The following is a 222,645-nucleotide window of genomic DNA, read 5'->3' as shown; positions in this document are numbered from 1 at the left end:
TAGCTGTACACGCTGTAGGACAGGCCGCGCTTTTCGCGGACTTCATGCGTCAGGCGCGACACGAAGCCGCCGCCGCCAAGCGTGTAGTTTCCGACCAACAGGGGAAAGTAGTCCGGCTCGCCGCGCACGATGGCGGGAAGGCCCAGCATGATGTGCGCTTGCGTCGCCGGATGCGGGATGCGTTCCTCGCTCGCCGCCATCGTGTCGACCTTGGGCAGCGCCGGCAGGGGCGCCCCTTGCGGCAAGCGGGAGGTAAGCTGCTGCGCGATGGCATCGGCTTCAGCACGCGTGATGTCGCCGATCATCGCGATGACCGCCCGGTTGGCAACGTAATGTGTCGTGTGGAAGGCCACCAGGTCGTCGCGCGTAATCGACTCCACCGAAGGCACGGTCGGGTACTGCGAATACGGATGTGAACCGTACAGCAGGCGCCAGAACGCCTTGCTGGCGATCGATTCGGGCTTGGTTTCGTCTTCCTTGATCGCGGCGATCGTGCGGGCCTTGTCGCGTGCGAGGAAGTTCTCGGGAAAACTCGGATGCGCGAGGATACGGGCGAGCAGATTCACGGATGCGTCACGCTCGGCAGCACTGGAAAGCGTGCGCAGGCTCGCACCGGCGCGGTCGCCGCCGACACCGCCGCCGCGCTGGGCCGCCGTATCAGCGATGGCGTCGGAAATCTGCGCCTCAGTCATCGCCGGTTCCTGGCTGGGCGTGGCCGACTCGCGCAGGCCGCGTGCCAGCATGGCGTTGGTGAGTTCCGCCGTCCCCGATTTGCCCTGCGGGTCGCGCCGCGAGCCTGCGTCGAACTCAACGCTGACGTCGAGGATGGGAATCGAGTGGTTTTCGACGAACAGGACCTTCGCGCCGTTGGCGAGGCTCCAGGACTGGATCTTCAGCGCGGCGCTGGCCGGGCCAGCGCTCGCGAAGGCAAGCAGGAATGCAAAGAGAATGCGTTTCATCATGTTCTATTCCACCATTAGTGACGCAAGCCCTTGGGTGCTGCGGGAGCTTTTTTCTCAGTGATCGGCAGCGGCACGAGGGTGGCCACCGTGAGCGCGTCGTCACCGAAGTATTTCTTCGCGACGGCCTGCACCTGCTCGCCGGTCACTTCCTTGAGCTTGTCGATGATCCGGTCGATCTTGGTATGCGAGATGCCCGACATTTCCATGGTGCCGATTTCCATCGCCTGGCCGAAGATGGAGTCGCGCTTGTAGATCTGGCCGGCGATCAGCTGCGCCTTCACGCGCTTGAGTTCCTGTTCCGAAATGCCTTCGTTCGCGATGCGCTCGACTTCGGCGCGCAGCAGCTTTTCGAGTTGCTCGGTCGTCGTGCCGGTCGCGGGCGTGCCATCGAGCAGGAACAGCACGGGGCCCCGCGCGATGTTCGTATAGCCGGCACCGGCCGAATTGGCGACGCGGTCGGTGCGAACCAGTTTGGCGTTCAGGCGGGCGTTGTCGTACCCGTCAAGGATCGCCGCAAGCACGTCGAGCGCATGCGACTCGTCGTCCTTCTCCACGTCGCGCAAGGCGGGAACCTTGAAGGCAAGAACAACATAGGGATTTTCAGCAGGGGCCTTGACCGTCACCCTGCGAATACCGCGTTGCGGTGGCTCTTCCTGAACCTTCGTCACCGGCACCGCCTTGCGCGGAATCTTGCCGAAGTGCTTCTCCGCCAGCACAAGCACCTGCTTCGCGTCGACGTCGCCCGTCACAACCATCACCGCATTGTTGGGCGCGTACCAGCGCTCATACCAGGCCTTGGCATCCTGCACAGTCATGGTCAGCAAGTCACTCATCCAGCCGGCGATCGGGTGGTGGTACGGATGGGCGGTGAAGGCAGTTGCATTGAGCGCCTCGTAGACCTGCGGAATAGGCTGGTCCTCGGTACGCCAGCGGCGCTCCTCCATGACGACGCGGATTTCGCGGGAGAACTCTTCCTTGTCGAGAATGAGATTTGCCATGCGGTCGGCTTCCAGCGCCATGACCTTTTCCAGCTTCGACTTCTCGATCTGCTGGAAATAGCCCGTGTAGTCCTTGCTCGTGAATGCGTTCTCGCGCCCGCCCAATGCCGCTACGCGCTGACTGAATTCGCCCGGCTTCAGCGTCTTCGTCCCCTTGAACATCATGTGTTCCAGCGCGTGCGCGACGCCCGTGGTGCCATTTTGTTCATCCATCGACCCGGCCTTGTACCAGATCATGTGCGCCACTGTCGGCGCGCGATGGTCTTCCTTGACGATGATTTTCATGCCGTTCTTCAACATGAACTCCTGCGCTGCCGCCGCATGCGAGGCCGTCGGCAGGAAGGCCAGCATCCACGCGGACAGCAATAAGGCGATCCGGAATTTCATAATCTCCGCTCTGATAAAATAGAGGACTGGTTTGATGCGGTGGCAATGCAAGATGACGCCACCCGTGAAATGAGGTTCCGATTGTATCTTCTTTCTGCGGCGACGCTTTGCGCGCCCAGGACTGCCCACCTCCCCTGCTCCGATGTTTAGTTTCTTCAAGAAAAAACCGAAAGATACGCCTGCGCCGCCAACGGAGGCGGCACCAGAAACAGCCGCACCGGAAGTCGCTCCCGCGCCGGCCGAGGCACCGGCGCCGCAAAAGTCCTCCTGGCTGAACTTGTTCAAGAAGGAACAGCCGCTGGTACCCGAGGTTGTGCCCGAGCCTGTCGAGGTGCCAGCGCCGGAACCTGTTCCTGTTACCGTTGCCGCGCCGGCCCCACTTCCCGAGCCGGTTCCGGTTCCGACACCGGTTGCGGTGGAAGAGCCCGAGGGCGAAATCGTTCCCGCGGAGCCGCCCCCGCCCGAGCAGAAGCGCTCCTGGCTACAGCGCCTGAAGGCCGGCCTGTCGAAAACGTCCACGAACCTGACCACGCTCTTCGTTGGCGCCAAGATCGACGACGACCTCTACGAAGAACTCGAATCCGCCCTGCTGGTCTCGGACGCCGGCGTGGAAGCAACCCACTTCCTCCTCGACGAACTCAAGAAGAAGGTCAAGGCGGAAAAACTGACCGAGGCCGAACAGGTCAAGGCGGCGCTGCGCACCCTGCTGATCGACATGCTCTCGCCGCTGCAGAAGCCGTTGGTGCTTGGCCGCGAACAGCCGCTGGTCATGATGATCGCCGGCGTCAACGGCGCTGGAAAGACCACCACAATCGGCAAGCTGGCCAAGCATCTGCAGGCGCACCATCAGTCCGTCCTGCTCGCCGCCGGCGACACCTTCCGTGCCGCCGCGCGCGAACAGCTCGCGATCTGGGGCCAGCGCAACAATGTCACGGTGGTTGCCCAGGAATCGGGCGATCCAGCCGCCGTCGCCTTCGACGCGGTCCAATCCGCCAAGGCGCGCAATGTCGATGTGGTGATGGTCGATACCGCAGGCCGCCTGCCGACACAGCTGCACCTGATGGAAGAGCTCAAGAAAATCAAGCGCGTGATCGGCAAGGGTATGCAGAACGCGCCGCATGAAGTCCTGCTCGTCATCGACGGCAATACGGGACAGAACGCGCTGGCGCAAGTGAAGGCTTTCGACGATGCGCTGCAACTGACCGGCCTGGTCATCACCAAGCTGGACGGTACCGCCAAGGGCGGCGTGCTTGCCGCAATTGCAAAGACCCGCCCGGTGCCGGTCTACTTCATCGGCGTCGGCGAAACGATCGAAGACCTGCAGCCCTTCAATGCCGAAGAATTCGTCGATGCGCTGCTGAGCTGACATGATCGAGTTCCGGCACGTTTCCAAGCAATACGGGCGCGGGTCTTCCGCCCTGACCGATATCGACCTGACGATCGACAAGGGCGAACTCGTCTTCTTGTCCGGTCCGTCAGGCGCAGGCAAATCGACCCTGCTCAAGATGATCGCGGTAATGGAGCGCCCCACTTCGGGAACCGTGTCGGTCAACGGCCAGGATGTCGGCCGGCTGAACGCCTCGGGACTGCCCTACCTGCGCCGCAACCTCGGCCTGATCTTCCAGCAGCAGAGCCTGCTGAACGACCGCAGCGTGCTTGCCAACGTCATGTTGCCCCTGCTGGTCATTGGAACCGCCGGGTCTGACGCCGAAAAGCGTGCGCGTGCCGCGCTCGACAAGGTCGGCCTGCTCGACAAGGCAGCGTCGGATCCGATGGCGCTATCCGGGGGCGAGCAGCAGCGGGTGTCAATTGCGCGCGCGATCGTCAATCGCCCCCAGATCATTCTTGCCGACGAACCGACCGCCAACCTGGACCGCGCAAGCGCTAAAAAGGTCATGGATGCGCTGAGGGCCTTCCACGGCGTTGGTGTGACCTGCATCATTGCTACGCATGACGAAAGTATCCTCGCCAGTGCGCCGCGTGTGGTCTATCTCGAACACGGGCACCTTACCGGTGCGCCGGCCGTGGAATCCTTCCAGGGGGCCGCATGATCGTTTGGCTCAGACAGCATGTCCTCGCACTGGCAAGCGCTTTCCGGCACCTGCTGCGCTCTCCCGGAAGCTTTTCCCTGAATGTGGTGGTGGTGGCGATTGCGCTCGCCCTGCCGTTCGCCGGTCTAACCCTGCTCGAAAACGTACGCCCGGTGTCCGAGCAGCTCGCTGTAGAACCGGAAATCAGCATCTTCATGTCCATGGAAACGCCACGGGAACGGGCAACCGCACTCGGTTCGCAGATCCGCCGCACGGTTCAGGAATCGGGCAACGCCGGAAAACTGGAATTCATTCCACGTGAGCAGGCCCTCACCCTGCTGAAGAACAAGACTGGCCTCGACGACGCCATCACGGCGCTCGGCGAAAATCCGTTGCCGGATGGTTACGTGCTGAAACTTTCCGGCGTGCGCGATGCCTCGGATGCCGCGAAAGTCGAAACCCTCGCTGCGCAACTCAAATCCCTGCCCGGTGTCGAATACGTCCAGATCGATTCCGCATGGGTCAAGCGCCTCGCCGCCCTGATGCACGTCTTGCGGCTTGCGTTACTGTTCCTCGCTGCCACGCTGGGCGTCGTCGTCGTTGCCGTGGTCTTCAATACCATCCGTCTTCAGGTGATGACGCAACGCGACGAAATTGAAGTGTGCCGGATGTTCGGCGCGACGGACTCGTATATTTACCGGCCGTTCTACTACACCGGTGCCCTGCTCGGATTATGCGCGGGCGCAGCGGCACTTGGGGCAGTGGCGGTTTCGCTTCACCCATTGAACGACGCCATCACCGATTTCGCACGGCTGTACGCGTCGGAGTTCCGGCTGGCACCGCTAGGCATCAGCGCAACACTTGCCATGTTGGCAATAAGCGCGGGACTGGGTCTGGCCGGAGCGCTGCTATCTGTCAGGCGGCAACTGGCTCGACTTCCCTAGATCCTGCGCAGGTCTTTTCCTGCAACATTTTGATTCTTAACAACTTTTCCCCTGGCTCCTGTTCTATAGTCAGTTAGCTATGTGGAAACAGCCCTCGGAATAGATACTTCCTATCTCGACCGTTGAAAACGCGCATTAGCACTCACCCCTTGAGAGTGCTAATATAGTGACGAAATCAGTCATCCTCCTCGTTTCAATAGAGGAAACACTGGCAAGGCAAGGAGAAACGATGAAAGCAACTTCTGCACAAACCGCATTGGTTCCGATGGGAAGTCATGCCCTGACGCTCGGTTTCCCGGGCAGCCTCGGCAACATCGAAGCGTACATCTCGTCCGTCAATCGCATTCCGATGCTGACGCACGAAGAAGAGACGTCGCTTGCCCGTCGCCTGCGCGAGCAGAACGATCTGGCGGCGGCGCAGAAACTGGTCATGTCGCACCTGCGTCTGGTGGTTTCCATCGCGCGTGGCTACCTTGGCTACGGGCTGCCGCATGCCGACCTGATCCAGGAAGGCAACATCGGCTTGATGAAGGCGGTAAAGCGCTTCGATCCCGACCAGGGCGTGCGCCTGGTGTCGTATGCGATGCATTGGATCAAGGCCGAAATTCACGAATACATCCTGAAGAACTGGCGCCTGGTGAAGATCGCCACGACGAAGGCACAGCGCAAGCTGTTCTTTAACCTGCGCAGCCACAAGGAAAGCCTGGACGCGATGACGCCGGCGCAGGTCGACGATCTCGCCAAGTCGCTCAACGTCAAGCGCGAGGAAGTGATCGAGATGGAAACCCGCATGTCGGGCCACGACATCGCCCTCGACGGACCGAGCGATGACGAAGACGACAAGTTCGCCCCGATCGCTTACCTGTCCTCCGATACCGCAGAGCCGACGAAGGCGATGGAAGCGAAGCAGTTCGACCGGATGCAGTCCGAAGGGCTGGAAGCGGCACTCGAAAAGCTCGACCCGCGTTCGCGCCGCATCGTCGAAGCGCGCTGGCTCTCGAATGACGACGGTTCCGGCGCCACGCTGCACGAACTGGCTGACGAGTTCGGCGTGTCCGCCGAGCGCATCCGCCAGATCGAAAGCGCCGCGTTGAAGAAGATGAAAGGCACGCTTGCTGCCTACGTTTGACTGGAACTTCGGCAATAAAAAAGGCGCCCGTCACTGGGCGCCTTTTTCTTTTGTCGAATGCTTTCAGGAAAGCAGCAGTTTCAAGTCATGCGCAATCGGCTCCGGCCCCTGGCCGTGCCGCACGAACAGACGCAACCGCCCTTGCGGGTCAAAGATGTAGCTGCCCGCCGTGTGGTCCATCGTGTAGCTTCCCGGCTCCTTGCCTGCCGCCTTCTGGTAGAACACCCGGAAATCCTTCGCGATCTTTTCCGTCTGCGCCTTGTCGCCGACGAGACCGAGGAAGCGTGGGTCGAAGGACGGCACGTACTTGGACAGCAATTCAGGTGTGTCACGCTCCGGGTCCACCGTCACGAACAGCACCTGGACCTTCTCCGCCAGGGGGCCGAGCTGCTGCATCACGTTCGCCATCTCTGCCATCGTTGTCGGGCACACATCCGGGCACCGCGTATAGCCGAAGAACACGACCACCGCCTTGCCCTTGAAGTCGGCCAACGTGCGCATCTTGCCGGTGTGGTCCGGCATGGCAAAGTCCTTCGCGTAATCAAGTCCGGTCACATCGGTGTTCTTGAAAGTCGACTTGGCCGGGGACAGCATCATTTGCGTGCCTTCGCCCGGCTTGTCGCATGCGCCGAGCATGAGGCTCGCCGCAGCGAGCGCAAGCGCCGCGGCGCGTCTTGCCGTGATGAATGACATGGTTAGAGCTTGATGTAGTGGTCGACCAGCAGCGCGGCAAACAGCAGTGACAGGTAGACGATGGAATAGGCAAAGGTCTTGCGCGCGATGAGGTCGGTGTAATGCCGGTAAACCTGCCACGCATACCAGAGGAAAATGCCGCCCAGCACGGTGGCGCTGGCGAGGTAAATCAGTCCGCTCATCTGGACGGCAAACGGCAGCATCGTGGTCGCCACGAGGATGATGGTGTAAAGCCAGATATGAAACTGCGTGAATTGCGGGCCGTGCGTCACCGGCAGCATGGGCAGGCCGGACTTCGCATAATCGTCGCGGCGGTACATGGCGAGCGCCCAGAAATGCGGCGGTGTCCAGACGAAGATGATCAGGACAAGAATCCAGGCTTCCATCGATACGTCGTTCGCAATCGCCGCCCATCCGAGCGCCGGCGGCATTGCACCGGACAGGCCACCGATGACGATGTTCTGCGGCGTCGCCGGCTTGAGCAGCATCGTGTAGATCACCGCATATCCGACAAACGTGGCAAATGTCAGCCACATGGTCAGCGGATTGACGAAATTGAAGAGCACCCACATGCCGATGCCGCCGATCACGCCGGAAAACACGAGGGTCTGCGACACCGTCAGTTCGCCGCGTGCCATCGGGCGGCGCGCGGTACGCGCCATGCGCGCATCGATTTCGCGCTCCACCAAGCAATTGACCGCGAACGCAGCGCCGGCAAGCAGCCAGATGCCGATCGTTGCGGCGACGACCACGCGCCAATCGGGTAATTCAGGCGAGGCGAGGAACATGCCGATGACGGCGCAGAATACGGCGAGCTGCGTCACCCTGGGCTTCGTCAATGCCCAGTACTGGGCCAAGCGTTTGGATTGGATGGTCAGTGTAGTCACGTGCACCTCAAGCAGCAGAAAGCCGGGTTGCGGCTCGGTTCGACGCAGCTTGCGACGGAATCCTCGCCTGAAAGTTTAACATGGTGAGCAGAAGCACGAGGACCGCCGCGCCACCGTTATGGGCTACCGCAAGTGCCAGCGGCCATTTCAAGAAAACCGTGGACATGCCGGTCAGGAATTGCGTACACAGCGCAATCAAAAGCCAGGTGGCAACACGTTCAAGACCCGCGATCTTGCGGGCGCGCAGCGCGAGCCAGCCGACATAAGCCACCACCACGAACGCAAACATGCGGTGCACCCAATGAATCGCCGTCAACGCCGGGAAGGGCAGGAATTCTCCATCCGCTGTCCTGCCGAGGTCGCGCCACAAGGTAAAGCCATTCGCGAAATCCATGCGCGGTACCGCCTCGCCATGGCATAGCGGAAAGTCGAGGCAGGCAAGCGCCGCATAGTTTGTGCTAACCCATCCGCCCAGCATGATCTGGACAAAAAGAAGTGCAAGCGCAAGGGTGGCCGACGCACGCACCGATAGCGCGGCCACTGCGACCGGCCGATGATTGTTCTGGCGCGCGCCCAGCCAGGCTAGCAACATCAGCAGGCCCATGCCGAGCAACAGGTGGATGGTGACTATCACCGGCTGCAGCTTCTGCGTCACGGTCCACGCGCCGAACGCGCCCTGTACGCAGACGAACACAAGCAGATAGGAAGGCAGCCAGGGAGCAAACGCATCGTCCTTCCGCTTCGATTTCAGCCAGCGCCGCCAGGCAATCGCCATGATGGCAATGATCAGCACCCCGACGCCCATCGCCAGATAGCGATGGATCATCTCGATCCATGCCTTCATCACCGTGACCGGCCCTTCCGGCATCGCGGCTTCCGCGGCACTGATGTGCGCATGTGCCTGCACGGGATTGGCGTGTCCGTAGCAACCAGGCCAGTCGGGGCAACCGAGACCGGAATCGGTCAGGCGGGTGAAGGCGCCGAACATGATCAGGTCGAAGGTCAGGAATGCCGTTACCCAAACAAGTTTCCGGTACTTGTTCGCGTCGCCCGACACCCAGACGATGGCCAAGGGCAGCAAGGCTGCCAGCACGCCCATGATCGCAAGTTGGATCAGCATCGGTCGATTACCCTATACGAGAAGCCTTCAGCAGCTTCGCAATGTCTTTCTTCATCTTGTTCGGATCGGCATCCTTCGGGAAGCGCATCATCAGGTTCCCCAGCGGGTCGATCATGTAAATGTGGTCGGACGCGGCCGTACCCGTATCTGCGGGCAGCCATGATTTCACGGCATCAGGACGAGCGCGGAGCATGTGCGTTCCGTCATATTCGCGCATGAGCACCGTCTCGAGCGGCTTGTCGTCAGTCACCAGCCATACGCGTTCAATGCGGTCCATGTCCTTGCCCTGCGCGAGACGGAGCTGCCGCATGTCGTGCAGGCGTTTGCGGCACGGCTCCTGGCAGTCCGCCTCGGCAATTTGCAGCATGACCCATTTCCCCTTGTAGTCGTGCAGTCCCGCGGGCTTGCCCTCCAGGGAAGTCGTACCCAAGGCCGCTGGGATCGGATGTGCACGAGGATCGATGAGCGCGCCATAGTTGGTCCGGCCTTCCGGCTTGATCACATAGTAGGTCAGGTAGGAGGCGATCAGCGGAGACGCGCAGATGGCGATCACCGCAAACAATTTCCAGCGCCCCTTGCGCTGCTTGTCATTCTTTTCCACGTCGAAATCCTGTTGCCACAAAAAATAGTAGTGCCGTTACCGCCAGGGCATACCACTGGAACGCATACCCCTGGTGCTTCTCCACGCCGGTCGACGGGCGCGGCCAGTCGCGAACCAGGCCATCCTTCAGGTCGCCGACCTGCTCGAGCACGAAGGAATGCATCTTCATGCCCGCCGCCTTCTCGAAGTCCGCAGCATCGACATTCTGCACAATTGCACGCGGCGTCAGCATTTCCGTATTGCCGAGTTGCAGCACATGCCCTGCGGATCTCCTTGCAATGCCCTCGATCTCCACCATGCCGGTCGGGGTCGAAATTGGCGGCAGTTTAGCCCGGTCCGTGACATCGCGCTTGACCCACCCTCGCGCGACAAGCACGTGCAGGTCCGAATTCGCAATTTTCATCGGCGTCATGACATGAAAGCCCGCCGCGCCCTTGTACGGCCGGTTGTCGAGATACACAGTCCATTCAGGCACGAACTCGCCGCGCACCTTCACGCGGCGGAACTCCACCTCCTCGGGCGTTTGCATGGCGCGGCCGAGGTCGGTTGGCGCTTGCGACTCGCGCGCCTGCTGCCTTGCCTCGATCGCCAGTTTTTCGGAAGCGCGACGCGTCTGCCACTGGCCAAGAGAAAAGCCGATCGCCGCAACGATGACTGCTGCGATGAACGGAATCCATCTGAACCGGAATTTCATTGGCATTACAATGTCACTTTCTTCAACACCGCGCGTCCTTCTGTCGCGCCCTTCCGCACGCAGTGCCTTATGAAAACCCTGGTCGCCGTCGCCTTCGTCCTGATCCTCGCCAGCCTCGGCTCCGCACTGATCTTCCTGATGCGAGACAAGGGTAAGAGCAATCGTACGGTCAAGGCACTGGCTTTCCGTGTCGGCTTCTCGATCGCGCTATTCATCCTGATTCTCGTCGCCTACAGCCAGGGCTGGATACAGCCTACCGGTATTCGCTGACACGATGCTGAAGAGCAAAAAAGCCGCACCTCGGTGCGGCTTTTGTTTTTGGCAAACGTCGATTACAACCAGTACACAACAACGTACAGGCCGAGCCACACGACGTCGACGAAGTGCCAGTACCACGCAGCGCCTTCGAATGCGAAGTGATGATCCGGGGTGAAGTGGCCCTTCATGACACGGAACAGCACAACCGTCAGCATGATGGCGCCCATGGTCACGTGGAAACCGTGGAAGCCGGTCAGCATGAAGAAAGTCGATCCATAAATGCCCGAGGTCAGCTTCAGGTTGAGTTCGCTATAGGCATGCGCATACTCATATGCCTGGAAGCCCATAAACACGGCGCCGAGAACGATCGTGGCGAAGAGCCAGAACGTAGTCTTCCCGCGATGGCCAGCCCGCAGGGCGTGGTGAGCAATGGTCAAGGTCACGCCGGACGTCAGCAGCAACGCCGTGTTGATGGTCGGGATCCAGAACGGCCCCATTTTCGCAAACGGCTCGATGGTACCGCCGGGGGAATTGCCCCATTGCGCGGTGAAGTCCGGCCAGATCACCTTGTGATCAAGATCCGCCAGCCAGGGCATCGTCACGCTGCGTGCATAGAACAGCGCGCCGAAGAAGGCGGCAAAGAACATGACTTCCGAAAAGATGAACCAGCTCATGCTCCAGCGATACGACAGGTCGATGCGCGCGCCATACAGGCCGCCCTCGGACTCGGCAATCGCATCACCGAACCACTTGTACAGCACGACGATCAGCGCGAGGACGCCGACGATATTGGCCACCGGCCCCCAGCTGATGCCGTTGACCCATGCGGATGCGCCAGCCATGGTGACGAGCAGCGATGCACCAGCCAGTACCGGCCACCTGGACGGCCCCGGAACGAAATAGTAGGGTGCGCTACCTGTTTGATGAGAACCCATCTCCATCTCCCAATACAAATTTTAAATAATTACTTTCCGACGACACTCTTCACAATCAGCAACAGCGTCCCGATAAAAATCAAGGCACCGATCACACCGGCGATAATCACATGCACCGGGTTCAGCTGCTGCGCATCCTTTTCGTAGTCGCTTTTTTTCCTGATACCGAAAAACGACCAGAACACCGCTTTCATCGTTGCGCCGAAGGACGCTTTGCGCTGTGCTGAATTTTTCGGGTCATCCATTCGTATTGCCTTGCGTTGCCGCTTGCTTCTTGCCGGGTCCACCGACTTCGAAGAACGTGTACGACAAGGTGATCGTCTTCACATCCTTCGGCAGCGCCGGATCGATGAAGAATACGACCGGCATCTGCTTCGCTTCATTCGGACCGAGCGTCTGCTGCTTGAAACAGAAGCACTCCATCTTCTTGAAATGCGCAGATGCCTGCTGTGGCGCGTAGCTCGGAATCGCCTGCGCGTCGATAGGGCGCGCTTGCGTATTCACCACTTCGTACACCACCTGTGCCATCTCGCCGGGATGCACCTCCATGCTGGATACCGTTGGGCGGAAACGCCACGGCCCCTGTGCGGTTGCATCGAACTCGATCGTGATGGTGCGGCTCTTGTCGACCTGTGTGTTCTTGATGTCGCCAACCATCGAATCCTTTGGCGTCAGCAGATTTACACCTGTGATCTCGCAAATCTTCTTGTAGATCGGAACCAGCGCATAACCGAAACCGAACATCATTACCGCCACAACGAGCAATTTCGAAAGCATCTGCTTGTTGAGCAGGCCCGTCTTTACTGCTTCGCCGTGTTGTTCCTGTTGTTCCATTTCAACTAAACCAGAGTCGTTTCACGAACAGGCCCACGGCAAACATCAATGCCACGGACGCCAGGATCAGTGCAGTCTTCAAGTTGTTCGGCTTTTTCGGATCGGACATACGCAAAAGCGGCGGGCTTTCACCCGCCAGTCATTTACTTCACAGTCGGCGGTACTTCAAAGGTGTGGAACGGCGCCGGGCTCGGCACGGTCCACTCGAGGCCTTCGGCACCATCCCACGGCTTGTCGGCTGCCTTCTGGCCGCCCTTGATCGACGGCAGGACGACGGCGAGCAGGAAGTACACCTGCATCAGGCCGAAACCGAACGCGCCGATCGAGGCGATCATGTTGAAGTCGGTGAACTGCGCCGGGTAGTCGGCATAGCGACGCGGCATGCCGGCCAGACCCAGGAAGTGCATCGGGAAGAACGTGACGTTGAAGGTGATCAGCGAACCCCAGAAGTGGATCTTGCCGCGGGTTTCGTTATACATGAAACCCGTCCACTTCGGACCCCAGTAGTAGAAACCGGCGAACAGCGCGAACAGCGAGCCTGCCACCAGCACGTAGTGGAAGTGCGCCACGACGTAGTAGGTATCCTGCATCTGGATGTCGATCGGCGTCACCGCCAGGATCAGGCCGGTGAAGCCGCCCATCGTGAACACGAAGATGAAGCCGACGGCGAACAGCATCGGGGTTTCGAAGGTCATCGAGCCCTTCCACATGGTCGCGATCCAGTTGAACACCTTCACGCCCGTCGGGACCGAGATCAGCATCGTTGCATACATGAAGAACAGCTGCGCGGTCACCGGCATGCCGGTGGTGAACATGTGGTGCGCCCAGACGATGAACGACAGGATCGCGATCGAGGCAGTTGCGTACACCATCGATGCATAGCCGAACAGCGGCTTGCGGGCGAAGGCCGGGATGATGTGCGACACGATGCCGAACGCCGGCAGGATCATGATGTACACCTCGGGGTGGCCGAAGAACCAGAAGATGTGCTGGTACATCACCGGGTCACCGCCGCCGGCAGCGTTGAAGAACGAAGTGCCGAAGTGACGGTCGGTCAGCGTCATGGTGATCGCGCCAGCCAGAACCGGCATCACGGCGATCAGCAGGTAGGCGGTGATCAGCCAGGTCCAGCAGAACATCGGCATCTTCATCAGCGTCATGCCGGGGGCACGCATGTTGAGGATGGTGACGATGATGTTGATGGAACCCATGATCGACGAGGCACCCATGATGTGCATCGCGAAGATACCCATGTCCATGCCGATACCCATCTGGGTCGACAGCGGGGCATACAGCGTCCAGCCTGCAGCGGTCGCACCGCCCGGCACCAGGAAGGAACCGGCCAGCAGGATCGCCGCCGGCGGCAGCAGCCAGAACGAGAAGTTGTTCATGCGGGCGAACGCCATATCGGATGCGCCGATCTGCAGCGGGATCATCCAGTTGGCGAAGCCGACAAAGGCCGGCATGATGGCGCCGAACACCATGATCAGGCCGTGCATGGTGGTCAGCTGGTTGAAGAACTCGGGTTGCACGAGTTGCAGGCCGGGCTGGAACAGCTCGGCGCGGATCAACAGTGCCAGCACGCCGCCGGACAGCAGCATGATGAACGAGAACCACAGGTACAGGGAACCAATGTCCTTGTGGTTGGTTGCAAATAACCAGCGCTGCCAGCCGTGCGGGTGGTCGTGCGCGTGGTCGTGAGAGTGATCGTGTGCGTGATCAACTACGGTGGTCATCTCAATCTCCTAATTCAATTACTTGCGCGCAGCCAGCACTTCTGCCGGTTGAACAATATTTTCCTGGGCCTTGTTGGACCAGTTATTGCGGGTGTAGGTGATCACGGCGGCAATTTCGGTGTCGGAGAGCTGCTTGAACGAGGGCATGCCCTTGCGGCCGTTGATCAGAACCTTGACCTGCTCTGCGCGGGGACCGTTCACCACTTGTGAACCATCCAGCGCGGGGAATGCGCCGGGAACGCCCTTGCCGGTTGCCTGGTGGCACGCGACGCAGTTGGCAGCGTAAATCTGCGCGCCGCGCTGCTTGAGCTCGTCGACGGTCCAGGTCTTGTTCGGATCGTCGGCCTTGGCAGCCATTTCCTTCTTCTTGCCTTCGACCCACTTCTTGTACTCTTCGTCGGTCACGACATTCACGACGATCGGCATGAAGGCGTGTTCCTTTCCGCACAGCTCTGCACACTGGCCGCGATACACGCCGGTCTTCTCGGCGCGGAACCAGGTGTCGCGAACGAAACCGGGAATCGCATCCTGCTTCACGGCGAATGCGGGAATCATCCACGCGTGGATCACATCATTGGCGGTCAGGACGAGGCGAACTTTCTTGTTGACCGGGACGACCACAGGATTGTCGACTTCGATCAGGTAGTTGTCGTTTTCGATCTTGGCCGGATTGACGACGGACTCGCGCGGCGTGGACAGCGCGGACAGGAAGGAGATGCCCTCGCCTTCGCCCTTCAGGTAGTCGTAGCCCCACTTCCACTGCATGCCGGTGACCTTGATGGTCAGGTCGGCGTTGGAGGTGTCTTTCATGGCGACCACGGTCTTGGTCGCGGGCAGCGCCATGCCGATGACGATCAGGAACGGAACGACCGTCCAGGCGATTTCAACGGCGGTACTTTCGTGGAAGGTTGCGGGCTTGTGGCCGACGGATTTGCGATGCTTGAAGATGGAGTAGAACATCACGCCGAACACGGCGACGAAGATCACCAGGCAGATGATCAGCATCAGGTTGTGCAGCGAATAGACCTCTTCTGCGATCTTGGTGACCGGCTGGTGGAAGGTCATCTGGCGGACTGCCGGACCGCCCGGGCTATCGTTGACCGCCCATGACGGCATGCCTGCCATCAAGAGCGACGCACCGAGCATCAGGGATTGAAGGCGCTTCGCAAGTTTCATAGTTTCCTCAAAAGCCAAAATTGGAATTCTGTTTATATCTTTGCAACGCAAGCGCGCAATTCAACTCCCGCGCAAGCTCGCGTCTTTTCCATTCTGTCAAAAACCGGCCGATCTCGACCTTGGTGCCGTTCGCCTCCAAACGCACCAGCCCGCAGCTGCCCGACTCGGGCGGTTCAACACGCGTATGGCGCGGATCCAGCCTGAATTGTCGGACATGCTCCACCTGGATGACTTCCACCAGCAGGCAGTTCTCTTCGAGTGCGATATGTTCCCTGTCCGTCGCATGACGAGCATACAACAAAAAGGCAATTCCTACCGCGAACTGCTCAACAAGCGCAAAGCCGAGGACGTACCAAGCACCGGAAGCAGCAAAAAATGTCGCGACCAGCATTGATGTTGTGCAAACCGCGAGGTAGGCAAGGCCAAGTTGTCGCGGCGACAGTGAACAGTTGCGCTTCAACATCCATTCACGGGTGTCCATGATCTACCTCAAGGAATTGAAGCGAAAAGCCCTTTGCGCAAAACCACGGAAGTATAAGTCGGATAAAGGACGGTTATCAAGGGGAAAAAGTCCTACAAAGAACAGCAGGTCCCGCATGGATGCACCCCTGCAACAAGCAGGCCGCAAGAGAGAGATTGCCATTTCAACCACATTCCGGTGACATGCCGACAACCGAATGAGCGGAGTTTGTCTGTCAGACGGAATTAAAGGCGCAAGTACCTACTGACGCTTGCGAGGAAGGTCTAACCTGATGATCGATTCGCCGTCGGCGGTCCTTGTCGGCGCAGGACGGAAGGCATGACCGTAGACCACTTCGAACGTGAGCGGAATCTTGCCGTCTTCGCGGCGGAAGCCGTCGAGCGCACGAAGCAGTTTTGTCCTGGCACTGAGGCCGAGCAAGCCGCGCCGGCGGGTCAAGAGAGGATTTCCTCCCCACGCGCGCACGTCGGCAAGCAACTTGTCAGTGGACTCGTAAGTGACGGTAATAGTTTCCATATCCATCACAGGTGTTGAGAATCCGCTATTGACGAGCATGTCCCCGAGGTCGTGCATGTCAACGAAGTTCAACGTGTGCGCGTAGTCGTCCACCTGTGCGAATGCCGCGCGAATTTCCCTGAACGTATCAGGGCCAAAACAGGAGAACATTAGCAGCCCATCGACGCGCAACACGCGCCGCCATTCTGCGAACACCAGGTCCGGCTGCGGGTGCCAGTGCAGTGCGAGATTGGACCAGATCAGGTCCGCAGACGCCGGCTTGAGCGGCAACAGGGAAAAGTCGCCGCACAATTGGCTGAAGGCGTCCTCATGCCTTGCACCGATTTTTCGCGGCAATAGTTTGCCAAGCAGGCGCGTCATCGAATTTGCCGCGGCGGATTGTCCCGTCCGCCCGCCTGCAAGAAGGGCAAATGACGCATCCAGGCCGAGAAGGTGCGCATCCGGGTACAACGCCTGCAAAACCGGGAAATCCGCGCCCTCCCCGCAACCCAGATCGAGCACACGCTGCGGCTGGATCTTCACCAGTGAGAGGCGCTCGTGCATACGGCTGGCGATCTCGCGGCGCAGGAAGTTCGACTCCGCAATCTGAGTGGGATTGTCGAACAGGCGGCGCACGTTACGCACATCGATGGGCGCACTCAGGCGGGAATCGGGTTGGGAGGACACGAGGCAATCCGGCAGGGCAATGAGATAATGCTCGCAGTTTACACGCTTGAGGATTCACCTGCTCCATGATTTCCCGGATGCGTCCGATGATGCAGCAACTGCTGAAGGGCTTGCCGCTGGCGCTGCCCTCTTCCTGCGCGCTATGCGGTGCAGAACATCGCTCAGCGCTGTGCGAGGGATGCCGGTCGCAATTCTTTTCAACGAGAAAAGCGCGCTGTGCTTGTTGCGGTATTCCGTTACCGGGCGAAGCCGGTGGCGTGCGCTGCGGCGACTGCCTGAAACAGCCGCCCGCATTCGATGCGACTATTGTTGCGACGGACTACCTGCCGCCCGTTGATCGCCTCGTGCTCGCGCTGAAGTTCGGCAACCAGCTCGAACTGGCGCCGATGTTCGCACAGATGCTGCACCCTGCCACCAAAGGCATGATGCTTCCGCACTTGCTGACGGCGGTCCCGCTCGGGCCGCAACGACTCGTGCAACGCGGATTCAACCAAGCGCTGGAAATCGCCAAACCACTCTCGCGCAACTTGCGCGTGAAGCTCGAGCCGCATCTCGTCGCCCGGCACAAGGAAACGCATGCACAGGCGAAACTGCATCCGGACGAGCGGCAGAAGAACATCCGCAATGCTTTTGTCGTTCCAGCGCCGGCCATGCAGCGCGTACAGGGGCGACACATCGGCGTGGTCGACGATGTGATGACCACCGGCGAGACGCTCAATGAGCTCGCGGCGACCCTCAAGCGATTCGGCGCGGTACGCGTCACCAACATTGTTTTTGCGCGCACTCCGCAACATTAGAGGAGCAGGACTTGTTTCACGTTGTTCTTGTCGAACCGGAGATTCCGCCCAACACGGGCAATGTCATCCGCCTTTGCGCCAATACGGGCGCGCAACTCCATCTTGTCGAGCCCCTTGGCTTTCCGTTGGACGATGCGAAAATGCGGCGTGCGGGACTCGATTACCATGACTACGCGACGATGAAGGTGCACGCCCACTGGGAGGCGTTCCTCGCTAGCGAACGCCCTGATCCGGCAAGGATGTTTGCGCTGACCACGCATGGGTCGACACCGTTCGCGTCGATGGCGTTTCGTCCTGGTGACTTTTTTGTCTTCGGTTCCGAGACGCGCGGACTGTCGCCGGAACTGCGCGAGTCATTCCCGCCTGCCCAGCGCATCAGACTACCGATGCGCCCGGACAACCGAAGTCTCAACCTGTCGAATACCGTCGCCGTCGTCGTCTATGAAGCCTGGCGCCAGAATGGATTTGAAGGCGGCAACTGATTTTTTTATCCGTACTAAAGGACCACCATGTTTTTGCGACCATTCACTGCCCTGACGATGGCGTTCACTTTCAGCCTGCCCGCCCATGCGCAGGAAACAAAATTGAAGGACCTGCTCATCGACAATCCGTTTGCGCGCGCCACGGTTGCGAACCAGCGTACCGGCGGCGCGTACGTGACGATTGAAAACAAGGGCAAGAATGCCGACAAGCTGGTCGGGGCAAGCAGCCCCGTGGCGAAGAGCGTCGAGATCCATACCATGTCGATGGACGGCAACGTGATGAAGATGCGGGAAGTCGGGCAAATCGACATCCCGGCGTCTGGACGCGTCGAGATGAAGCCGGGCGATGGATTCCACCTGATGCTGATGGGGTTGCAGCAGCCGCTGAAGGCTGGCGACAGTTTCCCTATGACGCTGGTGTTCGAGAAGGCAGGGAAAACCGAGGTGAAGGTGAAAGTGCAGGAGAAGAAGGACGCCGGGCACGGCGGCATGCATCACGGCCACTAAGCCTCCCGCGCGGCACATTGCGTGCCGCGCTTTCCCTGATGGTCAGGCCCCGTAGTGCTTGTACACGCGCGTGCGTCCGTCCGCCTGGACCAGCAACACATCGTACGGATCCTTGCGCGCCCCTTCCATTCCCGGCGAGCCCATCGGCATTCCCGGTACGGTCAGGCCGCGCGCCTTCGGACGTTCCGCCAGCAGGCGCTTGATCTCCGCCACCGGGACATGGCCTTCCAGCGCGTAGCCTGCGACGACGCCGGTATGGCAGGATCCCAGGTCATCAGGAATGCCGTACTTCGCCCGGTAATCGGACGGATTCGGCACATCAACCGCCCTCACCGTGAAGCCATTGGCCCGCAGGTGGTCTACCCACTCGTGGCAGCATCCGCAGCTTGCGCTCTTGTACACGTCGATAACGGGCAAGGCATTCTTGGCCGCCTTCGCCGCAGCGGCGGGGAGCAGCAGTGCCGCCAAGGCTCCTTGCAGAAGTGTTCGTCTTTGCATGTTCGTTTCCTTTGATTGCATTTTGCAGTCGTGTCGATTGCGCACGGTGCTAATGGTGTCCGGTCTTGCCGTGCATCATTCCGTGCTTATGACCGCCTTGGCCGGGATTGGTGCCCTGATAGCCGCGCAGCTTGTCGTAATCGGCAACCTGCTCCGGCGAGAGAACCGCCCGCATCGACAGGTGCGCGCCGAGATGCACGAGGCGATACTCTGCCTGCAGCGCCCCGATTTCTCTCACCAATGCTGCGGTGTTGTCATGGCTTGCCTTCGCACCGGCGAACAAGGTTTCCAGTTCCGCTTCCTTTGCCACGATCAGCTCGCCGAGACGCGCCGCTTCGCGCGCCATATCGTCGTACAGCTGTTGCGTTGTGCCCTTCTGCGAATTCGACAAGCCGAGAGCCTGCGCATGGTCGAGAACATGACGCGGACCGGGATAGTGGTTTAGTTCCGCGGCGAGCGAAGCGCCCATGCCCCGGCCACTGCGATAGTCGGCAATGTCCTGTTCAGACAAGGCCTTGATGGGGCGCCGCTCCTGGCCGGCGTAGGGAGTATCGGCGGCGCGGGCAGGCACCCACGCCAGCGCCAGAACAACGAAGGCAATCTTGTATTGCATGGTCAATTCCTTTTAAACATGGTCAACACGCGTCACAACATGGACGCGCAGCGGTGTTCAAAGGGAATGACGGCGTGGCGGACGGTCGGGACCGTCCGGAATGAAGAAGGGAAGATGAAAACCCGCGTACGAGACGACGGCGGGGACAGGTTCGAACGGCGGCAAATGAAGTTCGCTTGCGGGAATCCAGGGAACGCCGGCGTACTGTGCGGCGCAGGTCTTCTCGCTCACCTGCGGCGTATCCTGCATGTCGTCTTGCTGGACCTGCATCTCACCGCAGGGGTGCGCGTGACCGGATTCCGGCATCGCATATGAAACGACGGCAGCCTGGTTCGCCGCCTTGCAGACGAGCAGTGCATTGGCTGCCATCCCCTGGAGAGGGATAAAGAACATCAGCAGCCAGATGAACAGTGTCTTCATTGCTTTCATGGAGCACTCACCTTATCACAACCATGCGACGCCGGCAGTCGCCCGGATCAAGCCTTTGTGAGCTGGACCGCGGGCCGTACTTCGCCGATGCGGATACCCTTCAGGTTGAACAGTTGCGGGTGCGCCCAGGGTGCGAGCACGCTTCCTTGAGGCAGTAATCCGAGTTGCGATAGAACAGCCACTGTCGCCGGCTGCAGACCGCGCGCGCCGCCGTCGGCCGCCTTCAACGCAATACCGAGTCCTTTGGAACGAATGCCAATTACCTGCACGCCCTCTGCACCGCCCTTGGCCACCCAATCCCCCTGCCCCGCCTTCATCAGCGCAAGGTCGATGCGACCGGTGCCGGAGACAAGGTCGGGATGGGACGTCATTGCAGCATAGAGTTGGCCGGTCAGTTCGCCATAATCAGGATCTGGTCCGATTTGAGCCAGCCGGGCGTAGGCATAGGCAAGCCGCGACAGCGGCAAGGCGTAATTGGGCGCGGAACATCCGTCGGTACCGACCGGCATGCCGGTTTCCGCGACGCCGCAGACATCGGCAAGACAGGACCGGATCTCCTTCTGCAGGGGATGCAGGGGATCAAGGTAGGTCTCGACCGGCTGGCCGTGCTGCCGACAGTACGCGAGGAAGCCGGCGTGCTTGCCGCTGCAGTTGTTGTGCACCTGCGTGAACGACACACCGGGTGCCGGCTGAGTGTTGGCTGTCGCGTAATGTAGCGGAACGTGGCAACCGCACTGCAAATGGTGCTCGTCGCATCCCGCTTTACGCAACATCGATTCCACCACCGCGGTGTGCAAAGTTTCGCCCGAATGACTGGCACACAGGAGAGCGATTTCACGGCTGCCGAAGCCGAAATGCGCCGACCCGCCGGCACGCAGGAAGGGCAATGCCTGGAACGGCTTGATGGTGGAACGCGTGAACGTGAGGAAGTGCGGGTCGCCCGCCTGGTACAGCAACTCGCCGCGCGTATTGACCACCGCGACGGCACCAAAGTGGATTGACTCGACTTGATCACCGCGCGTGACTTCGGCGAGTGGGGCGACGTTCATGATGTCAGCTGTTACGGACCTTGCTCAACAACCGCGTGGTGGACCGGTCGTGTTCGAAATCGATTGCGACGGCCTTGCCGCCGTAGGCCAGCACGGCCTGCCCTTCGGGAATGGCGGTCATGTCGTAATCACCGCCCTTCACGTAGATGTCGGGCCGCGCTTCCTGCACGACTTCCAGCGCCGTGTCCTCGTCGAAGGGCACCACCATGCTCACCGACTCCAGCGCCGCGAGGATGGCCATGCGATCTTCGCAGGCATTGATCGGTCGGTCGTCCCCCTTGCCCAATCGTTTGACCGATGCATCGGTATTGGCTGCGACAACCAGCGAAGCGCCGAGTTCGCGCGCCTGGGCCAGATAGGTAACGTGGCCGCGGTGCAGGATGTCGAAGACGCCGTTGGTCAGCACCACCGGCTTGGGCAACTGCTGGATGCGCGCGGCGAGGTCAGCGCGCGTGCAAATCTTTTTCTCGAAAATCGGCATGGTACAAATAAAAAAGCCGCAAGCGACATTGCTTGCGGCTTGTAGCTTACCTCAGTCCGGAATCAGGCAGCGGGTTTGAGCCCGCCATTGCCGAGGCGGCCGGTAATTTCCTTGCGGTAGCGGTTCAGGTCCTGCACCGATTCAAAGGTGCGCTCGAACAGCAGCGACATGTTGTGCAGGATGCGGTCGACGACCTTCTTTTCCCACTCGCCGTCGAACTTGATCTGGCCGTCGAGCCAGCGCTCGAGCCAGTTCGGGTCCGGCAGGCGGCTCTGCACCGTGTCGTTGGGGAACAGCGCCTGGTTGACGTGCAGGTTGGTCGGGTGCAGCGGCTTCTCGGTGCGGCGGGCGGATGCCATCAGCACGCCGATCTTGGCGAAGGCCGCGCGGGCGTTGTCACCCACTTCGTTCAGCGCCTTCTTCATGTAGCGCAGGTAGGCGCCGCCGTGGCGTGCCTCGTCCTGGCTGATGATCTTGTAGATGTGCTTGATGACCGGCTCGGTGTGCCAGTCGGAGGCGCAGCGGTACCAGTGGTTCAGGCGGATTTCGCCGCAGAAGTGCAGCATCAGGGTCTCTAGCGGAGGCGCCGGGTCGAACTCGAAACGCACGTTGTGCAGTTCTTCTTCCGTCGGCACCAGGTCGGGACGGAAGCGGCGCAGGTATTCCATCAGGACCAGTGAATGCTTCTGCTCTTCGAAGAACCATACCGACATGAACGCGGAGAAGTCGCTGTCGCCGCGGTTGTCGCGCAGGAACATCTCCGTGGCCGGCAGCGCCGACCATTCGGTGATGGCGTTCATCCGGATGGTTTGTGCTTGTTCGTCTGTCAGCTTCGATGCATCAAACTTGTCCCACGGGATGTCTTTTTCCATGTTCCAGCGGACTTGTTCTAGCGATTTGAATAGTTCTGGGTACAGCATCACGCACCTTCAATGTTGAATAAGTCGTTGATTCTACCAAGAAAATCGGAAATTCCCGAATAGTTGGCGTTTGATCGGGCCCCGGCCGCGATACATTTGGTAAATTGGATCCAACGGGCATTAAGCGCCCACTTCGCGCAAAGAACATGAAAAACAACGATGCACGACCAGTTTCGGCCGAGATCCCCCTGACTGTCTGGGTCCTCGGCTTTGTCAGCCTGTTGATGGATATCTCGTCAGAAATGATCCACAGCCTGCTGCCGGTTTTTATGACCGTTGTTCTTGGAACAAGTGCCACGACGGTAGGGATTATCGAAGGCATTGCGGAGGCGACCGCACTCATCACCAAGGTGTTCTCCGGCGTGATCAGCGACTGGGTTGGCAAAAGGAAATGGCTGGCGGTGATCGGTTACGGTCTGGGCGCGCTGACCAAACCGTTTTTCGCGATGGCGACCGGGGCGGGCTGGGTCCTGGGGGCGCGGTTTGCCGACCGCATCGGTAAGGGCATCCGCGGTGCGCCAAGGGACGCCCTGATTGCCGACGTAACCGATCCGTCCGTGCGCGGCGCGGCGTTTGGCCTGCGGCAATCGCTCGACACGGTGGGCGCTTTTGTCGGCCCGCTCGTTGCCATGGGGCTGATGCTGCTGTGGTCCAACGATTTTCGCGCGGTGTTCTGGGTGGCCGTCATCCCCGGCCTGCTCGCGGTTTTCCTGCTGATTGCCGGTGTGTGCGAACCGGAACGGGCAGCCAGGCCAGCGCGCGCCACCTTTCCGATTTCGCGCGCGGCCCTCGGGGAATTGCCTGCCGCGTACTGGTGGATAGTGGCTGCCGGCGCGGTGCTGACGCTCGCCCGTTTTTCCGAAGCCTTCCTCGTGCTGCGCGCCCAACAGGGCGGCCTTCCGTTGGCGCTTGCACCGCTGGTTCTGGTGCTGATGAATGTCGTGTATTCGGCATGCGCCTACCCGCTGGGCAAGTTGGCCGATACGATGAACCATCGCAGCTTGCTCGCGGCCGGTATCGTGCCGCTTGTGATCGCGGACCTGTTGCTCGCCCACAGCGGGCAACTGGCCTGGTCCGCTGCCGGACTGGTGTTCTGGGGAATACACATGGCGGCCACGCAGGGTTTGCTGTCCGCGATGGTGGCCGATACGGCGCCGGCACATTTGCGGGGAACCGCCTTCGGTCTGTTCAATCTGGCGAGCGGACTGGCGATGCTGGCAGCAAGCATGATCGCCGGCGTGCTGTGGGATACCTTGGGCGCGCAGGCGACCTTCGGGGCCGGCGCCGTTTTCGCCGTCCTTGCAATCGGGCTATTGTCGCTACGCCGAGCCTGACGGTTCCAGCCGGCTCCGCCAGTCGCCCAGCGCAGGCCGGATCTCGGATAGTTCCAGCACGCGCAACTCCGGCGGCGGCCGCCGATGAAGTGCCGCACACGCGCCGCCGGCCCAGATCTCGATCGCGTCCGGCAGCCGCGCGCGCAGGTCACGCACGCCTTCCGCCATCTGGTTGCCATTCATGGAGGCCGCAAACGACAGCGCCACGATATCCGCTTTCTGTGATTCCGCCGCCTTCACGATCTCCTCGATCGGCGTCTGCACGCCCAGCGAAATGCATCGCGCGCCTTCCAGCGCAAAGATCGCTTCCGCCATGAGCAGGCCGAGTCCGTGCTGTTCCTGCGGGAAGGTTGTCAGGAGTACGCGCGGGCGCGGTACCGCGTCGGGCGATGGCAAGGGGATGGAAGCGATTGCATTGCGCATGAGGACCTGGATCGATTCGGTATACAGGTGCTCCTCGAAGACGGAAAAGTATCCACTCGCCCAACGCACGCCCACCAGCGTATTCATTGGTGCAATCACATCGACGACAAACCGGTACATCCCCAGGCGCAGCAGGTCCTGCGACAGTGCCCGGCGCATCTCGTCGAAACGGTAGGCCTTGCATAGCGCGATGTAGTGCAGCAGGTCCTGGCGATCCTCGACGCCGTCATCGGCCACGCCCGCGCTGGCCGGCGTCTCTTCGGCGAGACGGCGCAAGGTCTCGATGTCGTGGGCGATGATCTTTCCCGGCCGGTGGCCGCGGTCCAGCAGACGCTTGAGGAGGCGAAGTTTGTCCACCTGCTCGATCGTGTACGCCCGCTCGCCGGTGTCGTCTCGCCCCGGCTGGGGAAAACCGTAGCGGCGCTCCCAGACACGCAAAGTGTCCTTGGTCAGTCCCGTCTCCCGCTCGACGGAGCCAATGCTCAATGTGATTTGCATGGGTAATTTCGGCGCTTGCGCCAATTTATTTCCGGGTAGCCGCAATTGTAAACCCGCAATTTGTCCAAGACAACACATTGACAAAGAGAATAATTAGGACAAAAATAGCCTCGGTGAAATATTTGTCCAAGACAAAACGGGAGTAAAGCCAGGCATTGTGCGATGCCGGACACTCTCGAAGCAGTTACGTCCCGGACAAATCGCCCATCAGACCGGTTCCACGCCCTCGAGCCGACAAGCGCCGTGCCCTGGCGCAACCACAGACCGTCATTCTCGGGAGGCAGCATGAACAGCAAAGATCGAAGCATCAACCGGATCGAGGCATTGACCGTCTCGGCGGGCAAGGAGGAATACGCGGTGGGCATCCACACAGTCCGGGAGATCAGGGGTTATAGCAATGTCACCGCACCCGCCAGGTCAGCCGGTTTCGTCAAGGGCATGATCGAGCTGCAAGGCTCCGCAGTACCCGTCGTCGACATCCGCATCCTGCTTGGATTCGCGCAGCCCGCATCCGGTGACGTTGTCGTCGTCGTTGTCCTGACGATCGCGGGAAATACGGTCGGCGTCGTGGTCGATGGCATATCCGACGTCGTCTCGCTCTCCCCCGAGCAGATCCGCCCGGCACAGGACCTTGGGCGCAACGTCAGGGCAGAACATGTGATGGGCTCCTGCGCCGTCGGACGCCGCACGATCACGCTTGTCGACATGGACCGGATGCTGGCCGACGCGGGCCTGCATTGCGCATGAACCTTCATCGCACGACAAGAAATAACTTCAAATGGGAGCGGAACATGAAAATCAACGACCTGAGTATCGGTGTCCGCCTCGGCGCCGCCTTCGCATTGATCCTGGCCATGCTGACGTTTGTAACTGTGCTCGGTCTTTCCCGCATGGCCCATATACAAGAGGATCTGCACGCCATCGGCAATAACAACGTCCAGGCCGAGCTCGCCGCCGCCATGCAGTTTTCCGTGTCGGACAGGATGATTGCCTTGCGCAACATTGCGCTGTTGACCGAAGAATCCGAAATGCGGCCCGAGGTGGAGCGCATCAAGACCCAGGCCATGCGTTACGCCGACGCCGAGCGAAAACTCGCCAGCCTGATTTCGCAACATGGCGCCCGAGGAGAGGAAATGGCCATCCTTGCAAAGCTTCGCGAGACGGACACTGCTGTGCAGCCGCTCATTGCCAAGGCAACGGAACTCGGCCTGTCGAACAAGACCGATGAGGCGACCCGCGTGCTCATCCGGGAAATCCGTCCGCTCCAGCAGAAGTGGATAGCTGACCTGAATGAACTGATCGAGCAGGAAGACAAGCTGAATCAGGCAGCGACGCGGGACGCTGAAGAAGTCTATGCGGCGGCGCGCATGCAGATGATCGTCTTCGGCGCAGTCGCCGTGCTAACGGGCATCGCCTGCGCCTGGCTGATCACGGTGTCGATCACGCGTCCGCTCGACAATGCGGTGCGCGTCGCGCAGACGGTGGCGGCTGGCGACCTTACCAGCAGGATCGAAGCCGACGGCCGCGACGAAACCGCGACACTGCTCAAGGCGCTCGCGGAAATGAACCACAGCCTCGCGCGCATTGTCGCTGGCGTGCGGACGGGGGCCGATACGATCGCTTCCGCGTCGGCGCAGATTGCGAGCGGCAACCTTGATCTCTCCTCGCGCACCGAACAGCAGGCAAGCTCTCTCGAAGAAACCGCCTCATCCATGGAAGAGATGACGTCCACCGTCAAGCAGAACGCCGGCAACGCCGTGCAGGCAAATCAGCTCGCCATGACTGCGGCCGATATCGCGCTCAAGGGCGGTGCCGTCGTGTCCCAGGTCGTCGACACCATGGGCGAGATCAACGCATCGGCCAGCAAAATTGCCGACATCATCGGCGTCATTGACGGCATTGCATTCCAGACCAACATCCTCGCGCTCAATGCCGCTGTCGAAGCCGCGCGCGCAGGAGAACAGGGCCGGGGTTTCGCCGTCGTTGCGGCCGAGGTCCGCAACCTGGCGCAACGCTCCGCCGGAGCTGCCAGGGAGATCAAGGCATTGATCGGTGATTCGGTGGAAAAAGTGGACGCCGGTGCGCGTCTGGTCGACGAGGCCGGAACGACCATGGATGAAGTAGTCGCCAGCGTCAAGCGCGTCACCGGCATCATGGGCGAAATCAGCTCGGCCAGCCAGGAGCAGACCGCCGGCATTCACCAGATCAACCAGGCCATCGTGCAGATGGATGAAGTCACGCAACAGAACGCCTCGCTCGTCGAGGAGGCGGCGGCCGCAGCGGAAGCGCTGCAGGGACAGGCGGCGGCACTGAAAGACGCGGTAAGCGTTTTCAAGCTCCATCCGGATGAGAGGGCCGCGCCGAACGCTTCGATCGCCGTTGTTTCGGTCCAAGGCGCAGCAGTCCCTGTGCGATCCAGGCTTCCTGGCACAACTACCAGGCCACGCGCCCTGATTGGTTCGCGTCAGATCCAGCTTGAACGCATCTGACCGCAACTTCACGCTCACCCCTTTGCTGCTGCGGCGCTGGCCGGGCCAGATTCCCGGCAAGACAGGACCGGCATTCCCCCTCCCAACCGGTCATGCCTGGCGCCGCAGCCCTTTTCTTTCTCGGCCATCGACGCACTGCGCCAAAAGCAGATCCGCGCGATTAGAACGCCGGCACCACAGCCCCCTTGTACTTCTCCTGGATGAACTTCTTCACTTCCGGCGAATTCAATGCCGCGGAAAGCTTCTTGATGGCGGCGTTGTCCTTGTTGTCCTCACGCGCGACCAGCAGGTTGGCATACGGAGAGTTGCCATCCTCGATGAACAGCGAATCCTTCACCGGATTGAGCTTCGCTTCCAGCGCGTAATTGGTGTTGATCAGCGCCAGGTCGACCTGGTTGAGCACGCGCGGCAGCGTGGCGGCTTCCAGTTCCCGGAACTTCAGGTTCTTCGGGTTGGCCACGATATCCTTCTTGGTCGCCGAAATGCTGTTGGCATCCTTCAGCTTGAGGAGGCCCTGGCGCTGCAGCAGCAGGAGTGCACGGCCGGAATTGGACGGGTCATTGGGAATGGCGACCGTCGCGCCGTCCGGCAGGTCGGCGATCTTCTTGTACTTGGATGAGTATGCGGCGAACGGTTCCACATGCACCTTTGCCACGGGCACTTCGATGTCGTTCTTGTGGCCCTTCTTGAATTCGTCGAGATAAGGCTGGTGCAGGAAGAAATTGCCGTCCAGTCGCTTTTCGTTCACCTGTACCGCCGGCTGGACGTAGTCGGTGAAGACCTTGACCTGGAGATCCACGCCATCCTTGGCGAGTTGCGGCTTGATGAATTCGAGGATCTCTGCGTGCGGAACCGGTGTGGCCGCAATGACGAGCTTGTCGGCGGCATGGGAGGCGACCGGCAGGACAAAGCCGACGGTCGCGGCAAACAGCAATGCAAATTTGAAACGCATAACCACTCCTGAAAAGATGAGCAAAATTACCTGCGGGTGAAACGGCGTACCAGCCAGTCGCCGGCGTATTGCAGCAACTGCACAAGCACGACAAGAATGAACACGGTGACGATCATGACGTCCGTCTGGAAACGCTGGTAGCCGTAACGCAATGCGAGGTCGCCCAGGCCTCCGCCACCGACGACGCCGGACATGGCCGCATACGACACCAGCGCGATGGTGGTGACCGTGGCGGCGGCGAGCAGGCCCGGAAGTGCTTCCGGCAGCAGCGCGCTGATCACGATTTGGTGCGTCTTCGCGCCCATCGCCTTGCAGGCCTCGATGACGCCGCGGTCCACCTCGCGCAGGACGTTCTCGACCAGTCGTGCGAAGAAGGGCGTGGTGCCGACGACCAGCGGCGGGATGGTTCCCTCGACGCCCAGCGACGTCCCCACCAGGACCAGCGTCACCGGGATCATGACGATCAGCAGGATGATGAACGGCAGCGAACGCAAGACGTTCACGATCAGGGAGAGCACGGCGTAGATGCCGCGCTGCTCGAGCAACTGGCCGCGTGCGGTCAGGAACAGCAGGACGCCCAGCGGCAGCCCGAGAAGAACGGTGAAGACCAGGGACACGCCGGTCATGGTCAGCGTGTCGATGGTGGCCTGGCCGATGTCGGCCCAGTCGATATTCGAGAAATCCATCAGTTGATCACCTCGCAATGCACGTCAAGCCGCCGGAACAGGTCCAGCACCGCAGCGGCTTCCTCGTCGGCGCCGCCGATTTCCACCAGCAACTGCCCGTAGGGCTTGTCCTTGATGCGCGACACCGCTCCTTGCAGGATGGTGATTTGCGCCCGCGTCTGTTCGACGACGCGGGTCAGGATCGGCTGGTAAGCCGCCTCGCCGGTGTAAGTCAGTCGCAGGCGACGGCCGCTGGCGGCGCCTCCGCCCGCAAGGTCGAAGTCGTCATGTGTATATTCGGCGACGAGGCGGCGCGTGACGGCGTGACGAGGATGCAGGAACACGTCGGCGACCGGGCCGGTCTCGACGATTTCGCCCGCCTCGATGACGGCCACGTTGTCGCAGATGCTGCGGATGACTTGCATCTCGTGCGTAATCAGCACGATAGTGAGCCCCAGGCGCTGATTGATTTCCGCCAGCAGCGCGAGAATGGACTGGGTGGTCTCCGGATCAAGTGCCGAGGTCGCCTCGTCGCACAGCAGCAATTGCGGCGCATTGGCAATGGCGCGGGCAATGCCGACCCGCTGCTTCTGTCCGCCCGAGAGCTGGGCCGGATACTTGTCCTTGTGTTCGCTCAGGCCGACGAGTTCCAGCAGTTCATCCACGCGCCGGTTGCGTTCTTCTTTGCTGTGACCGCCGGCAAGCTTGAGCGGGAATTCCACATTCGCCCCCACCGTCTTGGCCGACAGCAGGCTGAAGTTCTGGAAGACCATGCCGATCTGCTGGCGCATGCGGTCGAGTTCCGCCTTGCCGAGCGTCGTAATGTCGGCGCCGTTGATGCGCACGGCGCCGCGCGTGGGACGCTCGAGGAGATTGAAGGTGCGCAGGAGCGTGCTTTTGCCCGCGCCCGAGCGGCCGATGATGCCGAAGATTTTCCCTCTGGGGATGTGGAGATTGACGTTGTTGAGCGCACTGACCGTGCGACTGCCTACCCGGTAATCCTTGTGAAGCTGTTCGATGTGAATCACGTTTGTACTTGCTGTTCCGGCTCGCCCTGGCGGCGACCTTGCATGAAAGGTCGGAAGATTAGCGAAATCAACATGAATCAGGAACGAAGCATTTCTCATTTGCTTATTGGCACTTTGGGAAAAAGCCGCCTTTCCGGCAAAAATCCGCGATTCGCCCGAACAAATATCGGTGCGATCGCCTTGCCGCAAAAGATCGTGCATGCGCGAAGCGGCGCTCCGCACGCTTTCCTTCTTGGCGTTAAGATAACGGCCACGCATGCGCCGGCAGCACAGGTGCACAGCACCCCACCCTCCAGTGACCCCGACCTTGCAAACCTCATTGTTGAATCAGCCACGCAGCCCGCGCGAACAGAAAAGCGAAAAGCTGTTCCTTCTCGCCCTGGCCGGTATCCAGTTCACGCACATCCTCGACTTCATGATCATGATGCCGCTCGGTCCGGAGCTGATCCGGGTGTTGCGCATCGACACGCATGAATTCGGCCTGCTGCTTTCGTCCTACACGTTTACGGCCGCCGCCTCGGGCCTGCTGGCCGCGACCTATGTCGACCGTTTCGACCGCCGGAAGCTGATGCTGGCGCTGTACGTACTGTTCATCCTTGCCACCTTGTTCTGCGCGATTGCGCCGAATTACCTCACGCTGCTGCTCGCACGTGCGATGGCTGGCGCATTCGGCGGGGTGCTGGGGGCGATGGTGCAGACCATGATCGCCGACGTCATCCCCTTCGAGCGGCGCGGCCAGGCCATGGGCACGGTCATGGCGGCGTTTTCCGTGTCGACGGTGGCCGGGGTGCCGCTCGGACTCTTTCTCGCGGAGCACATCCAGCAGCTTGGCTGGCGCGCGCCATTCTTTTTCATCGTGCTCGTGTCCTGCCTCATCCTCGCCCTCGGCTACCGCCATCTGCCGACGCTGACCGCGCACCTCTCCCGGGAGCGAACCGGCAACGTATTCCAGCAGATCCACGCCGTCGCGAGGGAGCCGGAACACCTGAAAGCCTTCTTCTTCGTCGGACTGCTGATGATGAACTTCAGCGTGATTCCCTATATCGCGCTGTACTACACGTCCAACGTCGGGATGACGGCCAGCTTCATTACCCTGATCTACCTTGTGGGGGGTACAGCCACGCTGTTGACCTCGCGCATCATCGGCAAACTGGCGGACACGCACGGCAAGCTGCGCGTGTTCCGCTGGATTGCCGTCCTGTCCTTTGCGCCGATCCTGGTGACCACGCACCTCGTGCCGGTGCCCTGGTGGCTGGTGCTGATCAACTCGACCGCGTTCTTCATCCTCGTTTCCGGGCGGATGATTCCCGGCATGGCGATGGTGACGGCGGTGGCGCCGCTGCACGTGCGAGGCACCTTCATGAGCCTCGGGTCCTCGGTGCAGATGCTTGGATCCGGCCTGGCGTCGCTGGTCGCGGGCCTCGTCATCACGCGTACGCCGGCCGGACAGATCGAGCACTACAACGTCGTGGGGTATTTTGCGGTGGGCTGCGGACTGGTGGCCCTGTGGATGGCGGGACACCTCATGGTGTCCCAGTCTGCGGAGGGGAGCAGGCCGCACGGCTGAGGCGGGCCTGCCGTCGGGATTACTTCGTAGTCTTGCGCTTGCGCGTCGTCGTCGACGATGAGGAAGCAGTCGACGAAGCGGCTTTCGGCTTGGCGCTCGCCTTGGCCTTCGGCTTTTCCGTGATGGGGGCAGTCGCCGCGGCTGCAACCGCCTGGGTCTCGGTCATCGCCGTATTGACCGCCTGTTTGAACTGGTCCTGCAGCATGTTCCACCAGGCAGCGGCATTGACGAGCGGGGCGGTCAGGCTGGCGGCGTCCTGCTCATCCTTCTTGGTGGGTTCGGGTGCCGGATCGTGCTCGCGTTCGGCACTGATGCCGCCATCCGCGCCATTGGACGATCTCGCACCATTGGGTGCCGCGCCTGCGGTCGGACTGCTCTCTTGTGCCGAAGCGGGATTCATGGTCGCGCTGAAGCGCTCGCCCATCGTTTGCAGCGTCGAGATCGTCGCGGCCTGCACTTCCAGCGCCTGGATGGTACCGCGCAGCATGCCCATGTTCAGGCTGAGCCAGGACTCGACCGCCTTCAGCTCGGAGATCCGCTTGTTGATCTCGTCCACGGAGAGGGTCGGCATCACCATGCCGGGCACGTTCATGCCCTGCATCCCGGGGACATTCATGCCCGGCAGGCCCATGCTGCCCCACAGGTTCTTGACGAAATCAAGCGTATCCGTCATCGCTCCCATCCCGGGGATGTTCGGCATGTTCGGTATATTCGGCTTAATCATCGTTACCCTCCGTTGGAAAATTATCGGCAGCCTATCATCAGATTAGCTGAGTGAACATAATGTTAAAGGTTCCGATCTTAGCGCGTTTGCGTTCCGGCGGCCCTGCTTCAGATCACGTATCTGCAAACCGCTCGCCGCGGCGGCTTTTCGTCGTGTTACCGCCACGAAACTTTGTATCTCGTCACGGTGCGGGGCGAGAGACGTTGTTACACTAGCGGGATGGTTCGCACTCCCCCGCCAGCACACTCCCCGCCGTCAGTCCCGAAGCAATCCGTCCGCCGGATCCTGCTGCCGGCTGCGCTGCTGGCATCGCTGTTGTGGCACCTTTTCCTGTTCAACTGGGCAAGCGGACGGATTGCGCTCCCCGCCATACACGAGGAAAAGCCGGAGTTGGTCGCTACGGAACTGCTCCCGCCGCCAGTGGCCGCACCCAAAACTCCCCCGCCCGTCGCGGCGAAGCCGAAACGCAAACCGAAGCCGCGCCCTGCCGCCCCGCCTCCTGTTGCCGAAGCGGTCGCCATGGGTCAGGCAACGGCCGAACCCGTGCCACCGCCTCTTGAGGAAGCACCTGTAGAAACTGTCGAGCCACCAGCCCCTGTTGAGCCTCAGCAGGCTGCCGAGACGACGGGCACGTACAAGTTCGCGCTGCCGCCATCCGCCGAACTGAACTACGAGGTGCGCGCATTCCGGGAAGGCCAGCAATGGCACGGTTCCGGCGTGTTTCACTGGAACGCGGATGCCGCCAGTTATGTGATTACCGGCGAGGCCAGCATCACGGTCCTGTTCAAGATCACCGTCCTGAATTTCCGCAGCGAAGGCGCGATCAACGCTTCCGGCATCGCACCGACGCTTTATAGCGAAAAGCCGTGGCGCAAGGCGATGACGAACACGCACTTCCAGCACGAGAACAAGACGATCAGCTTCTCCGCCTCGCAGGCCGTCTATCCCTATAACGGTGGCGAGCAGGACCGGGCCAGCATCATGTGGCAACTTGCCGGCATCGGGCGCGGCGACCCCGGGCAGTTCATCCCCGGCACAGCATTCGACATCATGGTCGCGGGTGCACGCAACGCGGAAACCTGGCGCATCGACGTGGTCGGCCAGGAAGACATCGACACGCCGTTCGGCAAGATCGCTGCCTGGCATGTCGTGCGCGCCCCCAAGCCCGGCTCCTACGATCAGAAGATCGACATCTGGCTGGCGCCGGGGCATGAGTGGTACCCGGCCAGGGTGCTCTTTACCTATGCAAAAGGGGACTACCTCGACATGCTGCTGACGGAACTGAAACCGCCGGCCAGCGTGCATTCTTCGTCAGGAAATGAATGAGCACGTCCTTCAGACTGCCGCTTGCCACCCTCCTCTGCGGCCTGCTGGCCCACGCTTCGGCCGCTGAGACGGCGCAGGTCAAGTACAAAACCAGCTTTCCGCCATCCGCCGAGCTTTCCTATGCGATCAAGGCCAGGCAGAAAGGTATCCCGCTGGAAGGCGAAGCATTGATGCGCTGGTCCGTCGAGTCCAACCGGTTCAGCGCCACCAATGAGGCGAGCGCGGTGATTATCGGAAAAATCCTGGACGCGCGCAGCGAGGGCGAGGTCGATGGCTTCGGACTGGCGCCTGCCAGCTTCACGGAGAAACGATTCCGCAAAGGGACCGCCACGACCACCTTTGACCGTGCGGCAGGAACGATCCGCTTCACGAATTCGGAACAGACCTATCCCATTCGCGGCGGCGAACAGGACCGCAACAGTGTCATCTGGGAGCTGGTGGCGGTGGCCCGCGCGGCGGCCGCGAAGGCCAAGCCGGGTGCGAGCTGGAAGTTCTTCGTTGCCGGCGTGCGGGATGCCGAGCCCTGGACGTTCAATGTGGTCAAACAGGAAAAGATCCGCACGGCGCTGGGAGAAGTCAACGCGCTGCATGTGACGCGTGCTCCGCTGGCCGATTCGAAGGAGCATCACATCGACATCTGGCTGGCGCCTACGCTCGAATGGTATCCGGTGCGTGTCCGCTACAGCGAGGACGACGGCGACTATATCGAGCAGACGCTGCGGGCGATCAGCCGGAAGACGCCTTGACGCACGCCGGCGGCGCTACAATGGCCGGCATCCAATCTCTTCCAATGGAACAAGCATGACACTCCCTCACGGCGCACTGGTCCTCTTCAGCGGAGGCCAGGACTCCACGACCTGCCTCGCCTGGGCGCTCGCGCGCTATGGCAAGGTCGAGACCATCGGCTTCGACTACGGCCAGCGCCATGCGATTGAATTGAGCGTGCGGCCGGCGCTGCTGCAGAAGATGCGCGCACTGTCGCCGGAATGGAACGCCCGCCTCGGCGAAGACCACATGGTCGACCTGTCGCTGCTGGGCAAGATCTCCGACACCGCATTGACCGCCGACGTCGAAATCGCGATGCAAGCGAACGGCCTGCCGAACACGTTCGTCCCCGGCCGCAACCTGCTGTTCATGACGGTGGCAGCGACGGTCGCCTATCGCCGCGGACTGGACGTGCTCGTCGGCGGCATGTGCGAGACCGACTTCTCCGGCTATCCCGACTGCCGTGATGACACGATGAAGGCGCTGCAAGTGGCGCTCAACCTCGGCATGGCGACCCGGCTCAAGCTCGAAACGCCACTGATGTGGATCGACAAGGCCGCGACCTGGCGCCTGGCGCAGGATCTCGGCGGCACGGCACTGGTCGACCTGATCCGCGCAGACACGCACACCTGCTACCTCGGCGAACGGGGAGAGCTGCACGACTGGGGCTATGGCTGCGGCAAGTGTCCGGCTTGCGAACTGCGGGCGCGCGGCTACCGCCAGTTTGTGGCGGATCCGGCATAGACAGTCGCACTGATCGGCTCTACCCTTTCAGCTAGCCAACATCGAAAGCCAACCATGTCCGTCCATTGCGAGCCAGAGACCTACCAGCTCCTGCTCCGGCTTGACCTGTTCCACGAACTGAACCAGCCGGAACTGGAACGCCTGCTCGCAGATGCAGAACTCGTGGAGTGCCGCAGCGGCGACTACCCGATCCGGGAGGGCGAACAGGACAACCACCTGTTCATCGTCCTGTCCGGCAAGATGGCGATCTACAAGCGCTCGGCAGGTGTGCAGAAACTCATCAAGGAACTCGGTCCGGGCGAGTGTTTCGGCGAGATGTCGCTGATCGAATGCCGCAGCCGTTCCGCCTCGGTCAAGGCGGTGACGCACTGCCGCCTGTTGCGACTCGACGGCGACCAGATCGTCCGGTTTCCGGACATCTCCTCCAAGCTGTTCCGCAACATTGCCCGCCTGCTCTCGCAAAGGCTGCGCTACGCCAACGATCTCCTGACGCTGGGATAAGCCCGCTGTAAGTAAACCTAAAGGTAGCAGGAGTAGGATGTCAGTCAGAGACACTCCGCTTGCCAAAATAACATCCCCACCGGAAACGCCCATCCATGTTGATCGCCATCCTCACCGATATCCATGCCAACCGCGAGGCGCTGACCGCCTGCCTCGCCCATGCCAAGGAGCGCAATGCACAGCGCTTTGCCTTCCTGGGCGACCTCGTCGGCTATGGCGCCGACCCGGCCTGGGTCGTGGATACCGTCATGGACTATGTCGGGCGCGGCGCATTCGCCGTCCAGGGCAACCATGACGTCGCCGTCACGCAGGCCGCGTCCAAGCACATGAATCCGCAGGCGCGCGAGGTCGTCGAATGGACGCGCGCGCAGCTCAATGAACAGCAGCTCCAGTTCCTCGACAAGCTTCCCCTGACGCAGGAGCACAACAACCTGCTGTTCGTGCATGCGACCGCCGCCGAACCGAAAAGCTGGGAATACATCACGGGCACGCTCGAAGCAGTGAAAAGCATGCACGCCACGCGCGCCCGCATCACCTTCGTTGGTCACGTACATGAGCCAGCGCTCTATAACCTGTCTCCTACCGGCAAGGTGTCGTCCTTCGTGCCGACCGGCGACAGCAGCATTCCGCTCGGCACACAGCGCCGCTGGCTGGTGCTGCCGGGTTCGGTCGGCCAGCCGCGTGACGGCAATCCGGCCGCCTGCTATGCGCTGTTCGACGATACGACCAATGAACTGGTCTACTTCCGCGTTCCCTACGATTACGAATCGGCCGCCGCCAAGATCCGCGCGGCCGGCCTGCCGCAGAGCATCGGCAACCGCCTCGAGCACGGAAGATGAGCCGCCTCACGCCGGGCATGATCATCGACGGCTTCCGCGTCGAGGAGAAACTGCACAAGGGCGGGATGGCAACGCTGTGGCATGTGACTCGCATCGACGGCAAGCCGGACGATCCCCGGCTGTTGATGAAAATCCCCATCCTCGGCGACAACACCGATCCGGCCGCCATCGTCGGCTTCGAGGTCGAGCAGATGATCATGCCGAAGCTGACCGGCATCCATGTCCCGCACTTCGTTGCCTCGGGCGATTTCACCGGCCAGCCTTACATCGTGATGGAAGAGATTGCCGGCAAGTCGCTGCGCGCGCGCTTCGACGAGGCACCGCTGCCGATCGATGAAGTCGTGTCCATCGGCATCCGCGTCGCCACCGCACTGCACGACCTGCATCGCCAGCATGTGATCCACCTCGACCTGAAGCCGAGCAACATCATGTTCCACCAGACCGGCGAGGCGATCCTCATCGACTACGGCCTGGCGCGGCACGACAAGCTGCCCGACCTGCTGGCGGAGGAATTCCGCCTGCCGATGGGCACCGGCCCGTACATCTCGCCGGAACAGGTGCTGCACATCCGCAACGATCCGCGCAGCGACCTGTTCGCGCTCGGTGTGCTGATGTACCACCTCGCCACGGGCGAACGTCCTTACGGTTTCCCGACGTCCGTATCGGGACTGCGCCGCCGCCTCTATCGCGACCCGGTTCCGCCCCGATCGATCAATCCAAAGATTCCGAAGTGGCTGCAGGAACTGATCCTGCGCTGCCTCGAGGTCAACCCGGCGAAGCGCCACGACACCGCGGCACAGCTTGCGCTGGAATTGCAGAATCCGGACCAGGTAAAGCTGACGGCGCGCGCGGAGAAGCGCGTGCGCGAAGGCATGTTCAAGATGGTCCGTCGCTGGTTCCGCTCCATCGGCATGGAATACGTGCCGCAGCAGTCGGCGGCGACGCAGCTCACCCGCGCGCCCATCATCGTGGTGGCGATCGACCTGAACTACGGCTCGGAAGCGCTGGCGGAATCGCTGCGCGTAGCGGCGCGGCGCGTGCTGCAGACCGAACCCGGCGCCCGCCTGGCCTGCGTGACGGTGCAGAAAACCAATCGCATCGGCCTGGACGAACTGGTCGACAAGGAAGGCCGCAACATCCACGTCAAGCACCTGGTCGGACTGAAACACTGGGCCAGGCCGCTGAATATTCCGCCGGAAAAGATCACCTACCACGTGCTCGAAGCGCCCGATGCGGCGACAGCCATCATCGACTACGCCAAGGTCAACGCAGTGGACCATATCGTGATCGGCTCGCGCGGCAGCTCTGCCTTCCGCCGCTATCTCGGCAGCGTGTCCTCCGAAGTCGTGGCATTGGCCGATTGCACTGTCACTGTGGTGAAGACACCGGGCGGGACGACGCAGCCCAGCCTGCAGGCGGTAAAGCCGCCAACGGAGGTAAGTGAAGGCGCTCAAGCAGGGACAACGCGTTAGGCATTGCCGCCCCGCTCGCCGTGTTGTCAAAGATGCACCAGATATGGCGGCCGGCGTCGGCGCTGCGCTCGATCCGTTCATGCAATTTCCGGATCACTTCCTCCGGGTAGGCGGAATGGTAGATTACCGGCGAGCCGTGCATGCGCAGATAGACGACCTCCGAACCGGCGGCCTCCCCCGGAATGACACCAACAGGCGGATCGGCGTCGACATAGCCCACGCCCATGCCTGACAGCACGTCAGCGGCAGCCGGCGTGAACCAGGTCAGGTGACGGGGCTCGCAGACAACGGGTACATCGCAAAGCGCCTTCACGCCGCGGAAAAACCGGCATGCAACCTGCGTGTCGAACTGCAGGCTGGGCGGCAATTGCACAAGCAGGCATCCAAGCTTGTGTTCCAAACGGCGCACTTCCGCGATGAATTTTTCCAGCGCCTCGTCGACGCCCTGCAGTCTCGCCTCGTGCGTGATCGCCTTGGGCACCTTGGCCGAAAACCGGAACCCTTCCGGCACGGATTCCCGCCATCGCTCATACGTCGCCGGACGATGGGGTCGATAAAAAGAGGTATTGATTTCCACCGCTGGAAGGACCGATGCATAACGCACCAGATGCGATCCGGCAGCGGGGAACTGATCGTGCATCGCACCAGGAACGCTCCAGCCTGCGCATCCCACATGGACCAGGTTTCCTTCGTTATGCACGCGCACTCCGCCTGAAGTCATTGCCCGCTCTCCTTCGATGCGCCGCCTTGCTTGCTCCAACGCAGCTTCACGGCATGGCGCATCGCACCAATTTCCATCGGCGCTTCATGTCGGTTAGACATTGTGCAGTGCGAATTGATCCGCGACGCGAGGCGGCGCAGAATAGAAGCGCAGCGTTCGTCCTGCGAAGGGGAGCGCAGCACTGCTGGAGACGGATGTGCCGCCCATGTGCATCCGGAGGAAAACGGAACTTCGCTGTCGACGCATCACCTGTCTGCTCTGACGAATTGAGACGATGTCCGCCACCTTGACTGCATCCTGCATCAAGACTTCATCGGAGCCTATAAGTCGCCCTTGCACCCGGTTCAAGGAGGAGTCTCGCATGAACGTACTACGTGAGGAAATCCAGCAACGCCTCGGTTTCATTGACCGCACGATCGACCACGCCCTGCGCGCATGCGACACCGACGGCAATGTGCCGGATGAAATCAGGGACTATGTGCAGCAGCTCGGACAGCGTTCGAGCGAGGCACGCCTTGCGCTGGAATCCGACGATGATCTCAGCGTCCGCGAAACGGTCGACGACCTTGCGCGCATCAGCTACCAGGCCCAGCGACGGATCCATCCTTCCGACGGGATGAACTACGAACTCAAGAGCGCGGTCATTCTTACCCACATCGAACTGTCTGCTTTGCGTTATCAGCTTGCCTGAACGTCCACGCTCAGGTCGGGCCATCTCCACAACCAGTTCTTCCTGGCCAGGCGCGCGGAGAATTCCGTCGCGCTGTTGCGCTTGCGGCGATTCGGGGTAATGCGCCTGGAGAACAGGCCGTCGAGGCCAAACGCCGATACAACCTCGATCCACCCGTTGTCATCCAGGCGCACGCCGACGGCGGTTTCCTGCTCCACCCAGTAGCTCATCGCATCCAATGTCGACTGGTATGGCGCGTCGCCGTTGCGTTCATGCATGCGCGCCTGGTTACGCACTGACCAGGGCAGGCTCGGATCGGCTTCTGCAAGTTTCTGCTCGATCCGCCTGTCGTGTTCGCGATGCGCATGCAGCGGGTCGAAGTACACCAGGTCAATGTCGTCCAGCGGTGTAGGAATGTCGAAGCCGTGCAGCTTGTCCCAGACGAGGTTGCGCACAAAGCCGGCGGCGAGGCACCAGTCGGGCAGGTCCAGCTCCCGCGCAAGATGCAGCGCGCGCATCCGCATCGGATCCTGCGCCATCCAGTCGCGTATCAAATCTTCATGCATGATTGCCGGTCAATGAAAAAACCGCCGGCCCGGGAAATCCGGACCGGCGGCAGGGGACGATTGCCGCGTATCAGGCAGCCGCGTGCTGTGAGGAAGGCGACGGCGCCGCGGGAGACTTGAACTCCTTCAGCAATGCCGCTTCCTTTTCCTTCGCCGCCTTCAGGTTGCGTTCCTTCACATGGCCGAAGCCGCGGATGTCTTCCGGAATGCCGGCGATGGCAACCGCCTTCGGCAGGTTCTGCATGGTCAGTTCCGGCAGCAGCGCCTCGATGGTGTCGCGGTACTGGTGGATCAGCGCGCGCTCGGTCTTGCGTTCTTCGGTGTGGCCGAAGATGTCGAGCGTGGACCCGCGCAGGAACTTGAACTTCGCCAGCATGCCGAAGGCCTTCATCATCCAGGGGCCGAACTCCTGCTTGATGAGGTGGCCTTCCGCATCGCGTTTGGCGAACAGCGGCGGCGCAAGGTGGAACTTGACCTTGTAGTCGCCTTCGAACATGCCATCGATCTTGGCCTTGAATGCGGTGTCCGCATGCAGGCGCGCGACCTCGTACTCGTCCTTGTAGGCCATCAGCTTGAACAGGTAGCGCGCGACGGCCTCCGTCAGCTTCAGCGCGCGGCCCTCGCCAACCACCTCGGCCTCGGCAGCGCGCACCTTGTCGATGAAGGCACGATACTGGCCGGCGTAGTTTGCATCCTGGTACTTCGTCAGGAAGTCGACGCGTGTGTCGACGAGGTCGCCCAGCGACGGGCTGCGCTTGAACTCGATGACCTGGGCTTGCACGTCGTTCAGCTTGGCAAGACGCTCGACGGCCGCCCAGTCGTGCGCGGCATTGCGTCCCCACACGAAGGCCTGCTTGTTGAACTCGATCGATACGCCGTTGAGCTCGATCGCCTTGTTCAGCGCCGCTTCGGACAACGGCACCCAGCCCTTCTGCCATGCATAGCCGAGCATGAACATGTTGGTGGCGATGGTATCGCCCATGAGCGCGGAGGCTACCTTGCCGGCGTTGATGAAGTCCACGTTGCCGGTACCGCAGGCATTGCGGATGTCGGTTTCCGCCGTCGAGGACGGGAACTGCCAGTTCGGATTTTTCACGAATGCCGCGGTCGGGGATGCGGTCGCATTGATCGCGGCGTGCGTCCGTCCTTCGCCCATGCGGCTCAGTGCATCGCGGCTGGCCGCCACGATTTCATCGCAGCCGATCACGAGGTCAGCCGCGCCGGTGCCGACGCGCGTCGAATGGATATCCTCCTGACGGTCGGCGAGGCGCACGTGCGACATCACCGCGCCGCCCTTCTGCGCGAGACCGGTCATGTCGAGCACGGACACGCCCTTGCCTTCCAGGTGCGCGGCCATGGCGATGATCTGGCCGATCGTGATGACGCCGGTACCGCCGACGCCGGTCACCAGGATGCCGAAGGGTTGCGCCGTACCAGGCAGCGCCGGATGCGGGAGGTTGCTGCCCTGCAGGATCGGCAGTTTCTTTGCGCCGGCATCGTCGTTGACGGCCGCCTTCTTCGGCTTGCGCAGCTGACCGCCTTCAACCGTGACGAAGCTCGGGCAGAAACCTTTCACGCACGAGAAGTCCTTGTTGCAGGTCGACTGGTTGATCTGGCGCTTGCGGCCGAATTCGGTATCCAGCGGCTCGACCGACAGGCAGTTGGATTGCACGCTGCAATCGCCACAGCCTTCGCACACTGCTTCGTTGATGACAGCGCGCTTGGCCGGGTCCGGGTACAGCGGCTTGCCGTCCGGGCCGGTCTTCTTCCGGCGGCGGCGCTTCTCGGACGCGCATGTCTGGTCGTAGATGATGGCGGAGACGCCCTTCACCTCGCGCAGTTCCTTCTGCACGGCATCGAGTTCGTCGCGATGACGGATGGTAATGCCGGGCGCCCAGTTGATGCCGGCCGGGTACTTCTGCGGATCGTCGGTCACGACGATGATCGGGTTCACACCTTCCGCAGCGATCTGGCGCGAGATCATCGCCGGATCGAGCGGACCGTCCACGTTCTGGCCGCCTGTCATCGCGACTGCGTCGTTGTACAGGATCTTGTAGGTCATGTTGACCTTGGCCGCCACGGCCGCGCGGATCGCCAGCAGGCCGGAGTGGAAGTAGGTGCCGTCGCCGAGGTTCTGGAACACGTGCTGCTCGTTGGTGAACGGCGCATGGCCCACCCAGGTCACGCCTTCCGCACCCATGTGGGTGAAGGTCGAGGTCTGGCGGTCCATCCACAGCACCATGTAGTGGCAGCCGATGCCGGCCAGCGCGCGGCTGCCTTCCGGCACCTTGGTCGAGGTGTTGTGCGGGCAGCCGGAGCAGAAGTGCGGAATGCGGTCCTTGGCCGGGTCGGGCTTGGCGCTGCCGACCTTGAGCACGGCTTCCTTCGCTTCCAGGTAGGCGATGCGTTCCTTCACGCGCTGTTCCACCGGATGGCCGGCGAAGTACTTCGAAATGCGCGTGGCGATGGCGCGTGCGATCTGCGCCGGGTTCAGTTCATACGTCGCGGGCAGCAGCCAGTTGCCGTGGCCTTCGCGATGGTTGCCGCTCCATTCGCCGGTGTCGTCAAACTTGCCGACCACGCGCGGACGCTGGCCGTCGGGCAGGTTGTACAGCTCTTCCTTCAGCTGGTATTCCAGGATCTGGCGCTTTTCCTCGACCACGAGGATTTCGTCCAGGCCGTGCGCGAATTGCTGCACGCCTTCCGCTTCGAGCGGCCAGGTCATGCCGATCTTGTACAGACGGATGCCGATGTCGCGTGCCACATTCTCGTCGATGCCGAGGTCGGCCAGCGCCTGGCGCGTGTCGAGGTAGGACTTGCCGGCGGTAATGATGCCAATGCGCGCATGCGGGCTGTCCCAGATGATCTGGTTGAGCTTGTTGGCGCGGACGTAGGCGAGCGCGGCGTACCACTTGTAGTGGTTCATGCGCGCTTCCTGCTCCAGCACGGCGTCGGGATAGCGGATGTTGAGGCCGCCGGGCGGCAGTTCGAAATCGGTGGGGATGACGATCTGCTCGCGAAAGGGATCGACGTCGACGGTGGCGCCGGATTCCACGAGGTCGGTGACGCACTTCATCGACACCCACAGCCCGGTGTAACGCGACAGCGCCCAGCCGTGGATGCCGTAGTCGAGATATTCCTGGATGGAAGACGGATACAGCACCGGGATGCCGCAAGCCTTGAGGATGTGTTCGCTCTGGTGCGCGGTGGTCGACGATTTTGCTGCGTGGTCGTCGCCGGCGATCACCAGCACGCCGCCGTTCTTGTCCGTGCCGGCCATGTTGGCGTGCTTGAACACGTCGCCGCAGCGATCCACGCCCGGACCCTTGCCGTACCACATGGAGAACACGCCGTCGTACTTGGCGTCCGGGAACAGATTGACCTGCTGCGTGCCCCAGACGGCGGTCGCGGCCAGGTCTTCGTTCATGCCGGGATGGAATTTGACGTGGTGCGCTTCGAGATACTTGCGCGCCTTCATCGCGGTCATATCGACGTTGCCGAGCGGAGAACCGCGGTAGCCGGTGATGTAGCCGGCGGTGTTCAATCCTGCCTTCAGGTCGCGCTGGCGCTGCATCATGGGCAGGCGAATCAGCGCCTGGGTGCCGGTCAGGAAAGCGCGGCCGCTCTCCAGCGTGAATTTGTCGTCAAGGGTAATGTTTTCCAGCAGCTGGCGCTGACCGGGATCGAGGGGTGCGTTCATTGTTTCCTCCAGGCTCGATTCATGTTGTGAATAGGCTTTTGTCGTTGCCCGCCAGGTCGTGACCGGCAACATTTTCACGCTTCGTGTCCATGTGACGGCCACGGCGTTTTTATGCTTCGACAATAACTATAAGAATTCGGCTTCCATGAGTAAAATAGAATTTTGATGAACCAGATATTCGAAAATCGAATGGCTATCCAGGACATCTCCACCCGCCAGCTCCGCTACTTCCTGGCGGCGGCCGAAACCGGCCAGTTCTCTCTTGCCGCGCATGCGGTCCACGTGTCGCAGACCGCGATCACCAATGCCATCGCGTCGCTGGAAAGCCTGCTCGGCGTGAAGCTTTTCGACCGTCATCCGCACGGCGTCACGCTCACCGCGGAAGGCCACCATTTCGTGCAGCATGCGCAGCACGTCCTGAACGCGCTGAACGACGCAGTGCGTGCGCCGGCATTCCGCACCTACGACGTCTCCGGCGAAATCCGCATTGCCGCGTCCTACACGGTGATGGGCTACTTCCTTCCGCAATACCTCGCGCGCTTCCAGCGCACTCACCCGGGAGTCAGGCTCAAGCTCATGGAACTGCACCGGACGGAACTGGAGGAAGCGGTGAAGAACGGCGACGTTGATGTCGCGATCGCGGTCACCTCGAACGTTGGGCCTTCGAAGGGACTGGCCAGCGAAACCCTGGTCCGATCGCGCCGGCAGTTGTGGACCGCGAGCGATCATCCGCTGTGCTCGGAGAGTGAAGTGTCGCTGAAGGAAATCGCGCAATATCCCCTCATCCAGATCATGGTCGACGACGCGGGCGAGTCGGCTAAGCGCTACTGGGAAAAGCGCGGGCTCGAACCCAACCTGCTGCTGGAAACCGAATCCATGGAAGCGGTGCGGACCTTCGTGGGACTCGGGCTTGGCGTGGCCATCCTTTCCGACCTGGTATTCCGGCCGTGGACGCTGGATGGACGAAAGATCGAAGCGCGCCCCATCACTGACGTCGTGCCGCCGATGGAAATCGGTATCGTCCGCAAGACCTCGCGCCCACAAGCGCCGGCGGCCGAAGCGTTCGCACGCTTCCTGAAGCTTGCCTGCGGCGCGGCGACGCCCTGAGCTTGCCACTATTTCAATCTGTAACAGAGCGTAAATGCCATAGAGAAACTCCTTCACGCTACGTACAGTGAAAACGTGACAAAAGCGGTTGGGAGTTCGCCATGCAATACGTCCTGCTATCCATGCTCATCGGTGCCTTGCTCGGCGGCGGCATGGCTGTCGCCCAGTCGTCCAGCGAGCCACCAAAGCAGTCCAATCCCGTATCCAAGTTCAGCGAGCAGTTCAAGGCCGCGGACAAGGATGGCGACGGCGCACTCACGCGCTCCGAAGCGCAATCCGCCAACCTGACACGCGTCGTCGAACACTTCGACCGCCTCGACGTCAACCACGACGGGAAGGTGACGCGCGAAGAAATCCGGACGCTGGTGCGCGCCCGGGTTTCGATCTAAGCGTTCGGCGGAATATTCACCTCGCCCGGCAGCAAGCTGTTCGCCGGCAGGGATTCCTGCAGCTTCAGGCGTTCGTACATCGGCGTGAAGTCCGGCGCGGTGGCGTCGAACAGTTGCTCGTAGTCGCGGATCACGAAGTACGTCTCCTGGTACGAATCGATCTTGTACTGCGTGCGCATGATGCGTTCGGCATCGAGCGCGATGCGGCGTGGCTTCGGACTCGTCAGGCAGTATTCGATCTCGGCGCCCGAGGAAAGAATGCCGGCGCCATAGGCACGCAGCCCCTGCGGACTCTCGATCAATCCGAATTCCACCGTGTACCAGTAGAGGCGCGCAAGATACGTCAGCGCATCCAGCTTCAATGCCTTCAGCCCGCCCTTGCCGAACTGCTGCAGGTGATCCGCAAAGACCGGATTGAACAGCAGCGGCACATGCCCGAAAAAGTCATGGAAGATGTCCGGCTCGACGATGTAGTCGAACTCTTCCGGATCGCGCAGCCACACCGTCACCGGAAAGCGCCGCTCGGCCAGATGCTCGAAGAAGGTCAGGTCGGGGATCAGTCCCGGCACCGCAACCAGTTCCCAGCCCGTGGCCTCGTACAGCGCCTCCGTCGTACGGTCGAGGCGCGGGATCTCGTTCGCTGCGTTCAGCTTGTCGAGGCTCTCGATGAACAGTTCGCAGGCACGGTCAGGCACCAGTTTCGCCTGTCGCTGGTACAGCTTGCGCCAGAGCGCATGCTGCTCCTGCGTGTAGGCCGAACTATCCTGGCGGACGACATAGCGCTCGTCGCAGCAGCTGTAATCGCCGCGCAGTTTGCCGCCGTCCGACTTCTCTTCCAGCGTCTTGAAAAAATCCGCCTGGTCGACAGTGGTGTTCATGATGCCGCTCCTTACACGGAGACTTTCTCGTCTTTGAGCACCCCGCGCCGGATCTGGTCGAGTTCGATCGATTCGAACAGCGCCCGGAAGTTGCCCTCGCCGAATCCCTGGTCGCCCTTGCGCTGAATGATCTCGAAGAAGATCGGTCCGATCACGGTCTGGGTGAAGATCTGCAGCAGCAGTTCCGGCCGCGACGCATTGCTGTTGCCGTCGATCAGGATGCGCAGGCGGCGCAGTTCGTCCAGCTTTTCACCGTGGCCCGGCAGGCGCTTGTCGACCAGATCGTAGTAGGTGTCGATGGTGTCCTGGAAGGCGACTTCCTTCGTCTTCATCGAGGCGACCGTCGAGTAGATGTCGTCGGTGCCGAGCGCGATGTGCTGGATGCCCTCGCCGTGGTAAAGGTCGAGATATTCAGCGATTTGCGACTTGTCGTCGGACGACTCGTTGATCGGGATGCGGATCTTGCCGCAGGGCGACGTCATCGCCTTGGACTTCAGGCCGGTGAGCTTGCCTTCGATATCGAAGTAGCGGATCTCGCGGAAGTTGAAGAAGCGCTCGTAAAACTCCGCCCATTCCTTCATGCGGCCACGGTGCACATTGTGGGTGAGGTGATCGATGTAAGTCAGGCCATGGCCCTTCGGATTCGCCACCGCACCGGGGATGGCGACGAAATCGACATCGTAAATGCTGATATCGCCGATCGCACCCTGCTCGCCTTCCTTGCCGCGCCAGCGGTCGACGAAATAGATCAGCGAGTCGCCGATGCCCTTGATGGCAGGGATGTTCAATTCCATCGGACCGGTCTTGTTGTCGAAGCCCCAGGCGCCTAGTTCCAGGGCGCGCTTGTAGGCATACGCGGCATCCTTCACGCGAAACGCAATCGCGCAGATCGACGGGCCATGCTGGCGTGCGAAACGCTGCGCGAAAGAATCCTGTTCGGCGTTGATGATGAAGTTGACTTCACCCTGGCGATAGAGGGTCACGTCCTTGTGGCGGTGGCGGGCAATTGCGGTGAAGCCCATCTGTTCGAACAACGCACCGAGCGCCTTGGGATCGGGTGCGGCATACTCGATGAACTCGAAGCCGTCGGTACCCATCGGGTTGTCCCAGGGTTGAAAATCCATGCCTGTCTCCTCTAAGAATTTTGATAAAAAGCTAAAAACAGTATAGTCAAGGGGGGGAGACAGAAGATTGCGAAATCGGCCCACACCATCGCCATTTTGGCAATAAAATTGCTAAACATTTTTTGAATTTGGTGATCCATGTCAAAAATCAACCTGGACAAAACCGACCTGAAGATTCTTTCCATCCTGCAGGCGAACGGGCGGCTGACCAACCAGGAAGTGGCGGAGAAAGTGAACCTCTCTCCCTCGCCCTGCCTGCGGCGCATTCGCAACCTGGAAGAATCCGGCGTGATCCGGCAATACGTGGCACTGCTCGACCCGGACAAGATCGGGCTGGGATTGCTGGCCTACGTGAATGTGCGACTGGAAAAACACAGCGACTCTCCGGCGGGAGCCTCTCGCTCGCCGCGCGCCGATTTCGCCGCGTCAGTGGAAAACTGGCCGGAAGTCGTCGCCTGCTATGCGATGACGGGGGAGATGGATTATCTGCTGCGCGTGCATGTGGAGGACATGGAGCACTTTTCGCAGTTCATGATGGAAACCTTGCTGAAGCATCCCGCCGTGCTCGACGTGAAATCGAGTTTTGCGCTGCAACGCATCAAAGATACGACGGCACTGCCGCTGGTGTGACGAGCGCCGCCGCGCCGGCTTACTTCTTCATGCCGGGCAATTTGCGCCACCACTTGATCGCGGCTTTCGTATTGGCCTTCAGCGTGTAATCGAAGGACGCAAACTGCTCCTCCACCGCCTCGGCCAGCATGCTTCCCGGGTTGGCGGGCGTGAGCTTCAGATAGGCATCCGCCTCGCCATAGTCACGCTGGATCTCCATGCCGGCCTTCTTCGCAATATGGATCATGGTCTGGTTCGAGGACAGGCAATGCATGTACAGCGTGTCCACATCCTCGTTGCGGCAATGGATGGCGGCGCGCTCGAAGAGCTTCGATCCTACCCCCCGGCCACGCGCCGACGCCGACACCGATACGCCGAACTCAGCAATCTGCGCCTTGAGCGTCGCATCGCTCAGCACGGGATTGGCCTCGCGCGGTGCGAAGGCGAGGTGCCCGACGCCCACCAGGGCGAGATTGTCGTCGTAGACGCCAAATACCGTGTCGCGTGAAAAGTCGAGCGTCTGGACATAGCGCGTAATCAGATCGTCCGGCAGCACCATCCCGAAGCGCAACAGGCGATCGCTGTCATCCAGCGCCAGGAAATGCATGAGCAGGCGGCGGCGGTCGCGTTCGGACAACTCCTTCACGCGCACGCTCGGCTTCTCGCTGGAGAGCGAATCGGCTTGATCGTTGTTCATGTCAGCAGGAGGCGTCAGGCCGCCCAGTTCATTTGATTTCATTGCGCACTCCTCTCGGGCACGATTTTTTGTGCGACGCACAATGCCATTTTATGCGATTTGCGGCGTGGCCAAGGAAGGCACGCCGCCAAATTCAACACGATTGACGCACATCAATGCAAAGCGCCTGAGTTCGCTGTTGCTTGTTACGTAAAACCCACAATTGCTGTCCTATAGGCAACGCTCAACAATGACCTCTCCCCAAGCCCCCGAAGGACGTCAAGATGCGCGTTTCCCCCTGCAAATTCCTTTCTGCATTATTGCTCACCGGCGCGGCAATTTCAGCATCGGCGGAAGACGGCGTCACGGACAGCACGATCCTCATCGGCCAGACAGTCGGCGTGACGGGTACTGTTGCCGGTCCGGTGAAGGAAATGAATGAAGGGGCGATGGCCTATATCCATCAGGTCAACAAGCAGGGCGGCGTGCACGGCCGCCAGATCGTGATGAAGGTGCTGGACGACAAGTTCGACCCGGCGTTGACCCTGGCCAACGCTGAAACGCTGATCAAGAAGGATCACGTGTTCGCCCTGTTTCAGGGGCGCGGCACGCCGCACACGCAAGCAATCGTTCCCTTGCTGGAGCAGCACAACGTCCCGCTGCTCGCCCCCAGCACCGGTGCCGCCGTCTTCCACAACCCGGTGAACCGGCTGCTGTTCAACATCCGCGCGAAGTACCAGGACGAAGTCGCCAAAGCGATCGAGCACTTCACCACCATCGGTATTCACCGCATCAGCCTGCTGCACGTGGATGATGCGTTCGGCCAGGACGGATTGGAAGGATTCCAGAAGGCGATGGAAGCGCGCAAGCTCAAGCCGGTGTCGATCACGGCGTATGCACGCGTGAATCCCGATTACAAGGCGACCGCTGCAGAAGTAATCAAGGCCGATCCGACCGCGCTCGTCATCGTGAGTTCCGCCAAGAACACCGCCGAGGTCATCAAGGCCATCCGTGCGCAAGGCAGCCAGATTCAGATCATGACGATGTCGAACAATTCCTCGCAGGCGTTCGTCAACGACCTTGGCCCGGCGAGTTCGGGCGTGATTGTGTCGCAGATCACGCCAGCGCCGCACTTGCTGTCGACACCGTTGGGACAGGAATTCGCCCGGGCAGTGAAGGAATCGAAAGCAACGATTTCCTATGCCGCGATGGAAGGATTCGTGAATGCGAAAGTACTGGTGGAAGCATTGCGCCGCGCGGGTCCGAAGCCGACGCGCGCCGGCTTCGTGAAGGCGCTGGAATCGATGCAGCGCGTGGACTTCGGCGGCCTGATGGTGACCTACGGCGCCAACGACCACACCGGAAGCGAGTTCGTCGAACTGACCATGATCGGGAAGAACGGCCGCTTCGTTCGCTAATCCCGTTCCCCTTCGTCAGGCCGCCGGCCGGCCTGACCTCCCCGCCTCATTCCGCCTCATTCGATCCCCGGCAGCGTCTTCATTCTCGATTCCCACCGCTGGTTTGCCTTGGACAGGATGTCCCGCGCAAACTGGTCTGCCGGGATAGGCTGGCTGAGGTAATAGCCCTGCAGCATGTCGCAAGCCTGCTCACCCAGGAAGCGCAGCTGCGATTCCGTCTCCACCCCTTCCGCCACGACTTCGAGGCGCAGGCTGTGCGCCAGCGCGATGATGCCGGTGACGATGGAAGCATCATCGACGTCGTGCGGCACATCGCGCACGAAGGAACGGTCGATCTTGATGATGTCCACCGGGAAGCGCTTCAGGTAGGACAGGGATGAATAGCCGGTGCCGAAGTCGTCGATGGACAGGCGCACCCCGAGACTGCGCAGACGATGCAGCGCCTCCAGCGTGTCCTGCGCGTTTTCCATCAAGGTGCTTTCGGTAATTTCCAGCTCGAGCAGGCTGGGCGCAAGGCCGGTATCGGCCAGGGCCTGTTCGACCGTCGCCGCGAAATCCTTCTTCAGCAACTGCTTTACCGACAGGTTCACGGCAATGCGGATCGTCGGCAGGCCTGCCTCTATCCATCGCTGCAACTGCGCGCATGCGGCGCGCAACACCCATTCGCCGACTGAATTGATGAGTCCGGTTTCCTCCGCCAGCGGAATGAACTCCGCTGGCGAGACCATGCCGCGTGTCGGATGACGCCACCGCACCAGCGCTTCGGCCCCGATGACTTGGCCGTCGTCCACGCGCGCCTGCGGCTGGTAGAACACTTCCAGCTCGTCGCGCTCGATCGCGCGGCGCAAATCGTTCTCCATGCGCACATGTTCCGAGATGGAGTGCTCCATGGATGCTTCGAAGAACTGGAAGCCGCTATTGGTCTTCTTGGCGCGATACATCGCGGTATCGGCATGCTTGAGCAGCGTGCCGACGTCCGTCGCGTCATGCGGGTACATTGAAATGCCCACGCTGGTCGTCACGAAGATGTCGTGGCCGTCGATCTGGAACGGTGTAGCCAGCGCACGGCAGATATTCTGGGCGGCGGTCACCGCGGCATTCGGCCCTGCCACTTCGGCGAGCACAACAGTAAATTCATCGCCACCGAGGCGGGCCACGCAATCGGCGTTGCGGACACTGCGGCGGATGCGCTGTGCAACGGCCACCAGCAAGCGGTCGCCGACGTCATGGCCGAGCGTATCGTTGACGTTCTTGAAGCGGTCGAGGTCCAGGAAGAGCACAGCGACCGATTCGCCGGCCACCCGCGCCTGCTCGATGCGCCGGCCAAGCTGGTCCATGAACAGCGCGCGGTTCGGCAGGCCGGTCAACAGGTCGTTGTAGGCGAGATGCCGGATGCGCTTCTCTGCCTGGTTGGCTTCGATAATGCGGCGTACGCGCTGCGACAGCACGGCGAAGTGGATGGGCTTGGGAATGTAGTCGCTCGCCCCGGCGGCAAATGCGCGTTCGACCGAAGTATTGTCCTCGAGGGCGGTAATCATGAGCACCGGAATCGACCGGCCATTGGGCAGTTCCTGCACGCGGGCACAGGCGGTGAACCCATCCATCACAGGCATCACGGCGTCCATCAGGATCACATCCGGCTGCATGCGCTTGAGCATCTGCAAGGCCTGTGCGCCGTCCGCGGCCTCCTCGACACGGAAACCGTCGCGCTGCAAGGTGTGGCGCAGGGAACTGCGCGTGCTGCGGTCGTCGTCGACGACGAGCACCTGTGCGATCTCTTCGCCCTGGCGGATACTCAGGCGGTCTTCGATGAATACCTCGCTGCCAAGCACCAGCGCCACCGACTCGAAGGCCTGCCGCAGGCGGCCGAGCATCGGCTGAATTTCCGCGACCCGGTGTTCGATCGCCAGTTCCTCGGCTTCCTTCGCCAACTGGGCGAGCGTACCCGCACCGAGATTGCCGCTGCTGCCCTTGATCGAATGGGCCATGGCGCGCGCCGTGTCCGTGTCGCCGTCCTTGACCGCCTGCTCCAGCAGATTCAGGTAACCGGGCGTGTCCTCCAGGAAGGGCGCGACGGTCTGCTGCATTGCCGGGCCAAGGATTTCCCGGAGCTTGTCGAACACTTCATGGTCCAGTGGAGTGCCATCGACTTCGTGCGTGCTGACCGCAGGAAGCAGCGCGCGACCGGCTGGTTCGGCGCGGCCCAGCCAGCGTTCGAGCTTGTGGCGCAATTCGACCAGGGTGATCGGCTTGGCGAGGTAGTCATCCATGCCGGCAGCGAGGCACTTCTCCGCATCGCCCTGCTGGGTGTTCGCCGTCATCGCAACGATGGGTGTACGCCGCCCGAACGGTTCCTCGAAATTGCGGATATGCGCCGTGGCCTCGTAGCCGTCCATCTCGGGCATGCTGCAATCCATCAGGATCAGGTCGAAGCGGCCGTAGCGTGCGGCCTCCACGGCCTCCCGTCCGTTGGCAGCAAATTCGCATTCGCAGCCGTTCATGGCGAGCATGCCGGCAGCCACCATCTGGTTGGTGCGGTTGTCTTCCGCCACCAGGACGCGGTAATCCTTCGTCGTGGACTGGATCGCGGCCGGTTGCGTTGCGGCGAAACTTGCGGCGGCGGGAGCCTGCCCGCCAGGCAAGAGGCGGCGGACTGCTTCCATGAGACGATCAAGGCGCAACGGTTTTCCAAGGTAGAGATCGGCGCCGAGCGCGCTGCTGCCCATCGGGGACGCGTAGCGATCCAGGACCAGGATGCGCGGCGTCGCAGCGCCCATATCGACGCGAATGCGGCGAACGAGATCGGTGCCGCGCTCATCTACCGCGTCGACGTCGATGATGACGAGGTCGTAAGGCGTGCGCATTTCCTCCGCACGTGCAAGCTCCGCGAGGGCGGCAGGCCCGTTATGCACGGTGCGGCACTGCATGCCGGTCCGCGTGAGGTTCTGGTCGATGAAGGAACGGACGATTTCGCTGCCGTCCGCGACCAGCACGCGGACGCCTTGCAGAGCGCGATTGTCGGCGGTCGCCGGCAACTGCTCGGCGCGCTTGCAGCCTACCGAGAACCAGAACGTGCTGCCCTTTCCCTTCTGGCTGCTGACGCCGATGTCGCCATTCATCAGGGCAACGAGCTGCTTGCAGATCGCCAGGCCCAGGCCCGTGCCACCGTACTTGCGTGTGGTGGAACGGTCCGCCTGCGCGAAAGATTCGAAGATATGCTTGACCGCATCCTCGCTCATGCCGATGCCGGTATCGCTGATTTCGAAGCGCAATCCAAAGTCCGCCGACGCGGCGTGCGAGAAAGAGATACGGATTGCCACTTCACCATGCTCCGTGAACTTCACCGCGTTGCCGATCAGGTTCAGCAACACCTGCCGCAACCGCAGCGAGTCGCCGCGCACGCGTTCGGGCACGTCGGAAGCGATCAGGTAGCCGATCTCCAGCCCCTTCTGCTGCGCCTGCTTGGCCAGCAGCTCGATCACTTCCTCGACCAGTCGGCGCAGGTCGAATTCGATTTCTTCCAATTCCAGCTTGCCGGCTTCCATCTTGGAGAAGTCGAGGATGTCGTTGATCAATTCGATCAGCGCGCGCGACGAATTCCAGGCGACGTCGACGCACTCCTGCTGGCGCTTCGTCAAGCGCATTTCCTTGAGCATGTCGAGCATGCCGACCACGCCATTGAGCGGCGTGCGCACTTCGTGGCTGACGGTCGCGGCGAACTGCGTCTTCATCAGCGCCGTGCGCAATGCCTCGTCGCGCGATTGCTTCAGCTCCGCCTCGCGCTCTTCCAGCACGTCCATCATCTTGTTGAACGCGTGGGCCATCTCGACGATGTCACGCGGCCCGCCCGGCACGGCACGCATGCCGGACTCACCCGCTTCGGCGCGTCCCATCAGCTTGGACAGGGCATTGAGCGGACGAATCATATGGCGCGCCAGCAGGCGCATGATACCGAGCAGCACCGCTGCGAAAGACAGCGTGATGGCCAGGTTGCCGATCAGGAGGGAAGCGACCAGCCGGTTAAGCGTCCCCTTGCCGATGACGACATGGACATAACCGAGCAATTGCCGCTGGCTCTCCAGCACATCGAACGGCGAACTCTCGGCCTGCCCGCCGAATACCGGCGCCATGAAATGCCACTCGCTTCCGGTTTCCCGCACGAGCGTGGCACGCGTCACCGGAATGGCGGCCGCAGGCGTGATCGGCATGGCGTCGCTTCCCGGCTTGACCTGCGACAGCAGCACCTGTTGTGCGGCGTTGGTAATCCGAACCTGGGTCACATCGGGAAACGCCAGGGTGGTGTTGACGCCTTCGCGTACATTGTCGGGCGAGTGGTAGAGCAGCGCGAGCACACTCTGCAAGGCAAGGTTTTCGGTAATGCGCTGCCCCTGCTCGACCAGGTAGCCTTCCATCCGGCGACTTGCTTCCCAGGAGTTCATCAGGGAGGAGAAAAGGGCCAGGCCAAGAATGGCGGCGCTGACGACGATCGTCAGCTGGCGGCGAAAGCCGGTGCGACTGAGGAAATTGCGAAAGACCATGGTAAATCAGAATTCGAGAGCCAGCGCGCGAGCGCGTTGCATACGGTGTGAAGCGATCGCGTCCACGGCGGATTGCTTGTTCTTCTTATTTTTCGCTCTAGACATTAAGGCTCCGGAAAAATGAAATCGAAGCTGCGCTGCTGCTGATAGCCGATCGTCAAGCCAATGTGGCTTGCGGTGCGCAGGTTGACGGCAGTCTGGACCTCGCGCAGCGGTAGCACGCCGCGGCGGCGGCCATCGCTGGATACCGCGGCAAGGGCGGAATTCGCAAGCGTGCGCCCGAGTTCGAGGTTGTTCGGATACAGCGCAAACAAGGCGCCCTTTTTCACATGCAGGAAGCTGCTGGAAAACACCGGGACGTTGCGGTTCCAGGATTCCTTCAACACCAGTGGGAGAATGGTGTTCTCTTCGACGGTTGTCGCATCCTGCGGCAGCCATATCGCATCGCGGCGCCCGTCGGCGGACGCGAAGGCAGTTTCATAGGCGCGCGCGGCTGCTGCAAGGTCGCGTGCCTCATGCGTGGCCAGCTCCAGGCCATGTGACCTGGCGGCTTCGCGCGCAATCTTGACCAGCCACTCGTTGTGCTGGGGATTGTAGACGACGATGACGCGCTTCACGGCTGGCATAAGATTTTTCAGGCGCGTGAACAGCAAGGCCGGATCGGGCGTCAGGCTGATACCCGTCAGGCTGCGGTTTTCCGCTTCCGGAATGGCAAGCACGCCACCGACGACAACGGGAATGGCACTGTCGAGGGTGGATGTGGCCTTCAATCCCTGGCGTCCGAGCGCGATGACGACCTTGGTGCCATTCTTCTTCAGCACGCCGTTCAATTCAGCGGGATCCTGATTCGGGCCGATCGGATAGGTGTGCACCGCCAGGCGTGCGCCATCCTCGATCCCTTCGATGATTTTCGCAAAGACGCTGCGGTAGGGTTCGCCGATGTCCGGGTAGACCACCGCGAGGGCGCCGGCGGTCTGCGCGTCGAAGCGCTTTGTTGCGTCGCCAAGCTCGGCAAGGCTGATCGTGCTGAAGGCGTAGCGGACAGCGCTCAAGTCGTCGCGGAATTCAAGTGCGCCATGGCCCTGTCCCTGCACATGAGTCAGGCCGGGATAGGTGAGCGGCACGTCCCCCTGCGCTGTTTGTGCAACAGCACTGCCGACGGCGAACGCAGACCACAAGCCGAGCAGTACGCGCGTGCCGCGCGTACCTGCCCTGCCATGTCTGTCGTTGGGAATTTTTGCCGTCGCCATGAAGTATCGGTGAACAAACCGTTTCGCTGAGAGGTTGCGTGAAATTACATCCGGTAGGCGAGTTGTACCCAGAAGGCGCGCGGTGCCATCGGCAAGTCATTCGGTATGGTTCCCGGTGCAAGGGATGGCTCCAGCACCATGGCGTTGAACAGGTTTCGTACCGACGCGGCGATCGACCATTGTCCACTGCCCGAGTGAGTGCGCGCAGTGAGGTCCACCGTCGTGTAATCGGGGACAGGAGGCCTGGTGTCGCCAGCCGTACGCTCGCGGTCCATGACGCGGTTCATCTGTGAGCTGAAAAGCCACCCGCTCGCGTAGCGCCAATCCGCCCGCAGATAAACACGATGATGCGGGGCATAACCGGCGTCTCGGCCCGTCAGTTCGTCGACGGACTTCTGGTATGAGTAGTTACCGGTCAGCCGGACGCTGCGGCTCACATCCCACATTGCTTCGAGTTCCATTCCCGAGCCATGCTGGCTACCGGTATTGTTGTACGTTGCACCTGTTCCGGGCACGGCATTGGGAACCGTGCGGATGATGTCCTGCATGTCGTAGCGGAAGAAGTTCAGGTTGACCTGCGTATCCTTCCGCGCCTGCCATGAAAACGCGGCTTCGATCGTTTTGTTGGTTTCCGGTTGCAAGTTGCTGTTGCCGCGTGCAACCGGATTATTGATGCTGTACTCCTCGTTGAACGACGGCGCACGGAATGCGCGGCCATACAACAGCTTGGCGGTGAGCTCGAGCGAGGCATCCCACACCAGGGCCAGGCGAGGGTTGGTCGTACTGCCGAAATCGGAATACCTGTCGTGACGGACGCCCGCGGTCAATGCCCAGTCGTCGGCGAGTCGCCATTCATCCTGGGCATACAGATACTTCACGGTGCGGCGGTGCGGCGTCAGGAATGGCGCAATCGCGGTGTAATCCCTGACGGCCCCGTCCGGTACCGGAACGCCGGCCGGACTGAAAATGAAATTCTTGATTTCCCGTGTTGCATACAGGTCCAGGTCCTCATAGCCGAGGCCGAATCGCAGGCTGTGGTACTTGAATCCGTGATACGTGGCGGATGCCGACAACCGGTATTGACGCTCGGACGTCTCGGGAGCGCCGATCATCCCGTTGACGAAGGTCCCCGTGGGAAAGGTCACGCCCGGCGGGAACAGAACGGCAGGCACAGGAAAGCGCTGCTTGTATCCCATGTAACTCAGGGTCACATTTGTCGCCCATGATGATGACGCGACCTGGGGATCCGTCCACGAAAGATCGGACATGATGCGCTCGCTCTTGCCGCGGCCGACAGGATCGAGTGCCGAACCGACACCGATGCCTGTGCCCATATCGTCCCGCAACTTGTAACTGCTGCGCCAGCGCCACTTCTGGTAAGAGAGGTCAAGGCTTCCGTCGAGCGCGTCCTGCTGGTTGTTCGTGAATCCCGGCGCAAGGCTGGCGTTGGTTCCGAAGGCACGGTCGTTGCGGGATGCGGCGTCTGCGGCAATCAGTCTCTTGAAGCCATCCGTGCTTCCGGCCCTGAGGTAGGCAGCGATCTCGACCGGCCCCGCGCTCCCGCCATGCAGCAGCCAGGCATCCCGAGTATTGAATGACCCCGCCCGCACCCCCATGCTGGTTCCCTGGGTATCCGCGGCGGTTTTGGTAATGATATTGACGACCCCGGAGAACGCGTCCGAGCCATAGAGCGCCGACCCGGGACCGCGGATCACCTCGATCCTGGCCACGTTTTCCAGCGGCAGGCCGCCCCACAGGTTGCCCTTGTTGCCGATGAAAAGCGTCGTCACGGGAATGCCGTTCTGAAGCATCAGCACCTGCGGCGTAAACTGGCTCATCACACCGCGCATGGTATAGAGGGGGGAGTTGAAATTGGCGCTGCGGTTGACGTGCAGGCCGGGCACGGTTTCCAGGACTTCGTCAAGGTCGACTGCGCCGATGGCGACGATGTCTTCCGCCGTAATGACCGTCGCGACCGCCGGCGCTCGCCGGATGTGCTGCTGCGAGCCCGTTGCGATCGAGACGGTGAACTTGTCGCCGTAGATCGACGCCAGGTCTTCCTCGTCATTGAACTCGGCATGCGCCGTACAGGCCCATGCCATGGCAATGGACAGACAGATTGTCTTCGGTATCATCGTTCGCATTCTTGCGCTCCCCTGTCGATCTTTTGAGGGAGCCATGCACCAGGGAAGGGGTCGCGTTCCCTGGTGCATGACACCCTTTATTATTCGGCTTTCGACATCCCTACGAACAACCAGACAGCTTATTCAGATCGCCATTGACGTACGGGCGGTCCCTCATACTTGACTCCGTCGCATGGTACCGGAAAAACAGTGCCTTCAGGCTTTTCTGTCGCTTCCAGATAACACGGAGGCATGCCCGCAACAAACAGGGGCACACGGAATACCTGAAAGTCGGCTTTCGTGAACCCCATATCGGCACAGAGGGAAGACGTCATGGCCGCGTAATTCATGCGCAGGCGCGCGTGCCGCGCCGTCAGCATCCGCTCCACCTCCTTGGCGATCCTGAAGTGGGGCCCTTGGTCAAGCCCCAACTCGTGCGCGAGCCGCTCAAGCCACGGCAAGCGTTCATCCGTCGTCTCGGGAGTGGGCCGGCCGTAGCCGAAAATCTTCCCTTCCTGCTTGACGAAATCCGCCAGGTTGCCGCCCGAGCTGACATGCTGTTGCGCGCGCAGGAAGAAATCGATGGCGCGCACGCCGGGATATCCGCCGTAGATCGACGCTTCCGACACGGCCATCCCGGCCGAAATCGCCAGGCCCGGCGTACTCCTTGCCGTGCCTGCCATGGCAGCGACGCGATTGTTCCAAAGTCGGGCATCCGGATAGCTGGTGTAGACCAGGATGCCGTGCAGGAGCTTCATTTGTTCCGGTGTGAAGCGCTTTCCGGTGACACCGAAAAGATAAAGCTCCACCCAATCCATGTGCCGGAGATCGGCATGCAGGTCATATCCCCGGAATACCGCCCGGCTACCGGCCCAGAACGCGCCCATTTTCGTCCGCAGGGTACCGACGTTTTGCTTCAGGATTTCCGGGCCGCTCATGCTTTCTCCTTTGCCGGATCGTTTTCAACGTCAATGGAAAAGAACGGAAACTTCCTGAAACCGTATCCCTGCTGCTCAAGCGCATGCGCCGCAGCCCCGGGAAGGCGAAGCAGCAAGTGCAACATTTCGCTCGCCTCCGGCGAGAATCCAAGGTCATGATAGGCAGCGGCAGCGATACCAGTCAGACTGAGCGGCCGGCCCGCCGCGCGCTCCAGCGCATCCGCATTCGAAGCCAGCCAGGACAAATGCAGGCCGGGACTGAGACGGGCGAAGCATGCCATGGCCCTGTCAACCACTTCACTCCTGCGGATACCATGCGGCTCGAACCCTGGCTGATGTTCCAGGTCGGGCCAGATATCCAGCGTGCGTGCGGGTTCACTTTTCAGAACCGACTCCCAGGCCTGAAGGTCCGTACCGTATTCCTGCCAGGCGCGAAGCGCGAGCAGCACTTCGCGCCCGCCAGAGAGTCCTCCGGCGCCGGCCGCAAGTGCTGCCACCAGCGTTGAGGCAGCGGTGGAACCGCATACGCCCGCACACATCGCCGCGTGCACCGAGGGATCCCGCGGCCCGGGATTGGCCATTGCCACGGCAACGGCCTCGAGCAGATCGGCTTGCTGCGTCGAGGGCGCCTCGCCGCGAAACAGCAGGTAGAGCATCTCCACCCAACGGGCATTGCCAAGCATTTGTCCGAACACGTCGTACCCGAAACAATAGGCTGCCTTCGCTGCGAAGGGATTGTCCGCTTCCGGCTCTTCCTTCCAGATTCGCGTATGGATGACATCAACCGGCACAAAATCGCCGCTCATTCGCTTCCCTTTCTCAAGTGAGACTCATGCCGCCGTCAACAACAATTTCTTCTCCCGTCATATAAGACGAATCGTCGGAGGCGAGGACCAATGCGATCCTGGCAATCTCGTCCGGACTGCCGAACCGTTTCATTGGTGATTTGACTTCGATTTCCTGCTTTTTCGCCTTCAGCATGTCCTCGGGAAGTCCGAACCTGTCGAAGATGGGTGTGGCGACAGGCCCCGGACAGATCGCATTGATACGTATCCCGCTTTCGGCGAGCACGAGACTCAGCGACTTCACCAGAGAAGAAAGCGCCGCCTTGGTCGCCCCGTAGAGGGAGAAATGGGGCGTTGCAATGCGGCCGCTGATCGAGGTGGTGACGATAATGGATGCCGGACGGGACAGGATCGGCAAGGCCTTCTGGATCGTGAAGAACGCGCCCTTGAGATTGATCTCCGCAAGCTCGTCGTAATGCGACTCGGTCACTGTGGCCAACGGCGATGCCTTTGCAACGCCTGCATTCACAAAAAGGACGTCGAGCCGGTCGAAGCGCTCTTGCACCTGGAGGATCGCGGCGTCGATCGCATCGAGGTCCCTGACGTCGCTGCGAATCACCAGGGCATCGGGGCCCAGCGCCTGTTGTGCCGCGGCCAATCCTTCGGGGTCACGTCCGGTGATCGCCACACGCGCCCCTTCATTCAGGAACAGCTTTGCCGATGCCAGTCCAATTCCGCTGGTGCCGCCGGTAATCAGTACTGTCTTGCCCTTTAGTTTGTCCACAGGATCAGTCTTCAAAGATTGTTCGCCAGCACCCGCATGCGGACATTCATCGGCGGCACCTCCTCGGGATCAACATGCACATCGAGGACTGTCGGTCCCTTGCGCGCACAGATCGCGTCGATATCCAGTGTTGCCATGTCTTCGGGTGACCGGATTGTAAACGCCTGCGCGCCAAGTGCACGACCCAGCGCCGCAAAATCGGTGGGCGGCAGAGTGCATCCGATCTGCTCCGCCTTGGCCAGACGCTGGCCGTGCTTGACCATCCCGAGCGCCCGGTCGTTCAGCACGACGAAGACGATCGTCTGCTGCTCGGCGACCGCGACGGAAATCTCCTGCCCGTTCATCAGCAGGCTGCCATCACCCGTGATGCAGACGACCGGCATGTCCGGATTGGCGGCAGCGGTTCCCACTGCGCCACCGATCGCCCAGCCCATGGGAGCGAAATTCATGGTCACGCGCAGCCAGCCGCCCGAGGTACGGCGCCGCCCCGCGGTGCGCTTGCGCTCGCCGCCCAGCAGCCGGCGCTCACCGACGCGGCGGTCGCGCGGATGCAGGTAGTGCGTGGCCCATGACACGCTGTTGCCGGTATCGGCGAGGAAGCGCGTTGTCGGCGGGAACAACAGGCCAAGTTCGCGCATCAACCTTTGCGGCTTGATCGGCGTGGCGTCGCTGAGGTATTTGTCCATATCCGACAGCATGGTGTCGGGATCGGACACCTTGCCCTTGACTTCGCGCGATACGCGGCGGCGCTCGATCTCGTAGGAGGCGTGCTTTTCTTCGTCGTGCAGCCGTTCGACGAGGCGCTTGAACACCGACAGGATGCGGCCGCGGACATGCAGTCGCGCCATCGGCGTACGCGCCAGATTGTCTTCCGACTCGTCGATATGCACCAGGCGTTCGTTCAGGATGCTGTCGCTCCAGCCGCCGCTATTCCATTCGCCCATGCTCGCGCCGATGGCAAGGATCAGGTCGACCGATTCGTCGCGCAGCGCGGCATCGGCCGAAAGATGTCCGCCGAAACCAAAGACGCCTCGGAACAGGGGATGATGCGGACTCACCAGCCCCTTGCCGTCGGGCGTGGTCACGAAGGTCGCCCCTTTCAATGCCGCGAACTGCAGGATCGAACCGGCCGCCTCGCCGCACCAGCCGCCGATCAGCAGGACCACTTTCTTCGCGTCCGCAATCATGCGGTAAAGCGTATCGACGGCATCGTCATCAATCATCGATGAGGGTGCCAGCAATTGCCGCAAGTCATAGGATGGCGCCGCCGGCATGCCGGGACTGCGGAACACGTCGACGGGCACGGTGAGATGTACCGGACCGCATGGCGTGCGCGTTGCCCGCTGCAGCGCTGCAATCAGCTTCGGCTCGAGTTGCTTGGGATGCGAAATCAGGGAGTTGTAACGCGTGCAGTGGCGGAACATGCCGAGCACATTGACGCCGGTGCAGGCCGACTCCTGCAAGGGATGCTTGCCGAACGCCGGCAAGGCGGGCTGGCCCGTAATGACCAACATGGGAATGTTGTTGTCGTAGGCGCCGGCCACGCCCGTGATCAGGTTGGTTGCACCGGGTCCTGACGTGGAACAGCAGACGCCAATGTTGCCCGTCTCGCGCGCATAGCCGTCCGCCATGAAAGCGGCGCCGGCCTCGTGGCGGGCCAGGATGTGGCGGATGCCTCCACGCCGCTGGCTCCTGGCAAGTGCGTTGTAAAGGGGTTCGATGGCGCCGCCTGGAACGCCGAACACATATTCGACACCGATCTGCTCAAGGTAGGCAACCAGCAGATCGGCCACTTCAACTGCATGGCCAGGGGCGGTAGTGCGCCCTCCCTGGTCGATGTCGACAGCATGCTGCACGGGCAAGATGTTGGTACGCATGTCGTTTTCCTTCGGCGGCACCTGCGCCTTTGAAAATTTCTTTTGGGGTATGACTGCAGGGGAAATTCCTACAGACAATGTCTCTATTGCCAATTAGCAATAGTACTCCAAAATAACATGGCCAACTAGTTGATTTCTAAAGGGAAAATTTCAAAAATCACAAGCGCGCACCGGTTTCATCCGATACTGTCTGTCTCTGCCGGCCACACGCATTCATCGCTGAAGCAATAGCAGCCTTTGCCCTGCTGCTTGGCGCGGTACATGGCCTGGTCCGCCTGGCCGAGCAGGGTTTGCGCAGAAGGGAGCGTTGTTGCGGCACCACTTGCGGAGGCGATACCGATACTCGCGGACAGGCGTATCGCCTGGCCATCGATATCGCTGATGGCATGAAGCTCTTCCAGCACTGCCTCGGCGAGCCGCGCAGCGCCGGCAGGAACGCCAACCTCGTTCATCAGGATCACGAACTCGTCGCCGCCCAGGCGCGCGATGACATCCTCCTTGCGCACCCGCTGCCGCAGCCGCAACGCAACCTCCTGCAATGCGCGGTCCCCCGTGGCATGGCCGTAGGTGTCGTTGATCGCCTTGAATCCGTCGAGGTCGATGAACATCAGCGCCACGATCCAGCCTCGCCGCTCGGCGCGCACCATGGCCTGCTCGATCTGCGACAGCAGGTGGCGTCGGTTGATGAGGCCTGTGAGCGTATCGTGTGTTGCCAGCTCTTCCAGCAGTGCGGACTTGCGGTCCAGTTCCGCCGTGCGCTCCGCCACGCGCAATTCCAGTGTCTCGTTGGCCGCCTGCAGGCTGCGGTTGACGCGCGCGATCACCTTGTAGCTGTGCATCAGGCGCCAGGCTGCATACGTCAGCAGAGCCAGCAGGAAGCCGGAATAGACAAAGAGGTAGAGACGGTAAAGCTGCTTCTCGTGCAGCATCTCCTGGAAGGCGTCATCGAGCGCAATGTTCAGTGTATCGATGCGGCCTGCCGTTGGCGTGCCGGTGATACGCGCGATGAGTGCGTCTTCGACCGCGCGCTGCCGCAGGATGATATGGGCATGCCGGCGCAGCAGGGCGTGCTGCTCCTGCAGCGCCTCGGGCACACTGGCGTGGCCGCCATCGAGACGGGCGATGGCGGCGGAAATGCGCTCGCCCGGATCCTTTTCCGGCATCAGGTTGTAGAGCAGGATGTCGGTCAGCAGGCGATCGATATCTGCCTGCAATCTACCGGACCCGCGATGCTGCCGCACGAGCGCCTTGAATTCCTCGACCGCGGTCGGGAAGTACCGCAACGAGTTTTGCAGGAGGGCGTTCTGCGACTTGAACTGTTCGACCAGGTCTTCCTTGTCCGCGAAGGCCTGCTCCATTGCATGCACTGCTTCCTTGAGACTGCTGCCCTGCCCCATCCTGATGCCGCGGACCAGGCGTTCGCGCAGTTGCCGGACGGCGGGAAGCGGCGTCGTGAGCGGGTCGTAATTGCTGTGCAGGCCGACGCGCGATTGCAGGATGTTGGTATTCCACTCGGCGTCGAGCTGCTTCAGTTCACGCAGTGCCGGCACGACCTCGTTCTGCATCTCGGTGTCGATGGCCTGCGTCTGGTAGTAGAGATAACCGGAGATGGCCAGCAACGCGGCAAAGCCGAGCCAGAGCGGCGCGCTGCGCGGCGATTTCATTGCGCCGGTCCCGGCTGCGCATGCGCCGGCAGCGTGCCGGTCAGCGTATGGAGAAACTTGACGATCAACGCCTTGTCTTCCTGTGGCGCGGTGCGGCCCAGCTGGTACTTGATCATCACGTCGACCGCATCCTCCAGCGTGCGCGCCGAGCCGTTGTGAAAATAGGGGGCGGTCAGGGCCACGTTGCGCAGGCTCGGTACCTTGAAGACGAACTTGTCGGATTCGCGCCCGGTGACGTGAAAGCGCCCGAGATCGTATTCCTGCAGCGCGCCGTCCTGGCCCAGGTAAGGCCGTACGGCGCCAAACACCTGGAACATGTTGCCGCCGACATTGACGCCTTGATGGCACGCCACGCAGCCGTAGCTCTTGAACCTGGCATACCCCAGCTTTTCCTCAGGCGAGATGGCATCGGCCTTACCGCGCAGGTAGGCATCGAAGCGCGAAGGGGTGACCAGGGAACGCTCGAACGTCACCAGCGCATCGACCACGTTCCGCCTGTTCAAGCCCTCGCGATAAGCATTCTTGAAGTCCGTGACCAGCGACGCATCCTTGCCCAGCTTTCCAAGCACATGGTCCCAACTGGAGTCGAACACATTAGGATTGGCGATCGCCATGTCGACCTGGTCCTCGAGCGAATGTGCCTTGCCGTTCCAAAGCTGCCGGAAATTGAAGCGCGCATTCAACACCGTCGGCGAGTTGGCCGGACCGGTGCGGCCATCGACGCCGGGTGACCGAACCCGGCCATCCGCGCCGCCCTTGGCGAAGTCGTGGCAACTCGCGCAGCTGACCTTGTTGTCGCGGGAAAACCGGGTATCGAAAAAGAGCCGCTTGCCGAGCGCCACGCGCGCCGGATCGGTATCCGCTTTTTCGGGCAGGGGGCGAATCGGTTCGTCCATGCGCGGAGTCGCGGCTGCGCTTGCGGCAACACAAGCCCCCGCTAGCGCAACGACGAATCGATGCGCCCTTGCCGCAGAAGCATGTCGCGGCGGCCGGACGGGAGGAGCTGTCGGAGTCACTCTTACAGAATAGCAAGAATCCCGACAAGCAAGTCTCAAATCGTGAAGGGGCGGAGAAATCCGCAACAAGGATCGCTACGGATGCAGCCTTGCCTGATTGACAAGCTCCGCCACTGCCGCGACGCGCGCTGTGTGGACGGCCTCCGGGATGCGCTTCGGCTGATCGACATGTACGCGTGCGATCTCGCCTGCGTTGACGGAAGCCGCTGCGGCCAATGCCTGTTCCAGGTAGGGCCGCTGCGGATAGTCCCGATTTTCGAAGCCTGTCCGCCCGCGATGGTCGCACTCGGAGGCGTGCAGCATGTCGATAAAGCGCGCCGGCTTGCGAAAGGCATCGCAGCGTTCGAGCAGCTTGACGATGGTGTCGGCGCGCAGCTCGAAAGCGCGCGCAATGTTGCCGTGCTCGCGCGCTGTCATGACGGCAAGGTCGCGGCAGTCGTTGGGAATCTTCAGACGTATGCAAACCTGCTCCACGAGGTGCACGCCCTGCCCTTCGTGTCCATGGTGTTTCGGCCATGCCTCCGGTGGCGTCACGCCTTTGCCCAGGTCATGCATCAATGCGGCGCAGCGAACGGGCAGGTCGAGGCCCTGGCGCGCGGCATAGTCCGCCACCATCATGACATGCACGCCGGTATCGATCTCGGGATGATGTTGTTCCGGCTGCGGCACGCCCCACAGCACGTCCAGTTCGGGCAGGATGCGCGCAAGCGCCCCGCATGCACGCAGGACGTCGAACATCCGCGAGGGCTGGACTTCCATCAGGCCGCGCGAGAGCTCCTGCCAGACGCGTTCCGGCACGAGCGCGTCCACTTCCCCCGCTTCCACCATGGAACGCATGAGGGCGTTCGTTTCCGGGGCCACGCTGAATCCGGTGAAACGCGCGGCGAAACGCGCCACGCGGAGAATGCGCACCGGATCTTCCGCGAAGGCATCCGACACGTGCCGGAACACGCGCGCCTGCAGGTCGCCCTGCCCGCCGAACGGATCGACGATGCTGCCGTCTTCGGCCTGCGCCATCGCGTTGATCGTCAGGTCGCGCCGGACCAGGTCCTGCTCCAACGTCACGTCGGGCGAGGTGTGGAATACAAAGCCCTTGTACCCGGGCGCGGTTTTCCGCTCGGTGCGCGCGAGCGCATATTCCTCGTTCGTCTTGGGATGCAGGAATACCGGGAAGTCCTTGCCCACTGGCCGGAAACCCAGCGCCACCATGTCGTCCGGCGTCGCGCCGACGACCACATGATCGTGGTCCTGCACGGGCAGGCCCAACAGGGCATCGCGCACGGCGCCGCCGACGACATAGGTCTTCATTGGGTTCAGTCCGGATAGCTGTCGTACTTCTCCATCCGTTCGGTTTCCTTGAGCGCGCCATCGATCCACTGCGCCACGGCAGGATGGGCAACGACGCGGTCGACGTAGGCCTGGACCGCCGGCGGCAGCCACACCCCATAGGTGCGGAAACGCATGACGACCGGTGCGAAATACGCGTCGGCGATCGAGAAATCGCCGAACAGGAAATGATGCGGCCCCGAGCGCGTAAGGCAGTCTTCCCAGATCTCGCAGACACGCGCGATGTCGGCCTGCGCCTCAGGCGTGCGCCCCTTGCCGGGGAAGCTGGCGCGGATGTTCATCCACATCGCCGTGCGCATGCCGGTAAAGCCGGAATGCATCTCCGCGCAAATGGAACGCGCCACGGCGCGCGCCTCGACATCACGCGGCCACAAGCCCTTGTCGGGGAACTGCTCGGCCAGGTATTCGCAGATCGCCAGCGAATCCCACACGCTCGTCGTCCCTGCGACCAGCACCGGGACACGGCCCGCGGAGGAATACTGCGCGATCATGGAGGAAGTTTCCGGCTTGCCCAATCCAACGCGGACTTCTTCGAACGGAATGCCGAAAGCCTTCATCACCACCCACGGACGCATGGACCAGGAAGAGTAGTTCTTGTTGCCGATGACCAGTTTCAGGCCCGCCTTTTCGGCGGCGTTGAGGGTTTGCGACAAGGTCGGGTCGAGTTCTGTGCTTTGCATGCTTCCAGTCCGTTGTTCGATTGTTTTTCCGCGGCTTGGCCTGCCGTTTTCCCTTGAGGCAGGACGCAACGGGCGGCTATTGCCGCAGGGCGGTATTCGAGGATAAAGCTTTTGCGCGACTTTGCCAAACCTACATCGCTGCCGCTCCGTAGTGCGACCTTCCTCGCAGGTAGTGCGGCGCGATCGCCTCGATGGAAGACCATTTGATGTCCAGTTCCTCCGCAAGAGGACTGTGCCGGACGTTATCGACCTTCATGGAATCGAGGTTGTCCCTGCTCATCAGCGGTCCGCCGGGCATGTGCTCCAGGAAAAAGGCTTGCGTGCGTGCAAAAGCGTCCGGCACGCCGATCACCGGACGCCGGTGTCCGGAATATTCGCCGGCCAGCCGGACAAGCTGGCGCAGGGTGTAGACCTTCGGCCCGGCCAGCTCGTACACCTTTCCGATGCTGCGGTTATCCTGCAACGCCTTGACGAAGGCATGTGCCACGTCTTCGACGTACACCGGCTGGAATTTCGCATCGGCGCCCGCGAGCATCATGACAGGAAGCATTCTTTGCAGCGATGCGAACATGTTCAGGAAGCGATCCTTGTCGCCGAAAACGACGGATGGGCGGAAAATTGTCGTCGCCACTTCTGGCGCGGACATCGCGGCTGCCTCGCCGTCGGCCTTGGAGCGCAGATACATTGACGGCGCGTCAGGCGACGCCCCGAGCGCACTCATGTGCAACAAGCGCCGTACGCCATTGCGAACACACGCCTTGACGATCCGCGCAGGCAATTCAACATGCGCCTTGGCAAACTCCCGGCCGTAGCGCGAACCGGACGGGCCCGGCTTTCCATGCAGGATGCCCACAAGGTTGATGACTGCATCCTGGCCATGCATCAGCCGGTCGAGCGTTGCGTCGTCGTGGACATTGGCTTCCGCGACCTGCTCGACGTCGGGCAGGAGCAGCAAATGTGAGGCGCGCCCTTCGCGCCGCGTCGGCACGGTCACGCGGCAGTCCGCGTCCACGAGTTTCGCGATGATATGGCTGCCGATGAAACCGGTGCCGCCGATGACCAGGACGTTACGGTATGCCATGTTGCCCTCCATGATGATGTGAGCAAGGCCGCATTCCCTCCGCCGCCTCCATCGTTCTTTTTACTCCAGCACGAGGCCGTCTTCAACGCATGCTTTGCTCTTTGGACCGGATTATCCGGAAACCATGACGGCGGTCAACGGCGCGCCAGAAGCAAAAAAGCCGCATCCTGGTGGATGCGGCTTTGTCTGGCCCCGGGTTCCGCGTCAGGGAAGATCGCTTGCCACATAGCCCTTCGGCGCCACCGTTCCCAGGCGCGCCTTCAGGGATTGCGGCTTGTCCTCGAACAACGCAGCGTAATAGGTTGCGTTGGAAAGCACCTTCTTCACATAGTCGCGCGTCTCCGTGAATGGAATCGACTCGGCAAAGATTGCGCCCTCGACGGCGCGCGGCAGCGTTGAGCGCCACGCGCGAGGCCGGCCGGGCCCGGCGTTGTAGGCCGCTGTAGCCAGCGCCTGCGAGCCTTCAAGGTCATTCAGCACCATGTTCAGGTAGTTGGTACCCAGCGTGATGTTCGTACCAAGGTCATTGACCTGGTGCTGCGCGAAGTTGCCCATGCCGATCTTGCGTGCGACGAACTGCGCTGTGGCCGGCATGATCTGCATGAGGCCGGATGCGCCGACGTGTGAGCGCGCATTCATGATGAAGCGCGATTCCTGGCGAATCAATCCATACACCCAGGCCATGTCGAGGCTCAACCTTTCGGTCGCGGCATGCATGACATCGCGGAACGGCGTCGGGAAACGCTGGGTGAAATCGAATTCGGACTTGGTGCGGTCGGACGTGTTGACCATGCGGTCCAGCACATTCTTCTGACGCGCGAATTCCGCGGCGGCGAGATGCTGACGCTCGTTCATCTTGCGCAGCTCCCAGTTCCATTCGCGGTAGCCTTCAAAACGCATGTTCAGGTCGAAGAGCTTGAGCGCGCGGCGGAAGCCGGCGTTCTCAGCCATCGGCGCGATTTCTTCGGTTGTCACCGGCTTGGCGCGCGGCGGGATGGTCACTTTCCTGCCCAGCTCCTCGAGGGCGAGCTGGCCATAGAAATTGGTCTGGTCGGCGATCGAGCCGAAAAGCTTTTTCGCCTCTTCCTGGTTACCTTCCGCGAGCTGGGCACGGCCCATCCAGTAGATCCATGCCGCGTCGTTGCGCAGCGACGGCGGCATCGCCTCGATCGTGGATTTCACCAGCTTCCATTCACCTGCGCGCAATGCTGCGCGCGCCTTCCACTGGTAACCGTCCGGCGACAGCACAGTACCATTCGTGCGGTGCCAGTAGACGATCGCATCGGGCGCCAGCTTCATGGAGGATTGCAGCGCGATCTGGGCCCAGGCGTGTTCGCGCTCGCGTTCGTTGAGCTGCTCGGCGAACTTGACCAGGGCGTTCACGGCACGCGAAGGATCGTTCTTTGCGCTGCGTCCCAATGCGAGGATGAACACTTCTCGGGAGGCGCGGTTGCCGCCCGGTCCGCGCGCGAGGATCGTGTCCGGCTTCTCGAAGGCCTGCACGAGGGCGTTCTCGTTGGCCTCGGTCACCGGCGCCATTCGGCGCAGGGTATTGGCAAAACCGGATTCGCCGACCATGCGCGCATAGGTCCACACATCATCAAGCGTGAACTGGTTCGCCTGAACGAGTGTCGAGATCAGCGCCGGGCAGGCTTCGCCGTAATTCTGGGTATTGACGAGCACGGCGCGTGCATCGTCCTTCACATCCTGGCCCTTGAGCGCCTTCGACATCAAGGCATAGCACTTGACCTGGTTGTCGTCATTCAGGACGAACTGCGGATACTGCTCGTCGAACAGCGTCCAGTTGCGCGCACGCCCAAGTTCCAGGAGCCAGTCGTTGCGCAACCGGTCGGCGATCGCGGAGCCGTCGTAGCGGGAAAGGTAGTCGCGGATTTCCTGCTCCCCGGCGGCGTTGATGCGGGGCCGCAGGCGGAAATAATCGACATAGGAGGGAATGGCATAATTGCCAAGGCGCGATGCCAGTTCCGTCGCGCGTGGCGCATCGCCATTGCGCGATGCTTCGCGTAGCGCCACGAAGACCTCGTCGTCATTGGCAAAGGCAGCAGGCTTTTTCGCCAGCGCAGCCGGTGCAAACAGCACCGATGTGGCGGCGGCGAATGCAATACCTGCAATCCATTTCATTTGAAACATCTATCGAACCTTCAATACTCTACGTTTTGTAGGATAGCATGTGACCATGCCGGACAACACCGCACAAAAATCCGCCCTGCGGCGCGAGCTGCTTGCGAACAGACAAGCGATTACATCCGAAGTTCGAAATGCGATGGATGCCGCCATCGCACGGCAGGTCATCGCTTGGCACGATGCTCATCCTGCCGGCATTCTCGGCGTGTACTGGCCCATCAGGGGCGAGCCGGATTTGCGCGAATGCTATGCCGTCCTGGCCGAGCAGGGTACGCGGCTCGCGCTCCCTATCGTAGTGGACCGAAACGCGCCGCTGCGCTTCCTCGCATGGGAACCGGGCGATGCGATGATCAAGGACAGCTTCGGCGTCGCCATCCCCGCCTCCGGCGAGGAAGTGCGACCGGGCGCGCTACTGATTCCCTGCGTCGGATTCAACGAACAGCGGTTTCGCCTGGGGTATGGCGGCGGCTTCTATGACCGCACGCTTGCACAGGCCGGGCGCCCCGTCACCGTCGGCATCGCCTACGCGCAATCACGCGCACGCTTTGACGCCGACGCCCACGACGTTCCGCTGGACTACGTCATTACTGAAATAGAAAGAGGAACGCCGTAGTTCCTGTCAGCCCGCGGAGAGATTCAGCCGCTTCCAGAGCGCCGTCGTCGCCGCTGCCTGGTTCAGCGAGTAGAAGTGCATGCCGGGCACGCCGCCCGCCAGCAAACGCTCGCACAACCCGGTGACGACGTCGAGGCCGAATGCCTTGATGGATTCCGTGTCGTCCCCGTAACTTGCCAGTTTCAGGCGAACCCAGCGCGGGATCTCCGCGCCGCACATCTCCGAAAAGCGCATCAGCTGCGAGTAGTTCGTGATCGGCATGATGCCTGCCACGACCGGAACGTTCACACCCGCCTTGCGCGCCTCGTCGACAAAGCGGAAGTAGGCATCCGCGTTGTAGAAATACTGGGTGATGGCGGCATTGGCGCCCGCATTCACCTTGCGCACGAAATTCTGCAGGTCGTCCTGAGGTGACTTCGCCTGCGGGTGCATTTCCGGATAGGCCGCCACTTCAATGTGGAACCAGTCGCCGGTTTCGGCACGAATGAATTCCACCAGCTCGTTCGCATAGCGGAATTCGCCCGCCCCGCCGTAACCGCTAGGCAGGTCGCCGCGCAGGGCGACGACCCGGCGAATGCCGTTGGACTTGTACTCGTTGAGGATGGCGCGGATGCTCTCGCGCGTGCCGCCGACGCAGGACAGGTGCGGCGCCGCATCGTGGCCCTCGCGCTTGATCTCGAGGACGGTTTCCAACGTGCCCTTCTGCGTCGAACCGCCGGCGCCAAAGGTCACCGAAAAGTACTTCGGATTGAGCTCGGCCAGTTTCGCGCGCGTCGCGCGCAGTTTTTCCACGCCTTCCGGCGTCTTCGGCGGGAAAAACTCGATACTGAAATTTTTCTGTGTCATGGTTACTTGAGTATCAAGGCAGACAAGGCCCACGAAATCAGGCTGTACAGGAGCGCCGCCATCATCGCCGACCAGAACCCCGCCACCTGGAAGCCGCCGACGAAATTGGCGACCGCCCAGAACAGGAGTCCGTTGATGACGAAGATGAACAGGCCGAGCGTCAGCACGGTCACCGGCAAGGTCAGCAACACCAGGATCGGTCGGATCAGCACGTTGACCAGTCCGAGCACGAGCGCCGCGACGAGTGCGGTCGTGAAGCTTTCCACGCGCACGGATTGCATCAGGTAAGGCAATGCAAACAGGGCCGCGGCATTGATGAGCCAGGTGACAAGCAGGCGCATGGTTTTCCTCCCTAGGGTCAACCTTCCATTTCGCCGGATCGCACGCGGTCCGGCGAGCTTGCTTCGTGGGGACGCATCCTCCGCAGGCGCGGAGGATGTGCCGTCTTAGTAACGGTAGTGGTCAGCCTTGTACGGGCCTTCCTTCTTCACGCCGATGTAGGCGGCCTGTTCGTCCGTCAGCTCGGTGAGCTGCGCGTTGAGCTTCTTCAGCTGCAGGCGCGCGACCTTCTCGTCCAGGTGCTTCGGCAGCGTGTACACGCCGACCGGATACGCAGCGGTGTTGGTGAACAGTTCGATCTGCGCGATGGTCTGGTTGGCGAAGGAAGAGCTCATCACATAGGACGGATGGCCGGTGCCGCAACCGAGGTTCACCAGGCGGCCTTCGGCCAGCAGGATGATGCGCTTGCCGTCCGGGAAAATGATGTGGTCGACCTGCGGCTTGATGTTCTCCCAGGTGTACTGGCGCAGCGCGGCGACTTCGATTTCGTTGTCGAAGTGCCCGATGTTGCAGACGATCGCCTGGTCCTTCATCTTTTTCATGTGCTCGTGGGTGATCACATGGTAGTTGCCGGTGCAGGTGACGAAGATGTCGCCATGCTCGGCGGCGTAGTCCATGGTGACGACGCGATAGCCTTCCATCGCTGCCTGCAGCGCGCAGATCGGATCGACTTCGGTGACCCATACTTGCGCCGACAAGGCGCGCATCGCCTGGGCCGAACCCTTGCCCACATCGCCGTAGCCGGCAATGATCGCGATTTTCCCGGCGATCATGACGTCGGTGGCGCGCTTGATGCCGTCAACCAGCGATTCGCGGCAGCCGTACAGGTTGTCGAACTTGGACTTGGTGACAGAGTCGTTGACGTTGATGGCCGGGAAAGCCAGCTTGCCTTCCTTGTGCATCTGGTACAGGCGGTGCACGCCCGTGGTGGTTTCTTCGGTCACGCCCTTGACCTGTGCCAGGCGGGTCGAGTACCAGTTCGGCGATTCGGCCAGTTTCTTCTTGATGGAATTGAACAGGCAGACGGCTTCGTCGGAATCGGGATTGGCCAAGACGCCCAGGTCCTTCTCGGCGCGGGTGCCGAGGTGCAGCAGCAGGGTCGCGTCGCCGCCGTCGTCGAGGATCATGTTGGAATAGCCGCCGTCCGGCCATTCGAAGATGCGGTGGGTGAAGTCCCAGTACTCATCCAGGTTCTCGCCCTTGAACGCGAACACCGGTGTGCCGTTGTCGGCGATGGCCGCGGCGGCGTGATCCTGGGTGGAGTAGATGTTGCAGGATGCCCAACGCACCTGTGCGCCCAGCGCTTCCAGCGTCTGGATCAGCACGGCGGTCTGGATGGTCATGTGCAGGGAGCCAGTGATGCGCGCGCCCTTGAGGGGTTGGGAAGCGGCAAATTCCTCACGGATGGCCATCAGGCCGGGCATTTCCGTTTCGGCAATCTTGATCTCCTTGCGGCCCCAATCGGCCAGGCTGAGATCGGCGACAAAGAAATCCTGCTGGGAAGTATTCGAGATAACGGCGCTCATCACGCCCTCCTTTCCTGGAAAATTAGAAAAAAGTAACGTGAGCGCCGTTGCGAAAAAGATATCCAAGCCTGACACGGATCGCGGGGAACCGTGCTGCAACGCTCCTTGGAGCCTGAATTATAACTCAGGGAAATCAGGCAAAACTCAACAAACTTCAGTGATCGACCAACGCCTTATTCGAGGTGCGCTGGATCGGAGAAGTCTTTCCTGCCGGCACGCTGCGTTCGATCCACGACAGCATGTCCCGCCAGATGCGCTGCACTTCGTCCTTCGGCGGCATGGCCAGCGCGTTGGGCAGCTCGATGGTGATGACCGGGACATTCTTGTGCATGCCGCCGTAATTACCGAGCGAGCCGGGGTAAACACCGACCCGGCTGTAATAGAGCCGCCCGAACTGACGGGGCGGTTTGGCTGGTCCGTCGAAATCCAGCACGCCGAAGGGCGCATGCACGGAAATGATCACGTGCGGCTTGAAGCGCTCCATTTCCGCATTCAGCCAACGGCTTTCCGGCTCGGAGAGCGGCGACTGGCCTGGGAAGCGGCGCGGGTCGCTGCCGGTCGTCTTCATCCAGTAGCGCTTGGCATCCTGCTCCCAGCCCGGCGTCGGGAAATTGCGATTCAGGTCCACGCCGTTGGCGTTCACGCGCTGCGGCTTCGCTGCCATCAGGCCGTCCGGATTGACCACAGGGGCAACATGCCAGTGGAAGGTTTGTGCCGCCGGGGTCTGCAGCGACTGCATCCATTCGAACACAATGGCTGCTGCGGTCAATTCGTCGCCGTGAATCCCGCCGAGCAGAAGGACGCGCACAGGCTCGCCGTTCTTTCCGGGCTTCGCCGGCGGAATGGAACGCATCAGGATGGGAAAACCATTACGTGACGTCGCGCCGGAGGGCTGGAGCCCGCTTCGCTGACAGGTTGCGACATTCACGCCGGGAAGCCGGGGTGTGAGACGCTTGCACCATTCAGCCTGCTGAGCAGCGTTGGCCGGAGCGGCAAACACGGGAACGCAAGCTGCCGCGGCAAACAACGCAGTGGCGAGGCGGATCAATCGCACGATATAACTTCATCCAAAATGAATTCGGGCCTGCCCGAGAACTTACTCGAAACAGGCCCGCTTTGCCACACCTGCCGATGCAGGCGTCGCCGTGTTACTACAGTCCGGCAGCGGCGCGCAGCGCCTGTGCCTTGTCCGTACGCTCCCACGAGAATTCCGGCTCTTCGCGGCCGAAGTGGCCGTACGCAGCGGTCTTCGAGTAGATCGGACGCAGCAGGTCCAGCATCTGGACGATGCCCTTCGGACGCAGGTCGAACAGCTCGTGCACGAGGACGGCCAGTTGTTCATCGCTGACCACGCCGGTACCGAAGGTGGTGACCATGATCGACGTCGGCTTGGCGATGCCAATCGCATAAGAAACCTGGATCTGGCAGCGCTTGGCCAGGCCGGCGGCGACGATGTTCTTTGCGACGTAGCGGCCAGCATAGGCTGCGGAACGGTCCACCTTGGACGGGTCCTTGCCGGAGAAAGCGCCGCCACCGTGCGGAGCTGCGCCGCCGTAGGTGTCGACGATGATCTTGCGGCCGGTCAGGCCGCAGTCGCCCTGCGGACCGCCGATGACGAAACGGCCGGTCGGGTTGATCAGGTAACGGGTATTCTTCAGCCACTCGGCCGGCACTACCGGCTTGATGATTTCCTCGATGGCTGCTTCCTCGATCGCCTTGTGCTCCATCTCCGGGCTGTGCTGGGTGGACAGCACGACGGTGTCGATGGCGACCGGCACGCCGTCGACGTACTTCAGCGTAACCTGGGATTTCGCGTCCGGACGCAGCCACGGCAGACGGCCGTCCTTGCGCAGTTGCGACTGGCGCTCGACGATGCGGTGCGAGTAATAGATCGCGGCAGGCATCAGTTCCGGCGTTTCATCGCAGGCGTAGCCGAACATCAGGCCCTGGTCGCCCGCGCCCTGGTCGAGGTCGAGGCCCTTGCCTTCGTCCACGCCCTGCGCGATGTCCGGGGATTGCTTGTCATACGCGACCAGCACGGCGCAGCTCTTGTAGTCGATGCCGTAGTCGGCATTGTCGTAACCGATGCGCTTGATGGTGTCGCGGGCGACGTGGATATAGTCGACGTTGGCGGTGGTGGTAATCTCACCAGCGAGCACGACGAGACCGGTATTGCAGAGCGTTTCTGCCGCTACGCGTGCCTTGGGGTCTTGCGCCAGGATGGCGTCGAGGATCGAATCGGAAATCTGGTCCGCGACTTTGTCGGGATGACCCTCGGAAACAGATTCGGAGGTGAAAAGAAATTCATTTGCCACGTGCAGGCTCCTTATTGATGAAATGCTGACCATATGTCGCGGCCAACACGTTGAGCCTGCGACGCTTTAGCGAGATTTGTATTCCGCCTCGCAAGTTGTCTGTTAACTCGGCGGGTACAGCAATATGATATTTTACGCCTCTTCAAAAGTTTCTCAACATTTCCCTTCGCATAATTGATGCTCGTCAGTCTTTTTCGCCTGCTGTCCGGTCTGCCGCTGCCGGTTCTCCACGGCCTTGGCTCGGCGCTCGGCTGGCTGGTCTATCTGGCATCGCCGTCCTATCGGCGTAGGATGAAAGACAACATCGGCCGCGCCGGTTATGCCGGGTCGCTGTCCGCCGCCATCTCGGAAGCAGGCAAGAACATCCTAGAACTGCCCTTCGTCTGGTGCGCGCGGCCGGAGCGTGTGCTGGCGACTGCGTGCATCGAAGACTGGGACGTCGTGCAATCGGCGCTCGATGCGAAGCGCGGCATTATCTTCCTCACGCCCCACCTCGGATGCTTCGAGATCCTGGCGCAAAAGGTGGCGAGCATCGTACCGGTCACGGTCATGTACCGCCCGCCGAAGAAGTCGGCACTGAAGCCGCTGGTCGAGGACGCCCGCGCGCGCAACAATCTCGGCCTTGCTCCGGCGACACTGTCCGGCGTGCGCACGCTGCTCAAGACGCTCAAGCAGGGCAAGCTTATCGGCATCCTGCCGGACCAGGTTCCGCAGGAAGGCGAAGGCGTATGGGCCGACTTCTTCGGCAAGCCCGCCTACACCATGACGCTCCCCGCCAAGCTGCAGCAGATGACCGGCGCACCGATCATTCTTTCCTACGCACAGCGACTCCCGGGAGGGAAAGGCTTCGTGCTTCGCTTCGTGCGTTTCGATGATGAACTCACGGGCACGCCCGAGCAACAGGCTCGCGCGATCAACGCCGGCATGGAGGCGCTGATCGCACGCTGCCCGTCGCAGTATTTCTGGAGTTACAACCGCTACAAGGCGCCGGATGGCGTCGCCGGCCCCGGAGGCGAGCAATGAGGCTGCTCCTTGGCATCATGTGGCTGCTGCACTGGCTGCCGCTTTCTCTACTGGCACGCATCGGCGAAGGCGTCGGTTCGCTGCTGTTCGGCGTGATGAAATCGCGCCGTCACATCACGCTCACCAACCTGCGGCTTTGCCTGCCGCAGCTTTCCGAGGAGGAACGCCACGCCATCGCAAAACAGCACTTCCAGGCATATGCGCGCAGCGTGCTGGAGCGCGGCCTGCTGTGGTGGGCGCCGGAATCCCGTCTGCGGCGGCTGATCCGCGTCGAGCCGCGCGTGCCGCTCGACACCATCCAGTCCGGACCGACCATCCTCCTCTGCCCGCATTTCGTCTCGCTGGACGTGGCGGGCGTCGCCACCGTCCTGGAAACGAACCTCTGCTCGATCTACACGAAGCAACAGAACAAGGTGTTCGACGAAGCCTTGCGCAAGGGCCGCTCCCGCTTCCGTGCCGTCCGGCTGTTTTCGCGCGGCGAAGGCGTCAAGCCGATCATCCGCGCGATGCGCGAAGGACTGCCCTTCTTCATGCTGCCCGACATGGATTTCGGCGAAAAGGATGCGGAGTTCGTGCCGTTCTTCGGCATTCCCGCTGCAACACTCACAGCCCCTGCGCGCATTGCAGGAGCAACGGGCGCCAAGGTCGTGCCGGTCATTGCGACCTATCTGCCGGATTACCAGGGGTGGAAGGTCACCTTCCATCCGCCCTGGGAGAACTATCCCGGGGATGATATCGTGGCCGCGACGCGCCGCATGAATGCCTTCATCGAAGACCGTGTCATGGAGGCACCGTCCGAATACTTCTGGGCCCACAAGCGCTTCAAGACGCGTCCGCAAGGTGTCCCCAGCGTCTACGGCAAGCCGTCTCCCTGAAATGCGTCCACACGCCGGGCTATAATCCGGTGATGAAGCTCAAATTCACCAAAATGCATGGCGCCGGCAATGATTTTGTCGTCATCGACGCGATCAGCCAGGACGTCCAGTTCACCCCGGAGCAGTGGAAAAAGCTGGCCGACCGCCGTTTCGGCGTCGGCGCGGACCAGATGCTCGTGGTCGAAAAAACCAGCTCGCCTGGCGTCGATTTCCGTTACCGTATCTACAACGCTGACGGTGGCGAAGTCGAGCAATGCGGCAACGGCGCACGCGCCTTCGTCAAATTCGTCACCGACAAGGGCCTGACCGGCAAGCGCGCGATCAAGGTCGAAACCATGGCCGGTGTCATCGAACCCCAGCTGGAAGCTGATGGCCGCATCACGGTAGACATGGGCGCCCCCATTCTCGAACCGGAGCGCGTCCCGTTTGACGCAGCAGGCCTCGATGGAAAGCGCGAAGGCGAGGACACGTTGTGGCCGCTGGAGACCAACGGCCGGACGACATGGATTTCCGTCGTATCGATGGGCAATCCACATGCGGTGCAAGTCGTCGACGCGGCGCAGACTGCTGCGGTACACCTCGACGGTCCGGTCATCGAACACCACCCGCGCTTTCCCAAGCGCGTGAATGCGGGCTTCATGGAGGTCATTGATCGCCATTCGATCAAGCTGCGTGTCTTCGAACGCGGCGCCGGCGAAACCCTGGCCTGCGGCACGGGCGCCTGTGCGGCGGTTGTTGCCGGCATCCGGCGCGGCCTGCTCGACTCACCCGTCAAGGTGTCGACGCTCGGCGGCGAGCTTTCGATTGCGTGGGCGGGAGTCGGGTCCCCGGTCATGATGACAGGCCCCGCTGTCAGCGTATTCGAAGGCGAAATCGACATCTGACGCGTTACGCCAGCGTCTTCAACCGGTAAAGGCGCTGGCGGAAATTTCCCTCTTCTCCCGCCGGCGCACGCTCGAACTTCGAGATCACGCGATCCAGCGTTGCCCGCTCTTCCGCCGTCTGCACCAGGATCAACCGCCGTTTGCTGTGCGGATGTTCCGCGCGCACATCCACGACCAGGCAATGTCCGCGATCGGCGGTCTTCGGGTCGACCAGCAAGGCTTCGGAACGCGACAGTCCGAAGCACGCCGCAAGCTCAAGGCGTGCCACGAGCAGTGACGCACGCTCCGCCACCGAACGCGACGTGCGCTGCAGGATGGCTTGTGCCCATGAAGCCGGCGTTGCGCGCGCGGCAATCCTTTCCAGCATGGGCACGGCCTCCGATACGCCCCGGGCCTGCGCCTTCAGCAACCAGTCGACCGCGAGCACGTCGTTCGCCGCCCCTTCATTTCTCGCGCGCCATGCCGCTACGCCGAGTTCATATTGCGCCATGCCATGGCCGGCAGCGGCAGCCTGCTCAAGGCAGTGCCGCGCTTCATCGGGATTGCGCTGGGCGCATTCCGGTTTCTGGTAGATCTTCGACAGCGCATACCATGCTTCCGGGCGTCCCTGCCCGGCGGCGAGGGACAGCCAGCGGATGGCGCGCTTGTAGTTTGCGGCCCCGGGCACCGCGCGCATCCGCTTACCCTCCGCGTCCATGCGCGCCAGCCAGAGCCCAAGCACGTATTGCGCCTGCGTGTCGCCGGTTTGTGCCGCCCATTCCAGCACGCGGGTGACGGCCGCAGGCTCACTCGCGCCATTGACGGCCATTGCATGGGCGGTACGCAGTACGAGCGCCACTTCCCGCTCCACGACAGCATCCGGAGTCGGCACAGTGGCGACCACATCATCGACGATCGGCCCCGCCCACTGAAGGAAACCGGCGAGGTCCCCCTGCGCCCAGGCGTGGTCCGCCATCGCATATCTCGCGTCGGCCACACCGCTGCGCGCGGCGCGCGCGGCCCATTCGAGCATCGCTTCGTTGTCGGCGCCATCCTGGCCGGCCGCCGGCCAGGTACTGGCGGAATCGGCCGGTCCCTGCCGCGCCGACTTTGCCAGCATCCACTGTGCCTCGGCGATGCCCGCATGCGCCGCTGCCTGCAAGGCGCGCAGGGCCTTGTTGCGCAACGCTTCGCTGACCGCTCCGCGTGGCTGGCCGAGCACCAGCTTCGCCAGCACGAGCCCCGCCTGCGCAATGCCGGCGTCAAAGGCGCGCTCGTACCACATGAGAAGCGTGCCCGGCCGCGTCGCGCTTTGCGCGATTTCGAAGGGAACGTGCTGCCCGATCAACATCCAGGCATCGGCTTCTTCCTGCTGCGCGGCGCGGTCGAGCCAGTAGAGCGCAGTCGGCAGACTTTTCGGCAGCCCGGCGCCACCGAACAGATAGCGCTTCCCGAGTTTCAACTGTGCCGCCGCCTCGCCGGCCCGCGCGGCGCGGATGATGAGGAGGTCTTCGCGGTTTGCCATGCTGTTTTCCGCCAATACCCGTAGAGGTGCAATAAAGTGGCCAAAAAGCCACATTCCTGCGCGCAGCGTTCGTCCCCGGCCTATCCCTTGACCAATTTCTCGCACGCTCCTGTCCGATCGCCTATGCTGAAAATCCGGGGATCATTCAGCGTTTCAACCTGTCTGGGAGCCAACATGCAACGGCCATTACTTGCCATAACAACATGTAGTGCGCTTTTCCTTGTGACCGGCAACGTTCTTGCGCAGACATCCCTGACCCTCTATGGCATCGTCGACGCCGGCGTCGTCTACGAGCGAGGCGGCGCGACCGGCAGTCTTACCAAATTGACCAGCGGCGTCCAATCCGGTTCGCGACTCGGGTTCAAAGGAATGGAAGATCTCGGTGGCGGGCTGTCGGCGAAGTTCACACTGGAAGCGGGCTTCAACACCGACACCGGCACGCTCGGCCAGGGCGGCCTGCTATTCGGCCGGCAGGCGTGGGTTGGCCTGGGCAGTCGCTGGGGCGATGTCAGCGTCGGACGGCAATATACGCCGCACTACCTGCTCCTCGACCAGATCGATCCTTTCGGTACCGGACTCGCCGGCAACTCGACCAACCTGATGTCGACCGCGACGCGGATGAACAATACCGTCAAGCTCGCTACGCCGACCTGGGGCGGTTTCACCGGTGAACTCGCGTACGGCTTCGGCGAAGTGGCAGGCGACAACACCGCGAACCGGCAAATCGGTGCATCCCTCGGCTACGCTAGCGGCCCGCTGGTCCTGAAGGTCGCGCACCAGCGCGTCGAAGACGGCACGGGCACCGACAATGCCCGAAATACGCTCCTTGGCGGCAGGTTTGATTTCGGTGTGGCGGCAGCCAGCCTGGGTGTCGGACTCAATCGCGGACAGGGCACAACGGACAACCGGGACTACATGCTCGGCGTCACGGTTCCGGTAGGACCGGGCGCCCTGCTCGCCTCCTTCACCCGCAAGGACGACCGCAGCGGACTCAACGCCGACGCCGACCAGTGGGCGCTCGGCTATACCCATCCTTTGTCGCGGCGGACCAACCTCTACACGTCCTTTGCGCGCATCAACAACGATCCGGGAGCAGGTTTCACGGTCGGCAATGCCACGGAGCCCGGCTCCGGGGACAAGGCGTTCAATATCGGCATCCGCCACAAGTTCTGACGCGCGGCGAGCCTGGCCGCAGCCTTTCGATTGCCGCATCCCTGCGGCAACGCGGCTCCTTTGTCGGTTAAAATCACGGCTTGGCCCGCGGGCCGCGACCAACCCTGATCTGCGCATATGACCTACCAACTGGACTCCAACGCCGTTGCCGATTTCCTTTCTGACAATCCGCATTTTTTTGAAGAGCACAGCGAGTTGCTTTCGCGCGTCAAGCTGACCAGCCCGGTCGCCGGACGCGCCGTCTCGCTGCAGGAACGCCAGATGGAAGTCCTGCGCGACAAGATCAAGGTGCATGAAATGCGCCTTGCGGAGTTGCTGCGCATCGCACAGGAAAACGATGCGATCACGCAGAAGTTCCACCTGTGGACGCGCTCGCTGCTGCTCGCGCGCAATGACGTCGACATGCCGCATACGCTGGTAAGCGGCTTGCAATCGATCTTTTCGGTGCCGCACGCGACGCTGCGCATCTGGGGCGTGGCCGAAGAATTCGCGCACACATGGTTCGCCGCCGATGTCTCGGACGATGCCAAGATTTTCTGCAACGGCCTGACTACGCCGTATTGCGGTCCCAACCAGGACTTCGAAGCGGCAACCTGGATCGACGAGGCGGAATCCGTCCAGTCGATCGCCATGCTGCCGCTGCGCCTCGCCGACGTACCGGAAGCCTTCGGCCTGCTGGTGCTGGGATCACCGGACCCGCAGCGCTTCAGCGCCGACATGGCCACCGATTTCCTGTCGAAGATCAGCGAGACCGCCAGCGCGGCCCTGACCTGCCTGCTGGACTAAGTGAGCAGCGAGAACAACCGGGCGCACGTCGCCCGCTATCTCGAACACCTGGAAAAGCAGCGCAAACTGTCGCTGCATACCGTGCGCAACTACGGCCGCGACTTGGGCGACCTGCTGGCGTTTGCGGAAGCGATTCCGAGCAAGCCGGCCCTCAATGCGATCACGCAATTCCACATCCGCAAGCTCGCCGCGCAGATGCATGCGCAGGGGCTGAATGGGCGCTCCATCGCGCGCAAGCTGTCGGCATGCCGCGGCTTCTTCGACTGGCTGGCGGAATCCGAAACGATCGCGGCCAATCCGGTTGACGGCGTCAAGGCCCCGAAGCGCGATAAACCGCTGCCCAAGGCGCTCTCTCCCGACGACGCGGTACGCGTGGTATCGGAATCGCGGCCCGGTCGCGATGCGCAATCGGCGAGCGAGCTGTGCAACCGCGCCATGTTCGAACTGCTCTACTCCAGCGGTTTGCGCGTATCGGAACTGGCCGGCCTCGACGTGCATTATGCGAAGGAAGATCGCTACGAATCCGCGGGATGGCTGCATGTCGAGGACCACGAAGTCGAGGTCACCGGCAAGGGCAGCAAGCGGCGCCGCGTTCCGGTTGGCCAGCCGGCAATGCAAGCGATTGCGGCCTGGCTCGCCGTACGCGACACGCTGGTGAAACTGGATCCGCATCCTCTCTTCCTCACCGAACGCGGCACGCGCATGTCACCGCGCGTCATCCAGTTGCGGCTGAAGGCACATGCGCAGGCGCTGGGCATTCCGGCCAACGTCCATCCGCACGTGTTGCGTCATTCGTTCGCGTCGCATGTGCTGCAGTCGTCCGGCGATCTGCGCGCAGTTCAGGAAATGCTGGGACATGCATCGATCGCGGCGACGCAGGTCTACACCTCGCTCGACTTCCAGCGCCTCGCGCAGGTATATGATGCCGCCCATCCGCGCGCCAAGAAGTCAACGACTGAAAAATAAGCACTACCTCTAATTCGGAATACCCCATGCTGACCATTACCCTCAAACCGGGCAAGGAAAAAAGCCTCCTGCGCCGCCATCCCTGGATCTTCCCGACAGCCATCGAACGCATCGAAGGCAAGCCGGAAGAGAAGAACAAAGCCGGCGCCACCGCACTCGTGCGCTCGGCCACCGGACAATTCCTGGCCCGTGCCGCGTACAGTCCGAAGTCGCAGATTCGTGCGCGTGTGTGGAGCTTTGACGAAAACGAAGCGATCGACCACGCCCTGATCAAGCGGCGCGTGAAAAAGGCGGTCGCGTACCGCATGCAGGCCGTGCGCGACACCGATGCCATCCGCCTGATCTTCGGCGAGGCCGACGGCTTTCCAGGCCTGGTCGTCGACTGGTACGCCGGCAAGCAGGGACATTTGGTCTGCCAGTTCCAGTCGGCAGGCGTCGAGGCATGGAAAGCGCCGATCGTGCAGGCGCTGATAGCGGAAACGGGATGCCCCAACGTCTACGAGCGCTCGGACGCGAGTGTACGCGAGCGCGAAGGCCTGCCGCTGGTCACCGGAACGCTGGCCGGCGATGAACCAGGCGACGAAACGCCGGTCACCGAAAACGGCGTGCGCTATGCAGTGGACATCAAGACCGGCCACAAGACCGGCTTTTACATCGACCAGCGCGACAACCGCCGGATGGTCATGGAACAAGCCGCCGGCCGCGACGTGCTGAACTGCTTCTGCTATACCGGCGGCTTCTCGCTGGCGGCCCTGAAAGGCGGCGCGAAGAGTGTCGTCTCGATCGACTCCTCCGGCGAAGCGCTGGCCATCGGCAAGCGCAACGTCGAGCTGAACGGTTTCGATGCCTCCCGGGCGGAGTGGTGGGACGCGGACGTGTTCAAGACGCTGCGCGCCTTGCGCGAGCAGGGAAAGTCCTTCGACCTGATCGTGCTCGATCCGCCGAAGTTCGCCGCCTCCCCCGACCAGGTCGAGCGCGCCGCGCGTGCCTACAAGGACATTAACCTGATCGGCCTGCAATTGCTGCGCGAGAACGGGCTGCTGTTCACCTACTCCTGCTCGGGTGCAATCAGTGCCGACCTGTTCCAGAAGATCGTCGCGGGCGCAGCCAACGATGCAAAGGTGGACGCACGCATCCTGCGCCGCCTGCATGCCGGCGTGGACCATCCAATGACCACCAGCTTCCCCGAGGGCGAGTACCTGAAGGGCTTGATGCTGCACAAGCCCTGAGGAAAAGAACATTGCCATCGCGTCAATTTTTGCAACTCGATTGCAAATTTGCGTCATAATTTTCCATCACGTTTTTCCACGCAATGTGTTCATGAGCAGCAAAGCCAAGCCTGAAACGCGGACCAACCGGAAGCCATCGGATTCCGCCGTGCGTGCCGAAGCGCAATTGCGCGGCGCGTCCGTGCGCATCACCGACGCGCGGGTCAAGGTGCTGGCTGCGCTGCTGGACGCCGAGCGCGCGTTCTCGCACCAGGATGTGCAGGAAGCCTTTGCCGAGATGGATCGCGTGACGCTCTATCGCGCGCTGGACTGCCTCACCGATGCGGGACTGGCGCACAAGATCGCCGGCGACGATCGCGTGTTCCGCTACAGCGCCGGTGCGGAGCACAGCAGCGAACCGCATCACCAGCACGGACACTTCAAATGCACGCGCTGCTCCAAGGTGTTCTGCCTCGACAGCATCGCGGAAGCGGAAACGCTGCAGAACGCCTTGCAGCAATCGCTGGGCAAGGGCTTCCGCAGCCACGACATCGAATTCACGATCAAAGGATGGTGCGCGGACTGCGCCCACTGAGCTCCCATGAAACTTGTTCCCGCAACGATCCTCACCGGCTTCCTCGGCGCCGGCAAGACCACCCTGCTCAACCGTATCCTGCGCGAGCCGCACGGCCATCGCATCGCGGTGATCGAGAACGAGTTCGGCGAGGAAAACATCGACAACGAGATCCTCGTCCAGGACAGCAACGAGCAGATCGTCGAGATGAGCAACGGCTGCATCTGCTGTACCGTGCGCGGCGACCTGATCGTCGCGCTGGGCGCGCTGGCGCAGAAGCGCAATGACGGCGAACTCGACTTCGACCACGTGGTGATCGAAACCACCGGACTGGCCAACCCGGGACCGGTGGCGCAAACCTTCTTCATGGACGACGAGGTCGCCACCAGTTACATGCTGGATGCCGTCATCACCGTCGTCGACGCCAAGCACGCGATGATGCAACTGGATGAGCATGAGGAAGCACAGCGACAGGTCGGCTTCGCGGACCGCCTGCTGCTATCGAAGACCGACCAGGTCGGCAGTGACGAGGTGGAGACGTTGAGCGTCCGCCTCAGGCGCGTGAACCCGCGCGCGCCGATCTCGAAGGTCGATTTCGGCAAGATCGCGATCAGCGAAGTGCTGGACCTGCGCGGCTTCAACCTGAACGACAAAATCGAAATCGATCCCGACTTCCTGGCCGAGGAAGAACACGAGCATCACGAATGCGGCGAGCACTGTGGCCACGATCATCACCACCATGGACACAAGCACTCGAACCATACGGACGACATCGCCGCCTTTGTCTTCCGCAGCGACCGCCCTTTCGATACGGCGCGTCTGGACGAATTCCTGGGCAGCATTGTGCAGGTCTTCGGTCCGCGCATGCTGCGCTACAAGGGTGTCTTATGGATGGATGGTGCCGACCGCAAGGTGGTGTTCCAGGGCGTCCATCAGTCCATGGGAACGGATATCGGTGCGAAGTGGGCAGACGGCGAAGCACGCGGCAGCAAAATGGTGTTTATTGGAAAGAATCTCCCGAAAGAAACATTTATTAGCGGTTTGGAACAGTGTTTGGTATAAACTATTGAACAAGTATTGATGTAGATTCAAGCAGTGGAGGTAGTCGTTTGGCAAGATGCGTCGACTAAAGTCGCGCGACGCCCGATGGTATCCAAGCCTGCCTGAAATCGGCGGGAGACGGTTTTCGGGCGCGGATCGACAGTTCGGGCGGTTCATAATAATGAGGGGACCATGAACGCAACCGTGACGAGATCCGCTACCAAGAACGCATCGGCAAAAAGCGTCAGCAAGACGGCGGCAAAGACCGTCGAACCGGCCAAGGGCAAGACAGCCGCCAAGCCGGCAACCAAGTCGATACTGAAAGCGGTTGCGGGAAAAGTGGCAAAGACCGTCGCAAACGCCCTGAAACCCGCCGCCAAAACCGCCTCCTCATCAATAAAAGCCATTGCCAAACAAGGTAAAACCACGGTAAAAAGCAGTGTAAAACCAGCGGTAAAGCCGGACACCGAGAGTGCTGGCACCGCGAAGATAGTACCGGCCGCAACAAGGGCTGCCGCCGCCAAGGGGGCAGCACCGAAGACGGCCAAGGGAGCAACAGCATCGAAGAAGACTTCGAGCCAGCGTTCCAAGGAGACATCCGGCGTGACCATGAGCAGCAGCAATGCAGGCGCCGGGTTAACAGATAAAATGGAAAAACCCGTAGTTTCGAAAGTAAGCGAAGTGGCTACCAAAACAACTAAACCGACCGCCGCCCCAGCTGAGGGCCGACTGCTCACCGAAGAGGAAATCCTCAAGATGAGCGACAAGGACTACATGAACGAGGCGCAGCTTGCCTTCTTCAAGGCGCGACTGCAGCAGCTCGAACGTGACCTGCTCAAGAACGCCGGCGAAACCACGGAACACCTGCGCGAAACCGTGCTCGTTCCCGATCCGGCCGACCGCGCCACGATCGAGGAAGAACATGCACTGGAACTGCGCACGCGCGACCGTGAGCGCAAGCTGCTGAAAAAAGTGCAGCAGGCCATCGTCAGCATCGATGCCGGCGAATACGGCTGGTGCGAAGAGACTGGCGAGCCGATCGGCATCCCCCGCCTGCTGGCCCGCCCCACGGCCACGCTGTCGCTCGAAGCGCAGCAACGCCGGGAGCTGAAGCAAAAGCTGTACGGCGACTGACCCGGCAGCGGTTTCTTCACCGATCCAGACAAGCGCACGATTCGTCGTGCGCTTGTTTGCTTTTGGGCTCAGTCTCGCCCCGCGCTGTTCCCTTGTTGATCACGATATAATGCAACTATGTTGCAAATATCCGGACTGACCTATCGCTATCCCAACGCCACGGACATCCAGTTGTCCGTGCCCGCCTTCTCCCTCGACAAAGGGGAGCACGCCATCATCATCGGCCCTTCCGGTTGCGGCAAATCGACCTTGCTGCACCTGCTGGCGGCGATCCTGTCGCCGCAGCAAGGCAAAGTACACGTCGCCGGGGTTGACCTGCGCACGCTGTCCCCGCGCGTTGCCGATGCCTGGCGCGGCAGCACCGTCGGCTTCCTGCCGCAGAAGCTGGCCCTCGTGCCCAGCCTGACTGTCGGTGAGAACCTGTTGGTGGCTGCCTATGCGAACGGACGGACAGCCGATGCCGGCAGAGCGGGCGATGTCCTGCGCGCGCTTGGCCTTGGCGAGAAGATCAATGCGAAGCCTCACCAGCTCAGCCAGGGCCAGCAACAGCGCGTCGCCATTGCCCGCGCCCTGTTCAACCGCCCCGCGCTCCTGCTCGCCGACGAGCCCACCGCTAATCTCGACGACGATGCCTGTGCCGCAGTCATTGATTTACTGAAGGCCCAGGCCCGCGACAATGGCGCGTCGCTGGTCATCGCGACCCATGACGCGCGCGTGCTTACCGCACTGCCCGCCGCCAAGGTGCTGCGGCTGGAGCGCCTCGCAAGGGAGACGGCATGAAGCACCTCAACGCCTTCACGCTGTCCCTGAAGTCGCTGCGCCACAAACCCCTCTCGACCGCGGTCAACCTGATCCTCATGGCAGTCGGCGTGGCGATGATGACGTTTGTGCTGTCCGCCTCGCAGCAACTGGAGGAAAAGGCCCTGCGCGACGCCCGCGGCATCGACCTGGTCGTCGGCGCGAAAGGCTCGCCACTGCAGCTGATCCTGTCGTCTATCTACCATATCGACATCCCGACCGGGAACATTCCCCTCGCCGCGCAGGCAACGCTGCAGCAGAACCGGCTGGTGAAGAAAGTGATCCCGCTGGCGCTGGGTGACAGCTTCCAGGGCTTCCGCATCGTCGGCACGACGCCGGATTACATTGCGCATTACGACGGCACCCTGGCACAGGGAAAGATGTTCGACGCCCCCATGCAGGTGGTCCTCGGGGCACAGGCGGCGGCCCGAACCGGATTGGCGACAGGCTCGCGATTCGTGGGTTCGCATGGGCTGTCGGGAAGCGGCGACGGCCACGGCGACGCACCGTTCACCGTGGCAGGCGTCCTCAAGCCGACGGGCACGGTGCTCGACCGGCTGGCGCTGACCTCCGTCGAGTCGGTGTGGCACGTGCATGAAGTCGCGCATGGCATCGATCCCGAAGACAAGGAAGAAAAAGCGGCCATGGACGAAGAGCGTGAGCTGACCTCCCTGCTGGTCCAGTATGCGTCGCCGCTGGCAGCCGCAATGCTGCCCCGCGCGGTCAACAGCCAGCCTGAGCTGCAGGCGGCGCAGCCTGCCTTCGAATCGGCCAAGCTGTTCCGCATGCTTGGCGTCGGCGTCGACGTATTGCGCGGCATTGCAGCCATCATGCTGCTGTCCGCCGCGCTGTCGATGTTTGTCGCACTGTACAGTGCGCTGGAAGAACGCAAGACCGACCTTGCCGTCCTGCGCACGCTCGGCGCGCCGCCGCGCAAGCTGCTGTCGCTGCTGCTGGTCGAAGGATTGCTGCTTGCCTTCTCCGGCGCCGTGCTTGGCTGGATTGCAGGGCACGCCGCCCTGGATATCCTTGGCCGGATCGTTTCAGACGATCAGAACCTGTCCCTCTCCGGCTGGTACGTGGCTTCGGCGGAGGCGTGGCTGCTGCCTGTCGCGCTGGCCATCGGCCTGGCTGCCGCAGTACTGCCCGCTGTACGCGCCTACCGTACCGATATCGCAACGACCTTGTCCCATTGAATGTTTTTCCAGGAGAACGATTTGAAGCGCTTGCTGTCCCTGTTACTGGCCATCGCATCCCTTGCCGCGCAAGCCAAGGAAGACCCCGCGCACAGGAAAGCCATGATCGAGCAGCACAAGGCGATCGCGGCCGCGCATCAAGCGGCGGCACAATGCCTGTCCTCAGGCAAGGACGAGGAAGCCTGCCATGCCGAACTGGCAAATGCCTGCAAGGGCCTCGCCATCGGTAAACTGTGCGGGGCCAAGCACAAGCATTAACCCGGCCGGGCCCGTGACCGGCTTATTTTTATGGAGGTGTCATGAAGACATCCTTGCGTCGACTACTCATTGCAATTCTTGCTGCGCCCACCCTGGCGCTTGCGCAAGGTGTCCCTGGCGGGGGCCACGTGCCTCCCCCCAACGCACCGCCGCCGCCGATGCAGCCGCTGCCGGAAATCAAGGGCGTGGTGTCCTGGAACACACTGGCCAAGGTCAAGCAGATCAAGACCAAGGACCGCATCCTTCCCGAATTCTCGAAGGAAATCACCGCCCTCGACAACACCGAAATCAAGGTGCAGGGCTTCATGATGCCGCTCGAACCGGGCGAGAAGCAGAAGCACTTCCTGATTTCGCTCACGCCGCAGTCCTGCAACTTCTGCCTGCCCGCCGGTCCCGAAGGCGTGGTGGAAGTGAAGACGAAGACGCCGGTCAAATACACCTTCGATCCGGTCATCGTTTCCGGCAAGATGACGGTGTTGAAGGACGATCCGATGGGCCTGTATTACCGCCTGACCGACGCCTCGCCGGTATCGCTGAAATAATTCGCATGCACGCCGCGCGCCCAGTCCTGCACCTGCGCACCGCCGCCACCGTCCTGCTGATGGCGGTGCTGCTGTTGGCGCAATGGGCGGGTCTTGCGCACCGCGTGAACCACAGCCCTCTTGGCGCCCTGCACCTGGAGGCGTCAAATAACAGCACCTCGGAAGAAGGCAGCCACTCCTGCGTCGCCTTCGACGCCGCGGCCGTCGCCGATGCCATCTCCCTTTTGCCTTTCGCCGCGCCCCCCATGGCAAGCGCAGAGGTCTTTGCGCTCTGGACGGCTTTCGCCTCGTGGGATGCGCCGCTCGCCCTGCCGTTTTCTTCCCGCGCCCCGCCCGTTTCCTGATGCGTCGCTTCGACGCGTGATCGACATCTTTTTCGACGCTCGCCGGCGTTTCATGCGCCGGCGAACGCTGTCCTTCATCCTTTTCAGGAATCACCATGACCATGCAAGCTGCATTGGTGGCGAGCGCCGTTCTGCCTGCGCTCGCCGCCTTCCCCCTTTCCGCCCTCGCTCAGGATAAATGCCTACCCGAGGTCGTCGTCACTGCGACGCCATTCGGCAACAGCGAGAGCAGTCAATTGCTGACACCCGCGCGCGTCCTGTCCGGAACCGAACTGCGCAACAAGCTTGGCGCTTCCCTCGGTGACGTCCTTTCGAGCGAACCCGGCGTCACTGCGTCGGGCTTTGGCGCGGGCGCATCGCGCCCGATCATTCGCGGACTCGAAGGCCCGCGCGTGAAGATCCTGCAGAACGGCATGACCGTCTCGGACCTGTCCGCGCTGTCGAACGACCATGCTGTCGCCTCGGAGACGGCGACCGCACGCCAGATCGAAGTGCTTCGCGGGCCCGCGGCACTACTCTATGGCTCCGGCGCCATTGGCGGGGTAATCAACGTCGTCAACGACCGCATCCCGACCGAATTGCTGCCTTCGCCGAGCGGAATGGCTGAGACGCGCGCGGGATATGGCAACCGCGAGCGCAGTGCTTCATTCTCCGCGGATGGAGCCAGTGGCAGCATTGCCCTGCACCTGGATGGCAGCGCGCGCAACACCGGCGACTACCGCATCCCGGGCTTCGCTGCGCGCGACGACGCAAGCTCGGCCTCGGGCAGGCTGCCCTCCTCCTTCACGCGCGCGCGCGACGTCGGCTTCGGCGCATCGCACGTCGCGAACTGGGGATACATCGGCGCATCCGTCGCCAACCGCGAAGACCGATACGGCATACCGACCGAGGAAAAGAGCTTCATCGACTTGCAACAGACGCGCCTCGATGGCGATGCGATGATCCTGCGTCCGTTCGACCTGGCCGAGTCGGTCCGGGTGCGTGCGGGAGCCACCGATTACAAGCACACCGAGAAAGAGCAGGACGGCACACCCGCCGCCAACTTCAGCAACAAAGCCGTCGAAACGCGTTGGGAGCTGGCACACCGCGCACTCGGCGGTTGGCGGGGCACCTTGGGGCTGCATAGCGAGCACAGCAGGTTTGCCGCGCTGTCGGCGGAAACCGGGCGCCCCGATACCGTCCCCGTCACACGATCGTCGTCGCTGGCGGCGTATCTGGTCGAGGAACGCGACTTCGGCCCGGTGCGCGGCAGTGCTGGCGTGCGGCTGGAGTCGGTCAAGCGCAATCCGGACGCTGCTTCGGCTCCGGATCGCCGTTTCGACCTCCTGTCGTATTCGGTGGGCGGTGCCTGGACGTTCATTCCAGGCTACAGCCTTGGGGGCATTGTCTCGATTGCGCAACGCGCACCCAATGCGGAAGAGCTCTATTCAAATGGCCCGCATGAGGCAACCGGCACCGTTGACATCGGCGATGCTGCACTGCAAAAAGAACGCTCCCGCAACCTCGAACTGGCGCTGCAAAAGACACAAGGGTCCGTGCGCTGGAAGCTCAACCTGTTCGAAAACAAGGCCAGGGATTTCATCTACGGCCGGCTGGACGGCGCTACGGTGGATGCGGACGGACTGGATAATCCGGATGGCCAGTTCACGCGCCGCTTCTGGGCCCAGGAACGGGCCACGATCCGCGGTGCGGAAGCCGAGTGGAGCATCAACTTGCGCGGCGAAGGTCCCTCGCTGCGCATGTTTGCCGACACGTCGCGTGGAAAACTGGACACTGCCGGCCACCTCCCGCTGCAGCCCGCCACGCGTGCCGGCATCGACGCCGGGTACCGGCGAGGGCCGTTGCAGGCCGGCGCATCGGTAATGCGGGTACGCGCGCAGGAGAGGCTGGCCGTTTTTGAGGCGCTGGCCACGCCCGGGTACACGCAACTCGATGCGCATCTTTCCTACTCCGTGCGTGATGGCGCTATGAACTGGACATGGTTCATCCTTGCGAAAAACCTGCTCGACAAGGACATCCGCCTGTCAACCTCGCTGCTGCGGAATGTTGCACCGCAACCTGGACGCAACGTCGTCGTTGGCATTCGCACACAATTCTGAACGACCGTGCCGGCTTGCCTCGGGTTTGACAAACGTCCCCCGTCCCGTTGTAATGGCAAGTCGGCATGCTAATTGTGTTACCTTAGAAATCACCGCTCCGCGCCTTCGGCGACGAGCGCAGAACAGTCATCTCAGGGAAAACGTGGGGATTTTTTCGCTTTTCGGGAAGAAGGACAGTCGCCAGGCCAAGCCTGCCGACAAGGATTCCTCTCGGTCGAAGAAGCCGGCAGGCACCTCCGCATCCACCACCGCGCGGACGACCAGCTCCGCATCCTCGCGCGTACCGACCGTCAAGCGCGACGCCAAGACCGCACTGGCGACCGCGCTGAAAATTGACGCCATCGAATCCGAGATGTCCTCCGAATTCGTGAGCATTACGACCCAGCCGCCGACCACACAACAGAAAAAACCGCCGCCCGCTCCCCCCGTCAAACCGAAAGCCGCGCCATTGCAGGACAAACCCCGCGCCGATTCGAAAAAAACCGAGCCGGCGGTGGAAGAAGCGAGCCTGCAAACGCTGACGACGGGAATGGGCACCACCACCGATTTCCTTCTCGCCGGGCAGACCGCCGTCGTCGACATGGCCGCGCCCGCCTCCGATGCTGCGGCCGTCATTGAAGAAGCGGCCATCATGTACGCCAACGGGCAGTCCGACGTCGTCGAGCAAATGCTGAAGACGGCCATCGAGGAAGACCTGCTGGGCGATCTCACCCGCAACGCGTGGTGGATGCTGTTCGATCTGTACCAGATCACCGGCAAGAAGCAGGAATTCGAAAACCTTTCGATCGACTTTGCCAGCAAGTTTGAAACCTCGCCGCCCGGCTGGATCGAATCGAGCCGGGATGAAGCGCATACCGCACCTCAAGCATCCGGCGCGACACCCATGGTTCCCTTCTCCGGCAAGCTCGATGCGTCGTGCATCAAGCAGGTCGAGCGCGCGCAGAAACTTGGCGAGAACTACCGCGCCCTGCGGCTCGAATTCGCGAAGGTGACGCAAGCCACGACGGAAGGCTGCACCCTGCTGCTCGGCCTGTTCAGGAAGCTGCAGAAAACCGAGCACGACCTGATCCTCGTCGGCGCACCGGAACTGGCCACGAAGATCCGCGCGATCATCGAAACCGGACGGCGCGAAGACACCGAGGATTCCTGGCTGCTGCTGCTCGAGATTCTGCGCCTGCTGAACCGGGAAAAGGAATTCGAGGAAACCAGCATCGATTACTGCGTGACCTTCGAAGTCTCGCCGCCGGCCTTTGTCGCCCCCAAGAGCAAAATCACGACCGCGAGCGCGGAAACGGCACCCCATACGAAGGCAAGCGAAGGCTACGCCATGCCCGCCATCGTCGAGGGCAAGATCGACAACCTGATCCTCGCTATCGCCGCCTACTCCGACGAACACAGTCCCGCCATCATCGACTGTTCCAATCTCCAGCGGGTGGACTTCAACGCCGCCGGACGCCTCCTGACAGGCCTGGGCCCGTTCTGTGGCATGGGCAAGACCATCGAATTCCACAACGTCAATCACCTTGTTGCCGAACTGTTCAGTGTCATCGGGCTCAAGGACATCGCCCGTATCGTTCCCCGCAAGAATTGACCGGGGCGGCCACGCCGCTTTTTGTCTCCCGCCCGCCTTGTAATCCGGCACCGCGCCCACATCTGCGGTGGAATACCCGTTGCGGTTGCGCATTCATGCCACCCGCATTTCACCAGAGGAAAGCATGGAACAATTTCATGGCACTACCATCCTGTCCGTCCGCCGCGGCAACGTCGTCGCACTGGGAGGCGATGGACAAGTAACGCTCGGCAATATCGTGATGAAGGGCAGCGCCCGCAAGGTCCGCAAGCTGTACCAGGGCAAGGTGCTTGCCGGTTTCGCAGGTGGCACGGCAGATGCATTCACCTTGATCGAGCGCTTCGAAGCCAAACTCGAAAAGCACCAGGGCAATCTCATGCGTGCTTCGGTCGAACTGGCCAAGGATTGGCGCACCGACCGCATGCTGCGCCGTCTGGAGGCAATGCTGCTGGTGGCGGATCGTGAATCGACGCTGATCATCACCGGCAACGGCGACGTGCTGGAACCGGAGAGCGGGATTGGCGCCATCGGCTCCGGCGGTGCTTACGCGCAGTCCGCCGCGAAGGCCCTGCAGGAGAACACCGACCTGCCCCCTGTCGAGATCGTGAAGAAAGCGCTCACCGTCGCCGGCGAACTTTGCATCTATACCAACCTGTCGCACACCATCGAAACCCTCGAGTAACGCGCACGAACCAGGCCAGACATCATGAACATGACACCGCAAGAAATCGTTTCCGAACTCGACAAGCATGTGGTCGGACAGGGCCGCGCCAAGCGCGCCGTCGCCATCGCACTGCGCAACCGCTGGCGCCGCCAGCAGGTCGCCGAACCGCTGCGCCACGAAATCACACCGAAGAACATCCTCATGATCGGCCCGACCGGCGTCGGCAAGACCGAGATCGCGCGCCGCCTCGCCAAACTGGCGGATGCGCCCTTCATCAAGATCGAAGCAACCAAGTTCACCGAGGTCGGCTACGTCGGCCGCGACGTCGACACCATCATCCGCGACCTGATCGATATCGGCATCAAGCAGACGCGTGAATCGGAAATGCGCAAGGTGCGCACTCGCGCAGAGGATGCCGCGGAAGACCGCGTGCTCGACATCCTGCTGCCGCCGCCGCGCGACTTCGGCTTCAGCGCCACGCCGAGCGCGACCGAGAGCGATGCCCAGCCGGGCAACAGCACCCGCCAGGCATTCCGCAAGCGCCTGCGTGAAGGCGCGCTGGACGACAAGGAAGTCGAAATCGAAGTAGCGGAGGCCAGCCCGCACATGGAAATCATGGCGCCTCCCGGCATGGAAGAAATGACCGAGCAGATCAAGTCGATGTTCTCGGGCCTTGGTGGCGGGCGCAAGAAAAAGCGCAAGCTGAAGATCAAGGAGGCGATGAAGCTGCTGGTCGACGAGGAGGCCGCCAAGCTGGTCAATGACGAAGAGCTCAAACAGAAGGCTATCGCCAACGTTGAGCAGAACGGCATCGTCTTCCTCGATGAAATCGACAAGATCGCCAGCCGTTCGGAAGTCGGCGGCGCGGATGTTTCGCGCGCCGGCGTGCAGCGCGACCTCCTGCCGCTGGTGGAAGGCACGACGGTGAATACGAAGTACGGCATGATCAAGACCGATCACATCCTGTTCATTGCGTCCGGCGCCTTCCATCTCGCCAAGCCGTCCGACCTGATCCCGGAGCTGCAGGGCCGCTTCCCGATCCGCGTCGAGCTGGAGTCGCTGTCGATCGCTGATTTCGAACGCATCCTCACCAGCACCGACGCCTGCCTGACCCGCCAGTATGAAGCGCTGCTGGGTACGGAGGGCATCAAGATCGAGTTCACCGAAGACGGCATCCGCCGTCTCGCGGAGATCGCGTTCTCGGTCAACGAAAAAACGGAAAACATCGGCGCGCGCCGCCTGTACACCGTAATGGAAAAGCTGCTGGAAGAAGTGTCGTTCTCCGCCAGCGATGCGTCCGGCAACACGGTGGCGATCAACGCCGCCTATGTGGACGACAAGCTTGGCGCGCTGGCGGTCAACGAGGACCTGTCCCGCTACGTGTTGTAAGACATCATGGCAAACAAGGCACTGGCCAAGCGGCAGAAGATGACGATCCGGGTCGAGCCCTCGCAGAGGGCGCTCAAGCCCCGGAATCCGATCGCGCTTGCCGCCAAGCAGCGCGTTGCCGGCTCGCACCGCAAGGGGGTCAGCACGGAGCGGCAATTGCACGAGCGCCTGCTGAAGAAAGTCCTCGGCGGCGGCTCGGAAGACTAGCTGCTGATCAGCGCATCGGACCCGGCGGCACGCCGGGCAGCGATTGCTGCGAAGGCGCGGTCGGCTGTGGAATTTGCTGCTGCACGGGGGCAGCTTGTGGCGCAGGAGCCGGACTAACGACCGTCGTCGGTGGCGCGGTAGTGATCGTGGACGGCACCTGCGGCGGTACGGCCGGCGGTTGGACAGGAGTCTGCACCGGCTGCTGCGGCGAAGGTGCCGTCTGCGGTGTAACAGCCTGCGGCGCTTGGGGTACCTGTGGGACGGTTGGCACGGTGGGCGCAGGTTGTGCCGCCTGGGCAGCTTGCGCCGCCTGTGCACGCGAAGGCACGGGTTGGTTACTCACCGGAGGAGTCGCCGGCCGCGCAGGCGTTGCCGCCGGAGTCGCCGCAATGCCTTCCAGGCCCTTCGCATTCTCTGGCAAGTCGACCCGCTTGTTCGCCCCGCCTTCCAGCAGCAGGACATGGTCGCGGTGCACTTCCTTGATCGTCACGCCGGGTACGATTTCCTCATCCACGCCGATCGCCTGTGCAGGCTTGCCGTCGGCGCTGATGATCGCCACGCTGTTGCGCGGACTTCCTGAAAAAATCACCCCGCGCAACTGGTAATTGCTGGCCATCTCGGCATTGCGCGTGCTCTTGCCAAACAGTCCTGCGGCAGCATCGGGCCGGATCTCCGCCTGCGCTGCGCGCGGCGGCGCGGCAACCGGTCGCACCGGCGGCTTGAACAGCTGCATGGCCCAGTACGCAACCGAGGCGCACAGCGCAATGAACAGCAGGAAACTCACGATCTGCGGCAGGCGCCTCATTCCAGTCCTTTTCTCTTTGTTGTTATCGCACCAGCTGGTTGATCTCGATGATCGGCATCAGCACCGCCAGCACGATCAGCAGGACCACCACGCCCATCACCAGGATCAGTGCCGGCTCAAGCAAACCGGCAATCGTCATCGCGCGCCGTTCGAGGTCGGTCTCCTGCGCATTGGAGGCGCGCTCGAGCATGGCGGGCAGTTCGCCGGTCACCTCGCCGGCGCGGATCATGTGGATCAGCATTGGCGGGAAGTGCTTGTGCGCCGACAGGGCGCGGGCCAGCCCGACGCCTTCGCGCACGCTGGTCGTCGCCTCCTCCACCTGCTGGCGCATGGCGACATTGGACAGCGTATCGCGGCTCGTCTGCAAGGCGCGCAGGATGGGCACGCCGGAGCCGGTGGTGATCGCCAGCGTGCTGGCGAAGCGTGCGGTATTCAGGCTGCGCTCGAACTTGCCGTAGAGCGGCGCGTTCAGCAGCCACTTGTGCCAGCGAAACTTGATGTCGGGGTTCTTGAGGGCCGTACGCCAAGCCAGGAATGCGGCGACAAGGATCAGGGCCACCAGCCAGCCGTAGGCGCGGACGAAGTCTGAAATCGCCAGCATGACAACGGTCAGCATGGGCAGCTTCTGCTTGGTATTGGCGAACACCGAGACGATCTGCGGCACGACATAAGCCAGCAGGAAGATCACGATCGAGAACGCGACGACGGTGACGATGGCGGGGTAGGTGAAGGCCAGCCTCACCTTTTGCACGAGTGAATTGCGGCGCTCGATGTAGTCCGCAAGGCGCGACAGCACGCGCGACAACTGGCCGATCTGTTCGCCGGAGGCAACGAGCGCGCGGTAGATGTCGGCGAAATCACGCGGGTGGCGCGACAGCGCATCCGACAACGACGAACCGCCCATGACTTCTGAGCGCACCGAGGCAACGAGGTCGCGCACATACGGACGCTCGGCCTGTTCCAGCAAGGCCGTGAAGGCCTGTTCCAAAGGCAGGCTCGCTTCCAGCAGGCTGGCAAGCTGGCGCGTGAACAGCGCGAGTTCGGTTGTCGACAGCCGGTCGCCGAACATGCTCCGGCGTGCCTGGCCGAATTCGTCGACCTGGGCGGCGATGGCATCGACCACAATCGGCACCAGCCCCTGCGCGCGCAAGTCGGACCGCGCGGCACGCGCACTGTCAGCGTTCAGCACACCCTTTCGTGTGGCGCCGGCTTCGTCGACAGCTTCATAGCGGAATGCAGGCATCGTTCGCCCTCTACTCCTTCGTCACGCGCAGCAACTCGGCCTGCGTGGTGGTGCCGTCCGCCAGCCAGCGGTCGCCATCCTCGCGCATCGTGCGCATGCCGTCGCGTTGCGCGGTTACGCGGATTTCGGCCTCGGAAGCTCGGTCGTGGATTTGCGAGCGGATTTCGTCAGTCGTGACCAGCAATTCGTACACGCCCACGCGGCCCTGATAGCCGGTATTGCCGCATTTGTCGCAGCCCACGGCATGCCATTGGTGTCCGTCGTGGCGGCGGCAGACCGGGCAGAGCTTGCGTACGAGGCGCTGCGCGACCACGCCCAGCAGCGAAGACGATAGCAGGAAGGGCTCGATGCCCATGTCCAGCAGGCGCGTGACGGCTGACGCGGAATCGTTGGTGTGCAGGGTCGCCAGCACAAGGTGGCCGGTGAGCGAGGCCTGGACCGCGATCTGCGCGGTTTCAAGGTCTCGGATTTCGCCGATCATGATGATGTCCGGGTCCTGGCGCAGGATGGCGCGCAGTGCCTTGGCAAAGGTCATGTCGATGCGAGAGTTGACCTGGGTCTGGCCGACGCCCGGCAATTCGTATTCGATCGGGTCCTCGACGGTGAGGATGTTGGTCGCCGGCGCATTCAGCTTGGACAGCGCGGCGTACAGCGTGGTCGTCTTTCCCGAGCCGGTCGGGCCGGTAACGAGCACAATGCCGTGCGGCTGGCTGATGAGGTCGTCGAACTGCTTCTGCACGTCGGCGCTCATGCCGAGGTGGCTCAGGTCCATGCGGCCGCCTTCCTTGTCGAGCAGACGGAGCACCGCACGTTCGCCATGGCCTGTCGGCAGCGTGGAGACGCGCACGTCGACCGGCTTGCCGCCGACGCGCAAGGTGATGCGGCCGTCCTGCGGCAGGCGTTTCTCGGCGATGTCGAGCTGCGCCATGATCTTGATGCGCGAAATCAGCGAAGCATGGATCGCCTTCTTCGGTCGCACGACATCGCGCAGCGCGCCGTCGACGCGGAAGCGCACGACGGACACCTGCTCGAAAGGCTCGATGTGGATATCCGATGCTTCCTCGCGCAAGGCCTGCGTCAGCAGCGCGTTGATCATGCGGATGACCGGCGCATCGTCTGCGGATTCAAGCAGGTCCTCGATGGCGGGCATGTCCAGCATCAGCTTGGTGAGGTCGAGGTCGGATTCGACTTCGTCCACCACCTGAGCGGCATCGTCGCCGGAGTTGGCGTAGGTGCGCGCAATCGCCGCTTCCAGCTCTTCACGCGGGATCGACTTGAGCTTGACGCGTCCGAAGCGGCGGCTGACTTCCGCGATGGCGGAAGGGGCGGTGGCTTCGGATACCCACACCTCGACGGCGTGATGGGCCGCCTCACTGCGCCGCGCAAGCACGGCATGGTCGCGCGCGAAGGCGTAAGGCAGAAGACGGGCGTCGCTCAATACGGTACTCATTGCTATTTACTCGGGTTCTGGTTTTCCGGCGGCGGGCTGCTCGGCGGAACGCCCATGGCTTCCGGCCTTCCTGCCGGCGGCAGGTTGAGCATCGAGCCGCCCACCGGACGGCCATCCTGCAACGGCGGCAGGATCGGGGTCTGGACTTCCGGCAGGATCACGCTGCTGCCGCGCGATTCGGTCTGCACGTTGCGGATGAACTCGTAGCGGTCGCCGGCAACATTGTTGCTCTGGAAGTTGGTGCGGACAACGGTCGGACGGAGGAACACCATCAGGCTGGTCTTGGTTCCCTTGCGGGTCTGGTACTTGAACAGGTTGCCGACAACAGGGATGTCGCCCAGCGCCGGGACTTTTTCCACGCCATCTTCCACGCGGTCCTCGATCAGGCCGCCGAGCACCAGGATCTGGCCGTCGTCGACCAGTACGTTGGTTTCGATCGAGCGCTTGGTGGTCGTGATATCCGAGGTGCCTGCCGTACGCGGCAGGACCGCCGAGATTTCCTGGTAAATCGCCATCTTGACCGTACCGCCTTCCGATACCTGCGGGCGGACGCGCAGCGCAAGGCCGACATCGCGACGCTCGATCGTCTGGAAGGGATTGACGCCGGCGGCGCCGCCCGATGCCTGGGTAGTGAACTGCCCCGTCACGAAGGGCACGTTCTGGCCGACGATGATCCGCGCCTCCTCGTTGTCGAGCGTGATGAGGTTAGGCATCGACAGGATGTTGGCGTTCCCTTCCGTTTCGAGGGCGCGGGCAATGGCGCCCAGCGTGAGCGAGCCGTTGATCTGGCGGAAGATACCGATATTGAGACCATTCCCCGGCGGCAATGGACCTGACGTTCCCGCATTCGCGATCGCCTGGTTAATCAGGTTGTTTCCGCCTTGTCCAAAACCACTGGCCACGCCCAAGCGGTAACGACTCGTTTCATCACCGGATAAACCCGCCCACTGGACGCCCAGTTCGGCCGCCTTCTCGGCGGATACCTCGACGATCAGGGATTCAACATAGACTTGCGCGCGGCGCGCATCGAGCTGGTCGATGACGGAGCGAAGGTTGCGATAGACGGCTTCACTCGCGGTAATGATCAGCGCATTGGTTGCGGGATCGGCCTGGATGAAGCCGGCCGGGCCGCCAGCGGGCAACGCCGTCGGCGATTGTGCGGCCGACTGCTGGAGCGCGCCTTGGCCCAGTTGCGACTGTTGCCCGGCGGCCGTTGCCTGCGGCTGCTGCGGCTGCTGCGGCTGGTTGCCAACTTGGGGCGTGCTGGTATCCGATGCCACGACCGCGCGCAAGGTCTGCGCAAGCCGCACCGCGTCGGCATTTTTCAGGTAGACGACATGCACGTTGCCCGGCTGCGCGGTCGGCTGGTCCAGCTTGGCGATCAGCGACTTGGCCAGGTTGGCGCGCGCGACCGAAGGCGCACGGATGATCAGGGAGTTGCTGCGCGAATCCGCCAGCACGGAGACGCGGCCTGCGTCCGCGACGCCGGCAACCGGTGCGCCGCCCTGCTCCATCAGGCGGTTGACGATCTGTGCGAGGTCGGTCGCTGCGGCATGGCGGATCGGGATGATGTCGAGGTCGCCGACCGCCGGTGAGTCGAGTGCGGCAATAATGCGCCCGAGGCGCTTGAGATTGTCCGCATAGTCGGTAATGACGATGCTGTTGTTGCCGGGGTTGACGTTGATCGTGTTGTTCGGCGAGATCAACGGACGCAGCACCTGCACGAGGTTATTCGCCGATTCATAGTTGAGGCGGAAGATCTGGGTCGCGATCTGGTCGCCGCGCACGTCGCCCGCTTGCGTCGGTCCTGCCTGCAGCTTCGCATCCGCTTCCGGCACTACCTTCAGGAAGCCGTCCGCGCGGACGACCGCGAAACCCTGCAGCCGCAGGGCGGAGGTCAGCATCTGCATCGCCTGCGCCTTGGTCACCGGCTTTTCGGATACGAGGTTGATCGTGCCCTTGACGCGCGGGTCGATGATGAAGGTGTTGCGCGTGTAATGGCCGACGGCCTTCACGACCGATTCGATATCGGCACCGACGAAATTGAGCGTGGCCTGGTTCGATGCCGGGTCCTGTGTGTACGCGGTCGGCGTGCCTGCGATTGCACACAGCAGCACGGCGGCCGCTCCCATCCGGCGCAGTGCTGCCGGCCCACGCAATGTTTCTGCTGATCGATTTTTTTTCATTTGAACTCTAGCGCGATAACATCCTTGTCGCCTTCTCGTCGGCGTTGTCCCAGCAAATTCAAGAGATTTGCCAGCCTTTCTTCCTGCCCTTCTTCCGCTTGTGCCTTTCCAGAAAACTGCAATCTTCCGTTGGTCAGCGTGCCATTGCCACTCAACAGCATCGGCCCTTTGATCGTCGTCAATGCCAGTTGCGCCTGCCGGCCGCGCCAGTCCATTATCAGTTGGTAAGCGCCCAACGGTTTGACGGGTGACAGACGCGACGCGATGTCGTCCATGCGCAATGTTGTCGTGCCCGCCACTTCCACGGCATTGCCTCGCCGCGCGACTTGCAGCGGCGTCCAGGACAGCCGCATCCGGCCGGACGGCTGGATGGTGTTCAGCGGCGCCCCCAATCCGGCCAGCCGTTCCGCCGGTAAAGTCACCGCTGCAGGGCTGACCTGCCATTGATACCAGTCGCCGGTGATCTTCACCGGCTGCGACAGCGCGTCGGCGTTTTCGAGCTCAACGTCGACCTGTCCCAGCAGCACCATCGGCGAGAGGCGCCAGGCAAAACGCCCGGGCAGCAACGGCGTAACCGGATCGCTGCCGCTCGGCGCGCCGCCGATGAAAGCGGAACCGCGCCACAAGGTACCCTGCGCGTCGCCAAGCGTCAGGCGGCCGCCGGACTGCGATTCGACGACTGCGGCCATCCATGCGGCCGGGCAGAACACCAGCAAGGTCAGCACAATGGCCAGGACACCTGCCAGCAACCATATCACGAGACGGCGCACTGGCTGTCCCTCACTGGTTTTCGCCCCGCTGCTGGCGCAGCGTGAGGTTCGCATTCACCATGTCGGGCTGTTGCTGCGCCTCGACCACTGCCTCGACTACCGACATGCGCGCCGTTTTCTGGATTTCAGCGAGCCAATCCGCCGTCGCGGAAAACGGCACGCCGTTCAGTTGCAGCTTGGCCAGCTCTCCGCTCACCGTGACACCCTGCGCCTTCAATCCCTTCCTCGACAGCGAGGCTTCGATGCTCTCGCGTGTCATTGCGGGCGGCGGTGCGGAGGCAGTCTTTCCGCCCAGCGCCGACGCCTCCTTGGAGAGAGCCTGGACTTCCGCGGCCTGCTGCCGCAATTGGGGCAGCTTCTTTTCAAGATCGGCGCGGCCGCTTACAGCCGGGTCGATGAAGAGGACATACAGCAGCCCGAACACCACGACCACGGCCGCAGCCGCCAACATGTTCTGCTCGCGCTTGTTGCGCTCGCTCCAGAACGCCGACAAGGATTGTTTCATTCCGCCGGTGCGTGCCTTCATTTGCCGCTCCTGATCTGCCAGACGCCCGCGCTGGGCTGGGTGATGGACAGGTTGCGCGAGGCGAGCGCGGTGCTCAACTGTTCCATCGATACCGAGCTGCCCGGCTTGAGTTTCACGGTCAGGCTGCGATCGCGGTATTCCAGCCCGGCCACCGGCGCGGCGCCCTGCCCCGTCGTGGACCATGCTTCGCTGAAGGCCGCCGTCAGGGCGACGAAATCGTCCGGCGCCAATTGCCCGGAGTCGCGCTGCGCGCCGGCCATCTTCTGCCGCAACTGCGCGAGCGGATCGATGACCACCGGATCCTTGGGGAACGCAGAACGATAGGTCTGGATCATGCCGTTGCTCAGTGCCGCAGCCTCACGCTTCGCCCGGAGCCAGTCGACATTGAGACCGATGACATTCACGAGCAGCACGGCGGTGCCGATGATCAATGGCCAGCGCCACGGCTTCCAGTCGAACTTCGGTCCGCCACCGCCGCCGAGACCCGCCATGAGATCGACGCCTGTCTTGCCGGCGCCGGCGACCCAGCGCTGCCAGGTATCGGCATGCAGGGTGATGCGTTGCTCCATGGCCGGCGCAATGTGCAACGATTCCTGATAGTCGCGCACCCGCGACGGCGGCACGTACAGCACCACGGGCGCAGTCGGCACGACGGCGAAAAGGGATTGCATCGCTTCGAAAGCGAGGGCTTCCGGCTGGTCGGCGACGATGGACAGGCCGATGCCGTCCTGCTCGGCCATGCGGATGGCGATGTCGGCTTCCACGCCGTGCTCGGCGACCGCGGCCGTGACCGCGCCCTCCTGATATGGCAGGCAGAGTTGCGATGGGATGGCGGCGATGCTGCGGGCACCGAGCGCCTGCAGGGTGCGCACGAGGAGTTCAAGCCAGTTGCGGCTGACCACAGCCACCGTCCGCATCCCCCCATGCATTTCCCCGGCGACGACCACGCATTCCTCCGGGTCGGACATGAGCCGGTCCTCGACCAGGTTGGGAAGCGCGGCGCGCAGCTTGGCGCCGGACAGGGGCGGCATCTTCACGCGCAAAAGGGTGACATCGCTTGCGGCCAGCAGGAGTACGACGCGTTGCGCACGCTTGACCGGCTCGGCCAGTTCGGGAAGTGCGGCGACGCCTTCGCGCTCGATGGCGCCCGCGTTGGAGGCAATCGCGAAATGGCAGTACAGCGGCATGCCGGGCTGCAGCCCTTCCGCGGCAATATGCGATGGCAGGCGAATGTAGAGGTTGCTCAAGGTCTCACTTTCTTGTTCTTAATATTCGCGTATCCAGAGGACGGTCTGCTTCGTAGCCGAATCGCGCTTGATCAGCGCCTGCATCTCCATGCCGGCGCGGTTCAGGCGGACGTTTCCATTGATCAGGAAATAGGCCGTATTGGTCTCAAGCACCTCTTTGGCCGCCTCTCGAACGCTCGCCGGGATCGGCAGGGTCAGCACGTCATCGAACGGCCTGCTTTGCCTCGCAGCAACCAATGTTGTCGCCTCTGGAAGCGACAGTGTATCAACTTTGGCAGCGATCACTTCGGCGGGCGCCGTATTCACGTTGATCTTTGTCATTACCGGCAGCACGATCACGAAGTCCTTCAGTTTCTCGAGCATCTCCGGCGTAAAGCCCTGCACGGCAAGAAGATCATCCACGTGACGGATGTCCATGGGCTGGGAAGTCGCGCCGGATGTCGCCGCCGCAGAGCCGGCTGTGGGCGGCTTCTGCGCGGACTGCATGAGGACTGCGGTTGCCCGTGCAAGCGCAGGATTGATCTGCAGCAGGGTCAGCAGCTTGGAAAAGCGCGTGACTTCCTTCTCATTGATCGCGCCGTTCTCGGACAGCCCTTTCAAATTGAAACGTGCCTGCGCATCGGTGATGCCGCCGGAAAGCGCGGCGTCCGGCACATCGCCCGCCCGCTCCTTCTCCACGTACTGATCCAGACGGGTCTCTGCAAGCGGCACTGCCCATGGTTCCCCAAGGTGGTCAAGGCCCTTTCCTGCCCCCCTGAGACGATCGTCGATGCGCTTGTCCTCGCCGAGGATCAGACGGGCCCAATCGAGCGCGCCGCGCAGGATCCACTGCTTCTGCAATTGCAAGCGCTGGTTCTCGATCGAGCGCACCTGCACCTGCTGCTGCCAAAACAGGCTGGCGACGATGGTGATCGCCAGCGTGGTCAGCAGCAAGGCCGTGATGACGGCGACACCGCGCTGGTGCGTGTGCATGCGCTTCATCATGCCGCCCCCAGCAGGAAGATCTTGACGAGGTTTTCGGGCCGGTCACGCAGGCGAAGCGACACTTCGAGACCGGTGGGCGGAATCGTCGACCCACCCGGCCCAGTCCCTCCTTCGGCGCCGGCGGCGCGCCACTCGCGGTCGACCCAGCTGCGTATGGCCATTGTTTCCACCCCATCGTGCAGTGCGACTGCCGGCACGCTTGTCGTATCGCCGAGCGCCGCAATCCATGCCGCATCCAGCTCGCGCAGGTCGCGCGTCGCGATCGATTCGCGCCGTGTGAGCACGCCGCCATCGATGCGATAGGCAATGACTTGCGCGCGCGATGGCTGATTCTCGGCGAACACCATGCGCACCATCGTCAACCGTCCCGGTTGCACGGCGAGTACAGCACGCTTTCCGATGTCCTCCACCTTGGCGATATGGCCGGTGTCACTCTGCATCTGGGCAAATGCAAGCTGCAAGCCGCGCGTCTGTTCAAGCTCGTTGTTGAGCGCGACGCGTGAACGGATGATGGTGTCCAGCCCGCGCCAGCCGAGCACGGCGACAATCGACATGATGGTGATGGCGACCAGCAGCTCGATCAGGGTGAAGCCGTGTTGACGTGTCTTCATGGGCGGCTCGACACAATCTGCGCCAACTTGATGATCTGGCGCCCGGGATCCTCTTCGTTGTAGACGGTGACTTCGACGCGCCGGAAGAAGGGGTTTGGCGTGGCGAACACTTCCTCGTCGCAGTTCAGGCGAAGCTCGCCCTGCGGGCAGGCAAAGCTGCGCCGGCCGATGGGAGGATATTCGCGGCGCAGACGAATCTCGGTCAACCGGTTTTCCGCGGACCACGTCGCCATCATGGACGCGCGCAATCCGCTGCTGTTCTGAGTCAGGCTCCCCACCGCGCGCAGGCTGGCCCCGAGCGCGGTGCCGACCACCACCAGGGCGACCAGCACTTCGAGCAGGGTGAAGCCGGCATGAACGTGAGGAAGGCGACGCCGCATGTCACTCCACCGTGAAGTGTCCGACGCCGTCGGCGCGGATCGCCACGCTGGCGTCGCCGAGGATGAAGGTGAGGACAAAGGGCTTGTCTACCGGCTCGCGCCCGAACACGATGCGCATGTTGTCCGTTTCCGCTGCAGTCGGCGGATTGATCGACAGGGAGATCGGTGACCGCCGGAATTCGCGCTCCCGCAGCAAGTCATCCTGGGTCAGCGTCTGCCACTTGTTGCCGTCCCGGATCAGGAAGCGATAACGCTCGGGCTCGGCCTCGAAGGCGATAGGACGGTTGCGCACGATGGCTTCGTCGCGGGCCAGTTGCAAGAGCAGGGCCACGCGCTGGGCCTCACCCTGCAGCACCTGCCGCTCACCCTGCATGGCACTGAGGCCGACCATGCCGAGCAGGATGCCGGCGATCACCAGTACCACCAGCAGTTCGAGCAAGGTAAATCCGCGCGCAGCGATGCCGAGCGTTGCGCGCCTTGAGGAAATGGAAGACTGGATCAGAGGTCCCACGAACCGATGTCTGCATCATTGCCGGTACCGCCCGGCTGGCCGTCGGCGCCGTAGGAGAAGATGTCCACCTCGCCCTTCACGCCCGGCGACAGGTACTGATACTGGCCGCCCCACGGATCCTTCGGCAGTTTCTCGACGTAGCCGCCGTTCTTCCAGCCATTGGCCGCCGGGCCGCTGGTCGGCTTCGAAATCAGCGCCTGCAGGCCCTGTTCGGTCGTCGGATAACGCTGGTTGTCCAGCTTGTACAGCTTGAGCGCCTGCATCAGGGTCGAAATGTCCTGCTTGGCGGCAGTAATGCGCGCATCGTCCGCGCGGCCCATCAGCTTGGGCACCACCAATGCGGCCAGAATACCCATGATGACGACCACCACCATGATTTCGATCAGGGTAAAGCCGCGCTGAGCGGTACGGCCGAGCGAGCGGCGAAGGGAAGAGACGTTGGTTAGCATCGAGAAGTTTTCAAAGGATGACAAACGAACCACTAGTATAAGGCTAACAAGGATGCGACTTACCCGCCAGGGAAGCCGCAGTTTGATTATAGGCAATAAGACCGTGGGGAATGACGGCAAGCGGAAAGTGCCGTGCGGCACCATATCGGGAAGTTGTAATCGCCGCCCTGCTACAGACCGTATCGAGGATGGCCGGTTCCCCTCCGCAAGGTTTCCCCTGCAGGAGAAGGGTGAATTTCGCACCATGCCCCTGCTTCCGCAGCATGCTTCGAGACGCAATTGGAGCAGGGCATACCGTTTCTGTTGATCCCGCGCAAAACAGGAACAAACCTGCTTCTGGCACAGTCTCCATGACAACAAGGAGACGAACATGCCACAGTATCATCCTGCCCCCGGAGAACTGATCGATGTCCGCCCGTTAGGCAACAAGCTGGGCGAGGCGGCGTCCATTGCGCTGGCGAGGACGGACGACTTCGAGGTCATGCGGCTGGTGATGCCAAAGGGAAAAACCATCCCCGAGCACAGCGTTCCCGCAGAGCTGACGCTGCACTGCCTGGAAGGGACTGTGGATGTCCAGACGCTTGACCGAACGCAGCCGTTGCAGGCGGGGCAGATGCTCTACCTTCACGGCAACACGCCTTATGCGTTATCTGCACGCGAGGATTCATCGGTGCTGATGACGGTGCTGCGCAAGGAACACATGAATGGATGAAAAACGCCGGGAAGTCGTCCCGGCGTGGTTCAGGCCGCTTCGTCGCGCGGATCCCGGGAGAGAAGCCGCTCGACCATGGCACGCGGTGAATCACCGTCGAACAGCACGGCCGCCACGGCATTGGTGATCGGCATGTCGACGCCGACGTCCACTGCGAGCGCGCGCACTGCTTGCGCACACCTCACCCCTTCCGCGACATGGCCGAGTTCAGCCACGATGGTGTCGAGCTTCTTGCCTTGCGCAAGACCCAGGCCGACCTGGCGGTTGCGCGAGAGGTCGCCGGTACAGGTGAGGATGAGGTCGCCCACGCCGGCCAGGCCCATGAAGGTTTCGGTGCGGCCGCCGAGTGCGACACCCAGGCGGGTGATCTCGGCGAGACCGCGCGTAATCAGCGCGGCGCGCGCGTTCAATCCCAACCCCAGTCCATCGATGACGCCGGTGGCGATGGCAAGGATGTTTTTCACCGCGCCGCCTACTTCGACGCCGACGAGGTCGTCCGTCGAATAGACGCGCATTGAACGTCCGTGGACCGCGGCGACGACGCATTCGCGCAAAGCCGGGGAGGCCGATGCGATGGTCAAGGCACAGGGCATTCCTGCAGCCACTTCCTGAGCGAACGATGGTCCGGAAAGCGCTCCGTGGGGCAGTTCCGCGCCGAGCACTTCGCGCACGACCTGGTGCGGGAGGAGGCGCGTCTTTTCCTCAAACCCCTTGCACAGCCAGACGAGGTTGGGAATGGATTCTCCCTGCAGGCGTTCTGCCAGCGGGCGCAGGCCGGCGACGGACGAGGCGATGACCAGAAGGCCTTCGCCCTGGCCGGCATGATCGATCGCAGTCCGGAAATCCGACGTGACTTGCACGCTCGGCGGTAATGCGAACCCGGGCAGGTAGGCGGTGTTCTCGCGCTTCGCCGCGGCGTCGCGCATCGCCGCTTCTTCGCGGCCCCACAACACAACCTTGTGCCGGTCCGCGAGCAGGATCGCCAGCGCCGTTCCCCAGGCGCCGGCGCCGAGGATGGAGACATGCATCGTCCGGCAGTTGGAAGCCGACGACATCATTCGCCCCAGACTTCCGTGACGCGCACGAAGCCGGACTGTCCGTCACGGTGACGCACTTTTGCCCATCCGCCAGCAGGGGGATCGACAAGTTCCAGCAGCACGCCCTTCTCGGCAGTGAACATCACGGGTGCGGCGTCCTCCGCCGATGCGCGCACGCGCGCACTGGCTGCATTGACCACGACACTGCGGCGCTGGACGAGCGAACGCGACTGGATCCAGGCGAGATCACCTGACATGTCGCGCACCTTCGCCCAGTCACCATAGGTCAGCACGACTTCGACCGGCATGCCGCGCGGCGCGACGAAGACCTTGCGCCCCTTGGGCGAGGGCGCGTCATAGAGCACGGCCGGCACGGGGCCGACCGCCTTGAACTCGAGCGCATGCGCTGCGCCCGTCACTGCGAACATCGCTGCCGACAACACGAACAGACGCGTGGATTTCATCCATCCTCCCCTGCTGGTTTCGCCAATGCTTAGTGCTTTGCCGGCGAGCCGTCGGGCATGACGAGGCCGGTTGCGGCCTGCGCCTGTTGCTGCTGCTGTTGCTCCTGCAGCTGCTGCAGGCGCTGCTGGTAGAACGCCTCGAAATTGATCTCGGCCAGGTGCACCGGCGGGAAGCCCGCGCGGGTGATCATGTCGGCGATATTGGCGCGGAGGTAGGGATAGATGATGTTCGGGCAGCCGATGCCGAGCAGCGGGTCGAGCTGTTCCGCCGGAATGTTGGCGCATTCGAAGATGCCTGCCTGCTTTCCTTCCACCAGGAACGCGACCTTGTCCTTGACCTTGGCCGTCACGGTGATGGTCACGGTCGATTCGAAAATCGTCTCTGCCAGCGCTTCCGCGCCGACGTCCACGGCCACCTCGATGTTCGGGCCTTCCTGCTCGAGGAAGATGGCCGGCGAGTTCGGTTGCTCGAGGGAGAGATCCTTCAGGTAGACGCGCTGGATCTGGAACACGGGTTGGTTGTTTTGCTCGGCCATGGGTGTCTTTCGTTGTAGTAGGAAGGAAAAAGGACGGCAACATGCCGTCCCTTGTGATGATAGGACGCTAAGTTTAAGCGCCCTGCAGCAGCGCGTCCAGCTTGCCTTCGTGCTCGAGCTTGCTGAGGTCGTCGAAACCGCCGACGTGGGTGTCGCCGATGTAGATCTGCGGCACCGTCCGGCGGCCGGTCTTCTGCATCATCTCGGCGCGCTGTTCCGGCTGCAGGTCGACGCGAATCTTTTCGATGTCCTGGACACCTTTCGCGTTCAGCAGCCGCTCCGCCATGACGCAATAGGGGCAGACGCCAGTGCTGTACATTAAAACGCGTGCGGTCATGATCGATACTCCGTTACTTCGCCAGCGGCAGGCCTTGGGACTGCCATGCGGCAACGCCGCCGTCGAGGCTGAACGCCTCGTTGAAGCCGGCCTTCTTGAGCTGCGCGGCTGCTTTGGCGGAGCGTGCCCCGGTCTGGCAGACGGCGATGACTGCCTTCGACTTGAACTTGTCCAGCTCACCGGTACGGTTCGACAACTCGGCGAGCGGGATGTTCTTGGCGTCACGCAGGTGTCCCGTGGAGAACTCTGCCGGTTCGCGCACGTCCACCACTACGGCCTTGCCCTGGTTCAGGAGCTGGGTTGCCTGCAGGGTAGAAACTTTCGCGCCGCGGCGCTGCAGGTTCGGCAGAATCAACGCGCCGCCGGACAGCAGGGCAATACCGATCAGCCAGATGTTATCAAGAAAGAATTTCACGTTACCTCAAGTCTTTGAATGGTTTAAAGCAATCCCGCCATTATAAAATAGATGCGGAAGCCGTATTTCAAAGTCCCATATCCCCTTATTTTTCATCCTCTCCCGACATGTACAAGATCGTATTCATGCGCCACGGCGAATCGACGTGGAATCTGGAAAACCGTTTCACCGGCTGGACCGACGTCGACCTGACCGAAAAAGGCGTCAATGAGGCCCGCCAGGCCGGCAAGATCCTGAAGGAAGCCGGCTTCGAGTTCGACCTCTGCTACACCTCCGTCCTCAAGCGCGCCATCCGCACCCTGTGGCTGACGCTCGACGAGATGGACCTGATGTGGTTGCCCGTCAAGCACGACTGGCGCCTGAACGAGCGTCATTACGGCGCCCTGCAAGGCCTGAACAAGGCGGAAACCGCCGCCCAGTACGGTGACGAGCAGGTCCTGGTCTGGCGCCGCAGCTACGACGTGCCGCCCAATCCGCTGGACGCAAACGATCCACGCACCTCGTACAACGACCCGCGCTATGCCGGCCTGAAGAAGGACCAGATCCCCCTGACCGAGTGCCTGAAGGACACCGTCGCCCGTGTCATGCCGGCCTGGGACGAAGAGATTGCCCCCGCAATCAAGGCCGGCCGCAAGATCCTGATCTCCGCCCACGGTAACAGCCTGCGCGCGCTGATCAAATCCCTGGACGGCATCAGCGACAAGGACATCGTCGGCCTGAACATCCCCAACGGCCAGCCGCTCGTCTACGAACTGGACGCCAACCTGAAGCCGATCAAGAGCTACTACTTGGGCGACCAGGAAGCCATCGCGGCGGCCATGAAGGCAGTCGCGAGCCAGGGGAAGGCGAAGTAACGCTTCTCCATGCAGTTGTTCAGCCGCCCCGGAAACCGACAGGAATCCCCCTCGATTACCCGGCATCTTCGTCATGCCGGCTGGGTAGCCCTCGCGGTTCTCGGGGTGGTGCTCGTGCTGGGCAGTGCCCCTGCCCACGCCAATAAAGTCACCGAACGCACCCGCCAGAAGCGCGCCGCCGAGGCGGAACGCGCCGAGCTTCAGCAAAAGCTGGAAGCCCTGAAGCGCGACATCAGCAAGACCGAAACTGCTAAGAGCCACGCAGCCGATGCGCTGGCCAATTCCGAAGCAGCCATCTCCGAAGCCAACCGCGCCCTGCACGAACTGGACCGAGAGCAGAAGGATGCTGAAGCGAAACTCGCACGGCTCTCCCAGCAGCAGGACCAGCTCGCAAAAACCATCGCCGCCCAGCAAAAGCGCCTGTCCCGCCTCCTGCGCGACCAGTATGTCGCCGGCAACGAAGACCGGATCAAGCTCCTGCTTTCCGGTGACAACCCGAACCGCATCAACCGCGAACTGCAATACATGGGCTACGTCTCGCAAGCGCAGGCGAAACTGATCGACGCGCTGCGGGCCAACATGAAGGCGGTCGAGGACAACAAGCTCGCGGCCCAGGAAGCCCGCGACGAACTCGAGGAAATCGCGCAGGAACAGCGCGAGCAGAAGGCGCAGCTCGAGAAGGAAAAGGCCCGCCGCTCCACCCTCCTTGCACAACTCTCGAGCAAGCTGTCGGCGCAACGCAAGGAGGCCGGCAACATCGAACGCGACGAGCAGCGCCTCGCCGGACTGGTCGACCGGCTTGCGAAGTTAATTGAAGAACAACGAAAAGCCGAAGCGGCAGCCCGCGAGAAGCGCCGCCAGGAGCAACTTGCGCGAGCGAAAGACAAACCGGAAGCGCCGCCTGACAAAAAAGTGAGTTCCGTCAAGACGCCTGCGCCCAATCCTGATGCAATCGACGATGACGAGCCGCCAAAGAAATTGACGGCCCGAAATGAACTCACGCCCGAAGGCAACGTCCAAGACCGGGGCCTCGATCAGGCATTCGCCTCGCTGAAGGGCCAGCTGCGGCTGCCGGTCAAGGGCGATCTGGTCGCGCGATTCGGCAGCAAGCGCGGTGACGGCCCTGCCTGGAAGGGGTTGTTCATTCGGACCGCCGAAGGGGCGGACGTCAAGGCAGTCGCCGCCGGCCAGGTAATTTTCGCGGAATGGTTGCGCGGATTCGGCAACCTGATCATTATTGACCACGGAAGCCAGTACATGACCATCTACGGCAACAACCAGGCGGTCCTGAAACGCGTGGGTGATGTGGTCAGGACCGGCGACGTCATTGCCAATGCCGGCAACAGCGGCGGCAACGAAAATTCGGGTTTATACTTTGAAATGCGGCATCAGGGCCGCGCAATCGACCCACTCGGGTGGGTAACTATCAGGTGACACATGAGCAGCAAACTGAAGAACTTCGGCCTTATCGGTTTAGGCGTCATTGCAGGCATCGCTGGTTCGATGCAGTTCGAGGCAAGCGCGCAGAAGCATACGGCACCGCTGCCACTGGAAGAATTGCGCCAGCTCGCAGATGTGTTCGGCCTGATCAAATCGGATTACGTCGAAGCGGTCGAAGACAAGAAGCTGCTGACCGAGGCGATCTCGGGCATGGTGGCCTCGCTCGATCCCCACTCCGCCTACCTTGACAAGAAAGCATTCAAGGAACTGCGTGAAGGCACCCAGGGCAAGTTCGTCGGCCTCGGCATCGAGGTCGGCATGGAGGACGGTTATGTGAAAGTCATTTCGCCGATCGAAGATTCCCCCGCGTTCAAGGCCGGCCTGAAGGCGGGCGACCTGATCACCCGTCTGGACAACACGCCGGTCAAGGGCCTGACCCTGGATGAAGCTGTCAAGCGCATGCGCGGCGAGCCCAACACCAAGATCACCTTGACCATCGCGCGCAAGGACGAGGACCGTCCGATCATCGTCACCATCGTGCGCCAGGAGATCCGCGTGCAGAGCGTGAAGTCGAAGGTCATCGAGCCCGGTTACGCATGGCTGCGCGTGTCGCAGTTCCAGGAGCCGACGGTCGAGGACATGGCGAAGAAGATTACCGCGATCTACCAGCAGGAGCCCAACCTGAAAGGCCTCGTGCTCGACCTGCGCAACGACCCGGGTGGGGTGCTGCCGGGCGCCATCGGCGTTTCCGCGGCCTTCCTGCCGAAGGACGTGCCGATCGTGTCGACCAATGGCCAGCTGCCGGATTCCAAGCAGACGTTCTATGCGCGCCGCGAGTTCTACACCTCGTCACGCGTGGCGACCAGCGATCCGCTCGCCCGCCTCCCCGAGGCAGTGAAGAACGTGCCGATCGTGGTGCTGGTCAACACGGGTTCCGCATCCGCGTCCGAAATCGTGGCCGGTGCACTGCAGGACTACAAGCGCGCGACCATCATGGGCACGCAGACCTTCGGCAAGGGATCGGTGCAGACGATTCGCCAATTGTCCGCCGACACCGCGGTCAAGCTGACGACCGCCCGTTACTACACCCCGAACGGCCGCTCGATCCAGGCCAAGGGCATCGTGCCCGACCTGCTGGTGGATGAAACCGCCGACGGCGACGGCCTGAACGGCCTGCGCCTGCGCGAAGCCGACCTGCAGAAGCACCTGTCCAACGACAAGGACAAGGATGAGGCAGCACGCAAGCTCGACGAACTGGAAGAAGAGCAACGCCTCGCGGCCCTCGAGAAGAAGCGCAAGCCGCTCGAATTCGGCAGCAAGGAAGACTTCCAGCTGGCCCAGGCGCTGAACCACCTGAAGGGGATGCCGGTTCAACTCTCCAAGTCCGCCAAGATCGAGAGCAAGAAGGAAAACACCATCAACGAGAAGAAGAATGGTGACAAGAACGGAAACGGCGAGAAGAAGTAATTCTTTCTCCCGATAGCGAAAAGGCCGCAGCGATGCGGCCTTTTTCATTTCCGCCATCCTGCGCGCAGGTACAATCCCGGTATTGCCATCCCGCGCACGACGTGCCATGAACGACAACCAGCTGCTCCGTTATTCCCGCCACATTCTCCTCGACGAAATCGGCATCGAAGGCCAGGAGAAAATCCTCGCCGGCCATGCACTGGTCATCGGCGCGGGCGGATTGGGCTCACCCGTAGCGTTCTACCTGGCGTCCGCCGGCATGGGCAAGATCACGCTGGTCGACAATGACACGGTGGACCTGACCAACCTGCAGCGCCAGATCCTGCACACGACCGAGCGCGTCGGTCAGCCCAAGGCGGAATCGGGCAAGGAAACGCTGTCGCGCATCAATCCGGAAGTGGAAGTAACCGCCCTCAAGGAGCGGCTGGAAGGAGAGCGCCTGTCCGAACTGGTGCGACAGGCAACGGTGGTGCTCGATTGCAGCGACAACTTCAAGACGCGCCACGCCGTCAACCACGCTTGCGTGCAGCACAAAGTCCCCCTCGTGTCCGGCGCGGCCATCCGCATGGACGGCCAGATCTCCGTCTTCGACACGCGCAACGGAACGTCCCCCTGCTACGCCTGCCTGTTCCCCCCCGAGCAGCAGTTCGAGGAAGTGCTGTGTTCGACCATGGGCGTGTTTGCGCCGCTGGTCGGCATCATCGGGACGATGCAAGCCGCAGAGGCGCTCAAGATTGTTGCAGGCATCGGCGAATCGCTGGCAGGCCGGCTGTTGCTGCTGGATGCGCGCACGATGGAGTGGACGAGCATCGGCGTCGCGCGCAATTCCACCTGCAGCGTCTGCGGCGGTTAAGCGACTCCATTAGTCCTGCGGCGGCAGGGTGTGGATGGAACAAGTGGAGAAATCGCGATCCAGTGCCGCGACAGCGCGCAGCCCACTCTCTTCGCTGACCGTGGCCGTCGACTTGCGCGGTGCCGAAGCATCCTCGGACAGCTCCCGGTAGGTGTTGTAAATGGCAAAGTGGCGCCGTTCCACGACGGTCGGCAACTGCGCATCGATATCGTCGGCAGCGGCAACGTGAACCATTTCTGCCGTCGCCGCACCGGCGACGGGCTTATCCGACTTTCCGCAACCGGCAAGCGCCACAGCGGCTGCAAGCATCACGGCCTTGTTCTTTTTGGCTGGCATTTTCATGTCAATCTCCCCTGACATGATTATTAATCTTCCGACAATCAGGCCTTTGGCTTGTATCAAGAGCATTACAAGGCGGGACCTGCTTTTGCGCCGCGCATGATCGAGGCGCAACGCCAGGCGACGCATGCACGGGTATTGTCATGGGCAGCCGCAAAGACGCGGTGCTACAATCGACCGACCGTTCTAATTTCCCTATCGCAACACCATCCCCATGTCCGCCGCCGACCTTGCCAAGCTGGTGTTCCTGTCCGCGATCTGGGGCGGCTCCTTCATCTTCCTTCGCGTCGCCGCGCCAGAGGCCGGCCCGCTGCTGACCGCGACCTTGCGCACGACGCTCGCCGGCCTCGCGCTGGTGGCCTTCGCGATGACCACGCGGGTCAAGATGGACTGGCGGGCAAATCTCAAACCGTTCGCCGTGGTCGGCCTGTTTGCGGTGGTCATCCCGTTTTCGTGCTTTTCGTTTGCAGCGCTTCACCTGCCTGCGTCCCACTCGGCCGTGCTCAATTCCACCGCTCCGCTGTTCGGGGCCGTCTTCTCAATGATCTGGCTGGCAGAACGCCTGACGATGCAAAAGCTGGCCGGCCTGCTGATGGGGATTGCCGGCGTCGCGATCCTTGTCGGCGCCGGCACGGTTGCAATGAACCCCACGACGGTTGCCGCCGTCGCAGCCTGCCTGGTGGCAGCGGCGGGGTATGCGTTGTCCAGCATCATCGTCAAGAAGACCGGACATCCTGACGGCATCCATCCGATTGCGATGGCGGCCGGATCGATGGCGCTCGGCAGCCTCGTCATGCTTCCGACCGTGCCGTTCTCCCTGCCGCCGGCCATGCCGTCCTTCGCCGCGCTTGCCTGCATCCTGGCCATGGCGCTTCTCTCGTCCGGACTCGCGCAGGCGCTGTTCATTCCCCTCATCGTCAAGATCGGGCCGACGCGCGCGATGAGCGTTTCCTTCCTGATCCCGCTGTTCAGCATGCTCTGGGCCTTTCTGTTCCTGCACGAGTCAATCGGCATGTCCACTGTTGCAGGCGGCGCGGTGGTGCTGGTGGCGATGGCGCTCGTACTAACGGCCCCCAAGGCATGAGCGGCATGCAGGCAGGGAACTTCGCCCTTCGCCACCCGCTGCTGACCGCGCTCGCGCTCTCCTTTGGAGCAGCCATTTCGCTCGGCATCTCCCGTTTTTCCTACGCGCTGCTGCTGCCGCCCATGCGCGCCGACCTCGACTGGTCCTACCTGCTGGCGGGGGCGATGAATACAGCCAATGCATTCGGCTACTTTGTCGGCGCGCTCATGACGCCAGCGCTGATGCGCCGCCTCGATGCGCAGGCCGCGCTGATCGGCGGCGCACTGCTAACTGGCGTGTTCATGCTGCTCTCGGGCTTTGTCACCGACGCCGCGATGCTGCTGCTGCAACGCGTGCTGGCAGGCATTGCAAGCGCGTTCATTTTCATTTCCGGGGGCTTGCTCGCCGCGCGTCTCGGGGCCTTGCATGTGAAGCGGGCCGGCTTCCTCATCGGCCTCTACTACGGCGGCACCGGTTTCGGGATTACCTTGTCCGCGCTGCTGGTGCCCGCGACACTGGAGACGGCGCGCGACGTCGCCCATCCCTGGCAATGGGCGTGGCTGGTGCTGGGCGCACTGTGCCTCGTCATGACGCTGCTCATGGCGATACCGGCGCGGCAGATTGATGGCGCAGCCAGTGCGGGCAGCGGACACGGGCACTTCAAGGTGCGCGCCTTTGCCTTCGGCCTGGCGGGCTATCTGATGTTCGGCGTCGGCTATATCGGTTACATGACCTTCATCATCGCGCTGCTGAAAGAGCAAGGCATGGATGCGTCGACGATCACCCTGTTCTATGCGCTGCTCGGCCTCGCCGTCGTCGCGTCCTCGCGCATCTGGGCGCGCATGCTGGACCGGTTCAAGGGCGGACAGTCGCTTGCCATCCTGAACGGCTTGCTGGCGATCGCCACGCTGTTGCCGGTGCTGACCTCGGCGCCTCTTGCGGTATTCGCGTCGGGCATGCTGTTTGGCGCCGTGTTTCTTTCCGTCGTCGCCTCCACGACCGCACTCGTGAGGCACAACCTGCCGTCGCAGGCGTGGTCGTCCGGCATCAGTGGTTTCACCACCGTCTTCGCCTTCGGCCAGATCGTCGGCCCCACCATGGTGGGCTGGATTTCCGACGGCGCCGGAGGATTGCAGCGCGGCTTGGTGTTCTCTGCGATTGCACTCCTTGCGGGCGCCGTGATCGCCTCACGGCAAAGGCCCTTGCCGCACCACGCGTGATCACCTGTCCGAATACGGCGAGCGCGCCTCACCTGCCCGCGCTATTCTCTTGTTTCGCTTACTTCTGGATCGACCATGCGTAGTGCCGACCTTGTCCGCCTCCTCGTCCTTGCCGCCATCTGGGGCGCCTCCTTCCTCTTCATGCGCATCATTGCGCCGGTGCTCGGCGCGTTATGGACGGCTGAATTACGCGTGGCTATTGCAGGCGTCGCAATGCTCGCGTTCATGCTGGCGACCGGACGACACATGCAGTTTCGCACCAACTGGAAGCAATACCTCGTGCTGGGCACGATGAACTCCGCCCTGCCCTTCGCGCTATTCGCGTATGCCGCGCTCACCCTGCCGGCGGGCTACTCCGCCATCCTCAATGCAACGAGTCCCTTGTGGGGCGCACTGATCGGTGCTGCCGTGCTCGGCGAAACGCTCACGGCACGCAAGATTGCGGGCCTCGTTACCGGAGTGGCCGGCGTCGCCTTCCTGGTCCGCCTCGGACCCGCGGAATTTTCACCGCAGGTGCTGGTTGCCGCGCTGGCCTGCGTGACCGCCGCGCTCTGCTATGGCATTGCCGGCGCGTATTCAAAGAAAAAGTCGTCCGGCATCGCACCGCCCATGATGGCGACCGGCTCGCAGCTCGGCGCGGCGCTCGTGCTGCTTCCCTTCGTGTCCCTCTCCCCGGTGCGCGGCGAAGTCACACCGCTCGTCATCGTGCTCACGCTGCTGCTGGCCTTGCTCTGCAGCGCGGTAGCGTACTTCATCTATTTCCGCCTGATCGCGGACCTGGGACCGACGAAGGCATTGACGGTGACTTTCCTGATTCCCCTGTTCGCGATGGTGTGGGGTGCCGTGTTCCTGCATGAGGAAATCAGCTTCAACACACTCATTGGCTGTGCGCTGGTGGTACTGGCGACATGGCTGGTGGTTTTCCAACGCAATACGCAGGCGGGCAGCCTGCCTGCGGAAAAGAAAGGCGCCTCCCGCTCCTGATTCGTTGCCGCTGGCACTCCGCTGTGAACAGCGCACCACCCATTGCGTCAAACGCGCATGCTGATTTGACCGCTGCCGCCCATTGAAAAACCTTGTCAGTTTGCCTATCTGTCTCCAGCGCCTTCACGCGTCACGATCCGACAGGCAGAGACGAGCTTTCAATGCGACTGACACACCACGACATCCACCGCGCGGCCGCAAGGCAGCTGGCCGCGAACCAATACAATGACTTCGTCTCGGGGGCGCTTTATGCGCCCGTTTTCGCGGGGATGTTCGGGGCGTTTCTCCTCGACCGGCCGTTCATCTTCCTGGCGTATGTCTGCATCGTCTTCCACCTTGTCCGGCTGCACATCAAGACGGCGCGGGATTCTGTCCATGGGCGTTTCGTTCTGGGCTGGATACAGTTTGTGACGTTGTTCATTACCGCATTCACTGCCGTCAATGCGTTGCTGGGCGGCAGCCGCGAGTACGCGGTCTTCATCTTGTTTACGGTCCCGCCGCTCCTGATCGAGTACCTCAATCGCCGGAGGAGCTATCGCGCCCTCCACTTTCACGTGGCGCGGTCCTACATTCGCGACGTGCACGTGCTGCGTACGCGCTTGCATCGTCAGCGCAAGCGGAAGGCGTCCTACCGTGCGCCAAAGTAAAAGCATGAAACTGTTTCGCATTCGGTGGAAAGAAGCGGTGGCGCTGTTGCTGATCGGCCTGTGGTGGGGCATTCCCGCTCTCCGGATATGGCAGGCGGACAGGCTGGTGGATGAGCTGTGCGCGAGGAATGGGGGCTTCAATGTCTATGAACCGGTCCTCCTGTCGGCAGACGAGCCCGATCCGTTCTCGCAATTTGAAGCGACCGGCGAGGGTGCCGCTCAGGTTACGGCCAAGTACGGCAGGGTCAGGAAGACAAGAACGCTGCGCGGCAAACCTGATCCGGTTGACGGCGCAGCCCTGGTCATTCTTGAAGACCGCTACCAGATCGTCCGCAGTTCCGACAAGAGGCTGCTTGGCGAGGTTATCGCTTACACGCGCAAGGGCGGCGATCCGGTCGGGCCGTGGGATTGGCCCTCGCATTCCTGCCCGAAGCAGGCGGAAGACGGTCTCGAGAAACGGATATTCCGGAAACCACGCGCCTGAGCTGTCCGCTCAGCGGTCCTGCCAGACGAGGGAGGCCGGCAACACGCCGCGCAGTGCATTGCACACGACCACCTCTTCCGCGGCTCGCAGATCGTCGCGTGTCAGCCGCCTTTCGTGCGCCGCCCACGCCCGGTCCGCAAGCAACACGCTGCGCATCACACCGGGCAACACGCCGGCATCCAATGGCGGCGTGAGCCATTGGCCGCCCAGCCGGACGAAGACGTTGCTGCGACCGCCTTCAGTGAGCTCGTCGCGTTCGTTGAAGAACAGCATGTCGAACCCGCCTTGCTCTTCCGCGCTGCGCCACGCCGCGTCGTACTGCGTCCGTACGCTCGTTTTGTGGCGCAGGAAGACATCGGTGGACAGTGTCGGCGCCGGAGCAAGAAATATCTTTACGGGCAAGGCCAGCGGTGCGATCGGCGCGGCCTGCATCGACACGGTGCCGTCCTGGCGCAGTGACAGGCGCATGCGATACGCTGTCTGCGGCTCCAGGGACGTACACCGTTGCGCGACGTCGTCCGTAATCTTGTCTTGATCGAAGGCGAAGCCGAAGTAGCTCGCGGAAGTGCGGAGGCGATGCAAGTGGCGATCCCAGTTGCGGCACCCCTCCTCGCGCGTTGCGTGCATGGTCTCGAACAGTTCGAAGTCGTTCGGCAGGCCGGTCAGGAAACGGGCCTTCAGGCGGCATTCCGCGGCTTCTTCGGCAGCGATGCTGTCATGCACGATACCCGCGCCGACACCCATCTCGCCCTTGCGGATGCCATCTTCGCCCGGCGGTTGCAATACCAGCGTGCGGATCGGTACCGACAGGCAGAAATCGCCCACCTTGCGGCCCGCGGCTGGCGCCTCGAACCATCCGATTGCACCGGTGTAGATACCGCGCGGATCGGGTTCCAGTTCGCGGATGATCTGCATGGTGCGGCGCTTGGGCGCGCCCGTGATCGAGCCGCATGGATAGAGCGCCGCGAACACGTCCGCAAGTCCGGCATCGTCACGCAGTTCCGCCTCCACCGTCGACGTCATCTGGAGCACGCTGCTGTAGCGGTCGACGCTGAACAGCTTCGGCACCTTCACCGTGCCGAACTTCGCGACACGGCCAAGGTCGTTGCGCAGCAGGTCGACGATCATCAGGTTCTCTGCGCGGTTCTTCGTATCGGCGGCGAGCGCCGCCGCGCGTTGCGCATCAATGGCCGCATCGCCGCTTGCGGCGGCCGTGCCTTTCATCGGTCTGGTCGTGACGATGCCTTCAGCATGCCGTACAAACAGTTCCGGCGACAGGGACAGCACCGTGCGGCCGTCCGGAAGCATGAGCAGCGCGCCGTAGGGAACGGGCTGGCGTTCGCGCAGGCGGCGATAGAGGTCGATCGGCGAGCCGAATGCATCAAAGCGCAACCGATAGGTGTAGTTGATCTGGTAGGTGTCGCCGGCCTCGATGTAGGCGTGAATGCGCGCGATGGCTTGCTCGAATTGCGCGTCGGAGACGTTCGCGCTTATGGCGGCGATTCCTGCTGTTGCGTGCTGCGCATGATTTGCGAGCCATTGTGCAACCTGCGTCGAAGAGAGGTGCTCGCAGCGTTCGAAGAGCAGGACTTGCGCCAGCGTTCGGTTGCCTTCACGCGGCGCGATGCCGTGCATGTGTGCGCCGAGTTCGTAGCTGAAAACACCGATGGCATGCTTGCCTTGCCGGAGCGCCGCTTCCATCTCCGCCAGCACGCCCGGCAACGCCTCGGCGCTGTCGCAGGGCAGCACGCCGGCAAGACCGGTCAGCAGGCGCGAGCGCGGATCGTTCTCGCTCGCATGGACATCGTCGAGAAGCGCGAAACAGGTGTCGGCGGGGATGGATGAAGCAGTCAAGGCAGTGTCACGCGAAGGGAGCGGCAGGCAGCACCGGCGCTCAAACCGCTATTGTATCCCTGCCCCTCAGCTTCCGCGCTTGGAAAGGTAGATCCCCCACAGCAGCAGCGCGCCGCCGGCCATCTGCACCGGGCCGATGGCTTCCTGGAAAATGATCCATGCCGCCACCGCCGCCGTCAGCGGCTGGATCAGCAGGCTGACGGACGTGAGGTTGGCAGGAAGATGGGCCGCGGCGTAGGCAATGACGGTTTGCCCGCCGATTTGCGCCACCAGCGCCAGCGCCAGCAACGGCAGCCAGCCGGTTGCTTCCGCCGGCCAGAACGCGCCCGGTGCGGTCAGTGCGAACGGCAGTAGGGCGAGACCGGTAACGGTCGTGCTCCATGCCATTAGGCGAGCGGTGGAATACTGGTTGCGCGCATCCTTGACGACGAGCTGGTAGGCCGCATAGAAGATGGCGCTGCTCAGGCCGAGGAAATCCCCCATGAGCTTGCTGTCGCCATTACTTTGACCGCCGGCATTCGGCCCGACAAGCATGATGGCGCCGACCAGTGCGATCAGCATGCCGACGATGAAGATGCGGGCGAAGCGTACGCGGTAGGCGATCCACATCCACAATGCGATGAAAATCGGCGCGAAATTCGACAGCAGCGTGGCGTTGGCGACCGTCGTGTAGTGCAGCGACAGGTGCCAGAGCGCCATATCGCCGGCGAAGTAGATGCCAGCGAGGACGAGAGCCTTGGCGAATCCTGTACGCTTGCCTGCCGCCTCATCCTGCGCGCGAACGGCGAATGCCCATGCCCACAGGCAGGGCGCGGCCAATGCCATGCGCCAGAAAGCCGAGGCCAGCGGGTTGACGTCCGACAGCCGCATGAAGATGCCGGCAAAGCCGATGGCCATGCCGCCGATCAGCAGCGACGCAAATGCGAGTACGGGAAAGTTTTTTTCGAGTGTCGTGTCCATGCATCCGCGCGGTGGAGTGGCAAAGACAGAGAGTGTACTGATCTTTGCAAGCCACCGCAGGGCAGGCAATGCGAGATGTCGAATTCAGAATGCGGAATGCGACCTGCACCGAACAATCAGAAAAATTCGACGCGGCCGAACCAATGAAGCGAGGTTGCCGGCGGCCGGAAGTGAATCAAATTCGGGCTTGCGCGGCAAAAAACCTTGAACTTTCTGCAATCAGGCGAGGAGCATGGCGATCTGCGCCTGGGCATTTTCGGAGGGAACGTGCTTGAAGCCGCTCTTGGCGTAGCGATGCCATTTGCCAACGATCAGGCTGGTGATCATGCAGGCGCGGACCGCCACTTCGTTCTCGCGCGCCTCGCCCTGCGTCACCGCGACGCGCAGCGCCTGCTTGATCGCCAGTTCGACGCGTTCGATGAACTGGTTCATGCGCGATTGCAGCCGCTCGTCCTCGTTGACCAGCGCGTCACCGATCAGCACCCGCGTCATGCCGGGGTTGCGCTCGGCGAAGCTGAGCAGCATGGCGACGATGGCCCGCACCTGCGACAGCCCGTTTTCCTGCTGCTCGCTGATCTGGTTGATCAGGCCAAAGACGCTGGTTTCGATGAATTCGATCAGCCCCTCGAACATCTGCGCCTTGCTGGCGAAGTGCCGGTACAACGCGGCCTCCGAGACATCCAGCTTGGCTGCCAGGGCCGCCGTGGTGATCTTTTCCCCCTTGGGATGCTCCAGCATGGTGGCCAGAGTCTGGAGGATTTGAAGCTTGCGTTCGCCCGGTTTTGTGGTTGCCATGATCGTTTTTATGGAGAAGGAATTACTTCAGCCTATGGAGCATCGCCGGTAGTTGCCTTACGGATTGTACTTTGACATCGACAAAAATGGGGCGCTTTGTGAATCTTGGTATCGGACGGCCTCCGGCGAGCTGTTTGAGATTGGGGCTGGAGGCCAGGTATTGGGTCACCCAGGCGGTGCGCATGCCGAGGGCCTTGGCTGCTTTCAGGTTGTCCGCAGTGTCCTCGACAAGGATGCAGCAGCGGGCAGCAACACGTTCGCGCGCCAGCAGTTTGCGCAACAGGTGCTTGGACGGTTTCGGTCGCAATTGGCCGTGCACGCGCATGGATTCGATGGGAATGTGCTTGGCAAAATGGCGATGCAAGCCGAGGTGGCGCATCACGTCGTGCGAATAACGGTGCGGCGCATTCGTCAGCAGGATCTTGCGGCCGGGGAGGCGGCGCAGCAGGCGGCCGAGGCCGCGCTCGGCGCGGATCATGGAAGAGAGATCGTCGAAAAGGTGCGCCTCGCGCAGGAAGTCTTCCATGCGGACGTTGTGGTGCTTGACCATGCCGAGCAGCGTCGCGCCGTAGCGCTTCCAGTAGGCGAGGCGCGCGGCATTGACGGTTTCCGGGTCGGCGGGGTTGTCGCCGTCGCCCAACACCTTTGCCATAAATGCATTCATGTTGGCGTTAATCGCCGGGAAAATCGCGTGCGACGCGTTGTGCAGCGTGTTGTCGAGGTCGAACAACCAAATCGGTGAAGGCATCTGATACAGTGAATTGAGCCGCCATGAAAGCGGCAGTCAGGGAGAAACAATGAAGTCTGGCGTTATTGTTTTGCTAAGCGTCTGCTTGGCTGGTTGGCTCGGCCTTGCGCATGCGGACAATAATGCAGCACCCGCCGCGACCGCACAAGCCGCCGCAGTCAAGCGCGGCACCCTGTATCGCGTCCGCCATCTCGGCAATACCACCTACCTGTTCGGCACCATCCACGTCGGCAAACCCGCCTTCTTCCCGCTGGAAGATGAAGTCACCCGCGCCCTGGCGCGCGCCAAGAAGCTGGTACTGGAGATCGACATCCGCAAGCCCGAGCCGTTCCAGCTCGCGCTGCACAAGCATGGCACCTACCCGGTGGCGGATGCCGTGGACAGGCATCTTTCGCCGGACACGCTGGCGCAATTGCGCACGGCGCTGGACGATGCGGGAATACCGTACGAGGATGTCCGGCATCTCAAGCCTTGGCTGCTGGCCAACATGCTGGTCGGCCTCGGCCTTGAGCGCAGCGGCTACCTGCGCAGCCACGGCATTGAAGTGTTCCTGCTTTCGCTCGCCGACAAGCAGGCGAAGGACGTGCATGAACTGGAGTCGGCTGAGTATCAGATGTCTCTGTTCGACAGCATGCCGGATGCGATGCAGGAGCAGTACCTGCGCGAGAACCTCGCCGAACTGGGCGACGGCAATGCGCTGAAGAAGGCGGAGTCCCTGATCGATGCGTGGGCGAATGCCAATGGCGATGCAGTCGAAGCCTTCATGCGCGATTCGCTGTTGGAGAAGACGACCTCGGGGGATTTCATGCAGCGCGTCCTGCTGGACAAGCGCAATCCGGAAATGGCCAGCAAGATCGAGGATTTACTGCGGGAGGATGAAACGGCTTTCGTGGGCGTCGGGCTGCTGCACATGGTCGGGGAGACCGGGGTGCCGACGCTGCTGCGGCAGCGGGGGTATGAGGTGGAGAAGCTTTACTAAGGCAGGGTGCGGCCTGCGCACCCTGTCCGTCAATCAATGCGAGCGGATCATCGTGCCGAACGCCTGCTCTGTCAGCACTTCCAGCAGCAGCGAATGCTCGATGCGGCCGTCGATGATGTGGACGGTGTTGACGCCCGACTTCGCTGCGTCCAGCGCAGAGGAAATCTTTGGCAGCATGCCGCCGGAGATCGTTCCGTCGGCGAACATCTCGTCGATCTGGCGCGCCGACAGGTCGGTCAGCAGGTTGCCCTTCTTGTCCATCACGCCGGGGATGTTGGTCATCATGATCAGCTTTTCAGCCTTCAGGATTTCCGCGATCTTGCCCGCCACCAGGTCGGCGTTGATGTTGTAAGCCTGGCCATCCTCGCCGAAGCCGATCGGGGAGATGATGGGGATGAAGGCATCGTCCTGCAGCGCCTTCACGACCGCCGGATTGATCGCATCGATCTCGCCGACGAAACCGATGTCGAGGAACTGGCCCGGATTCTCCTTATCCGGCATCTGCATCTTGCGCGCGCGGATCAGGCCGCCGTCCTTGCCGGTCAGGCCGACCGCCTGGCCGCCATAATGGTTGATCAGCATGACGATGTCCTGCTGCACCTCGCCGCCAAGCACCCACTCGACCACTTCCATGGTTTCTTCGTCGGTGATGCGCATGCCTTGCACGAAGGTGCCCTGCTTGCCGATCTTCTTCAGCGCGCTGTCGATCTGCGGGCCGCCGCCGTGGACCACGACCGGGTTCATGCCGACCAGTTTCAGCAGGATGACGTCGCGTGCGAAGCCATGCTTCAGGCGCTCTTCGGTCATCGCATTGCCGCCGTATTTGACGACGATGGTCTTGCCGTGGAACTTGCGGATGTACGGGAGGGCCTGGGCAAGGATTTCGGCCTTGATCTGCGGCGCAACGCCGGACAGGTCGGTGTTAGGGTCTGCGAGGTCGGTCATGGCGGGTCCTGAAAAACGATTTTCGCGATTTTACAGGGAAAGTGCGGCGATTTCCCGGCGGATTTCTTGTAATTGCCCGATCTGTCCGCTACGCTTTGCCCAAATGACAATCCACGCACGAAATCAGTGACATGACGGCCACACTTCACCGTGAACTGGAAGCCCTGCGCCCTTCCCTGGTGCGGTTTGCGGTTTTGCAGCTTCGCAACGAGTCGCTGGCGGAAGACGTGGTGCAGGATGCACTGATCGCGGTGCTGGAGAAGCCCGGCAGCTTTGCCGGCCAGTCTTCCCTGCGCACCTATGTCACCGGGATCCTCAAGCACAAGATCGTGGATGTGATGCGCGCATCGAAGCGCGAGTTCCGCATCGAAGCCGGCGAAGACCAGAGCGACGCCGATGTGATCGACGCCCTGTTCAAGCCGGACGGGCATACGGTGGACATGCCGCGACGCTGGGGCGATCCGGACGCGACGCTGGAGCAGAAGGATTTCTTCCGCGTGCTGGAAGTCTGTCTTGAAAAGCTGCCGGCCAGGACGGCCCGCATTTTCATGATGCGGGAATGGCTGGAGTTCGACACCGAGGAAATCTGTAAGGAAATGGGCATCAGCACGTCTAATGCCTGGGTGATGCTCTATCGTGCCCGGGTGCAGTTGCGCGAGTGCCTCGACTTGAACTGGTTTGGAAAACGCTGATGTCCCTCAAGCCCACTTGCAAGGAAGTCCACCAGCTCACGTCCGAAAGCATGGACCGCGAGCTGACGCTGGTCGAGCGCACGCGGGTGCGCATGCACCTGCTGGTCTGCAATGCCTGCCGCAACTTCACGGAGCAGATGGACCTGCTCCGGAAGGCGATGCGCCGCATGGTGCCGGACAAGGAAAACGGGGACGACTCCCTCTGACGCCGCGCATTGTGCAGGCGCAGCAAATATTCGCCCGCCATTTACCTCTCCCCAATTACACACCATCCGCCAGCCGGAAAATTCGCCAAACGAAACTCTGCGACGGCGAATAACTACAAAATTTAATTCCAGGCTCCCCCTCCTAACATTCCCCTGCACTATTCCAACAACAAGGAGGGGACATGAAGCATTTGCTGCGAATCGGGACCGCGCTCGTTGCACTGCTGTTGCTGGGCGCCTGCGGCCGGCAGGTGACGGTCAGGATTGGTGTCGTGGCACCGATGACGGGACCGCTCGCCCAGTACGGAAAGGACATTGCCAACGGCGCGCAAGTGGCCATCGATGAACTCAACAGTGAACATTTTTCCATTGGCCGCAAGCGCGCGCGCTTCGAACTGGTTGTCGAAGACGACAAGGCATCGCCGGAGGAAGGGAAGGCGGCTGCCAAACGCCTGATCGATGCCGGCGTGTCGGCGGTATTCGGCCACTTCAATTCGGGGGTATCAATTGCCGCGGCGCCGCTCTACGCACAGGCCGGGATTCCGCAGTTGTCGGTATCGACCAATCCAAAGTACACCCGCATGGGACTCAAGACCGCCTTCCGTCTCACGGCTGACGATATCCAGCAAGGCGCGACGCTGGTGCGGCTGATCCGGGAAAAACTGCGCGCCAAGTCTCTCTACGTGGTGGACGACCGGACCACCTTCGGCGTCGGCATCGCGGACGAGGTAGAACGTGGCGTCAAGCTGAAACACGCCCCCGTCCGCCTCAGCGTGGACAGCAAGTCCACCGACTTCGCCGCGTTCGCCGGAAAGATCATCGACGCCAATGTGGATGCGGTATTCTTCGGCGGCGATGAGGCGGCAGGACTCCCCTTGCTGAAGGCGCTGCGCAAGGCGGGTTCTACCGCGAAATTCGTCGTCGCCGATGCCATGTGCGATGTCTCCACGCTCAAGGGCGCGGAAGGCAGCGCCAACAGCAATTACTACTGCACGGTGGCTGGCGTGCCGCCGAGCTGGCTGTCGTCGGGCATCGGGTTCATGGACATGTACAAGGCGAAATTCGGCTCGCCGGGTGCCTATTCGACGCTGTCCTACGACGGCATCCACATCCTTGCCCAGGCAATGCAGGAAGCGGGATCGGTGTCACCGGAAACCTTCCTGCCCGTGCTGGCGAAAGGTTCATTCTCCGGCAAGATCCAGGGCGCGATCGAATTCGACGCGAAGGGGGACATCAAGGATGGCACGGTGGTGATTTACCAGTCCATCGGCGGACAACTGCTGGAGCAGCGGAACCTGCTGTGAAGACGAAAAAAAGCCCGGCACTGCCAGGCTTTTTGATGTCTAGGGGCACTTGCGCATTTCCTGCTTCGGGAATCCCGCCTTGACCTTGTCGAGCGCCGCCTTCCCATCCTCATCGAGGTCGCGGACCTGGAACGCAACCTGGCTGGACGTCACCGTGCGCTGGCCGATGCGCGCACTGCGCACGCCTTTCTGGTTCAGTGCCGCGAGGTGCGTCCGCGCGGCGTCCTCATGCTTGAACACGCCGAGCGAGATGCCCCAGCGCATGGGAGAGTTGTCCTGGATGATGAAGAAGTCCTCGACGCCCAGCTTGCGCAATTCGCCCGCCTTCTTCTCCGCGCCTTCCTTGTCGGCCTGCGGCGGGATGTAGACCATGTGGTTCGCCACCTCTTGCAGCGCACGCTGCTTCACGCGGTCGCCGAGGGACAGGGAAGCGAGTTCGGCACTGAATCGCTTCGCGTCGTCTGGGCCGAAATTGCCGACTTCCGTGCAAGCAAGCACCACCGTCTTTTTCACTTCCGCGGCTGGTTGCGGAGCCGGTTCAGGCAGAGGCTCTGGAGCAGGAGCAGGAGCAGGAGCAGGAGCAGGAGCAGGAGCAGGAGCAGGAGCAGGAGCAGGAGCAGGAGCCGGTGCAGGTGGGGGAACGAGTTTTACCTTGTCGGCATTGAGCTGATCCTTCATGCGTGCGGGTTCGCGCCCGCTGGAAAAGAAGGCATCGAAATAGCCTTGCTGGTAGGCGAACAACCCGGCATTGCCAAGCAACAGGATCCAGAAGAGGAATTTCAGCATGATGTATTCATTGCGGCCTTGTGCAGGCCAATCAGCACCAGATTGTCGACGCGCTCGTGCGGCACGGTGAGGTGCGGTGAAATCAGCGCAGCCGCGCCGCCGGAAAGAACACAACGCACCGTGCCGCCGTGCCGTGCATGCGCCGCGACGGTCCGCTCGATTGCCCCCGCCTGTGCGGCGAGGCACCCGCTGACGATGGCCGCGTCCGTGTGATCGGCGAACGGTTCCGCGATGTCGAGATGCTCGGCCACCTGCGGCAGCTGCGCCGTGTTCTTTGCCAGCGAACTCGCCATCAGGCCGAGCCCGGGCAGGATCATACCACCCAGGAAGACGCCATCCGCCGTGACCGCATCCACGGTGGTCGCGGTGCCGCAGGTTGCGACGACGAGCGGTTGGGACGGGAACAAGGCATGCGCGCCGATCGACGACGCGAAGCGGTCGCAACCGAGCTGCGCTGGGTTCCGGTAATTGTTGCGAATGCCTCCGAGCGACGCCGCCGAGGCAAACCACTCCAGCGGAACCGGCTGCATGCCGAAGGCGCCGAGCAAGACCTGCTCCAGCCCTTCGCGCATTGCCTGACCGGCGACGTTCGATGCGAGGACGCGCACGACGCGATGCTTGCGCCACGCATCGCCCAGGCTGCGCAGCTGCGCATGCTCGACCATGCCGGATTCCGTCCATTGGCCAAGCGCCGCCGGATCGCGGCGGCTGCTGGGCACGACGGCCCATTTCACCCGGGTATTGCCCGCATCAATCAGGAGCAGCATGTCCTATCCCTTCGGGCGCAGCGATACGTCGCCCGCCATGATTGCCGTGCGTCCAGCAGGCGTGTCGAGCACGAAGCGCCCGATCTCGTCGACGCCGACGGCAAGCCCTTCATGCTGCAACTTGCCGTTGTCGAGGATCATCACCGGCTGCCCGGCATAGGCATGCAGGGCATTCCAGCGCGGGGTGAACGCGGCAAGCCCCTCGTGCTCGAATTGCACCATCGCCTCCGCCAGCCCGCTGGCCAGCGTCGCCATCAGCATGTCCTGGTCGAGCTCCCCAAGCCAGGGAATGTTCGCGACCGGCCGGCCGATTTCCGCCGACATGCTGTCACTGAGCGCGATATTGATGCCGATGCCGATCACCGCCCAGCTTGCATCGTGCGGGACGCGGGCCGCCGTGGCGGATTCGATCAGGATGCCTGCAAGCTTCCTGCCCTCGTGCAGCACGTCGTTTGGCCACTTCAACCTGACCTGCACGTTGAACATGGCCAGCGATTCGGCGATCGACACGCCGACGGCGAGCGGCAGGCCGACGAGGGCATGGACCGGCAGGCTGAACTTCCACGCAAGGGAAAAGGTCAGCGATTTGCCGGGCGCGGACAGCCATTCCCTTCCTGCGCGCCCCCGTCCGGCGGTTTGCGACTTTGCAATGAGAAGGGTCGGTGCTGTGAGCGAGGGCAGCGTGGCAAGGAGGTCGGCATTCGTCGATCCGGTCTCGTCCACCACGCGCACGTCGATCTGCTGGGCAGCCGGGCGAAGCAAGGCGTCGATGCGCTCGGAAGTGAGGGGTTGGTTCATGCGCCCATTGTAGCGGGATGATTGCGCAAGGTTAACGTGTTGACGCCGGTCATGGCAGTCGGGATGACCCTTGGGGCAATCTCCCTTACACTATCCCGATGCCAAATGAACAAGCGCCAACACTGACGATCAGCAAGGGACCGCATCCCGCCGTTGCCGCCGCTGGCCGCTGGCAAGTTCACGCACTGGCTGATCCGGCCGTCATCAAGCAGCTCACAGCGGACCTGCGCTCCGTACCGGCGAACGTCGCGGCATGGGATTTGTCGCAAATCTCGGGACTGGACCATATTGGCGCGCAACTGTTCTGGAATGCATGGGGAAAATCGCGCCCGCAGCAACTCGCATTGGCGCCAAGCCATGAGGAAGTCTTCAGCCGCATCGAACAGGCGGGTGCGCTCGAATTGCCTGAACCATCGACGCGCCCCTGGTACTCGCTGCAGGGCATCGCGCTCCCGCTGCATACTTTTTCCGGCCACCTGGCCAGCTTCGTCGGCCTGATCGGGCAACTGACGCTGGATCTTGGTACCTTCCTGAAGCGCCCCTTGCGCGGCCCGTGGAAGGAGATCTCCGCCAACGTCTTCCATATCGGCTACCAGGCGCTGGGCATTACCGCCCTGGTGGGATTCCTGATCGGTGTCGTCCTGTCCTACCTGTCGGCCCAGCAGTTGCATACCTTCGGCGGCGACATCTACCTCGTCAACATCCTCGGCATGAGCATCGTGCGCGAACTCGGGCCGCTGCTCGCGGCCATCCTCGTTGCCGGCCGGTCCGGCTCCGCGATCACCGCCCAGCTCGGCGTCATGCGCGTGACGGAAGAACTGGATGCCATGCTCGTCATGGGAATGCCGCACGGATTCCGCCTGATCATGCCGCGCGTGATCGCGCTGGCGATTTCCATGCCTCTGCTCGTGGTATGGACCGACGCCATCGCGCTGCTTGGCGGGATGGCGGCGGCAAAGATGGAACTCGGCTTGTCAGCCACCTACTTCCTCCAGGAATTGCCCGGCGCCGTTCCCTTGCCGAACTACTGGATCGGCCTCGGCAAGGGTGTCGTGTTCGGCGGCCTGATCGCGCTGGTCGCCTGCCATTTCGGCCTGCGCATCAAGCCCAATACCGAAAGCCTCGGACAAGGCACCACGCTCTCGGTCGTCACCGCCATCACCGTCGTGATCCTGGCCGATGCGGTGTTTGCGATCGTGTTCAAGGGAGTCGGTTTCTGATGGCCGCGCCGATCATCCGCATCCGCGACCTGTGGACGCAGTTCGACCAGTTTGTCATCCATCAGGACCTGAACCTGGACGTCAACCAGGGCGAAATCCTGTCGCTCGTCGGCGGCTCGGGCTCGGGAAAGACCACACTCCTGCGCCAGATGCTTGGGCTGGAAACGCCTACACGCGGACATGTGGAAGTGTTCGGCGAAGACATTCATCGCGTGGGCGGCACGCGCCTGCGGCAGTTGCGCAATCGCTGGGGCATGCTGTTCCAGCATGGCGCGCTGTTTTCCGCGCTGAACGCGCTCGAGAATGTCGCCCAGCCGATGCGCGAATTGCGCGCCCTGCCCGATGACCTGGTGCGCGATGCGGCGCTGCTGAAGCTGGACATGGTCGGCATCACGCCCAAGGATGCGCTCAAGATGCCCGCCGACCTGTCGGGCGGCATGGTGAAGCGGGTGGCGCTGGCGCGCGCCCTTGCGCTCGAACCGGAACTGCTGTTCCTCGACGAGCCGACCGCCGGCCTCGACCCGGACCTGTCGGAAAGCTTCGTCTCCCTGATCAGCAGCCTGCATCAGCAGATGCGGCTGACGGTGGTGATGGTCACCCACGATCTCGACACACTCTTTGCGCTGTCGACCAAGATCGCCGTGCTGGCCGAGAAGCGCGTCATCGCGCTCGGCTCGCCGAAGGAGGTGATTGCCCTGCCGCATTCGTTCATCCAGCGTTTCTTCCTCGGCGAGCGCGGACAGCGCGCGCTGGAGGTGCTGCGCGAGAAGGAAATGGAAAACAACCATGGAAAATAAGGCGCATGCCCTGATCGCCGGCCTGTTCACCATCGTGCTGCTGGCCGCCGCCGTCTTCATCGGCATCTGGCTCAATCGTGACCGCGTGGAATACGTGCCGTACCAGATCGCGACCAAGCTGTCCGTGCCCGGCCTCAATGCGCAGGCCGCCGTGCGTTACCGCGGGCTCGATGTGGGCAAGGTGGACGACATCACTTTCGACCCGCAGGTGGTGGGCCAGATCCTGGTGCACATTAGCGTGAAGCCCGATACACCGATCACGCAATCCACCTTCGCCACGCTCGGTTACCAGGGTGTGACCGGCATCGCCTACGTCCAGCTCGATGACGACGGGAGCAAGCCGGTAAAGCTGCACAGCACGCCGCAGCAAGTCGCACGCATCGAAATGCGCCCCAGCCTGTTCGACCAGTTGCAGACGCGCGGCCTCGCGATCCTGCAGCAGACGGAGGAAGTCGCCAAGCGGATCAACAACATGCTGGAACCCGCCAACCAGAAAGCCATCCTCGACGCCTTCGATAACGTGAGCAAGGCGGCAACCGAGATCGAATCCATTCCGCGCCAACTGCAGCCCACCCTGGCGCGACTCCCCGCCGTCACGACGCAGGCGCAGAAGTCGCTCGCCTCGCTCGATGCCCTGTCGCGCGACGCCAGTGCGCTGGCAAGCAGCCTGAACAGTATCGCCGCGAAGATGAACGAACCCGGGGGCACCATCTCCACCATTACCGATACCGCCGCGCGGCTTGGATCGGTCGCGGAAAGAATCGAGCACGACACCCTGCCGCTGGCAGGCGATGCCCGTTCGTCGATCCGCGCGCTCAACCGCGCACTCGACAATTTCAGCGAACGACCGCAAAGCGTGCTATTCGGTTCGCCCGACATCACACCGGGCCCCGGCGAACCGGGATTCGCCGTGCCGTCGAAATAAGGGAGGACAACAATGAAAAAACGCATCCCCGCCATTGCCATGACTGCCTGCGCACTCGTGCTGTCCGCTTGCGCGGTCGGCGGCAGATCCGATCCGGCGACACTGTTCGATCTCGGTCCGCTGAAAACGCAGCAGGGGGCATCCCCCCTCCCCGCCTTGCCTCCCATCAGCATCGCCGCCGTACAAGTGCCGGTCTGGCTGGACAGCAGCATGATGTTCTATCGCCTCAATTACGCGAACACGCAGCAGCCGCGTCCGTATTCCCAGGCGCGCTGGACGATGACGCCGGCGCAATTGCTTACGCAGAGCCTGAAGGCACGCATTGCCCAGGCAGGAGGCGTCGCACTGGCCGCTGCGGACGGCGCAGTGGACGTGCCCATCCTGCGCATCGAAGCAGACGATTTCTCGCAGCACTTCGCCTCGCCCTCGGAAAGCACGGGACAGGTCGCGCTACGTGCCTCGCTGTATCGCGGACGCACTCTCCTGGCGCAGCGCAGCTTTATCCGCCAAGCTCCATCGGGCAGCGCCGACGCAACGGGTGGTGCGGCCGCGCTCGCGGCGGCAAGCGACGCTGCAATTTCCGACATCATCCTCTGGCTGCACGGATTGCCGTTGAAATAATTTCGCTTGCCGCAACCCGGGCATCTGCCGACAATACGGATATCTCATCAAGAAGGCGCAAGCTTGCTCACCGAGGAAAATCCGCAGACAGCCACCAGCGAACCTGTCCAGGCGGCGAGTGTGTCCACATTCGCCCGGGTCGGCCTGCTGATGTATACCTTCCTGATCATTTACGCCAGCCTGTATCCATTCTCCAACTGGAGCGACATTGGCCTGCCGATGTGGGCGTTCCTGGTCATGCCGATGCCGCATTACTGGACCGGCTTCGACGTCGCGGCAAATATCGTCGGCTACCTACCCTTCGGCATGCTGGTGGTCTTTGCGCTCTACCCGACGCTGCGCGGACTGCCGGCAACAATCGCCGCCATCTTCGCCGGCATGCTGCTGTCGGGCGGGCTTGAAGCGGTGCAGACCCTGCTGCCCAACCGCGTGTCGTCCAATCTCGATTTCCTCACCAACCTGGCGGGAACCTGCATCGGTGCTTTCCTCGGCGCACTGCTGACCCACACCTTCCTGGAACAAAGCCGTCTGCTGCAACTGCGTCGCGAATGGTTCGTGCCGGATGCGGGACGCGGGCTGATCATCGCCGGCCTGTGGCCGCTGGCGCAGATCTACCCGCAGGGTTACCTGTTCGGTCACGGCCAGCTGATGCCGATTCTCTCCAACTGGATCTCGGACTGGCTGGAAACGCCGGTCGACCTCGTTGCCCTCCTTACACGCGACATCCAGCTGACGGTGCAGGAGTACTGGCTCGCAGAAACGCTGATCACTGCATTCGGATTGATCGGTGCGATGCTGACATGGTCCATCCTGCTGCGTAAACAGGCGCCCAAACCAGTGCTGCTGATCCTGTTCATTGCCATTGCCCTTGGCGTGAAGGCAATGGCGAACGCGTTGCTGTTTTCTCCAGCCAATGCATTGGCATGGCTGACGCCGGGCGCGAAAGGCGGTTTGCTCATTGGCATCATGATGGTCGGCGGCCTGTCCTACGCGCCGCCAGTGGCGCAACGCAGGCTGGCCGCGCTGTGCCTGCTGCTGGGTTTCATTGCGATCAACATGGTGCCGGCCAATCCCTACTTTGTCGCCACCTTGCAGGCATGGACGCAAGGGAAGTTCCTGAATTTCAACGGAGCGGCACATTTCCTGTCGATCTTCTGGACGTTTTTCGCCCTGTGGTTCCTGCTGCACCCTGCCCACCGCCTGAAGCGGCAGTAGCCGGGGGTGTATCATGGCGGCTTTACCCCAGAGACTGCCATGTCCGACAAGCCTTATTACCAACACCACGTCTTTTTCTGCCTGAACCAGCGTGAGGAAGGCCGCCCTTGCTGTCATGACAAGGGAGCGCAGGCGGCGCAGGAGCATGCGAAAGCGCGCATCAAGAAACTCGGCCTCAGCGGGCAAGGCAAGGTACGCATCAACAAGTCAGGCTGCCTGGATCGTTGCGAAGAGGGTCCGGTGCTCGTCGTTTATCCGGAAGGCACCTGGTATACCTATGTCGACCAGCAGGACATCGACGAGATCATCGATGAACATCTCGTCAACGGCAAAGTCGTCGAACGCCTGAAGATCTAGCAACCCCAGCAACAAGAACAATGAATTCCCAGACCCAACGCTTTTCCCTTCGCGGCGCCGCAGGCAACATCGAATGCGCGCTGGACCTGCCGAACAACACGCCGCGCGGCATCGCACTTGTCGCACACCCGCATCCGCTGTATGGCGGCACAATGGACAACAAGGTCGCGCAAACTGTGGCGCGCGCCTTTATCGCGCTCGGCTACGCGACGGCCCGCATGAATTTCCGCGGCGTCGGCAAATCCGAAGGCGAACATGACACAGGAAGGGGCGAGACCGACGACATGGCCGTACTGCTGCAGCACATGCAGCAACAGTATCCCGGCCTGCCCGTCGCGCTCGGCGGTTTCTCTTTCGGCACCTTCGTGCAGTCGCAACTGCAACAGCGCCTTGTCGCCGCGGGAACACCGGCCGAACGCCTGGTACTGGTTGGCACTGCCGCCGGCAAATGGGCCATTCCCCCAGTTCCCGCCAATACGATCCTCATCCACGGCGAGCATGACGAGACGATTCCGTTATCGGATGTGTTCGATTGGGCAAGGCCGCAAGACCTGCCAGTCATCGTCATTCCCGGCGCCGATCATTTTTTTCACCGCAAGTTGCAACATATAAAGAGTTTCGTGGTCGAAATGTGGCACCGCTGAAAGTCGGCGTTCTTTCCCGCCGCCAGCTTTCACCGGGGCTATAATTCGGACCTTGTTTACTCTTGTATCCGCCCGGTCTCCGCGCGGGGTTTCAATCTGCACAATCCATGAAAAAGCTCATTGCGGCCCTTGCCGCCACCCTACTCACTGTCTCGATCGCCTTTGCACAGGCGCTGCCGCCTCCCACCATTGCCGCCAAGTCATGGCTCCTGCTTGATGCGACGAGCGGCCAGGTCCTTGCCTCGCAAGACGCCACCACGCGTGTCGAACCGGCATCGCTAGTCAAGATCATGACCGCCTACCTGGCATTTTCCGCCGTCAAGGAAAAGCGCCTCGACCTGAACCAGATGGTCAACGTCTCCGTCCGCGCATGGAAGGTCGATGCGAGCAGCTCGAAGATGTTTATCGATCCGGCTACCCCGGTGAAGGTGAATGACCTGTTGTACGGCCTGATCGTGCAGTCGGGCAACGACGCCGCCGTCACGTTGGCAGAAGCTGTCTCGGGCACGGAAGAAGCCTTCGTGACGCTGATGAACCGCGAAGCCGAGCGCATGGGCCTGAAGAACACGCGCTACGCCAATCCGCACGGCCTGCCGCATCCGGACAACTACACCACCGCGCAAGACCTGTCGATCCTGGCCACGCGCATGATCGCGGACCATCCGGACCTGTACAAGATCTACTCGACCAAGGAATTCACCTACAACAAGATCACGCAGCCGAACCGCAACCGCCTGCTGTGGCTGGATCCGACCGTCGACGGCATGAAGACCGGCCACACTGCCGCTGCCGGCTACTGCCTGATCTCCACTGCCAAGCGCCCGAACGGCGGCAGCGACCGTCGCCTGATCTCCGTTGTGCTCGGTACGGTGTCCGACCAGGTGCGCGCGTCCGAAAGCCAGAAGCTGCTGAACTGGGGCTTCCAGAATTTCGACACCGTCAAGCTGTACGCCAAGGGCCAGCCGGTCGCAACGCCGGAAGTCTGGAAGGGCTCGCAGGGCCAGGTGAAGATCGGCTTTACACATGACGTGTATGTCACCGTGCCGAAGGGCGTGGCCGACAAGATGAAGCCGGTGCTGGAGCGCAACGACCCGCTGGTTGCGCCGGTCGCGCAGAACAGCAAGGTCGGCACGCTGAAGATGATGGTCGACGGCAAGGCACTGACCGAACTGCCGGTCGTCGCGCTGGAACAAGTGAACCAGGCCAGCATCATCGGCCGCGCATGGGATTCCGTGCGCCTGTGGATGAAGTGATGCCGGGTTTGTTCGACATCTTCCGGTAAGTCATTGCGGGGTGCAGAAATGCACCCCGTTTTCTTTTTGCTCAGGAGAATCGTATGCCCGCCTACATCATCGGCCACATCACCATCCGCGATGCCGCCAAGTGGGACGAGTACCGCGGCAAGGTCGGCGCCACCATCGCCGCATGGGGCGGCGAGCTGGTCTTCCGCGGGAAGAAACTCAAGGTCCTCAACGGCATCCATACCCATACCGATACTGTCGTCGCCCGCTTCCCCGACGAGGCGGCCCTGCTCGGCTGGCACGACTCACCCGAATACCAGGCATTGGTCCCGATCCGGGACGCCGGCGCCGATGTCACTCTTGTCTGCTACGAAGCGTGAAGGATTTCCCATGCACGACCCGCTCGTCTACCTGAACGGCGCACTCACGCCTTTGTCCGAAGCGAAGATCCCCGTGCTCGATCGCGGCTTCATCTTCGGCGACGGCGTGTATGAAGTGATCCCGGTGTACAACCGGAAGATGTTCCGCGCGAAGCAGCACATGGCGCGCCTGTTCCGCAGCCTGAAGGCCATTCGCATCCCGAATCCGCATACCGAGGAAGAGTGGATGGCGCTGATCGATAAAGTCACGTCCACCCATCCGGCCGATACGCAACTCGTCTACATGCAGGTGACGCGCGGCGTCGCCAAGCGCGCACATGCCTTTCCCGCCGATGCGACGCCTACCGTACTCATCATGACGAATCCGTTTACGCCGCCGGATACCGAGACGGTCGATAACGGCGTGCGTTGCGTGACGACGGAAGACCTCCGTTGGCAACGCTGCGACATCAAGTCGATCTCCCTGCTGGGCAATGTGCTTGCCGCGCAATATGCGGCAGAGAACGATGCGCTTGAAGCGATCCAGTTCCGCGATGGCGTGCTGACCGAAGGCGGCTCGTCGAATATCTGGATTGTCAGCAACGGCACCGTCTACGGCCCGCCGAAGAGCACGCTGATTCTGGAAGGCATCCGCTACGGCCTGCTCGAAGAACTCTGTGCCGCCTGCGGCATTCCATTCTCCTCACGGCGAATCCCGCGTGACGACGTCTTCGCCGCCGATGAAGTGCTGCTGACTTCCGCAGGCCGGGAAGTGCTCGCCGTGACTTCGATCGATGGAAAGCCCGTAGGCGCCGGCAAGCCGGGCCCCGTGTTTCGCAAGTTGTACGCGGCTTATCAGGAGGCCAAGAGGGCGTAAAATACCGTCATTGAAAATCTGCCGTTCCGTCCCCACATGGAACGAAACAGCGAGCATTGCCATGACCCAGCCCACCGAAAGCCTCATCGAATACCCAAGCGATTTCCCCATCAAGATCATGGGCGTCATGCAGGAAAACTTCGCCCAGACCATGGTGGAAGTCGTGACCCTGCACGACCCGACTTTCCACGCCGGCAAGATGGAAATGCGCCCGTCGTCCAAGGGCACTTACCTCGCGCTCACCGTGACGGTGCGCGCCACCAGCCGCGAGCAGCTCGACAATCTGTATCGGGCGCTGTCTTCGCATCCGATGGTGAAGGTGGTCCTGTAATCAGGCCTTGGGCTGAGCGAGCTTCGCAACCTCGCCCAGCAGCCAGTTCCTGAATGCCTGCACCTGCGGCTTGCGCAGGGACTCGGGCGGGCAGACGAGGTAGTAGGACTGCGGCGTCCTGATCGCAATATCGAACAGCCGCACCAGCTCCCCTGATTCGATGTCCGACACGGCAATCGCATGGCGCGCCAGCGCGATGCCGTGCCCCTCCACTGCCGCGCGCACCAGCATCGATGAATCCTGGAACACGAGGCCGCCGGTCGGCTCGAGGAAATCCAGTCCCGCCTCCCGGAACCATGGCGTCCACGGCTCCATCTCGCAGCGCAGCAGCGGATGATCCGCCAACTTCTCCGGCGTGCGCGGCAGCTTGCCCTTGTTGAACCGAGGGCTAGCGACCGGGTAGTAGTAATCATCCATGATCTTTTCCACGACCAGCCCAGGGTAATTGCCGCGGCCGAAGCGCACGCCGATATCCACCGACTCGCGCACGAAGTCGGTCAGTTGGCTGCTCGACTGCAGCATCACTTCCATGTCGGGATGCAGTTCAATGAACTGCCCGAGTCGCGGCGACAGCCAGCGCGCCGCGAACGACGGGAGCGCCGTCACCGTCAGCCGCTTCTGCTTGCCGTCAGCCTGCAGCGCGGCGGCGGCAGCCGCGATATCGGTCAGCGCCTTGCGCAAGATCGTCGCAAAGCGATCGCCCTCCGGCGTGATGGAAATGCGCTTGCCGTGGCGCGCAAACAGGGACACGCCCAGCTCTTCCTCCAATGCCCTGACCTGATGGCTGATGGCGCCGTGCGTGACGTGGATTTCCTCGGCGGCACGGGAAAAATTGCCGTGCCGCGCGGCGGCCTCGAAGGCGCGCAGCGCCGCCAGGTTGGGGAGTTTCCTGAAGTCGGCCATATGTGAACAAAACTAGCAAGAAAGTCAAAAATATATCGTTTAGACAAGCGCATGACAAGGACTATGATGCTTTCACGGGACAGGAAAAAAGCCATTCTGCAAGCGTGCAGCGGCATCCGGCCCGCCAATCCAGGAGCGACATCATGAGAGGGCTATTCACAAACGGGACACTGACTATTCCTTCCGGGCAGGCTGTTTCCGGCACCGCGCACCGCGCCGAAACGCTGCGCATCCAGCGCGGCCGTGTCTGGATTACCGTCGAAGGCATCAAGCACGATTATTTCCTGCACGCAGGCGACACGTTCACCGCCGTGCCCGGACGTTTGACCGTCCTCGAGGCCGACCAGGACGCGAGCGTCGAATTGCGCCGCCCGCAGGCCGGACGACTCCTGAAAGGCATCGGACAACGGGTCACCGCCCTCCTCCGCGGCATGTCGCAGCATGCGGTCGTGCAGACCTCGTTGAAACGTCATCGCACCTGCGACGCGTGCTGACCGGGGGCCGGAAACATGACACGTCCTTGCCAGCTTGCGCAGGTCAACATCGGCCGGGCACTTGGCGCCATCGACGATCCGGTCATGTCCGGCTTCGTCGCGCGCCTCGATGAAATCAACGCGCTTGCGGAGTCCAGCCCCGGCTTCGTCTGGCGGCTGAAGACCGACGACGGCAATGCCACGTCCCTGCAGCCGTATGACGACGAACGCATCCTGATCAACATGTCGGTCTGGGAATCGCCGGAACACCTGAAGCAGTTCGTGTACCGCAGCGCGCATGCGCAGGTCATGCGTCAGCGGAAGGAATGGTTCGAGCGATTCAAGGATGCTTATATCGCCCTGTGGTGGATCGCGCCGGGACACGTCCCCACGATCGAAGAAGCGAAGGAACGCCTCCACTACCTGCAACTCCACGGCGAGAGCGATTTCGCCTTTACCTTTGCCCGACTGTTCCCGGCGCCGGGAACGATTGTCTCCTGCGCGCCAGTCCCATTAGAGGAGAACACATGAACGTCATTCGCAGCCGCGAATTCACCGCCGAACGCGCATGGGGCGCGCTTGATATCGCCAACATGAGTGGCGTCACCACCCGTCTGCACTGGACTGACGCGCCCTATAAATGGCACGTCAACGACGGTGAGGAAGTGTTTGCGGTGCTCGACGGCGTCGTCGACATGCACTATCGGGAAAACGGCACCGAACAGGTTGCCGTCCTGCATACCGGTGACGTCTTCTTCGCAGGCATCGGCTGCGAACATGTTGCCCATCCGCGTGGCGCGGCACGCATCCTCGTCATTGAAAAAGAAGGCAGCGTATAGCGCTCCTGCCAAATAAAAATCGGTGGCGCCGGTGATATCCTGACCGGCCCCAGATGGATGAATCCGAAAGCAACATGCCGCACCTGACACTCGAATACACCAACAACCTCGCGACGCTCGACGCCGACCGCATCCTGCTCGCGCTCAACCATGCACTGGTTGCAACCGGCCATTTCAACGCGATGGACATCAAGAGCCGTGCGATTGCGCTCGATACCTGGCGCGTCGGGACCACATCGGAGCCGCACGCCTTCGTCCACGTCAAGCTTGCCATCCTCAGCGGCCGCCCGCCCGAGGTCAAGAGCGCCATTTCGCATGCGTTGCTGGGTGTCCTGTCCGAATCGTGCAAGGACCTTGCAAGGCACCCGGTGCAGCTGTGCGTCGAGATGCTGGACATCGAACGCGCAAGTTACGCCAAGGAAGTCCTCAACGCGGATGCGGTGCGCTGAATGAATCCCGGCATCCTGATCCTGCTGCTGGTGACCCTCGTCTGGGGCACGACGTTTCCATTACTGAAGTCGGCGGCTGCCGATCTCGGAGGCGTCGAGATTTCCGCATTCCGCTTCATCGTCGCTGCCGTGTGCATGTCGCCCTTCCTGCTGAGCGCGCCGCGCAGGGCGTGGATCGACGGCGCGCTGCTCGGCGTACTCGCCCTTGCCTCTTACGTCACGCAGGCATATGGCTTGCAGTTCATCTCGTCCAACCGCAGTGCATTCCTCACGAGCCTGAATGTGCTGATGGTGCCATTGCTCGGCCTGGCGTTTGGCGGACGCCTCGCGTGGACAGCGGTCGCCGCCGGAGCAATGGCCTGCGCCGGTATCGGGCTGATGTCCTGGGAAGGCGGAGGAAACCTGGCGGGAGATGCGGCAACGATCGTATGCGCGCTTGCGTATGCGCTGTATGTGATCGTGCTGTCTCAGCGTTCTGCCCGGCACGAGGCAAAGCATCTTGCAGCGACACAGATCGTGGTGATGGCCGTATTGGCAACGGCATGGATGCTGCTGCAGCCGGCAGAATCGCTCGCCACGCTGGTCACGCGGGCCGTGCCGCACGTAACGACATTGCTCTACCTTGGCGCAGTGGCGACCGCCGGCATGCTGTTCCTGCAAGCCGTCGGGCAGCGTCGTGTCGCGGCCGAGAAGGCAGCACTGATTTTCGCCATGGAGCCGGTCTTTGCCGCCCTGTTCGGCTGGATGTGGCTGGGAGAATTGCTGGGTTGGCGCGGTGTCGCCGGTGGCGCCATCGTCATCGGCGCATTGGTCCTCGCCGAACTGCGTCCCGCCGGTCGCAAGACGGAAAACGCCTGAGCGGCGTCACTTTCCCTGCTGGGTAGCGCCGGTTGCGTGGCGCCCGCCATGCAAGGCCAGCATCGCAATGACGCCGGCAACCAGTCCCCAGAACGCGGCCCCGATACCAAACAGCGTGACGCCCGAGGCCGTGACAAGGAAGGTGACCAGCGCCGGCTCGCGCTCCCGCTCGTTGGCCAGCGCGGCAGCAAGCCCGTTGCCTATCGTCCCGAACAGCGCAAGGCCGGCAATCACCAGGACGAGCTCCTTGGGAAACGCGGCGAACACCGCGCCCACGGTTGCGCCGAACAGGCCGATCAGCAGGTAGAAAACGCCCGCTGCCACGGCGGCGACATAGCGGCGCTTCGGGTCGGTATGCGCTTCGCGCCCCATGCAGATTGCAGCCGTGATGGCGGCGAGGTTGAGCGCATAACCGCCGAAAGGCGCCAGGATGAGGTTGGCAACGCCCGTCCATCCGATGACGGGCGAAATCGGCACCGAATATCCGGATGCCCGGATGACGGCGACCCCGGGAACGTTCTGCGATGCCATGGTAACGACAAACAGCGGCAGCGCCACGCCGATGATGGAAGACAGCGAGAACGTTGGCATGACGAACTCGGGCTGGGCAAACTCCAAGCGTACACCATCCATGTGGAGCAGCCCCTGTGCGGCTGCTATCGCAATGCCAACCACCAGCGTCCCGATGACGGCATAGCGCGGGAAGGCCCTTCTGCCCGCCAGATAAACCAGGAACATGGCCAGCGCCAGGACGAGCTGCGTCTTCATCGCGACAAACACATCCAGCCCGAAGCGCAACAGCACGCCTGCCAGCATGCCCGATGCAATTGAGACCGGAATGCGGTTGATCATGCGCTCGAACCAGCCGGAAAAGCCGCACAGCGTGATCAGCGCCGCCGAGACGAGGAAGGCGCCCGTCGCATCGCCGATCGACACGCCGGCGGCGCCGGTGATCAGCATCGCCGCACCCGGCGTGGACCACGCGGTCACGACAGGGACGCGATAGCGCAGCGAAAGCAGGATACAGGTCGCCCCCATGCCGAGACCGAGCGCCCACATCCACGAGGCAACCTGCGCTGGCGTCGCGCCGACGGCGTTCGCCGCCTGGAACACAATGACCGCGGAGCTGGTGAATCCGACAAGTACAGTGACAAAGCCCGCGATGATCGCAGGCAGGGAGAGATCCTTGATGAGTGACATGTGCAGTTGGCGCGTGCCGCGCGGGGCGGCATGTTTGAGAGGCGCCCTAGCGTAACACGATCATGCGCTCAGTTCACCGGCGAGGTCGCGCAGCAATTGCTTGCGGAGGTCTTCCGGCGCCAGGCCACGCGCAAGCAGGTGATGGAGTTTGGCGAAGAGCGCCTCGAAGGTCATGTCGCCGGAACCGATGACACCCGCTGCCGTCATGCCGGCGCCCGCTGCGTAAGTGCCGATGGCAACACGGCCATGCGGCGACTGGCTGCAGGCCGCAATCACCATGCCTTGCGCACTTGCGCGTGCGAGCATGTCCAGCAGCGCGGGATCGCGGTCCGGCGCATTGCCCGCGCCGTAGCACTGCAGGATCAGCGCCTGCGGTTTCAGGTCGATCATTGCCTGCACGGCCGCCGTCGGCATCCCGGGAACGAAGCGCACCGGCAGCACCGATTGGCGTCCATAGTCGGGAAGTTCAAAGCGTTCCGTGTCCGCGCGGGCCAGCAAGGCCGCACGATTGAAACGGACATGAATCCCCACGTCAGCCAGCCACGGATAATTCGGACTGTCGAAGGCATCCATCCGCTCGGTGCTTACCTTCGTCGCACGGTTGCCGCGCAGGAGCCGCTGGTTGAAGTAGATCGCCACTTCATTGATGGCATCCGAGGCGGCCAGCTGCATGGCGGTGACCAGGTTCTGCGCCGCGTCGGAACGCGCAACCCCGAGAGGAACCTGCGAACCGGTCACGATGACCGGCTTGCGCAGCCCCTGCAGCATGAAAGAAAGCGCCGCCGCGGTGTACACCATGGTGTCGGTGCCATGCAGCACGACGAAGCCGTCGTAGTCGTTGTAACGCGCCGCGATGTCGCGGCCGATGTTCTGCCAGTCCTGCGGCGTCGCATTAGTGCTGTCGATGGGAACGGCGTATTCATGCAGCGTATAGCGCGGCAACGTGTCTCCCGCCGCTGCAAACAAACGCGCAAGCGCATCGCCGAAATCCTGCATCGGCGCATAACCCTGCGCCGTCAGCGTCATGCCGATCGTGCCGCCGGCGTAAATCAATCCGATGTGTTTGTCGTTCATCGATCAGGAATTGTTGTTCGTTACGGTTGCAAGCCGTTTGCCAGCCGTGCCAGCCGCCGGGCAACCAGTTCCGTCACGTCGACCGCCTGCTTGTGCCCGGCGTCGAGTGGAATCAGGGGCAATTCGGTGCAGGCCAGCAGGACGGTATGCGATTCCAGGCCGTTGAGGATGTCGCGGAACCGGCGGCGGATGTCCTCGACGTTGCCGCCATGGGTTTTCACGTCGTAGATCAGGCGATGCAATTGTTCCGCAAGCGCGGGCTTTGGCAATTCGATGGTGACATGTTCCGCAAGCGTGCGGTAGTGCGACCACGGGCCGAGGTCGGTAACGGGACGCGCGCCGAGCAGCGCGACGCGTTCGATCCGGTTTTCCTTCACGAATCCCGACACGGCGTCAGCGAACGAGACGAATGTGGCCGGGAGTTGCAGCGCTTCGAGCTGCGGCTGGTAGTAGTTCAGTGTATTGCAGGCAATGGCGTAATAATCCACGCGGTGGGCAATCGCCTCAGCTGCCTGGCGCAGACATTGCCAGACGGCGCGGTCGTTTTCTGCCAGCTCCATCGACAGGCCGAGCGTCGACTCGGACACGATGGTGACATCGGGCGCATCCAGGTCGCCGCGAAAACGGTCGCCATGAATCGTCCGGTTGGCCGCCAGCAATTTGCTCCACAAATCGATGCCCGCTTCCGGCCCCGATCCGGTGATGATGCCGATCTTCTTGCGTGACACTGGATTCGCTTGCATGGGATGGCTCGTGAAAGGCGGATCGATGGATTGTGCCAGCGGATTGCCCGCCCGTCACCGCGAGTGCAGACCGGCGGCGGCGCCTGCAGCCGCCGGAGTCGAAGTAAGGATTACTTCGTCACAGCCAGTTGCTGGCGCTGGCCACCCTTGTAGGTGTACAGGGTCAGCGTGCCGTCCTTGATGTCGCCCTTGGCATCGAAAGCGATGTTGCCGGTCACGCCCTTGTAGTTGATCTTCGCCAGTTCCGGCAGGTACTTCGCCGGCTCGGCGGAGTTCGCCTTCTTCATGGCTTCGACCATCACCATCACCGCGTCATAGACATACGGTGCATAGATCTGCACGTCGGCGTTGAACTTCTTCTTGAAGGCAGCGCGGAAATCTTCCATGCCCTTCTTCTGCGCTTCTTCCACACCACCTGCCTCGGCGCACACGACCTGGCCGTCGCCCATGGCGTCGCCAGCCAGCTTGGCCAGCTGCTCGGAGCAGATGCCGTCGCCGCCCATGAACTTGGCGTTGATGCCCAGTGCCTTCATCTGGCGCAGCATCGGGCCGGCCACAGCGTCCATGCCGCCGAAGAACACAACGTCCGGATTCTTGGCCTTGATGGCGGTCAGAATTGCGTTGAAGTCGGTCGCCTTGTCGTTGGTGTACTGCTGTGCCACGACCTGGACGCCCTTGGACTTGGCACCCTTGATGAACTCTTCAGCCACGCCCTGGCCATAAGCGGTGCGGTCGTCGATAACGGCAACGCTCTTGGCGCCGAGCTTTTCAGCAGAATAACGGCCCAGCGTACCGCCCAGCTGGCCGTCGTTGGCCACCACGCGGAAGGCGCCCTTGAAGCCTTGCTGCGTGTACTTGGGGTTGGTCGCGGACGGGGAAATCTGCGGGATGCCAGCGTCGTGATAGATCTTGGAGGCCGGGATGGTGGTGCCAGAGTTCAGGTGGCCGATCACGCCGTTGACCTTGGCGTCGACCAGTTTCTGTGCAGCTGCAGTCCCTTGCTTCGGATCGGCGCCGTCGTCTTCAGCCAGCAGTTCGAACTTGACCTTCTTGCCGCCGATGGTCACGCCCTTGGCGTTGAGTTCGTCAATCGCCATGCGGGCGCCGTTTTCATTGTCCTTGCCCAGGTGTGCGATGGCGCCGGAGATCGGGCCGACGTGGCCGATCTTGACGACTTGTTCCTGTGCCGATGCTGCACCTGCGAAGGCAAATGCGATTGCGCCAGCCAACGGAATCATTTTTGTCTTGAACTGCATGTGTTGTCTCCTAAGGGGTGAACGAGGGGAAGGTACTTCAGAACGCGCCTAGGCAGGAACCTGCACAGGCGAAAAGCTGGCCTCGCGGCCGGATATCGCAAAGTCGTAGCCGTCTTCCAGGCCCGGGTCGCGCAGCGCCCTGCGCGGGGACGGGAACATGCCGGCTGCGCTTATCTTCAACCTGTCGAGGGAGAACTGGCGCAGCTGTTTGAACACGCTTTGATTAATCGCAATCATGGCCTGCATGACGAGCAGGTCGACGTCATTGGGCGTACGGTCGGCGGTCTTCCGGGAACGCGTTTGCTGCTCGGACATGACGCATCGGAAGACGTCTTCCAGCGTCACCAGCGACGGGTCGCAGGTCAGCGTCCATTTGTCCTGCGCCTGCGCATCCTGGCGCAGGAGGCCGTCGCGCGACAGCGCGGCGCACAGCCTGACCAGTTCTTTTTCGGGACGGCCGGTGGCGGCTTCGAGCTGCGCCAGGCTGACCGCGCGCGGTGCGCTGGATACGAGTCGTGCGAGGATTTCGGTAGTGGCGAAAAAGCGGTCGTGCAACGCGCTATTGCCGAGGATGCAATCTTCAACGGTAACCATCAATGTCTCCTTTGTGAGGTCACGCTGCCGTCTGATGCCGTCAGTTTGTGGCCGACGCATCGCATGCAGTCATTGCCGGGTAGGGTGTCTGTGTTTGTTATTGTCTTGTCCCTGCAAGCCGCGCCGCCTGTTGATTTTGTTATTGAAAAAGCGGCACTAACTTGGAACGCAACTTTAGGGACATTCCCCCGCGAATACCATTTCGCTAAGTGACGCGAGTTGATGCTGCTTGATGCTAAAATAGCGTCAATTAGCATCATTTCAATTCCAAGTAGAAAAGGAATGCCATGTCGTTATCCGTCGACACGGGCAAGATCCACCCCGCACAACGGGAGTTCTCCGCCAACCTGCGCATGCTTTGCAGCTACTACCGCTCGGTCGCCGACGTGTGCCGCAAGCTCAACCTGAACCGCGCGCAGTTCAACCGCTACCTGAACGGCACCAGCAAGCCGTCCAGCCACACACTGGAGCGCATCTGCGACTTCTTCGGCGTGGAGCCGTCGGAAATCTACCTGCCGCGCGAGCACTTCCACCAGATCGTGCAGGTAAGGCCGAAACAGCGCGTCGAACGCGCGGTATTCAGCGACCACATCGCCCGCCTGCAGCACCAGACGACCGGCAAGTTCGACAAGTACCTCGGCTACTACTACGAGTACTACCACTCGATGAGCGCGCCGGGAAAAGTGCTGCGCGGACTCGTCCACATCTTCCAGCACGAGAACGCGGTGTACCACGAGCGGCTGGAGCGCTTTCCGCAGCACGCCAATCTCGACGAGACCTACAAGTGCAAGTACGTGGGCGGCACGTTCTACCTCAACGACCGCATCTTCCTGGTCGACTACGAATCGCTCACCGGCAACGAAATCGCGCAGACGGTGCTCTTCCCCACCTACAAGAACAAGGTGGCGCGCCTGTCCGGGCTGATGCTCGGCGTTTCGTCGAGCAACCAGCGCTCGATCGCCTGCGCGCGCGTGGTCTTCGAATTCCTCGGCAAGAGCATCGACGTGCGCAAGGCGATGCGCTTGTGCGGACTGTTCGATCCGAAGGACGGCGAGATTGACCCCACCATCCTCAAGGTCATCGACAACTCGCCACACAAGGACCAGAACCACTTCTATACAATCCCCCTGTAAATGCATCCTCTTGCCATCATCCACCGCGGCATCGAGCCGTACGAAGCCAGTTTCGCGGCCATGCGCGCCTACACCGACGCGCGCACCGTCGACTCGCAGGACCAGCTCTGGATCGTCGAGCATCCGCCGGTGTTCACGCTCGGACTGGGCGCGGACCCGTCGCACGTGCTGGACGCCAATGGCATCCCCGTCGTCCAGACCGACCGCGGTGGCGAAGTGACCTACCACGGTCCCGGCCAGGTCGTTATCTATTTGCTCATGGACCTGCGGCGCAAGCCCGGCGCGCGCCTGTACGCGCGCGAATTCGTGAATAAAATCGAACAGTCGGTCATAAACACCTTGCAGGCTTATAATCTTGACGGCGAGCGAAAGCCCGGCGCGCCGGGGATTTACATGAGCGGCGGCGCCTGGAAAGGCGCGAAAATCGCCGCCCTCGGCCTCAAGATTCGCGGCAGCGGCTGCACCTACCACGGCGTATCCCTGAATGTCGCAATGGACCTCGCTCCGTTCTCCTGGATCAATCCCTGCGGCTATGCGGGCATGGCGACGGTGGACATGAAAACCGTCGGCGTGGAAGCGCCACTGCGCGACGTGCAACTGGCCCTGGCCAACAACCTGATCGAATTACTAACGGCGTGATTGCGCCTTTCGCCTGGCCGAAGCGGTCAGCGAGCTAACGACCTGCACCATGACCACTGAAAAAGACACTGCCGCCACCCCCGCCTACAATCCCACCGAGAAGCAGAAAGGCGCCGGCAAGACGGCCCGCATCCCGATCAAGATCGTGCCGGCTGAAAAGCTGGCCAAGCCGGACTGGATCCGCGTGAAGGCCGGTTCGCCCTCGACGCGCTTCTACGAGATCAAGGACATCCTGCGCTCCAACAAGCTGGTGACGGTATGCGAGGAAGCAAGCTGCCCCAACATCGGCGAATGCTTCGGCAAGGGCACGGCGACCTTCATGATCATGGGCGACAAATGCACTCGCCGCTGCCCGTTCTGCGACGTCGGCCACGGCCGCCCGGACCCGCTGGACGTGAACGAGCCTGAAACACTGGCGAAAACCATCGGCGCCATGCGTCTCTCCTACGTCGTGATCACCTCGGTCGACCGCGACGACCTGCGCGATGGCGGCGCCGGCCACTTTGCCGAGTGCATCCGCAAGGTACGCGAGCAATCGCCGAATACCCGCATTGAAATCCTCACGCCGGACTTCCGCGGCCGCATGGACCGCGCGCTGGAAATCCTGAAAGAAGCGCCGCCCGACGTGATGAACCACAATCTCGAAACGGTGCCGCGCCTCTACAAGGAAGCACGCCCCGGTGCCGACTATGCTTACTCCTTGAGCCTGCTCAAACGCTTCAAGGAACTGCAACCGGACGTCCCCACCAAGTCCGGCCTGATGGTGGGCCTGGGCGAGACCGACGAAGAGATCCTGCAGGTCATGCGCGACCTGCGCGAACACGGCGTGACGATGCTGACCATCGGCCAGTACCTGATGCCGTCCGGCGACCACCTGCCGGTGCGCCGCTATGTGCATCCGGACACCTTCAAGATGTTCGAGGATGAAGCGTACAAGATGGGCTTCGCCCATGCCGCCGTCGGCGCGATGGTGCGCAGCTCCTACCATGCCGACCAGCAGGCGCACGGCGCCGGCGTGGCTTGATCCGGCACCGGACTTTCCCCTCTCCGTCACATCCCCGCCACAGCTGCTCCGCCACTTTGAGAAAAGTAAAGGAGCGGCTGCCGCGTTCGCCGACAATAGGACTGCCCGTTTCCCTCGCGGGCTTCCTGTCTCCTTGACGCGAGCGTCGCTTGAACCCGAACACTGCATTCCGAACCCGCAAGTCGCCATCGGCCGACAATCCCGGTTACAAATCTGCATGAACTTATTCCCGGGCATCGTGCCATATCAACAGCTATGATCGACTGGACGGATATCACGACTTACGGCGACGTCACTACGACGTCGCTTGCCGCGGCAGCGATTGCGGCCTGGCTTTTTATCGAAGACGAAAAGCGCCTTGCCTTCTGGTGGAGCCTCCTGTTTGCCGCCGGGATGGGCATTGTCGTTGCGACCAAGATGGCGTTCATCGGCTGGGGCATCGGCATTCGCGCCATCGATTTCACGGGCTTCAGCGGACACGCCATGCGCGCCGCCGCCGTGCTGCCTGTGCTGCTGTACCTGATACTGCAGCGCACGCGCTTCATCGTGCGTGCGGGAGGCGTCGTGCTGGGATTCGCATTTGCCGCGATGATCGGCGTGTCGCGTGTCGTGCTGCATACGCATTCCGTATCGGAAGTCATCGCCGGCCTCCTGCTCGGCGCGGCGGTCAGCCTGCCCTTCATTCGTATCGCGCACACCTCGCTCAGCAAGCATGTCTTCAAGCCGCTGCGCATTGCACTGAGCGTGTTGGCCCTTCTTCCCGCGCCCTATGTGCATCCGGCGCCGACGCAGCAATGGCTGACCGAACTGACCCTGTATTTCTCCGGCCATGAACAACCGTATCCGAGAGCGGACTGGAAGCTGGAAAAGCGCCGGCCGCCGGAAGCCTACTGAATAAAAAAAGCGCCCCGCGGGGCGCTTTTTCATGGCCGGTCATTCTCACGCGGACAATGCCTTTTCAATCAATTGATGTAGCGCGGCAAAGTCCGGTTCGCCGACATAGCGTTTGATGATCTTTCCCTCCTTGTCGATCACGTAGGTCGTCGGCGTGAGCTTCACGTCATCGAAGGACTTCGCGACCTCGCCCTGCACGTCGAGCGCGACCTTGAAAGGCAGGTTGCGCGTCTGCGCGTAATTGAGCACGTAGTTTGGCGGATCGTAGCTCATCGCCACCGCTACGAAGTCCAGTCCCTTGTCCTTGTACTTGTTGTAGGTTTGCACCATGGCCGGCATTTCCTTGACGCATGTGGTGCAGCTCGTCGCCCAGAAATTGACCATGACGACCTTGCCGCGCAAGCTCTCCATGCGCACTTCTTCACCCGTGATGCTCTTGAACGTCACGTCCGGAGCCGGCTTGGTCGCCGTCAACGTCGTGTAACCGAATACGCCGGCGGCGACGACCGCGGCGGCACCGATGATCTTGAGCAGGGTACGTTTTCCGGAGGAGGAGAGAGTTTCTGGTTGCATGGTATTTGGACTGCTTGCGATGCCGTTTTCTCCCGCCATTATATGCGCGGGACGAAGCGAACGCAGGTCAGGGCCGCAGGTAAGCAAAGCCTTCGCGCGCTTGCAGCCGCGCAACTTCCGCCACCCCGGATTGCACGAGCTTTGCCTCCGGCAACACCTGTGAGACGGGAACGTCGTGCGCGGTGAGTGTATTGGTGCAAACCCGGAATTCCACGCCCTGGGACGCGAGCGCGCCGACTGCCGCATCAAACGGCCTGCCGTTACGCTCGCGCGCACCGGTGAGCAAAAACTTGATGCCGTCGCCGTTGGCCACGACCACGATCTTCGTGTCCGGCTCCGCGCGCAAATGATTGCGGATGTTGCCCATCGCGCGTGACGCCTGGTCGATGCCTTCGGTAAGGTGGTAAACGACCTTGACCGGATCAGCGGCCATGGCGGGACCGGCAAGCATGGCTGCGGCAAAAAATTTGAGAAGGGTTCTACGCATGATTGTGTTCGGTCGTATCGATCAGATGGTCCTCTTCGCCCGCTTGCGTTCTTCCTGCGCTGCCATCGATTGCAGCAACCCCGCCCGTTTGAAGGCGAACACGACGGCGATGATGGAGCTGGGGAACTGCGCGCGCGATGCGTTGTACTGCATGGCACCGTCATTGTAGGCCTGTCGGGTGAATGCGATGCGGCTCTCGGTGCTGGCAAGCTCTTCACTGAGCTGCATCATGTTTTTGTCCGCCTTGAGCTCGGAACACGCTTCGGCAAGTGCAAACATCCTGTCGAGCGTCGCAGACAGCATCTCTTCGGCAGCGGCCATCCCGCGCATGGCAACGGTATCATAAGGGTCGGCCGCTGCCTTTGCATTGGCGCTGCGTGCGTGGTTGCATGCAGCGATGACGGCTTCAAGGGTTTCGCGCTCGTGCTTCAGGTAACCCTTGGCGATTTCCGCGAGATCGGGAATCAGGTCATAGCGGCGTTTCAACTGACCGTTGACCTGCGAGAACGTGTTCTTGACCTGGTTTTGCAGGCCGACCAGCCGCTTGTACGCGCCGACACCCCAGGACAGGATCAGGAGGGCAACAACGGTCAACACGATCAAGCCGGTCATGCTTTCCCCTGAAAAGAAAAAAGGCCGCAAATTCAATCGATTCGCGGCCTACTATAGCATCCGGTATTAGCCGGAGATCACTTCCTGTTCGGATCGTCGGACGTGCGGGTCAGCTGCCGCAGGTCTTCCTCGGAAATGTATTCAAAGACCTTCACGACCCGCTTCACGCCGTTGACGCCGCGTGCGACGTCCGATGCGAGTTGTCCTTCGCGCTGCGTGACGCGGCCCATCAGATAGACCGAGCCATTCTCGGTAACGACCTTGATCGAGTTGGCATACAGGTCCTTGGCATCGACGAATGCCGCCTTGACCTTGCCCGTGATCAGCGAATCATTTGAACGCGAGCTGAAGCTCGAGATCGGACCGATTTCGATGTCGTTGACGATGGATTGCACGCCTTCGATGTTGGCCACTTCACGTTCGACCGCGGCCTTCATGGCTTCGTCGCGTACCTCGCCGGTGAGCAGCACCTTGCGATTGAAACTGGTGACATTCACATGGCCAGCATTGCCGACGACACTGGGTACGCGTGTTTCGCCCTTGAACAGGATGGCCTTGTCCTCGGTCTGTGCACCGAAGGTACGGCGATCCGTCGCAGCCAGCGTGCCGACGACGGCGGAACCGACCGCCATTTCGACGCAGCCCTGCAGTGACGTGATGGCAGTCCCGCACAGGACCGCGATCATCAGAGGACGTTTCAAGCGCGTCCATTTATTCATTCAGCTTCCTCCCCAAATAACGCGACGTCGATACCGTCGCACAAACAATGTATGGTCAACAAATGCACTTCCTGGATCCTCGCTGTACGGTCGTGCGGAACGCAGATGTGCACATCGGCATCGGTCAGCCGCTTGCCCATTGCACCACCACCCTTGCCGGTCAGTGCGACGATGCGCATGTCGCGTTCGAGCGCGGCATCGACCGCCGCCAGGACATTGGACGAGTTGCCCGATGTCGACAGCGCCAGCAGGATGTCGCCTGCCTGCCCGAATGCCTGCACCTGCTTCGAAAACACTTCCTGGAAGCTGTAGTCGTTGCCGACCGCGGTGAGGATCGAGGTGTCGGTCGTCAGCGCCAGCGCCGGAAGCGGCAGGCGTTCGCGTTCGAACCGCCCGACCAGTTCCGCGGCGAAATGCTGACAGTCGGCAGCCGATCCCCCGTTCCCGCAGGCAAGGATCTTGTTGCCATTAGACAATGCGGTAAACATAAGTTCCACGGCTTGTGCAATCGGATCGGCAAGCAGCGCGGCAGCCTTGGTTTTCAGTTCGGCACTTTCCTGGAAGTGCGCCTGGATGCGGTGGTTTGTCATAGTGTGGGGATTATAGTGCAGGCGGGCCACAGCCACGCCGCAGGGAAATAAAAAGCCGCAGGGGAATATTGCTTGAAAGCTAGCAGGCTTCAATGGCGTTTTTCAGCCATTCCAATGCGGGACCGTCGATGGCTATGACATCAAAGCGGCACGGCGGTGGCATTGTGTAGCGCTGGAGAAAAGTCTGGGCCGCAATGACCAGCCGGGCCTGCTTGCGTGCCGTGACGCTTGCAGCGGCCCCACCGTAGCCACTGCCGGCACGTTTGCGCACTTCAACGAACACAAGGCCGCGCCCGTCCTGCATCACGAGATCGATTTCGCCGCCCTTGCAGCGGAAGTTGCGCTCGACCAGTTTCAGTCCATGTTCCTGCAGGAAGCGCAGCGCCTGCTCCTCGCCGGCGTCGCCTTCCACCTGCTTGGCCGTGCGCCTGCCGGCAATGGCGTCGAAGACGCCCATCAGCGCGCTTCGCCAACGCCGACCACGCTGCCTTCGCGATAGACGGCCTGCTGGGTCACGCGCTCGAAGCGCGCCTGGCCCTGGTCGATACGCACCTTGAGCTTGCCGGTCACGCCATCCAGTTCGAAATTGGTATGCCGGTCAGCGATCTCACGGGCGATACGGTAGGCATCGATGCCCAGCGCATACAGGCGCTCATGGTCGGCATTGCGCTTCTGGTCCGCCTCCACGACAAGGCGCGGATAGGTCATGACGGCCGGATGGTCGGGCTGGAGCTGCCAGGGAATGTCGAGCAGGCGGGTGCCGTCCATTTCGGCGAGCGGTTCCGCCGTGACGCGGTCCGTGAGGGCGGTGGGATTGAGTTGCGAAGTGCCGTACAAGGCGATGTCCTTGCCCATGACCGCGCGCACCTGCCGCGCCTGCCGTGCATCCAGCGCGAGGAAAAGGATTGCCGGCTTGTCGGCTTCCACCTGCTTCTTCAGCTGCAGGAGGCTGCGCCCGTTGAGGAAGCCGTCGTTGGCCGGCACCTCGATCGCCTCCATTTCCCGGCCGCGCTGCTGCCATTGCGTCTCGAAGGCCTTGGCCGCGCGGCGTTGCCAAGCGGCTTGCGTGAACAGCACCAGCGCCTTGCCCTTCTTCACGTCATGCAGCGCCCACTCGGCCACCTGTCGCGCCTCTTCCTCGATGGACAGGCCGATGACCAGCATCTGCGGCGGCAACTTGATCTCGCCGTTCTCCGCAGGATCGGGGGGCGTCAATGCAATGGTGGGCTTGGCCACGGCGTCGCTTTGGACAACGGCGGTGACGCCGGTACGCGAAAGCGGCCCCACGACCACGTCATTCAGCGCGCTGGCGGCCTTGTAACCGGAGACGATGTCTTGGGCGGAGTCGCCTGTCTCGACGATATTGATCGTGATGCCGCCACGCTCGCGTTCATACGCGGCCTGGAAGCCGGCGCGCAATACCTCGGAAGGAACACGCAGGATTTCCGAGCGTATAGGGAGCAGCAGTGCGATGCTCACCGTCTTTTCGGTGGTCGACAGGTCAACCGGGGAGGTGACGACGCCGCTTTCCGCGCCGGTTGTATTTGCCCGCGCGGGCAGGCACAATCCGCTCAGCACCACACCCAGTACCATCAGTTTTGCCCATTGGCCCGACATCACATCTCCTCATGCCACACTTAACGTCCAGCGCGCCGTCCCTCGATCTCATCATGCAGGACGTGGCGCAACAGGTCTATCCGCCGTCGACATTATATGTGGTGGCCACTCCCATCGGAAACGCGGGGGATATTACGTTGCGGGCAGTCAATGTGCTCGCCATGGCCGATGCGGTCGCCTGCGAGGACACGCGAAACACGGCACAGCTCCTCCACCGCTACGGATTGCACAAGGAATTGATTGCCGCGCATGAACACAACGAGCGCGAAGCAGCGGACAAACTGATCGCGCGCCTGCAGTCGGGACAGCGCATCGCATTGGTGTCCGATGCCGGGACGCCTGCCGTGTCCGATCCGGGAGCGCGCATCGTCGATGCAGTCCGCTCTGCCGGCTTGCGGGTCATGCCCCTGCCGGGTGCGTCCGCTGCGGTGAGCGCCCTCTCGGCCAGCGGCCTGCTGAGCGATCGTTTCCTGTTCGCGGGGTTCCTGCCGGCGAAATCAAAGCAGCGCGAATCCGCCCTGCAGGAGCTGAAGAACGTTGCTGCGACCCTGGTGTTCTACGAGGCGCCGCATCGCATCGTCGATATGGTGGAGGCACTTTGCGCGACGCTGGAGGCGGATCGGCAGGTGGTATTCGCCCGCGAGCTGACCAAGCTGTTTGAAGAAGTCCATCGCTGCCGGCTGGGGGACGCGCGTGCCTGGCTGGATGCAGAGGCGAACCGGCAAAAGGGCGAGTTCGTCATCCTGGTCGAAGGCGCGCCTTCCGCTTCAGATGAGAACGATGCCGAAGCGGAGCGCATCCTGGCGATCCTGCTCGAAGAATGCCCGGTGAAGCAGGCCGCTTCGCTCGCTGCGCAGATCACCGGCAAGAAGAAGAACGCGCTGTACGAACGCGCGTTGCAAATGAAAGGCGAGCGTTAGCGCTGCACGATCATTGGCTTGGTCATCCCGCCTTCCTGCAACTGTCTGGCGGCGGCATCGGCTTCCGCCCTGGTGGCAAATGGCCCGCTGTAGACACGGAAAAACTTGTTGTACTCCACCACTTCCAGCGGCGGCAACGTGAGCGCCTGTCCGCTCAACATGCGGGTACGCGCTGCCTCGGCATTCGCAGCCTGGGAATAGGCGCCGAGTTGCAAATAAAAGCCCTGCGCGGACGCTGCCTGCGGAGCGGCGACAACAACGGGTGCGGCGGCGATCGTCGGTTCCAGCATGCGCGGCGCCTCCGGCCCGCCAAGATTGACGGGCATCGCGACGACTGCCCCGGTCTCCTGCACCGGGGCGGCACTGGCGACGCGCACCTGTTTCTCCCCCTTGCCCATGCGCGCAATTTCTTCGGGCAGGATCCTTTCGACTTCCAGCTCGCTGCTGCCCTTGCCGAGATAGCCGAGCTTGAGGGCGGCGGTGTACGAGAGGTCGATGATGCGTCCGGAATGGAACGGGCCGCGGTCGTTCACCCGCACAACCACCTGCTTGCCGTTCGCCAGGTTCGTCACGCGCGCGTACGAGGGAATCGGCAGGGTCGGATGCGCCGCCGTCATCTTGTACATGTCGTAGGGCTCGCCGGAAGATGTCTTCTGCCCGTGGAATTTCCTGCCATACCAGCTGCCGACGCCGCGCTGCTTGAACGGCCGTTCATCGAGCGTCGGGGTGTAGGTCGTCCCGAACACGGTGTAAGGCTTGTTGCCACGGTTGGCATAGGGCTCGATCCGGGGCTCGGCATCCGGCACATCCATCAGGCCTTCAGGCGGTGCGTCCCCAGGGCCGTCATCCTGGTAGTAGCCGCCGCGCCCCGAACCGGCCGGCGGCAAGGTCGGAAGCTTTGACGCCGTCTTGGCCTGTGCAGGACGCGTGGCGGCAGCGTCGGCAGCGGGTTCACCGAGCGGCACGCTGCTGCAACCGGCGAGCGCCAGCGACGCGAGTGCGATGAATTGACAGGCATAGCGGCGGCGGCCGCGAATAACTTGCAGTGACATCTCGTAGTCCTTCTTGATTCTTGTCGAGACAGGGCGATCATGCGCCCGGCGCGTTCGGTGAACAGTGTGCACCGGCGTGCAGCTTGCCGCAAGGATAGATTTATTGTGCTTTTCTATTGCCGGATTGACAGTGAGGCCAGGAAAAAGTTTCCCAGCCTCACAATTGATGTCAGGTCTGCACGAGTTTTCGGTGGCGCTGAATACTCGTCAGCATGCCGATGCCGAGGCCGAGCGTGACGAATGCGGTGCCGCCGTAACTCATGAACGGAAGGGGCACCCCGACCACCGGGAGGATGCCGCTGACCATGCCCATGTTTACAAAGGCGTAGGTAAAGAACATCAGCGTCACTGCGCCGGCAAGCAGCCGGCTGAACAAGGTCGGCGCATTGGCGGCAATAAACAAACCACGGCCGATCAGCATGAGGTACAGGATGACCAGCGTGGTATTGCCGATCAGTCCGAACTCTTCCGAGTAAACCGCAAAAATGAAGTCGGTCGTTCGTTCGGGGATGAACTGCAAGTGGCCTTGGGTGCCGTTCATCCAGCCCTTGCCCATTGGCCCGCCTGACCCGATGGCGATCATCGACTGGATGATGTGGAATCCCTTGCCGAGCGGATCGGAGGTCGGATCGATCAGCGTCATCACGCGCTGCCGCTGGTAGTCATGCATCATGGACCATCCGATCGGCAGAAAGGCGGCACCAGCAAGCACGAGGCCGATAATGATTTTCCAAGGAAGGCCCGCCAGGAAAATCACATAGAAGCCGGACGCCATGACCAGCAGCGCCGTGCCAAGGTCGGGCTGCTTCATGATGAGGGCCACCGGCACCATCAGCAGCATGGCGGCAATGATGAACTCGGGCAGGCGGATGACGCTCTCGCGCTTCTGGAACCACCACGCGAGCATCAGTGGCGTCGCGATCTTCATGATTTCGGACGGCTGGATGACGACGCCGATGTTGATCCAGCGCTGCGCGCCCTTCTTGATGATGCCGAACAGCTCGACGCCAACCAGCAGCGCCACGCCGACGAGATACAAGGGGACCGCCAGGCGCATCAACATCTGCGGCGACACGTTTGCCGCAATCCACATGATGAGCACAGACAGGAGGATGTTGCGCATGTGCCCCTCGAAGCGCCCCGGAAAGTCGATGCCGGCAGAGACCATGGTGATGGTGCTGGCGGTGAAGATCAATCCGACGATCATGGTCAGCGGCCAGTCGAAGACCGTGAAATACGGTTTGAGGGTGGGCCAGATCGCCCGCTTTTCACCCAGGCCGACGGTTGCCATCAGTCCCCCTCCACTTCAATCGGTTGCGCTGCCTTTTCCTTGGATTCCGGCCGCTTGCCCAGCAGGTAATAGTCCAGCGCGAGGCGCGCGATCGGCGCTGCGGCGGCGGCGCCGAAACCGCCGTTCTCGACGATCACGGCCAGCGCGATGCGCGGTTTGTCGACCGGCGCAAAGGCAATGTAGAGCGAGTGGTCGCGATGACGTTCAGGCATTTTCTTCGCATCGTACTTCTCGTTGCGGCCGAGGCCGATGGCCTGCGCGGTACCGGTCTTGCCGGCGGATACATACTCCGCGCGGGCAAATGCGCGGGAAGACGTACCTTCCTTCACCACACCCGCCATCGCGTTCTTCACGAAGTTGAGGTTCTCCTGCTTCAGCGGGATGCGATAGCTTTCCTTCGCCACAGTCGCGGTCTGCTCTTTGGTGACGCCATCCTCAATCGTCTTTACCAGGTGCGGGCGCATCACAACGCCGTCGTTGGCGAGATTTGCCATCGCATGCGCCAGCTGCAGCGGCGTGTAGGCGTTATAACCCTGCCCGATGCCGACGGACACGGTTTCGCCGGCATACCATTTCTTGTGCTCCGGCTTCTTGTAGGCATTGCGCTTCCACGTGGTTGAAGGCAGCACGCCGGTGCGCTCGTTCTCCAGGTCGATGCCGGTCAACTGGCCGAAACCGAAGGGCTTCATGAAGTCGTGGATAGTATCGATGCCAAGGTCGTTGGCCAGCATGTAGTAGTAGGTATTGCAGGACAGCACGATGGACTTGTACATGTCGACCATGCCGTGCCCGCCCACCTTGTCGTCGCGGAAGCGATGGTTGCCGAACCAGAAGAAGCCGGGATCGGCGATCGCCTGGTTGGGCGTACGCTTGCCGTTTTCCAGCGCTGCCAGCGCCATGTAAGGCTTGAACGTCGAGCCGGGCGGATAGGTGCCGATCAGGGGGCGATTGAGCAGGGGCCGGTCGATGGAGGTATTCAGCTCGTCCCAGCTCTGCGCATCGATGCCTTCGACGAACAGGTTGGGGTCGAAGGTCGGCTTCGACACATAGGCCAGGATGTCGCCGGTGGAAGGTTCGATTGCGACCAGCGCTCCGCGGCGGTCGCCGAAGGCTTCCTCGATGATCTTCTGCATTTCGATGTCGATCGACAGGATCAGATTCTGGCCTGGCGTCGCTGCCGTCCGCGACAAGGTACGCACTGCCCGGCCGCCGGCGGTCACTTCCACTTCTTCATAGCCGGTGCGGCCATGCAGGATGTTTTCGTACTTTTTCTCCAGGCCTTCCTTGCCGATGTAATCCGTCCCGGCGTAATTCGCAGCGTCTTCCATGTCCTCGATGCGCTTGGCATCGCGCTGGCTGATGCGGCCGATATAACCGATCACATGCGAGGCGAGCTCACCATGCGGATACTGGCGGAACAGGCGCGCCTGGATTTCGACGCCGGGGAAACGGTAGCGCTGTGCGGTAAACCGTGCGACCTCGTCGTCCGAAAGGCGGGTGCGGATGGGCACGCTTTCGAAGTTCTTGGCCTCTTCGAGCAGGCGGCGGAAGCGGCGGCGATCGCGCGGCTGGATGTCGACCACCGTCGACAATTCCTCGATCACCCCGTCAAGTGTGTCGGCAATTTTGGACGGCGTGATTTCCAGCGTGTAGGCGGAGAAGTTGCGCGCCAGGACAACGCCATTGCGGTCAAGGATCAGCCCGCGATTGGGCACGACCGGCACCACCGAGATGCGGTTGTCCTCGGCCTGGCTCATGTAGTCGCTGTGCTTGAACACCTGCAACCACACGAAGCGCGCAAACAGCAGGCCGAAACAGATGAACACGAACACCGCCACCACCGAAAGGCGGAGACGGAAGAAATGCAGTTCCTGTTCAGTGTTCTTAAACTCGGTCATGCGGATTCAGGTCGGTCCAAGTCGTGTTCAATCCTGCCATGCAGGGAATCGTCGAATGCAATGATGCCGCGATCAGATCGGGCGGGTCTCGTCACGGTCGACCGCGCGGCGCTGCGGTGCGAGCAGGATCCAGGTCACGACCGGCCAGAGCGCGGCGGTGATGATGCTTTCCAGGAAATAGAACCAGCCAGGGAAATCGCCGCTCACCATCAGGCGGATCAGCAACTGGACGAACTGCATCATGAAGAGCAGCGGCAGCACGTGCAGCGTCTGCGTCGGCACCTTGAACCAGAGAACGCGGCGGTGGATCATGATCGCGAAGTACGACAGCAGCGTGTATGAGAGGGCGTTCTCGCCCAGCAGCGTCGCATCGTGCACGTCCATCAGCAGGCCCATGAAGAAGGCGACGCCGATGCCGACCTTGCGCGGCTGGTGGATGCTCCAGAAAACAAGCACCAGCGCGACGAAATCCGGGATGCCGACCCACTGCCCCCATGGCAGCAGGTTGAGCAGGAACGCGATGGTCAGGCTGGCAATGATGAACAGCGGATTCGCCGGTAACAGGATGTATTGCGGACGATTCATTGCGTGGCTCCCTGCTGGGCCGCGGCCGGGGCTGCCGGTGCGGACTTGGGCTGTGCGGCCGACTGCGGTTTTGCAGGCGCCACCGGCGCCTTGGCCGGCACAGCCGCTTGCGGTGCGGCGGGTTTGTCGCTCGCTGGCTTTTGCGCGCCTGTGGCGGGGGCTGCCGCAGCAGGCTGGGCAGGCTTTGCCGGAGCCGGCGGGGTTGCGGGGGCGGCCGGCTTGTCCTGAGCCACACCCGTCGCGGCGGCCGGAGCTGCCGTGCCCGGCGCATTGGCAGTGGCTGCCGCCGGCGCTTGCTGCGCGGGCGTCGCAGCGGCCTGCTGCTTGGCGGCTTCCTTGGCGGCTTCCTTGGCCGCTTCACGCTTCGCAGCCCGCTCCCTCTTGGGATCTTCCGGTTCAGGGCGCGGCGGGAAATTCATTTCGGTCAACAGGATCAACAGCTGGCGGTTGCGGTCGATGCCGGCCAGCGGCTGGCAGACAATGCGCGCAAACGCGTCAGAGGACTTGCGGTCGACCTGCGTCACCTTGGCGACCGACAGGCCGGCCGGATACACGCCGTCAATACCCGAAGTGACGAGCATGTCGCCATTCTGGATGTCGGCATTCGCCGGCATGAAGCGCAGGTCAAGTGAACCGGAATGCCCCTGACCGTACGCAATGCTGCGCAGCCCGCTGCGCACCACCTGGACAGGAATTGCCTGGTCCTTGTCAGTCAGCAGGGTGATCTCGGAGGTGAACGGAAATACCCGGGTGACCTGACCAACGACGCCGACGTCGTCGATCACCGGCTGCCCCGGCATTACGCCATGGCTCGTGCCCCGGTCGACAATGATCTTTCGGGTGAACGCATCGCGTGCGTCGTAGAGGATCTCGGTCATCACCGATTTCACCGCCAGTCGCTCGTTGGCCGACAACAGCTTGCGCAGGTGGACGTTTTCCGCCGACAGCTGCTGCACCTGCTGCAGCGTATGGCCATTGGCGATCTGCTGTTCCTTGAGCTTGTGGTTTTCCTTCTGCATCGCCGACAGCGACGAGAAGTAGTCGCCCACCATGTAGGCGGCGTCGCGGGGCAGCAAGGCAACGACCTGCAGCGGATAGAGCGCGGTGCCGACCACCTGGCGAATGGCGCCGAGCGAACGCAGTCGCGAATCGGCCACCAGCAGGATCAGGGCGATAAGGGAGAAGAACACCACTTTCGCACGCGCGGAGGCGCCTTGCTTGAAGAGTGGCGGTGGACTGTAATCCATCAGGGTCTAGACTCGGAACGTGACCGGGAATTTCTGTCCATCGGCGCGCCTTGCGTGGTTTCGGCAAGGCGCGTCAGGCAAAACATCGTGTCGATTACTCGTAGGAGAAGATGGAACCGAGCTTGTCCATGCGCTCGAGCGCCATGCCGGAGCCGCGCACCACGCAGGTTAGCGGATCCTCGGCGACGATCACCGGCAGGCCGGTTTCTTCCATCAGCAAGCGGTCCAGGTCGCGCAGCAGCGCGCCGCCACCGGTCAGCATCATGCCCTTCTCGGCGATGTCCGCGCCGAGTTCCGGCGGGGTCTGCTCGAGCGCGTTCTTCACGGCGGAGACGATGTTGTTGAGCGGGTCGGTCAGCGCTTCGAGGATTTCGTTGGACGAAATCGTGAACGAGCGCGGGATGCCTTCGGACAGGTTGCGGCCCTTGACTTCCATTTCCTTGACTTCGGAACCCGGGAAGGCGGAACCGATTTCCTTCTTGATCGCTTCGGCGGTCTGTTCGCCGATCAGCATGCCGTAGTTGCGGCGGATGTAGTTGACGATCGCTTCGTCGAACTTGTCGCCGCCCACGCGGACGGAGCCCTTGTACACCATGCCGCCCAGCGAGATGATGCCGACTTCGGTCGTGCCGCCGCCGATATCCACGACCATCGAACCGGTCGCGTCGGAAACCGGCAGGCCGGCGCCGATTGCGGCGGCCATCGGCTCTTCGATCAGGTAGACCTGCGACGCGCCTGCGCCGAGTGCGGATTCGCGGATCGCGCGGCGCTCAACCTGGGTGGAACCACAGGGAACGCAGATGATGATGCGCGGGGACGGTTTGAACAGCTTGGAGTCGTGCACCATGCGGATAAACTGCTTGAGCATCTGCTCGGTGACGGTGAAGTCGGCGATCACGCCGTCCTTCATCGGGCGAATGGCTTCGATATTGCCCGGCACCTTGCCCAGCATCTGCTTGGCTTCCTTGCCGACGGCCTGGATCGTCTTCTTGCCGTTCGGGCCGCCCTGCTGACGAATCGCCACCACCGACGGTTCGTCCAGCACGATGCCCATGTTACGCACATAGATCAGCGTATTGGCCGTGCCCAGGTCGATTGCCAGGTCGTTAGAAAAATAACTGCGTAAAAATCCGAACATGTATGGTCCCGATGCGCATCAATGGCGCGCTTAACGTTGGTGGTGAAAACCTCGGCACCGGCGACGTGTCAAAGCTCTATCGCCTGCGAGGTATTAACCCGCCATTCTACCTTATAATTTAGCCGAAGTTAGTCGACGGAAACCTCAAAAATGCGAGCCGGATACGTGCCAGTTCGCGCCTTTTGACAAGTTTTTGCCAGAATTAGAAAACATTTTTATCCCTTTGAAAATCACGGCCTTTCGAGCGCCGTCCAACCCTTTCCATCATGTCACTCGACCTCTCCGACGTTAAACGTCTTGCCCGTCTGGCGCAGCTCGACCTGAACGAAGACCAGGCCGCCAAAACCCTGGACAAGCTCAACGGCATCTTCTCCCTCGTGGAGCAGATGCGCGCTGTCGACACTACCGGCATCGAGCCGCTCAACCATCCGATCGCCGCGCACCAGAACGATGTCGCCCTGCGTTTGCGTGACGACGCGGTCACCGAACCGAACCGTCGCGAGGACTACCAGCAGGTCGCTCCGGCGACCCAGGACGGCCTGTACCTCGTCCCGAAAGTCATCGAATAACAAGAACAGCGCATCGTTACCCCTTATGCATACCAAGACACTCAAAGAGCTCTCAGCGCTGCTGCAGGCAAAACAGGTTTCCGCCACCGAACTGGCCAAGCTGTACCTCGCGCGCATCGGGCAAAGCGACCTGAACGCATTCGTCCACGTCGACGAGTCCCTGACACTGGCGCAGGCCGCCGAAGCGGACGCCCGCATTGCCAAGGGCGACACGACTGCCCTTACCGGCATCCCCATCGCGCACAAGGACATTTTTGTCACACGCGACTGGCGCTCCACCGCCGGTTCGAAGATGCTCTCGAACTACATCAGCCCCTTCGATGCTACCGTGGTGAAACAGTTCCGCACGGCAGGTATGGTCCACCTCGGAAAATTGAACTGTGACGAATTTGCCATGGGTTCGTCGAACGAGAATTCCTTCTTCGGCGCGGTCAAGAACCCTTGGGACAAGAACGCAATTCCCGGCGGATCGTCCGGCGGCTCCGCTGCCGCCATCGCTGCACGCTTGGCCCCGGCTGTGACTGCAACCGACACCGGCGGTTCCATTCGCCAGCCGGCATCGCTGTGCGGCGTCACCGGCATCAAGCCAACTTACGGCCGCGTGTCGCGCTTCGGCATGATCGCTTTTGCATCGTCGCTGGACCAAGGCGGCCCGATGGCGCAGACGGCGGAAGACTGCGCGCTGCTGCTGAACGCCATGGCCGGCTTCGATCCGCAGGATTCGACCAGTCTCGACCGCCCGGCGGAGGACTTCGCCCGCGATCTCGACAAGCCGCTGCAAGGCTTGAAGATCGGCGTGCCGCGTGAATACTTCGGCAAGGGCCTGGCGAGCGATGTCGAGGAAGCCGTACGCGGCGCTTTGCGCGAATACGAAAAGCTCGGTGCGACGCTTGTCGACATTTCATTGCCGAAGACCGAGCTGTCGATCCCTGTCTATTACGTCATCGCCCCGGCAGAGGCCTCGTCCAACCTGTCGCGCTTTGATGGCGTGCGTTACGGCCATCGCGCGCAGGATTACAAGGACCTCGCTGACATGTATCGCAAGTCGCGCGCGGAAGGCTTCGGCGAGGAAGTGAAGCGCCGCATCCTGGTCGGCGCCTATGTGCTGTCGCACGGCTACTACGACGCCTACTACCTGCAGGCGCAGAAGATCCGTCGCCTGATCGCACAGGACTTCCAGGAAGCGTTCAAGCAGTGCGACGTGATCATGGGCCCGGTTTCACCGACAGTCGCCTGGGATCTCGGCGACAAGGCCGACGACCCGGTGGCGAACTATCTGGCCGACATTTTCACGCTGTCGACCAGCCTCGCCGGCCTGCCCGGCATGTCGATTCCTTGCGGTTTCGGCAAGGGCGAGAAGAATGCGAAGCGCCCGGTCGGCCTGCAGATCATCGGCAACTACTTCAACGAGGCGAAGCTGCTCAACGTCGCGCACCAGTACCAGCGCGTCACCGACTGGCACAGCCGCACTCCGGAAGGCGTATGAACCACTTCACCCGCGCGATGCTTGCCGCCCTCCTGCTCTATGCAGGCGGCGCGTCGGCTGTCGAACAGCAGCTCGAGACCCGCTTCTCGTGCAGCGTTGCGCGGACAGTGGATGGCGAACGCGTGACCTTTGCGGACACGGGCGAAATTCGCCTTTCGGGCAGCCATATCGATGCCTTCCGCTGGGAGTCCTCGCTGTTTCGCAGCACCCATGGCTTCGACTGCAGCATCGACGAAGGCGATGGATTGCTGGCTGAAGTGCGCGATATTCCTCCTATGGTGCAATGGCGCATCGCGCTGGAGGACGCCCAGGACGCGCGCAATCGGCGCGGCTACGACTTCGACCGCCGGCCCAGCTGCACCATCCGGCTCGAACGCGAAGGCGACATGCTGAACGTGAAGCCGAGCTGCCCGGCGCTCTGCGGATCGCGCCCCAACTTTTCGGAACTGTCGGTCAACCTGAAGACCGGCCAGTGCCGCTACGAAGAATAATTTCTGAGGAAAACACTATGCAATGGGAAGTCGTCATCGGACTTGAGACGCACGCACAGCTCTCGACCCAATCGAAAATTTTCAGCGGCGCCTCGACGCAGTTCGGCGCGGAACCGAACACCCAGGCCTGCCCTGTGGACCTCGCGCTGCCCGGCGTCCTGCCCGTGATGAACAAGGGCGCAGTCGAACGCGCGATCCAGTTCGGCCTCGCCATCGGCGCAAAGGTCGCGCCGCAATCGATTTTCGCGCGCAAGAACTACTTCTATCCCGACCTGCCGAAGGGCTACCAGATCAGCCAGTATGAAATCCCGGTGGTGCAAGGCGGCACGATTTCCTTCGTGCTCGAAAAGGATGGCAAGGCCGAGATGAAGACGGTCCAGCTGACGCGCGCGCACTTGGAAGAAGACGCCGGCAAGTCGCTGCACGAGGACTACCACGGCATGAGCGGCATCGATCTCAACCGCGCCGGCACACCCCTGCTGGAAATCGTGACCGAGCCCGACATGCGCAGCGCAGGAGAGGCGGTCGCCTATGCGAAGGCGTTGCATTCGCTCGTGGTCTGGCTCGGCATCTGCGACGGCAACATGCAGGAAGGCTCCTTCCGCTGCGACGCGAACGTGTCCGTTCGCCCCGTCGGCCAGAAGGAATACGGCACGCGTTGCGAGATCAAGAACCTGAACTCCTTCCGCTTCCTGGAAGAAGCGATCAACTACGAAGTGCGCCGCCAGATCGAGCTGATCGAGGACGGTGGCAAGGTGGTGCAGGAAACCCGTCTGTACGATCCGGACCGCAAGGAAACCCGTTCCATGCGCAGCAAGGAAGACGCGCAGGATTATCGCTATTTCCCCGACCCCGACCTGCCGCCGCTCGTGATCGCCCAGGACTGGATCGAGCGTGTGAAGGCGTCCATGCCGGAACTGCCCGGCGCCATGCGTGAGCGCTTCGTGAAGGATTACGGCCTGCCGGAATATGACGCGTCCGTGCTGACGCAATCGAAGGCGATGGCGTCCTACTTTGAAGCCGTCGTGGCCAAAGCCGGCAAGGAACAGGCCAAGCCCGCGGCCAACTGGCTGATGGGCGACGTGTCGTCCACGCTGAACCGCGAAGGCGTCGACATCGCCGACGCGCCTGTGAAGGCCGTGCAACTCGCCGTGCTGCTGCAGCGCATCGTCGATGGCACCATCTCGAACAAGATCGCCAAGGAAGTGTTTGCCGGCATGTGGGGAGCGCCGTCGGACAAGGAGACGCTCGCCGACGACATCATCGAAGCCAAGGGCCTGAAGCAGATTTCGGACAGCGGCGCGCTGGAGAAGATCGTCGACGAAGTGCTGGCGGCAAACGCCAAGTCGGTCGAGGAATTCCGCTCCGGCAAGGAGAAGGCGTTCAACGCCATTATTGGCCAGGCGATGAAGGCCACCAAGGGCAAGGCCAACCCGGCGCAATTGACGGAACTGCTGAAGAAGAAACTGGCAGGCTGATCAAGATGGTGAGCGCGCTTTGCCGCGCGCTCACTTCGCTGCAACGTTCAGTTCGCGGAAGCGCTTCAGCAATGCATCGTGTTTTGCATTGACCTCGGCGACATCGGCCTCGTGTCCCTGGATAGCCTTTCGTGTCGCCGCTTCGGTCTGTGCCGCGTCATCGATGCGGTGTTGCAGGACTGTCGGCACTTTGGCATTTTTCTTTTTCAGGGCATCGGCCTCAGCCTGGGCCTGTTGCTGCTGCTTCTCCGCCGCCGCCAGCGCCGCCTTGTCCCGTTTGATCCTGTCGTCCACCTGCTCGAGCGCACGCTTGCGCGCTTCCTCGATATCGGCCTCGTTCCTGTAACGCGCACGCAGCAGGCGGTCGCTCTTGCGCTGCTCTTCGAGCGCGGCCTCTTCCGCCTTGCGTTTTTCTTGTTCCTGCTGGGCACGGCGCTTTTCTTCCGCCGTCATCGGCGCAGGGATGTCGCGCCGCGTTCGTCCGCCTTTGTCCAGCTCGCGCATGGCGCGGTCGGCGCATTCGGGGATCGGGCGATCGGAGGTAATGGTGCGGCCGTCAGCGTCCTTGCACATGTAGATCTGCGCGTGGACGCCGGCCATGGGCAACGCAAGGGAAAGGAACAATGCAGTTTTCAGTGAACTCATGGCCCCCTCCCTAGGTGCGTCGGTGAGTTACATCACGCCGTAACGGCTCCGGTAGGCAGCCACCGCGTCCTTGTACTTGGCAAGGTCGGGATTGGCGCCAGCCTTCGAAATATATTCCAACAAATCGGCCAAGTTGCCAATAGGCACTACCGGCATGCCATAGGCTTTTGTCACTTCCTGCACGGCGGAGTGCTCGGACAGCGCACCGTCCTTGCCCGATTTTTCCATGCGGTCGAGGGCAATCAGCACCGCGCTCGGGGTTGCACCGGCAGCACGGATCATTTCGACCGACTCGCGCACCGAGGTGCCGGCCGAGATGACGTCGTCGATGATGACCACACGGCCCTCCAGCTTGGCGCCGACGATGGTGCCGCCCTCGCCGTGGTCCTTGGCTTCCTTGCGGTTGTAGGCGAAGGGCACGTTCCGGCCCTTTTGCGCCAATGCGATCGACGTCGCGGCGGCGAGCGTGATGCCCTTGTAGGCCGGGCCGAACAGCATGTCGAACTCGACGCCGGAATCGATCAGCGCTTGGGCATAGAAGTCCGCCAGCTTGCCGAGCGTGGCGCCGTCGTTGAACAGGCCTGCGTTGAAGAAGTACGGCGACGTGCGGCCCGCCTTGGTGATGAACTCGCCGAAACGCAGCACGCCTGCGTTGACGGAGAACTCGATGAATTCCTGGCTCAGCTTGCTCAAGATGACCTCGATGTGAATAGATTGACAATTCCGGGCAATACCGGACAAGCACGCATTGTAATGGCTCGAAGCCGCCTGAAGCCGATTCGGCGGGCACAAAATTCCACCGGATCAGGTATGCTAGCCGCTCGTTTTTTCCCGCCGATACCATGCTCAAGATCGTCTCCGCCAACCTCAACGGCATCCGCTCCGCCTCCAAGAAGGGTTTCTTCGAATGGATGGCCAAACACGACGCGCATTTCATATGCGTGCAGGAACTCAAGGCGCAGGCCGCAGACATGACGCCGGAATTCCAGGCACCCGCCGGCTACCATGGCCATTTCCACTACGCGGAGAAGAAAGGCTATTCCGGCGTTGGCATCTATTCGAAGTTCGCGCCGGATGCGGTCCAGGTTGGCTTCGGCTGCGAGGAATTCGATGCCGAAGGCCGATATGTGCAATGCGACTTCGGCAAGCTGTCGGTGATCTCGGTGTATTGCCCGTCGGGTTCGTCGAGCGAAGAGCGCCAGCAGGCGAAATTCCGCTTCATGGAGGTGTTCCTGCCGCATCTGCAAAAGCTGCGCGCATGCGGCCAGGAAGTGGTGCTGTGCGGCGACTGGAACATCGCACACAAGGAAATCGACCTGAAGAACTGGAAGAGCAACCAGAAGAATTCCGGTTTCCTGCTGGAGGAGCGGGCGTGGATGACGCGGGTGCTCGGTGAAGTCGGCCTGGTCGATGTCTACCGCCAGCTGCATCCGGAAACAACCGGCGAAGCGTACACATGGTGGAGCAACCGCGGCCAGGCATGGGCGAACAACGTGGGGTGGCGTATCGACTACCACATCTCCACGCCCGGCCTTGCCGGGAAGGCCTGCGCCGCCTCCGTCTACAAGGACGAACGCTTCTCGGACCACGCGCCGCTGACCATCGAGTACAACGGCGCAAGCGCCTTCCTCAAGGGATAGGCGCGATTCCCTTCACATTGCTGGTGTAAGGCGGCAGCTTCGACTGGGGTTGGCCTTTCACCTTTGCGTACAAGGGCATGACGGAGGGCATGTGCTTCCGCATTTCGGTGATGCGGGCCTGTCCGGCCGGGTGCGTGGACAACCATTCCATCGGCGCATTCTTGCTCACCATGCCCATCTTCTGCCATAACGCAACGCCGGCGCGCGGATCGTAACCGGCGCGCGCGACGATATCCAGGCCAACGAGATCGGCTTCTGTTTCGTCGCTGCGGGAGAACTTGAGGATTGCCAGGTTGGCCCCGACGCCGGCGGCGGTGTTTGTGAGATTGGGGTCGATACCCAGGAGAGCAGACAGGCCGAATCCGAGCACTCTCGCACCGACATTGGTCAGGTTCGACTTAGCCAGCCTTTCCCTGCCATGCTCGCGCAGCGCATGGGCGATTTCATGGCCCATGACGATGGCCACTTCATCATCCGTGAGCTTCAGTCCGTCAAGAATGCCGGTGAAGAAACCGATCTTCCCCCCGGGCATGCAGAACGCATTGATCTGCTTGACGTCGATGAGGCTGACTTCCCATTTCCAATCGGTAGCGCCCGGATTCCAACGTTCAGCCTGAGGTATCAGCCTTTTCGCGATGGCACGCAGGCGCTGTACCTGCGGATCGCTGTCGGGCACGAGGACGCCCTTCTGACTGGCCTGCTGCTTGAGTCCCGTGTATTGCTGCAAGGCCGCCTCTTCCAGCTCGCCTTCCGGCACCAGCTTGCGCAGCGGCGACATTTTCTCGACCTTGACGCCGTCCGGACTGACCTCGTCCTTCGCATATGCTGGTGAAGTCGCCGCGGTCAGCGCGACAACCGTCATCAGCATGGAAATCAACCGTTTCATGATGAGCCCTTTCTGCAAAGGAAAACGTCAGGCTGCGTCGGCATTCCCCTCCAGCCGGACGCGCGGATGGAGCCAGAAGTACAAGGCGACGGCGGGAACAATCGCCAGCGCGGTGATCCAGAAATACGTGCCATAGCCCACGGCTTCGACGATGCGCCCCGAATAAAAACCAAGCACCTTGCCCGGCAGCGTGATCAGCGAGCTGAACAGCGCGTACTGTGTTGCGGTGTAGCGTTGGTTGACGAGTCCGGACAGATACGCCACTGCCGTCGTACCAAGCAAGCCTTGTGCAAGGTTTTCCCCGGAGATCACCAGGGTCAACATGCGAACATCGCCGTTGGCGCCGATCAACGCCAAGTACAAGAGATTGCTCGCCGCACCCAGCACGATGCTGGCCAATAGCGCGCGTTCGACGCCCCAGCGCGCGACGGCCACGCCGCCAAGAAATGCGCCCGCGATCCCGATCCAGATGCCATAAACCTTCGACACGGCGGCGATCTCCGTCTTGGTGAATCCCTGGTCGAGATAGAAAGGCCCCATGATTCCCCCGACCAACGCCTGATCGGAGACCTTGAAGAGCAGGATGAAGAGCAGGATCATCAGTCCGACGCGACCGCCGAAACGGCGGAAGAAGTCGGCAAACGGCTCCACCACGCCGTCACGCAAGCCCTCGATCCAGCTTTGGCTGTGCACGCGCAGCACTTCTGGCTCGCGCGCCATCAGGTTGACGACGATCGGGATGAGCATGCACAAGGCCATGACGCGGTACACGTTGGACCAGACCGTGTAGTCGGCAAGCACCAGCGCCAGCGCGCCGGTGACGATCAGGGCGATCCGGTATCCGAGCGAATAAGTGGCCACCAGCGCGCCTTGCGCTTCGACCGGGGCGATTTCGATGCGGTAGGCATCCACCGCGATGTCGAGGGTGGCGCCGGCAAAGGCAACCATGAGGGTCAGGCCGACGAACAGGCCCAGCTGCGATGGCGTGACCGATGCCATCGCACCCAGCCCGATCATGACCAGCACCTGCGCCAGCAGCAGCCAGCTGCGCCGCTGTCCGAGCCGTCCGAGGATCGGCAGGCGCAAGCGGTCAATGAAAGGCGCCCACAGGAATTTGAAGGAATACGCCAGGCCCGCACTGGCGATCATGGTGATGTCCTTGAGCGTGATGCCGTTTTCCTTCAGCCAATAGGCCAGCGTGCCGGCAACCAGGAGGAACGGCAGGCCGGATGCGAAACCGAAGAAAAACATCGTCCAGGCGGACGGATGGAGGAAGGCATCGCGAATGCTCGATCCGGACTTCTTGCCGCCTTCTTTCGCGCTCATCGTAAGAATCCCCCGTCAGTCGCGCGGCTGTGGTTTTCGGGCAGGCGGAGAATGGCGTTGTCGCTAGGCGGCAGCTTCATGCGGGTGTCTTTTTTCGGAGTCGGAACACGGCAAGGCTACCACGCCAGTTCGGCAGGAATGAGACGGGCTTACCTTCATGCAAAGCAATGCATTCAAGCACTTCGAGTCCGACTTTATTGGCGAGTTCCTCGAAGTCCTTGATCGTAGCGCAACGTACGTTGGGCGTGTCGTACCACTCGTAGGGCAGCGACTTCGACACCGGCATGCGTCCGCGCAGCAGCGCGAAACGGTGTGGCCAGTAGGCAAAGTTGGGGAAGGAGACGATCGCTTCGCGTCCCACGCGTGCGATATCCGCCAGGATGCCTTCGACGTTCTTCATCATCTGCAGCGCAGACAGGCAGAGCACCGTATCGAAGGCGCTGTCGGTAAACATGGCGAGTCCCGCCTCCAGGTCCTGCTGGATGACTGACACGCCGCGGCTGACACAGGTCGGAATCTTGTTGTCGTCAATCTCGACGCCGTAGCCGATGCAGCGCTTTTCGGATTGCAGGTATTCGAGCATGACGCCGTCGCCGCAGCCGAGGTCGAGCACGTGCGAGTCGGTCGCAACCCAGTGGGCGATGAAGGCGAGGTCCGGGCGCAAGGCAATGAGTTCGCGGAAGTTCATGTGCGTCCTCCGCCGTTGATGTCCTGCCAGATGCGGTCGTAATAGGCTTTTACTACATTCATGTAACGGGGATCCTCGAGCAGGAAGGCATCGTGGCCGTGGGGCGCATCGATTTCCGCATAATCAACGCGGCGCTTGTTCTTGACCAGGGCTTGCACGATTTCGCGGCTGCGCTCGGGCGAAAAGCGCCAGTCGGTGGTGAAGGACACGAGCAGGTACTGCGCCTTCGTGTTGGCCAATGCGGCGGCAAGGTCGTCGCCATGCTCGCGCGCCGGGTCGAAGTAATCGAGGGCCTTGGTGATCAGCAGGTAAGTGTTGGCGTCGAAGTATTCGGAGAACTTGTCGCCCTGGTAGCGCAGGTAGGATTCGATCTCGAAGTCGATGCCGAAGCCGAACTGGAAATCGCCGTTGCGCAGCGACCGTCCGAATTTCTCGGCCATGCTGTCATCCGACAGGTAGGTGATGTGGCCGACCATGCGCGCCACGCGCAGGCCGCGCTTGGGCACGACGCCGTGGGCATAGTAGTCGCCGCCGTGGAAATCCGGATCGGTCAGGATGGATTGACGGGCAACGTCGTTGAAGGCGATGTTTTGCGCCGAGAGCTTGGGCGTCGACGCGATCACGACCGCGTGGTGCAGGCGCTCCGGAAAAATGATGCTCCATGCGAGGGCCTGCATGCCGCCGAGCGAGCCGCCCATGACGGCGGCAAATTTCTCGATGCCCAGCTTGTCGGCCAGTCGCGCCTGCGCATTGACCCAGTCTTCCACCGTGACGACGGGAAAGCTGGCGCCGTAGGGCTTGCCGCTGGCGGGATTGATATGCATCGGACCGGTCGAGCCAAAGCAGGAGCCGGGATTGTTGACCCCGATGACGAAGAAGCGGTCCGTGTCCACCGGCTTGCCGGGACCGACCATGTTGTCCCACCAGCCGACGTTCTTGCTGCCGTCCACGCCTTCATAGACGCCTGCCACGTGATGCGACGCGTTGAGGGCGTGGCAGATCAGTACGGCGTTGGAACGGTCGGCGTTGAGCGTGCCGTAGGTTTCGTACATCAGCGTGTAGTCGGCGAGCGTGGCGCCGCTGCGGAGCGTCAATGGCTCCGCGAAATGCATGGATTTGGGTGAAACGATTCCGATGGATGGCATAGAGATCCAGGTAACGAGCGCCGGATTTTCTGGGAATCCATTGCGCCGAAAACAAAAAAGCCCGACAGCGAACAGCTTATCGGGCTTTAGGGGCTTTCTTGCAAGCACGCTTTAGCCGTATTTATTACGCGCCCGCAAGCTGATCATCAAATCGGCGCATTGCATAAGAATAACCAAGTCGCTTCCCCCAGTCAAACCCGCCCGGCCGTGATCCTTGTTTGCTTTACAAGCTTCTTGCGGCTGCTAATCTGCCTAGAGCGGCTATCGCGCACCAATAACAAAGAAGCAACTGCCTGCCGAACCGCAAAACCATGATCGAAAGCTAAATGCAAGCTACGGTGTTTTACAGTTCGCCTCACAGCGCATGTGCCCTGGCGCTCACACAATAATCAGGGTCGTTACTAGGATGAAGGAGATTCTCCATGACTATCGGCAAACGCAATTCCCTCAGCCGCTGGCTGCTCAGCTCGATCACGGCCATCGGCCTGGTCGCAAGCGCACCGGCACTGGCCCTCGACAGCATCAAGATGCTGGTGCCGGCCAATCCGGGCGGCGGCTGGGATCAAACCGGCCGCGGCCTCGCCCAAGCCATGCAGCAGGGCGAAATCGTCAAAAAGGTTCAGGTCGACAACAAGGGTGGCGCTGCAGGCACGATCGGCCTCGCACAATTCGTCAACTCAGCCAAGGGCGATCCCTCCGCGGTGCTGATCGGCGGCAGCGTGATGGTGGGCGGCATCGCGCTCAACAAGTCCCCGGTCAACCTGTCGCAGGTGACCCCGATCGCGCGCCTGACCGGCGAATATGACGTCCTGGTTGTTCCTTCCAGCTCCCCGATCAAGTCGCTCAAGGACCTGATCGCCCAGTTCAAGTCCAACCCGGGCGGCGTGTCCTGGGGCGGTGGTTCCGCCGGCGGCACCGACCACATCATTGTCGCGATGATCGCGCAGGCGACCGGCGTCGATGTCAGCAAGATCAACTACATCCCGTTCGCGGGCGGCGGTGAAGCGCAAGCAGCCGTGCTTGGCGGCCACGTCACGGTCGGCTTGTCCGGCTACAACGAGTTCGCCGGCCAGATCCAGTCGGGCAAGTTCCGTCCGCTGGCAGTGACGTCCGGCAAGCGCCTGCCCGGCATCGACGTCCCGACGCTCAAGGAACAGGGCGTGGATGTCGAGCTGTCAAACTGGCGCGCCATCTTTGCCGCGCCCGGCATCAACGACGCCCAAAAGCGCGAGCTGATGACGACCATCGACAAGGCCGTCAAGACCAAGCAGTGGCAGGACCTGCTTGCCAAGAACGGCTGGGCCGACGCCTACCTGCCGGGTGACGCCTTTGCCCAATACCTCGACAACGAGGTGAAGCAGACCGAGAAGATCATCAACAGCCTCGGCCTCGTCAAGAAGTAAGCATGACACCGGGCGGGACTGGGTCCCGCCCGTTTTCCTTCCGCATCTGTCTTGCCCAGCCGGCGTCGGCGCAGCTCGCCTTGTACGTCACGCTGGTATAAAAATAAAGACACAACCTCTCGAATTCTAGGTGAACCTATGACCCCTCGTTCCCCGATCAACCCGGGCGAGTTGATGGTTTCCATTGCGCTGGCAACACTGGGAATCTTTGTCATCGCCGGCACGCAGGACATTTCCGGCGGCGGCGGTTACTCGCAAGTCGGCCCCCGCGCCTTCCCCTACCTGATTGGCGCCGGCCTCGTCATCCTCGGCGGCATCCTCAGCTGGCAGGCTGTCTCGGGCGGCTGGCGCAACGTGCCGATGGACGACGAAACCAACCATGACGCGCCGGACTGGGTCGCGTTCGCGGTTCTCAGCACGGGCGTCATCCTGCACATGGCAGCGATTGCGTGGGCCGGTTTCATCCTCGCATCCGCATTCCTCTTTACCCTCGTGGCGCGCAGTTTCGGCAGCCGCAAGCTGATCCGCGATATCGTGGTCGGCCTGGTCCTGTCCACGATCGCCTTCTTCATCTTCACACGCGGCCTGGGATTGAACTTGCCGAGCGGCCTGCTGGGAGGTATGTAAACATGGAAACCTTTAATGCATTGATCGCCGGGTTCGGCGTCGCGATGACGCTGCAGAATCTGATGCTCGGACTTATCGGGGTCACCCTCGGCACGCTGGTCGGCGTGCTGCCCGGTGTCGGCCCCGCGCTGACCGTGGCATTGCTGCTGCCCGCGACGACGGGCTTCGATCCCACAGGCGCGCTGATCATGTTCGCCGGCATCTATTACGGTGCGATGTATGGCGGCTCGACGACGTCGATCCTGCTGAACACGCCGGGCGAGTCGGCAACCATCGTGACCGCGCTGGAAGGTAACCTGATGGCCAAGGCCGGGCGCGCTGGTCCTGCGCTGTCGACATCGGCCATCGGCTCCTTCGTCGCCGGCACAATTTCGGTGGTGATGCTTACCGTCATGGCGCCGCTCGTGGTGGACGTGGCGATCAAGTTCGGCCCGGCGGAATACTTCGCCGTGATGATCCTGGCCTTCGTCACCGTCTCCACGCTGCTCGGCGCCTCGATGGCACGCGGATTGGCCAGCCTGTTCTTCGGCCTGTGGATCGGCCTGATCGGCATCGACGGCCAGACCGGCCAGCCGCGCTTCACGATGGGCATCCCGGAGCTGCTCGACGGCATCGACGTCGTGGTGGCTGCAGTCGGCCTGTTCGCAGTCGGCGAAACGCTGTACCTCGCGACCTACCTGAACAAGGCGGAAGACAAGCTGGAACAGGTCAAGGGGTCGATCTGGATGTCGAAGTCGGACTGGGCGCGCTCCTGGAAACCCTGGCTGCGCGGTACCATGCTCGGCTTCCCGATCGGCGCCATGCCGGCCGGCGGTTCGGAGATCCCGACCTTCCTGTCGTACTCGATGGAGAAGAAGCTGAGCAAGAATCCGGAAGAGTTCGGCAAGGGCGCCATCGAAGGCGTGGCAGGACCGGAAGCGGCGAACAATGCGTCGAGCACCGGCACGCTCGCGATGCTGCTGACCATCGGCCTGCCGACGTCGGCGACCGCGGCTATCGTGCTGGCAGCATTCCAGCAATACGGCCTGCAGCCCGGTCCGCTGCTGTTCGAAACCCAGCCGTTGCTGGTGTGGGGCCTGATTGCCTCGATGTACATCGGCAACGTGCTGCTGCTGATCCTGAACCTGCCGCTGGTCGGCCTTTGGATCAAGCTGCTGTCGATTCCACGTCCGTTGCTGTACGGCGGCATCCTGATCTTCGCGACGCTCGGTGCCTATGGCCTGCGCAACTCGTGGTTCGACCTGCTGCTGCTGTACATCATCGGCCTGATCGGCTTCCTGATGCGCCGCTACGACATCCCGGTCGCGCCGACCATCGTCGGAATGATCCTCGGTCCGGTAGCGGAACAGCAGCTGCGCCGCGCGCTGTCGATCAGCCAGGGTGACATGACGATCTTCTTTACCAAGCCGATCTCGGCGTCGATCCTGCTGCTGACCGCAGCGCTGGTGATCGGCCCGTTGCTGTGGAAGCGCCATCTTGCAAGGCGTGCCGCAGCGTTGCCGGAAGCGGCGCCGTCCTGATCGCAGGCGATGCAATGAAAAAGGGGACTCAATCGAGTCCCCTTTCTTGTTGGTGCCAGCGGCAGTCCTGTCAGAGCTCGCGGAGCTGTTCGACAGCGCTGACGATGGCTGCTGGCTCCATCGTGCGCAGGATCTTCTTCGTTTGCGCCGCGATGGCGTTCAGGTCGGTGTTGAGGATCTCCTGCTTCACCGAAAGGATCTGCGTCGGATGCATGGAGAATTCGCGCAACCCCATGCCGAGCAGCAGGCGTGTCATGCGCGTGTCGCCCGCCATCTCGCCACAGACGGAGATCGGAACACCCGCCTTCGCGCCAATCGAGATCGTGCTTGCCAGCAGGTACAGCACCGCCGGGTGCAGCGGGTTGTAAAGATGCGCCACCTCATGGTCCGCGCGGTCGATGGCCAGGGTGTACTGAATCAGGTCGTTGGTGCCGACCGACAGGAAATCCATGCGCTTGACGAACATCGGCAGCGTGAGCGCCGCGGCGGGAATCTCGATCATCGCGCCGACCGGAATCAGCGGGTCGAATTTCTTGTTCTGCTCGCGCAATTGCGCCTTGGCCTGCTCGATCATCGCCAGGCTCTGGTCGATTTCGAAGGCATGGGCGAGCATCGGGATCAGGAGCTTGATCGGGCCGTAAGCCGATGCGCGCAGGATGGCGCGCAACTGCTGCAGGAACATCTGCGGCTCCGCAAGGCAGAAGCGGATCGCGCGCAGGCCGAGTGCGGGATTGAGCGCAGTCTGCTCCGCGGAATCAAGCGGCTTGTCGGCACCGATATCGAGCGTACGGATGGTGACCGGCCGCCCCTTCATCGCCACCACGGCCTGGCGGTAGGACTCGAACTGCTCGTCCTCCGACGGCAGCTTGTTGACGAAGCCGGCACGGCCCATAAACAGGAATTCTGAACGGAACAGGCCGACGCCCATGGCGCCGGAGTCGAGTGCGCCGGGGCAGTCGTCCGGCAACTCGATGTTCGCCAGCAGCGTGATCTCGGTGCCGTCCCTGGTAATGGCAGGCGTTTTCTTCAGCTTTCCGAGCTTCTTGCGCTCGCGCATCAGCCGCTGCTGCAGCTCGCGGTATTGCTCCAGCACGTTCGGCGGCGGATCGACAATCACCACGCCGGCATCGCCGTCGATGACGATCATGTCATCCTGCTCGATCAGGGCGGACGCGTTGGACATACCCACGGCAGCGGGAATGTCGAGACTGCGCGCCACGATCGCCGTGTGTGAGTTCTGGCCGCCGAGGTCGGTCACGAATCCGCCGAAGGCCCGATCCTTGAACTGCAGCATGTCGGCGGGAGAGATGTCATGGGCCACCACGATCATGCGCCCGGCATTCTCGTCTCCGCCATCATGCGACGGCAGGGTGCTGGCGCTGCCCGTCAGCACTTTCAGCACGCGCTCGCCGACCTGCTGGATGTCGCTCTTGCGCTCGCGCAGGTAGGCATCCTCGATTTCGTCGAACTGCGCGGACAGCTCGTCGATCTGCGTCACCAGCGCCCATTCGGCGTTGTAATAGCGCGTGCGAATGATGTCGAGCGGCACTTCGGCAATCATTGGATCCGACAGGATCAGCGCGTGCACGTCGATGAACGCGCCGAGTTCGGCGGGCGCGTCTTTCGGCAGCTCGTTCCAGATCGTCTGCAATTCCTTGTGGACGCTGGCAATGGCCTTTTGCAGGCGAAGCACTTCCGCCTCGACCTGCTCCTGCGAGATCAGGTAATGCTTGACGTCGAGCGCAGCCGGCGCGAGCAGGTGCGCGCGACCGATCGCGATGCCGCGTGAGACCGGAATCCCGTGGAGCGTGAAGGAAGCCATTGTATGTGCCGGGCGTGTGAGGGGCGAAAAGGCTTATTCGCCTTCGCCGAACTTATTCTGTATCAGCTCGAAGAGCGCGTCAAAACACTCTTTTTCGTCTGCGCCGTCTGTCTCAAGCACGACCTTCGCTCCCTTCCCGGCAGCCAGCATCATGACGCCCATGATGGACTTCGCATTGACCCTGCGCGCATTGCGCGTCAGCCAGACTTCGCTCTTGTACTTGGCGGCCAGTTGCGTGAGCTTTGCGGAAGCCCGCGCATGCAGGCCCAGCTTGTTGATAATTTCGATTTCCTGTTGAATCATTTTTTCTTGTGCTTGTTGTTCAGTTCGGAGAGAGCCGCACACGGTTATCCACCCGCACCGCCCCGCTCTGGCCTCCCGCAAGGGCCATTTCCACGACGACATCGATCGTATCGTTGCGATAGGTCAGCGCCCGCAGGAGCATCGGCAGGCTGATACCCGCAATGACCTCGATGTGGCCGGGGCTGCACAGCTTGAGCGTGCAGTTGGACGGCGTGCCTCCCATGACGTCCGTGATGACGAGCACGCCGCTGCCGTCGTCAAGGCGCTTGATCGCTTCCTGCGCGATCCGGTTCACTTCGGCGGTATCCTGGTCGGCACGCACGTCGATGGCCTCCATGCGTTCGGGACGCGCACGAAAGACGTGCGTGGCGGCGTCCATGAACGCGTTTCCCAGCGGTGCATGCGTCAGAAGAAGAATCCCTACCATGTCCTGTCCGGCCAAGAACAGTCGCGTGCGCGGTGGGACACCTGCCTTCCCCGAGCCGTCGACCTGTCCGTCGTTATTCTCCGCACACCGATTGCGCGAAGCGAATTATTTGCACTGCCTCTCCAGGGCGTCGATGAACATTGCTGCCACATCGAAGCCTGTCTGCTGCTTGATTTCCTGAAAACACGTGGGACTGGTGACATTGATTTCCGTCAGGCAGTCGCCGATGACGTCCAATCCTACCAGCAATAGTCCGCGCTTCAAAAGAACTGGCGCAAGGGCTTCGCCGATTTCCCGGTCGCGCGCCGAGATCGGCTGTGCCACGCCCAATCCGCCTGCAGCGAGATTACCCCGCACCTCGCCGCCTTGGGGAATGCGCGCGAGGCAGAATGGCACGACTTCCCCGCCGATCAGCAGCACGCGCTTGTCGCCCTGCACGATTTCCGGGATGAAGCGCTGGACCATGATGGTATGCGCGCCATTGCCGGTCAGTGTTTCAATGATCGAGCCCAGGTTCATGCCGTCATCCCTGACGCGGAAGATACCCGTCCCGCCCATGCCGTCCAGCGGCTTGAGGATGATGTCCTTGTGCTCCTGGTGGAAGGCCCGCACGCGCGCCGCGTCGCTGGTCACCAGCGTCGGCGCGGTGAATTGCGGAAACTGCGCAATCGCCAGCTTTTCGTTATGGCTGCGAATCGCCTCCGGCCGGTTGAAGACATGCGCCCCCTGCTTCTCCGCCACTTCAAGCAGATAAGTCAGGTAGACATACTCCATGTTGAACGGCGGATCCTTGCGCACGACGATGGCATCGAACGCATCCAGCGACGAGGCCAGCGGCGGTTCTGCGCGGTACCAGTCATCCTGGTCGCCCGTGAGCGTGATCCTTTGCACGTCGGCGGATACCTTGCCGTCGCGGAAGGCCATGTCCTTCTGCTGGAATGCAAAGAGTTCGTGGCCGCGGCGCGCGGCCTCGACCATCATCGCGTACGTCGTGTCCTTGTAGATCTTGAAGTGGTCCAGCGGGTCGGCAAGGAAAGCGAATTTCATGCAGGCGTTCCGTCAGTAGACTTCCGGATTCGGATCGGTCTTCTCGAGTTCGATGGATGCCGCGAGCAAGGCCATCCGCGCCACGACGCCGTACATGTAGAAACGGTTCGGCGGCGCTGTGCCCGGCTTGGCCTGCAGGTCGGGCAGCGCATGCTGCTGCGCAAAGGCGAGCGGCACGAAATGCGCGCCGGGCGAATTCAAATTCTCGTCGATGCCGCGCTCCGCATGCACGCGGTAGAAGCCGCCCACCACGTAGCGGTCGATCATGTACACCACCGGCTCGGCGACGGCGTCGTTGATGTGCTCGAAGGTATGCACGCCTTCCTGGATGATCACATCGGACACTTCCAGGCCTTCCTTCACGACCGACATCTTGTTGCGCTGCTTGCGGTTGAGGTCCTTCACCTCGCTCGCATCCTTGACCGACATGATGCCCATGCCATAGGTGCCCGCGTCCGCCTTGACGATGACGAAGGGCTTTTCCTTGATGCCGTATTCCTTGTACTTCTTGCGGATCTTCGACAGCAACGTGTCGACGTTCGCAGCGAGGCATTCCTCGCCGGTGCGCTCCTGGAAGTTGATCTCGCCGCACTTGGCGAAATACGGGTTGAGCATCCACGGGTCGACGTCGACCAGCTTGGAGAATTTCTTCACCACTTCATCGTAGGCAGCGAAGTGGTTAGTCTTGCGGCGCACTGCCCAACCGGCATGCAGCGGCGGCAGGAGATTCTGTTCGTGCAGGCCCTCGAGGACCTTCGGAATGCCGGACGACAGGTCGTTGTTCAGCAGGATGGTGCAGGGGTCGAAATTCTTCAGGCCGAGGCGGCGACCGTTGGCCGAACGTTCAAGCGGTTCCAGCGTCAGCGTCGTGCCGTCGGGCAAGTCGATGTTGGTCGGTTCCTTCACATCTTCCGACAGGGAACCCAGGCGCACATTCAGTCCGGTCTGGCGGAAGATCTGGATCAGGCGGGCGACGTTTTGCAGGTAGAAGGTATTGCGGGTATGCCGCTCCGGAATCAGGAGCAGGTTCTTGGCATCCGGACAATATTTTTCGATCGCGGCCATCGCTGCCTGCACGGCCAGCGGCAGCATTTCCGGCGACAGGTTGTTGAAGCCGCCTGGAAAAAGGTTGGTATCCACTGGCGCAAGCTTGAAGCCAGCGTTGCGCAGGTCCACCGAACAATAAAACGGCGGCGTGTGTTCCTGCCATTCCAAGCGGAACCAGCGCTCGATCGCCGGTGTCGCCGCCAGTATTTTCTTTTCCAGGTCGAGAAGCGGGCCGTTCAAGGCCGTAACGAGGTGCGGAACCATAAAAACCTTCGGGGTATAAGCATTCTTGCAAGCTGAATAAGTTGATTCTAACGGCAATCCCTCTGTTCCGCCTGCCGGCTGTTGTTCGATGATGCTCCCGCCGCAACCGATATTTCAGAAACGACAACACGGCAAAACGGTAAACATCCCGGGAAACCTAGATCTGGGCACTCTTCCGGTTTTAAAGGCAAGGACGAAAAAAAAGCGCCTCGAGACGAGGCGCTTTGTGAAGCCCGCGAACACGGGCGGGGAAACAGGTTCCCTTGGAGATCAGGAGTGGTATGCGGATTCGCCGTGGCTGGAGATGTCCAAGCCTTCGCGCTCTTCTTCTTCCGGAACGCGCAGACCGACGATCAGGTCAACCAGCTTGTAGGCAATGAAGGATACGACAGCGGACCAGATCAGGGTGGTCAGCACGCCTTGTGCCTGGATCCACACCTGGCCGGCGATCGAATACTCTTCCGCAACCTTGTTGGCAACGTAGTCGTAGATTCCCGTGCCGCCGAGGGAGGGAGCCGCGAACACGCCGGTTAGCAGCGCGCCGAGAATACCGCCCACGCCATGCACGCCGAACACGTCGAGCGAGTCGTCCGCGCCAAGCAGGCGCTTCAGGCCGTTCACGCCCCAAAGGCAGATCACGCCGGCCAGCAGGCCGATAACCAGTGCACCCATCACACCGACGAAACCGGCTGCCGGAGTAATCGCCACCAGGCCAGCGACGGCGCCGGAAGCGGCACCCAGCATGGACGGCTTGCCTTTACCCATCCACTCGCCGAAGCTCCAGGACAGGGTTGCAGCCGCGGTAGCCAGCAGGGTGTTGATCAGTGCCAGGGCAGCGGTGCCGCCTGCTTCCAGTGCGGAGCCGGCATTGAAACCGAACCAGCCCACCCACAGCATCGATGCGCCCACCATGGTCAGCGTCAGCGAGTGCGGTGCCATGGATTCACGACCGTAGCCGATACGCTTGCCGATGACATAGGCGCCAACCAGGCCAGCTATAGCCGCATTGATGTGCACCACGGTACCGCCGGCGAAGTCGAGCGCGCCCTTCTGGAACAGCCAGCCGGCTGCAGCGGTTGCCTTTTCAGCAGCGGCCGCGTCGGTGTAGGCATCCGGACCAGGCCAGAACCAGACCATGTGCGCAACCGGCAGGTAGGAGAAGGTGAACCACAGCACGACGAACAACAGCACGGCGGAGAACTTGATGCGTTCTGCGAACGCGCCGACGATCAGGCCGCAAGTGATGGCCGCGAACGTTGCCTGGAAGGCGGCGAACACGAACTCGGGGATCACGACGCCCTTGCTGAAGGTGGCCGCCATCGTTTCCGGCGTAATACCCTTCAGGAACAGACGGTCGAAGGAACCGATGAACGCGCCGCCCTCGGTAAATGCCAGCGAGTAGCCGTAGATGCACCAGAGCACGACGATCAGCGAGAAGATCATGAAGACCTGCATCAGGATCGACAGCATGTTCTTGGTGCGGACGAGGCCGCCGTAGAACAGTGCCAGGCCGGGGATCGTCATCAGGATGACGAGGACGGTTGCCATCATCATCCAGGCAGTATCGCCCTTGTTGGCCGTCGGTGCGGGTGCCGCAGCAGGAGCTGCTTCAGCCGGTGCGGCAGCAGCGGCAGGCGCTGCGGTTGCCGCAGCGGGAGCCGCCTCGGGAGCGGCAGGTGCGGCTGCCTGCGCAACGACAACCGCCTCGGTCTTGGCCGGTGCGGCCTCCTCGGCCAGCGCCGGTTGCGCAAAGCCGACGGCGATCAGCATGGAGCTGGCCGCCAGGATGCTTGCAAACAGTTTTTTCATCTCACCCCTCCTTTAGAGTGCTTCTTTACCGGTTTCGCCGGTACGGATACGAACGACTTGCTGCAAGTCGAACACGAAGATCTTGCCGTCGCCGATCTTTCCGGTGCGGGCCGAGCTCTCGATCGCTTCGATGGCGCGGTCAACGATGGCGTCATCCACGGCAGCTTCGATCTTGGTCTTGGGCAGGAAGTCGACCACATATTCGGCGCCACGATACAGCTCGGTGTGGCCTTTCTGGCGCCCGAAGCCCTTTACTTCCGTGACCGTAATGCCCTGGACACCGATCGCCGAGAGGGCTTCACGCACTTCATCGAGCTTGAAGGGTTTGATGATCGCAGTGATCAGTTTCATGATTTCCTCGCTTAGAAAGTCTTGGCGACTGACAGGACCAGGCTGTTCTTGCCCAGGTTCTTGCCGTTCGGGCCAACGTAGTTGTCGGTATCGGTACCGATGAGTGCCAGAGCGCCGGTCGCGATGCCGAAGTCCTTGGTCACGCCAACCTTCCAGTCGGTGTAGCTGAACGGCGAGTTGTTCTTCACCTTCTGGTGGCCGGCGTGCAGGTTCAGGGTCAGGCCTTCGCCGATTTCGACGTTAGCCCCGATGTCGAGGTAGCCACTGCGCTTGCTGTCGACGAAGCCGAACAGGTTGGTCAGCGAGTGCGAATACTTGATATAGGCCGGGCCGTAGCCGAGCTGACCGTAGATCTCGGTGGTGTTGGCGCTCGGGCTCAGGTTGTTGGACGGGTACTGGTAACGCAGGACACCCAGGTCATAGGAAACGCCGTCGACGATCTCGCCGCGCTTGCCGGCGTAGATATCCCATTCAATGCTGGCGTCGCCGCCCGGGACATCCTTGATCCACTTGATGGTGGACAACCACGTACCGGCGTAGAATCCGGTTGGGTTGTTAACGTAGTCTGCGCCACCCTGCAGGGCCGGCTTCAGACGGGTCTGGGAGATGCCGCGATAGCGGTAGTCACTCACCACCGATGCGTTGAAGCTGACTTCATGATCCGGCTTCTTGTCCTGGGCCTGTGCAAGGCTGCCCGTGAAGGCGGCGGCGATGGCAGCGGCAAGAATAATTTTTTTCATGGCGTTTCCCTTTTGATGGCGTTGGAAAAATGGGCGAATTGCATTTTTCCAACTACTTAGCAGGACTCATGCCACCGGTTTACCGCGCAGATGCGTTATCATTTTTATAATTTCGTGCTTTGCTCGTGGACTGCTCACACCTTTTTAAGGCAGTGCACCACGAAGTTCGCACCAAGGTGATGCGCACCACTTTTGCGCGCACCACTGAAGTGCGGCTTTTTCATCTTAGGATTGATTATGGACAAGACAAATTTCTTCAACGATCTCCAGGCAAAGATCAGCCAGGCAATCGAAAATTCGCCGGCGAAAGACATCGAGCGCAACGTCAAGGCCATGCTGACGCAAGGCTTTTCCCGGCTGGACCTGGTGACGCGCGAAGAATTCGATATCCAGAGCCAGGTACTGGCAAAGACCCGCGCCAAGCTCGATGCACTGGAAGCCCGCGTGGCGGAACTGGAAGCACAGTTGAAGAAACCCTGATCGATGAGCCTGGCCGTTCTGAAAAGCCGGGCCCTTGCCGGCATGCACGCGCCGGAGGTGACAGTAGAAGTCCATCTCGCGAACGGCCTGCCATCCTTCACCATCGTTGGCCTCCCCGAAACCGAGGTCAAGGAATCCAAGGACCGGGTGCGCGCCGCGCTGCAAAACGCCTGCTTCGAATTTCCTGCACGACGTATCACCGTCAATTTGGCCCCGGCTGACCTGCCGAAGGAATCCGGGCGCTTCGACCTCCCCATTGCCTTGGGCATTCTCGCTGCGTCTGGCCAGATGCCGGCCGACGACCTGGATAAATACGAGTTCGCCGGCGAACTGTCGCTCTCCGGCGAATTGCGTCCGATCCGCGGCGCCCTTGCCATGACCTATGCGATGCACCGTGCGGCAGGCAATTCCGGCAAGCAGCGCGCATTTATCCTGCCGCGCGCCAATGCGGAAGAAGCCGCGCTCGTCCGTGATGCCACCATTTTCCCGGCTGACACCTTGCTGCAGGTATGTGCCCACTTTGCGGCAATGTCGCAAGAAACAAGGCTTTCCCGGTACCGCCCTGCAGCAAACCCGATGCGGCCGGCGTACCCCGATTTTGCCGACGTCAAAGGTCAGGCCCAGGCGAAGCGGGCACTTGAAGTGGCGGCAACAGGCGGCCACAGTGTCCTCATGGTCGGCCCGCCGGGAACCGGAAAATCCATGCTCGCGGCGCGCTTCCCCGGCATCCTGCCGCCGATGACAGACGAGGAGGCGCTCGAGTCGGCCGCCGTCCAGTCCCTGACCAGCGGCTATTCCGCCAGCCGCTGGAAATCGCGTCCCTACCGCGCGCCGCACCACACAGCGTCCGGCGTGGCACTCGTCGGCGGCGGCAGTCCGCCGCGCCCTGGCGAAATCTCGCTGGCACATCGCGGGGTACTCTTCCTCGATGAGCTCCCTGAATTTGACCGAAAAGTTCTCGAAGTCCTGCGCGAACCGTTGGAGTCTGGACACATTACCATTTCGAGGGCCGCGCGCCAGGCAGATTTCCCCGCGCGCTTCCAGTTGGTTGCAGCAATGAACCCGTGCCCCTGCGGCTACCTTGGCCACAGCGCCAATAGATGCCGTTGCACGCCGGATGTTGTCGCGCGCTACCAGGACAAGATTTCCGGCCCCCTCCTCGACCGCATTGACATGCAGATCCAGGTCGGCGCGCTTCCCCACGAAGACATGCTGAAGCAGGCGGACGGCGAACCGACTGCGGCGATTGCCGATCGGGTCGAGCGTGCATTCGACCGGCAACTCAGCCGCCAGGGCAAGGCCAACCACGCACTATCCGGCGCCGAGATCGATGAACACTGCAAGCCCGATCCCGCAGCAGAACAACTGCTGCGCACGGCGATGGCGAGGCTGAACTGGTCGGCGCGCGCCTACCACCGCGTCCTCAAGGTGGCGCGGACGATCGCCGACCTCGCCGACGCGAGCACGATCGCGCAGCCCCATGTCGCGGAAGCAATTCAGTATCGTCGCGCACTCAGGGAGCATTGAACGCGCCGCGCAGGAATGCCGATAACGTTTTATGATGGCATCCGCGCCGTCCGGAACATTGCGGGCGGCAAATCGAGGCGCGCATGTTCCACCATCCTTCCGAGTTCGTCACCTTCAAGGCCTGCCCGCAGCTGCCGGGCGTGGAGCTGTATTCGGCGCGTCTGGTAAATCACGCCTTCGCGCCACATGCACATGACGGCTACTCGCTGGGTGCAATCGAATCCGGCGTCGAACGTTTCCGCCACCGCGGGTCGGAACACGTCGCTCCGGCCGACACGCTGGTCTTGCTCAATCCCGACGAATTGCATACCGGCCAGGCGGAAGTCGATACCGGCTGGACCTACCAGATGCTGTACATCGAGCCGGAAACCCTGCTCGAGCTGGCCGGCAGCGAGGCCTACTTCCCCGATGCGAGCGTGCATGATCCGAAGCTTGCCGCGGACTTCCGGCGCACCTTCCAGCGCATGTGGAAGGCACCGGACGATGTAGCATTCGCATCGGAATTCACGACGCTGGTCGATGCCATTGCCTCCCGCTACGGAAAGAATGTCCGCGACGTACGTCCGGCTTCGGCCAACGAAAAGCGCCGGATGGCGTCCATGCAGCGCGTACTCGACTGCATCGAGGCACATCTCGACGACAACCTCGGCATCGAAATGCTGGCTGCTGAAGCGGGCCTGTCCGTCTTTCATTTCGTCCGCACCTTCTCCGCGGCCTTCCATGTCACGCCGCATCAATACGTGCAGGCGCGCCGTGTCGCCCGCGCCAAGTCGCTGCTTGCCAAACGTGCCACACCGACGGATGCGGCCGCCGCAGCCGGACTGACCGACCAGAGCCACCTGAACCGGTGGTTCAAGCGCGCCTACGGCGTCACGCCCGCCCAGTACCAACAGCAAATCGGTACAAGACCGGAACTGAACCGCCGCGGATAATCGGCGTCATGGGTGCGCTCTTGCGCCCGCTGCCACACTTCGGAATTCATCATGTTCATCGGTTTGCTTTGCGCGCTCGGCGCCGGCCTCATGTGGGGCCTGGTGTTCGTCGCGCCCCTCATGCTCGGCGATTATCCCGGGCTGGTCCTGTCGTTCGGCCGCTATATCGGCTTCGGGCTGATTGCACTGGTGCCGGCCTACTTCGACCGCCGCCGCATCGTCGCGCTGACACGGGATGACTGGATCGCGGCGCTCAAGCTGGCGCTGGTCGGAAACATTCTCTATTACGCCGCGCTGGCCACCGGCATCCAGCTCGCCGACGCGCCGTTGCCGACGATGATGATCGGGACGCTTCCGGTCGTGATTGCCATCTGTTCGAACTGGTCGCCCGGCCATCCGTCGGAAGCAGTGGCCTGGGGGCGGCTCGCCCCTTCGCTCGTCATCATCTTCATCGGCTTGATGCTGGTGAATGCAAGCGAACTCGCGCACCTCGACGGCAGCCGCACCATCTCGGACTATGCATTGGGCTGCTTCATTACGCTTGGCGCGCTCGCCGCGTGGACCTGGTATCCGATCATGAATGCGAGGCACATGAAACAGTATCCGCACATCGCGTCATCCACGTGGGCCACCGTTCAAGGTTTGGCGACGCTGCCGCTGGCACTCATCGGTTTCGCCGGCTACGGCGTGTACGTGGCATTCCAACCCGCTGCTTACGACTTCCCGCTCGGACCGCGTCCGTCGGAGTTCATCGGCCTGATGCTTACGCTCGGATTGTGTGCTTCGTGGCTTGGCACGATGTTGTGGAACAAGGCGAGCCAGAAACTGCCGACTTCACTCGCCGGACAGCTCATCGTGTTCGAAACCTTGTCGGCGCTGCTCTATGCGTTCATCTGGCGCGGCGCAGCACCAACCGCGACCGTCCTCACCGGCATTGCCTTGCTCTGCGCCGGCGTCGTGCTCGGAATGCGCGCATTCCAGAGAGCGCATGCCGACAGCGCCGCGACGGAGGCGGCTCAGTAAGCTGACCGACGGCCGGGACGGAAGAGGGCGCAACTGCTACCATGTCGCCCATGTTCACCTCCCCCTTTTCCCTCCTGGCGAAGACGGCATGCATTGCTTGTGTCGTTTTGCTTGCTGCATGCAGTCCCAAGTTCGACTGGCGCGAAGTACGCGGATCCGCGGCGCCCTTCGTCGTTCTCCTGCCCGCCAAACCCGCGTCGCACACGCGCACCGTCAACCTCGACGGCATCGAGGTTTCGATGACGATGACAGCCGCGGACGTGGACGGCGTCACGTTCGCTGTCGGGACTGCGGAATTGCCCGATGAAGCCAAGGCACTGCAGGCCCTGACGGCGATGAAGACGGCGCTGGTGCGCAACATCGGCGGCAGCGTGCGCAAGGAAACGGCATCCGCCTCCGGCGCCGTTCCGACGACGATCGATATCGAAGCCGCCGGCGCGAATTCGCGCGTGCTGTTCGGCCGCTTCGTCGCCAACGGCAAGCGTGTTTACCAGGTGATCGCCGTCGGCAAGGAAAGCGCCTTGCCGCGCGAAGCGGTGGATACCTTCCTCACGTCCTTCAAGCTGAACTGACATGGCGGCACTCCGCGGACTGGCCGCTGCGCGCATCTTCCTGTGTTTCGCGGCAGCCTATTTCCTGTCCTACGCTTTCCGCTCCATCAATGCCGTCATCGCGCCGGATCTTCAGGCGGACATCGGGCTGCAGAATGCCGACCTCGGATTGCTGTCATCGGCGTATTTCCTGAGTTTTGCCGCGCTGCAGCTCCCCCTCGGCATCTGGCTGGACAAGTACGGCCCCCGTCGCACCGAATCCGCCCTGCTGCTGTTCGCCGCTGCCGGTGCGGCCATCTTTGCCAGCAGTGATTCCCTGGCCGGCCTGTGGCTGGGCCGCATGCTGATCGGCGTCGGCGTCTCAGCCTGCCTGATGGCGCCGTTCAAGGCCTACCGGCAATGGTTTGCCTCGGACCAGCAGAGCCGGCTGGCGAGCTGGATGCTGGTTGCCGGCACTTCGGGCGCGCTTGCGGCCACGGTCCCTGTCAGTGCGGCATTACCGGTGATCGGCTGGCGCGGCGTGTTCTGGCTCATGAGCGGAATGATCGTCGCGACATCGGCGCTGATCTTCTTCCTGCTGAGGAAAGTCGAGGCCAGTCAGCACGCGTCGCAAGCGAAACCTGCTGCACCAGGCGTCGCCCCGCTGGGATACGGCCACATTTTTTCCGATCCCTTCTTCCGCCGCATGGGACTGCTGGGCATCGTCAATCACGGCTGTCTCTCCGCTTGGCAGACTTTGTGGGCGGGACCGTGGATGATGACGGTGCTGGGAATGAGCAAGCAGCAGACGGCACAGATCCTGTTCGTGTTCAACCTGTGCCTGATGCTGTCCTATCTCGGCATGTCGTGGTGGGCGCCGCGACATGTCGCGCATGCTGGTTCGCGCGGATTTTCCTCCCTGCGCGTCATCGGTACCGGGCTGGGCGGGACGATCCTCGTGCAACTGGCAATGCTTTCCACCTCTGCACCATCGTCGTGGGCGCTGTGGCTTGTCCTTGCCGCTTGCGTGACGGTGACGACATTGACGCAAACCAGCGTCAGCCTGGCTTTCCCAGTTGCATTGGCAGGCCGCGCCAACAGTGCCTTTAACCTCATGGTTTTCGTCGGATCGTTCATCGTGCAATGGGGTGTGGGCTTGCTGATCGACATGTTTTCCTCGTTCGAGGCATCGCCTCCCGATGCCATGCGCGGCGCCTTGGCCATATGCATTGCTGCTCAAGCATTGGCGCTGTTTACCTTTGTTGCCAACCGGGCGACGCCTTCCGCCCACTGATTTGGCCTATAGCAAAATCCCAAACTCATGCTATGTTGAGAAGTAGAGACTGCTATCGGAGGCCCCATGCTAGTTACATTCAAATCAAAGGCAGCAGCGGAAGTCCTGATGTACGAGGAACACGCCAAGCGCATTCTTGATTTGCTGAACAAGGACGTCAAACTTGGCGTGATCACGTCGGAAGAAGCGCCGAACGCCGTGGCGAGGCTGGAAGCGGAAATCGCTGAAAGCCGCTTGCACCCGACGTCCGAAGAGGTTAAACGCGATGTGCTGGCGCATCATGGCGACGAAGGCGATGACAATGAGCATGAGCCCGTCGAATTTGTCAGCTTTGCAACGCGCGCCTATCCCCTGCTGGAAATGTTGCGCGCCGCCCGCAACGACGGGCAGGACGTCATGTGGGGTGTCTAGGCCGGACAGGACGTATAGGAGCGGCAACGCGGCTACAATGATGTCTTTGCCAGAACGCGCCGGCCCGCCGGGCGCGAAATATGTATGGACATCCTTGGAATTTCCGATTTCGGCCTCTTTCTCGTTGCCGTCCTGTTGCTCAATGCCACGCCCGGGCCTGACACGGCCTACATTCTCGGGCGCAGCATTGCGCAAGGCCGATCGGCCGGCCTCATGTCGGCCTTCGGCATTTCCGCCGGATGCTGCGTGCATGCGCTTGCATCCGCGATCGGACTGAGCGCCATCCTCGCCGCGTCCGCGACCGCCTTCACTTTCATCAAGCTCGCCGGCGGCGCCTACCTCATCTATCTCGGCATTCGCATGATGCTCGCCAAACCAGGTGGCCCTTCGACTGCGGATACCGTGCGAGATGTGCGCCCGCACAAGACAATCTTCCTGCAAGCCATGGTCACCAACGTGCTCAACCCGAAGGTGATCCTGTTCTTCCTCGCCTTCATCCCGCAGTTCGTGCGGTCCGATGCGCCGCAGAAAACGCTGGCCTTCCTGCTGCTTGGCGTCGCGTTCGCCGTCATCAGCATGTTCTGGAACAGCGGGACGGCCTTCCTGGCCGGTACGCTGGCGCGGCGCGCGGGACGCAATCCGCGTGTGAAGCTCTGGCTGGAGCGCGTCGTCGGCGCGACCTTCGTGGGCCTGGGCGCCAAGCTTGCCCTCACCAAGACCTGATTTAACTTATTACGGGAGATTGCGCGGGACCGCCGTGCATGTCGATGTCGAACACCTTACTGAAAACAGATTCCCTCGCCTTCAGCCTGTTGGGCGCAGCACATGCCGTTGCCAAGGTCAGAGCAGGCATGGCCCTGCCGCAAGCCCTTGCCGCGGTATTTGCACAGACTGCCGCAACGCCACAGGCCCGCGGTGCGATGCAAGACATCGCGTATCGTACGATGCGGCAGCTCGGACGCGCCGACCTGCTGCTCGGGCTGCTAGCCTCCAAACCGCCCTCGCCGGCGGAGTTGCGCGCACTGCTGTCCTGCGCGCTGGCCCTGCTCTGCGACGACAGCGCCATGACGCCGGATGCGCCGTACGAGAGCTTTACCGTCGTCGACCAGGCGGTTAACGCGGCCGCGGCCGATGCGGGCATCGCACATGCAAAGGGAATGGTGAATGCGGTGCTGCGCCGCTTCCTGCGCGAGCGTGATTCGCTCATGCCGCAGGTTGTGAAACACGGCCCCGGGCGCTGGAACTATCCTCAGTGGTGGATCGACTCGGTGCGCGGCGCCTATCCGCAGCAGTGGGAGAACATCCTCGCCGCCGGCAACCGCACGCCGCCGCTCACGCTGCGCGTCAACAAGCGCAAGTCGTCGGTCGAAGAATATATGCGCACGCTGGCAGACGCACAGATCGGCGCAAGCGTGGTCGGTCCTTCGGCGGTACGCCTGGACAAACCCATTCCAGTGACGCAGATCCCGGGATTTGCCTACGGCGTGGTGTCCGTGCAGGATGCGGCCGCCCAGCTGGCCGCGCCCCTGCTCGACCTGCGTGACGGCATGCGCGTGCTCGACGCCTGTGCCGCCCCCGGCGGGAAGACCGGGCATATGCTGGAGTGCGCGGACATCGACCTGCTCGCGCTCGACAGCGATCCTGCCCGCCTCGCCCGCATTACCGAGAACCTGGACCGGCTGAAGTTGAAAGCCCGCCTGCAGGCGGGCGACGCCAGCAGCGCCGACTGGTGGGATGGCGTGCAGTTCGACCGGATTCTCGCGGATGTGCCCTGCACCGCCTCCGGCATCGTCCGGCGTCATCCGGACATCCGCTGGCTGCGGCGCAAGGAAGACGCGGCGCAGCTTGCAACACTTTCCAGCCGCATCCTCGACAACCTGTGGCGGATGCTCAAGCCCGATGGTAAATTGGCATTGGTCACCTGTTCGCTCTGGCCGAAGGAATCCGAGCTGCAGGCCGCCGCCTTTGCCGAACGTCACAATGCCATCCGCCTCTCCGCGCCCGGTCAGCTCCTTCCGGCGGCCAACGGGGAGGAAGATCACGATGGCTTGTTCTATGCGCTATTCCAAAAAGGCGCGGTCTGATAGTATCTTCGCCGACTTACCCACTGAGACAGGCGCATGAATAGAACGAATTGCATGCTGGGGCATCTGATCCACGTCGGCAAGGCGAGCCGGGGCACATCCCCACCGGACGCGACGCCGACAGTCCTGCAAGCGTTTTCCTGACCAACGATCATCCCCTGTGACCGACCTGCGCCCGTACGAGTGATTCGTCCTGTCCTTCACCTGCTGACGAGCTGGATGCTGGCAGCGATGCTGCTGGCGTCTGCGCTCGCGCCGACAACCGTGCGCGCGGAAGGCGTCGAAATCACACAGGCAGCGCTGGAATATTCCGACGACGGCTACAAGCTTGCCCTCGGCTTTTCCTTCGAACTGACACGCGGTCTGGAAGACGCGGTCACGCGCGGCATACCGCTCTATTTCACCACCGAGGTCCAGTTGACTCGTCCGCGCTGGTACTGGTTCGATGAAAAGGCGGTGACCGCCGCCCAGACCATCCGCATCTCCTACAACGTACTCACGCACCAGTACCATGCCTCCATCAGCGGTCGGCTGCAGCAAAGCTTCACCTCGCTCGACGACGCGCTCTCGCTGGTGCGCCGTCCGAGCCGGTGGGTGGTGGCCGAAAAGGGCGCGCTCAAGTCGGGCGAGGTGTACAACGTCGCCGTCCGCATGGGACTGGACGTGGCGCGTCTCCCCAAGCCATTCCAGGTCCATGCGATGAACAGCTCGGACTGGCGCTTCTCGTCCGACTGGAAGCAATTCACGTTCAGGGCGGAATAAAGTGCAACGGTTCCTGCGTTATTTCCTGGTCGTCGGCGGCGCCATCGTCAGCATCCTGCTGTTCCTGCTCGCTTCCGCGTCCGAAAACTCCGCCTTCTTCGACCGCCACTACCCCGAACTGCTGGTCCTGAATGCGCTGATCGCCGTCGCGCTGCTGGCGCTGGTTGGCCTGCTGCTGGCACGCCTGTACCGCGGACGAAAACGCCGCGAGTTCGGTTCGCGGCTGATGACGCGCCTGGTGCTGTTGTTCGCCGTCGTCGGCATCCTGCCCGGCACGGTGATCTACATGGTGTCGGTGCAGTTCGTGTCGCGCTCCATCGAATCCTGGTTTGACGTGCGGGTGGAATCGGCGCTGGAGTCCGGCCTGACCCTTGGGCGCACGGCGCTCGACGCATCGCTTGCCGACCTCGGCGCCAAGGCGCGCAGCATTGCGAATGAGCTTTCGGAAATGTCCGAGTCGGCGCAGGTCACGCAACTTTCTCGCCTGCGTGATCAAAGTCAAATGCAGGAAGCAACTATTGTCACTTCCAGCGGTCATATTGTCGCGACTGTCGGCGGCCGTCTCGGGACGCTGGTGCCGGACCTCCCCACCGCGGCCATGTTGCGCCAGGCGCGCATGACGCGCGGGTTCTCGGCCATCGAAGGAGGCTTTGATTTCAGCGACAGCCCGACAAAGGAGAGCCAGGCGCCTGCCGCGCAGGAGCAGCGCGCATCCTCCGGGGCCGCCGCGGACCTGCGCCTGCGCGTGGTGGTGGCAATCCCGGCATCGAACTCCGACCTGTCGCTGCAGAGCGAGACCCGCTTCCTGCAGTTGCTGCAGCCCGTCCCTGCCCACCTCGCCGCCAACGCGGAGGCACTGCGCGCGGCCTACAGCGAGTATCAGGAGCGCTCGCTTGCACGGACGGGACTGCGCAAGATTTACCTCGTGACACTGACGCTGACCCTGCTGCTCGCCATCTTCGGCGCCATTGCCGCGGCGTTCCTGATCGCAGGCGATCTCGCGCAGCCGCTGCTGGTCCTGGCCGAAGGCACGAAGGCCGTGGCCGAGGGCAATCTGTCGCCGCGGCCGATCGTGGCGACATCGGATGAATTGGGAACACTGACGCAGTCATTCAATACGATGACGCGGCAACTGTCGGAAGCGCGCGCATCGGCGGAACGCAACCGCGCCGCGTTGTCGAATGCAAAGGCATATCTCGAATCGGTGCTGGCCAACATGTCGGCTGGCGTGATGGTACTGGACAGCCAGTTCAGGCTGGTGACCTGCAATGAATCGGTGGAGCGCATCCTGCTGAACGAATTCGACGCCCATATCGGAAAGCCCTTGTCCGCCATTGACGGCCTCGAGCCAATGGCCAACGCAATCACGAAGGCATTCTCCGAGCAGCGCGCGCAATCGGCGGGGGATGCTCCGTCCGATCTCCACTGGCAGAAGCAGATCGAAGTTCCGCGCCGCGGCACCGAAGCCGACAGCGACAACGACATCACCTTGCTCGCGCGTGGCTCCTACCTGCCGGTGGCCGGAGGGACGGGCTATATCGTGGTGTTCGACGACATTACCGACGTGATCTCCGCGCAGCGTTCGGTCGCCTGGGGTGAAGTGGCGCGCCGCCTTGCCCACGAGATCAAGAACCCGCTGACGCCGATCCAGCTCTCAGCGGAACGCCTGCAGATGAAGCTCGAAGCAAAGCTGGAGGGGCAGGATGCAGCGGTGCTCAGCAAGAGCACGGCGACCATCGTGAACCAGGTCTCGGCCATGAAACGCATGGTGGACGACTTCCGCGATTACGCGAAGACACCGCCCGCCGTCCTCACACCGCTTGACCTCAATGCACTGGTGGAGGAAATCCTGCACCTGTACGTCGGCGGCGACGAGCGCGATATCATTCGTGCCGCGCTCAGCCCCGACCTGCCGCAGGTCATGGGCGATGCGACCCAGTTGCGGCAAGTGATTCATAATCTCCTGCAGAACGCGCAGGACGCAGTCGCGGATCGGACATTGCCAGACGTCAAGCCGTGTATCGACGTGACCACGGAAGCGGTGCATTACGACGACCCTGACGGTGGACGCCGTACAGCGGTTCGCCTGACGGTGGGCGACAATGGCCCGGGGTTCTCGTCGAAGATTCTGGCGCGCGCGTTTGAACCTTACGTCACCTCGAAATCGCGCGGAACGGGACTCGGTCTGGCGATGGTGAAGAAGATCGTGGATGAGCACGGCGGCCGCATCGATATCAAGAACCGGTCGAACGGCAGCGGTGCCAAAGTAGCAATTTTGCTGTTAAAGTTAGCGCCGGACGAGAATCGCGCGGCGGCCTGAAACAAATCGTGACAACTCTCCTGCTCCTGTAGAGCGCGCATCACAATAATCAGCGACAGCGGAAGCACACAAGGTAAGCATATGGCAAACATTCTGGTAGTCGATGACGAAATGGGCATCCGGGAACTTCTCTCGGAAATTCTGGGCGACGAAGGCCACGTCGTCCTCACCGCGGAAAACGCACAGCAGGCGCGTGATGCGCGCGCGCAAGGTGCGCCCGACCTTGTCCTGCTCGACATCTGGATGCCCGACACGGACGGCGTCACCCTGCTCAAGGAATGGCAGCGGGACGGCCTGCTCACGATGCCTGTCATCATGATGTCCGGTCATGCGACGATCGATACGGCGGTGGAAGCGACACGCATCGGCGCGCTGAATTTCCTGGAGAAACCGATTGCGCTGCAAAAGCTGCTCAAGGCGGTCCAGCAGGGACTGACGCGAACGACCGACGTCGTCCGCCCGGCGCCGGTTTACCATGCCCGGCCTGTTCCTGCACCGGAGGAAGAAGCAAGCATGCCGACGATGGGCAATAACTATGCACCGATGCCGGCAGGAACCATTCCAAATGCAAGCGTTCCCTCGCCTGCAGCCGCACAGCCAGATGCGCATCTGTTCGGCCTGTCCTTCGACCTGCCGCTGCGCGAGGCGCGCGACGCCTTCGAGCGTGCGTATTTCGAGCATCACCTGATGCGTGAAGGCGGCAGCATGACGCGCGTCGCAGAAAAAACCGGACTCGAACGCACCCACTTGTACCGCAAGCTCAAGCAGCTGGGTGTCGAGCCGAGCAAGGTACACCGTAAAGGGTGATCCGCGCGACCCTCGTTACCGGCGCCACTCCCGCATTGCGTGAGGCGGCAATCCGTTGGGCCATGGCGGGCGGTGTCAGGACAGCAATCATTCTCGAAGGCATCCCCGATGCCGTGTCGGGTCTCGATGACACTGCATCCGATCTCGTGATTGCACGCATTGCGCCCGGCTGTCTTTGCTGCACCGGAAATCTCACCATGCGCGTTACGTTGAATCGCATGCTGCGCGGCAAGCCAGAGCGGTTGTATATTGCAATGGCAACGGCGTCCCATATCGAGCAGCTCCGTGCATTTCTTTCCTCACCGCCTTACGATAATTTACTCACTCTCACTAAAGATTTGCACGCGTAGTGCCGATCTTTCTTACAGAAGCACCGCTTTTTCGCGGCAGTTCCGCGGGAATCCTTGCAACGGCTTGAAATCGATGGAGGTGGCCCCATTTTTGCATCATGGGAAACGGGTTACCTTCAATTTATCCCGTAGCAGAAGGAGCGCAAAATGAACTTGATCTACAACAGCGAGCAGTACAGCGTCGTAGAGTTCGGGGCGGATGACGGGCGCGAAGCCTTGCGCTTTGGCGGATACGAAATCATGGACAAGTCCGGCAAGCGCGAGATTTTCATTGGCGGCACGCTCGCCAAGTCATTCCGCGAAGAGGTGGAAAACCTCATCGCAACCGAACCGACCGTGGAAGAGATCGATGACTTCCTCGGCAAATATGACGCCCTGATGCGTCAGCCGGTCACCCTGCACTAATTACAAAACCCCGCCACAGAATACACGGCATTCTGTGGATTTCCGGAACTTCGCTGCGACTGTGCCTGATTGCTGCCCTGTGGCATGATGGCGGGCAATATCAGTCGGCTCCCTTTCCAACGCAAATCACTCGACACGGGTATCACCCGTGAAGGGCATCGCCTTTGCGTTCCGGGATCAAAAAGCGAGGTTTTGGATGGACCAGTTCAGTGCATTGAAGGCCTTCTGCCGTGTGGTGGAGGCCGGAAGTTTTTCGGCCGCCGCCGCGGAAATCAATGTATCGCACACGGTCATGTCGAAGCAGGTCCGCCAGCTCGAATCGCAGCTCGGCGCGCAACTGCTCAACCGAACGACGCGCCGCCTCGCCCTGACCGAAGCAGGCCAGACCTACTACGAGCGGGCACGCCGCATCCTCGATGAACTGCAGGACGCCGACCTTGCGGTAAGCCGGCATCATGCCATTCCGAGAGGGACCTTGCGCATCAATGCGCCGATGGCGTTCGGCACCCTCGACATGGGACGATGGCTTCCCGCGTTCATGGCGCGCTATCCGGAGCTGAAGGTCGACCTTGTCTGCAACGACCGTTTTGTCGATCTCATTGAAGAAGGCTTCGACGTGGCAGTGCGGCTTGCACGCGAGCTGCCCGACTCATCGCTTGTCGCGCGCCGGCTCACCACGACGGCGACCATGCTGGTGGCATCGCCGGCCTACCTCGAGCGCCGCGGAGCGCCCGCCTGTCCCGAAGACCTTGTGCGTCACAACTGCCTGACATATACGCTCGTACCCAAACCGCATGAATGGACGCTGACGTCGCCGCAGGGCGAACGCACGACCGTGACCGTCAGAGGCAGCTTCCAGGCCAACACCGGCATTGCGCTGCGCTCCGCGGCACTTGCAGGCGCAGGGATCGCGACGTCGGCTTCCTTCATCGTGCACGCCGATCTCGTTCGCGGCGACCTCGTGCCTGTGCTGCCCGATTATCGCCTCGCGCCACGTGATATCTACGCGGTATATCCGCATAACCGCCATCTGTCACCCAAGGTACGCGCCTTCGTCGACTTCGCAAGCGAGGTCTACCGATCCGCCGAGTGGAGTTGAAATGTACGCGAATTCGAGTCCGATCCAGAGTGCCCAGACGGGCATCCACGAGCAGCTGTCGTCGCTCGTCGCACGGCACGCGCAGTCCGCGTTCCGCAAACCGGTCATGCCGTACAACCAGGAAGCGTTCGCTTCGAGCATGGCCGCCTGGCGTGCGGCAGGCAGCGCGCCGCTGATCCTCGACGCCGGTTGCGGCGTCGGACTGTCGACGCGCCATCTGGCGCGCCTGCACCCAGGCCATTTTGTGATCGGCGTCGACCAGTCGGCGGATCGTCTCGGGCGCAATACCGCATGGGAGGGCGCGCTTCCGCCGAACTTCCTATGCGTGCGCGCCGATCTCGTCGACTACTGGCGGCTGATGCTCGCCAACAATATCCGTCCGCACAAGCATTTCATCCTCTATCCCAATCCCTGGCCGAAGATCGGGCACCTTGCCCGTCGCTGGCACGGGCATGCGGTCTTTCCGGCAATCGTCGCCCTGGGAGGCGACATCGAGTGCAGGAGCAACTGGCGTATCTACGTCGAAGAATTCGCGGCGGCACTGGCGCAGTTGACGGGAAGCGAGGTTGCCGTGGATCTGCTGCCTCCCACATCCCCGATCACGCCGTTCGAAAAAAAGTACGCGGATTCAGGTCATTCGTTATGGCGTTGTCGGGCACGGCTGTCCCAATGATTGTTCCTGCAATATTTTTCCGTACGGAAAAATATTTTTAAAAGTAACAAATCCGGACATTCAATATCCATGCGGCTTTCCAAAGCAAATGCCTTGGAAAGCCCCTATTTATCGTCATTTCAAGTTAGAAATCCTTATTTGACGGAGCACAAACCGCGATTCTGTTCTTGTCAACTCCCGCATTTATGGCATTGTTCCTGTGACTAAAAGACGGTAATCTCGGCCCTTGATCACGTTCTGACCGGTCCTCCAAAACGCTGCCGCCGGCGCAATTTCCGGCACATGGGAGGGTGTCTCAGTACCTGCCCAAGCCGAGCGGAGGACATGCCGCCGCGCCCCGGTCCAAACAAAACGAACAAGGGTAATGCGACATGCTTAACGTCTCCAATTCTGCATCGACGACCCAGCCCGTACTGGTCCTTCGACTGACCGGCCGCAACGGACAGCAGTGCCCGTACACTGAAACGCTCCGGGACCACGGCCTCAATCTGATTGAATGCTTCACGCTCGAATCCGCCTATCAGGCCGTCGAAAGCGGTTGCCGGGTCGGCCTGTTGATCGTTACGCAGGAAGCGGAGCTCGCGCACATCGACAAATGCGAGCCCTTCGTCAGCAACAACCGCATCTCCTGGGTCGGCCTCGTCGCGCAAGAGTTGATCTCGATGCCGCGCATGCGTGAATTCATTGGCGAGCACCTGTTCAACTTCATTACTCTGCCCGCCGACCTCGACCACATTGCCCTGACACTGCGCCATGCGTGGGGCATGGCATTCATGCGTGACCTCAAGCGCGATGCCTCTCCTGCTCCTGCGCCGGATGGCGCGGACTTCGTCATGGTGGGACGTACGCCACAGATGCAGCAGCTGTTCAGCCAGCTCAACAAGGTGGCGCGCACGGACGCCTCCGTACTGATTACCGGCCCGTCGGGCACCGGCAAGGAACTTGCCGCCCTGTCGATCCATCGTCAGTCCGCACGGCGCGACGCGCCCTTTGTGGCCGTGAATTGCGGGGCAATCGCGCCGCAGCTGTTCCAGTCCGAACTCTTCGGTTATGAGAAGGGCGCGTTCACTGGCGCGAGCCAGCGCAAGATCGGTCGCATCGAAGCGGCGCAGGGCGGCACGCTGTTCCTCGACGAGATCGGCGACATGCCCTTCGACATGCAGGTTAACCTGTTGCGCTTCCTGCAGGAGAAAACCATTGAGCGCGTCGGCGGAAACGATTCGATCGAGATCGACGTGCGCGTCATCGCGGCGACACATATCGATCTTGCCGAAGCGGTGCGCCAGGGACGCTTCCGGGAAGACCTCTACTACCGCATCAATGTCGTCAACATCGGCATGCCGCCGCTGGCCGACCGCGGCCAGGATATCGAGGATATCGCGAAGCATTATTTCAATCAGTTCGCGAGCATGCACAACCGCAGCCTGCGCGGTTTCTCCAAGGCGGCAATGAATGCACTGCTTAGCCATTCCTGGCCGGGCAATGTGCGCGAGCTGGTGAACCGCGTGCAACGCGCGACGGTGATGGCGGAAGGCCGCTTCATCCAGCCGGAGGACCTTGGCCTTGACCGCAGCAATGACCAATCACAACTGATGTCGCTCGAAGATGCGCGTGCGGCTGCCGAACGGATGATGATCCGCCGCGCACTCTCGCAGTCGCGCAACCAGATCTCGCGCGCAGCATCGCTGCTGGGCGTGTCGCGCGTGACGCTGTACCGCCTGATCGAGAAATACAATATCAGGCCGGATACGGTGGCTCAGGCGCATGCGCCGTTCCTGAGCAACGCCAAGCCCGACCTCGAAGTGCACAAGTGACGGGCGCGCATCCGTAACGCGACTGCCTTCGAATCACGCACGCGGCGCGCCCTCATGGCGCGCACTCTCCTTTGCGGCGTAACCGCGCAACACTTCGGCCAGCCGGCTTGCCGCCGGCGTCGTGAACCAGGGCCGGCCGTGAATCAGATAGAGCATCGATTTGTACGCATGCTTGTCGCCGAGGGGCAGACATGCCAGCTGCCCCAGGTCCAGCCATTTCTGAACACGGTGTTTCGGCAGCCAGGCATACCCCAGCCCTTCGCAGACGGCGGCAACCACCGTGTCGAAACTGTTCATCGTCCAGCGGCGTATCTGCTTCGGGCCGCCTCCCGCCGGCTTGCCAGCCCCGCTTCCCGGCCCCATTTCGATCTGGATGTGCTGCGCGAGATCCATTGAACTCGGCTCGCGTTCCAAATGCATCAGGGCATGGCCGGGGTGGGCTACGGCAACGTATTCGACTTCGGTGAGAGGCTCGCCGAGATAACCAAGCGGAACACGTTCGCTGATGGCGAGGTCCACATTCGGGTCGCGCACAATGTCTTCCGCCTGCAAGATGGGCACCTCGCGCAGGCAGACATGCGCTGCGCCCTTTCCGATCTCGGTGAACTTGCTCAGTGCCTGAGTAAGGAGATGCACTGGAAAGTTATGGTCGACGATCAGGCGTACTTCGTCGCCCCACCCCTGGCCGAGATTCTTCGCGAAGTTTTCCAGCTCGACTGCTTCCTTGAGGACATTGCGGGAGCGCTCGAGAAGCGCGCGTCCTTCCGGCGTGAGGATGGCCTTGCGCCCCTCGATGCGAAGCAGTGGCGTACCTAGCTGCTCCTGAAGTTTGGACACCGTGTAACTGATGGTGGATTGGCTCAGGTGCAGCGACTTGGCCGCTTCTGCGAAGCCGCCGCAATCAACGACGGCATGAAATATCCGCCATTGCTTCAGGCTGACGTAGAGATTGTGGATGTCGTGGGGCCGCGATCGATAGGTAGCGCGCACACTGTCATGCCTTGCCGCCTGCTTCATCTCTTGCGTTCTCGATTGCGTCATGGTGCTTCCCTCTTGTCTAAAACGAACCGCTGGCGATACGCCATCGAGGAGCACTGCCGCCTGCGCCCCGTGCCTGATGCGGTCGCGAGCCTCAAGCAAAACATACGCCTGTCTCGGCAACGGTTTGATTTCTCTGGCTTTTCAGCCTGCATGAGAGGATGCCCTGTCCTGCGGTGTATCACCCCCGTCGCGGCGAATACGGATTCCGCATGGAATGTGTCACGGGACGGCGGATGGGCATGAAGCGCGATGAGAACAAGATTCGCGCACCAACAAGTAAGAATACTTCGTGAAAATCGATCATTTGCGGGGAGCAGCGTCTCTTTTCAGGTGCCGGGCAACGCTCCGGCACCATCGAAATTGCAGTTCATTATCGGAATATCCGCAGGATGCGATGTCGAGAGATGTAAAGCATTGACATCACCGCACCGCCGTCGATAGGCAACCAGGCACCGAGGCGCGGCTGCATGATGGGTATTTCGTTCGCACCCTCAAAAAAAACCCGCCACGCCTGCTTGCACAGACAATGGCGGGAACCGGAGAGGATAAGACGTCGCTGGCAGGGCAAGGATGGGCTGCGCCCCGCAGAAGTCAGTCCCCCGGCATGTCGCAAGTGGCGTGCCACTTCTGCAAATGCTTGATTCCTTTACGCTTGTTTTCCCCTGACCGGAAAACCCACATGACATCTGTCCGATAGTGTTCCGTTTTCGTTCAGTTGCCGTCCGGATGGGGTATCGAATCGCCTCCGGCAGGCACAAAAAAAAGCGCGCCCTGCAGCGCGCCTTTCCTGGCCGTACATGCCGGTTCCGGCAATCAGCCGCCGAAGTACAGTGCGCGCCCTGTCTGGTTGCGTGCTGCCTGCACTGCCTCGCCGCGCACTTCCTCGCGGCTCCTGGTCGATGCAACCTGCGCATGCTCCACGAACTCGCTGGTGCCGGCGACGCGCTCGGTGCTGGCCGCCTGCTCCAGTTCGGCGCGGACTTCCGCGCGGGTCTTGTTCGACGGTACGTTGGTGTGCTCGACGAAGATGCCGTTGTCGGCGGCGAAGGCGGTGCCGGTAGCTGCGAAAACTGCGAGGGCGGCGAGGATTTGCTTGGCGTTCATGTTCAGACTCCCGATAGATGGATTCGATAGGTGCTTCGGCGGCGACGGCATGTCGCGCATCGATGAGTCACAGTGTAGAGATTGCGCCGCTCACAAAAAAGACGAATAATCGCAAGACACTATTTCTGAATCAGAAACAATAAGGAACGATGGACAGACTGCAATCCATGCGGGTCTTCGCGAAGGTGGTCGAGCAGGGCAGTTTTGCCGCCGCGGGCAAGGCGCTCGACATTTCCAACGCTGTCGTGACCCGGCACGTGGCCGACCTGGAAGAACATCTCGGCACACGTCTTCTCAACCGCACCACGCGTCGCCTGTCCCTGACGGAAACCGGCCACGCCTATCTCGAACGCGTATTGCAGATCCTGCAGGAAATCGAGGATGCGGAGGCGATCGCCTCCTCCCAATCCAAGAAGCCAAGCGGCACACTGCGGCTTTATTCCCATCTTGGCTTTGGCCAGACGCAGCTGGCGCACCTGCTGCCGGCCTTTGCCGCCAAATTCCCCGATGTCACACTCGACGTGACACTTTCGGACCGTTCGGTGGACCTGGTTGAAGACAGTTACGACGCCGGCATCTTTATCGACTTCCAGAAGTTCGACAGCGGCATGATCGCGCGCCAGCTTGCCGTGTCGGAAGCGATTCTGTGCGCCTCGCCGAAGTACATCAAGGAACGCGGGGCGCCGGACAGCGTGGATGACATTTCGCGGCATGCCTGCCTGAACTTTTCCTACGAGCAGCTGCGGCATTACTGGCCGACCAAAGGCCAGGATGGCGAGACCGTCAACGTGCCGATCAACAGCAAGGTCGTCTCCAACAACGGCGAATTGTTGCGGCAATGCGCGCTGGCAGGGATGGGCATCATGATCCGCCCCTCCTTCGCACTGGGCGACGACCTTGCCGCCGGCCGGCTGGTCCGCCTGCTGCCGCACCATGAACTCGGCCAGCTGACCGTGATGCTGGTCTATCCCAGCCGCCGCCTGCTGTCGGCCAAGGTACGCAGCTTTGTCGACTTCATGGCGCAGCAATTCCCGCGCCCTGAGACCGATCCCTGGCTCTGGTGATGCGCCACGCGCCGGTTTGCCCCGGACATGCTATGTTGTAGGTTCAATCGAAATATTCCTGTTCACCATGTGTCAGCTACTTGGCATGAACTGCAATGTCCCGACGGACATCGTGTTCAGTTTCACGGGGTTCGCCACGCGCGGCGGCCGCACGGACGAGCATAAGGATGGCTGGGGCATCGCCTTCTTCGAGGGTGCGGGCGTGCGGCACTTCGTCGATTACGAGTCCGCCGTGGCCTCGCCCATCGCCGACCTTATCAAACGCTGCCCGATCAAGTCCAAGAACGTCATCGCTCATATCCGCAAGGCCACCCAGGGACGCGTCTCTCTCGAGAATTGCCATCCCTTCGTGCGCGAACTCTGGGGCCGGTACTGGGTCTTCGCGCACAACGGCGACCTGAAGGATTTCGCCCCCTGCCTGGACGGCGCCTTCCGACCGGTGGGCACCACCGACAGCGAACAGGCCTTCTGCTATCTCCTGCAGCAATTGCGCCGGCGGTTCGGCGACACGCGCCCGGAACTGGATGCCCTCGCCCCCGCTTTGCGTGAACTGACCGCGGAAATTGCGCGGCACGGCACCTTCAACATGATGCTGTCCGATGGGACAGCGCTGTTTGCCCACTGCTCGACGCATCTTCATTACATCGTGCGCCAGTACCCCTTCGCCACCGCCAAACTGTCGGACGAAGATTTGAGCGTGGACTTCGCCCAAGTGACAACCCCGCGCGACAGAGTCGCGATCATTGTTACCGCCCCCTTGACCACCAACGAGGCGTGGACGCAATTCGGAGCAGGCGAACTGAAGGTCTTTGTCGAAGGCGAACCCGTCCCGCTTTGACGACACGCAGCATCGCGGCGATCGCGCGTTTCGCATTCACCTGGGCACCTTCGCGGCGCGTGTGAGTGCCCGCTCCCTATTCCCCTAACCGCGCCGGCTTGTGCTGCGCACCATTTAAAGTTGCGTAAGTGCAATAAAAATGCGCTAGAGTGCACGGAGATATTCGGCATCCGGTTTTTGCCCATGACGTGGGCGAACAGGCCGTATGCGTTGCCCCAAACCCGCAACCCATACGACCTGTGCGCGCCGGCTTTTTGGCGCGTGCAACTCCTGGGCCCCGCCATGACTGCGGGGAGACGTGTCATCTCTACGACGAGAAGAACAAGAACGTGATCATCGCCGACTCATTCTCCGGTGCAGGCGCCGCCATCCCCTTGAAGGTGCGGGAATTCTTCCTTGCACGGCAACCCATCCTCGACCGCAGCCAGGCACTGGTGGCCTACGAACTGCTGTTCCGCAATGCCGAGGTCGGACCGGCCAGGGTGACAAGCGACCTTTCCGCCACCGCCTCCGTCATCGCCCATGCATCGCAGTTGGGGATGGAAAAAGTCATCGGCGACTCGATCGGCTATCTGAATGTCGATGCCGCCGTGCTGATGAGCGACATCTTCAAGTTCCTGCCGCGTGAGAAGGTGGTGCTCGAGATCGTGGAGACGATGAAGGTCACGCCGGAAATCCTCGCGCGCATCGAACACCTCGTCGCCGACGGATTCCGCTTCGCCCTGGACGACGTCATCACCGACTCGGACGATGTGCAGCAACTGCTGCCGCTGGTCGACGTCATCAAGTTCGATCTGCGCGACATGCCGCTCTCGGCACTGCTGAAGCTGACGCCGCGCTTCAAGCTCTCGAAAAAGAAACTGCTGGCCGAGAAGGTGGAAACGCGGGAGCAGTTCCAGACCTGCCTCGAACTCGGATTCGATTATTTCCAGGGCTATTACTTCGCCAAGCCCGTCATCCTGAGCGGCAAGAAGCTGTCGCCCTCGCAGCTCTCGGTGATGCAGCTGATGTCGCTGATCAATTCCGAAGCGGACAACAGCGATATCGAACGCGCCATCAAGAAGGATGTATCACTGTGCTTCAACCTGCTGCGGCTCGTGAATACGCCGGCCGTCGGATCGCCGCGTCGCATCGATTCGGTCACCCAGGCACTGATGATCCTCGGACGCAATCAATTGCGGCGCTGGTTGCAAATCATGCTGTACGCGGAGCCCTGCAAGAAGGGCCAGGCGATGACGCCGCTGCTTCGTCTCGCCACCACGCGGGGAAAATTGCTGGAGCTGATCGCGCAGCAAGTCGAACCGCGCAACCGCGGCATGGCGGATACGGCGTTCACCGTCGGCATCATGTCGCTGATGGACACACTGTTCTCCATCCCCATGGAAGAGATACTGGAACAGGTCTCTGTCGTCGATGCGGTCAGCGACGCCCTGATGCATCGCACGGGCGTCTACGGCGGCATGCTGAGCCTCGTCGAGCAGATGGAACGCATCGAGGAAGCAGGCCCGATGCTCGACAACCTGGTCGATCAGTTCCGCCTGTCGTCGGAAGACCTGGTCAACTTGCAGCTGTCTGCCTTCGAATGGAGCGACAGCGTCGCGCGCTACGCGTGATCCCATACGCGCAAAAAAAACGCCACCCTGAAGGTGGCGTTTTTCGTTATGGACCGACTCGTTACAGGTTCGGCGCCAGCCAGCGCTCCACGTCCTCCCTGGGCACATCGCGCCGTGCGGCCATGTCGGCCGCCTGGTCCTCGCCGATCTTGCCGACGACGAAGTACTTCGATGCGGGATGCGCGAAGTAAAAACCCGACACCGATGCGCCGGGGAACATCGCGAACGACTCGGTCACATGCATGCCGATTTCGTCGCACTGCAGGAGCTTGAACATGTCCGCCTTCACCGTGTGCTCCGGGCAGGCCGGATAGCCGGGCGCCGGGCGGATGCCGCGGTAGGCTTCCTTGATGAGTTCGTCATTCGACAACGACTCGTCCGCGGCATAACCCCACAGGTCCTTGCGCACGCGTTCGTGCAGGTGCTCGGCAAAGGCTTCGGCAAGGCGGTCGGCGAGCGACTTCAGCATGATGCTGCTGTAATCGTCGTGCGCGTCCTCGAAACGCTTCTCGTGCTTCTCGATACCGATACCGGCGGTGACCGCGAACAGGCCGATGTAATCGGCGACGCCCGAGGATTTCGGCGCGATGAAATCGGCGAGGCACTGGTTCGGACGCGCGACGCCGTCGACCACCGGCTTGGCCGTCTGCTGGCGGACGCCGTAATAGGTGAATGCCACCTTGGTGCGCGTCTCGTCGGTGTAGATTTCGATGTCGTCGTCGTTGACCGTATTGGCGGGCAGCAGCGCGATCACGCCGTTGGCGGTCAGCCAGCGGCCCTCGACCAGTTTCTTCAGCATCGCCTGGCCTTCTTCATAGACCTTGCTCGCCTGCTCGCCAACGACGGCATCCTTCAGGATTGCCGGGAACGGTCCGGCGAGGTCCCAGGTCTGGAAGAACGGCCCCCAGTCGATGTACTGCGCGAGGGTCGACAGGTCGTAATTCTTGAATACGCGACGGCCGATGAATTTCGGCTTGACCGGAGCGAACTCAAGCTTTGCCTTGTTCGCGCGCGCCTCGGCCAGCGACACCATCGGCGTCGTCTTCTTGTTCGCGTGCTGTTCGCGGATTCGCTCGTAGTCGCCCTTGATTTCCTCGATGTACTGGTCGCGCTGTTCCTGCGTCAGCAGCGATTGCGCCACCGAGACCGAGCGTGAAGCGTCGGCCACATAGACCACCGGACCTTCGTAATTCGGTGCAATCTTCACCGCCGTATGGGCGCGGCTGGTGGTCGCGCCGCCGATGAGCAGGGGAATCTTCAGCATGCGGAAATGCGGATCGCGCTGCATTTCCTTCGCGACGTACGCCATCTCTTCCAGCGAAGGCGTGATCAGGCCGGACAGGCCGATGATGTCCGCGTTCTCCGCCTTCGCCTTGGCGAGGATTTCGGAGCACGGCACCATCACGCCCATGTTCACCACTTCAAAGTTGTTGCACTGGAGGACCACCGACACGATGTTCTTGCCGATGTCGTGCACGTCGCCCTTCACGGTGGCAATCACGATCTTGCCCTTCGGCTTGGCGGCAATACCGGTGCGCTGTTCTTCGAGACGCTTTTCTTCCTCGATGTACGGGATCAGATGCGCGACCGCCTGCTTCATGACGCGCGCGGACTTCACGACCTGCGGCAGGAACATCTTGCCCTGGCCGAACAGGTCGCCGACGATGTTCATGCCGTCCATCAGCGGACCTTCGATCACGTTGATCGGGCGGCCGCCGGCTTCCAGCGTCTTGACGCGCATCTCTTCCGTGTCGTCGACAATCCACTGCGTGATACCGTGCACCAGCGCGTGCGCGAGGCGCTTCTCGACCGGTTCGCTGCGCCATTCGAGGCTCTGCTCTTCCTTCTTCGCACCGGCCTTCAGCGTGGCGGCGAATTCGATCATGCGCTCGGTCGCGTCCTCGCGACGGTTCAGCACCACGTCTTCCACGCGTTCGCGCAGTTCCGCATCGAGATCGTCATACACGCCGATCATGCCCGCATTGACGATGCCCATGGTCAGGCCAGCCTTGATCGCGTGGTACAGGAAGACCGTATGGATTGCTTCGCGCGCCGGGTCGTTGCCGCGGAAGGAGAAGCTGACGTTCGACACGCCGCCGCTGATCTTTGCGTGCGGCAGGTTTTCCTTGATCCAGCGCGTCGCGTTGATAAAGTCCACCGCGTAGTTGTTGTGCTCTTCGATGCCGGTCGCGATCGCGAAGATGTTCGGATCGAAGATGATGTCTTCCGGCGGGAAGCCAACCTGCTCTATCAGGAGCTTGTACGCGCGGCTGCAGATTTCGATTTTCCGTTCGTAGGTATCCGCCTGGCCTTTTTCATCAAAGGCCATGACGATGACCGCTGCGCCGTAACGGCGGCATAGCTTGGCCTGGCGCAGGAACTCTTCCTCGCCTTCCTTCATCGAAATCGAATTGACGATGGCCTTGCCTTGCACGCATTTCAGGCCCGCCTCGATCACCGACCACTTCGACGAGTCGATCATGATGGGCACGCGCGCGATGTCCGGTTCGGAAGCAATCAGGTTGAGGAAGCGCGTCATGGCGGCGAGGGAGTCGAGCATCGCCTCGTCCATGTTGATATCGATGACCTGCGCGCCGTTTTCGACCTGCTGGCGCGCGACCGACAAGGCTTCGTCGTACTGCTCGTTCAGGATCATACGCGCGAATGCCTTGGAACCCGTGACGTTGGTCCGCTCGCCGACGTTCACGAACAGCGATTCATCGTCGATGATGAAGGGCTCCAGTCCGGACAGCTTCATGCGGTGGTCGGTGACCGGCACCTTGCGCGGCGCGACGTCCTTGAGCTCCGCGGCGATCGCGCGGATGTGGTCCGGCGTGGTGCCGCAGCAGCCGCCGGCGATGTTGACGAAGCCGCTCTGCGCGAATTCCTTCAGCAGCGAGGACGTGACGTCCGGCGTCTCGTCGAAGCCGGTATCGGCCATCGGGTTGGGCAGGCCCGCGTTCGGGTAGATACAGACGAAGGTGTCGGCGATCTTCGATAGCTCTTCCGCGTAGGGGCGCATCACCGCAGCGCCAAGCGCGCAGTTCAGACCAATGGTCAGCGGCTTGGCATGTCGTACCGAGTGCCAGAAAGCGGGAACGGTCTGGCCGGACAGGATGCGGCCGGAGGCATCGGTGACGGTGCCCGAAATCATGATCGGCAGGCGCTTGCCCGACTCCTCGAAATAGGTGTCGATGGCGAACAGCGCCGCCTTGCAGTTGAGCGTATCGAAAATCGTTTCGACGAGCAGCACATCCGAGCCGCCGTCGACGAGGCCGCGCACCTGCTCGAGGTAGGCGGTGACGAGCTGGTCGAACGTGACGTTGCGCGCGCCGGGATCGTTCACATCGGGGGAAATGGACGCGGTCTTCGGCGTCGGACCGACCGCGCCGGCGACGAAGCGCGGCTTGTCGGGCGTCGAATACTTGTCGCACGCCGCGCGGGCCAGCTTCGCCGCCGCCACGTTCATCTCATAGGCGAGATGCCCCATGTGGTAGTCGTCCTGCGCCACGCTGGTCGCACCGAAGGTATTGGTCTCGATGAGGTCGGCGCCGGCGGCAAGATACTTCTCGTGGATCTCGCTGATGACCTGCGGCTGGGTCAGCACGAGCAGGTCGTTGTTGCCCTTGATGAACAACTCCTTGCCCGGCACCTGGAAGTCGGCGAAACGCGTGCCGCGGTAATCCTCCTCCGTCAGCTTGTATTGCTGGATCATGGTGCCCGTCGCACCGTCGAGGATGAGGATGCGTTGAGACAGCAGATCGCGCAGGAGCGCTTCGGTGGCAGAGACGGCGTCGCGTTTCATGTTGGACTCTCTAAAAGCAAAAAACCCGGCCAGCAAAAGCAGGACCGGGTCTGATCTCCGCTTTAGCTGCATTTGGTAATGGGACTATCCCCTGAAGGACTGCACCCTGGCGCCCGCAAGCTGGTTTTGACTTGTTCAATCAAATCGGCGCAAGAAAAATTATACGGGAAATCACCTGGGCGGTTAAGAAATGCACATTGTTGAGATTCTTGCATTTCAGAAACGCATTGGTGCCGATCCGGCACAAATCCTGTGCAGGGCCGCCCGTATTTCTCCGGTGCGGTTCGCGCTTATGCTTTTGTCATGTTGAACAGAGGAGGAAACATGACACACCCCACCATGCGCAAGATCAGCGGCGCCCCCGACACGACATCGCTGCAGGCGAAGACAACCGCCTTGCTCGTCATCGACTTCCAGCTTGAGTATTTCGAAGGAGGCGAACTGCCGATTCCTGACGGGCCAGCGGCAATGGCAAGGGGCAAGGAACTGGTCGCCTTCGCGGACAAGCATGGAATGCCGGTCTTCCACATCCAGCACCTCGGCCCCGCCGGCGGCCCGCTGTTTGCAAGGGACGGTAGAACGGTTGCCTTCCACCCGGACATTCTTCCCGCGCAGCACCACACAGTGGTGCAGAAGACGACGGCAAGCAGTTTCGCCAGCACGGACCTGCACAAGCAATTACAGGAAAGGGACATCAAGACGTTGATCATCAGCGGCTTGATGACGCATATGTGCGTCTCGACAGCCGCGCGCGACGCTCGCCCGCTTGGATATCAAGTGATTGTGGCCGGCGACGCGAGCGCCACGCGCTCCATCGACGCCTGGAACGGCGGCGTGGTCGGCCACGCGGAGCTCCACAGGGCCGCGCTCACCGAAGTGTCCGACAGCTTTGCCGACGTCCTGACAACGGCAAGGATTACTGCGCTCGACGTCCACTGACTTCCCAAGGAGAACCGCCATGCCCCTCGTCACCCTCACCATTCGCAACGGCAAGACTGCTTCGTTCAAGAGCAGCGTGCTCGACGCCGTACACCGCGCGCTGGTTGCCTCCGGCGTGCCGGAAACCGACCGCTTCCACCGTGTTTTGGAACTGGAAGGCGACGATTTTCGCTACGACCCGGCTTATCCTGACCTGTCCTCGCCGCGCACGGACGATTTCGTCTTGATCGAAATCCTGCTGTCCGTCGGCCGCAGCGTAAAAGTAAAGAAAAAAATCCTCGCCGACATCATCGAGGGCATCGCGCACGCCCCGGGACTCGACCCGGAGCAGGTGATGGTCGTTTTCAAGGAAACCGCGTGGGAAAACTGGTCGTTCGCCGGGGGGCGGCAGATCCACGTTTAGGCGAAACGTCCGCCTTCGAGTGGGAATCCCTTCAGGAATTCGGCGGCAGGCAGGCGCTTGCCGCCGGGCTTCTGCAATTCGAGCACGCGCAGCGCGCCTTCGCCGCAGGCGACCAGGACGCCGTCCTGGGCGGACGCGGCGATCACTTTGCCCGGTTCAGCGGCACTTGCACCGGACACCGGTTCGGCACGCCAGAACTTGACGGCAACATCATTGAACATGGCGGTCGCACCGGGGAAAGGATTGAAAGCGCGGATTTTGCGCTCCAGCACGTTTGCCGGCTGCGTCAGATCGAGGGCCGCCTCTTCCTTCGCAATCTTGGCCGCATAAGTCACGCCTTCTTCCGGCTGCACCGTCGCGCTCAGACCACCCTGCTCCAGCTTGCGCAGGGCGTCGACGATCATGCGGCCGCCGAGTTCGGCGAGCTTGTCATGCAGGCTCGCGGTCGTGTCGGATGCGGCAATCGGAAGCCGTTCCATCAACATCATCGGCCCCGTATCGAGTCCCTCTTCCATCTGCATGATCGTCACACCCGTCTCCGCATCGCCGGCCTCGATCGCGCGGTGGATCGGCGCGGCACCGCGCCAGCGCGGCAGCAGGGATGCATGGATGTTGATGCAGCCGTGTTGGGGAATATCGAGCACACTGCGCGGAAGGATTAAGCCGTAGGCAGCGACGACCATCACATCATGCGGCGTGGCGCGCAGCAACGCGTGCGCCTCTTCGGCGATCTCGGGGTATTTGCCGTTCAGGCGCAGCGATACCGGCTGCGCGACGGGAATGCCGTGTGCCAGCGCGAACTGCTTGACAGGCGAGGCCTGCAGCTGCATGCCGCGTCCCGCGGGGCGATCCGGCTGCGTCAGCACCAGGGGAATCTCGAAGCCTGCTTCGTGCAGGGACTGGAGGGCGACGGCGGCAAATTCCGGGGTGCCGGCAAAAACGATTCTCATGCTTGTTGGTCTTGTTGCAGGCGACAGGCCTGGAGAAAAAAGAAAGGCGCCCCTGGGGCGCCTGGATCATTGCGCGCCGACGGCCTTGCGCTGCTTCGCCATTTCCCGCTCTTCCTTCTGGAGCTTGGTCTTGATGCGGTTGCGCTTGAGCGGCGAAAGGTATTCGACGAAGACCTTGCCCTTCAGGTGGTCCATCTCGTGCTGAATGCAGACCGCCAGCAGGCCGTCCGCCTCGACTTCGAACTGCTTGCCTTCAAGGTCATATGCGCGCACCTTGACCCTGGCCGGGCGCTCGACGCCATCGTAGATACCGGGCACCGACAGGCAGCCCTCGTCGTACACCTGCCGCTCCTCGCTCGCCCAGACGATTTCCGGATTGATGAAGACCTGGAGCTGGTCGTGGGTTTCAGACACGTCGATCACGATCAACTGTTCGTGAACATCGACCTGGGTCGCGGCCAGGCCGACGCCCGGCGCGTCGTACATGGTCTCGGCCATGTCGGCGGTGAGCTTTTTCAGGCGCTCGTCGAACACGGCGACCGGCTTGGCGACCTTGTGCAGGCGCGGATCGGGATAGCGAAGAATATTCAATATGGACATACGGCTTTTGCGCAACAACTGCTGGAACTAGGATTGTCGTTTCTCTTGCTAGTTCAAGGATTTATGTGCAGAATTTGATTCAGTTTGACAAGTTTCGTCAGGCAACATTTTGTTACACTGACAACACGCAGTGGCGATAAGAATAGTCGTTGATTTGAGCCACATTTACCGGACTGACTATGAAAAAGTTTAGCACAGCCGCCCTCGTTCTCGCGCTCGCCTCCGCTTATGGCAGCGCCCTTGCGGCAGGCGAAGAAGCGATGAGCAACCCGCGCTGTGCCTTCCTGCCGAATGCGCCGGACCAGCACACCGTGGTGCGCGGCGACACGCTGTGGGACATTTCCGGCCGCTTCCTCAAGAACGCCTGGTGCTGGCCGCAGGTCTGGGGCATGAACAAGGAAGAGATCCGCAATCCGCACTGGATCTATCCGGGGCAAATCGTCTACTTCGACCGTGCGGCCGGCAGGCTGCGGCTTGGCAAGCCCGTCGGCGGCGACGGTGCGCAGGACGGCCGTGCCAGCCAGACCGTGAAACTCACTCCGCAATTGCGTACGGAAGGATTGGGCAAGGACGCCGTCCCCGCCATTCCGTCGAATGTCATCGAACCCTTCCTGTCCCAGCCGCTGATCGTCGGCGAAGGCGATCTGAATGACGCACCGCGCATCATCGCCACCCAGGAATCTCGCGTGATGCTGGGCAAGGACGACAAGGCGTACGTACGCGGCGCCATCAATTCGGGCACGTCATTCCAGGTCTTCCGCCCCGGCACGCCGCTCCGCGATCCGGACACGAATTCGGTCATCGGCTACGAAGCCGCCTATCTCGGCACCATCAAGCTCGAACGCCCCGCCCGCACGCCGGACGAGGCGCACGTCTTCAACGTCGTCAGCGTGAAGCAGGAAATGGCCGTCGGCGATCGTCTGTTGCCGGTTCCACCGACGCCGATCCTCAACTATGTCCCGCATCCCCCCGAAAAGGATGTCGCTGCCCGCATTGTGTCCGTCTATGGCGGCGTGACCCAGGCAGGCCAGAACCAGATCGTCGCCATCAATCGCGGCAGCAAGGATGGCCTCAACATGGGAACGGTGCTGGAGCTTTTCCGCTACGGCCCGATTATCTCCGACCGCACCGAGAAGGGCTCGATGTGGAGTATTGGACCGTGGGGCCGCCCGCAGGTGAAACTGCCTGATCATCAGTACGGCAGCCTGTTCGTCTTCCGCGTGTTTGATTCCATCGCATATGGACTCGTGATGCAGGTCACCGACACGGTGCAAGTGGGCGACGTCGCGAAATCGCCGGAATAAGCACTCCGGCATGGCGCAAACAGACAGGGCGCACGAGCTTGCGCAGTGGATCAGGCTTGAGCGCACGCCGGGTGTGGGACCTGAGACCGCGCGCAGGCTCCTGAGCGCCTTCGGCCTCCCGGACAATATCTTCGCGGCCGAGCTTTCCTCGCTTCTGCAGATCGCCCCCGATCGCGTTGCACGCGCACTTGCAGCGCCGATGCCGGACGAGACACGTGTGCAGATCGACAAGACGCTCGAATGGGCTGCGCAGCCGGGCAATCATGTGCTGACGCTCGCCGATGCGCACTATCCGCAATCGCTCCTCGACATCTCCGACCCACCCCTCGTCCTGTATGCAAAGGGCCGTCTCGCCCTGCTGTCACGACAGTCGATCGCCGTGGTCGGCAGCCGCAACGCAACCACGCAAGGCATGGTCAATGCCGAGCAGTTTTCTGCGGTGCTCAGCGAGGCCGACCTCACGATCATTTCGGGACTTGCCCTCGGCATCGACACTGCCGCGCATACCGGCGGACTGCGCGGCAGCGGCTCCACCGTCGCGGTCATTGGCACCGGCGCGGACATTGTCTATCCAGCCCGCAATCGCGCACTAGCCCATCGCATCGCGGAGGGCGGATGCATCCTCAGCGAATACCCGCTCGGCATGGGGGCGCTTGCGGCCAACTTCCCGCGCCGTAACCGCATCATCTCCGGACTGTCTCGCGGCGTGCTGGTGGTGGAAGCGGCCGCGCAGTCGGGGTCGCTCATCACCGCGCGCATGGCCGGCGAACAAGGGCGCGATGTCTTCGCGATCCCCGGCTCCATCCATTCGCCGCTCTCGAAGGGTTGCCACCTGCTCATCAAGCAGGGAGCCAAACTCGTGGAATGCGCGCAGGACCTGCTCGAAGAACTGCAATATCTCCCTGCCTCCACGAGACAAACCGCATCGGTTAGCGTCGATGAGAAACCGGTTGTCGAATCGACCATCCTCGCCACGCTCGGCTTCGATCCCGTCGCGCCAGACGTCCTCGCCCTCCGTTGTGAAATGGACATCGCCACCCTGAACGCCGAGCTGCTCACGCTCGAACTCGATGGCCATATCGAGATGCTACCGGGCGGTTTGGTGCGCCGGCTCGCAACAAGCTGAAACCAATTCTGCTGTCCCAGTTCCCGATTTTGGGATATGCTGTAATCGTAAGGCCCGATAAACCTTGTACTGTCGCTGGCATGACACGGCTCTTTCCTGTGCGTGGCAACACCGCGTTTTAACGGGAATCGCACCACGAGCATGTCATTTTTTGCAACCTGGTCGCGGCGCCGCCTTCTGGCACAACGGCCTTAACGCTACAGTAAATCATGTTTGACGTTCTCGTTTATCTCTACGAAACCTACTACCGCCCAGACGCCTGCCCGGATTCGGAAGCGCTGGTCAAGAAGCTGTCGGCAGTCGGTTTCGAGGAAGAAGAGATTTCCAAGGCGCTGGGCTGGCTCACCGACCTCGCAGAGGCCACCAACGAGTTTGCCGAAAGCTATCCGCAGCAAACCGCCTTTTCCTTCGGCATCCGCATTTACGCGCCGCAGGAGATGGACGTGCTCGGCACGGAAGCCGTCGGTTTCCTGCAATTCCTTGAATCCGCCAAAGTCATCGATCCGATCCAGCGCGAAATCATCATTGAGCGTGCACTTGCCGTCAGCGAATCGCAAGTGTCGCTGGACAAGATCAAGGTCATCGTCCTGATGGTCCTGTGGAGCCAGGGCAAGGAACCGGACGCGCTGATTTTCGACGAATTGTTCTCCACCGACGAAGATTCCGAACCGCGCCTGATGCATTGACGGCCTGGTAATAAAGGCTCCCCTGCGCTTGCTGCCGGTCAGGCAACCCGGCTTGCAGCGGCGCTTCCCGCCTCTCCTCGCTTGCGGTTTTCGCCGCATCACGCTTATCATTGGCCGCTAAAACCCCGGATCGTTGATATATTGGTAGGGTTTGCAGCCAAGCAAGCCTTGAGTCTGCCCCGATTGCTGTCTATATATATAGGCGCTTGCCCGCGCCACTCTCGAGACCAACTTTATGACTAAGACCCTCATCATCGCAGAGAAGCCCTCGGTCGCGAACGACATCGCGAAGGCGTTGGGCGGCTTTGCCAAGCACGATGAGTACTTTGAATCCGACGAGTACGTGCTGTCCTCCGCCGTCGGCCACCTGGTCGAGATCGGCGTTCCGGAAGAATATGACGTCAAGCGCGGCAAATGGACCTTCACGCACCTGCCGATGATCCCGCCGCACTTTGCAGTGACGCCAATTGCCAAGACGGAATCGCGGCTGAAAGTGCTGAACAAGCTGCTCAAACGCAAGGATGTGTCCGCCGTCGTCAACGCATGTGACGCGGGCCGCGAGGGTGAACTGATCTTCCGCCTGATCATGCAGTACGCGAAAGCGAAGCAACCGATCAGGCGTCTCTGGCTGCAGTCGATGACGCCGGCCGCGATCCGCGACGGTTTTGCCCGATTGCGTGAAGACAAGGAAATGCTGCCGCTGGCCGACGCCGCCCGGTGCCGCAGTGAAGCGGACTGGTTGATCGGCATCAATGGCACGCGTGCGATGACCGCCTTCAACTCGAAGGACGGCGGCTTCTACCTGACCACCGTGGGCCGCGTGCAGACGCCGACGCTGTCGATCGTTGTCGAGCGGGAAGAGAAAATCAAGAACTTCGTGCCGCGCGATTATTGGGAAGTGCGCGCCGAGTTCGTGTGCGCCGCCGGCATCTACGAGGGCCGCTGGCTCGACACGAAATTCAAGAAGGACGAAGCCGATCCCGAGAAGAAGGCCGAGCGCCTGTGGAGCAAGGCGGCGGCCGAATCCATCGTTGCCGCCTGCCGCGGCAAGCAGGGCACGGTCACCGAGGAAGCCAAGCCGGCGACGCAGTTGTCGCCCGCCCTCTTCGACCTGACCAGCCTGCAGCGCGAAGCCAACTCGCGCTTCGGTTTTTCGGCCAAGAACACCCTCGCACTGGCACAGGCGCTGTACGAAAAGCACAAGGTGCTGACCTACCCGCGTACCGATTCACGCCATCTGCCTGAGGACTATCTCGACACCGTCAAGCAGACGCTGGACGTGGTCTCCGAGAACAACAACTACCACCAGTTCGCCAAGCAGATCCTGAACAAGAGCTGGGTGAAGCCGAACAAGCGCATCTTCGACAATGCGAAGATCAGCGACCACTTCGCGATCATCCCGACGCTGCAGGCGCCGAAGAACCTGTCCGAGCCGGAACAGAAGCTCTACGACCTCGTGGTGCGCCGCTTCATGGCGGTGTTCTTCCCTGCCGCCGAGTATCTCGTCACGACCCGCTTTACCGAAGTGTCGGGCCACACCTTCAAGACCGAAGGCAAGGTCATGACCAACGCCGGCTGGCTGGCGATCTACGGCAAGGAAGCCGCGAACGACGAGGACAAGGACAAGGAAAACGCCGGGACGCTGGTGCCGGTCGCCAAGGGTGAAAAGGTGAAGACCGAGAAGGTCAATGCCAACGGCCTCGTCACCAAGCCACCCGCGCGCTACACGGAAGCGACGCTGCTTTCCGCGATGGAAGGCGCCGGCAAGCTGGTGGAGGATGAAGATCTGCGCGAGGCAATGGCCGGCAAGGGTCTCGGCACGCCGGCGACGCGCGCGGCCATCATCGAAGGCCTGCTGAACGAAAAATACCTGCTGCGCGAAGGCCGCGAGATCATTCCAACCGCTAAAGCTTTCCAGCTGATGACGCTGTTGCGCGGCCTCGGCGTCAGCGAACTGACGGCGCCCGAGCTGACCGGCGAATGGGAATACAAGCTGTCGCAGATGGAGCGCGGCAAGATCTCCCGCGAGGAGTTCATGCGCGAAATCGCGCAGATGACGCAGATCATCGTCAAGCGCGCGAAGGAATACAACAACGACACCATCCCCGGCGACTATGCGACGCTGAAGACGCCGTGCCCAAATTGCGGCGGCGTGGTGAAGGAAAACTATCGCCGCTTCGCCTGCACGAAGTGCGAGTTCTCGATGACCAAGATCCCTGGCAGCCGCCAGTTCGAAATCGCCGAGGTCGAGGAATTGCTTCAGAAGCGCGAGATCGGCCCTTTGCAGGGGTTCCGCTCGAAGATGGGCCGTCCCTTCGCCGCCATCCTGAAGATCGTGCGCGACGAAGAGAACAGCAACTACAAGCTGGAGTTTGACTTCGGCCAGGCACAGGATGAGGGTGAGGATGGCGAAGGCGTCGACTTCACCAACCAGACACCGCTCGGCGCTTGCCCGAAATGCGGCAGCGGCGTGTACGAGATGGGCCTCGCCTACGTATGCGAGAAGTCCGTTGCCAAGCCCAAGGCCTGCGACTTCCGCAGCGGACGCATCATCCTGCAGCAGGAAATCGTGCCGGAACAGATGGCCAAGCTGCTCAACGACGGCAAGACCGACTTGCTGCCGGGTTTCATTTCGCAACGCACGCGCCGCCCCTTCAAGGCTTACCTGGTGAAAGACAAGAACGGCAAGGTGAGCTTCGAGTTCGAAGAGCGCAAGGCCAAGGTGCCGGCGAAGGGCAAGGCGGCCGAAGAAACGCAGGAAGAAGAAGCGCCGAAGAAGCCCGCGGCGAAGACCGCAGCCAAGACGGCAGCGAAGACCGCCGTGAAAAAGCCGGCAGCGAAGAAGGCGACGGCCAAGAAAGCCGCCTAATTTCTCGCCCGCGAGGAGCAGGCCATGAACGAGATCATCGAGACCAGTCCGTCCAAGGAAGAGTGCAACCTCGCGATGCTGGCCCACCTGCTCGGCATCTTCTGCGGCTTTGTCGGCGCCCTCGTGCTATGGCTGGTCAAGCGTGAAGACAACGGCTTCGCGGCTCAGGAAGCGCGCGAAGCGCTCAACTTCCAAATTACGGTCGCCATCGCGATGATGGCGGCCTTCCTCCTGAAGTTCGTGCTGATCGGCTTCCTTCTCGTGCCGCTGGTCTTCATCGGCAATTTCATTTTCTGCCTGCTCGCTGCGATTTCCGTGGCCAAGGGCAAGGCGTTCTGTTATCCGCTGACGATCCGGCTCGTCAATTAACGCGACGGCTCAAGCCCTTCGTAACGCGGCAGCTCGTCGTCCATTGCCGCCCACGGCGGCAGGTGTGTTGCGAAGATGTGCGCGACCGGCTTCGCATCGATCGGTGTGTCAATCGTCCCCATCCGCAACCTGAGCACACCTGGGATGTCATCCTTGCGCGAGTACAACGGCGCGCCGCATTGACGGCAGAACGCTCGCTTCTTGCCGGGCGAGGATTCGTATTCCGCGATCAGGTCCTGGCCCGACAGCCAGCGGAATGCAGCGGTGTCGACCGGGGCGGCAACCACGGTAGTGCTGCCCTGCGCCTTGCGGCAATCGCTGCAATGGCAGACGGTGATGGTGCCGAATTCGCCGGCGTACTCGTACTGCACGCCGCGACACATACAGCTTCCACGAATCATGTTGTTCCTTTCAGGTAGGTCTTGATGACGGCAGCATCGTCGAGTCCGGCCCAGCCGTTGTCGACGGTCTTGCGGAAGATGTCGAGCGCCGCGTCGCCGAGCGGTGTGTCGTATTTCGCATTGTCCGCCATGGCGGTGGCAAGCGTGATGTCCTTGGTCAGGATGTGCGCGAAGGCACGCGCTTCGAAGTCATCCTTCAGCGCGCGAGCCATGCGGTCCTGAAAGATCCAGGAATGGCCGCTCGATGCGCAGATAACATCGAACAGCTTGTGCGGGTCGAGGCCGATCTTCATGCCGAGCGCGAGCGCTTCGGCGCCGGCGACGAGATTGATCCCTGCAAGGAGGTTGTTGACGAGCTTGGTCTTTGCGCCGTCGCCGATGGTCGCGCTGATACGGTATTGCTTGTCGCTGAGTGCATCCAGCACGTTCGCATATCGCTGAAGGACTGCATCCTCCCCGGCGATCATCATGCTCATCGTTCCTGCTTCCGCACGCGAGGGACCGCCGGAGATCGGTGCGTCGATGGTGGCGACGCCGTGCTCCGCGAGCCGCTGCGCAATGCGTACCGTGTCTTCCGGCGAAATCGTCGAACACAGCATCACGCATTTATCCCGCACTGGTACGCGCGTGAATCCGTTGACACCGAAAAGCACTTCGTCAATCTGCTGCGCGTTGACGACCACGACGATGACGAAGTCCACCTGTGCGGACAATACCGCGGGGGACGGCGATGCAGTCATGCCGAGTGCGCTTGCCTCCGCCTCTGCTTCCGGCCTGATGTCGCGCACGTGCACCTGGAATTCCTTCCGGCGAAGGTTCTTCGCCATCGCCATGCCCATGGCGCCGATACCGATGAGGCCGAGTTTCATGTCTCGTTGCATGATCATCCTGATTTCATCCCGGAAAATTCCGCTTGGAACTCGAAACCTAGCCTAACGGTCGAATTGTGACAAGC

232 protein-coding genes and 1 riboswitch (1 of these 233 running past the window's edge) are annotated in these 222,645 nt (G+C 62.0%); of the genes, 114 read left to right on the top strand and 118 right to left on the bottom strand.

Annotated elements, in window-relative coordinates; all coding sequences use genetic code 11:
• Together ACNOHI_RS02195 and ACNOHI_RS02190 are read right to left on the bottom strand one after the other, a co-directional pair.
• On the bottom strand, window positions 1-959 hold the 5' portion of the coding sequence (locus ACNOHI_RS02195; RefSeq protein ID WP_420473240.1) for a M16 family metallopeptidase. It extends 364 nt beyond the left edge of the window; only the first 959 of its 1,323 coding nucleotides appear in the window; its start codon is at window positions 957-959; the stop codon falls past the left edge of the window.
• Between the two features lie 17 nt (window positions 960-976).
• A complete protein-coding gene (locus ACNOHI_RS02190; RefSeq protein WP_420472990.1) occupies window positions 977-2,347 on the bottom strand; it encodes a M16 family metallopeptidase in 1,371 nt (456 codons plus the stop codon).
• Window positions 2,348-2,489: 142 nt separating this feature from the next.
• Here ACNOHI_RS02190 and ftsY point away from each other — a divergent pair, with 142 nt between their 5' ends.
• The 4 genes from ftsY (at window position 2,490) to rpoH (ending at window position 6,450) form a co-directional block, all read left to right on the top strand.
• Complete coding sequence (gene ftsY, locus ACNOHI_RS02185) at window positions 2,490-3,713, top strand: signal recognition particle-docking protein FtsY (RefSeq protein WP_420472989.1); 1,224 nt, start codon at window positions 2,490-2,492, stop codon at window positions 3,711-3,713.
• Between the two features lies 1 nt (window position 3,714).
• On the top strand, window positions 3,715-4,398 hold the full coding sequence (locus ACNOHI_RS02180) for a cell division ATP-binding protein FtsE (RefSeq protein ID WP_420472988.1): 684 nt from the start codon (window positions 3,715-3,717) through the stop codon (window positions 4,396-4,398).
• Window positions 4,395-5,321: a permease-like cell division protein FtsX gene (gene ftsX, locus ACNOHI_RS02175; RefSeq protein ID WP_420472987.1), complete on the top strand. Its 927-nt coding sequence runs from the start codon at window positions 4,395-4,397 to the stop codon at window positions 5,319-5,321. The genes ACNOHI_RS02180 and ftsX overlap by 4 nt, the downstream gene beginning before the upstream one ends.
• Window positions 5,322-5,550: 229 nt before the next feature.
• Window positions 5,551-6,450 carry an RNA polymerase sigma factor RpoH gene (rpoH, locus tag ACNOHI_RS02170; protein WP_420472986.1) on the top strand — a complete coding sequence of 300 codons (900 nt, stop codon included), beginning with the start codon at window positions 5,551-5,553 and terminating at the stop codon, window positions 6,448-6,450.
• A 63-nt stretch (window positions 6,451-6,513) separates the two neighbouring features.
• Here rpoH and ACNOHI_RS02165 read toward each other — a convergent pair whose 3' ends face one another.
• The 5 genes from ACNOHI_RS02165 to ACNOHI_RS02145 form a co-directional block, all read right to left on the bottom strand.
• Window positions 6,514-7,047, bottom strand: coding sequence for an SCO family protein (locus tag ACNOHI_RS02165; protein ID WP_420473239.1), 534 nt, complete (start codon window positions 7,045-7,047; stop codon window positions 6,514-6,516).
• Window positions 7,048-7,145: 98 nt separating this feature from the next.
• On the bottom strand, window positions 7,146-8,030 hold the full coding sequence (gene cyoE / locus ACNOHI_RS02160) for a heme o synthase (RefSeq protein ID WP_420472985.1): 885 nt from the start codon (window positions 8,028-8,030) through the stop codon (window positions 7,146-7,148).
• Between the two features lie 7 nt (window positions 8,031-8,037).
• Window positions 8,038-9,150: a COX15/CtaA family protein gene (locus ACNOHI_RS02155; RefSeq protein WP_420472984.1), complete on the bottom strand. Its 1,113-nt coding sequence runs from the start codon at window positions 9,148-9,150 to the stop codon at window positions 8,038-8,040.
• A 7-nt stretch (window positions 9,151-9,157) separates the two neighbouring features.
• Window positions 9,158-9,751 (bottom strand): SCO family protein, encoded by a 594-nt coding sequence (locus ACNOHI_RS02150; protein ID WP_420472983.1) that lies wholly within the window; start codon window positions 9,749-9,751, stop codon window positions 9,158-9,160.
• Complete coding sequence (locus tag ACNOHI_RS02145) at window positions 9,738-10,451, bottom strand: SURF1 family protein (RefSeq protein ID WP_420472982.1); 714 nt, start codon at window positions 10,449-10,451, stop codon at window positions 9,738-9,740. Before ACNOHI_RS02145 ends, ACNOHI_RS02150 begins: the two co-directional genes overlap by 14 nt.
• A gap of 63 nt (window positions 10,452-10,514) precedes the next feature.
• Between ACNOHI_RS02145 and ACNOHI_RS02140 the strand changes: the two genes are divergently transcribed.
• Window positions 10,515-10,715: a twin transmembrane helix small protein gene (locus tag ACNOHI_RS02140; protein WP_420472981.1), complete on the top strand. Its 201-nt coding sequence runs from the start codon at window positions 10,515-10,517 to the stop codon at window positions 10,713-10,715.
• 62 nt (window positions 10,716-10,777) lie between these two features.
• On the opposite strand, the gene ACNOHI_RS02135 is transcribed toward ACNOHI_RS02140, so the two are convergent.
• The 8 genes from ACNOHI_RS02135 to ACNOHI_RS02100 all read right to left on the bottom strand — a co-directional run bounded on the left by ACNOHI_RS02135 (window position 10,778) and on the right by ACNOHI_RS02100 (window position 17,047).
• Complete coding sequence (locus ACNOHI_RS02135; RefSeq protein WP_420472980.1) at window positions 10,778-11,644, bottom strand: cytochrome c oxidase subunit 3; 867 nt, start codon at window positions 11,642-11,644, stop codon at window positions 10,778-10,780.
• 23 nt (window positions 11,645-11,667) lie between these two features.
• The gene (locus tag ACNOHI_RS02130) at window positions 11,668-11,883 is read right to left on the bottom strand and encodes a DUF2970 domain-containing protein (protein ID WP_420472979.1); all 216 of its coding nucleotides are present in this window, start codon (window positions 11,881-11,883) and stop codon (window positions 11,668-11,670) included.
• A complete protein-coding gene (locus tag ACNOHI_RS02125; RefSeq protein ID WP_420472978.1) occupies window positions 11,876-12,472 on the bottom strand; it encodes a cytochrome c oxidase assembly protein in 597 nt (198 codons plus the stop codon). The genes ACNOHI_RS02130 and ACNOHI_RS02125 overlap by 8 nt, the downstream gene beginning before the upstream one ends.
• Window position 12,473: 1 nt before the next feature.
• Window positions 12,474-12,581: a cytochrome oxidase small assembly protein gene (locus ACNOHI_RS02120; RefSeq protein WP_420472977.1), complete on the bottom strand. Its 108-nt coding sequence runs from the start codon at window positions 12,579-12,581 to the stop codon at window positions 12,474-12,476.
• A 34-nt stretch (window positions 12,582-12,615) separates the two neighbouring features.
• Complete coding sequence (gene ctaD / locus ACNOHI_RS02115; protein WP_420472976.1) at window positions 12,616-14,208, bottom strand: cytochrome c oxidase subunit I; 1,593 nt, start codon at window positions 14,206-14,208, stop codon at window positions 12,616-12,618.
• An 18-nt stretch (window positions 14,209-14,226) separates the two neighbouring features.
• Window positions 14,227-15,384: a cytochrome c oxidase subunit II gene (gene coxB, locus ACNOHI_RS02110; RefSeq protein ID WP_420472975.1), complete on the bottom strand. Its 1,158-nt coding sequence runs from the start codon at window positions 15,382-15,384 to the stop codon at window positions 14,227-14,229.
• Between the two features lie 7 nt (window positions 15,385-15,391).
• A complete protein-coding gene (locus ACNOHI_RS02105) occupies window positions 15,392-15,865 on the bottom strand; it encodes a DUF2244 domain-containing protein (RefSeq protein ID WP_420472974.1) in 474 nt (157 codons plus the stop codon).
• Window positions 15,866-16,105: 240 nt separating this feature from the next.
• A complete protein-coding gene (locus ACNOHI_RS02100) occupies window positions 16,106-17,047 on the bottom strand; it encodes a methyltransferase domain-containing protein (protein WP_420472973.1) in 942 nt (313 codons plus the stop codon).
• 86 nt (window positions 17,048-17,133) lie between these two features.
• Here ACNOHI_RS02100 and ACNOHI_RS02095 point away from each other — a divergent pair, with 86 nt between their 5' ends.
• The 3 genes from ACNOHI_RS02095 to ACNOHI_RS02085 are packed head-to-tail and all read left to right on the top strand — an operon-like array spanning window position 17,134 to window position 18,833.
• Window positions 17,134-17,844, top strand: coding sequence for a double zinc ribbon domain-containing protein (locus tag ACNOHI_RS02095; protein ID WP_420472972.1), 711 nt, complete (start codon window positions 17,134-17,136; stop codon window positions 17,842-17,844).
• Between the two features lie 11 nt (window positions 17,845-17,855).
• Window positions 17,856-18,326: a tRNA (uridine(34)/cytosine(34)/5-carboxymethylaminomethyluridine(34)-2'-O)-methyltransferase TrmL gene (gene trmL, locus ACNOHI_RS02090; RefSeq protein ID WP_420472971.1), complete on the top strand. Its 471-nt coding sequence runs from the start codon at window positions 17,856-17,858 to the stop codon at window positions 18,324-18,326.
• Window positions 18,327-18,353: 27 nt separating this feature from the next.
• Window positions 18,354-18,833 carry a copper chaperone PCu(A)C gene (locus tag ACNOHI_RS02085; RefSeq protein WP_420472970.1) on the top strand — a complete coding sequence of 160 codons (480 nt, stop codon included), beginning with the start codon at window positions 18,354-18,356 and terminating at the stop codon, window positions 18,831-18,833.
• Window positions 18,834-18,875: 42 nt separating this feature from the next.
• Here ACNOHI_RS02085 and ACNOHI_RS02080 read toward each other — a convergent pair whose 3' ends face one another.
• From ACNOHI_RS02080 to ACNOHI_RS02055, 6 genes are all read right to left on the bottom strand, one after another.
• Window positions 18,876-19,331 (bottom strand): DUF411 domain-containing protein, encoded by a 456-nt coding sequence (locus ACNOHI_RS02080; RefSeq protein ID WP_420472969.1) that lies wholly within the window; start codon window positions 19,329-19,331, stop codon window positions 18,876-18,878.
• 49 nt (window positions 19,332-19,380) lie between these two features.
• Window positions 19,381-19,944, bottom strand: a complete 564-nt coding sequence (locus ACNOHI_RS02075; RefSeq protein WP_420472968.1) for a Spy/CpxP family protein refolding chaperone — start codon at window positions 19,942-19,944, stop codon at window positions 19,381-19,383.
• A gap of 57 nt (window positions 19,945-20,001) precedes the next feature.
• Window positions 20,002-20,373: a hypothetical protein gene (locus ACNOHI_RS02070; RefSeq protein ID WP_420472967.1), complete on the bottom strand. Its 372-nt coding sequence runs from the start codon at window positions 20,371-20,373 to the stop codon at window positions 20,002-20,004.
• 47 nt (window positions 20,374-20,420) lie between these two features.
• Window positions 20,421-21,422, bottom strand: a complete 1,002-nt coding sequence (locus tag ACNOHI_RS02065) for an asparaginase (RefSeq protein WP_420472966.1) — start codon at window positions 21,420-21,422, stop codon at window positions 20,421-20,423.
• A gap of 4 nt (window positions 21,423-21,426) precedes the next feature.
• Window positions 21,427-21,903: a D-glycero-beta-D-manno-heptose 1-phosphate adenylyltransferase gene (gene rfaE2, locus ACNOHI_RS02060; protein ID WP_420472965.1), complete on the bottom strand. Its 477-nt coding sequence runs from the start codon at window positions 21,901-21,903 to the stop codon at window positions 21,427-21,429.
• Window positions 21,904-21,965: 62 nt separating this feature from the next.
• A complete protein-coding gene (locus ACNOHI_RS02055) occupies window positions 21,966-22,823 on the bottom strand; it encodes a ferritin-like domain-containing protein (protein WP_420472964.1) in 858 nt (285 codons plus the stop codon).
• A gap of 146 nt (window positions 22,824-22,969) precedes the next feature.
• On the opposite strand from ACNOHI_RS02055, the gene ACNOHI_RS02050 reads away from it, so the two are divergent.
• Window positions 22,970-24,157 (top strand): MFS transporter, encoded by a 1,188-nt coding sequence (locus ACNOHI_RS02050; RefSeq protein WP_420472963.1) that lies wholly within the window; start codon window positions 22,970-22,972, stop codon window positions 24,155-24,157.
• Here the strand turns inward: ACNOHI_RS02050 and ACNOHI_RS02045 are convergent.
• Window positions 24,143-25,078, bottom strand: coding sequence for a MerR family transcriptional regulator (locus ACNOHI_RS02045; protein ID WP_420472962.1), 936 nt, complete (start codon window positions 25,076-25,078; stop codon window positions 24,143-24,145). The two genes, ACNOHI_RS02050 and ACNOHI_RS02045, sit on opposite strands and share 15 nt — an antisense overlap.
• 285 nt (window positions 25,079-25,363) lie before the next feature.
• Here ACNOHI_RS02045 and ACNOHI_RS02040 point away from each other — a divergent pair, with 285 nt between their 5' ends.
• Together ACNOHI_RS02040 and ACNOHI_RS02035 are read left to right on the top strand one after the other, a co-directional pair.
• Window positions 25,364-25,825, top strand: coding sequence for a chemotaxis protein CheW (locus ACNOHI_RS02040; protein WP_420472961.1), 462 nt, complete (start codon window positions 25,364-25,366; stop codon window positions 25,823-25,825).
• A gap of 44 nt (window positions 25,826-25,869) precedes the next feature.
• Window positions 25,870-27,567 (top strand): methyl-accepting chemotaxis protein, encoded by a 1,698-nt coding sequence (locus tag ACNOHI_RS02035; protein WP_420472960.1) that lies wholly within the window; start codon window positions 25,870-25,872, stop codon window positions 27,565-27,567.
• A gap of 160 nt (window positions 27,568-27,727) precedes the next feature.
• Here the strand turns inward: ACNOHI_RS02035 and ACNOHI_RS02030 are convergent, their stop codons facing one another.
• Genes ACNOHI_RS02030 through ACNOHI_RS02020 form a run of 3 tightly spaced genes read right to left on the bottom strand, consistent with a single transcriptional unit; the run spans window position 27,728 to window position 30,212 of the window.
• Entirely contained in the window at window positions 27,728-28,519 is a 792-nt protein-coding gene (locus ACNOHI_RS02030) for a MetQ/NlpA family ABC transporter substrate-binding protein (protein ID WP_420472959.1), read from the bottom strand.
• Between the two features lie 26 nt (window positions 28,520-28,545).
• Window positions 28,546-29,205: a methionine ABC transporter permease gene (locus tag ACNOHI_RS02025; protein WP_420472958.1), complete on the bottom strand. Its 660-nt coding sequence runs from the start codon at window positions 29,203-29,205 to the stop codon at window positions 28,546-28,548.
• Window positions 29,205-30,212: a methionine ABC transporter ATP-binding protein gene (locus ACNOHI_RS02020; protein WP_420472957.1), complete on the bottom strand. Its 1,008-nt coding sequence runs from the start codon at window positions 30,210-30,212 to the stop codon at window positions 29,205-29,207. Before ACNOHI_RS02020 ends, ACNOHI_RS02025 begins: the two co-directional genes overlap by 1 nt.
• 322 nt (window positions 30,213-30,534) lie before the next feature.
• On the opposite strand from ACNOHI_RS02020, the gene ACNOHI_RS02015 reads away from it, so the two are divergent.
• Window positions 30,535-31,779 (top strand): MFS transporter, encoded by a 1,245-nt coding sequence (locus ACNOHI_RS02015; RefSeq protein ID WP_420472956.1) that lies wholly within the window; start codon window positions 30,535-30,537, stop codon window positions 31,777-31,779.
• 19 nt (window positions 31,780-31,798) lie between these two features.
• Here ACNOHI_RS02015 and ACNOHI_RS02010 read toward each other — a convergent pair whose 3' ends face one another.
• Window positions 31,799-32,503 (bottom strand): PhaM family polyhydroxyalkanoate granule multifunctional regulatory protein, encoded by a 705-nt coding sequence (locus ACNOHI_RS02010; RefSeq protein WP_420472955.1) that lies wholly within the window; start codon window positions 32,501-32,503, stop codon window positions 31,799-31,801.
• Between the two features lie 219 nt (window positions 32,504-32,722).
• On the opposite strand from ACNOHI_RS02010, the gene ACNOHI_RS02005 reads away from it, so the two are divergent.
• From ACNOHI_RS02005 to ACNOHI_RS01980, 6 genes are all read left to right on the top strand, one after another.
• Window positions 32,723-33,829 carry a DUF3108 domain-containing protein gene (locus tag ACNOHI_RS02005; protein ID WP_420472954.1) on the top strand — a complete coding sequence of 369 codons (1,107 nt, stop codon included), beginning with the start codon at window positions 32,723-32,725 and terminating at the stop codon, window positions 33,827-33,829.
• Window positions 33,826-34,575, top strand: coding sequence for a DUF3108 domain-containing protein (locus ACNOHI_RS02000; protein ID WP_420472953.1), 750 nt, complete (start codon window positions 33,826-33,828; stop codon window positions 34,573-34,575). Before ACNOHI_RS02005 ends, ACNOHI_RS02000 begins: the two co-directional genes overlap by 4 nt.
• Window positions 34,576-34,630: 55 nt before the next feature.
• The gene (queC, locus tag ACNOHI_RS01995; protein ID WP_420472952.1) at window positions 34,631-35,338 is read left to right on the top strand and encodes a 7-cyano-7-deazaguanine synthase QueC; all 708 of its coding nucleotides are present in this window, start codon (window positions 34,631-34,633) and stop codon (window positions 35,336-35,338) included.
• Between the two features lie 54 nt (window positions 35,339-35,392).
• Window positions 35,393-35,839: a cyclic nucleotide-binding domain-containing protein gene (locus ACNOHI_RS01990; protein ID WP_420472951.1), complete on the top strand. Its 447-nt coding sequence runs from the start codon at window positions 35,393-35,395 to the stop codon at window positions 35,837-35,839.
• Between the two features lie 95 nt (window positions 35,840-35,934).
• A complete protein-coding gene (locus tag ACNOHI_RS01985; RefSeq protein ID WP_420472950.1) occupies window positions 35,935-36,678 on the top strand; it encodes a metallophosphoesterase family protein in 744 nt (247 codons plus the stop codon).
• On the top strand, window positions 36,675-38,150 hold the full coding sequence (locus ACNOHI_RS01980) for a serine/threonine protein kinase (RefSeq protein WP_420472949.1): 1,476 nt from the start codon (window positions 36,675-36,677) through the stop codon (window positions 38,148-38,150). The genes ACNOHI_RS01985 and ACNOHI_RS01980 overlap by 4 nt, the downstream gene beginning before the upstream one ends.
• Here the strand turns inward: ACNOHI_RS01980 and ACNOHI_RS01975 are convergent.
• Entirely contained in the window at window positions 38,047-38,871 is an 825-nt protein-coding gene (locus ACNOHI_RS01975; protein ID WP_420472948.1) for a DUF72 domain-containing protein, read from the bottom strand. The two genes, ACNOHI_RS01980 and ACNOHI_RS01975, sit on opposite strands and share 104 nt — an antisense overlap.
• A gap of 361 nt (window positions 38,872-39,232) precedes the next feature.
• Between ACNOHI_RS01975 and ACNOHI_RS01970 the strand changes: the two genes are divergently transcribed.
• Window positions 39,233-39,562, top strand: a complete 330-nt coding sequence (locus ACNOHI_RS01970) for a hypothetical protein (RefSeq protein ID WP_420472947.1) — start codon at window positions 39,233-39,235, stop codon at window positions 39,560-39,562.
• Here ACNOHI_RS01970 and ACNOHI_RS01965 read toward each other — a convergent pair.
• On the bottom strand, window positions 39,550-40,107 hold the full coding sequence (locus tag ACNOHI_RS01965; RefSeq protein WP_420472946.1) for a nucleotidyltransferase family protein: 558 nt from the start codon (window positions 40,105-40,107) through the stop codon (window positions 39,550-39,552). The two genes, ACNOHI_RS01970 and ACNOHI_RS01965, sit on opposite strands and share 13 nt — an antisense overlap.
• A gap of 70 nt (window positions 40,108-40,177) precedes the next feature.
• Entirely contained in the window at window positions 40,178-43,807 is a 3,630-nt protein-coding gene (locus tag ACNOHI_RS01960; RefSeq protein ID WP_420472945.1) for an indolepyruvate ferredoxin oxidoreductase family protein, read from the bottom strand.
• Between the two features lie 189 nt (window positions 43,808-43,996).
• Here ACNOHI_RS01960 and ACNOHI_RS01955 point away from each other — a divergent pair, with 189 nt between their 5' ends.
• Entirely contained in the window at window positions 43,997-44,914 is a 918-nt protein-coding gene (locus ACNOHI_RS01955) for a LysR family transcriptional regulator (RefSeq protein ID WP_420472944.1), read from the top strand.
• A gap of 101 nt (window positions 44,915-45,015) precedes the next feature.
• Complete coding sequence (locus ACNOHI_RS01950; RefSeq protein WP_420472943.1) at window positions 45,016-45,303, top strand: EF-hand domain-containing protein; 288 nt, start codon at window positions 45,016-45,018, stop codon at window positions 45,301-45,303.
• Here ACNOHI_RS01950 and phhA read toward each other — a convergent pair.
• Window positions 45,300-46,181: a phenylalanine 4-monooxygenase gene (gene phhA / locus ACNOHI_RS01945; RefSeq protein ID WP_420472942.1), complete on the bottom strand. Its 882-nt coding sequence runs from the start codon at window positions 46,179-46,181 to the stop codon at window positions 45,300-45,302. The two genes, ACNOHI_RS01950 and phhA, sit on opposite strands and share 4 nt — an antisense overlap.
• A gap of 11 nt (window positions 46,182-46,192) precedes the next feature.
• Window positions 46,193-47,305: a 4-hydroxyphenylpyruvate dioxygenase gene (gene hppD, locus ACNOHI_RS01940; protein WP_420472941.1), complete on the bottom strand. Its 1,113-nt coding sequence runs from the start codon at window positions 47,303-47,305 to the stop codon at window positions 46,193-46,195.
• A 138-nt stretch (window positions 47,306-47,443) separates the two neighbouring features.
• On the opposite strand from hppD, the gene ACNOHI_RS01935 reads away from it, so the two are divergent.
• Window positions 47,444-47,935, top strand: coding sequence for an Lrp/AsnC family transcriptional regulator (locus ACNOHI_RS01935; protein ID WP_420472940.1), 492 nt, complete (start codon window positions 47,444-47,446; stop codon window positions 47,933-47,935).
• Between the two features lie 19 nt (window positions 47,936-47,954).
• Here ACNOHI_RS01935 and ACNOHI_RS01930 read toward each other — a convergent pair whose 3' ends face one another.
• Window positions 47,955-48,611, bottom strand: a complete 657-nt coding sequence (locus ACNOHI_RS01930) for a GNAT family N-acetyltransferase (protein WP_420473238.1) — start codon at window positions 48,609-48,611, stop codon at window positions 47,955-47,957.
• Window positions 48,612-48,874: 263 nt separating this feature from the next.
• Here ACNOHI_RS01930 and ACNOHI_RS01925 point away from each other — a divergent pair, with 263 nt between their 5' ends.
• Complete coding sequence (locus ACNOHI_RS01925; RefSeq protein WP_420472939.1) at window positions 48,875-50,008, top strand: ABC transporter substrate-binding protein; 1,134 nt, start codon at window positions 48,875-48,877, stop codon at window positions 50,006-50,008.
• Between the two features lie 56 nt (window positions 50,009-50,064).
• Here ACNOHI_RS01925 and ACNOHI_RS01920 read toward each other — a convergent pair whose 3' ends face one another.
• The 13 genes from ACNOHI_RS01920 to ACNOHI_RS01860 form a co-directional block, all read right to left on the bottom strand.
• The gene (locus ACNOHI_RS01920; protein WP_420472938.1) at window positions 50,065-54,546 is read right to left on the bottom strand and encodes an EAL domain-containing protein; all 4,482 of its coding nucleotides are present in this window, start codon (window positions 54,544-54,546) and stop codon (window positions 50,065-50,067) included.
• A 104-nt stretch (window positions 54,547-54,650) separates the two neighbouring features.
• Complete coding sequence (locus ACNOHI_RS01915; protein WP_420472937.1) at window positions 54,651-55,796, bottom strand: ABC transporter substrate-binding protein; 1,146 nt, start codon at window positions 55,794-55,796, stop codon at window positions 54,651-54,653.
• Window positions 55,797-55,840: 44 nt separating this feature from the next.
• Window positions 55,841-57,940: a TonB-dependent receptor plug domain-containing protein gene (locus tag ACNOHI_RS01910; RefSeq protein ID WP_420472936.1), complete on the bottom strand. Its 2,100-nt coding sequence runs from the start codon at window positions 57,938-57,940 to the stop codon at window positions 55,841-55,843.
• 119 nt (window positions 57,941-58,059) lie between these two features.
• Window positions 58,060-58,857 (bottom strand): citrate/2-methylcitrate synthase, encoded by a 798-nt coding sequence (locus tag ACNOHI_RS01905; protein WP_420472935.1) that lies wholly within the window; start codon window positions 58,855-58,857, stop codon window positions 58,060-58,062.
• A complete protein-coding gene (locus tag ACNOHI_RS01900) occupies window positions 58,854-59,663 on the bottom strand; it encodes a citryl-CoA lyase (RefSeq protein WP_420472934.1) in 810 nt (269 codons plus the stop codon). Before ACNOHI_RS01900 ends, ACNOHI_RS01905 begins: the two co-directional genes overlap by 4 nt.
• A 13-nt stretch (window positions 59,664-59,676) precedes the next feature.
• A complete protein-coding gene (locus tag ACNOHI_RS01895; RefSeq protein ID WP_420472933.1) occupies window positions 59,677-60,426 on the bottom strand; it encodes an SDR family oxidoreductase in 750 nt (249 codons plus the stop codon).
• Window positions 60,427-60,437: 11 nt separating this feature from the next.
• Window positions 60,438-62,303, bottom strand: a complete 1,866-nt coding sequence (locus tag ACNOHI_RS01890) for a thiamine pyrophosphate-binding protein (RefSeq protein WP_420472932.1) — start codon at window positions 62,301-62,303, stop codon at window positions 60,438-60,440.
• Window positions 62,304-62,479: 176 nt separating this feature from the next.
• Window positions 62,480-63,967: a DAHL domain-containing protein gene (locus ACNOHI_RS01885; protein WP_420472931.1), complete on the bottom strand. Its 1,488-nt coding sequence runs from the start codon at window positions 63,965-63,967 to the stop codon at window positions 62,480-62,482.
• Window positions 63,964-64,863, bottom strand: a complete 900-nt coding sequence (locus ACNOHI_RS01880) for a cytochrome-c peroxidase (protein ID WP_420472930.1) — start codon at window positions 64,861-64,863, stop codon at window positions 63,964-63,966. The genes ACNOHI_RS01885 and ACNOHI_RS01880 overlap by 4 nt, the downstream gene beginning before the upstream one ends.
• Window positions 64,864-65,058: 195 nt before the next feature.
• On the bottom strand, window positions 65,059-66,291 hold the full coding sequence (locus ACNOHI_RS01875) for a multifunctional CCA addition/repair protein (RefSeq protein WP_420472929.1): 1,233 nt from the start codon (window positions 66,289-66,291) through the stop codon (window positions 65,059-65,061).
• Between the two features lie 5 nt (window positions 66,292-66,296).
• Window positions 66,297-67,010, bottom strand: coding sequence for a glutathione S-transferase family protein (locus ACNOHI_RS01870; RefSeq protein ID WP_420472928.1), 714 nt, complete (start codon window positions 67,008-67,010; stop codon window positions 66,297-66,299).
• 130 nt (window positions 67,011-67,140) lie between these two features.
• The gene (locus ACNOHI_RS01865) at window positions 67,141-68,091 is read right to left on the bottom strand and encodes a complex I NDUFA9 subunit family protein (RefSeq protein WP_420472927.1); all 951 of its coding nucleotides are present in this window, start codon (window positions 68,089-68,091) and stop codon (window positions 67,141-67,143) included.
• Window positions 68,092-68,295: 204 nt separating this feature from the next.
• Window positions 68,296-70,242 (bottom strand): transglycosylase SLT domain-containing protein, encoded by a 1,947-nt coding sequence (locus ACNOHI_RS01860; protein ID WP_420472926.1) that lies wholly within the window; start codon window positions 70,240-70,242, stop codon window positions 68,296-68,298.
• 46 nt (window positions 70,243-70,288) lie between these two features.
• Here ACNOHI_RS01860 and ACNOHI_RS01855 point away from each other — a divergent pair, with 46 nt between their 5' ends.
• Complete coding sequence (locus ACNOHI_RS01855) at window positions 70,289-70,849, top strand: 5-formyltetrahydrofolate cyclo-ligase (RefSeq protein WP_420472925.1); 561 nt, start codon at window positions 70,289-70,291, stop codon at window positions 70,847-70,849.
• A gap of 6 nt (window positions 70,850-70,855) precedes the next feature.
• Here ACNOHI_RS01855 and metF read toward each other — a convergent pair whose 3' ends face one another.
• From metF to metK, 5 genes are all read right to left on the bottom strand, one after another.
• Window positions 70,856-71,695, bottom strand: a complete 840-nt coding sequence (metF, locus tag ACNOHI_RS01850) for a methylenetetrahydrofolate reductase [NAD(P)H] (RefSeq protein WP_420472924.1) — start codon at window positions 71,693-71,695, stop codon at window positions 70,856-70,858.
• Window positions 71,696-71,697: 2 nt separating this feature from the next.
• Window positions 71,698-72,036 carry a phage holin family protein gene (locus ACNOHI_RS01845; RefSeq protein WP_420472923.1) on the bottom strand — a complete coding sequence of 113 codons (339 nt, stop codon included), beginning with the start codon at window positions 72,034-72,036 and terminating at the stop codon, window positions 71,698-71,700.
• A gap of 105 nt (window positions 72,037-72,141) precedes the next feature.
• Window positions 72,142-73,560, bottom strand: coding sequence for an adenosylhomocysteinase (ahcY, locus tag ACNOHI_RS01840; RefSeq protein WP_420472922.1), 1,419 nt, complete (start codon window positions 73,558-73,560; stop codon window positions 72,142-72,144).
• 32 nt (window positions 73,561-73,592) lie between these two features.
• A riboswitch (S-adenosyl-L-homocysteine riboswitch) is annotated at window positions 73,593-73,671 on the bottom strand.
• 43 nt (window positions 73,672-73,714) lie between these two features.
• The gene (locus ACNOHI_RS01835; RefSeq protein WP_420472921.1) at window positions 73,715-74,614 is read right to left on the bottom strand and encodes a M14 family murein peptide amidase A; all 900 of its coding nucleotides are present in this window, start codon (window positions 74,612-74,614) and stop codon (window positions 73,715-73,717) included.
• Window positions 74,615-74,711: 97 nt separating this feature from the next.
• Window positions 74,712-75,875 carry a methionine adenosyltransferase gene (gene metK / locus ACNOHI_RS01830; RefSeq protein ID WP_420472920.1) on the bottom strand — a complete coding sequence of 388 codons (1,164 nt, stop codon included), beginning with the start codon at window positions 75,873-75,875 and terminating at the stop codon, window positions 74,712-74,714.
• A 177-nt stretch (window positions 75,876-76,052) separates the two neighbouring features.
• On the opposite strand from metK, the gene ACNOHI_RS01825 reads away from it, so the two are divergent.
• From ACNOHI_RS01825 to dapF, 3 genes are read left to right on the top strand one after another with little or no spacing between them, the layout of a single operon-like run.
• Window positions 76,053-76,898, top strand: coding sequence for a lysophospholipid acyltransferase family protein (locus tag ACNOHI_RS01825; protein ID WP_420472919.1), 846 nt, complete (start codon window positions 76,053-76,055; stop codon window positions 76,896-76,898).
• Window positions 76,895-77,773, top strand: coding sequence for a lipid A biosynthesis acyltransferase (locus ACNOHI_RS01820; protein ID WP_420472918.1), 879 nt, complete (start codon window positions 76,895-76,897; stop codon window positions 77,771-77,773). The genes ACNOHI_RS01825 and ACNOHI_RS01820 overlap by 4 nt, the downstream gene beginning before the upstream one ends.
• Window positions 77,774-77,805: 32 nt before the next feature.
• Complete coding sequence (dapF, locus tag ACNOHI_RS01815) at window positions 77,806-78,657, top strand: diaminopimelate epimerase (protein ID WP_420472917.1); 852 nt, start codon at window positions 77,806-77,808, stop codon at window positions 78,655-78,657.
• A gap of 4 nt (window positions 78,658-78,661) precedes the next feature.
• Here the strand turns inward: dapF and ACNOHI_RS01810 are convergent, their stop codons facing one another.
• Window positions 78,662-80,161 carry a tetratricopeptide repeat protein gene (locus tag ACNOHI_RS01810; protein ID WP_420472916.1) on the bottom strand — a complete coding sequence of 500 codons (1,500 nt, stop codon included), beginning with the start codon at window positions 80,159-80,161 and terminating at the stop codon, window positions 78,662-78,664.
• Window positions 80,162-80,335: 174 nt separating this feature from the next.
• Here ACNOHI_RS01810 and ACNOHI_RS01805 point away from each other — a divergent pair, with 174 nt between their 5' ends.
• The 6 genes from ACNOHI_RS01805 (at window position 80,336) to ACNOHI_RS01780 (ending at window position 85,930) form a co-directional block, all read left to right on the top strand.
• Window positions 80,336-81,334, top strand: coding sequence for a porin (locus ACNOHI_RS01805; protein WP_420472915.1), 999 nt, complete (start codon window positions 80,336-80,338; stop codon window positions 81,332-81,334).
• A 117-nt stretch (window positions 81,335-81,451) separates the two neighbouring features.
• Complete coding sequence (locus ACNOHI_RS01800) at window positions 81,452-82,120, top strand: DUF484 family protein (RefSeq protein ID WP_420472914.1); 669 nt, start codon at window positions 81,452-81,454, stop codon at window positions 82,118-82,120.
• A complete protein-coding gene (gene xerC, locus ACNOHI_RS01795; RefSeq protein ID WP_420472913.1) occupies window positions 82,121-83,086 on the top strand; it encodes a tyrosine recombinase XerC in 966 nt (321 codons plus the stop codon). It begins immediately after the preceding gene.
• Window positions 83,087-83,112: 26 nt separating this feature from the next.
• Window positions 83,113-84,315, top strand: a complete 1,203-nt coding sequence (locus tag ACNOHI_RS01790; RefSeq protein WP_420472912.1) for a class I SAM-dependent rRNA methyltransferase — start codon at window positions 83,113-83,115, stop codon at window positions 84,313-84,315.
• Between the two features lie 91 nt (window positions 84,316-84,406).
• On the top strand, window positions 84,407-84,889 hold the full coding sequence (locus tag ACNOHI_RS01785) for a Fur family transcriptional regulator (protein WP_420472911.1): 483 nt from the start codon (window positions 84,407-84,409) through the stop codon (window positions 84,887-84,889).
• Window positions 84,890-84,895: 6 nt separating this feature from the next.
• Window positions 84,896-85,930: a CobW family GTP-binding protein gene (locus ACNOHI_RS01780; protein ID WP_420472910.1), complete on the top strand. Its 1,035-nt coding sequence runs from the start codon at window positions 84,896-84,898 to the stop codon at window positions 85,928-85,930.
• A gap of 152 nt (window positions 85,931-86,082) precedes the next feature.
• Here the strand turns inward: ACNOHI_RS01780 and ACNOHI_RS01775 are convergent, their stop codons facing one another.
• Entirely contained in the window at window positions 86,083-86,646 is a 564-nt protein-coding gene (locus ACNOHI_RS01775) for a hypothetical protein (RefSeq protein ID WP_420473247.1), read from the bottom strand.
• Between ACNOHI_RS01775 and dksA the strand changes: the two genes are divergently transcribed.
• The 11 genes from dksA (at window position 86,558) to ACNOHI_RS01720 (ending at window position 96,110) form a co-directional block, all read left to right on the top strand.
• Window positions 86,558-87,043, top strand: a complete 486-nt coding sequence (gene dksA / locus ACNOHI_RS01770; protein WP_088705801.1) for an RNA polymerase-binding protein DksA — start codon at window positions 86,558-86,560, stop codon at window positions 87,041-87,043. The two genes, ACNOHI_RS01775 and dksA, sit on opposite strands and share 89 nt — an antisense overlap.
• Window positions 87,044-87,160: 117 nt before the next feature.
• The gene (locus ACNOHI_RS01765; RefSeq protein ID WP_420472909.1) at window positions 87,161-87,823 is read left to right on the top strand and encodes an ABC transporter ATP-binding protein; all 663 of its coding nucleotides are present in this window, start codon (window positions 87,161-87,163) and stop codon (window positions 87,821-87,823) included.
• Complete coding sequence (locus ACNOHI_RS01760; RefSeq protein WP_420472908.1) at window positions 87,820-89,037, top strand: ABC transporter permease; 1,218 nt, start codon at window positions 87,820-87,822, stop codon at window positions 89,035-89,037. Before ACNOHI_RS01765 ends, ACNOHI_RS01760 begins: the two co-directional genes overlap by 4 nt.
• A 21-nt stretch (window positions 89,038-89,058) precedes the next feature.
• Window positions 89,059-89,295 (top strand): hypothetical protein, encoded by a 237-nt coding sequence (locus ACNOHI_RS01755; protein WP_420472907.1) that lies wholly within the window; start codon window positions 89,059-89,061, stop codon window positions 89,293-89,295.
• Between the two features lie 41 nt (window positions 89,296-89,336).
• The gene (locus ACNOHI_RS01750) at window positions 89,337-89,837 is read left to right on the top strand and encodes a DUF3299 domain-containing protein (protein WP_420472906.1); all 501 of its coding nucleotides are present in this window, start codon (window positions 89,337-89,339) and stop codon (window positions 89,835-89,837) included.
• Window positions 89,838-89,842: 5 nt separating this feature from the next.
• Window positions 89,843-90,181 (top strand): hypothetical protein, encoded by a 339-nt coding sequence (locus tag ACNOHI_RS01745; RefSeq protein ID WP_420472905.1) that lies wholly within the window; start codon window positions 89,843-89,845, stop codon window positions 90,179-90,181.
• 95 nt (window positions 90,182-90,276) lie between these two features.
• Entirely contained in the window at window positions 90,277-92,280 is a 2,004-nt protein-coding gene (locus ACNOHI_RS01740; protein ID WP_420472904.1) for a TonB-dependent receptor, read from the top strand.
• Between the two features lie 142 nt (window positions 92,281-92,422).
• Window positions 92,423-93,871, top strand: a complete 1,449-nt coding sequence (locus ACNOHI_RS01735) for a hypothetical protein (protein WP_420472903.1) — start codon at window positions 92,423-92,425, stop codon at window positions 93,869-93,871.
• Between the two features lie 124 nt (window positions 93,872-93,995).
• Window positions 93,996-94,532 carry an ATP-dependent protease subunit HslV gene (gene hslV, locus ACNOHI_RS01730; protein ID WP_420472902.1) on the top strand — a complete coding sequence of 179 codons (537 nt, stop codon included), beginning with the start codon at window positions 93,996-93,998 and terminating at the stop codon, window positions 94,530-94,532.
• A 24-nt stretch (window positions 94,533-94,556) separates the two neighbouring features.
• Entirely contained in the window at window positions 94,557-95,903 is a 1,347-nt protein-coding gene (hslU, locus tag ACNOHI_RS01725; protein ID WP_420472901.1) for an ATP-dependent protease ATPase subunit HslU, read from the top strand.
• Window positions 95,904-95,909: 6 nt separating this feature from the next.
• Window positions 95,910-96,110: a hypothetical protein gene (locus ACNOHI_RS01720; RefSeq protein WP_420472900.1), complete on the top strand. Its 201-nt coding sequence runs from the start codon at window positions 95,910-95,912 to the stop codon at window positions 96,108-96,110.
• Between the two features lie 7 nt (window positions 96,111-96,117).
• Here ACNOHI_RS01720 and ACNOHI_RS01715 read toward each other — a convergent pair whose 3' ends face one another.
• The 12 genes from ACNOHI_RS01715 to gspG are packed head-to-tail and all read right to left on the bottom strand — an operon-like array spanning window position 96,118 to window position 107,272.
• Window positions 96,118-96,915, bottom strand: coding sequence for a type II secretion system protein N (locus tag ACNOHI_RS01715; RefSeq protein ID WP_420472899.1), 798 nt, complete (start codon window positions 96,913-96,915; stop codon window positions 96,118-96,120).
• Between the two features lie 22 nt (window positions 96,916-96,937).
• A complete protein-coding gene (gene gspF, locus ACNOHI_RS01710) occupies window positions 96,938-98,158 on the bottom strand; it encodes a type II secretion system inner membrane protein GspF (RefSeq protein WP_420472898.1) in 1,221 nt (406 codons plus the stop codon).
• Window positions 98,159-98,168: 10 nt separating this feature from the next.
• Window positions 98,169-99,608, bottom strand: a complete 1,440-nt coding sequence (gspE, locus tag ACNOHI_RS01705) for a type II secretion system ATPase GspE (RefSeq protein WP_420472897.1) — start codon at window positions 99,606-99,608, stop codon at window positions 98,169-98,171.
• A gap of 2 nt (window positions 99,609-99,610) precedes the next feature.
• A complete protein-coding gene (gene gspD / locus ACNOHI_RS01700; RefSeq protein ID WP_420472896.1) occupies window positions 99,611-101,794 on the bottom strand; it encodes a type II secretion system secretin GspD in 2,184 nt (727 codons plus the stop codon).
• Window positions 101,791-102,564, bottom strand: a complete 774-nt coding sequence (locus tag ACNOHI_RS01695) for a type II secretion system protein N (protein WP_420473237.1) — start codon at window positions 102,562-102,564, stop codon at window positions 101,791-101,793. The genes gspD and ACNOHI_RS01695 overlap by 4 nt, the downstream gene beginning before the upstream one ends.
• A gap of 10 nt (window positions 102,565-102,574) precedes the next feature.
• Window positions 102,575-103,090 (bottom strand): type II secretion system protein GspM, encoded by a 516-nt coding sequence (gene gspM, locus ACNOHI_RS01690; protein WP_420472895.1) that lies wholly within the window; start codon window positions 103,088-103,090, stop codon window positions 102,575-102,577.
• On the bottom strand, window positions 103,087-104,337 hold the full coding sequence (gene gspL / locus ACNOHI_RS01685) for a type II secretion system protein GspL (RefSeq protein WP_420472894.1): 1,251 nt from the start codon (window positions 104,335-104,337) through the stop codon (window positions 103,087-103,089). Before gspL ends, gspM begins: the two co-directional genes overlap by 4 nt.
• 18 nt (window positions 104,338-104,355) lie before the next feature.
• A complete protein-coding gene (gene gspK, locus ACNOHI_RS01680) occupies window positions 104,356-105,321 on the bottom strand; it encodes a type II secretion system minor pseudopilin GspK (protein WP_420472893.1) in 966 nt (321 codons plus the stop codon).
• On the bottom strand, window positions 105,318-105,932 hold the full coding sequence (locus tag ACNOHI_RS01675; RefSeq protein ID WP_420472892.1) for a PulJ/GspJ family protein: 615 nt from the start codon (window positions 105,930-105,932) through the stop codon (window positions 105,318-105,320). The genes gspK and ACNOHI_RS01675 overlap by 4 nt, the downstream gene beginning before the upstream one ends.
• Window positions 105,929-106,312, bottom strand: a complete 384-nt coding sequence (gspI, locus tag ACNOHI_RS01670) for a type II secretion system minor pseudopilin GspI (protein ID WP_420472891.1) — start codon at window positions 106,310-106,312, stop codon at window positions 105,929-105,931. The genes ACNOHI_RS01675 and gspI overlap by 4 nt, the downstream gene beginning before the upstream one ends.
• Window position 106,313: 1 nt before the next feature.
• A complete protein-coding gene (locus tag ACNOHI_RS01665) occupies window positions 106,314-106,823 on the bottom strand; it encodes a GspH/FimT family pseudopilin (protein ID WP_420472890.1) in 510 nt (169 codons plus the stop codon).
• The gene (gspG, locus tag ACNOHI_RS01660; protein ID WP_420472889.1) at window positions 106,811-107,272 is read right to left on the bottom strand and encodes a type II secretion system major pseudopilin GspG; all 462 of its coding nucleotides are present in this window, start codon (window positions 107,270-107,272) and stop codon (window positions 106,811-106,813) included. The genes ACNOHI_RS01665 and gspG overlap by 13 nt, the downstream gene beginning before the upstream one ends.
• A 370-nt stretch (window positions 107,273-107,642) precedes the next feature.
• Between gspG and ACNOHI_RS01655 the strand changes: the two genes are divergently transcribed.
• Window positions 107,643-107,984 carry a cupin domain-containing protein gene (locus ACNOHI_RS01655; protein ID WP_420472888.1) on the top strand — a complete coding sequence of 114 codons (342 nt, stop codon included), beginning with the start codon at window positions 107,643-107,645 and terminating at the stop codon, window positions 107,982-107,984.
• Between the two features lie 29 nt (window positions 107,985-108,013).
• Here ACNOHI_RS01655 and ACNOHI_RS01650 read toward each other — a convergent pair whose 3' ends face one another.
• From ACNOHI_RS01650 to ACNOHI_RS01630, 5 genes are all read right to left on the bottom strand, one after another.
• Window positions 108,014-109,012: an NAD(P)H-dependent glycerol-3-phosphate dehydrogenase gene (locus ACNOHI_RS01650; protein WP_420473236.1), complete on the bottom strand. Its 999-nt coding sequence runs from the start codon at window positions 109,010-109,012 to the stop codon at window positions 108,014-108,016.
• 26 nt (window positions 109,013-109,038) lie between these two features.
• Window positions 109,039-109,485 (bottom strand): SH3 domain-containing protein, encoded by a 447-nt coding sequence (locus ACNOHI_RS01645; RefSeq protein ID WP_420472887.1) that lies wholly within the window; start codon window positions 109,483-109,485, stop codon window positions 109,039-109,041.
• 29 nt (window positions 109,486-109,514) lie between these two features.
• Window positions 109,515-110,021: a protein-export chaperone SecB gene (gene secB / locus ACNOHI_RS01640; RefSeq protein ID WP_420472886.1), complete on the bottom strand. Its 507-nt coding sequence runs from the start codon at window positions 110,019-110,021 to the stop codon at window positions 109,515-109,517.
• Window positions 110,022-110,094: 73 nt separating this feature from the next.
• On the bottom strand, window positions 110,095-110,358 hold the full coding sequence (grxC, locus tag ACNOHI_RS01635; RefSeq protein ID WP_420472885.1) for a glutaredoxin 3: 264 nt from the start codon (window positions 110,356-110,358) through the stop codon (window positions 110,095-110,097).
• Between the two features lie 13 nt (window positions 110,359-110,371).
• Entirely contained in the window at window positions 110,372-110,773 is a 402-nt protein-coding gene (locus ACNOHI_RS01630; protein WP_420472884.1) for a rhodanese-like domain-containing protein, read from the bottom strand.
• Between the two features lie 107 nt (window positions 110,774-110,880).
• Between ACNOHI_RS01630 and gpmA the strand changes: the two genes are divergently transcribed.
• The 4 genes from gpmA to ACNOHI_RS01610 all read left to right on the top strand — a co-directional run bounded on the left by gpmA (window position 110,881) and on the right by ACNOHI_RS01610 (window position 115,387).
• The gene (gene gpmA, locus ACNOHI_RS01625; protein ID WP_420472883.1) at window positions 110,881-111,627 is read left to right on the top strand and encodes a 2,3-diphosphoglycerate-dependent phosphoglycerate mutase; all 747 of its coding nucleotides are present in this window, start codon (window positions 110,881-110,883) and stop codon (window positions 111,625-111,627) included.
• 9 nt (window positions 111,628-111,636) lie between these two features.
• A complete protein-coding gene (locus ACNOHI_RS01620; protein WP_420472882.1) occupies window positions 111,637-113,061 on the top strand; it encodes a murein hydrolase activator EnvC family protein in 1,425 nt (474 codons plus the stop codon).
• A 3-nt stretch (window positions 113,062-113,064) separates the two neighbouring features.
• Entirely contained in the window at window positions 113,065-114,534 is a 1,470-nt protein-coding gene (locus ACNOHI_RS01615) for a S41 family peptidase (RefSeq protein WP_420472881.1), read from the top strand.
• Between the two features lie 106 nt (window positions 114,535-114,640).
• On the top strand, window positions 114,641-115,387 hold the full coding sequence (locus tag ACNOHI_RS01610) for a HesA/MoeB/ThiF family protein (protein ID WP_420472880.1): 747 nt from the start codon (window positions 114,641-114,643) through the stop codon (window positions 115,385-115,387).
• 9 nt (window positions 115,388-115,396) lie between these two features.
• Here the strand turns inward: ACNOHI_RS01610 and ACNOHI_RS01605 are convergent, their stop codons facing one another.
• Window positions 115,397-115,729: a hypothetical protein gene (locus tag ACNOHI_RS01605; protein WP_420472879.1), complete on the bottom strand. Its 333-nt coding sequence runs from the start codon at window positions 115,727-115,729 to the stop codon at window positions 115,397-115,399.
• A gap of 211 nt (window positions 115,730-115,940) precedes the next feature.
• On the opposite strand from ACNOHI_RS01605, the gene ACNOHI_RS01600 reads away from it, so the two are divergent.
• From ACNOHI_RS01600 to ACNOHI_RS01580, 5 genes are all read left to right on the top strand, one after another.
• Window positions 115,941-116,810, top strand: coding sequence for a DMT family transporter (locus tag ACNOHI_RS01600; RefSeq protein WP_420472878.1), 870 nt, complete (start codon window positions 115,941-115,943; stop codon window positions 116,808-116,810).
• Between the two features lie 5 nt (window positions 116,811-116,815).
• Window positions 116,816-118,009, top strand: coding sequence for a YbfB/YjiJ family MFS transporter (locus ACNOHI_RS01595; RefSeq protein ID WP_420472877.1), 1,194 nt, complete (start codon window positions 116,816-116,818; stop codon window positions 118,007-118,009).
• Between the two features lie 75 nt (window positions 118,010-118,084).
• Window positions 118,085-118,993 carry a DMT family transporter gene (locus ACNOHI_RS01590; RefSeq protein WP_420472876.1) on the top strand — a complete coding sequence of 303 codons (909 nt, stop codon included), beginning with the start codon at window positions 118,085-118,087 and terminating at the stop codon, window positions 118,991-118,993.
• Window positions 118,994-119,154: 161 nt separating this feature from the next.
• Window positions 119,155-119,640 (top strand): hypothetical protein, encoded by a 486-nt coding sequence (locus ACNOHI_RS01585; protein WP_420472875.1) that lies wholly within the window; start codon window positions 119,155-119,157, stop codon window positions 119,638-119,640.
• A gap of 4 nt (window positions 119,641-119,644) precedes the next feature.
• A complete protein-coding gene (locus ACNOHI_RS01580) occupies window positions 119,645-120,124 on the top strand; it encodes a hypothetical protein (protein WP_420472874.1) in 480 nt (159 codons plus the stop codon).
• A gap of 9 nt (window positions 120,125-120,133) precedes the next feature.
• Here ACNOHI_RS01580 and pabB read toward each other — a convergent pair whose 3' ends face one another.
• The 4 genes from pabB to ACNOHI_RS01560 all read right to left on the bottom strand — a co-directional run bounded on the left by pabB (window position 120,134) and on the right by ACNOHI_RS01560 (window position 124,481).
• Window positions 120,134-121,978, bottom strand: coding sequence for an aminodeoxychorismate synthase component I (pabB, locus tag ACNOHI_RS01575; protein WP_420472873.1), 1,845 nt, complete (start codon window positions 121,976-121,978; stop codon window positions 120,134-120,136).
• Between the two features lie 66 nt (window positions 121,979-122,044).
• On the bottom strand, window positions 122,045-122,938 hold the full coding sequence (locus ACNOHI_RS01570) for a DMT family transporter (protein WP_420472872.1): 894 nt from the start codon (window positions 122,936-122,938) through the stop codon (window positions 122,045-122,047).
• Window positions 122,939-123,157: 219 nt separating this feature from the next.
• On the bottom strand, window positions 123,158-123,733 hold the full coding sequence (gene slmA, locus ACNOHI_RS01565; RefSeq protein ID WP_420472871.1) for a nucleoid occlusion factor SlmA: 576 nt from the start codon (window positions 123,731-123,733) through the stop codon (window positions 123,158-123,160).
• 22 nt (window positions 123,734-123,755) lie between these two features.
• Entirely contained in the window at window positions 123,756-124,481 is a 726-nt protein-coding gene (locus ACNOHI_RS01560) for a pyrimidine 5'-nucleotidase (RefSeq protein WP_420472870.1), read from the bottom strand.
• A gap of 49 nt (window positions 124,482-124,530) precedes the next feature.
• Here ACNOHI_RS01560 and ACNOHI_RS01555 point away from each other — a divergent pair, with 49 nt between their 5' ends.
• Window positions 124,531-125,460: a TraB/GumN family protein gene (locus tag ACNOHI_RS01555; RefSeq protein ID WP_420472869.1), complete on the top strand. Its 930-nt coding sequence runs from the start codon at window positions 124,531-124,533 to the stop codon at window positions 125,458-125,460.
• 33 nt (window positions 125,461-125,493) lie between these two features.
• Here ACNOHI_RS01555 and argB read toward each other — a convergent pair whose 3' ends face one another.
• The gene (gene argB, locus ACNOHI_RS01550; RefSeq protein WP_420472868.1) at window positions 125,494-126,405 is read right to left on the bottom strand and encodes an acetylglutamate kinase; all 912 of its coding nucleotides are present in this window, start codon (window positions 126,403-126,405) and stop codon (window positions 125,494-125,496) included.
• A 131-nt stretch (window positions 126,406-126,536) separates the two neighbouring features.
• Between argB and ACNOHI_RS01545 the strand changes: the two genes are divergently transcribed.
• From ACNOHI_RS01545 to ACNOHI_RS01535, 3 genes are all read left to right on the top strand, one after another.
• Window positions 126,537-127,097: a sigma-70 family RNA polymerase sigma factor gene (locus ACNOHI_RS01545; protein ID WP_420472867.1), complete on the top strand. Its 561-nt coding sequence runs from the start codon at window positions 126,537-126,539 to the stop codon at window positions 127,095-127,097.
• Window positions 127,097-127,303 carry a zf-HC2 domain-containing protein gene (locus ACNOHI_RS01540; RefSeq protein WP_420472866.1) on the top strand — a complete coding sequence of 69 codons (207 nt, stop codon included), beginning with the start codon at window positions 127,097-127,099 and terminating at the stop codon, window positions 127,301-127,303. Before ACNOHI_RS01545 ends, ACNOHI_RS01540 begins: the two co-directional genes overlap by 1 nt.
• A 182-nt stretch (window positions 127,304-127,485) precedes the next feature.
• Window positions 127,486-128,607: a branched-chain amino acid ABC transporter substrate-binding protein gene (locus tag ACNOHI_RS01535; RefSeq protein WP_420472865.1), complete on the top strand. Its 1,122-nt coding sequence runs from the start codon at window positions 127,486-127,488 to the stop codon at window positions 128,605-128,607.
• Window positions 128,608-128,646: 39 nt separating this feature from the next.
• On the opposite strand, the gene ACNOHI_RS01530 is transcribed toward ACNOHI_RS01535, so the two are convergent.
• Genes ACNOHI_RS01530 through ACNOHI_RS01520 form a run of 3 tightly spaced genes read right to left on the bottom strand, consistent with a single transcriptional unit; the run spans window position 128,647 to window position 130,958 of the window.
• Window positions 128,647-129,393, bottom strand: coding sequence for an SPOR domain-containing protein (locus ACNOHI_RS01530; RefSeq protein WP_420472864.1), 747 nt, complete (start codon window positions 129,391-129,393; stop codon window positions 128,647-128,649).
• A complete protein-coding gene (locus ACNOHI_RS01525) occupies window positions 129,387-130,160 on the bottom strand; it encodes a type III pantothenate kinase (protein ID WP_420472863.1) in 774 nt (257 codons plus the stop codon). The genes ACNOHI_RS01530 and ACNOHI_RS01525 overlap by 7 nt, the downstream gene beginning before the upstream one ends.
• Window positions 130,161-130,163: 3 nt before the next feature.
• Window positions 130,164-130,958, bottom strand: a complete 795-nt coding sequence (locus ACNOHI_RS01520; RefSeq protein ID WP_420472862.1) for a biotin--[acetyl-CoA-carboxylase] ligase — start codon at window positions 130,956-130,958, stop codon at window positions 130,164-130,166.
• Window positions 130,959-131,056: 98 nt separating this feature from the next.
• On the opposite strand from ACNOHI_RS01520, the gene ACNOHI_RS01515 reads away from it, so the two are divergent.
• From ACNOHI_RS01515 to ACNOHI_RS01465, 11 genes are all read left to right on the top strand, one after another.
• Complete coding sequence (locus tag ACNOHI_RS01515) at window positions 131,057-132,178, top strand: MlaE family ABC transporter permease (RefSeq protein ID WP_420472861.1); 1,122 nt, start codon at window positions 131,057-131,059, stop codon at window positions 132,176-132,178.
• On the top strand, window positions 132,178-132,975 hold the full coding sequence (locus tag ACNOHI_RS01510; RefSeq protein WP_420472860.1) for an ABC transporter ATP-binding protein: 798 nt from the start codon (window positions 132,178-132,180) through the stop codon (window positions 132,973-132,975). The genes ACNOHI_RS01515 and ACNOHI_RS01510 overlap by 1 nt, the downstream gene beginning before the upstream one ends.
• Window positions 132,965-133,900: an MlaD family protein gene (locus tag ACNOHI_RS01505; RefSeq protein ID WP_420472859.1), complete on the top strand. Its 936-nt coding sequence runs from the start codon at window positions 132,965-132,967 to the stop codon at window positions 133,898-133,900. The genes ACNOHI_RS01510 and ACNOHI_RS01505 overlap by 11 nt, the downstream gene beginning before the upstream one ends.
• 12 nt (window positions 133,901-133,912) lie before the next feature.
• Complete coding sequence (locus ACNOHI_RS01500) at window positions 133,913-134,521, top strand: ABC-type transport auxiliary lipoprotein family protein (protein ID WP_420472858.1); 609 nt, start codon at window positions 133,913-133,915, stop codon at window positions 134,519-134,521.
• A 63-nt stretch (window positions 134,522-134,584) separates the two neighbouring features.
• Window positions 134,585-135,736, top strand: coding sequence for a VanZ family protein (locus ACNOHI_RS01495; RefSeq protein ID WP_420472857.1), 1,152 nt, complete (start codon window positions 134,585-134,587; stop codon window positions 135,734-135,736).
• Between the two features lie 39 nt (window positions 135,737-135,775).
• The gene (locus tag ACNOHI_RS01490) at window positions 135,776-136,093 is read left to right on the top strand and encodes a (2Fe-2S) ferredoxin domain-containing protein (protein ID WP_420472856.1); all 318 of its coding nucleotides are present in this window, start codon (window positions 135,776-135,778) and stop codon (window positions 136,091-136,093) included.
• Window positions 136,094-136,113: 20 nt separating this feature from the next.
• Entirely contained in the window at window positions 136,114-136,737 is a 624-nt protein-coding gene (locus ACNOHI_RS01485; RefSeq protein ID WP_420472855.1) for an alpha/beta hydrolase, read from the top strand.
• A gap of 107 nt (window positions 136,738-136,844) precedes the next feature.
• Window positions 136,845-137,990 (top strand): D-alanyl-D-alanine carboxypeptidase family protein, encoded by a 1,146-nt coding sequence (locus ACNOHI_RS01480; RefSeq protein WP_420472854.1) that lies wholly within the window; start codon window positions 136,845-136,847, stop codon window positions 137,988-137,990.
• Between the two features lie 83 nt (window positions 137,991-138,073).
• Window positions 138,074-138,358 (top strand): DUF1330 domain-containing protein, encoded by a 285-nt coding sequence (locus ACNOHI_RS01475; RefSeq protein ID WP_420472853.1) that lies wholly within the window; start codon window positions 138,074-138,076, stop codon window positions 138,356-138,358.
• A gap of 10 nt (window positions 138,359-138,368) precedes the next feature.
• Window positions 138,369-139,214, top strand: coding sequence for a D-amino acid aminotransferase (locus tag ACNOHI_RS01470; RefSeq protein WP_420472852.1), 846 nt, complete (start codon window positions 138,369-138,371; stop codon window positions 139,212-139,214).
• 61 nt (window positions 139,215-139,275) lie between these two features.
• Window positions 139,276-139,545, top strand: coding sequence for a DUF493 family protein (locus ACNOHI_RS01465; protein WP_420472851.1), 270 nt, complete (start codon window positions 139,276-139,278; stop codon window positions 139,543-139,545).
• Here the strand turns inward: ACNOHI_RS01465 and gcvA are convergent, their stop codons facing one another.
• Complete coding sequence (gene gcvA / locus ACNOHI_RS01460; protein ID WP_420472850.1) at window positions 139,546-140,448, bottom strand: transcriptional regulator GcvA; 903 nt, start codon at window positions 140,446-140,448, stop codon at window positions 139,546-139,548.
• Window positions 140,449-140,591: 143 nt separating this feature from the next.
• On the opposite strand from gcvA, the gene ACNOHI_RS01455 reads away from it, so the two are divergent.
• From ACNOHI_RS01455 to ACNOHI_RS01435, 5 genes are all read left to right on the top strand, one after another.
• On the top strand, window positions 140,592-140,942 hold the full coding sequence (locus ACNOHI_RS01455) for a DUF2917 domain-containing protein (RefSeq protein WP_420472849.1): 351 nt from the start codon (window positions 140,592-140,594) through the stop codon (window positions 140,940-140,942).
• 15 nt (window positions 140,943-140,957) lie between these two features.
• Window positions 140,958-141,452 (top strand): DUF3291 domain-containing protein, encoded by a 495-nt coding sequence (locus ACNOHI_RS01450; protein WP_420472848.1) that lies wholly within the window; start codon window positions 140,958-140,960, stop codon window positions 141,450-141,452.
• Window positions 141,449-141,760 carry a cupin gene (locus ACNOHI_RS01445; RefSeq protein ID WP_420472847.1) on the top strand — a complete coding sequence of 104 codons (312 nt, stop codon included), beginning with the start codon at window positions 141,449-141,451 and terminating at the stop codon, window positions 141,758-141,760. The genes ACNOHI_RS01450 and ACNOHI_RS01445 overlap by 4 nt, the downstream gene beginning before the upstream one ends.
• 74 nt (window positions 141,761-141,834) lie before the next feature.
• Window positions 141,835-142,209: a 5-carboxymethyl-2-hydroxymuconate Delta-isomerase gene (locus ACNOHI_RS01440; protein WP_420472846.1), complete on the top strand. Its 375-nt coding sequence runs from the start codon at window positions 141,835-141,837 to the stop codon at window positions 142,207-142,209.
• Window positions 142,210-143,067 carry a DMT family transporter gene (locus tag ACNOHI_RS01435; protein ID WP_420472845.1) on the top strand — a complete coding sequence of 286 codons (858 nt, stop codon included), beginning with the start codon at window positions 142,210-142,212 and terminating at the stop codon, window positions 143,065-143,067.
• Between the two features lie 6 nt (window positions 143,068-143,073).
• Here the strand turns inward: ACNOHI_RS01435 and ACNOHI_RS01430 are convergent, their stop codons facing one another.
• The 5 genes from ACNOHI_RS01430 to ACNOHI_RS01410 form a co-directional block, all read right to left on the bottom strand.
• The gene (locus ACNOHI_RS01430) at window positions 143,074-144,267 is read right to left on the bottom strand and encodes a benzoate/H(+) symporter BenE family transporter (RefSeq protein ID WP_420472844.1); all 1,194 of its coding nucleotides are present in this window, start codon (window positions 144,265-144,267) and stop codon (window positions 143,074-143,076) included.
• A 60-nt stretch (window positions 144,268-144,327) separates the two neighbouring features.
• A complete protein-coding gene (locus ACNOHI_RS01425) occupies window positions 144,328-145,341 on the bottom strand; it encodes a type I asparaginase (protein WP_420472843.1) in 1,014 nt (337 codons plus the stop codon).
• A 20-nt stretch (window positions 145,342-145,361) separates the two neighbouring features.
• Window positions 145,362-146,084, bottom strand: coding sequence for an aspartate/glutamate racemase family protein (locus ACNOHI_RS01420; RefSeq protein ID WP_420472842.1), 723 nt, complete (start codon window positions 146,082-146,084; stop codon window positions 145,362-145,364).
• 110 nt (window positions 146,085-146,194) lie between these two features.
• A complete protein-coding gene (locus tag ACNOHI_RS01415) occupies window positions 146,195-147,340 on the bottom strand; it encodes a branched-chain amino acid ABC transporter substrate-binding protein (RefSeq protein ID WP_420472841.1) in 1,146 nt (381 codons plus the stop codon).
• 48 nt (window positions 147,341-147,388) lie between these two features.
• Window positions 147,389-147,934 (bottom strand): Rrf2 family transcriptional regulator, encoded by a 546-nt coding sequence (locus ACNOHI_RS01410; RefSeq protein WP_420472840.1) that lies wholly within the window; start codon window positions 147,932-147,934, stop codon window positions 147,389-147,391.
• Window positions 147,935-148,221: 287 nt separating this feature from the next.
• On the opposite strand from ACNOHI_RS01410, the gene ACNOHI_RS01405 reads away from it, so the two are divergent.
• The 4 genes from ACNOHI_RS01405 to ACNOHI_RS01390 all read left to right on the top strand — a co-directional run bounded on the left by ACNOHI_RS01405 (window position 148,222) and on the right by ACNOHI_RS01390 (window position 151,624).
• Window positions 148,222-149,067 carry a helix-turn-helix domain-containing protein gene (locus ACNOHI_RS01405; RefSeq protein WP_420472839.1) on the top strand — a complete coding sequence of 282 codons (846 nt, stop codon included), beginning with the start codon at window positions 148,222-148,224 and terminating at the stop codon, window positions 149,065-149,067.
• Entirely contained in the window at window positions 149,068-149,706 is a 639-nt protein-coding gene (gene lipB, locus ACNOHI_RS01400) for a lipoyl(octanoyl) transferase LipB (RefSeq protein WP_420472838.1), read from the top strand.
• A 49-nt stretch (window positions 149,707-149,755) separates the two neighbouring features.
• The gene (gene lipA / locus ACNOHI_RS01395) at window positions 149,756-150,730 is read left to right on the top strand and encodes a lipoyl synthase (RefSeq protein WP_420472837.1); all 975 of its coding nucleotides are present in this window, start codon (window positions 149,756-149,758) and stop codon (window positions 150,728-150,730) included.
• Window positions 150,731-150,985: 255 nt separating this feature from the next.
• Window positions 150,986-151,624, top strand: a complete 639-nt coding sequence (locus ACNOHI_RS01390; RefSeq protein WP_420472836.1) for a phosphatase PAP2 family protein — start codon at window positions 150,986-150,988, stop codon at window positions 151,622-151,624.
• Between the two features lie 45 nt (window positions 151,625-151,669).
• On the opposite strand, the gene ACNOHI_RS01385 is transcribed toward ACNOHI_RS01390, so the two are convergent.
• The 7 genes from ACNOHI_RS01385 to ACNOHI_RS01355 form a co-directional block, all read right to left on the bottom strand.
• Complete coding sequence (locus ACNOHI_RS01385; RefSeq protein ID WP_420472835.1) at window positions 151,670-152,197, bottom strand: peroxiredoxin family protein; 528 nt, start codon at window positions 152,195-152,197, stop codon at window positions 151,670-151,672.
• Window positions 152,198-152,264: 67 nt separating this feature from the next.
• Window positions 152,265-152,684, bottom strand: a complete 420-nt coding sequence (locus ACNOHI_RS01380) for a DsrE family protein (RefSeq protein ID WP_420472834.1) — start codon at window positions 152,682-152,684, stop codon at window positions 152,265-152,267.
• 21 nt (window positions 152,685-152,705) lie between these two features.
• Window positions 152,706-153,296 carry a LemA family protein gene (locus tag ACNOHI_RS01375; protein ID WP_420472833.1) on the bottom strand — a complete coding sequence of 197 codons (591 nt, stop codon included), beginning with the start codon at window positions 153,294-153,296 and terminating at the stop codon, window positions 152,706-152,708.
• A 77-nt stretch (window positions 153,297-153,373) separates the two neighbouring features.
• Window positions 153,374-154,015, bottom strand: a complete 642-nt coding sequence (locus ACNOHI_RS01370; protein ID WP_420472832.1) for a BON domain-containing protein — start codon at window positions 154,013-154,015, stop codon at window positions 153,374-153,376.
• On the bottom strand, window positions 154,012-154,605 hold the full coding sequence (locus ACNOHI_RS01365; protein ID WP_420473235.1) for a phosphoheptose isomerase: 594 nt from the start codon (window positions 154,603-154,605) through the stop codon (window positions 154,012-154,014). Before ACNOHI_RS01365 ends, ACNOHI_RS01370 begins: the two co-directional genes overlap by 4 nt.
• Window positions 154,606-154,684: 79 nt before the next feature.
• Complete coding sequence (locus tag ACNOHI_RS01360) at window positions 154,685-155,062, bottom strand: YraN family protein (RefSeq protein WP_420472831.1); 378 nt, start codon at window positions 155,060-155,062, stop codon at window positions 154,685-154,687.
• Window positions 155,062-156,222, bottom strand: a complete 1,161-nt coding sequence (locus ACNOHI_RS01355) for a penicillin-binding protein activator (protein ID WP_420472830.1) — start codon at window positions 156,220-156,222, stop codon at window positions 155,062-155,064. The genes ACNOHI_RS01360 and ACNOHI_RS01355 overlap by 1 nt, the downstream gene beginning before the upstream one ends.
• Window positions 156,223-156,233: 11 nt before the next feature.
• On the opposite strand from ACNOHI_RS01355, the gene rsmI reads away from it, so the two are divergent.
• Complete coding sequence (gene rsmI / locus ACNOHI_RS01350; RefSeq protein ID WP_420472829.1) at window positions 156,234-157,142, top strand: 16S rRNA (cytidine(1402)-2'-O)-methyltransferase; 909 nt, start codon at window positions 156,234-156,236, stop codon at window positions 157,140-157,142.
• Here the strand turns inward: rsmI and ACNOHI_RS01345 are convergent.
• From ACNOHI_RS01345 to ACNOHI_RS01320, 6 genes are all read right to left on the bottom strand, one after another.
• Window positions 157,139-158,194 (bottom strand): septal ring lytic transglycosylase RlpA family protein, encoded by a 1,056-nt coding sequence (locus tag ACNOHI_RS01345; RefSeq protein WP_420472828.1) that lies wholly within the window; start codon window positions 158,192-158,194, stop codon window positions 157,139-157,141. The two genes, rsmI and ACNOHI_RS01345, sit on opposite strands and share 4 nt — an antisense overlap.
• Window positions 158,195-158,363: 169 nt before the next feature.
• Window positions 158,364-159,485, bottom strand: a complete 1,122-nt coding sequence (rodA, locus tag ACNOHI_RS01340; RefSeq protein ID WP_420472827.1) for a rod shape-determining protein RodA — start codon at window positions 159,483-159,485, stop codon at window positions 158,364-158,366.
• Window positions 159,485-161,383 carry a penicillin-binding protein 2 gene (mrdA, locus tag ACNOHI_RS01335; RefSeq protein ID WP_420472826.1) on the bottom strand — a complete coding sequence of 633 codons (1,899 nt, stop codon included), beginning with the start codon at window positions 161,381-161,383 and terminating at the stop codon, window positions 159,485-159,487. The genes rodA and mrdA overlap by 1 nt, the downstream gene beginning before the upstream one ends.
• A gap of 72 nt (window positions 161,384-161,455) precedes the next feature.
• Complete coding sequence (gene mreD, locus ACNOHI_RS01330; protein WP_420472825.1) at window positions 161,456-161,968, bottom strand: rod shape-determining protein MreD; 513 nt, start codon at window positions 161,966-161,968, stop codon at window positions 161,456-161,458.
• Window positions 161,965-163,215: a rod shape-determining protein MreC gene (mreC, locus tag ACNOHI_RS01325; protein ID WP_420472824.1), complete on the bottom strand. Its 1,251-nt coding sequence runs from the start codon at window positions 163,213-163,215 to the stop codon at window positions 161,965-161,967. Before mreC ends, mreD begins: the two co-directional genes overlap by 4 nt.
• A 94-nt stretch (window positions 163,216-163,309) precedes the next feature.
• Entirely contained in the window at window positions 163,310-164,353 is a 1,044-nt protein-coding gene (locus ACNOHI_RS01320; RefSeq protein ID WP_057290805.1) for a rod shape-determining protein, read from the bottom strand.
• Between the two features lie 266 nt (window positions 164,354-164,619).
• On the opposite strand from ACNOHI_RS01320, the gene gatC reads away from it, so the two are divergent.
• From gatC to gatB, 4 genes are read left to right on the top strand one after another with little or no spacing between them, the layout of a single operon-like run.
• Complete coding sequence (gene gatC / locus ACNOHI_RS01315; RefSeq protein WP_420472823.1) at window positions 164,620-164,922, top strand: Asp-tRNA(Asn)/Glu-tRNA(Gln) amidotransferase subunit GatC; 303 nt, start codon at window positions 164,620-164,622, stop codon at window positions 164,920-164,922.
• A 25-nt stretch (window positions 164,923-164,947) separates the two neighbouring features.
• Window positions 164,948-166,408 carry an Asp-tRNA(Asn)/Glu-tRNA(Gln) amidotransferase subunit GatA gene (gatA, locus tag ACNOHI_RS01310; protein WP_420472822.1) on the top strand — a complete coding sequence of 487 codons (1,461 nt, stop codon included), beginning with the start codon at window positions 164,948-164,950 and terminating at the stop codon, window positions 166,406-166,408.
• Window positions 166,405-166,899: a hypothetical protein gene (locus tag ACNOHI_RS01305; protein ID WP_420472821.1), complete on the top strand. Its 495-nt coding sequence runs from the start codon at window positions 166,405-166,407 to the stop codon at window positions 166,897-166,899. Before gatA ends, ACNOHI_RS01305 begins: the two co-directional genes overlap by 4 nt.
• 17 nt (window positions 166,900-166,916) lie before the next feature.
• Window positions 166,917-168,377 carry an Asp-tRNA(Asn)/Glu-tRNA(Gln) amidotransferase subunit GatB gene (gene gatB / locus ACNOHI_RS01300; RefSeq protein ID WP_420472820.1) on the top strand — a complete coding sequence of 487 codons (1,461 nt, stop codon included), beginning with the start codon at window positions 166,917-166,919 and terminating at the stop codon, window positions 168,375-168,377.
• A gap of 30 nt (window positions 168,378-168,407) precedes the next feature.
• On the opposite strand, the gene ACNOHI_RS01295 is transcribed toward gatB, so the two are convergent.
• Both ACNOHI_RS01295 and pyrE read right to left on the bottom strand, forming a co-directional pair.
• On the bottom strand, window positions 168,408-169,022 hold the full coding sequence (locus tag ACNOHI_RS01295; protein WP_420472819.1) for a DUF4124 domain-containing protein: 615 nt from the start codon (window positions 169,020-169,022) through the stop codon (window positions 168,408-168,410).
• A 27-nt stretch (window positions 169,023-169,049) separates the two neighbouring features.
• Complete coding sequence (gene pyrE / locus ACNOHI_RS01290) at window positions 169,050-169,715, bottom strand: orotate phosphoribosyltransferase (protein ID WP_420472818.1); 666 nt, start codon at window positions 169,713-169,715, stop codon at window positions 169,050-169,052.
• 149 nt (window positions 169,716-169,864) lie between these two features.
• On the opposite strand from pyrE, the gene ACNOHI_RS01285 reads away from it, so the two are divergent.
• Window positions 169,865-170,662 carry an exodeoxyribonuclease III gene (locus ACNOHI_RS01285; RefSeq protein WP_420472817.1) on the top strand — a complete coding sequence of 266 codons (798 nt, stop codon included), beginning with the start codon at window positions 169,865-169,867 and terminating at the stop codon, window positions 170,660-170,662.
• On the opposite strand, the gene ACNOHI_RS01280 is transcribed toward ACNOHI_RS01285, so the two are convergent.
• From ACNOHI_RS01280 to metX, 4 genes are all read right to left on the bottom strand, one after another.
• Window positions 170,652-171,548, bottom strand: coding sequence for a M48 family metallopeptidase (locus ACNOHI_RS01280; RefSeq protein WP_420472816.1), 897 nt, complete (start codon window positions 171,546-171,548; stop codon window positions 170,652-170,654). The genes ACNOHI_RS01285 and ACNOHI_RS01280 overlap by 11 nt on opposite strands.
• 27 nt (window positions 171,549-171,575) lie before the next feature.
• Window positions 171,576-172,874 carry an AmpG family muropeptide MFS transporter gene (locus tag ACNOHI_RS01275; RefSeq protein WP_420472815.1) on the bottom strand — a complete coding sequence of 433 codons (1,299 nt, stop codon included), beginning with the start codon at window positions 172,872-172,874 and terminating at the stop codon, window positions 171,576-171,578.
• 76 nt (window positions 172,875-172,950) lie between these two features.
• Window positions 172,951-173,562 (bottom strand): methionine biosynthesis protein MetW, encoded by a 612-nt coding sequence (gene metW / locus ACNOHI_RS01270; protein WP_420472814.1) that lies wholly within the window; start codon window positions 173,560-173,562, stop codon window positions 172,951-172,953.
• Window positions 173,559-174,707 (bottom strand): homoserine O-succinyltransferase MetX, encoded by a 1,149-nt coding sequence (metX, locus tag ACNOHI_RS01265; protein WP_420472813.1) that lies wholly within the window; start codon window positions 174,705-174,707, stop codon window positions 173,559-173,561. The genes metW and metX overlap by 4 nt, the downstream gene beginning before the upstream one ends.
• A gap of 422 nt (window positions 174,708-175,129) precedes the next feature.
• On the opposite strand from metX, the gene ACNOHI_RS01260 reads away from it, so the two are divergent.
• The 3 genes from ACNOHI_RS01260 to ACNOHI_RS01250 all read left to right on the top strand — a co-directional run bounded on the left by ACNOHI_RS01260 (window position 175,130) and on the right by ACNOHI_RS01250 (window position 178,257).
• Window positions 175,130-176,110: a Bug family tripartite tricarboxylate transporter substrate binding protein gene (locus ACNOHI_RS01260; protein WP_420472812.1), complete on the top strand. Its 981-nt coding sequence runs from the start codon at window positions 175,130-175,132 to the stop codon at window positions 176,108-176,110.
• Between the two features lie 138 nt (window positions 176,111-176,248).
• The gene (locus ACNOHI_RS01255) at window positions 176,249-176,737 is read left to right on the top strand and encodes a tripartite tricarboxylate transporter TctB family protein (RefSeq protein ID WP_420472811.1); all 489 of its coding nucleotides are present in this window, start codon (window positions 176,249-176,251) and stop codon (window positions 176,735-176,737) included.
• A gap of 2 nt (window positions 176,738-176,739) precedes the next feature.
• Entirely contained in the window at window positions 176,740-178,257 is a 1,518-nt protein-coding gene (locus ACNOHI_RS01250) for a tripartite tricarboxylate transporter permease (protein WP_420472810.1), read from the top strand.
• A gap of 70 nt (window positions 178,258-178,327) precedes the next feature.
• Here ACNOHI_RS01250 and ptsP read toward each other — a convergent pair whose 3' ends face one another.
• From ptsP to ACNOHI_RS01210, 8 genes are all read right to left on the bottom strand, one after another.
• Window positions 178,328-180,079: a phosphoenolpyruvate--protein phosphotransferase gene (gene ptsP / locus ACNOHI_RS01245; RefSeq protein WP_420472809.1), complete on the bottom strand. Its 1,752-nt coding sequence runs from the start codon at window positions 180,077-180,079 to the stop codon at window positions 178,328-178,330.
• A gap of 33 nt (window positions 180,080-180,112) precedes the next feature.
• Complete coding sequence (locus ACNOHI_RS01240; protein WP_420472808.1) at window positions 180,113-180,382, bottom strand: HPr family phosphocarrier protein; 270 nt, start codon at window positions 180,380-180,382, stop codon at window positions 180,113-180,115.
• Window positions 180,383-180,401: 19 nt separating this feature from the next.
• Window positions 180,402-180,809 (bottom strand): PTS sugar transporter subunit IIA, encoded by a 408-nt coding sequence (locus tag ACNOHI_RS01235; RefSeq protein WP_420472807.1) that lies wholly within the window; start codon window positions 180,807-180,809, stop codon window positions 180,402-180,404.
• 105 nt (window positions 180,810-180,914) lie between these two features.
• Window positions 180,915-181,856 carry a glutathione synthase gene (gene gshB / locus ACNOHI_RS01230; RefSeq protein ID WP_420472806.1) on the bottom strand — a complete coding sequence of 314 codons (942 nt, stop codon included), beginning with the start codon at window positions 181,854-181,856 and terminating at the stop codon, window positions 180,915-180,917.
• 12 nt (window positions 181,857-181,868) lie between these two features.
• Window positions 181,869-183,167: a glutamate--cysteine ligase gene (gshA, locus tag ACNOHI_RS01225; protein WP_420472805.1), complete on the bottom strand. Its 1,299-nt coding sequence runs from the start codon at window positions 183,165-183,167 to the stop codon at window positions 181,869-181,871.
• A 270-nt stretch (window positions 183,168-183,437) separates the two neighbouring features.
• Window positions 183,438-184,976: an ammonium transporter gene (locus tag ACNOHI_RS01220; RefSeq protein ID WP_420472804.1), complete on the bottom strand. Its 1,539-nt coding sequence runs from the start codon at window positions 184,974-184,976 to the stop codon at window positions 183,438-183,440.
• 12 nt (window positions 184,977-184,988) lie between these two features.
• Complete coding sequence (locus ACNOHI_RS01215; RefSeq protein ID WP_170942283.1) at window positions 184,989-185,327, bottom strand: P-II family nitrogen regulator; 339 nt, start codon at window positions 185,325-185,327, stop codon at window positions 184,989-184,991.
• Between the two features lie 11 nt (window positions 185,328-185,338).
• Window positions 185,339-186,067 carry a TorF family putative porin gene (locus tag ACNOHI_RS01210; RefSeq protein WP_420472803.1) on the bottom strand — a complete coding sequence of 243 codons (729 nt, stop codon included), beginning with the start codon at window positions 186,065-186,067 and terminating at the stop codon, window positions 185,339-185,341.
• A 237-nt stretch (window positions 186,068-186,304) separates the two neighbouring features.
• On the opposite strand from ACNOHI_RS01210, the gene ACNOHI_RS01205 reads away from it, so the two are divergent.
• From ACNOHI_RS01205 to ACNOHI_RS01125, 17 genes are all read left to right on the top strand, one after another.
• Window positions 186,305-186,547, top strand: a complete 243-nt coding sequence (locus ACNOHI_RS01205) for an accessory factor UbiK family protein (protein WP_420472802.1) — start codon at window positions 186,305-186,307, stop codon at window positions 186,545-186,547.
• A 3-nt stretch (window positions 186,548-186,550) separates the two neighbouring features.
• Entirely contained in the window at window positions 186,551-188,074 is a 1,524-nt protein-coding gene (locus tag ACNOHI_RS01200) for a YifB family Mg chelatase-like AAA ATPase (protein WP_420472801.1), read from the top strand.
• Window positions 188,075-188,157: 83 nt separating this feature from the next.
• Window positions 188,158-189,006 carry an AraC family transcriptional regulator gene (locus ACNOHI_RS01195; protein WP_420472800.1) on the top strand — a complete coding sequence of 283 codons (849 nt, stop codon included), beginning with the start codon at window positions 188,158-188,160 and terminating at the stop codon, window positions 189,004-189,006.
• Between the two features lie 51 nt (window positions 189,007-189,057).
• On the top strand, window positions 189,058-190,029 hold the full coding sequence (locus ACNOHI_RS01190; RefSeq protein WP_420472799.1) for a DMT family transporter: 972 nt from the start codon (window positions 189,058-189,060) through the stop codon (window positions 190,027-190,029).
• Between the two features lie 50 nt (window positions 190,030-190,079).
• On the top strand, window positions 190,080-190,601 hold the full coding sequence (locus ACNOHI_RS01185) for a hypothetical protein (RefSeq protein WP_420472798.1): 522 nt from the start codon (window positions 190,080-190,082) through the stop codon (window positions 190,599-190,601).
• 1 nt (window position 190,602) lies between these two features.
• On the top strand, window positions 190,603-191,853 hold the full coding sequence (locus ACNOHI_RS01180) for an MFS transporter (RefSeq protein ID WP_420472797.1): 1,251 nt from the start codon (window positions 190,603-190,605) through the stop codon (window positions 191,851-191,853).
• Window positions 191,854-191,919: 66 nt separating this feature from the next.
• On the top strand, window positions 191,920-192,264 hold the full coding sequence (locus tag ACNOHI_RS01175) for a DUF1840 domain-containing protein (protein ID WP_420472796.1): 345 nt from the start codon (window positions 191,920-191,922) through the stop codon (window positions 192,262-192,264).
• A 90-nt stretch (window positions 192,265-192,354) separates the two neighbouring features.
• Entirely contained in the window at window positions 192,355-192,987 is a 633-nt protein-coding gene (locus tag ACNOHI_RS01170) for a LysE family translocator (protein WP_420473234.1), read from the top strand.
• 44 nt (window positions 192,988-193,031) lie between these two features.
• A complete protein-coding gene (gene rsmB / locus ACNOHI_RS01165) occupies window positions 193,032-194,348 on the top strand; it encodes a 16S rRNA (cytosine(967)-C(5))-methyltransferase RsmB (protein WP_420472795.1) in 1,317 nt (438 codons plus the stop codon).
• Window positions 194,349-194,579: 231 nt separating this feature from the next.
• Window positions 194,580-195,110: a DUF4390 domain-containing protein gene (locus ACNOHI_RS01160; protein ID WP_420473233.1), complete on the top strand. Its 531-nt coding sequence runs from the start codon at window positions 194,580-194,582 to the stop codon at window positions 195,108-195,110.
• A gap of 1 nt (window position 195,111) precedes the next feature.
• Window positions 195,112-197,430 carry an ATP-binding protein gene (locus ACNOHI_RS01155; protein WP_420472794.1) on the top strand — a complete coding sequence of 773 codons (2,319 nt, stop codon included), beginning with the start codon at window positions 195,112-195,114 and terminating at the stop codon, window positions 197,428-197,430.
• Window positions 197,431-197,511: 81 nt separating this feature from the next.
• Window positions 197,512-198,237 carry a response regulator gene (locus tag ACNOHI_RS01150; protein ID WP_420472793.1) on the top strand — a complete coding sequence of 242 codons (726 nt, stop codon included), beginning with the start codon at window positions 197,512-197,514 and terminating at the stop codon, window positions 198,235-198,237.
• The gene (locus ACNOHI_RS01145; RefSeq protein ID WP_420472792.1) at window positions 198,234-198,587 is read left to right on the top strand and encodes a GTPase; all 354 of its coding nucleotides are present in this window, start codon (window positions 198,234-198,236) and stop codon (window positions 198,585-198,587) included. The genes ACNOHI_RS01150 and ACNOHI_RS01145 overlap by 4 nt, the downstream gene beginning before the upstream one ends.
• Before the next feature lie 147 nt (window positions 198,588-198,734).
• On the top strand, window positions 198,735-198,992 hold the full coding sequence (locus ACNOHI_RS01140; RefSeq protein WP_088708802.1) for a DUF3567 domain-containing protein: 258 nt from the start codon (window positions 198,735-198,737) through the stop codon (window positions 198,990-198,992).
• 196 nt (window positions 198,993-199,188) lie between these two features.
• Window positions 199,189-200,091, top strand: coding sequence for a LysR substrate-binding domain-containing protein (locus ACNOHI_RS01135; RefSeq protein ID WP_420472791.1), 903 nt, complete (start codon window positions 199,189-199,191; stop codon window positions 200,089-200,091).
• A 1-nt stretch (window position 200,092) separates the two neighbouring features.
• Window positions 200,093-200,764 carry a tRNA (guanine(46)-N(7))-methyltransferase TrmB gene (gene trmB / locus ACNOHI_RS01130; RefSeq protein WP_420472790.1) on the top strand — a complete coding sequence of 224 codons (672 nt, stop codon included), beginning with the start codon at window positions 200,093-200,095 and terminating at the stop codon, window positions 200,762-200,764.
• 371 nt (window positions 200,765-201,135) lie between these two features.
• Window positions 201,136-202,578 carry a sigma-54 interaction domain-containing protein gene (locus tag ACNOHI_RS01125; RefSeq protein WP_420472789.1) on the top strand — a complete coding sequence of 481 codons (1,443 nt, stop codon included), beginning with the start codon at window positions 201,136-201,138 and terminating at the stop codon, window positions 202,576-202,578.
• 33 nt (window positions 202,579-202,611) lie between these two features.
• Here the strand turns inward: ACNOHI_RS01125 and ACNOHI_RS01120 are convergent, their stop codons facing one another.
• Together ACNOHI_RS01120 and ACNOHI_RS01115 are read right to left on the bottom strand one after the other, a co-directional pair.
• A complete protein-coding gene (locus ACNOHI_RS01120; protein ID WP_420472788.1) occupies window positions 202,612-203,619 on the bottom strand; it encodes a LysR family transcriptional regulator in 1,008 nt (335 codons plus the stop codon).
• Window positions 203,620-204,432: 813 nt separating this feature from the next.
• Entirely contained in the window at window positions 204,433-204,723 is a 291-nt protein-coding gene (locus ACNOHI_RS01115; RefSeq protein WP_420472787.1) for a DUF4148 domain-containing protein, read from the bottom strand.
• Window positions 204,724-204,872: 149 nt separating this feature from the next.
• On the opposite strand from ACNOHI_RS01115, the gene ACNOHI_RS01110 reads away from it, so the two are divergent.
• The 3 genes from ACNOHI_RS01110 to ACNOHI_RS01100 all read left to right on the top strand — a co-directional run bounded on the left by ACNOHI_RS01110 (window position 204,873) and on the right by ACNOHI_RS01100 (window position 208,238).
• Window positions 204,873-205,787 carry a LysR family transcriptional regulator gene (locus tag ACNOHI_RS01110; RefSeq protein WP_420472786.1) on the top strand — a complete coding sequence of 305 codons (915 nt, stop codon included), beginning with the start codon at window positions 204,873-204,875 and terminating at the stop codon, window positions 205,785-205,787.
• 67 nt (window positions 205,788-205,854) lie between these two features.
• The gene (locus tag ACNOHI_RS01105) at window positions 205,855-206,625 is read left to right on the top strand and encodes a class II glutamine amidotransferase (protein ID WP_420472785.1); all 771 of its coding nucleotides are present in this window, start codon (window positions 205,855-205,857) and stop codon (window positions 206,623-206,625) included.
• A 335-nt stretch (window positions 206,626-206,960) separates the two neighbouring features.
• The gene (locus ACNOHI_RS01100) at window positions 206,961-208,238 is read left to right on the top strand and encodes an EAL and HDOD domain-containing protein (protein WP_420473232.1); all 1,278 of its coding nucleotides are present in this window, start codon (window positions 206,961-206,963) and stop codon (window positions 208,236-208,238) included.
• A gap of 61 nt (window positions 208,239-208,299) precedes the next feature.
• Here the strand turns inward: ACNOHI_RS01100 and metH are convergent, their stop codons facing one another.
• Window positions 208,300-212,043: a methionine synthase gene (gene metH / locus ACNOHI_RS01095; protein WP_420472784.1), complete on the bottom strand. Its 3,744-nt coding sequence runs from the start codon at window positions 212,041-212,043 to the stop codon at window positions 208,300-208,302.
• Window positions 212,044-212,367: 324 nt separating this feature from the next.
• Between metH and ACNOHI_RS01090 the strand changes: the two genes are divergently transcribed.
• Window positions 212,368-212,982 (top strand): cysteine hydrolase family protein, encoded by a 615-nt coding sequence (locus ACNOHI_RS01090; protein WP_420472783.1) that lies wholly within the window; start codon window positions 212,368-212,370, stop codon window positions 212,980-212,982.
• Between the two features lie 19 nt (window positions 212,983-213,001).
• Window positions 213,002-213,385 carry a tautomerase family protein gene (locus ACNOHI_RS01085; RefSeq protein ID WP_420472782.1) on the top strand — a complete coding sequence of 128 codons (384 nt, stop codon included), beginning with the start codon at window positions 213,002-213,004 and terminating at the stop codon, window positions 213,383-213,385.
• Here ACNOHI_RS01085 and fmt read toward each other — a convergent pair.
• The gene (gene fmt, locus ACNOHI_RS01080; protein WP_420472781.1) at window positions 213,382-214,335 is read right to left on the bottom strand and encodes a methionyl-tRNA formyltransferase; all 954 of its coding nucleotides are present in this window, start codon (window positions 214,333-214,335) and stop codon (window positions 213,382-213,384) included. The genes ACNOHI_RS01085 and fmt overlap by 4 nt on opposite strands.
• A gap of 66 nt (window positions 214,336-214,401) precedes the next feature.
• Window positions 214,402-214,935, bottom strand: a complete 534-nt coding sequence (gene def, locus ACNOHI_RS01075) for a peptide deformylase (protein WP_420472780.1) — start codon at window positions 214,933-214,935, stop codon at window positions 214,402-214,404.
• Window positions 214,936-215,114: 179 nt separating this feature from the next.
• On the opposite strand from def, the gene ACNOHI_RS01070 reads away from it, so the two are divergent.
• From ACNOHI_RS01070 to ACNOHI_RS01050, 5 genes are all read left to right on the top strand, one after another.
• Window positions 215,115-216,239, top strand: a complete 1,125-nt coding sequence (locus tag ACNOHI_RS01070; RefSeq protein ID WP_420472779.1) for a LysM peptidoglycan-binding domain-containing protein — start codon at window positions 215,115-215,117, stop codon at window positions 216,237-216,239.
• A 10-nt stretch (window positions 216,240-216,249) separates the two neighbouring features.
• Window positions 216,250-217,365: a DNA-processing protein DprA gene (dprA, locus tag ACNOHI_RS01065; RefSeq protein WP_420472778.1), complete on the top strand. Its 1,116-nt coding sequence runs from the start codon at window positions 216,250-216,252 to the stop codon at window positions 217,363-217,365.
• 209 nt (window positions 217,366-217,574) lie between these two features.
• Window positions 217,575-218,051, top strand: coding sequence for a DUF494 family protein (locus ACNOHI_RS01060; protein WP_420472777.1), 477 nt, complete (start codon window positions 217,575-217,577; stop codon window positions 218,049-218,051).
• Window positions 218,052-218,286: 235 nt separating this feature from the next.
• Window positions 218,287-220,920, top strand: a complete 2,634-nt coding sequence (locus tag ACNOHI_RS01055; protein ID WP_420472776.1) for a DNA topoisomerase III — start codon at window positions 218,287-218,289, stop codon at window positions 220,918-220,920.
• Between the two features lie 24 nt (window positions 220,921-220,944).
• Window positions 220,945-221,289: a DUF4870 domain-containing protein gene (locus ACNOHI_RS01050; protein ID WP_420472775.1), complete on the top strand. Its 345-nt coding sequence runs from the start codon at window positions 220,945-220,947 to the stop codon at window positions 221,287-221,289.
• On the opposite strand, the gene ACNOHI_RS01045 is transcribed toward ACNOHI_RS01050, so the two are convergent.
• Both ACNOHI_RS01045 and ACNOHI_RS01040 read right to left on the bottom strand, forming a co-directional pair.
• Window positions 221,286-221,672, bottom strand: a complete 387-nt coding sequence (locus ACNOHI_RS01045; protein ID WP_420472774.1) for a GFA family protein — start codon at window positions 221,670-221,672, stop codon at window positions 221,286-221,288. The two genes, ACNOHI_RS01050 and ACNOHI_RS01045, sit on opposite strands and share 4 nt — an antisense overlap.
• Window positions 221,673-221,686: 14 nt before the next feature.
• Window positions 221,687-222,571: an NAD(P)-dependent oxidoreductase gene (locus ACNOHI_RS01040; protein ID WP_420473231.1), complete on the bottom strand. Its 885-nt coding sequence runs from the start codon at window positions 222,569-222,571 to the stop codon at window positions 221,687-221,689.
• Between the last annotated feature and the right edge of the window lie 74 nt (window positions 222,572-222,645).

This window comes from Noviherbaspirillum sp. ST9 (assembly GCF_048799745.1).
Classification (GTDB): domain Bacteria; phylum Pseudomonadota; class Gammaproteobacteria; order Burkholderiales; family Burkholderiaceae_D; genus Noviherbaspirillum.
The sequence above is the reverse complement of the archived record's forward strand: the minus strand, read 5'-3'. Positions and strand labels throughout refer to the sequence as shown.

Bases quoted from the DNA above. Each gene is read 5' to 3' on its own strand.
- ACNOHI_RS02190 (WP_420472990.1), bottom strand. From the start codon at position 2,347: ATGAAATTCCGGATCGCCTTATTGCTGTCCGCGTGGATGCTGGCCTTC.
- ftsY (WP_420472989.1), top strand. From the start codon at position 2,490: ATGTTTAGTTTCTTCAAGAAAAAACCGAAAGATACGCCTGCGCCGCCA.
- ACNOHI_RS02180 (WP_420472988.1), top strand. From the start codon at position 3,715: ATGATCGAGTTCCGGCACGTTTCCAAGCAATACGGGCGCGGGTCTTCC.
- ftsX (WP_420472987.1), top strand. From the start codon at position 4,395: ATGATCGTTTGGCTCAGACAGCATGTCCTCGCACTGGCAAGCGCTTTC.
- rpoH (WP_420472986.1), top strand. From the start codon at position 5,551: ATGAAAGCAACTTCTGCACAAACCGCATTGGTTCCGATGGGAAGTCAT.
- ACNOHI_RS02165 (WP_420473239.1), bottom strand. From the start codon at position 7,047: ATGATGCTGTCCCCGGCCAAGTCGACTTTCAAGAACACCGATGTGACC.
- ACNOHI_RS02155 (WP_420472984.1), bottom strand. From the start codon at position 9,150: ATGCTGATCCAACTTGCGATCATGGGCGTGCTGGCAGCCTTGCTGCCC.
- ACNOHI_RS02145 (WP_420472982.1), bottom strand. From the start codon at position 10,451: ATGCCAATGAAATTCCGGTTCAGATGGATTCCGTTCATCGCAGCAGTC.
- ACNOHI_RS02140 (WP_420472981.1), top strand. From the start codon at position 10,515: ATGAAAACCCTGGTCGCCGTCGCCTTCGTCCTGATCCTCGCCAGCCTC.
- ACNOHI_RS02135 (WP_420472980.1), bottom strand. From the start codon at position 11,644: ATGGAGATGGGTTCTCATCAAACAGGTAGCGCACCCTACTATTTCGTT.
- ACNOHI_RS02130 (WP_420472979.1), bottom strand. From the start codon at position 11,883: ATGGATGACCCGAAAAATTCAGCACAGCGCAAAGCGTCCTTCGGCGCA.
- ACNOHI_RS02125 (WP_420472978.1), bottom strand. From the start codon at position 12,472: ATGGAACAACAGGAACAACACGGCGAAGCAGTAAAGACGGGCCTGCTC.
- ACNOHI_RS02120 (WP_420472977.1), bottom strand. From the start codon at position 12,581: ATGTCCGATCCGAAAAAGCCGAACAACTTGAAGACTGCACTGATCCTG.
- ctaD (WP_420472976.1), bottom strand. From the start codon at position 14,208: ATGACCACCGTAGTTGATCACGCACACGATCACTCTCACGACCACGCG.
- coxB (WP_420472975.1), bottom strand. From the start codon at position 15,384: ATGAAACTTGCGAAGCGCCTTCAATCCCTGATGCTCGGTGCGTCGCTC.
- ACNOHI_RS02105 (WP_420472974.1), bottom strand. From the start codon at position 15,865: ATGGACACCCGTGAATGGATGTTGAAGCGCAACTGTTCACTGTCGCCG.
- ACNOHI_RS02095 (WP_420472972.1), top strand. From the start codon at position 17,134: ATGATGCAGCAACTGCTGAAGGGCTTGCCGCTGGCGCTGCCCTCTTCC.
- ACNOHI_RS02085 (WP_420472970.1), top strand. From the start codon at position 18,354: ATGTTTTTGCGACCATTCACTGCCCTGACGATGGCGTTCACTTTCAGC.
- ACNOHI_RS02080 (WP_420472969.1), bottom strand. From the start codon at position 19,331: ATGCAAAGACGAACACTTCTGCAAGGAGCCTTGGCGGCACTGCTGCTC.
- ACNOHI_RS02075 (WP_420472968.1), bottom strand. From the start codon at position 19,944: ATGCAATACAAGATTGCCTTCGTTGTTCTGGCGCTGGCGTGGGTGCCT.
- ACNOHI_RS02070 (WP_420472967.1), bottom strand. From the start codon at position 20,373: ATGAAAGCAATGAAGACACTGTTCATCTGGCTGCTGATGTTCTTTATC.
- ACNOHI_RS02065 (WP_420472966.1), bottom strand. From the start codon at position 21,422: ATGAACGTCGCCCCACTCGCCGAAGTCACGCGCGGTGATCAAGTCGAG.
- rfaE2 (WP_420472965.1), bottom strand. From the start codon at position 21,903: ATGCCGATTTTCGAGAAAAAGATTTGCACGCGCGCTGACCTCGCCGCG.
- ACNOHI_RS02055 (WP_420472964.1), bottom strand. From the start codon at position 22,823: ATGCTGTACCCAGAACTATTCAAATCGCTAGAACAAGTCCGCTGGAAC.
- ACNOHI_RS02050 (WP_420472963.1), top strand. From the start codon at position 22,970: ATGAAAAACAACGATGCACGACCAGTTTCGGCCGAGATCCCCCTGACT.
- ACNOHI_RS02045 (WP_420472962.1), bottom strand. From the start codon at position 25,078: ATGCAAATCACATTGAGCATTGGCTCCGTCGAGCGGGAGACGGGACTG.
- ACNOHI_RS02040 (WP_420472961.1), top strand. From the start codon at position 25,364: ATGAACAGCAAAGATCGAAGCATCAACCGGATCGAGGCATTGACCGTC.
- ACNOHI_RS02035 (WP_420472960.1), top strand. From the start codon at position 25,870: ATGAAAATCAACGACCTGAGTATCGGTGTCCGCCTCGGCGCCGCCTTC.
- ACNOHI_RS02030 (WP_420472959.1), bottom strand. From the start codon at position 28,519: ATGCGTTTCAAATTTGCATTGCTGTTTGCCGCGACCGTCGGCTTTGTC.
- ACNOHI_RS02025 (WP_420472958.1), bottom strand. From the start codon at position 29,205: ATGGATTTCTCGAATATCGACTGGGCCGACATCGGCCAGGCCACCATC.
- ACNOHI_RS02010 (WP_420472955.1), bottom strand. From the start codon at position 32,503: ATGATTAAGCCGAATATACCGAACATGCCGAACATCCCCGGGATGGGA.
- ACNOHI_RS02005 (WP_420472954.1), top strand. From the start codon at position 32,723: ATGGTTCGCACTCCCCCGCCAGCACACTCCCCGCCGTCAGTCCCGAAG.
- ACNOHI_RS02000 (WP_420472953.1), top strand. From the start codon at position 33,826: ATGAGCACGTCCTTCAGACTGCCGCTTGCCACCCTCCTCTGCGGCCTG.
- queC (WP_420472952.1), top strand. From the start codon at position 34,631: ATGACACTCCCTCACGGCGCACTGGTCCTCTTCAGCGGAGGCCAGGAC.
- ACNOHI_RS01990 (WP_420472951.1), top strand. From the start codon at position 35,393: ATGTCCGTCCATTGCGAGCCAGAGACCTACCAGCTCCTGCTCCGGCTT.
- ACNOHI_RS01985 (WP_420472950.1), top strand. From the start codon at position 35,935: ATGTTGATCGCCATCCTCACCGATATCCATGCCAACCGCGAGGCGCTG.
- ACNOHI_RS01980 (WP_420472949.1), top strand. From the start codon at position 36,675: ATGAGCCGCCTCACGCCGGGCATGATCATCGACGGCTTCCGCGTCGAG.
- ACNOHI_RS01975 (WP_420472948.1), bottom strand. From the start codon at position 38,871: ATGACTTCAGGCGGAGTGCGCGTGCATAACGAAGGAAACCTGGTCCAT.
- ACNOHI_RS01970 (WP_420472947.1), top strand. From the start codon at position 39,233: ATGAACGTACTACGTGAGGAAATCCAGCAACGCCTCGGTTTCATTGAC.
- ACNOHI_RS01965 (WP_420472946.1), bottom strand. From the start codon at position 40,107: ATGCATGAAGATTTGATACGCGACTGGATGGCGCAGGATCCGATGCGG.
- ACNOHI_RS01960 (WP_420472945.1), bottom strand. From the start codon at position 43,807: ATGAACGCACCCCTCGATCCCGGTCAGCGCCAGCTGCTGGAAAACATT.
- ACNOHI_RS01955 (WP_420472944.1), top strand. From the start codon at position 43,997: ATGGCTATCCAGGACATCTCCACCCGCCAGCTCCGCTACTTCCTGGCG.
- ACNOHI_RS01950 (WP_420472943.1), top strand. From the start codon at position 45,016: ATGCAATACGTCCTGCTATCCATGCTCATCGGTGCCTTGCTCGGCGGC.
- phhA (WP_420472942.1), bottom strand. From the start codon at position 46,181: ATGAACACCACTGTCGACCAGGCGGATTTTTTCAAGACGCTGGAAGAG.
- hppD (WP_420472941.1), bottom strand. From the start codon at position 47,305: ATGGATTTTCAACCCTGGGACAACCCGATGGGTACCGACGGCTTCGAG.
- ACNOHI_RS01935 (WP_420472940.1), top strand. From the start codon at position 47,444: ATGTCAAAAATCAACCTGGACAAAACCGACCTGAAGATTCTTTCCATC.
- ACNOHI_RS01930 (WP_420473238.1), bottom strand. From the start codon at position 48,611: ATGAACAACGATCAAGCCGATTCGCTCTCCAGCGAGAAGCCGAGCGTG.
- ACNOHI_RS01925 (WP_420472939.1), top strand. From the start codon at position 48,875: ATGCGCGTTTCCCCCTGCAAATTCCTTTCTGCATTATTGCTCACCGGC.
- ACNOHI_RS01920 (WP_420472938.1), bottom strand. From the start codon at position 54,546: ATGGTCTTTCGCAATTTCCTCAGTCGCACCGGCTTTCGCCGCCAGCTG.
- ACNOHI_RS01915 (WP_420472937.1), bottom strand. From the start codon at position 55,796: ATGGCGACGGCAAAAATTCCCAACGACAGACATGGCAGGGCAGGTACG.
- ACNOHI_RS01910 (WP_420472936.1), bottom strand. From the start codon at position 57,940: ATGCGAACGATGATACCGAAGACAATCTGTCTGTCCATTGCCATGGCA.
- ACNOHI_RS01905 (WP_420472935.1), bottom strand. From the start codon at position 58,857: ATGAGCGGCCCGGAAATCCTGAAGCAAAACGTCGGTACCCTGCGGACG.
- ACNOHI_RS01900 (WP_420472934.1), bottom strand. From the start codon at position 59,663: ATGAGCGGCGATTTTGTGCCGGTTGATGTCATCCATACGCGAATCTGG.
- ACNOHI_RS01890 (WP_420472932.1), bottom strand. From the start codon at position 62,303: ATGCGTACCAACATCTTGCCCGTGCAGCATGCTGTCGACATCGACCAG.
- ACNOHI_RS01885 (WP_420472931.1), bottom strand. From the start codon at position 63,967: ATGAAATCGCCGCGCAGCGCGCCGCTCTGGCTCGGCTTTGCCGCGTTG.
- ACNOHI_RS01880 (WP_420472930.1), bottom strand. From the start codon at position 64,863: ATGGACGAACCGATTCGCCCCCTGCCCGAAAAAGCGGATACCGATCCG.
- ACNOHI_RS01875 (WP_420472929.1), bottom strand. From the start codon at position 66,291: ATGAAGACCTATGTCGTCGGCGGCGCCGTGCGCGATGCCCTGTTGGGC.
- ACNOHI_RS01870 (WP_420472928.1), bottom strand. From the start codon at position 67,010: ATGCAAAGCACAGAACTCGACCCGACCTTGTCGCAAACCCTCAACGCC.
- ACNOHI_RS01865 (WP_420472927.1), bottom strand. From the start codon at position 68,091: ATGGCATACCGTAACGTCCTGGTCATCGGCGGCACCGGTTTCATCGGC.
- ACNOHI_RS01860 (WP_420472926.1), bottom strand. From the start codon at position 70,242: ATGTTTCAAATGAAATGGATTGCAGGTATTGCATTCGCCGCCGCCACA.
- ACNOHI_RS01855 (WP_420472925.1), top strand. From the start codon at position 70,289: ATGCCGGACAACACCGCACAAAAATCCGCCCTGCGGCGCGAGCTGCTT.
- metF (WP_420472924.1), bottom strand. From the start codon at position 71,695: ATGACACAGAAAAATTTCAGTATCGAGTTTTTCCCGCCGAAGACGCCG.
- ACNOHI_RS01845 (WP_420472923.1), bottom strand. From the start codon at position 72,036: ATGCGCCTGCTTGTCACCTGGCTCATCAATGCCGCGGCCCTGTTTGCA.
- ahcY (WP_420472922.1), bottom strand. From the start codon at position 73,560: ATGAGCGCCGTTATCTCGAATACTTCCCAGCAGGATTTCTTTGTCGCC.
- ACNOHI_RS01825 (WP_420472919.1), top strand. From the start codon at position 76,053: ATGCTCGTCAGTCTTTTTCGCCTGCTGTCCGGTCTGCCGCTGCCGGTT.
- ACNOHI_RS01820 (WP_420472918.1), top strand. From the start codon at position 76,895: ATGAGGCTGCTCCTTGGCATCATGTGGCTGCTGCACTGGCTGCCGCTT.
- dapF (WP_420472917.1), top strand. From the start codon at position 77,806: ATGAAGCTCAAATTCACCAAAATGCATGGCGCCGGCAATGATTTTGTC.
- ACNOHI_RS01810 (WP_420472916.1), bottom strand. From the start codon at position 80,161: ATGGCAAACCGCGAAGACCTCCTCATCATCCGCGCCGCGCGGGCCGGC.
- ACNOHI_RS01805 (WP_420472915.1), top strand. From the start codon at position 80,336: ATGCAACGGCCATTACTTGCCATAACAACATGTAGTGCGCTTTTCCTT.
- ACNOHI_RS01800 (WP_420472914.1), top strand. From the start codon at position 81,452: ATGACCTACCAACTGGACTCCAACGCCGTTGCCGATTTCCTTTCTGAC.
- ACNOHI_RS01790 (WP_420472912.1), top strand. From the start codon at position 83,113: ATGCTGACCATTACCCTCAAACCGGGCAAGGAAAAAAGCCTCCTGCGC.
- ACNOHI_RS01785 (WP_420472911.1), top strand. From the start codon at position 84,407: ATGAGCAGCAAAGCCAAGCCTGAAACGCGGACCAACCGGAAGCCATCG.
- ACNOHI_RS01780 (WP_420472910.1), top strand. From the start codon at position 84,896: ATGAAACTTGTTCCCGCAACGATCCTCACCGGCTTCCTCGGCGCCGGC.
- dksA (WP_088705801.1), top strand. From the start codon at position 86,558: ATGGAAAAACCCGTAGTTTCGAAAGTAAGCGAAGTGGCTACCAAAACA.
- ACNOHI_RS01765 (WP_420472909.1), top strand. From the start codon at position 87,161: ATGTTGCAAATATCCGGACTGACCTATCGCTATCCCAACGCCACGGAC.
- ACNOHI_RS01760 (WP_420472908.1), top strand. From the start codon at position 87,820: ATGAAGCACCTCAACGCCTTCACGCTGTCCCTGAAGTCGCTGCGCCAC.
- ACNOHI_RS01750 (WP_420472906.1), top strand. From the start codon at position 89,337: ATGAAGACATCCTTGCGTCGACTACTCATTGCAATTCTTGCTGCGCCC.
- ACNOHI_RS01745 (WP_420472905.1), top strand. From the start codon at position 89,843: ATGCACGCCGCGCGCCCAGTCCTGCACCTGCGCACCGCCGCCACCGTC.
- ACNOHI_RS01740 (WP_420472904.1), top strand. From the start codon at position 90,277: ATGACCATGCAAGCTGCATTGGTGGCGAGCGCCGTTCTGCCTGCGCTC.
- hslV (WP_420472902.1), top strand. From the start codon at position 93,996: ATGGAACAATTTCATGGCACTACCATCCTGTCCGTCCGCCGCGGCAAC.
- hslU (WP_420472901.1), top strand. From the start codon at position 94,557: ATGAACATGACACCGCAAGAAATCGTTTCCGAACTCGACAAGCATGTG.
- ACNOHI_RS01720 (WP_420472900.1), top strand. From the start codon at position 95,910: ATGGCAAACAAGGCACTGGCCAAGCGGCAGAAGATGACGATCCGGGTC.
- ACNOHI_RS01715 (WP_420472899.1), bottom strand. From the start codon at position 96,915: ATGAGGCGCCTGCCGCAGATCGTGAGTTTCCTGCTGTTCATTGCGCTG.
- gspF (WP_420472898.1), bottom strand. From the start codon at position 98,158: ATGCCTGCATTCCGCTATGAAGCTGTCGACGAAGCCGGCGCCACACGA.
- gspE (WP_420472897.1), bottom strand. From the start codon at position 99,608: ATGAGTACCGTATTGAGCGACGCCCGTCTTCTGCCTTACGCCTTCGCG.
- gspD (WP_420472896.1), bottom strand. From the start codon at position 101,794: ATGAAAAAAAATCGATCAGCAGAAACATTGCGTGGGCCGGCAGCACTG.
- gspM (WP_420472895.1), bottom strand. From the start codon at position 103,090: ATGAAGGCACGCACCGGCGGAATGAAACAATCCTTGTCGGCGTTCTGG.
- gspK (WP_420472893.1), bottom strand. From the start codon at position 105,321: ATGATGAAGCGCATGCACACGCACCAGCGCGGTGTCGCCGTCATCACG.
- ACNOHI_RS01675 (WP_420472892.1), bottom strand. From the start codon at position 105,932: ATGAAGACACGTCAACACGGCTTCACCCTGATCGAGCTGCTGGTCGCC.
- gspI (WP_420472891.1), bottom strand. From the start codon at position 106,312: ATGCGGCGTCGCCTTCCTCACGTTCATGCCGGCTTCACCCTGCTCGAA.
- gspG (WP_420472889.1), bottom strand. From the start codon at position 107,272: ATGCTAACCAACGTCTCTTCCCTTCGCCGCTCGCTCGGCCGTACCGCT.
- ACNOHI_RS01655 (WP_420472888.1), top strand. From the start codon at position 107,643: ATGCCACAGTATCATCCTGCCCCCGGAGAACTGATCGATGTCCGCCCG.
- ACNOHI_RS01650 (WP_420473236.1), bottom strand. From the start codon at position 109,012: ATGCATGTCTCCATCCTCGGCGCCGGCGCCTGGGGAACGGCGCTGGCG.
- ACNOHI_RS01645 (WP_420472887.1), bottom strand. From the start codon at position 109,485: ATGAAATCCACGCGTCTGTTCGTGTTGTCGGCAGCGATGTTCGCAGTG.
- secB (WP_420472886.1), bottom strand. From the start codon at position 110,021: ATGGCCGAGCAAAACAACCAACCCGTGTTCCAGATCCAGCGCGTCTAC.
- grxC (WP_420472885.1), bottom strand. From the start codon at position 110,358: ATGACCGCACGCGTTTTAATGTACAGCACTGGCGTCTGCCCCTATTGC.
- gpmA (WP_420472883.1), top strand. From the start codon at position 110,881: ATGTACAAGATCGTATTCATGCGCCACGGCGAATCGACGTGGAATCTG.
- ACNOHI_RS01620 (WP_420472882.1), top strand. From the start codon at position 111,637: ATGCAGTTGTTCAGCCGCCCCGGAAACCGACAGGAATCCCCCTCGATT.
- ACNOHI_RS01615 (WP_420472881.1), top strand. From the start codon at position 113,065: ATGAGCAGCAAACTGAAGAACTTCGGCCTTATCGGTTTAGGCGTCATT.
- ACNOHI_RS01610 (WP_420472880.1), top strand. From the start codon at position 114,641: ATGAACGACAACCAGCTGCTCCGTTATTCCCGCCACATTCTCCTCGAC.
- ACNOHI_RS01605 (WP_420472879.1), bottom strand. From the start codon at position 115,729: ATGAAAATGCCAGCCAAAAAGAACAAGGCCGTGATGCTTGCAGCCGCT.
- ACNOHI_RS01600 (WP_420472878.1), top strand. From the start codon at position 115,941: ATGTCCGCCGCCGACCTTGCCAAGCTGGTGTTCCTGTCCGCGATCTGG.
- ACNOHI_RS01595 (WP_420472877.1), top strand. From the start codon at position 116,816: ATGCAGGCAGGGAACTTCGCCCTTCGCCACCCGCTGCTGACCGCGCTC.
- ACNOHI_RS01590 (WP_420472876.1), top strand. From the start codon at position 118,085: ATGCGTAGTGCCGACCTTGTCCGCCTCCTCGTCCTTGCCGCCATCTGG.
- ACNOHI_RS01585 (WP_420472875.1), top strand. From the start codon at position 119,155: ATGCGACTGACACACCACGACATCCACCGCGCGGCCGCAAGGCAGCTG.
- ACNOHI_RS01580 (WP_420472874.1), top strand. From the start codon at position 119,645: ATGAAACTGTTTCGCATTCGGTGGAAAGAAGCGGTGGCGCTGTTGCTG.
- ACNOHI_RS01570 (WP_420472872.1), bottom strand. From the start codon at position 122,938: ATGGACACGACACTCGAAAAAAACTTTCCCGTACTCGCATTTGCGTCG.
- slmA (WP_420472871.1), bottom strand. From the start codon at position 123,733: ATGGCAACCACAAAACCGGGCGAACGCAAGCTTCAAATCCTCCAGACT.
- ACNOHI_RS01560 (WP_420472870.1), bottom strand. From the start codon at position 124,481: ATGCCTTCACCGATTTGGTTGTTCGACCTCGACAACACGCTGCACAAC.
- ACNOHI_RS01555 (WP_420472869.1), top strand. From the start codon at position 124,531: ATGAAGTCTGGCGTTATTGTTTTGCTAAGCGTCTGCTTGGCTGGTTGG.
- argB (WP_420472868.1), bottom strand. From the start codon at position 126,405: ATGACCGACCTCGCAGACCCTAACACCGACCTGTCCGGCGTTGCGCCG.
- ACNOHI_RS01545 (WP_420472867.1), top strand. From the start codon at position 126,537: ATGACGGCCACACTTCACCGTGAACTGGAAGCCCTGCGCCCTTCCCTG.
- ACNOHI_RS01540 (WP_420472866.1), top strand. From the start codon at position 127,097: ATGTCCCTCAAGCCCACTTGCAAGGAAGTCCACCAGCTCACGTCCGAA.
- ACNOHI_RS01535 (WP_420472865.1), top strand. From the start codon at position 127,486: ATGAAGCATTTGCTGCGAATCGGGACCGCGCTCGTTGCACTGCTGTTG.
- ACNOHI_RS01530 (WP_420472864.1), bottom strand. From the start codon at position 129,393: ATGCTGAAATTCCTCTTCTGGATCCTGTTGCTTGGCAATGCCGGGTTG.
- ACNOHI_RS01525 (WP_420472863.1), bottom strand. From the start codon at position 130,160: ATGCTGCTCCTGATTGATGCGGGCAATACCCGGGTGAAATGGGCCGTC.
- ACNOHI_RS01520 (WP_420472862.1), bottom strand. From the start codon at position 130,958: ATGAACCAACCCCTCACTTCCGAGCGCATCGACGCCTTGCTTCGCCCG.
- ACNOHI_RS01515 (WP_420472861.1), top strand. From the start codon at position 131,057: ATGCCAAATGAACAAGCGCCAACACTGACGATCAGCAAGGGACCGCAT.
- ACNOHI_RS01510 (WP_420472860.1), top strand. From the start codon at position 132,178: ATGGCCGCGCCGATCATCCGCATCCGCGACCTGTGGACGCAGTTCGAC.
- ACNOHI_RS01505 (WP_420472859.1), top strand. From the start codon at position 132,965: ATGGAAAATAAGGCGCATGCCCTGATCGCCGGCCTGTTCACCATCGTG.
- ACNOHI_RS01500 (WP_420472858.1), top strand. From the start codon at position 133,913: ATGAAAAAACGCATCCCCGCCATTGCCATGACTGCCTGCGCACTCGTG.
- ACNOHI_RS01490 (WP_420472856.1), top strand. From the start codon at position 135,776: ATGTCCGACAAGCCTTATTACCAACACCACGTCTTTTTCTGCCTGAAC.
- ACNOHI_RS01485 (WP_420472855.1), top strand. From the start codon at position 136,114: ATGAATTCCCAGACCCAACGCTTTTCCCTTCGCGGCGCCGCAGGCAAC.
- ACNOHI_RS01480 (WP_420472854.1), top strand. From the start codon at position 136,845: ATGAAAAAGCTCATTGCGGCCCTTGCCGCCACCCTACTCACTGTCTCG.
- ACNOHI_RS01475 (WP_420472853.1), top strand. From the start codon at position 138,074: ATGCCCGCCTACATCATCGGCCACATCACCATCCGCGATGCCGCCAAG.
- ACNOHI_RS01470 (WP_420472852.1), top strand. From the start codon at position 138,369: ATGCACGACCCGCTCGTCTACCTGAACGGCGCACTCACGCCTTTGTCC.
- ACNOHI_RS01465 (WP_420472851.1), top strand. From the start codon at position 139,276: ATGACCCAGCCCACCGAAAGCCTCATCGAATACCCAAGCGATTTCCCC.
- gcvA (WP_420472850.1), bottom strand. From the start codon at position 140,448: ATGGCCGACTTCAGGAAACTCCCCAACCTGGCGGCGCTGCGCGCCTTC.
- ACNOHI_RS01455 (WP_420472849.1), top strand. From the start codon at position 140,592: ATGAGAGGGCTATTCACAAACGGGACACTGACTATTCCTTCCGGGCAG.
- ACNOHI_RS01450 (WP_420472848.1), top strand. From the start codon at position 140,958: ATGACACGTCCTTGCCAGCTTGCGCAGGTCAACATCGGCCGGGCACTT.
- ACNOHI_RS01445 (WP_420472847.1), top strand. From the start codon at position 141,449: ATGAACGTCATTCGCAGCCGCGAATTCACCGCCGAACGCGCATGGGGC.
- ACNOHI_RS01440 (WP_420472846.1), top strand. From the start codon at position 141,835: ATGCCGCACCTGACACTCGAATACACCAACAACCTCGCGACGCTCGAC.
- ACNOHI_RS01435 (WP_420472845.1), top strand. From the start codon at position 142,210: ATGAATCCCGGCATCCTGATCCTGCTGCTGGTGACCCTCGTCTGGGGC.
- ACNOHI_RS01430 (WP_420472844.1), bottom strand. From the start codon at position 144,267: ATGTCACTCATCAAGGATCTCTCCCTGCCTGCGATCATCGCGGGCTTT.
- ACNOHI_RS01425 (WP_420472843.1), bottom strand. From the start codon at position 145,341: ATGAACGACAAACACATCGGATTGATTTACGCCGGCGGCACGATCGGC.
- ACNOHI_RS01420 (WP_420472842.1), bottom strand. From the start codon at position 146,084: ATGCAAGCGAATCCAGTGTCACGCAAGAAGATCGGCATCATCACCGGA.
- ACNOHI_RS01415 (WP_420472841.1), bottom strand. From the start codon at position 147,340: ATGCAGTTCAAGACAAAAATGATTCCGTTGGCTGGCGCAATCGCATTT.
- ACNOHI_RS01410 (WP_420472840.1), bottom strand. From the start codon at position 147,934: ATGGTTACCGTTGAAGATTGCATCCTCGGCAATAGCGCGTTGCACGAC.
- ACNOHI_RS01405 (WP_420472839.1), top strand. From the start codon at position 148,222: ATGTCGTTATCCGTCGACACGGGCAAGATCCACCCCGCACAACGGGAG.
- lipB (WP_420472838.1), top strand. From the start codon at position 149,068: ATGCATCCTCTTGCCATCATCCACCGCGGCATCGAGCCGTACGAAGCC.
- lipA (WP_420472837.1), top strand. From the start codon at position 149,756: ATGACCACTGAAAAAGACACTGCCGCCACCCCCGCCTACAATCCCACC.
- ACNOHI_RS01390 (WP_420472836.1), top strand. From the start codon at position 150,986: ATGATCGACTGGACGGATATCACGACTTACGGCGACGTCACTACGACG.
- ACNOHI_RS01385 (WP_420472835.1), bottom strand. From the start codon at position 152,197: ATGCAACCAGAAACTCTCTCCTCCTCCGGAAAACGTACCCTGCTCAAG.
- ACNOHI_RS01380 (WP_420472834.1), bottom strand. From the start codon at position 152,684: ATGCGTAGAACCCTTCTCAAATTTTTTGCCGCAGCCATGCTTGCCGGT.
- ACNOHI_RS01375 (WP_420472833.1), bottom strand. From the start codon at position 153,296: ATGACCGGCTTGATCGTGTTGACCGTTGTTGCCCTCCTGATCCTGTCC.
- ACNOHI_RS01370 (WP_420472832.1), bottom strand. From the start codon at position 154,015: ATGAATAAATGGACGCGCTTGAAACGTCCTCTGATGATCGCGGTCCTG.
- ACNOHI_RS01365 (WP_420473235.1), bottom strand. From the start codon at position 154,605: ATGACAAACCACCGCATCCAGGCGCACTTCCAGGAAAGTGCCGAACTG.
- ACNOHI_RS01360 (WP_420472831.1), bottom strand. From the start codon at position 155,062: ATGGGCGTCTTCGACGCCATTGCCGGCAGGCGCACGGCCAAGCAGGTG.
- ACNOHI_RS01355 (WP_420472830.1), bottom strand. From the start codon at position 156,222: ATGTCGGGCCAATGGGCAAAACTGATGGTACTGGGTGTGGTGCTGAGC.
- rsmI (WP_420472829.1), top strand. From the start codon at position 156,234: ATGCCACACTTAACGTCCAGCGCGCCGTCCCTCGATCTCATCATGCAG.
- ACNOHI_RS01345 (WP_420472828.1), bottom strand. From the start codon at position 158,194: ATGTCACTGCAAGTTATTCGCGGCCGCCGCCGCTATGCCTGTCAATTC.
- rodA (WP_420472827.1), bottom strand. From the start codon at position 159,485: ATGGCAACCGTCGGCCTGGGTGAAAAGCGGGCGATCTGGCCCACCCTC.
- mrdA (WP_420472826.1), bottom strand. From the start codon at position 161,383: ATGACCGAGTTTAAGAACACTGAACAGGAACTGCATTTCTTCCGTCTC.
- mreD (WP_420472825.1), bottom strand. From the start codon at position 161,968: ATGAATCGTCCGCAATACATCCTGTTACCGGCGAATCCGCTGTTCATC.
- mreC (WP_420472824.1), bottom strand. From the start codon at position 163,215: ATGGATTACAGTCCACCGCCACTCTTCAAGCAAGGCGCCTCCGCGCGT.
- ACNOHI_RS01320 (WP_057290805.1), bottom strand. From the start codon at position 164,353: ATGTTCGGATTTTTACGCAGTTATTTTTCTAACGACCTGGCAATCGAC.
- gatC (WP_420472823.1), top strand. From the start codon at position 164,620: ATGTCACTCGACCTCTCCGACGTTAAACGTCTTGCCCGTCTGGCGCAG.
- gatA (WP_420472822.1), top strand. From the start codon at position 164,948: ATGCATACCAAGACACTCAAAGAGCTCTCAGCGCTGCTGCAGGCAAAA.
- ACNOHI_RS01305 (WP_420472821.1), top strand. From the start codon at position 166,405: ATGAACCACTTCACCCGCGCGATGCTTGCCGCCCTCCTGCTCTATGCA.
- gatB (WP_420472820.1), top strand. From the start codon at position 166,917: ATGCAATGGGAAGTCGTCATCGGACTTGAGACGCACGCACAGCTCTCG.
- ACNOHI_RS01295 (WP_420472819.1), bottom strand. From the start codon at position 169,022: ATGAGTTCACTGAAAACTGCATTGTTCCTTTCCCTTGCGTTGCCCATG.
- ACNOHI_RS01285 (WP_420472817.1), top strand. From the start codon at position 169,865: ATGCTCAAGATCGTCTCCGCCAACCTCAACGGCATCCGCTCCGCCTCC.
- ACNOHI_RS01280 (WP_420472816.1), bottom strand. From the start codon at position 171,548: ATGAAACGGTTGATTTCCATGCTGATGACGGTTGTCGCGCTGACCGCG.
- ACNOHI_RS01275 (WP_420472815.1), bottom strand. From the start codon at position 172,874: ATGAGCGCGAAAGAAGGCGGCAAGAAGTCCGGATCGAGCATTCGCGAT.
- metW (WP_420472814.1), bottom strand. From the start codon at position 173,562: ATGAACTTCCGCGAACTCATTGCCTTGCGCCCGGACCTCGCCTTCATC.
- metX (WP_420472813.1), bottom strand. From the start codon at position 174,707: ATGCCATCCATCGGAATCGTTTCACCCAAATCCATGCATTTCGCGGAG.
- ACNOHI_RS01260 (WP_420472812.1), top strand. From the start codon at position 175,130: ATGACTATCGGCAAACGCAATTCCCTCAGCCGCTGGCTGCTCAGCTCG.
- ACNOHI_RS01255 (WP_420472811.1), top strand. From the start codon at position 176,249: ATGACCCCTCGTTCCCCGATCAACCCGGGCGAGTTGATGGTTTCCATT.
- ACNOHI_RS01250 (WP_420472810.1), top strand. From the start codon at position 176,740: ATGGAAACCTTTAATGCATTGATCGCCGGGTTCGGCGTCGCGATGACG.
- ptsP (WP_420472809.1), bottom strand. From the start codon at position 180,079: ATGGCTTCCTTCACGCTCCACGGGATTCCGGTCTCACGCGGCATCGCG.
- ACNOHI_RS01240 (WP_420472808.1), bottom strand. From the start codon at position 180,382: ATGATTCAACAGGAAATCGAAATTATCAACAAGCTGGGCCTGCATGCG.
- ACNOHI_RS01235 (WP_420472807.1), bottom strand. From the start codon at position 180,809: ATGGTAGGGATTCTTCTTCTGACGCATGCACCGCTGGGAAACGCGTTC.
- gshB (WP_420472806.1), bottom strand. From the start codon at position 181,856: ATGAAATTCGCTTTCCTTGCCGACCCGCTGGACCACTTCAAGATCTAC.
- gshA (WP_420472805.1), bottom strand. From the start codon at position 183,167: ATGGTTCCGCACCTCGTTACGGCCTTGAACGGCCCGCTTCTCGACCTG.
- ACNOHI_RS01220 (WP_420472804.1), bottom strand. From the start codon at position 184,976: ATGAAAAAACTGTTTGCAAGCATCCTGGCGGCCAGCTCCATGCTGATC.
- ACNOHI_RS01215 (WP_170942283.1), bottom strand. From the start codon at position 185,327: ATGAAACTGATCACTGCGATCATCAAACCCTTCAAGCTCGATGAAGTG.
- ACNOHI_RS01210 (WP_420472803.1), bottom strand. From the start codon at position 186,067: ATGAAAAAAATTATTCTTGCCGCTGCCATCGCCGCCGCCTTCACGGGC.
- ACNOHI_RS01205 (WP_420472802.1), top strand. From the start codon at position 186,305: ATGGACAAGACAAATTTCTTCAACGATCTCCAGGCAAAGATCAGCCAG.
- ACNOHI_RS01200 (WP_420472801.1), top strand. From the start codon at position 186,551: ATGAGCCTGGCCGTTCTGAAAAGCCGGGCCCTTGCCGGCATGCACGCG.
- ACNOHI_RS01195 (WP_420472800.1), top strand. From the start codon at position 188,158: ATGTTCCACCATCCTTCCGAGTTCGTCACCTTCAAGGCCTGCCCGCAG.
- ACNOHI_RS01190 (WP_420472799.1), top strand. From the start codon at position 189,058: ATGTTCATCGGTTTGCTTTGCGCGCTCGGCGCCGGCCTCATGTGGGGC.
- ACNOHI_RS01185 (WP_420472798.1), top strand. From the start codon at position 190,080: ATGTTCACCTCCCCCTTTTCCCTCCTGGCGAAGACGGCATGCATTGCT.
- ACNOHI_RS01180 (WP_420472797.1), top strand. From the start codon at position 190,603: ATGGCGGCACTCCGCGGACTGGCCGCTGCGCGCATCTTCCTGTGTTTC.
- ACNOHI_RS01175 (WP_420472796.1), top strand. From the start codon at position 191,920: ATGCTAGTTACATTCAAATCAAAGGCAGCAGCGGAAGTCCTGATGTAC.
- rsmB (WP_420472795.1), top strand. From the start codon at position 193,032: ATGTCGAACACCTTACTGAAAACAGATTCCCTCGCCTTCAGCCTGTTG.
- ACNOHI_RS01160 (WP_420473233.1), top strand. From the start codon at position 194,580: ATGCTGCTGGCGTCTGCGCTCGCGCCGACAACCGTGCGCGCGGAAGGC.
- ACNOHI_RS01150 (WP_420472793.1), top strand. From the start codon at position 197,512: ATGGCAAACATTCTGGTAGTCGATGACGAAATGGGCATCCGGGAACTT.
- ACNOHI_RS01140 (WP_088708802.1), top strand. From the start codon at position 198,735: ATGAACTTGATCTACAACAGCGAGCAGTACAGCGTCGTAGAGTTCGGG.
- ACNOHI_RS01135 (WP_420472791.1), top strand. From the start codon at position 199,189: ATGGACCAGTTCAGTGCATTGAAGGCCTTCTGCCGTGTGGTGGAGGCC.
- trmB (WP_420472790.1), top strand. From the start codon at position 200,093: ATGTACGCGAATTCGAGTCCGATCCAGAGTGCCCAGACGGGCATCCAC.
- ACNOHI_RS01125 (WP_420472789.1), top strand. From the start codon at position 201,136: ATGCTTAACGTCTCCAATTCTGCATCGACGACCCAGCCCGTACTGGTC.
- ACNOHI_RS01120 (WP_420472788.1), bottom strand. From the start codon at position 203,619: ATGACGCAATCGAGAACGCAAGAGATGAAGCAGGCGGCAAGGCATGAC.
- ACNOHI_RS01115 (WP_420472787.1), bottom strand. From the start codon at position 204,723: ATGAACGCCAAGCAAATCCTCGCCGCCCTCGCAGTTTTCGCAGCTACC.
- ACNOHI_RS01110 (WP_420472786.1), top strand. From the start codon at position 204,873: ATGGACAGACTGCAATCCATGCGGGTCTTCGCGAAGGTGGTCGAGCAG.
- ACNOHI_RS01105 (WP_420472785.1), top strand. From the start codon at position 205,855: ATGTGTCAGCTACTTGGCATGAACTGCAATGTCCCGACGGACATCGTG.
- metH (WP_420472784.1), bottom strand. From the start codon at position 212,043: ATGAAACGCGACGCCGTCTCTGCCACCGAAGCGCTCCTGCGCGATCTG.
- ACNOHI_RS01090 (WP_420472783.1), top strand. From the start codon at position 212,368: ATGACACACCCCACCATGCGCAAGATCAGCGGCGCCCCCGACACGACA.
- ACNOHI_RS01085 (WP_420472782.1), top strand. From the start codon at position 213,002: ATGCCCCTCGTCACCCTCACCATTCGCAACGGCAAGACTGCTTCGTTC.
- fmt (WP_420472781.1), bottom strand. From the start codon at position 214,335: ATGAGAATCGTTTTTGCCGGCACCCCGGAATTTGCCGCCGTCGCCCTC.
- def (WP_420472780.1), bottom strand. From the start codon at position 214,935: ATGTCCATATTGAATATTCTTCGCTATCCCGATCCGCGCCTGCACAAG.
- ACNOHI_RS01070 (WP_420472779.1), top strand. From the start codon at position 215,115: ATGAAAAAGTTTAGCACAGCCGCCCTCGTTCTCGCGCTCGCCTCCGCT.
- dprA (WP_420472778.1), top strand. From the start codon at position 216,250: ATGGCGCAAACAGACAGGGCGCACGAGCTTGCGCAGTGGATCAGGCTT.
- ACNOHI_RS01060 (WP_420472777.1), top strand. From the start codon at position 217,575: ATGTTTGACGTTCTCGTTTATCTCTACGAAACCTACTACCGCCCAGAC.
- ACNOHI_RS01055 (WP_420472776.1), top strand. From the start codon at position 218,287: ATGACTAAGACCCTCATCATCGCAGAGAAGCCCTCGGTCGCGAACGAC.
- ACNOHI_RS01050 (WP_420472775.1), top strand. From the start codon at position 220,945: ATGAACGAGATCATCGAGACCAGTCCGTCCAAGGAAGAGTGCAACCTC.
- ACNOHI_RS01045 (WP_420472774.1), bottom strand. From the start codon at position 221,672: ATGTGTCGCGGCGTGCAGTACGAGTACGCCGGCGAATTCGGCACCATC.
- ACNOHI_RS01040 (WP_420473231.1), bottom strand. From the start codon at position 222,571: ATGCAACGAGACATGAAACTCGGCCTCATCGGTATCGGCGCCATGGGC.